This is a genomic window from Desulfobacterales bacterium (assembly GCA_034003325.1).
GTDB lineage: Bacteria > Desulfobacterota > Desulfobacteria > Desulfobacterales > JAFDDL01 > JAVEYW01.
Genome location: JAVEYW010000008.1, coordinates 1 through 213,408, shown reverse-complemented (window position 1 = coordinate 213,408; position 213,408 = coordinate 1). Strand labels below are relative to the sequence as shown.

Sequence of the window (213,408 nt, the reverse complement as noted above, 5' to 3'; positions counted from 1 at the left end):
TTGAGCATTGTTCTCTCCTTTTTTTGAATTTTTTACTGATACAAAAGAACAATGTATTTATAGCATAACAGATTGTATTTTTAAAGTATTAACGCATTTAAGTTCCTTAAGGAAACGGCATTGACCTAACATTTGCTGAAAACGTCAAGCTTTATGGCGCAAGCTTTGGCACGCAAATAGGTGATGCCAATGTCAGTGGCGAGATCAGCTACCGCCAGGATTACCCTGTTTCGGTAACAGGTGGCTCAGAAGATACGGAAGTCGCCCAAGCCCAAGTTTCATGGATTTACTATTACGGATCAACATTTTTTTGTGATCAACTGGCAGCACAAGGGGAGGCTGGGCTTGTACGCGCGATGGGCGTTGATGAGGATAGGTTGAGTAAGGATCAATATGCTTGGGGGTTTACCGTCGGTTTTACACCTAAATGGTATCAGGTGATATCAGGATTGGACATAGATTTCCCGATAAGTTTTAACGTTAACCCTGATGGCAGCTCAGTGAACAGCACTTTTACCGAAAAATCAGATAAGGGATCCATTGGTTTAAAATTCACATACAGAAGCGTTTATAATTTTAACATAAAATATGTTGATTACTTTAATAGTTCTCGGAATGCCCGTTCCGATCGTGATTATTTGGCTTTTGACCTATCATACACATTTTAAAGACAATATGAACGGAGGAGGAAAATATGTTGCGAAAATTATATGCAATAATGTGCATGACGTTTTTAGTTGGGTTCATGGTTAGTGTTGCCATGCCTTTACAGGCCAAGGTGCCAACCCATGAGGCGGAACGATTAAAAACTGATTTAACGCCTTTTGGTGCTGAGCGAGCGGGAAATGCTGAAGGCACCATTCCACAGTGGGAAGGTGGATTAACGACCATTCCGGAAAATGTGAAATATGATCCAAAAACAACCCCGATTCGCCCGGATCCGTTTGCGGATGACAAGGTTCTTTTTACAATTACCGCACAGAACATGGAACAATATGCTGATAAGTTATCAGAGGGACAAAAGGCCTTTTTCAAAAACCACCCAGACAGTTTCAAGATGAATGTTTATCCCACGCGGCGAACGGCGGCTGCGCCCCAATGGGTATACGACAATACCTATAAAAATGCGCTTAATGGAGAACTCACGGAAGACGGTTTGGGCGTTAAAGGGGCTTTCGGTGGAATTCCATTTCCCATTCCAACCAGAGGCGAAGAGGCGATATTTAATCATGCGAATGCATACCAAGGGGGGGATACGACAAATCTTTCCAGTTCGCTTCTTGTATACGGTGATGGTAGTAAAAGTGAGGGAGGGGGCGGGCAATATATATACAACAGAGTTTTTTATGACAGAAATAAAACGCTTGACACCTTTGGTGGGTATAATTTGGACTTTGTGGTTGTTTATGAACAACCCGCCCGACGAAAAGGGGAATTTATTTTGACAAAGTATCCCTTAAACTATTCGGAAACGGGGAACCAGGCGACATGGCAGTATATGCCAGGTCAGCGTAGAGTACGGCGAGCTCCGAATCTTGCATACGATACGCCCAATCCGTCATATGGCGGGATTGCTAACTACGACGATGCCTTCATGTTCAATGGAGGAATCGATCGTTTTAACTGGGAGTTAAAAGGCAAAAAAGAAATGTTTGTCATTTATAACGCTTACCAGTTCGACTTGGCCGACGTTGAAGATCTCCTAACGCCGCATCATTTTAACCCTAAGTACGTGCGTTGGGAGCTTCACAGGGTTTGGGTTGTCGAGGCCACGCTTAAGGAAGGCGTTCGGCACAATTATGGTAAACGTGTGATGTACCTTGACGAAGACACATGGATAATTCTGTGGACGGATAGCTACGATACACGCGGGAACCTATGGAGAAATGCTGTTTGTACAGTTAAAAGTTTTTATGATGTTCCAGCTATTAAGCAGCGTGCGGTGATGTATTTTTCTTCAGAAAAAGATATTTATTGTGTGAATCAGGTCATCAATGGCGCGGTAACGCCAGCTGTTAGGGAAATGAACCTAGAGGACGACTTTTTTACTCCTCAGAACATTAGAAAACTCGGAAGACGATAGCCCGGAAAACAATTTAAAAAAGAGTTAATTAATGGGAGACCGGCATATGGTAATGCGATTCAACCCCTTATTACGGTGGCTGTTTTTAGCTGTTTGGATATTTCTCTGCATGGCATTTTCAGCGTGGGGGGGAGACGATCTCTTACTTATGCCGGCTAAAAAATCTTCAAAGGCCCCTGTTTCCCTTTTGATGGATGTGACAAAAGCCAATGGTCGGCTGGTGGCTGTAGGGGAACGGGGCCATATTCTCGTTTCAAAGGATAACGGAGAGTCTTGGACTCAGTCCGATGTGCCTGTCAGCGTAACGCTCACGGCCGTCAGTTTCCCCAGCAGCCAGAAAGGATGGGTCGTGGGCCATGATGGTGTGGTATTGCACTCAGAAGATTGCGGCGAAAGCTGGAAGAAACAACTTGACGGTTGGAAGATCAACGAGTTGATGCTGGTTCAGCTTAAGCAAATTATCAAAATAAAAACAGAAGAGCTGGAAAATGCTGAACAGGCAGTTGATGAGGAGAAAGCAGAGGCACTAAAACAAAAGCTGGAGGAGCTGAATTTTTTTCTCAACGATGCGAATTTAGCGGTAGAAGAGGGGCCCACTCGCCCCCTTATGGATGTTTGGTTTAAAAATGATCGCGAAGGCCTTGTGATTGGTTCTTTTGGAATGATTCTTAAAACCACCGATGGCGGCGATAGTTGGGAGCCGATACTGGATCGCATCGATAATTCGGACGGTTTACACTATTACGCCATCACTCGGTCCGGGGATGATTTATTCATCGCCGGAGAGGCTGGCATGTTGTTTATATCCAATGATTTTGGCCAGAACTGGAAACGCCTGAACTCTCCCTATGAGGGCTCATTTTTCGGCATCATCGGAAGCCCGGATGGCGGTTTAGTGACAGCTTTTGGCCTTCGCGGTAGAATCTTTTGCTCTCATGACAGAGGTGAGAATTGGTTGCCTGCGGAAAACGGCAATAGCGCTTCTCTTTCCGGGGGTATTTTTTTGTCAGATGGTTCTTTTTTGGTTGCGGGGATTGACGGCTTCCTGATGTGGAGCATAGACAAGGGAAAAACTTTTATGCGGCTACCCACAGAATTTTCGGGAATTATTTCTTTGACCGAGACAAGTGATGGGAAATTAGTGTTGGTTGGAATGAGAGGAACGACCAAGGTTGATGCCTACAAGTTAAGCAGTAAAAACGAGGGAAAATCGTAATGACTCAGAAAACCATATCATTAGATCCGGACCACTCCTATAAGAATGACGCGCCGATTACGGAACGGATGTTGTTTGCCAGGCGCCCGTTTTTACTGTGCATGTTTACAGTAATCACACTATTCCTTGGTTACCACTCTCTACAATTGAAACCCGAGGCCAGCTTTTTAAGAATGATTCCTACCTACCATCCGTATATCAAAAATTATATCGCCTACCAGGATGATCTTAAAGGACTGGGGAACAATATACGGATTGCGGTGGCGACAACCCAAAAGGATATTTTTTCTAAAGAGTACATGGAGGTGCTTAAGAACATAACCGAAGAGGTGTTCTTCATTTCGGGTGTGGATCGGTCGGCGTTAAAGTCATTATGGACGCCTGTGACCCGTTGGACAGAAGTTACCGAGGAGGGGTTTGCGGGTGGTCCTGTAATTCCAGCTACTTATGACGGAGGAAGCAAAAGCCTTGACCAAGTTCGTTTGAATGTCCTCAGGTCCGGTGAGGTGGGCACTCTAGTGGCCAACGATTTTAAATCCAGCGTTATTATAGTCCCCCTTAATGATGTTGACCCGGAGACGGGAAAGCCACTTGATTATCAGTATTTTTCAGAAAAACTGGAAGAAGTTCGCAGTCGGTTTGCGAGTGATGAGGTCAAGATTCACATTACGGGATTTGCAAAGATAGTGGGGGATCTTATAGAAGGATCAACCCGGGTGCTGCTGTTTTTTGTCATCGCATTCATTATTTTGCTGATCCTGTTACTATGGAATTCGCGATGTATTAAAAGTACTGCCATGCGTGCCGTCTCATCGACGGTGGCGGTGGTCTGGCAACTGGGCATTATGAAATTATTCGGATATGGGTTAAATCCGTATTCCATGCTGGTGCCATTTTTAATGTTCGCATTAGGGGTTAGCCATGGTATTCAGTTATTCAATGCTATGGCTCACGAGATGACCCGTGGCGCGGATAAATTAAAGGCAGCCAGGCTCGCCTATCGGAAGGTTTTCAGGCCGGGGATGGCGGCCCTATTTACTGACTTTATTGGTTTTGGAACCCTGATGATGATTCGTATCGGGGTTATCCAAGATATCGCCGTGGGGGCCAGCATCGGTGTTGCAGTTGTGGCCTTTACAGATTTGACGCTTCTACCATTACTAATGTCCTATTCCGGCATCAGCAAAAAAACCATTGAAATGATAAAAAAGAAAGAAGCCGGAACATCCCATCCCATATGGTCGATTTTATCTAAATTTATTGAACCTAAGTTTGCTTCGGCGGCTATTATGTTAGCGGTTATCGGTTTGTTAGCCGGAGTCTACATGCGGCAGGATTTAAAAATCGGTGATTTGGACCCCGGGGCGCCCGAGCTTAGGCCGGATTCTCGCTATAATTTGGATAATGCTTATATGAATGGGCACTATTCCACCAGTAGCGATATTTTTATCGTTATGTTGAAAACGCCTCCGGCCGGTAACAGCCTATATCCAGTAGTCGTTGCAACGGACAAGCTAAAATGGCGCATCGAACAACTTCCCGGGGTTCGGAATGTTAAAAGCCATGTCGATTATTTAAAATTGCTTAATTCGGCCTATAATGAGGGCAATTTAAAGTGGACGGCGCTGCCTCGCAGCAAAATCGCCCTCGACTCCATGGCGCTTAAAATTCCCTCAAGCGTGGTGGGAGAAACGGGGGATCTCACCCCGATTATGATCTATTTAGTCGACCACAAGGCAGAAACCCTAGACCGGGTAGTTAAGGCGGTTGAAAATTTTGCAAATGAAAATAATACGGAAACATACCAGTTTCTGATGGCAGCTGGGAATGCGGGCATTGAGGCCGCCACCAACATCGAAGTGGAGGAGGCCTTGATGACGTTAACCTTGCTGGTTTACGGTGCGGTTTTTCTGGTGTGCCTCATCACTTATAGAACGCTTAAAGGTACCCTGTGTGTGGTGGTCCCACTGTTTCTTACCTCGGTATTGTGCGAAGCCCTGATGGCCAAGATGGGAATCGGTGTAAAAGTAGCGACTCTTCCGGTAATTGCTGTGGGGGTGGGTATCGGTGTGGATTACGGTGTATATATCTTCAACCAACTTCTTTTTTATCGGGCACAGGGGCATAATCTATCGACCGCCTACTATCTGACATTAAATACAACGGGTCGGGCCGTATCTTTTACTGGGATTACCTTGGCCATCGGTGTGGCCACCTGGGCTTTTTCACCTATTAAGTTCCAGGCGGACATGGGCTTTTTGCTAACCTTCATGTTTCTCTGGAACATGGTAGGCGCCATGGTTTTGCTGCCGGCATTGGCCCGATATCTTATAAAAGATCAAACCGGATTGTTGGTCGATGGCCGCCTATATCGACCTTAAGTCGAACCCGAATATTTCAAATCTTTTAAAGAAGGGCAGTTTTGCACCCCGGTGGTGCTACACGTATATATAGATTTAATCAGGATATTGTATGCCATGAAAGAACATCAATTTGTTAAATATAGCCCGGCGCTGATGTTAAGCGTTATTTATATGTTTAGCATCATGGACAGAAATATAATCAGTATCGTACTGGACCTAATAAAGAAAGATTTGCACCTCTCCGATTTTGAGCTCGCGTTGATGTCCGGACTGGCTTTCGCTTTTTTCTATGGTGTAATGGGAATTCCCATAGGGCATTTGGCGGACCGGAAAAACCGTGTTAGCCTAATAACTATCTGCCTATCCGTTTGGAGCCTTATGACGATACTCTCCGGATTGGCTGTAAATTTTCTAATGTTGGTTGTTGCGCGTATGGGAGTTGGTATCGGTGAGGCGGGATGCGCGCCTAGTGCCCATTCTATTATGGTGGACATTTATAAACCCATAGATCGAGGCAAGGTGATGGCAATATACCATGCCGCTCAACCATTTGGTACGGCATCTGCCATGTTTGTCGGCGGATGGTTGGCCGATGCTTATGGTTGGAGAATTACCCTCATAACAATAGGGCTTCCAGGTTTGTTGCTCGCCGTCGCCGCTAAATTATGGTTAAAGGAACCTGTCCGTCCTGAAGGGAACAAGCGGGAAAATGCCAAACCGGGGCCGACCATATGGCAAACAATAACCCTTCTTTTGCGCAACAAACTTTTCAGGACCACCTGTATGGCGCACATCGCGTGTGTATCCTTTATGTTATCCATAATAACGGTATGGTTGCCGACGGTTATGCACCGCAGTCTTGAGTTGAGTTTTAGTCAAATCGGCATGGGATTGGGTATTGTATCCATAATATCAGGTATTTTTGGGACGTTGGCGTCAGGCCCAATATCGGACCGACTTTACAAAAAAGATGCCCGCTGGTTGGCTTACCTGCCTGCCATATTCGTTTTTTTGGCTACTCCCTTTTTTTTGTTTGCTATGACAACAAAGAACCTAACCATTTTTTATGGTTGTGTGACATGCGTATATGTTTTGATTTTTGCACATACAGCACCCTGTTTCGCATTGATTCACCACTCAGTGGATTCAAGCATTAGGGCGATGACAATTGCCATTGTTATTTTGCTAGTTAATTTCTTCGGGATGGGAATATGCCCTTCATTGATAGGATTTATAAGCGATATGTTACACACTGATTTCGGGGTGGATTCTTTGCGGATAGGGATACTATGTGCTGTTATCTTATTACCCGTTGGCGGGCTGTTTTTTTTATATGCCAGCCGTTTAATTGTGACGGATGAAAATGGTGACATCAAAACCCCGCAGCTAATCATTGGTGAAATTGTCCCAGAAGCTAAGGTTTGAGACGACGTAACTTTTCAGGATATCGTGACATTGATGTACCAGGTAAAAAGAAGAGGGTGGTGAATGAAGGATACAATTTGTAATCTAATTGGGATTGGTGTTTTGGTGTCATTGGTTATTTTTCATGCCTTATGGCGGGTTATCAGATGCAGCGCAGTGTTTCATTGTTAGAATCGCCAAGGAGACTGCTGGCGGAGAGGTGCAAATTTATCTCTATCCAAATGAAATGAAGGTGCCGAAAGATAGCTGCGTCATTTGGGTCAGTTGGATTGAAAAAGAAAACATTAGTATTAATTTTCATGAGAATTCCAAATCGTGCATTCTTGCGACCGATCCTTCATCTGGTTTTATAGGGGCTGAAGGTTGTTTTCTTACCGATTTTTTGGCGTATGGCAAGACGGTGAGTTTGTATTTTAAGGAGTCGGGAACATTCGCTTACCGTTTGGATGTCTTGGAAAAAGCGGAGAAATCGGGTGAGGGGCCTCGCCGAAAAATTGAGAAAGAAGGAAAAATAGTTGTTGAGTAACAAAAAGAAGTCGAGCAAAGTGTTAGAACGATCCTACTATTTGTTTACAATGTCCGATGGCGCTATGTCAATCTTACCGATGATTCAAACTCCGCCAAGCACCTGTCCTCCGGCCCTTTCAATGTAGTGCTACTATCGATTATAAGAAGTTAATTTATTGATAAATACAGATTGCCGGTTTCAGGATTACCAGAGTACCACTTTGAAATAGCTGATGTAAAACCTAACTGGGAATTATTGAGCCCGGGATATTAAAAAAAGGAACGTTTTGTGACTGAAAATTATACACCTCTTACACAAGGTATCAACTGGCTTTATGACCCTGCATTAAATAAGGGAACTGCGTTTACCGAAGAGGAAAGAGATGTTTTAGGGCTGCACGGCCTTCTTCCACCTGGTATTAATACCATGTCTGAACAGGTTTTTCGGGTTATGGGGAATTATAGAAGAAAACGCTCTGCCCTGGGAAAATATATTTTTTTGACAGCCCTTCAGGATCGGAACCAGACCCTTTTTTACCGTGTGCTTGCAGATTACCTTGAAGAGATGATGCCTATAATTTATACGCCTACAATAGGCTTGGCATGTCAGGAATATGTCCACATTTTCAGGCGTCCCAGAGGTATTTTTGTTTCCGCAAAAAATAAAGGAAGATTTTCAGAGATTCTTAAAAACTGGCCTAACAAAGATGTGCGGGTTATTGTAATAACCGACGGCGAAAGAATTCTGGGCCTTGGAGACCTGGGAGTTGCGGGAATGGGCATTCCTGCCGGTAAACTTTCACTTTACACAGTCTGTGCCGGAATCCATCCATCATGGTGCCTGCCAGTTACCATTGATGTTGGAACAAATAATGTGGATCTGCAAAATGACCCGCTGTATTTTGGAATGCGCAATTCAAGGATTCGTGGTAAAGAATACGACTGCCTGATTGAAGAATTTATCATGGCCGTTGAGGAAAACTTTCCCAATACCCTTATTCAATTTGAAGATTTTGGTAGTCTTAATGCCTTTAGACTGTTAAATACATATCGCGGCAGAATTTGCTCATTTAACGACGATATACAGGGAACTGCAAGTGTGGCGCTGGCGGGTATTTATGCAGCAATGCGAATGACCGGGCAAAAGCTTACGAATCAAAAGATTTTATTTTTAGGGGCAGGCGAGGCAGGAACCGGTATTGGTGATCTAATTGTTTCTGGTATGATGGATGAAGGCTTGTCTAAACAGGAAGCCCGTCTTAAATGCTGGTTTGCGGATTCCAGGGGACTGGTGGTTAAAAGCCGCGAAAAACTTGCTGAACACAAGCTGCCCTACGCCCATGATTATGAATATCATCAATATTTTTTGGATGCTGTTAAGGCTTTGCAGCCAACAGCAATTATAGGTGTGTCCGGTCAGCCCAGAACCTTTACCCAACCAATACTTGAAGAAATGGCAAAGTTTAATGAGCAACCCATTATATTTGCCTTGTCAAATCCTACATCCAGTGCGGAGTGTACTGCAAAAGAAGCCTATGTCTGGACAGGGGGCCGCGCGATATTTGCCAGCGGAAGTCCTTTTGAACCTGTTAACCTTGGGGGCAAGGACTTCGAGCCAGGGCAGGGGAACAATGCTTATATTTTCCCAGGCGTAGGGCTGGGGGTAATTGCCTGCAAGGCGAAATATGTAACAAGTGAAATGTTTCTTGCGGCTGCCAGGGAGCTTGCCAGTAAAGTAACGGAAAAGGATTTCCGGAAGGGAAGCATCTACCCCAGGCTGAAAAAGATCAGGGAAGTATCAGGCGATATTGCATTAAAGGTTGCAGAGGTTGCTTATGACCAGGGGATTGCGACAGTAGATAGACCTGAGAATCTTTCTTCGTTTATCAGGTCTCAGATGTATGAGCCGAATTATCGGAATTATGCATAAGATTACCGGTCGCTTTATTCCCGGGCACGAGCCCGGGAATCGGAGAAAAATATGAAGCTACGCCTGATTATACTGGGGCTGTCACTGCTGGCATTAATATCTTCTTTTGTCGGAGGCTATTTTTATTATTCATCAATAAAAAACACTGAAATTAAAAATGCTGAAAAACAGGCTGTTGCCAGGACGGAAAAGATAAAAAAACATCTTTCATCCTTGCTGTCGGAATATCAAAAACCCGTCAGAGTCTTGGCAGGAATGCAGGAAATTGCAACAGCCATTTCAGCACCCACCCCGAAAAGTTTGGAAAAAGCCAGCCTTCTGGCAGAGCATTTCAATAGCAGTCTGGATGCAGAAATATGTTATATTGCGGATAATAATGGAAATGTTGTAATATCAACCAAAAAGAATAAATCAGATTATTTTGTCGGTAAAAATATAAAGTTTCGCCCCTATTTTCAGCAGGCAATTCAGGGTATTCCGACAACATATCTTGCCATTGGCATAACATCAGGTAAACGGGGGGCCTATTATAGCCATCCAGTTTATGTAAAAAATTTAAAAGAGCCCTTAGGGGTTGCTGTTATCAAAGCGTCGGTCAAGGATATTGAACACAATCTCAGTGCGGAACCGGGAGAGATCGTTTTGTTCACCTCTCCCCAGGATATTGTTTTTGTTTCAACCAGGGAAGAATGGCAGTATGGCTTATTGTGGAAAGAGTCCGAGAAAAAAATTTCGGAGATTGTCAGCTCTGAGCAGTTTGGGACAGGCCCTTGGGATTGGACTGGTCTGAAAATAAATACCGAAGGATTTGTTACAGATAAACGGAATAACAAATACCTGATGCACAGAGCGAAAATGGAGGATTATAAGGGCTGGAACCTTTTGCATCTTCAAAATCTGGGCACAATCTCCCAAGGTTTTTCCACTCCATTTATCCACATAACAGGCACAATTATTGTTATATTATGTTTTTTATTTGGTTTTATTGTAGTCATTCTTTATATTAATGGTGCCAAAGAGATTGTCAGGCGGGAGAAAGCAGAAGAAGGTCTCAAGGTTGCCAAAGAACAACTTAGCCTTTATACAAAAGATCTTGAGCGTCAGGTAGCGGAGCGTACGAGAGAAATTACAGGTATTTTGAAATACACTCCTGATGTAATATACATGAAGGATATAAATGAGCGTTATATTTTAGTCAATACGCGTTATGAAGAAATATTCGGGGTTAAAAACGAGGAAATAAGGGGCAAGACTGCGCATGAATTTATGCCGGAAGAGGTGGCCAAAAAAATTCAGGTCAACGACCAAAAGGTCCTTATGGAAAAGCATTCCTGCCGGGTGGAACACAGCGTTACCTATCATGGGGCGGTGCACAACTATTTATCCGTAAAATTTCCAATTTATGATGAGGCAGGACATATAAGTGGTGTGGGCGCAATTTCAACTGACATTACCCCATTGAAAAAAAATCAGGAGCAGCTTAAACGGCTTTCAGGCAGCGTTATTACGGGACAGGAAAAGGAGCGTGCCGCCATTGCCAGGGAACTGCACGATGAGCTTGGGCAGCTTCTCACAGTTCTTCGCATGGATGCGGTATGGATATTAAACCGCACAAAAGATAAGGACGAAAAAACCGCTTACCATGCATCTTCAATGAGGGATTTGATTGATAAAACCATCGATGATGTTAGAAATATTGCTATCCGACTGCGTCCCGGAGTTCTGGACGATCTTGGGCTTGTCGATGCTTTGGACTGGTTTACATCTGATTTTGAAACACGAACCGGAATAACATGTATTTTTGAACATAATAATGTGCCGGCATTAAACGATACTATTGCTACCGCAGCCTATCGCATTGCCCAGGAAAGCCTTACCAATGTTGCCCGTCATGCAAATGCTACGCACGTAACTGTCAGTTTGCATGAACAGGACAAGATTTTGAGGCTGATAATAACAGATGACGGTCAGGGCTTTGATATATCTTCAACAAAAGAATCCCTGGGTGTGGCAGGGATGAGGGAACGTGCCGGTATTGTCGGAGGTATGCTAACTATAGAATCCTTGCCCCATGAAGGTACACGGATAAGCTTTGAATTGAAGACGGATATCCAGGGGGATTTATGATAAAGGTTTTATTGGCAGATGATCACCGTATTGTAAGGGCCGGGCTTTGCAGAATCGTGGAAGAAAGCGGCAACATGGAGGTAATTGCAGAAGCTTCTGATGGCAATGACGCTGTTAAAAAGATTCTTGAAAAATCGCCCGATGTGGCGGTTATTGATATTTCCATGCCCGGCATGGACGGGCTTGAGGTTGTGGCGCAGATTAGGAACTATAAACCTGACCTTCCGATAATCATGCTTACCATGCACCAAGAAGAGCAGTATGTGGTAAGGGCAATTGAGGCCGGAGCTATGGGGTATATAACCAAAAAGTCAGCTCCTGAACAATTGGTAGATGCCATCGGAAAAGTATATAACGGCAAGCGCTATCTTACTGATGAAATCTCTGAATTGCTTGCCCTGCGCCTTGCAAGAGGTGCAAATGGAAAGTCGCCTTTAGATTCTCTTTCCACAAGAGAGCTTCAGGTTTTAAAACGTCTGGCACAGGGACATACTAACAAGGAGATTGCCGAATCATATCATATCAGTACCAAAACTGTTGATACCTACCGTTTCAGGCTTCTTAAAAAACTTGATCTTCGCAATAATGCTGATCTGTCCCGTTTTGCCGTTCAAAACAACCTTGTATAGCGCTCGAGTTTATAACAAATTCGGTGGTGATTTCCTGCTGGTGACGACGGCGTTCCGGAAATGGTCGAAATCCAGCGGATTAAAAAAATATTGAATCCTTTCCCCTTATCTTATATCAAAAAAATATTTTTCAGGGTTTCGAAAGTGTGAGGCTCTGCTATGGTTTGTTTTTGGCTATTAAGAATCGCTTTTTGCCAGCACGTTTTGAATATGACTGGATAATTCCGTCAGGCCTACGGGTTTGGGAAGATAGCTGCAACATCCGCCTGCCATCATTTTTTGAATTGTATTTTGGATGCAGTATCCGCTTGCGTAAAGCAATTATAGTGCCAGGGCGCCTATCCGCAATGTGGCCTATAACCACATGAAAGGAAATGACAATATGTTTCGCTGGCATTTTTGGTATAATCGATTGTAACGTGTTCTTCCGGCAGGCGTGCGCAATGAAATTTTTTTCAGTTATCGGGCCACTGTTTATAGAGCAAAGAGTCGAAATTACCGGCAGAAGCCAACAACAAGGCCGCTGCCGGTATGAAGGTTAGGGATGTTGAGGGTTATAATTCCAAGGCAAGAAATCGCTGGGAGAGAGTATCAGCTTCGATGCCTGTTTGAGCAGCCACGTAAGATAATCGAGTGGATTGATCCCGGCCATCTGACAAGTGTGGATCAGGCTCATAAACAGATCCCCCACTTTAGCGCCCCGTTGGGTCTTGTAGAACAGCGCATTTTTGCGGTGGAGAATGGCGTGTTTTAGCGCCTGTTCGCATATGTTATTATCCAGCGGAGCGCCGGGTACATGTAAAAACCGGGATAATTTTTCCCAATGCCGGAGCATGTAATGTATCGCTTTGCCCAGGCCGGAGTTTGGTTCCACGAGTTTTTCACCGATCTGCCGGTTACACCAGGCGTTAAGATCGGCCATGAGCGGACCGCTGTGAATCTGATGATATTTGAGCCGCTCCTCCATTGGCAGTGCCTGTTGTTTGGTAATCGCATCATGGTGGTAGACGGTTCCCAGTTTTTTGATGACATATTCGCACTCTTCAGGGAAACGGTTCACCCATTCCACAAATTGACGGCGAGCGTGGCTAAGGCAATTGGCCATGATGGTTTCAAAATCCTTGGATGCGTTGCGGCTGAGGGCATCGCACATCTGGATGGGGGGCGCAAGGCCAGTGGCTCGCTGTTTTAAAAGTTCGGTGAGGTTTTCCCCGGCATGCTGCCGGCCGGTCATGAACAGGGCGACCCGATGCTCATCCCGGATGCTGACGATGCCTGAAGTAAAGATTCCCGTGCGGTTATTTTCCGTGTCCGGCTCCTTTAATAATGAGAGCACCTTCATGGTGGTATCGTCATTGTGAAGGAGCTGCCCCTGAGCGGCGTGCTCAACGAGAGCATCGTAGACCGGAGCAAGATGGATTGCCGATGCATTGAGAATATCCCACTGGGTTGAAGCGGCAAGGGGGTTACCCAAATGCCCCTGAAGCTTTTCAAGCCGATTCAAGGGCATACCGCAGCCGTATTTTAAGAGTGCCAGCATCGCTGCGGCTGATTCATCATGTTTGTTATCCCCCACTTCAGCCGGAAGCGCCGGGGTGAACACCTCGCCGCAAAGATTGCAGCGAAGCCGTGTTCGTTCATACACGGTGGCCTTGAGCGGTGCGTGGCCGGTAATGTGAACAAACACCGAGGGCATGGCCAACTCGTAGAGTTTACCCTTTTCACATTCCGGACAGGGATCTTTGGGCGCAAGCCGGGCGTGTTCGATAATGACCCTGGTAGCCCCCTCATAGGCGGATGCCGGCTTTTTGCCATGGCCTTTTTGTTTTTTGAGGGGTGCTTCCGGTTTTTCTTCAGACTTTTCCTTGCGCTTGAGGATATTTCTGGCTGTTTCGGTGGGAGCGCCCAGCAAATATTTGCACAATCGTCCGATGGAAGTATTTTTCTCTTCTATAACCTGGCTTTCATTAGTGGTGGCAACATAGCAAAGGGATTTTCCTACGATCCGCTCAAAGCCGAGATAGTGGTGCTGGCGCATCAAGGTACGCCAACGATCCATCTCGTCGCGTCGAACGGGACGTAAAACAAAGCGGGGTGGGCTGGTTGAAGGCGAAATTTTTAGGTTGCTCATAAAAGCAACTTAACAAATTCGAACTCAAAAAGTCAGCGCTATTTCGTGGCCTTCTGATTTCTTACACTTGCGCGACTTTGACGGAGACCTGAAAGATAACGCAAGCGGGTGGAATTTTTTCTGATAAAATGATATAGGGCAAGCTTGGTGTGTTAGGGGGTTCTCGCCAGTAAAAATAAATGCGGAGTGGCAATGCAGATTCATTTTATTGAAGCTAGGGATTTACCTGACTTATGGTTCCAGGCGGTACACGATATTCTGGATAAGGGCCGCCGGTTTACGATTGATCGGGGGTCTTATGCGGGACAGACGCGCCTGGAATATGATTATTTTGTCGGCCATGTGCGCTATCCCGCCACCCGGCCGATGTTGCCGGATATTCCGCCTGCGTGCGGAATCCCGAACCCGGTGGAGGAAGCTTATATATACGGTGGGCAGGGGTATGAACGCTCCTATGTGGAATATCTCATGACCGGTCAGAAAGCCGAAGGGGAATCTTACACCTACGGCGAGCGGCTGACCCGGGCGCCCCTTACCGGCGACAAATTGGCGTGGTGGGAAAAAGGAAAAACCGAAATTATCGATAAACGTCCTGTGGACGGGAAAATGCTTTTCGAAGAGGACGGCCGGTTTTATCTGAACCAGATCGAGTGGGCCATTCACACCTATAAGCATTTTGGTTACCGAAATAACCAAATGGTGCTTCAGGTGGCGCATCCCACGGATATGGCCCTTTTGGACCCGCCGTGTTTGCGGTCTATCGATACCCGTATTCAGGATGACACCCTGCACTTTGTCATCTATTTTCGCTCCTGGGATTTGTGGGGCGGGCTGCCCGCTAACCTGGCCGGTATTCAGAACCTGAAAGAATATATGGCCGCGGAGATCGGGGTCAAAGATGGCGAAATGATCGTTGAGAGCAAGGGGCTTCATCTCTACGGGTATGCCGAAGATCTGGCAAAACTCAGATGCATGCGGATTTGAGGGGGGTGCCGTGAGTGAACCGGTTGTGCCGCCAGCCCCCGGCAGCGCGCCATCGCAAGCCGTTTATCTCTGCCAGATAAGTGAAACGGTATCCTGCGGTGCCTGCTGCGGGCTCTATAATATCAAATCGTTATCCCAAGACCGGCTTGAAGCCTTGCTATCTAGTCGAACCCAAGCATTTGCGTCGGTTCCCCGCACCGAGGACGATATCTACGCGTTTCAACAAAAAATCGAAAGGTCCCTGCCAAAAGAAAAGCCCTTCCCCGAGTTTCATCATTGCCCGTTTGTGGGCTTGATCGGCGCTGATAAGAACCGTATCGGCTGTCTGCTGCATCCGAACGCGAGCGGGAATGAGGGAAAAGACTTTAGATGGATGAGCTGGTATGGGGCCATGGCCTGCCGGATTTATTTTTGCCCCACATCTCGAATGCTGCCACCCGTCTATCAGATGATTATTCGTGAAACGATCGATCATTGGTACCTCTATGGGCTGATTATCACCGAACACCGGCTTCTGGCGGCTTTTTTCAGGGAAACAGAGATGAGAATGGCACGAAAAATCGTGGCATCGGATTTTAATGAAAACCGGAAGGCGCGGGCGATTTTTCGAGAATTTGCCGGCCTGAAGTTGGATTGGCCCTATCGCCAGGAAAATGCACCCGGACCATGCCATCATGTATTTGATAACGGCGAGTATCCCCGGCCGAATGTTCAACGGGCAAATTCGGCAATTCCCCTTTCACGATATGAAGATATTTTTCGTGAGCTGGATTCCGGGTTCTTAACGACGGAAGCCATGTTTTCCGCAGAGGCGCGCTTGGACGATCTGTTTGCCCGGCTGGTAACGGTTTTATCTTTTCCATAGGCGCCCATCGCCGGATAGGCATAAGCTACGCACCCAACAGAGCGCATGCCCCGCTTTTCTCCATACGCCACTTGCAATCCAAGCGCCCGTGCCTTAAGTTGGAGTCGGTGTTAGGCCCTTTCGATAACCATATCGACACATAATTGTCGTAGACCCTATATCGGAAACAGGCACGAAAGCGCGTGCATCATTGGAGAAGGTCGTTGGCTGCTCAGCAGTCCAGCCGCCCGGCTTCCGGCTTTGCCGGATCAGGATTGAAACACAAGACTATTCGGAGGCATTCATGAAAAAGATTTTAACCCTGGCGCTTTTCATTTTTTGTTTATTTCTGATACCTGGTTGTGGGTATAACGCGATGCAGCAGGCTGAGGAGGGGGTTTTCAAGGCATGGGCGGATATTGAGAGCACCCTTCAGCGGCGGGCCGATTTGATTCCCAATCTTGTGGAAACGGTCAAGGGCTTTGCCTCGCACGAAAAAGAAACCCTTCAGGGCGTTATTGAAGCGCGGGCCAAGGCCACGTCTGTGAATATGACGACCAAAGACTTAAGTGATCCTGATGCCATGCAACGGCTGGCTGGCGCTCAGGGGGGGCTTTCGTCCGCTTTGTCCCGCCTGATGGTCGTAGTGGAGCGCTATCCCGACCTAAAGGCCAATCAGAATTTTCTGGACCTTCAGAGCCAGCTTGAAGGGACGGAAAACCGAATTAATGTTGCCCGCCAGCGCTATAATGAGACTGTTTCGGCCTTCAACGCCATGATTCGAAAATTTCCCAACAGCTTGACCAACAGCATGCTGTTGCACCTGGAGCGAAAAGAATATTTCAAGGCGGAAGAAGGGGCCAAGACCGCACCCGAGGTTAAGTTCTAAGTATCGTTTTGAAATGTAAAAAAGGGTGCACGAAAACGCAAAACGAGGCGGAGAATGCGAAGAAACGAAACGATGCGGCTTGCTGGCGCGTGGCTGGTTGCTGCAATGATGTTAATCCTTTTAACCAGTTCTGTCCTCATGGCCGTGAAGTTGCCAAAGCTTACAGGGCGGGTGAACGATTATGCTAGTATTCTTTCCGATGATGCGGAAAGGCAGCTTGACGCGGCGCTTCGCGCCTTTGAGGGAACTGATTCAACGCAGATCGTGGTCTTGACCATTCCCTCGTTGGATGGGGAGGCCATTGAGGATTTTTCCATTCGTGTGGCAGAGGCTTGGAAAATAGGTCAGTCCAAAATCGACAATGGCGCAATACTTCTGGTTGCCCCGAACGAGCGAAAGCTGAGAATAGAAGTGGGCTATGGTCTTGAAGGAAAACTGACGGATCTGGTTGCCGGGCGCATTATTCGGGAAGTAATTGTTCCCGCGTTTAAAGCCGGTAGTTTTGACCAAGGGGTGATGGCCGGTGTGGGCGCCATGATGGCCGCGGTCAAGGGTGAATACACGGCCCCCGAGGGCGGTGCCGGGTCAGCCGGACGAAGACAATCGGGCAGTCCGCTTTTGTTGCCCTTGATTGCATTTATATTTCTGGTCGGTCAACTCGGACGGGTGCGCCGGCCTTTGGGCGCGGCGGCCGGCGGCGTCTTGATGCCCCTTTTCGGGGCGATATTTCTAAAAACCGGCCTTCTGATGTTGCTGGCCCTGATACCACTTGGGCTGGTGGCTGGCTATCTTTTATCGCTTATCGCCGCCGGCCTTTCCGGCGGGCGACATATCGGCGGTGGTTATTACGGCGGATTCGGTGGCGGCGGCGGTTTTTCCTCCGGTAGTTTTGGCGGATTTTCCGGCGGCGGCGGTGGCTTTGGCGGCGGCGGTGCTTCCGGGGGCTGGTAAGAACCCATAACCGAAATTCCGCTGTCCGAGTGTTGTGCAATCGCCAGCACCCCAATCAACTCAACGAACGAAAAGAACTGAATGATGAAAGACCTTGCAGAGAAATTCTTATCCGAATCGGACAAGCGCATAATCATAGAGGCCGTTAAAACGGCTGAACAAAAGACTTCCGGCGAAATTGTTCCGCTGGTGGTTTCCGCCAGTGGCTCCTACCCCTTGGCGAATGTAACCGGAGGTGCCGCCCTGGCGTTTCTTCCGGCGGTTTCCCTGACGCCCTGGATCGGTGGTTTTTTTTGGATAGGCGGCCAGAACATGTGGATGTTTCTGATCCTTTTTATCGCCTTTTTTTTATTGTTCCGCGAAACCGTGAAGCGGCTTGCATGGCTTAAGCGACTTTTTATATCCAAAAAAGAAATTGAAGAAGAAGTGCATGAGGCTGCGGTTACCAGCTTTTTCAAGGAAGGGTTGTACCGCACTCGCGATGCGAACGGAATACTGATCTTTATTTCGGTCCTGGAGCATAAAGTGTGGGTTCTTGCGGACAAAGGCATCAACACCCGAGTGCCTCAGTCCCGGTGGACCGGCATCGTGGATGGCATCATTGAGGGGATTAAAGAAAATCGTCAGGGGGCTGCCATTTGCGAAGCCGTGATGGAAGTCGGGGGTATTCTAAGCGAGCATTTTCCGCTTAAGTCCGATGATACCGATGAACTGAAAAATCTGATTGTCAAGGATTGACAGCCTTCAATTGCCTTTCGAGGTTGCCTTTATTCGAGCAACCTGGGAGGCTATCTTTTGCTGCCAGCTAGCCTCGTCTTTGAGGTAGATTGTAGCCAGATGGTTGAACTCCGCCGCTTGCAGGGCATTGCCTTTCAGAAGCCATGCTTCCGCCAGGTAGTAATAGTTTTCTCCGTTCTGGGGGTGAAGGTTGACGGCGCGTTCTAAAACTCGAATGGCTTCATCGGGCCTTTTTCTTTCAAGCAGTGTTTTCCCCTGGTCTGAAAGCGTGACGGCGGCCACCGCTCTTGGACTCGGCGTTTTTGGTGGCATGACCGGTTCGGCTTCCTTTTTGGGGGGCGGTTGAACCTTTGCCGCCGGTTTTTGCTCGAGCCGCTCAGCCGCGCGTGATTTATCGGGAGAAGGTGCTTTTTCCCTCACCACCGGTTTCGTTGCGGGTCGTGACGGTATCGGCCTATTCGCCGCACAACCGGTCATCATAAGAATTACGCCCATAACGACGATATAGTTAAAAACCGGGGACAATGTCTTTGAATCCTTTCCATATTTTTTCCAGCCGGGTCGGGCAGTCGTGTTGCCGACACTGCGTTGTCGGCCGGTTTACAGAGAGAAAGATCTCCCTTGTCACACCGGGGCAACATCCCGGGTTTGGAAGCATGCCTGTTTCCGAACAAACCTCTATGGTCTCTATGCCGGAAGGCATGGTAAACCATTCGCCGGAGACGTACTGCGGCAGCGACAGCATCAGATCGGCCCATATGGGAAGCGCAGCGCTTGCACCGGAGGCCATGATGGAATCCCCGTTATCGAATCCGACCCATACGACGGCCAGCAAATTGGGGGTATAACCGATAAACCAGGCGTCCCGGGAATCATTGGTGGTGCCTGTTTTTCCGGCCACCGGCCAGTTGACCCCCAGTCGTTTGGCGCCCCGCGCCGTGCCGTCGAGAACCACACTGCGCAACAAATTATTTATCATATAGGCTTTGGTCGCAGGAATCAACCGTTCGATGGTGGCATGACGGTTTTCAAGAATATGGCCATCTTCTCCCGCTACCTCTTTAATGGACAAGGGATAGGGAAGCACGCCGTCCGCGGCAAACACGCAATAGGCCCGCGCCAGAGACAGAGGATCAAGTTCCAGCGCTCCCAGCGCCATGGCGGCATAGGGCGTTTCCGGCGCGGGAAGATAAAACGAGCGAAAGGTCTTTGCGATATGCGTAAGGCCGATATCCAACGCCAGGTTCACGGTCGCTATATTATGCGAGAATGCCAGGGCTTCCCTGAACGTGACCACGGGACTGGCCAGGGGGTTATAGTTTTTCGGCCGCCACGGGCGGCCATTTATCATGTATGTGCGAGGCTCATTGGAAAGCCTTGAAGGGGGCCTGTATCTGTCGAGCCCTGTTAAATAAACAAAGGGTTTGATGGCGCTGCCCGGCTGCCGTTTGGCTTGAGCGGCTCGGTTAAACTGGCTGATTCCGTAGTCCCTGCCGCCGACCATGGCAATGATGTAGCCGGTTTTGGGCTGCATGACGATAACGGCGCCCTGAAGTTTCCCTTCGGGATTTTTTCGCTTCAGTTTCGGGTTGATGGACTCCAGCCGTGCCAACCCCGCGTTCAGGGCTTTTTCGGCGGCTGACTGCACCTGCGTGTCGATGGTGGTGAATATGGACAGGCCCTCGCGGGAAAGATCTTTGCGGCTATATAGGGTCGATAGCTGTTGCGTCAGATAATCCATGAAATAGGGGGCCTGTTGATGATAATCGCGATAACCGGCGGGGGTGACGGGACGTGCTTTTTCACCTTCATGGGCTTCGGCCGTGAGCCATTGACGCTTGTGCATGGCGTCTATGACATCATTTCGCCGTTGCTTGCACTGTGTCCGGTTTTTATAGGGCGAGTATCGGTTTGGCGCCTTGATCAACCCGGCGATGGTGGCGGCTTCGGCGACGGAAAGCGCCGCGGCCGGTTTGTCAAAGTAGAATTGGGCGGCCTGGCCGATGCCGTTGATGGACACCGAACCTTCCTGGCCGAAGTAGATTTCGTTCAGATACATTTCAAGAATCGTGTCTTTGTCAAACTTGTATTCAAGAATGCCGGTGATGAGCAGCTCTTTTAATTTACGGCTCAGGGTGCGCTCCGGGGAAAGGAAATAATTTTTAGCCAGTTGCTGAGTGATGGTGGAGCCGCCCTGGCTGATCTCACCTTTGCGTAAATTGGTGGCCAGTGCTCTTAAAATGGCTTTTATTTCGATTCCCCGGTGGTGGTAAAACCGGTAATCCTCTGCGGCCAGGACCGCGTGCAGGACATGCGGGGGCAAATTCCTGATGGAGACCAGCTCCCGGCGCTCGCGATCCGGTCCGAAATAGAGCATCAATTCTTCGGGTTCCAGCTCCAGCACGGGCGTTTTTGACCCGGCATCGCCGCTGATGATGTCGCTAATGCGATTCCCCTTTAAGCCAATCCAAACGGGCCCGCTTTTTTGCTCAAAGTAAGGGGCTTGAAAGGGGCGTAGGTAAATCTCGATAGCCGTGTTTGAAAACCGCATTTCTCCGGCCTTTTCCGGGGGCCGGTCAACCTGCCGGTAGCCGAGCCTGTCGAGCTTTTCTCTGAAAAGCCGGTGGCTGATCGTTTGTCCGGTGTAAAGAAGCGTGGTGTCGGAATAGACCTTTGATGGAAGGTCCCATAGCCGGCCGGCAAAACGGGTGTCGATTTTTCCTGCAAGGGTGGTTATGTAAAGAATGCCTGCAGCCGACGCGGATAGGAGTGCGACAAGAATGAGTTGCAATACCCAGGAACGAATGTGCTTATAAACGGTTTTTTTCTTTTTCATGAAAGCCGGATTAAAGGATTTTTAAGGCGGTGTGAGCCTCTTTCAGTTTTTGCCAGGAGTGGGTTCTCGGTTGTTGAATGATGGGCCGTTTGAGCTCGGCAAGAATATCCGTTACGTATTCTTCTTGTCGCATACCGACCAGCACACTGCTGACGCCGGCTGTGGATCGAACGGCGCGGACGGCTTGTTGGCTTAAGGTTTCGGCGTTTGCCCAGTCCGGATCCGAGGCGGACGCGGCCCTTGCGATTCGGCGGGTTTCAACCCCCGCGGCTTCCGAATAGGTCGATTCAACCGCTTTGAGGCCGGCCTCTACGCATTGCATGTGGGTTTTGATCCAGGTGGAAAGCCCTTTCACCGTTTCTTGGTAGGGTTTCAGAAAGTCTTCAACGCCCCGAACTCTAGCCAGTAGATGCCCGTTTTTGATATCCAGCCAGCGCTCATATGACCCGAAATGCCGCCAATGGTGCGTTAACATCTCTCCGATAGCCAGTTGTTCGGTTACCCGATTTTGAAGTGGAATCGCCAGATCAAGCTTGGGAAGCAGCCTTTGCTGAAAGCTTTTTTCCGATCGGCTTACGGCTCGAATCAGATCGATAATTTCATCGGTGGAAAGCCGTTCCGCGATCGGCACGTTCGCGAGCCGCAGCAGCCGCTCACCGTCAAAGGCGTTGAGCGGCCGATTGATAAGAACCGCCAATTCCAGCGTGCTCGCAAGATCCAACACACTTTTTTCTTCCGACTGATTTTTTTCAAGGACAGCTCCTGTCTCCAGTAAATTCAGGGGCAGTTGAATGAGGCGGAAATGGTGATTTTCGGAGAGAGATTGCGCACTATTCCATAGCGTCTCCAGGCAGGTAAACTCCTCATGCGCGGCTGCGGCCGGAAAGGTATTGGAACTTACGCCGTAATAGCGGATACGCCCTTTTTCGACCATCTGCTCCATAAATTCAAAGGCGCCCTGAATGCGATGATAATATTCCCTGCGTGCCACCGGCAGGCTGATGCCACTTTTTGCCGCCCAATCCAGATAATATTCAGGGTTATGAAGCAGATAAAAATCAAGGGTTTCCAGATTCAGCCGCTCCAGGCTTCTTTTAAGCTGGTCTTCTAAAAATTCCGGGTGAATACAATGCGCCAGCCCCTCGCCGAAATCCACCAGCTCATGAAAGGGCTTTCCCTGAGCCTTTCGTTGCTGGCTGAATTCATAATTTTGGCCCTGAAGATAGCCGACCTTGGAAACGACGATGAGTTGCTCCCGGGAAAGGTGCCCTGAATCGATAAGATCCGTGAGCACTTGGCCGATCAAAAGTTCAGATTTGCCGTCGGCATAGTTGGCGCTCGTGTCGATCAGGTTGATTCCTCCCGTTAAGGCCTTTTCCAGCGCATTTCTGTGTTCGGTAATGCCGGAAGTGATCCGATACCCGCCAAAACCGGCCTGGCTGGCCCAAAGACCAGTGTTCCCCAACGGTCGAAACGCGATGTCGGGGTATGTGCGTGAGCGGCAAAGGGTTTCTTCCGAAGATGCGAAATTTTTTACCACATTCGGCTCCTTAGGGGTTGGTTCAGGGCCATCGGCCCACGAGCGAATATTTTCTGATGCGGTTATAATTGAATCATTTTCAAGGCGAGTCAATACACAAATGAATATTCGCTGAATGGGCACTTAACCCAAACAGGTTGCCTTTTTTCCAAAAGCGACTTACCTTGAACTAAAATAATGATTGTCTATCCATCATGCCTATTTATAGCATAGCGGCATATCAGCAAATTATAAAACAGGAGCGATTTATGGCGATTATCACGATTTCCAGAGGATCTTACAGCCGCGGAAAAGAAGTTGCCGAAAAACTGGCCCAGAAATTAGGATATGAGTGCATTTCCCGAGACGTTCTTCTGGAAGCCTCCGAGGAATTCAATATTCCGGAAATAAAGCTCGTTCGGGCGCTTCATGATGCCCCAACGATTCTTGAACGGTTTCACCATGGCAAGGAGCGGTATATCAGCTATATTCGATCCGCGCTCTTGCAGCATGTTCAGGGGGACAATGTCGTGTACCACGGTCTTGCTGGACACTATTTTCTCGGGCAGATACCGCAGGTTCTCAAAGTCAGAATTATTGCCGATATGGAGGACCGGGTCAAAGAAGAGATGGCGCGGGAAAATATATCAGCCGAAAAGGCGCTTTATATTCTGAAAAAAGATGATGAAGAACGTCGTAAATGGAGCCTTCAGATATACAATACCGATACATGGGATAGCAGGCTCTATGACATGGTGCTCCATATCAAAACCCTATCGGTGAATGATGCGGTTGAAATCCTGTTTGAGACGGTTCAAAAACCTATTTTCCAGATCACGCCGGAATCCCGAAAAATTATTGCCGATTTGGCCCTGGCGGCCAAAATTCAGGCCAATTTGGTGAAAATCGTCCCCTCGGTAAAAGTCATCGTTGCGGGTGAAAGCGTTCACATCGGAAGCTCCGGGACGAGCGTAAGCCTGGAGAGCAAGATGATGGCTGAAATAAAACAGATTGCCGAGAAAGAGGGGGGCGGAAAAGAAGTTATCTTCAGTCTCGGATCAACCATACAGCAGGATCATATCAACCCGTTCCACAATATCGGCTGAAAACATCGGGTCGATGTCTCTTTCCGGAAGAACAACCAAGCGGAGACGGTATGCCGATTGTGACCATTTCCAGAGGATCCTACAGCCGGGGTAAAGAGGTCGCCGAAGAGTTGGCCCGGGTGATGGGGTATGAATGCATTTCACGAGACATTATTCTGGAGGCCAGCGAGCAGTTCAATATCCCCGAGCTCAAACTGATTCGGGCGATTCATGATGCACCGTCGGTCCTGGATCGTTTTACCTATGGGAAGGAGCGATTTGTCGTTTTTTTTCGTGCGGCGCTGCTCAAACATCTTCAAAGGGATAATGTGGTTTATCACGGGTTGGCCGGGCATTTTTTCGTGCAGAACATGCCCCATGTGCTGAAGGTGCGAATCAGCGCCGACATCGAGGCGCGTATTCGGGAAGAAATAAAGCGGAAAAATATTTCCGCTTCAGAAGCCCGGCATGTTCTGGTGAAAGATGATGCGGAACGTCGCAAATGGGGATTGCAGCTTTACGGAATGGATACCTGGAATCCGCTTCTCTACGATATCGTCATTCATACGCGCCGAATCGATATTCCTGATGCGGTCTTTATCATTCAGCAGACCTTGCAGCGGCCCTGTTTTCAAACCACACCGCGCAGCCGGCGGCTGCTTGACGACCTATCCCTGGCCGCCCAGGTGGAATCGGCCCTTGTGAAGGAATATCCCAAGGTAACGGCGGATGCCAAAAACGGGGAGGTTATCGTGAATATTCGGGCGTCCCTGATTGATGAACAATCGATTACCGAAAAAGTAAAAGGGATGTGTGCCAAAGTGGACGGCCTGGAATCGATCAACGTGAACATCGTTCCCTTTGTGGTGGATGATTGAGTGCGTCCCTCGGCAGGATGTTCCGAAGACCGGCAAAAAACCGTCCGGTTGCACCGATGTGGAATACGGCATGAAACCAATAAATCCCTATTCAAGCGGCGCATCGCTGTGGCGCAAGTGGTTTCCGTTTCTGCGCTGGTGGAATTTTATTGCATGGGATACCTTGCGCGCAGACGTGCTGGCGGGCCTGACCGGGGCGGTGATTGTGCTGCCCCAGGGGGTGGCGTTTGCGATGATTGCCGGTCTGCCTCCCGAGTACGGTCTCTATACGGCCATTGTTCCCCCGATTATCGCCGCCCTTTTCGGATCTTCGCTGCATTTGATTTCCGGTCCCACAACCGCCATTTCCATCATTGTGTTTACCTCCATCAGCCCCCTTGCGGTACCGGGATCGCCCGAGTTCATTCGGTTGACGCTGACCCTGACGTTTTTGGCCGGCATCTACCAGTTGGCTTTTGGGCTCGCACGCATGGGAACCCTGGTTAATTTTGTCTCGCATTCGGTGGTGGTCGGTTTTACGGCAGGCGCTGCCATTTTAATCATCACGAGCCAGATGAAGCATGTTCTGGGGATTGAGGTGCCAAAAGGACAATCCTTTGTCGGCACCTTATATCATATCGGCAGCACCGTGGATCTCATCAATCCCCGTGCAGCAGTGGTTGCGCTGGTGACCTTGTTGTGTGCCTTGGTATTCAAACGCTTGCGGCCGCATTGGCCGGGGCTGCTGTTTGCCTTGATATCGGGGAGCCTTGCGAGCCTTGCCTTGGAAGGCGCTGAACACGGTGTTTCGCTGCTGGGCAGGATGCCCGATCGGCTGCCCCCGTTGTCGTTGCCCGATTTTTCTCCCCAAACACTGCGTGATCTGATGCCTAAAGCACTGGCCGTCGCCCTCCTCGGATTGATCGAGGCCTTGTCCATCGGACGATCCATCGCAGCGCAATCCCGCCAGCAAATCGATGGGAATCAGGAATTTATCGGACAGGGACTGTCGAACATCGTGGGCAGTTTTTTTTCCTGTTACGCGGGCTCCGGGTCTTTCACCCGCTCGGGAATCAACTATCATGCCGGCGCCATGACGCCGCTGGCGGCTGTTTTCGCCGCCCTTTTTCTGGCCCTGCTGCTGCTCCTTGTGGCGCCGCTGACCGCCTTTTTGCCCATACCGGCCATGGGTGGCGTGATTTTCCTGGTTGCCTATAACCTGATTAATCCGCACCATATTCGCACCATTATCAAAATCAGCAAACAGGAAACGGGCGTTTTGCTGGCCACCTTTCTGGCAACCCTGTTTCTGGATCTGGAGTTTGCCATCTTTGCCGGGGTGTTGCTGTCTTTGGTGCTTTATCTCGGCACGACAGCTCATCCTGAGATCGTGACGCTAATGCCGAACCCGAATCCGGGGGGGCCGGAGCTGATTGAAGCGACGATGACATGCCCGAATTTTATCATTCTTCGCATTGACGGCCCGTTGTTTTTCGGCGCGGTCAATCATGTGGCCGACTATCTTTATCATATTGACCAGCGCGCCACTTACAAACGTCATGTGCTGGTTGTCGGTTGCGGCATCAACTTTATCGATGTGGCCGGTGCGCAACTGCTTGCCTACGAATCCCAGCGACGCAGCCGGCTCCGTGGGGGCCTCTACCTGTGCGAGCTCAAGCCGCAGGTCAAGGACCTGCTGGCGCGAGGCGGTTATATCGATACCATCGGCAAGGATCACCTCTTTGCCACAGTCTCGGAGGCGCGAGCCAACATTCTCTCTCGCTTTGACTGCGCGGATTGCACGCAGTATTCATTGCCGCAGCTCAATGATTGCCCGATACGGCGACCGGACCAAACCATACCGGTTTGAATTCATCATGGCGTATTTTTTATCATGAATGAAATCAAATGGCTTTAATTGCCTTTTGTATCGGCGCGGAAGGAATTCAGATGCTGCAAAAATTGCTGTTTAAATTGCGTGAAGCGATTTTTAAGGATCGCTTCACGCATCTGTTTCATCATGTTCATATAGAAATGGATGTTGTGAATGGTGCCGAGCGTTTTTCCCAAAGGCTCATCCACGGTATACAGATGGTGCAGGTAGGCCCTCGAAAATCGGGTGCAGGTCGGGCATTGGCATTGCGTGTCGATCGGATAGCGGTCCTTGCGGTAGGATTTCTTGTTGATGCGAACCTTTCCCGTCGTGGTGAAAAAAACTCCGGAGCGGGCCAGAAAAGTGGGAATGATACAGTCGAATATATCCATGCCGCGTTCCACGGCCTCGAGAATGTCTTCGGGATGACCGACGCCCATAAGATACCGGACCTTTTTTTCAGGTAAAAAGGGGACTGAATATTCCACCGCTTTTTTCATCAGATCGTGGCCTTCGCCCACGCTTACCCCACCGACGGCATACCCCGGAAAATTCATTTTTACCAATTCCTCGGCGGATCGTTGCCGAAGATCCGGGTAAACCGATCCCTGCACGATGCCAAAAAGGGCCTGGGTGGTACTGTTTTGATGGGCCGATAGCGAGCGTGCCGCCCATCGAAGCGTCCGTTCAACGGATTTGGCCGCATATTCGTGGGTTGCGGGGTAGGGAATGCATTCGTCAAAGGCCATGATGATATCGGCCCCCAAGTCGTTTTGGGCGTGAATGGATTCTTCCGGCCCCATGAAAACGGATTTGGCGTTTTTCTCGTCGATGAACTCAACGCCCTGTTCGGATATTTCCTTGTTGGGCAGGCTGAATACCTGAAATCCACCGGAATCCGTCAGAATCGGCCGGGACCATCCCATAAAGGGGTGAAGCCCTCCTAATCGGGCCACCACCGCGCATCCGGGCTGTAAAAACAAATGATACGTATTGGCAAGAATTATTTGCGCATCGATTTGCTCGGCCAGGGCTGGATGGAGCGCCTTTAGCGCCGCCTGCGTGCCGACGGGCATGAAGAGCGGGGTTTGCACCGTGCCATGAGGCGTTTCCAGCGTGCCTGCGCGGGCACGGGTGTTTCGGTCAGTGTGGTTTAAATGAAATCGAACCGGCATAGGCTCCTCGGAATATAGATTGAAACCGGAGCCATGAATACGGGAAATCGGTACTAAAATCCAGGGATTTTTTGGTTAATGGCAGATGAATGGACGGTAGTTCCGCTCCGGATGATCGGGAGGGCGTTTAATTCAGGCGTTGGTGGTGGCGGCGCAATGCCGGGGCCATTTTGGCCGGGGCATTGCGCCGTGAAGCTTACGCCCGATCAGGATGCGCTGTAATCGCGATAGCGGGTCAATCCGGTCAGCCGATAACCATAATGACATCTCCGGTAGAGACATCCGCATCCTTGTTTACCCGAATCTCTTTAACCTTGCCGGCAATGGGGCTGGTCAGGTTGTTTTCCATTTTCATGGCTTCCATGATGGCCACTGTTTGGCCGGCGGTGACGCTATCCCCAAGATTTACCGAAATGCCGAGGATTTTCCCCGGAATCGGTGCGGTGATGACGCCGCTGCCGCCAACGGCTGCCGGCGCGGGTCTGGCGGCCGCCGGTGCCCGGGGTGTGGCCAACAGGGGCATGGCCGGCGCTACCGGTGCCGCGGCAACGGGTTGCTGCACACTGTCGCCACTGATCAGGACCTCGTAGGGCATCTGATTGACGGTTACCCGGGCTTTGCCGCCGAGGATGGAAACGATTTCCACATCGAAGGTCTGTTCGTTAATATTTAAGGTATATTTGGTCATTTTGATTATGATCTCCGTTATCTGCTATCGTTGAACACGGTTAAAAACCGGCATGCGGTCATTCATCAGTTTTCCCCGTCCGAAATGGCCCCAGGCGGATACGCCGGCTGTACTCAAATTCCCGGACAGCGTTGGCTGCGAGGCGCCGCTGTGCAGATGAAGCGCCACGGCAATTGCCGCCGCGGTGGCCGGGTCGATTCCGGGGATATCCTCTAACGTATCTGAAAAGTCCGGCGACGGTGCTATGGGAACGAGTATTTTTTTTGTTCGGCCATGCGCTTCCGTCCATTGAAATATCTTGCCGGAGAATATCATGCCGGCCATCAGCACACCCAACACAATGAAGATGCCGAAAAACCGAATAAACAGGGTGCCGACGGCATAGCCCCAGAACGAATCCCGCGGCCCACAAATAAACTCAATTTTACCGTCGGCCTTGCCGTCCGCATCCAACGGACCGCCGTCGCGCAAGGTGACGGTCAGAATATTGGTCCGATCCTTCAGGCCGACATTGACCGGAGAGGTGGTTCCCCAAGTGCGGTCGTTGACGGAGACCGGTGCCCATAGATCCGTAGCGGTCGTGAAATAATTCGAACCAATGGAAAAGCGGACGTCAGCGCCGGGAGCGGAAGCCTTCATTTTGGCGATAAAAAAATCCGAACGAAAATTTTTCCAATTCACCAGGGGGGCTTCGGCTTCTGAATATTCCTTGGCGGCCACTTGGTTAATCTCAGCTCCCTCGGCATGAAAGCGAATTTGAATGCTGGTGCTTTTGCCGCGGGGAATCAGCGTGGCTATCCAGTCCGTCCCTTCCCGAGAGAATTTGGGGCACGGTTTTTCCAAGTCTTCACTGAAGGCGGTCCATCCCCGGCCCGCGTGCAGGAGCAATACCGCTAATGCGATCGTCCCTATATAAAAACATCTTAATTTCATTGTCCGGTCCTCCTATTGAAACATGGCGATGAACATGCCGGCAGCGGCGGCCGAACCGATCACGCCGGCCAGGTTGGGGCCCATGGCATGCATCAGCAGCCAGTTTTCGGGATCATATTTCAGCCCTTCTGCATGAGCGACGCGCGCGGCCATGGGCACGGCCGAGACACCGGCGGAACCGATCAGGGGGTTGATTTTTTCCTTTAAAAAGAGGTTCATGACATGAACCGTCAAAATTCCGCCAAACGTACAGACGACAAAATCAAGGAGTCCGAATCCAAAAATTAAAAGGGGTTTTACGTTCAGAAACACCTCGGCCTGCATGGTGGCCCCCACCGATAAGCCCAGAAAAATCGTCACGATGTTCATCAAGGCATTCTGAGCCGTTTCGGAAAGCCGTTTGACCACCAGGCACTCGCGCATGAAATTGCCGAACATGAACATGCCCATTAACGGGGCGACGGCCGGAATCAGCAGAATGATCAGAATCGAACCGATGAGGGGAAAGAGCAGTTTTTCACGGGCAGAAACGGGACGTAACTGGCGCATGCGGATCAGGCGCTGGGCGGGCGTTGTCATCAACCGCATGATGGGCGGTTGAATGAGGGGAACCATGGCCATGTACGAATAGGCGGCCAGGGCGTTTGCGCCCAAGAGATGCGGCGCCAGTTTGGCGGTCAGATAAATGGTGGTGGGGCCGTCCGCGCCGCCGATGATGCCCACCGAGGCGGCCTCTTTTAAGGTGAAACCGAAAAAAAGGACGCCGATATAGGTGATGAAAACCCCCAATTGTGCGCCGGCGCCGATAAACAAGGTTTTCGGGTTCGCAATCAGGGGGCCGAAATCGGTCATGGCGCCCAACCCCAGAAAGATGACGCAGGGGATGATTTCCCACTCGACGCCGTACTTATAGAACGCCCGAATCAGTTCGGGCGTGCCGTTTTCCGTGAAGCCCATCAGGGGCACCAGGGGAAAGTTGACGAGAAAAATGCCGAAACCGATGGGAACCAGCAAGAGCGGCTCATACCCCTTGGCCACGGCCAGATAAAGGAAAAAAAAGGCGATGAGAATCATCAGCACTTCCTTATAGGCCAGGTTGGGAATACCGGTTTGCGTTATCAGAATATTCTTGATGAGTTCAAACACATATTGCCAAGTCATAACCACCTCGCTTTATAAGGGAATATTGCCGTGTTTCTTGGGTGGATTTTGATCGCGCTTGTTTCGCAGCATGCGAAGGGCCGCGATCAGCTTGGGCCGGGTGTCGGCAGGATCGATCACCTCATCGATGTACCCGAGTTCCGCAGCCCGGTACGGGTTTGAAAATTTGTTGCGATACTCGTCGATCAATCGAGCCCGCTCGGCCTCGGGATCTTTGGCCGAATTGATTTTTTCGCGGCTGATGATGTTGACCGCGCCTTCCGCGCCCATGACGGCGATTTCAGCGGTGGGGTAGGCGATGTTGATATCGCCGCGAATGTGCTTGGAGCTCATGACAATGTAGGCGCCGCCGTAGGCTTTTCGGGTAATCAGGGTGATCCGCGGCACCGTGGCCTCGCAAAAGGCATAGATCAGTTTTGCGCCGTGCTTGATGATGCCGCCGTATTCCTGATGTGTGCCCGGTAAAAATCCCGGCACATCTTCATAGATAATCAGCGGAATATTGAAGGCATCGCAAAAGCGGACAAAGCGGGCGCCTTTGAGGGAGGCATCGATATCGAGGCTGCCGGCCATCACCATGGGCTGATTGGCGATGACGCCCACGGGCATGCCGTCCAAGCGGCCAAAGCCCACCACAATGTTCTTGGCCCAGTGCTGATGCACTTCAAAAAAATGCCGGTTATCCAGATTGGAGCGGATGATCGAGCGAATGTCATAGGGTTTGTTGGCATCGGCCGGAACGACATCGCGCAGGTTCTCATCGCGGCGCATGGGATCGTCATCGCATGCGACGCGCGGCGGATCGTCCATATTGTTTTGCGGCAGAAAACTCATCAGTTCCCGAATCGAAGCCAGACAAGCCCGATCATCCGGAGATGAAAAATGCGCGACACCGCTTTTGGCATTATGCGCCATGGCGCCGCCCAGGTCTTCCTTGCTGACGATTTCACGGGTGACGGATTTGATGACATCCGGGCCGGTGATGAACATGTGACTTGTTTTTTCCACCATGAAGATCCAGTCCGTCAATGCCGGGGAATAGACCGCGCCGCCCGCCGAAGGCCCCATGATGGCCGTAATCTGCGGAATGACGCCAGAGGCCATGACATTGAGTAGAAAAATGTCGCCGTAGCCAGCCAGACTCATAACGCCTTCCTGAATCCGAGCGCCGCCCGAGTCGCAAAGGCCGATAAAGGGCATTCCGGTTTTCATGGCCATTTTCATCACTTTGCAAATTTTTTCAGACTGGGCTAAGGACAATGCGCCGCCATAGGACGTGAAATCCTGCGCAAACACGAAGACCTGCCGCCCATGAACCAGGCCCCACCCGGTAACCACGCCGTCCCCTGGGATTTTCTTGTCCGCCATGTCAAAATCGGTGCACCGGTGTGTTTTGAACCGGTCCACTTCCACAAAGGTTCCTGAATCCAAAAGAAGGTCAAGGCGTTCACGGGCCGTTAGCTTGCCGTTCTCGTGCTGTTTACGGATGCGATCCTCGCCCCCGCCTTTCAGCGCGGTTTGGTTCTTATCCGCCAGTAGTGTGATTAATTCATTATTACCCATTATTCTTTTCCCCTTCTATAGTGCGCGATTGTCATGGTGGCTCATTATTTTTTTTCCGCTCACTGGACGATTTCGCAGGTTTCGGCGCGATTTGTGATTCGGTTGACGGTTGGTCCGACGATAGCCCGCTGTCGCTGAATGCGGTTACGACATCATGTTGTGTTTGAAGTTGATTCGGTGTGAGCCTTAAAAGCAACGTCTATCCTCCAATCCCATAGGACAAGAATAGCGCTACGGCTTATGGAAACTCAGCCTGTGAGCGATAGAAAAGACGGTTGGTGGTATCAGAGAGGGGGGGCGATGTTCACCCGAAAACGGCTCTCTATTTACCGGCGGAGATTAATATGAAATATTTCGGTGAAAAACAATCCAAATTTTTTGCGATCGTCAGGATGATATTGTGAAATGAATGTCACGAAAAAACAAAAGAATCGCCGTAAGGCAGCCGGGAGTTGGCAAAATTCAGTTCATTGCGCCATGTTACATCACTGTGGCTTGACGCACACGCTCACCCGGTTGCTTGCTTCCAGAAGGGAGACATACTGCGCAACCGCTCGATGATGGGGGGCAGCTTTTCGATGACCAGATCGATTTCCGCTTCCGTGTTATAAACGCTCAGGCTGAAACGAATGGAGCCGTGAGCGGCCGTAAACGGAACGCCCATGGCCCGAAGCACATGAGAAGGTTCCAATGATCCGGAGGTGCAGGCGGAGCCTGAGGATGCGCAAATGCCATGCTGGTCCATCAGCAGCAGAATCGATTCGCCCTCCACATATTCAAAGGCAATGCTGGTGGTGTTGGGCAACCGCTGGTCCCAGTCGCCGTTGATAAATGCGTTAGGAATTTTCTTGATGAGCTCGATTTCCAGTTTGTCTCTGAGCCGTCGCACGCGGGTGGTTTCTTCGCTCATTTGCTGCGCGGCCAATTCACTGGCTCGCCCGAGTCCAATAATAGCGGCGACATTTTCCGTTCCCCCCCGTCTGCCGTGTTCTTGATGGCCGCCGAGCAAAAATGGAGAAAACTTGGTGCCTTTCCGAACGTAAAGCGCGCCGATACCCTTGGGGCCATGCAGTTTATGGCCGGATAGCGAGAGCATGTCCACGCGGTTCTGCGCTAGGTCAATGGGGATTTTGCCTACCGCCTGCACAGCGTCCGTATGAAACACAATTCCCTTTTCATGAACCTTTTCGGCAATCTCCGGAATCGGAAATATGACGCCGGTTTCGTTGTTGGCCCACATGACGCTCACGATGGCGGTGTCGTCTGAAAGCCGGCTGTAGAGGTACGCCGTATCCAGGCGTCCTTCCCGATCCACCGGCACGAAGGTGACCCGATAGCCCTGCTTTGAGAGCCGCTCGAACACGTTCTTGACGGCCGGATGCTCGACGCGGGTGGTGATGATGTGTTTTTTGTCGGGGTTGGATCGAATGGCCGCATGAATGGCCGTGTTATCGCTTTCCGTTCCGCAACTGGTAAAGACAATTTCCCCGGGGGTGGCACCGGTCAAGGCGGCGACTTTCTCCCGCGCGTCGGTGATTTTTTTTGCCACCGAGCCGCCGAAGGTGTGCATGCTGGAAGGATTGCCGTAATGCTCGGTAAAGTAGGGCAGCATGGCCTCCAGTACTTCCGGCGCCACTTTCGTTGTGGCGTTGTTGTCCATATAAATAACGGCCATCAGTCCACCTCCTCTACTATCAGATCCGGCGCCACCAATTCGCGCAGCTTGCTTTCCACGAAATCCTTTAACGTCACTTGGGCCATCTTACAGGAGGCACAAGCGCCGCAGAGCCGGACCAGAACTCTGGTACCATCCACATCCACCAGCTCGATGTCGCCGCCGTCTTTTTCCAGCCCGGGCTTGATTTCCCGGCTGATGGTTTCCTCGATCAGTTTTATTTTCTGTATGTTGGTCAAGCGAGCCTGCTTTTTGGGAACCGGCGGGGCGTTATTCAACACCGAATCGATGATGCCCTGAATGGCGTCGTGACAGTTGCCGCATCCGCCACCGGCTTTCATAAAGTTGGTTACCGACTCGATATCCGAGAGGCGGTTTTCCCGGACCGCCCGTTCGATTTCAGAATCCGTGACACCGAAGCACTCGCAGACGATGTTTCCCTCCACCTTTTTTTCGGCTTCGCCCCGGTAACAGGCGATCGCCTTTTCAAGTGCATCGCGGCCCATCACGGAGCAATGCATTTTTTCCTTGGGAAGCCCGCCTAAATATTCTGCGATATGTTCATTGGTGATGAGTTTTGCCTCCTCAAGGGTTTTTCCGATCACCATTTCCGTCAACGCGGAAGAAGAGGCAATGGCACTGGCGCAACCAAAGGTTTGAAATTTGGCGTCAATGATTCGCTCATTTTCATCAAGTTTTAAGCTAAGCTTCAGCGCATCCCCGCAGGCCAGCGAGCCGACCTCACCGACCGCGTCCGCGTTTTCGATTTCTCCCACATTCCTCGGGTTTAAGAAATGCTCTCGCACCTTATCCGTATATTCCCACATGACATCCTCCTTCATGCACTTGCGGCATGATGTCGAAATTCAGAGTTAATTTCATGTCCCCATGTTAATCATTCTGTGGGAAAAGAAAAGGTTTGCCGCATTCCTTGCACTTCCCGTCCGGTCCGATGACGCCGATGCAATTCTCGTCGCTGCATAACCTGCGGTTGTTCCACTCCTCGTCGGTGATCGTTTCGGAGAATGTGTCCGGATCGAATTCTTCGTTGAAAGCGGCGTCTTCATCTTGAGCCGACGCTTCGGTGTCATTCGTGTGTGCCACGGGGCCGGGGATGTCGGCATTATAGGGCAATCCGCATTCCTTGCATTTTCCATCCGGTCCGATCACGCCGATGCAGCTTTCGTCCTTGCATAATATCCGGTTCTCCCAATCGGTATCGGCCGAGTCCGAAGCCGTTTCTTTTTTCATACGCGTCTCCGTATTGTTATCTGGGGGTTATGATTGATAGAGTGCTATAAACGTTATAAAAACAATGGGTCCTCTGTCAATCAAAAATCAAGACGACGACAAGGCACGGCAAAAGAATGCAGCATGACAAAAAATATTATAAACGGGGTTTACCTTGACACAACCCATTAAATAGGTTAGCAAAACCTGTTTAAAATGGTACCCATGTGCGTTTTAACCTATTGAAAAAATATATATTTTGAAATAGAAACGGGCGCAGCCAATTTGGCTCGGTTATTTTTGATGGGAAATCGAATCCTTTGTGTTAAGCGCATCGGCGGCGTTGGTGCATGAAACCCTATTATCGGGATAAAGTGACTGATGATGGAAAACAAAAGTGATGTTCTGGAAAAGCGGCTTTCCAAAATGGATGAACTTCGAAGCAACGGGGTTCCTCTGTTTCCCAACGGGTTTTCCGTTTCCCATACGGTTGCGGATCTGCTTGAGATTGCCAAAAAAGCGCCTGAAACTTTAACGGAATCAGGACCTGAGTTTAGTGTAGCCGGTCGAATGATGGCCGTCAATAAATTCGGAAAAGCCTCCTTTATACGCTTTCGGGATCGAACGGGTCAGATGCAAGCCTATCTTCGTAAAGACCGGATCGGCGAGGATGCGTATGCCCTGTTTAAGCAGCTTGATATCGGGGATTTTATTTGGCTTCGGGGGGTGCTCTTTCAAACCAGGACGGGCGAGTGGACCTTGCTGGCCAGTGAGTTAAAACTCGCGTCCAAAGCCAGTCGGCCCTTGCCGGAAAAATTCCATGGCCTGAAGGATCCTGAAAAACGCTATCGCCAGCGGTATATCGATCTGGTGATGAACAGTGAGGTCCGGGAGATCTTTATCAAACGCAGCCGCACCATTCATGCCGTCCGGTCGTTTTTGCTTGAAAGGGACTACCTGGAGGTGGAAACCCCCATGATGCAACCGATTCCCGGCGGTGCCGAAGCGACCCCTTTTGTCACGCATCATCATGCGCTCGACATGAATCTTTTTCTGCGAATCGCGCCGGAACTCTACCTCAAGCGGCTCGTGGTGGGCGGATTTGAACGGGTGTTTGAAATTAATCGCAATTTCAGGAACGAAGGTATTTCCACTCGGCATAACCCGGAGTTTACCATGGTGGAGTTTTATCAGGCCTATGCAACCTACGAGGACCTGATGGACCTGACCGAGGAAATGTTTCAAAAGGTGGCGATCGATGTCACGGGCAGTGACACCCTTATGTATCAGGACGACAGAATTGAATTGGGGTCGAAGTGGCTGCGCATTCCATTGATGACCGCTCTTACCGAGATTGGCGGCGTGGATGCGGCGATACTCGATGACAGAGAAAAATTGCTGGCATTTGCGCAAGATAAGGGGATCCAAATCACCAAGGCGGAACGGATAGGGAAGGTGATCACCAAATTATTCGATGTGTTGGTGGAGCCGAAACTGATTCAACCGACCTTTATCACTGGATATCCGCAAGAAGTTTCTCCCCTGGCCCGTCGAAGCGACACCCAACCGGGATTGACCGATCGGTTCGAGTTATTCATTGCCGGCCGGGAAATCGCCAACGGGTTTTCGGAGCTGAATGATCCCAAGGATCAGGCGGAACGGTTTCAGCAGCAGGTAGCGGACCGGGCCGCAGGGGATGCGGAGGCCCATTACATGGACAGGGATTATATTGAAGCGCTGGAATACGGCATGCCGCCGACTGCCGGCGAAGGCATCGGCATCGACCGGTTGGTGATGCTGTTAACGGATGCGGCCTCTATTCGGGAGGTGATCTTGTTTCCGCATATGAAGCGCCGGGATTAGCTTGAAACAAACCATGTCATTTGAACTTTTTATAGGCGGCCGCTATCTTAGGGCCAAACAAAAGCAAGCGTTTATCTCACTGATCACGGTGCTGTCCATCGCCGGTGTGACCGTGGGGGTAATGGCATTGATCGTAGTGATCGCCGTCATGGCGGGGTTTGAATCCGATTTGAAGTCCCGCATTCTGTCGGTGGAATCTCATGTGGTGGTGAAGCGGTACACGGCGCCGTTTTCGGATTATTCCCGTGTGATGAAAGCGGTGGCGGACATGAACGGCGTTCAGGCGGTAACGCCTTTTATCCTTTCACAAATCATGATACGCACCTCGGCTGGTGTGTCGGCTGCGTTGCTGCGGGGCGTCGATCCGCTGACCGCCCATCAGGTGATCCAAACCCTGAATGGGGAAACGCTGAAAAAACTTTCTTCTCCTGCTGAACCCGCTACGACGGGGAACTCTCCGGGCATTATTTTGGGGAAAGTGCTTGCCGACAATCTGGGCGTTGTCACCGGGGATTCGATACAGCTGATCTCCCCCCGCGGCATGCTTTCTCCCATTGGTCACGTGCCGTCCATGAAGCGCTTTATCGTCCGCGGCACGTTGGAATCGGGAATGTACGAATTTGATGCCTCTTTGGCGTTTATCAGCTTGGCCGATGCGCAGAAAATGTTGCAAATGGGCGATGGCGTGACCGGGATCGAAGTCCGGATTGATAATATTTACAGTGCCGACATCATTCGCAAGGAAATTGTCGCGGCGTTGGGCTTTCCCTATTATGCCCAGGACTGGATTCAAAAAAATCATAATTTCTTTTCCGCGTTAAAGCTTGAAAAAACGGTGATGTTCATCATTCTGACCTTGATCGTGCTGGTCGCGGCATTCAATATCGCCAGCTCGCTCATTATGATGGTGATGGAAAAAAAGAAGGATATCGCCATCTTGAAAGCAATGGGGGCGACGGACGGATCCATTCGAAAGATTTTCGTGTTCAAGGGAATGATTATCGGGCTGATTGGAACGAGTCTGGGCGTCAGCTTTGGGTATGTATTGTGCACCCTGTTGTCCCGCTATAAGTTCATCGAATTGCCCGGAGATGTGTATTACCTGACCACCTTACCCGTTCGCCTGAATATGGTGGATGTGGCGGCCATTGCCGCGGCGGCACTGGGCATCTGTTTTCTGGCCACGCTGTATCCGGCACACCAGGCGGCCCGGCTTGATCCGGTGGAGGCGATTCGATATGGCTGATGCGGCCGTTTTGTCAAATGAGAGCGCCCGAATTTCCCCTGTCGGCAACGGGGGGGGAAACGAGGTATTGATTCGAGGCAAAAGCTTGTATAAAAGCTACTACGATAGTGGTGAGCGAATCGATATTTTAATCAATGCCGACTTGGCGCTGATGGCGGGAGAAACCCTGGCGATCGTGGGGCCTTCCGGAATCGGCAAATCGACTTTGCTGCACATTCTGGGCACATTGGACCGTCCGGATAAGGGCGCTCTTTATTTCGGGGGCAAAGATGTGTATCAGTTCGACTCTTCCGGCCTGGCTCAGTTTCGAAACCGGCAGGTCGGATTCGTTTTCCAATTTCATCACCTGTTGCCGGAATTTTCTGCGCTTGAAAATGCCATGATGCCGGCTTTGATTCAGGGGCTGGACAAAGCGGAAGCCCGAAGGATGGCCGAGGTGATACTGGTTCGTGTGGGACTGGGCAAGCGTCTGCATCACCGTGTGGGAATGTTATCCGGTGGTGAGCAGCAACGGGTGGCGCTCGCAAGGGCGCTGGTTTTGAAACCAACGGTGCTGCTGGCCGATGAACCCACGGGCAACTTGGATGAAGAAAACAGCAGGCAGGTGCATGCGTTATTTCTGGAACTGAACCGGGAATTGCGCATGACGCTGGTGGTGGTGACTCATAACATGGAACTGGCATCCCGCATGTCGCGTCGCGTGACATTAAAAAACGGACAGCTGGTGGAAACGGAATGAAGATGATGATCAGGCGCCTGAGTATTTTCTGGACGATATGGATGTTGGTTTGGGCGGGCACGGCACTTTCTGCGGAATCGGTTCGCGTCATGTCGCTCCCTTTCGATGTTCGATCGCAACGGGACATGTCTTACCTTTCCACCGAAATTCCAAGAATTATTCAGGAGAACCTTGCTGCGGAAGGTGCCGATATCGTGGCGGCGCCGGAGATTCCGGCCGGGAATCTGCAGCGGCTTTTTGATGACGTTAAGAGCATTCGGCAGTTGGCCGGCCGAAGCAACGCAAATTATGTTATTTGGGGGCGATTGGTTTTTGAGGGGAACAGTTTTAAATTGATCGCCAGGCTTGCGGCTGTCCCCGGCCTGGGTGAACCCGAGGATTTTCAGTCTTCCGGCGAGGGAATCGAGGTGCTCTCGGGGGCTGTTCGATCGTTGTCCGGAGAGATTGCCGATAAATTGTTTCAACGCGTCCGGATCACCGAACTTCGCGTGGCCGGTAATCAGCGAATCGAGGCGGATGCGATTACGATGGTAATTAAGAGTAAGGTGGGAGATATGTTTTCAGCCAAGCGACTATCTCTTGATCTAAAAGCCATCTATGCCATGGGGTATTTTGAGGATATTCGAATTGAATCGCTGGATGGACCTACCGGCCGGATCGTCACCTTTCACGTAACGGAAAAGCCGACGGTAAAATCAATCGGCTTTAAAGGAAATGTTGAAATCAGGGAAGAAAAGCTTCGAGAAGATGTAGATATAAAAGTCGGATCCATTCTGAACATAAAGGACATTCAGAAAAATATAGAGCGAATCGAGGTGGCTTATAAGGAAAAGAAATTCTTTAATGTCAAGGTGACCTATGAAACCAAGGCGCTGAAGGATAATCAGGTGGATTTGATTTTCGTCGTCGAAGAGGGCAAACAGGTCCAGATTAAAGAGATAAAATTTTCCGGGAATAAGGCCTATTCCGAAAAGAAATTGAAAAAAACGATGAAAACCGCTGAAAAAGGTTTTTTCTCCTGGATCACTTCCGCGGGAGATTTCAATGCGGATGTCTTAAAACAGGATATGGCCGCGTTGATGGCGCTTTACCACAACAGCGGTTATATTCAGGCCCGGATCGGAGAGCCTGAAGTGGTTCAAGAGCAAGAATCGATCTTCATCACCATAAAAATCGAAGAGGGCGACCGGTATAAAGTCGGAAAGGTGGATGTGGACGGCGATCTGATTCTTCCCAAAGAGACGCTTTTGGCCGCGGTTCAAATCGGAAAAGAAGCGTATTTCAATCGGGATGTGTTGCGAAAGGATATGCTTGCCCTTAACGATCTTTATTCAAACTTCGGTTACGCCAATGCCGACGCCGCCCCCAATGTTCAGCAGAACCCGGAGACAAAAGAGGTGAATGTGACCTATGTGCTGGATAAGGGCAACAAGGTCTATTTTGATAAAATTTTGATTGAGGGAAATTCAAAAACCCGGGATAAGGTCATTCGCCGGGAGCTTGAAGTCCAGGAGCAGAGCCTTTATAACGGGGCACTTCTTAACAGAAGCGTCCGGAATCTTCATCGGCTCAATTTTTTTGAGGATGTTAAAGCCGATACGGCCAAAGGGGATAAGCCCGACAGCGTGAATTTGAAAGTCAAGGTCACTGAAAAGCCGACCGGCTCCTTTACGTTCGGCGGCGGGTACAGCAGTGTGGAAGATGTGTTTGTCACCGCCTCGGTTTCCCAGGAGAACCTTTTTGGCCGTGGACAGGCCTTGAACCTAAGAGCACTGCTCGGCGGTACAACGACGCAGGCGATGCTCTCCTTTACGGAGCCTTGGCTTTTCGACATTCCGCTTTCTTGCAGCACCAGTATTTATAATTGGACGCGGGACTATGATGAATATGAAAGGGACAGTGCGGGGGGTAGCGTTCGTTTGAGTTATCCGATTTTCACGGATGTGCGCCTTTTCGGCGGTTACGCCTTTGATATCGGCGAAATAACGAATGTCTATTGGGATGCGCCGCAGGACATCAAAGAACTGGAGGGGAAATTTACAACCAGCTCGGTTAACACCGGCATTACCTACGATACGCGGGACAAAATCATCAATCCCACCCGCGGACATAATCACCGGCTCAGCCTCGAGTATGCCGGCATCGGCGGGGATATCGGATATTCCAAAGTAACCGGCGAGCTCGGGTACTATCACCCGTTGTTTTGGGGAACGGTGGGCTTTGCCCATTTTGAAACCGGGTATGTTTCTCAAAATTCGGGCATGGTGCTGCCGGATTACGAAAAATTCTATCTGGGCGGCATCAATTCCGTTCGTGGATTTGATTGGCGGGACATTCATCTTTGGAGTGAGCCGGTGGATCATGATGAAAACCCACTGACGCCGGATGTGCCGGTGGAAATGGGAGGAGAGGCGATGCTCCAGTTTAATGTGGAGTGGATTTTCCCCATTGCCCAGTCCGCGGGGATTGTCGGTGTTGTCTTCTATGATATGGGAAACGTTTATGAGGGGCTGTCGGAAGTTGATTTCGGCGAGTTAAGGAAGACCACGGGGGTTGGCGTGCGGTGGTATTCTCCTATGGGCCCGATCCGGATTGAATACGGCCATATATTGGATAAAAAAGACTCGGACGATTCGGACGGACGCTGGGAATTTACCATGGGCACAGCGTTTTAACACCGTTTGAACATGCGGTTTGAGTGTCAAGAAATACAAAATTTACAATGGCCATGATCGAGGGGGGATCACTTGAATATGGCGTTTTTCTTTATTCAAACAACATAAAGGGGGAATTTCATGCAAATGCGTAAAATCGGTTTCCTGACGGCGTTGGTATCCTGTTTTCTGTTTGTTGCCTTAGCCCGGGGGGCTGATGTTGCCAAAATCGGTATGGTTGATTTTCAGAAAATATTGACACTTTCCGAAGCGGGGAAAGAGGCGCAAGCGGAAATCGCAACCAAAGGCAAGGCTATGGAGGCCGACCTGAAAACAAAAGGCGCCGAGTTGGAAGAGACAAAAGAGCGGCTTGAAAGAGAAGCGCTGGTGATGGCTCCGGAAAAACGTTCTGAAAAAGAGCGTGAGTTTCGAATCAAGCTGATGGATTTTAAAGATAAGGAAAAACAGTATAAAAAAGAATTTAACGATTTTAATATGCAATTGGTCGGCAAGTTCAGAAAAGATGTTTTTGCCTTGGCTGAAGAGATTGGAAAGAAAGAAGGGTATCTGCTTATTCTGGAAAAAAATGAAAGCGGTGCGCTTTATTTTCCGGGCACGATGGACATTACGGATCAGCTGATTCAAAAATATAATCAAACATATACCAAAAAGGCAAAATAGACGGTGAAACCGGATTGAGTGGGTGTCATGGAACTGACCATTGCTGAAATTGCCCATATCGTAAATGGTGATGTCTGCGGGGATGCAACCAAGCGCATTCTAAGGGTTGCGGCATTTGACAGTGCCGGCGCGGACGATGTTACGTTTGCCATGAATCCGGAATTCGAGAAAAAGTTGGCATCCTGTGCGGCCGGTGCGGTCATTGTATCGCGCAAGGTGACGGCCGCCACCGGCAATCTGATTCGCGTGGATAATCCGCATGTGGCATTTGCCAAGATTATAGAGCGGTTGCATCCGGCGGAGTTGCCGGCACCCGGTATTCACACCTCTGCGGTGGTGGGACACCACTTTTGTTCCGGAAAGGATGTGTCCATTGCCGCCTGTGCGGTGATCGGTAATCATGTGGTATGCGGGTCGCGGGTGACCATTTACCCTTGCGTTGTTATTGGGGATGGCGTCGTGATCGGGGACGATGTGGTGATTTATCCGAATGTGACCATTTACGATCGCTGCCGGATTGGTAACCGGGTTACGATTCATGCCGGAACGGTTATCGGCAGTGAAGGATTTGGCTTTGCCCCGGACGGGGGCCAATACCATAAGGTGCCTCAGGTGGGGATTGTGCAGATTGACGATGATGTGGAACTCGGGGCATTGAATACCATCGATCGGGCGGCCTTGGGCAAAACCTGGATTCAGCGGGGCGTGAAGACGGATAATCAGGTGCATGTGGCGCATAACGTGGTGGTGGGGGAAGATACCATCATAGTGGCGCAGACGGGGATCGCCGGCAGCGTCACCATCGGAAAACACGTTATCATATTGGGCAAGGCCGGCGTGGCCGACCATCTGACAATCGGCGATAACGCCGTGATCGGCAATATGGCCGGTATCGGGAAGGATGTCGCCGCCGGAGAGGTTTTATCGGGTGCGCCTGCCATGCCGCATCGTACCTGGCTTAGAGTTCATCGGGATTTTCCTTCCCTGCCGGGTATGAAAAAAAAGATGGACGGGCTTGAAAAGCGACTATCGGCACTTGAGAAAAAAGAGAAAGAAAGTTGAGAGAGGAGTGACCCATGGAGACTGTATACGATATTCGGGAAATCATGAAGTTCCTGCCGCATCGGTATCCGTTTTTGCTGGTGGACCGCGTTATTGAGTCGGTTCCGGAGGAAAAGATTACCACCTTGAAAAATGTGACCATGAATGAGCCCTTTTTTCAGGGCCATTTTCCCGGCATGCCGGTAATGCCCGGTGTGTTGATTGTTGAGGCCATGGCCCAGACCGGCGGCATTTTGATCGTATCCGCCATGCCGCCGGAGCAGTATGGGGCACTGATGTATTTCATGGCCATGGATAAGGTTAAATTCAGAAAGGCGGTAGTGCCTGGCGATCAGCTGATCATCACGACAAGCATTCTGAAAAAGCGACGCAATACCGCAAAACTGGCTTGTACGGCCATGGTGGACGGCGCGGTTGCCGCGGAGGCGGAATTGATGGCCATGATTGAGGAGAAAAAATGATACATCCGACCGCGATTGTGAATTCAAAGGCTGAGCTGGATGAGAACGTGTCCGTCGGCGCGTATTCTATTATTCGGGAACATGTGAAGATCGGTGCCGGTACCGAGATCGGCCCTCATGTTGTCATTGATTCCTTTGTCAGTATTGGTCCGGCGTGTCGAATCTTTCAGTTTGCCGCCATCGGCGCGCCACCCCAGTCCCTTAAATTCGCAGGAGAGCAATCGCAGGTGAAGATCGGCCAAAAAACGATTATCCGTGAATTTGTAACGATTCACCGGGGAACCCAATTCGGCGGCGGCCTGACTGAAATCGGTGAGGAATGCTTTCTCATGAATTACACACACATTGCCCATGATTGCCGCGTCGGAAAGCAGGTGGTATTTGCCAATAACGCCACGCTGGCCGGCCATATCACGGTCGGCAACTATGCCACCGTGGGCGGCCTGGCTGCTATTCATCAGTTTGTGCGGATCGGCGATTATGCGTTTATCGGCGGCAAGGCGGCTGTGGTGAAAGACATTCCGCCCTATGTGATATCTTCCGGAGACCGGGCCAAGCTGCATGGACTCAACAGTGTCGGCCTGCAAAGACGTGGTTTTTCATCGCAAACCATCAATTTGCTGAAAAAAACCTATCGAATCATCTTTCGAATCGGTCTCACCTTGCGGGAAGCGGTGGAACGCGTAAAGGCGGAAGTGGACCAAATCCCTGAGGTGGTAAAATTTATTGAGTTTTTGGAAACTTCGGAGCGCGGTGTTACCCGATAACCCGGTGATGGGCGGCGGTGCGATGGCTTTGGTGATGCACTTGCCGCCTTCTTTTATGAAGTGTGCTGGCGAATGACAATCAAGCGAATTGGACTGATAGCGGGGAGCGGTCAGTTCCCCATCATTTTTTCCAAAATTGCCGGGGAAAAAGGGCATGCCGTATATGCGGTCGCCCACTTGAAGGAAACCGATCCCGCCCTTGAATCCCATGTGGAAGCGATCGAATGGATTCATCTGGGACAAGTCAAGCGGCTGTTGAAATTTTTTAGAAAACATGAAATTTCGGAAGCCGTAATGATGGGCGCTATTCAAAAGACGCGCATGTTTACCGACATACGGCCCGACACAAAGGCGCTGGCACTTGTCGCCGGCATGCGCCATACGCATGATGACGGCATTTTGCGGGCGTTTGCGGGGCTGCTGTCGCGTGAAGGAATTCAAATCCTGGCGTCCACCATGTTATTGCCCGAAATGCTGGCATCTCCCGGCTGCTGGACCAAACGAAAACCCACCAAGGATGAGTCCGCGGATATTGATTTAGGGTGGCGGCTGGCCAAAGAGATCGGCCGGCTCGACATTGGCCAGTGCATCGTCGTGGCGGGCGGCAGTGTGTTGGCGGTGGAAGCCATTGATGGCACGGATGCCACGATTCGGCGAGGGGGCGAGCTGGGAAAGGGACGCGCCGTGGTCGTAAAAGTAAGCAAGCCGACACAGGATAATCGCTTTGACATGCCGGCCGTGGGGGCTCAGACCATACGAACCATGCAGGCGGTTGGTGCCGGGGTTCTGGTGATCGAAGCAGGAAAGGCGGTCGTTTTCGACCGGGAAGAGATGATTTCGTTGGCGGACCAGTTCGGCATTGCCATTGTGGCTGGAAACCATTCGCAATAAATCCCTGATCCGGCAAAGCCGAAGGCTGGGATGCGGAGATGCATAAAAGCCATCTTTCACCTTCGGCGAATATGCACGCAAGTGCGGGCATGTTTCTGACAAAGGGTTTGATATAACAATAAGCGTGAATAAAATAGTGCCCATGAAAAAATTACGTGTCGGGGTTATCGGGGTGGGGTATCTGGGGAAATTCCACGCCGAGAAGTACGCCCAAATGGATAATGTGGATCTTGTCGGCATAGTCGATGTGAACCGGGAGCAGGCCCATCAGGTGGCGCAACAGGTGGGGACCCGCGCTTACCGGAATTATGAGGATCTTTTCGGTAAGGTCGACGCCGTGAGTGTGGTGACGCCGACCCCCGCTCATTTTGAAGTCAGCCGCGCCTTTTTGGAACGGGATGTGGATGTGCTCATTGAAAAACCGATCACCGTTACCCTGGATGAGGCCGATGCGTTGATTGATTTTGCCGAATCCCGCGGATTGATTATTCAGGTTGGTCATTTGGAGCGGTTTAACCCGGCCGTGATGGCGCTTCAGGATATTGTCAAGGTGCCTCGGTTTATCGAATCTCACCGGCTCAGCATTTTTAAACCCCGTGGCATTGATGTGAGCGTGGTCCTGGATTTAATGATTCATGATATCGATATCATTTTGAATTTTGTAAAGTCCGACGTGACGGATATTCGTGCGGCCGGCACCACGGTGATTACCGATGAAGTGGATATCGCCAATGCGCGCCTTGAGTTTCAAAACGGGTGTGTGGCCAATGTAACGGCCAGCCGAATTTCAGCGAAAAATGAGCGTAAAATTCGCCTGTTTCAGCGGGATGCCTATATTTCGGTTGATTTCGCCAATCAGGGGATCACGATTATTCGCCAGGATGATAATGGCGGGGAAGGAATTATTCCCGGCATGGCGATGCAGCAGCTCAGTTTTGCAAAGGCGGATGCACTGGCCGCGGAGATCAGCGCCTTTGTTTCTTGCGTGTTAACGCGCACGGTGCCTGAAGTTTCGGGCAAGGTCGGAAGGGACGCCTTGAAAATCGTTCTTCACATCATGGATCAGATTCAACTGACTCACCAGCGGTTTTAAGATGATACACGAAATGAAATCGATCGCCGGGGGCGCCAAGGTGATGATTATTGCCGGAGAAGCCTCCGGAGATCAGCACGGTGCCAAGGTCGTTCTTGCCATTCGGAATCGCTGGCCGGGCGTGTCTTTTTTTGGCATCGGCGGGCGAATGTTAAAGGCGGCCGGCGTTCAAGTCTTCATGGATGCTTCGCAAATGGCGGTGGTTGGCATTACGGAGGTTTTTTCCAAGTTTCCCATCCTCTTGAAGGCCATGCGCACGGCGAAACGATTGCTTCGCACGCTGAAACCGGATTTGTTAATATTAATCGATTTTCCGGATTTCAACCTGCATATCGCCGCCACCGCAAAGAAACTGGGAATTCCGGTACTTTATTATATTAGCCCGCAAATATGGGCTTGGCGTTCCGGCCGAGTTAAAAAAATTCGTGCACGGGTGGACCATATGGCGGTGATTCTGCCGTTTGAGGCGGCATTTTATGCGGATCATCGAGTGCCGGTTACGTTTGTAGGGCACCCTTTGCTGGATCATTCCCCGAGCGTGGCTGCGCCTCCGGCGGTTTCCCCCTCACGGGAAGCGATTGTCATCGGGCTGTTGCCCGGTTCCCGGGATCGGGAGGTGGTGCGCCTGTTTCCGCAGATGTTGGCCGCCGTCCCGATAATAAAACGCTCGTTTCCGAAGGCACGGTTTGTTATTTCGCTTTCTCCCAGCGTGGAACGCCCGCTGTTAGAATCCCTTTTGGCTTCTCATGCGCCGGGGATTGATTTTGAAATCGAAGACCGGGGTGTTCGAAAGATTTTTAAAAAAAGCACCTTGGTGGTGGCGACCTCGGGCACCGTTACACTGGAGGCGGCCATTGCCGGTATTCCATTTGTTCTCGTTTATAAGGTCTCGGCCTTGAGTTATGCCCTGGGTCGCCTCTTGATTCGTGTCAAGTACGCGGGCCTGGCAAACCTGATTGCCGGCAAAGAGGTCGCAACGGAGTTGTTGCAACATCGGGCGACCGGGCGCAATATCGCTGAAGCGGTGCTGTCCATGCTTCAAAATCCCGATGAACTGGAAAAGCGCCGTGACCAGTTGTTGGCGATAGGTGCGCAGTTGGGCGGCCCCGGCGCTTCAAACCGAGTTGCCGATATTGCCCTGTCGTTGATGGCCCAAAAGAGAACACCGGCATGAGCCTTTTCACGGACAACACGCCGGAGATTTGCTGGCGGCTGGTGGGCCTTTTGGGGAAATGGGCCATCGACCTGCTGGCGGGGTCTTTGCGCGTGGAAGTGATTGGGCATGAAAAGGTGCGTCCGATCATGGAAACACGACGCTTCATCTTAAGTTTCTGGCATTCCCGAATCCTTGTGATCAGCTTTATGCATAAAGGGTGGAACAGCGTTGTCATGGCCAGTCGTTCCGCGGACGGCGAAATTATCGCCCGGGTGATTGAACGGCAGGGGCACGCAGTGGTAAGGGGATCCACTGGCAAGGGAGGGCTTCGGGCATTGGCTCGTCAAATTAAGCTGTTAAATGAGAAAGACCGGCCGGGCGGCATGATTCCGGACGGTCCGCAAGGGCCACGTCACCGGGTTCAGCCGGGCATCATCGCCCTGGCGCAAAAGACGGGGTATCCCATTATTCCGGTAAGCTGTAGTGCGCGGAAACTAAAAGCGTTTCACAGCTGGGACCGCTTTATCGTACCCTACCCCTTTACCCGATGTCGGCTGGTTTATGGGAAGCCCATGGTTGTCCCCGGCAAGGCGTCCGCCCGCACACTCGAGGCCTGCCGCCTTCAGCTGGAGACGGAAATGCGGCGGATCACCTTCACCCATGACCGGCATTATGGCCATGAGCTTCTTTAATCCGTGCGATTGACTCCATCCCTGTTTTTCGATCGGGGAGATGGAAATATAACCCTATGAAAAAGATAGCACTGTTCAGTTTGACCGCTCGCCATAAGCGGATTTTGTCTCTAATAAAGGACAATCTGTTAAAACTGAGCCTGTCCATGCTTTGTTCGTTGGTGGTGTCCGGCTCCACGGCAGCGATCGCCTGGCTGTTAAAGCCGGTCATCGATGATATTTTTGTCCGGCATGATCTGACCATGTTGCGGGTGCTGCCCCTTGTGGTCATCGTTGTTTTTTTGATTCGCAGTTTCGGCATGTATGGGCAGGATTTTTTTATGAGTCAGGCGGGCCAGCGGGTCATTATGCAACTTCGGAACGCCCTGTACGATCGGATTCAGGATCTGCCGCTATCCTTTTTTCAGGCCGAGCGAACCGGCGTCCTGATGAGCCGCATCACCAACGATGTCAATGTCATTAAAGCGCTTGTCTCCGATGCCGTCAAGACAGCGGTACGGGACTGTTTCAGCATTGTCGCCCTGACCGGTGTCATTTTTTACCGGGACTGGCAATTGGCCCTTATCGCCATGGTGATTTTGCCGGTGGCTTTTTTCCCCGTCGTGGCGCTCGGGCGCAGGGTGCGTCAAATCAGCACGCGAAATCAGGAAACGCTGGCGGATATGAGCAGCTTTCTGCACGAGACCTTTGCCGGAAACAAAATCGTCAAGGCGTTCGGAATGGAACATTACGAGAAAAACAGGTTTTACGAAAAATCCCGCCATCTGTTTCGGCTTGAAATTAAAACCGTATCGGCCAAAGCGCTCTCACCCGCGGTGATGGAGCTATTGGCCGGTTTCGGCGTCGCCTTTATTATCTGGTACGGCGGCAGCCGGGTTTATGACGGGACCTCCACGCCCGGAACGCTGATCTCTTTTTTAACGGCGGTATTGCTGCTTTATGATCCCGTCAAAAAACTGAGCCGGGTGAATAACGTGATTCAGGAAGGATTGGCCGCCACGGACCGGGTGTTTGATATTATCGAGCGCGACTCGGATATTCAGGAGGCGGCAAATCCCGTTGTCATTCCCATGCGTCCCCATCGAGTGGTTTTTGAACATGTGTTTTTCAAATATGACGGTGCCGATGTCCTAATGGACATCGATTTGGATGTGCGGCCGGGTGAGATTTTGGCCTTGGTGGGAATGAGCGGCGGTGGAAAAACCACGCTGGTTAATCTCATCCCGCGGTTTTATGATGTTTCAAGGGGTGTTATACGCATTGACGGGGAAGATATTCGAAACGCGTCCCTGAAATCCCTGCGGGAACAGATCGCCGTTGTGACCCAGGAGCCGATCCTTTTCAATGATACGGTTCGCAACAATATCGCCTATGGAAATCCGAACGCCTCTTATGATGACATAGAGGCCGCGGCTCGCGCGGCCTATGCCTTCGATTTTATTCAACAGTTTCCCAAAGGCTTCGATACGACCATTGGCGAGCTGGGGGGGCGGTTGTCCGGCGGCGAAAAGCAACGCATCTGCATTGCCAGGGCGTTGCTGAAAAACGCGCCGATTCTGATTCTGGACGAGGCGACCAGCAGTCTGGATACGGAATCTGAAATGTGGGTGCAAAAGGCATTGGAAAACCTGATGCAGGGGCGAACCACCTTTGTCATTGCCCATCGGCTTTCCACCATCGCCCATGCCAACCGGATCATCGTGCTCGTCAACGGCCGGGTAATCGAGCAGGGTACCCACGATGAATTAATGGCCCAAGCCGGGGAATATTGCAAACTTCACCGCATGCAATTTTCCAATGGCGAGCACAAGGCTGCCCTTTGAAGCCGGCAAGGCTTTGATTTTAAAAACTTGACATCATGATAGGCAGTGCTTAAATAAGCCAGATTGTTTTGAGGAGGTTTTTTATGCCGATATATGAATATCAATGCAAAGAGTGCGGCCATTGCTTTGAGAGCCTGGTATTTTCAGGGGACGCGGCAATGCCGCATTGTCCGCAGTGTAACGGGGCGAATGTGGAGAAACTCATGTCCGCCGGTTGCGTGAGGGCTCAAGGCATTGCCACCGGGTCTGGCGGATTTAAACCGCCGCCATGCCGTCCGTCAGGGGGTTGATCGATTTAAAACGGGTATTCCAGGTTGGAATACGAAAAAAAAGCTGATAAGGAAAGGCCGCGTAATCAAGCGGCCTTTCTTTTTTGCGTGACGCCGGGGTTGTGTTTTCGCTTGATTTTGGTTAATGAATTCCGAGCAACCGTTCCGGCCCGTATTAGAAAACAACCACCCGCCAACCGATATGGTACATGGAAAAAAATAGCGAGCACCGTCTGGTGGACCTCAAGGGGCATATCGAGCGCATCACCTATACCAATGCGGAAAACGGCTATACGATTGCCCGGGTCAAAGTACCGGGAGATCCGCGGTTGGTGACCGTGGTGGGCAACATCATGGCGCCCACGGCCGGCGAGTTTTTGAGCATGAAAGGGGAGTGGATCAATCACCCCAAATACGGCGAGCAGTTCAAGGTGGTTTGGTATAAGACCACGATGCCGGCCACGGTTTACGGTATTCAGCGCTATCTCGGCTCGGGTCTCATCAAGGGGATCGGCCCTGTAATGGCCAGGCGGATCGTTACCGCGTTTGGAAAGGACACCCTCGATATCATCGAATCGAATGCCGGGCGGCTGGGTGAAGTTTCGGGCATCGGACGCAAACGGATAGATATGATACGGACGGCCTGGGAGGAGCAAAAAGAGATCCGGGCCGTGATGATGTTTCTTCAGGGGCATGGGGTCAGCGCCGCCTATGCGGCCAGGATTTTCAAGCAGTACGGAAACGAAGCCATTGCCGTTGTGAGTGAGAATCCGTACCGAATGGCCACGGATATTTTCGGCATCGGGTTTATCACCGCGGATCGGATCGCGCAAAATCTGGGGTTTGAAAAAGACTCGCCGGTTCGGGCACAGGCCGGCATTCTCTATGTCTTAAGCCAATTGGCCGATGCGGGGCATGTGTATTATCCCTTTGAGCCTCTTATTGAAAAATGCCTGGAAATCCTTGAAACCGGCCGGGAGATTATTCTGGATGCCTTTTCCACGCTGGTCGAAGAGCGCCGGATCATTATCGAAGATTTGGACCCCTGTATCGGGGACTTTCCGGAAAACAACAAAGCGGTCTATCTGGTCCAATTCCATGTCTGCGAGCGCAGCATCGCTTTTCGCTTAAAGGCGCTTCGGGATTTTATAGGCACGTTGCGTCCGTTGAATGCAGATAAGGCGCTTGAGTGGGTTCAGGCGCGGCTTTCGATTCATCTGGCGCAACAGCAGGTGGCTGCCGTCAAAAGTGCGCTTTATAATAAGGTGATGATTATCACCGGCGGGCCGGGAACCGGCAAAACCACCATCATTCATGCGATCTTAAAAATTTATGCCCGCATGAAAGGGCGTATTCTTTTGGCCGCCCCCACGGGCCGGGCCGCCAAACGAATGAGTGAAGCCACCGGTCAAGAGGCCAAAACCATTCACCGGCTTCTTGAGTACAGCCTTCAAAAAGGCGGATTTCAAAAGAATGACGAAACCCCTCTGGCATGCGATCTGATTATTGTTGATGAGGCCAGCATGATCGATACGGTCTTAATGCACCATTTGTTGAAAGCCATTCCGCCCAGCGCCACCTTTATTCTGGTGGGGGATGTACACCAGCTGCCCTCAGTTGGGCCGGGTGCCGTGCTGAAGGATATTATCGACTCCCAGGCCGTTCCGGTGGCGGAACTGAACGAAATTTTTCGCCAGGCGCAGCAGAGCAACATCATCGTGAATGCTCATAGAATCAACCGGGGACAAATGCCCATATGGCGGTCCAACGGGACGGGCAATGATTTTTTCTTTATTAAAAATGAAGACCCTGAAACAGCGCTCGCTGAAATTCTGGAGCTGGTTCATACCCGTATCCCGAAATGGAAAAATCTGGATCCGGTTGAAGACATACAGGTATTGACGCCCATGCACCGCGGGGTGGTGGGCGCCGCCAATCTGAACGAAGCGCTTCAAAATATCTTGAATCCCGGAGAGGACGGCATGATTCGCGGCAGCCGCAATTTTCGCGTTCGGGACAAGGTGATGCAAATAAAAAATAATTACGACAAGGAAGTCTATAACGGGGATATCGGGAGAATCACCCATATCGATGCCGAGGCGCAGTGCCTGACGATTACCTTTGACGGTCGCCCCGTTGTATACGATTATACCGAGATGGATGAAATCGTATTGGCCTATGCCGTATCGGTGCATAAGGCGCAGGGCTCGGAATACCCGGTGGTGGTAATGCCAGTGCTGATACAACACTATATGCTATTGCAGCGGAATTTGATATATACGGCCGTCACCCGGGGCAAGAACCTCGTGGTGCTGGTCGGTACGCATAAAGCACTGGCCATCGGCATTCATAACAACAAGACAGCCGGCAGATACACCTCTTTGCGGCAGCGGCTGATGTCGCTTGAAGGATGAATATGGTTTTGGTTCGTTACCCCGAAAGTTGAATGTATAACTGAAAGAAGGCTATGGCATACCAGGATTACACGGCGGAAGCCATCGAGGTGCTCAGCGGTTTGGACCCGGTTCGGCGAAGACCGGGCATGTATACGGATACTTCCCGGCCCAATCATCTGGCGCATGAGGTGGTGGATAACAGTGTCGATGAGGCGATTGCAGGCCACGCCAAATGTATCGATATCACACTTCACGCGGATGATTCCCTGGAGGTGTCGGATGACGGCCGGGGAATGCCCGTGGATATTCATCCGGAAGAAGGCATTCCCGGTGTGGAATTGATTCTGACCCGGTTGCATGCCGGCGCAAAATTTTCCAATAAAAGCTACCGGTTTTCAGGCGGGTTGCACGGGGTCGGCGTATCGGTCGTCAATGCGCTCTCCGCGAGGCTCGAAGTGGAAATCAAGCGGGACGGAAACAAGTATACGATGGGATTTGCCGGCGGTGAAAAGGTGCGCGATCTGGCGGAGGCAGGTTCCGTGGGGCGGCGCAATACCGGCACGACGATTCGGTTCTGGCCGGACCCGAAATATTTTGATACGCCGAAATTCTCCCTTCGGCCCTTGCTGCATGCCTTGCGGGCCAAGGCGGTGCTTTGCCCGGGGCTTACGGTTCGCTTTTTAAACGCGCAAACGGGTGAGACGAATCATTGGCATTATGCGGGCGGGTTGCAGGATTATTTGTTGGAGTGCGCCAAAGAAAGCGTCTTGCTGCCGGAAGAAGCCTTTTCCGGTAAGTTTGAAGGCCGCGCAGAGACCGTGTCCTGGGCGGTCGCCTGGATGCCCGAGGGCGGGGAGGTCGTGGCGGAAAGCTATGTGAATTTGATTCCCACGGTTCTGGGCGGCACCCATGTGAACGGATTTCGAACGGGACTTCTGGCCTCGATTCGTGAATTTTGCGACTTTAGAAAATTGTTGCCCAGAGGGGTTAAGATCGGCCCGGAGGATATCTGGGACCGGTGCAGTTATGTCCTTTCCGCCATGATGCTGGATCCCCAGTTTTCCGGTCAAACCAAGGAGCGGCTCACCTCCCGGCAAAGTGCCACGTTTGTTTCCGCAGTGGTCAAGGATGCGTTCAGCCTGTGGTTGAACCAGCATACGGATGTGGGTGAGTTGATTGCCGAGATGGCGATCGGCAATGCGCAGCGCCGGTTGCGTGCCGGCAAGTTGGTGGAGCGAAAGAAGGTGACGAGCGGACCCGCGCTTCCCGGCAAACTGGCCGACTGTGTGGGCCAGGATCCTTCGCAAAGCGAGCTTTTCCTGGTGGAAGGCGATTCCGCGGGCGGCAGCGCCAAGCAGGCCCGGGATCGGCAGTTTCAGGCCATCATGCCGCTGCGGGGCAAAATACTCAATACCTGGGAGGTTGATAACGCGCTTCTGCTCGCCTCAAAGGAGATTCACGATATCTCCGTGGCGATCGGCGTTGATCCCGGATCCGAAGATATTTCCGGCCTTCGATACGGCAAGGTATGCATTTTGGCGGATGCGGATTCGGACGGTCTTCATATCGCGACCCTGCTTTGCGCTCTTTTTTTGCGCCACTTCAAGCCCCTGGTGTCGGGCGGGCATGTGTATGTGGCCATGCCGCCGCTGTATCGAATCGATGTCGGAAAATCGGTCTATTATGCACTGGATGAGGCGGAGAAACAGGGGGTTATCGACCGGATCACGGCGGAAAAGCCGACCGGCAAAATCAATGTGCAACGGTTCAAGGGGCTTGGCGAAATGAACCCCCTGCAATTGCGGGAAACCACCATGGCGCCCGACACACGCCGTCTGGTGCAATTGACCCTGGATGCTGAAGCTTCCACGTTTCAAATGATGGACATGCTGCTGGCAAAGAAGCGGGCCAAAGATCGGAGAGAGTGGCTGGAGGCCAAAGGCGGATTGTCTCATGTGGAGGCGGTGAATGCGGTGATGCCCGTTGAGCCCGTTTCGCCGGAAAGCGACCTTGCATCGGTTGAATAACGATCGCTTAAGTAAAAGCAGAGGGGCCATGGAAACCATACAGATCAGTGAGGACGGCATCGAGCAACTGCCGATGCAGGTGTTTACCGAGCGCGCTTATCGCGATTATGCCATGTATGTGATTCTCGATCGCGCGCTGCCGCATATCGGGGACGGATTAAAGCCGGTTCAGCGGCGGATTATTTATGCCATGAGCGATCTCGGGCTCAATGCGGGTGCCAAGTATAAAAAGTCGGCCAGGACGGTGGGGGATGTGCTCGGCAAATTCCATCCCCACGGGGATTCGGCCTGCTACGAAGCCATGGTGCTGATGGCGCAGTCCTTTTCCTATCGCTATCCCCTCATCGACGGCCAGGGCAACTGGGGCGCGCCGGATGATCCCAAATCCTTTGCCGCCATGCGCTATACCGAGTGCCGATTGTCCGGTTATGCCGAGATTTTGCTCGGTGAGCTGGGGCTGGGGACCGTCGAATGGGGGCCGAATTTCGACGGCACGCTCAAAGAGCCGCTGGGCCTGCCTGCCCGGCTGCCGAATCTGTTGTTGAACGGCGCTTCGGGAATCGCCGTCGGCATGGCCACCGATATCCCGCCGCATAACTTAACGGAAGTGGCGCAGGCCTGCCTTCATTTGCTGGACCACCCGAATGCGGATGTGGCGGCGCTTTGCGAGTTTATTCAAGGCCCCGACTTTCCGACCGAAGCCGAGATTATAACCCCGCGCGAGGAATTGCGGGCCATGTATGAGACCGGAATCGGCAATTTCAGAATGCGGGCGGTCTATACGCGTGAAAACGGCGACATCGTGATCACGGCCTTGCCGCACCAGACCTCCGGCGCCAAAGTGCTGGAGCAGATTGCGGCTCAGATGCAGGCGAAAAAATTACCCATGGTGGCGGATTTGCGGGATGAATCGGATCATGAGGAGCCGACTCGCCTGGTCATTGTGCCCAGATCCGGCCGGGTGGACGTGGACGCGCTCATGGCCCATTTGTTCGCGACAACGGATCTGGAAAAACCCTATCGGGCGAATTTTAACGTCATCGGGCTGGATGGGTATCCCCAGGTAAAGGGGTTAAGGACGCTGCTCGATGAATGGCTGACCTTTCGAACCGAAACCGTGCGCAGACGGTTGCGACACCGGCTGGATAAGGTTCTTGACCGGATCGAGGTTCTGGCCGGGCTGTTGATCGCCTATTTGAATATTGATGAGGTGATTGCGATCATTCGCTATGAAGATTCGCCAAAGCCGGTGTTGATGCAACGGTTCGCTTTGAGCGAACGGCAGGCCGAAGCCATTCTTGAGATCAAGCTTCGTCACCTCGCCAAACTGGAAGAGATTAAAATACGCGGCGAAAACGATGCCCTTTCGCAGGAGCGGGACAGGCTGGAAAAAACGCTGGATTCAAAAACCCGGCTGATGGCGTTGATACGCAAAGAGTTGGCCGAAGATGTAAAAAAATATGGCGATAGAAGACGCTCCCCGCTGGCGCAGCGGGAAGAGGCCAAAGCGCTTTCCCAGGTGGAGATGACGCCCAGTGAGCCGGTCACGGTGATCCTCTCCCAAAAAGGCTGGGTGAGAGCGGCCAAGGGGCACGACGTGGACCCGGAAACGCTGAGCTATAAGGCAGGGGATATGTTTCTTGAAGCCGCCAAGGGCCGAAGCAATCAATCCGCCATCTTTTTTGATTCCACGGGGCGAAGTTACATGCTTCCCGCACACGGCCTGCCTTCCGCCCGCGGGCAGGGCGAACCGCTCAGCGGAAGGCTCACCTTGTTGCCCGGCGCTGCTGTGATTTCCGTTTTGATGGGGGAGCCGACACAGCCGGTACTGATCGCCAGCGATGCCGGATATGGGTTTATTGCCGAATTGAATGATCTTGTCACACGCAATAAAAATGGAAAAGCCGTATTATCCCTGCCCCAAAACGCCCTGCCGCTTCGGCCGTTTTTTGTCGGCGATATTCCCCGTGCGCTGTTAGCGACGGTTACCAGTGAGGGGCGCATGCTTCTTTTTCCGCTTAAGGAGTTGCCGACCTTGGGGCGTGGCAAAGGAAACAAAATCATCCAAATTCCCGCCTTTCGTGCCAAGGCCCGAGAGGAATTGCTGACACATCTTGCCGTGATGATGCCCGAGGATTCGCTTTCCATTCAAGCCGGAAAACGGGTGCTGACCTTAAAGCCGGGAAATTTAGCCCAATTCGTCGGAATTCGCGGACGCCGGGGTCAGAAGCTGCCGAGAGGATTTCAGAATGTGGAGCGACTGGAGGTGCAGAGTCTTTTGCCGCAAGCCTTCCCCTGATGGTTTTTTCTGAATTTTCCGATTGATACTATCAGATATAATTTGACAAATGGTGAATGATAAGATAACGAGTTTCTCAAAAGCTGTTATAATGAATGATTATTGCGTTAAGCCATAGGGTTATTTTCACGGTGAGCGTTGTCCTCGATTTATACTTTCCGCACCGCAAGGCTATCCTATTGGTTTTTCCCGAAACCCTCGGAGTGAATAAAACAAGTCGTTTTATTTCAAATGATTATATTTTATGGCCGAATGGGTTTATGCCCGCTTGACGGGCGGCCCGGCAGGGTAAAATCGTCTGAACGGATTCGGCGATTTTTTGCGCGATGCCGGCAGGAATCATCTTTTATTCGGGAGGGGAGCATTATGGCAAATGGCGTTGTAAAATGGTTTAATGACAAAAAAGGGTTTGGTTTTATTGAACAGGAAAGCGGCTCGGATGTGTTTGTTCATTACACCGCTATCAGTGGATCCGGTTTTAAGACCCTCGCTGAAGGGGATGCGGTGAGCTTTGATATTGAACAAGGCAACAAGGGGCCTTCCGCCAAAAATGTATTAAAGATATAATTGCGGCGAGAATTCGGGCATGCCTTTCACACCGGAAGACGGCATGCCCGAAGGGCTTTTTTGTTTCAGGTTTCGCCGGCGCAGGCACCGTTTGATTCCCGATTATTTTAAGAGAACGGCCGTTGATTGTTTTCCGTCTATTTTAATGGAAATCGGCGATAGGCACTTGGCCAGCCGAGCGTGGTCCGTTTCTTTTTTCGTCGGCAGCCGGTTGAGCCAATCCCAGTCGATAAAGTCCGTCTCGTTTGCCCTGACCGTAATATAACTGGCGCCCATGGCGGTCAGGTTATGAAAAAAATGGGTTCCCTGAGAAGGGGCTGCCTGAAGATTTTTAGCGGTTGTTTCCACGATGACACTGGCCTGTGAGATATCGTGCCATTTTACCGGAATGCCGAGCCATCGATCGGCTGAGCCCCATCGGCCGGGACCGATCAACAGGTATTGTTTGTTTTCCTTTCTGAGCTGTTGATTGAACTTGCTGATTTCGCCGGCGATGGTGATGGTGTCGGCCGGGTTGAAAGTTTCCGGTTTTACAAAAACAATCCGATCGATGTGTTGGAAATATCCGTTGCCCAACGCCATGGTGGAATAGCAAAAGGCCTTACCGATCTCCTCGGGATGAATTTTAACATCCGTTTGAAAGTGCCCGCAGGCCATGGGGCGAATCTGAAGCAGGGAGAAACTCGGACTTTGGCATGGCTCCGGGAGCGAATCATCCGCTAATGAGGCGGCAAATTCGATTTCCACGGGAGCGCCCATTCCTTTGCGGCCAATGATGAGCATGTCCATAAGCAACTTCGGTAGCGGGATTGTATTATATTTAAGAATCGTCGCGAAGGTCAGCACCCGGTGCCCGGTTGACCGGCCAATGTCACGAATGCGATGCTCTGAAGCGACATAGGTGCTTGACAGGAACCTGACCGGCGGGTGATCTTCGACTGTATCCATATCAAGTGCGACAAGCCGGGAATTTTCTTCGATGTCCGCCGAGGTGTTGGTGCGTGACATATCCAGTGCGTAAAAGCGTCGCTGGGAATGGTTTAAAATTTCATCCACGCTGGAAAAACCCGGCAGGAACCTCGGGTGGTTGGGTGAAAACCGAAGGGAGGCACCGCCGTCTACCACTGTTTTTCCCAATCCGAGTGCTATGTGGGCAACCCCGTCTTCCGGTTTCTGCGGGGAAACCGGATAATAGTTATAGGACTGCACCACACCGGACAGTGCGGGATAATAATAGTCGCCATAGCGTTTGCCAACAATTTCCTGAATGATAACCGCCATCTTCTCTTCTTCAATCCGGTGAATCGTGCTGGCGGCATAGGCGCGCGGGGCTTCCAGATAGGTGGATGCGTATACCAGCTTGACGGCGGAAACCAGGTGTGCGAGCCGATTCAACAGCTCGGTATCATTGTTCGGGAGCATATAGGTTTGATAGATGCCCGCGAAAGGTTGATACTGGGCGTCTTCGAGAAGGCTTGAAGATCTGACGGCTAAGGGATAATCGGCATGTGAAAGAAAGATCTTCAGTTTATTCTCAAGCCAGTCCGGCAACTGCGCGGAAAGAAACGCCGCCTTAATTTGCGCATCGCTCAGCGTGTCAAAGGGCAAATCTTTGAGAGGGTTCTCACTGAGAAAGGCATCAAAACCGTCGGTAGTAACGACGAGCGTTTTGGGAATTCGAATGTCGATTTCGGGAAAGGCGTCTTGCAGTGCCGGATTTTCCTTGATTAGCGTAGAGATAAAGGCGAGGCTTCGGGCTTTGCCGCCCAGGGATCCTTTTCCGATTTTAATAAAATCATAATCCGGATCGATGTTGTCATCCACAAAATCCGTGATGTGGCCCCGTTGCCGACTTTTTCGCTGATCGCGAATGCAGGTGATCAGATAGTTCCGCAAGTCCTCTTCGTTGCCGAAATCCGTCACCTTCACCGGCCGAAGCTTGCTTGCCAGCTGAACTTCCGCCCGGGCCATGAGCCAGATGGAGAAGTCGTTCCGGCCGCCATGGTAATAGATCGATTCCGACGGAATTATTGCCAGCAGTTTTTCCATCGCGCGCAGGTTTTCCGCTCGCCCCTGTATTTCACCCGTGGGCAGCCGAAAAATAAAGTCGCCGAATCCGAGGTGAGTAGTGAAAAACGCGCGGATTTCCGTAAGGAATATAGCTGCATTTTTATTGATGAAGGCGGTTGACAGGGATTCTGCTTTTTTCCGATTGGTTTCCTCGGAACTTAACATCAGCCGCGCGACATTCGGATTTTCATGTTGAATCATTGACAGAAGGGAGAAGCCTGCGTGCTCGTCCGGTTGTCCGTTTCTGTGAAAACGGACATCGGAAATAACGGCCAGAAGGTAAGGGGTGAAGCGTCGGTAAAGTGCTTCAGCCTCTTCAAAGGTTTCCGCCACCAGAATTTTAGGCCGCGCCCGCATTCTCAGCAGTCGATGTTCCTCGTTAATCGATTCTTCAATGACCCGTTGCGTTTGGGTCACGACTTCCTTATATAACAGCGGAATGATGGAAGACGCGTAAATCGGAGAGTCCTCAACCAGTATGATCACGCGCACCAGCGCGTTCCGGGTGTCAAACTCCACGTTTCTGCGATCTTCGACCGTCTTGATCAGCGCCAGGAGCAGGTCCGTATTGCCGCTCCACACATATATCTTGTCAAACACGTCTATCGCCGGTTGATTTTGCCGTGAAAGATCCGGTGCGGTGGAATGGGTCAACAGAAAGACCGGCAGATCGGGTGTGTTTTGTTTTATTTTCCGCCCCAGTTCATAGGGATTCATATCGTCGAGGCGGGGCATGGTGATCACGATATCGTAGCTTGCATCGGACAGGGCGGCTAATGCCTCCCGGGCCGTGGATACCCAGGTGAGCCGAGGCGGTCTGGAAAGATTGAGGCCCCGGTATTCATCAATGATTCTTCCGGCTATCCGGCCATCTTCCTCCATGATAAACGCATCATAGGGGCTTGATACCAAAAGAATATTTTGAACCTTCCACGGCATTAACTCGTGGAACACCTTAAACGATGGATAGAGTCGGTCCGTATAGCGATACTGCCGGCACGAGACGTCGGTGTTCATTCCGGGCTTGCCTCCAAGGGGATAAGAAATTTGTCTATTAGGTATTGTAGCGCATGCGACCCTTCGGAGGCAAGCCCGCCGCATTGCTTTTCGACTTTCCCGCTTTTTCTGAATTTCCGGAAAGATAGGGCGATACATGATTGACTTTTGAAGCCGTATTGTTGTAGTTATACCCGCCTGCTTGTTCTTTCGGGGGGACCTTTTAACGAATGCATGCGTTCGTTTTCTTGCCGATCCAAAGATTCGACGATTGTATTTGATCTCAAAAGTTTAAACGGACCTTGACGCATTTTGGCGTAATCGCCGCCGCGGTCTCCGATTTTTTTCTTTGATATTGGCGATCTATTTCTTTTGTGGCATTGGGGTTATGGTCAGCAATGGCAATTCACATGATGGGGCACTCGAACCTATCCTAAACGGCAAGGGTGATACTTACAGCGCTTTGGAAGCTGTTCAAACCGGTATTGTGGGGATTGATGGGAACCGCCGGATTTTGATGGCTAACCGCGCGGCTATTGTGTTTCTGGGCATTGCGGACGCCGAGACACTTATTGGGCGGACATGCTACGGCGTTTTTCTTCAGGCGGACAGCCCCTGCGGGGATTGCCCCATTTCAACCCTCCGCAACTTTTCGTCTTTCCAAAAGGCGATCAGCAAAACAACAGGAAACGGTGACGACTGTTTTTTAAAGGAATATGTTTGCCCCTGGGGTGAAAATTATATCCTGACACTCAACAACGTGACACGGGAAATCGGGGCGCTTCGAAAGACCGACCTGGCCAGAAAAGAGTTTCAGGCAAAAAATGTATTGATTGAAAGGCATCGCCGGGAAGCCGTTGAGGAAAAACACAAGCTTGGCCGGTTGTTGGATTATTTGCCGGACGCTGTGGTGCTGGTGAATGCGGAGTTTTATATCGATCGAAAAAACAGTGCCGTTGCGGAACACTTGCCGGTCGGCCGGGCCGATACCTGCTATGGCCTCATCGGGTTGCGCACCCCCTGTGCGCACTGCCCGGCGAAGGACGGCTTTCATAACGCCAACGGCAAGAAAACGAATCATCTGATTGACGGCCGGTATTTGACCGAGATTATTATTGAATCCCCGGAGAATGATGGCGGGGTGCTTCTTTTCCGTGATGCGACGCGCCAGATTCAGTTGATTGAAAAAATCAGGGAGCAGCAGGAAACCATTACGCGAAAAAATAATATTCTTTCCAACATGGTGAACTTCGGCACCATGATGCAAAAAGAAAATAATCCGGAAAACGTCGCCGACTTTTTCCTGAATATGATCATGCCGGTTTGCCATGCCGATGCAGCCGCTCTTATCATCAACGACATTCGTCCGGGAAGTCTTTGGTTTACGGTCCGGCGCAACTTTGCCGAAAATCAGATGCTGCAACTGATCCGTGCCAGCCTTTCGGAGCGGAACGGCAAATTCGAGGTGAAATCGGTATTGCGGAACCATGGCTTTGCCAAGGACATACAGCAGATTGAAATCCTCGGAGGCGATGGCCGGTGCGTGGGAATCGGGTTTCTTGTCGCCGAGGCCGATAACGACAATCGGGATTTGATTTCGTTGTTTTACGAACCTCTTGGCGCGTACCTTCATAACCGCATCCTGATGCGCCGGTTGGAGGAGCGGGCGAACACGGATCCACTGACGGGGTTGTACAACAGAGGGTATTTGGATACCATTCTTTCGGAAGAAGAGAAGAAACACAAACAATACGATATCCCTTATGCCGTCGTGGTCGCGGATGTCAACCGGTTAAAGCAGGCCAACGATCAATACGGCCATGAGGCCGGAGATGCGCTTATCATCGCGGTCGCCCGAAGTCTTCAAGCCGCGACGCGCGATATGGATTGTGTTGCCAGAACCGGCGGGGATGAGTTCGTCATTTTGCTTTCAAATACGACTGACGCGGGTGCGCAGCAGGTGATCGCACGGTTTGTGACGACGGTTTTCAACGGGGTGACCATTGATGTGGGGGACGGGGAGACATTTCCGGTTGCCGTGAGTTTCGGTGCTTGCGGCGTCGATGCGATGGTCCCCGAAGCGTTGCTCAAAGAGGCCGATCGGCGAATGTATGCGGCAAAGGAAGCTTATTATCAAACCCACCAGCGCTATCGATGATAGGCACTGTCCGGTATTGAATTGGGGGGTCGGAAGGAGGAACAGGGGATGGGCAAGGAAGCTGGGAAGGATATTAACAAAAACCTGGAACTATTGGTTCACGCCACGGAGTCGATATTGCGTGGTGATTTTGACCAATGGGCCGCTGAAATTGATGCCGAGGGTATGCTTTCCGTGTTGGCTCAGAAGATAAATGCCTTGTTGGCCAACATGAGGAATGTCGAGACCCCGTTAACCAGCGCCGGCGAGCACGCCCCGAGCGCGGTGAGAAGCGCCAAAAATGTGATTGAGCTGATGGCGCATGCCACCGGCCAGGTGCTCGACAGCTCGGATCGGTTGACGGAGGAGATCGATGCCCTTGAAAAAGCCGCGGCGGAACTGCCTGCGGATACGGTGAATATCAAAAACAGGTTGACCCATTTAAAATCGCACCTGTTTGACATGATTGCGTCCCAATCCTACCAGGATGTCGCCAGACAAAAAATGGAGTTATTGATCAACGATCTCGGTCAGATTCGGGATTGGCTCGTGGAAGTGCTCGTCATTTTAAACATTCGAAAAGATGCGTCGCCGGAAAACCTGGAGCAAAAGGCGAAATTGTTGCGTGAGGTCAGCGGTGCCGGAACCTCCGATGAGATGAAACAGGATCTGGTGGATGATCTGTTGGCGGAGTTCGGGTTTTGATTTATCGGTATTTCCCCTGCCATGAGCCTTCTTTTTCGAGCTTGTTTTGTATCAACATCAAGGTTTGGTTTCTTTGCAAGGCCCAGGCCGGTGCCGCCAACTCGTCCGGATGCGGATCTCCAGTGAGCCGTTGAATCACTATTCCGGGGGAGAGGTGTTCCAGAAACCGACACACAAGATTCACATATTCCGATTGTTCAAGGCATTGGTATCGGCCGTCAACATAGTCTGTTTCAAGTGGGGTTCCTTTGACAACGTAAAGCAGATGGATTTTCACCCCGTCCACCCCCAGATCCGATAGGGCTTGCGCTGTCTCCATCATTTGTTGCGGACTTTCACCGGGCAACCCCAGAATCACATGCGCGCAGATTTTAATGCCGCGACCCTGCGTTGCCCGGACCGCCTTGCGAAAACAATCAACGGTGTGCCCCCGGTTGATGCGGGCAAGGGTTTCATCATGCGCCGATTGCAAGCCGTATTCCACCCAGATGAGATGCGTCCGGGTCAAAGAGGAGAGCAGATCGATGACCGGCTTGTTCACGCAGTCCGGCCGGGTGCCGATGGATAAGCCCGCGATATCTTCCACAGCCAGCGCCTCTTCATACAGGCGGGCAAGTTGTGATACGGGGGCATAGGTGTTGGAGAACGACTGAAAATAGGCGATAAATTTTTGGGCCTTATACCGCCTGGACAACCATTTTTTTCCTTGCAGGAGCTGTTCCGTGATGGATACGTTTTGGGCATGGGCGCCGGTGCCGGATCCTTTTTCGTTGCAAAAAATGCACCCACCCGTGGAAATCGTACCATCCCGATTGGGGCATGTAAGACCTGCATCCACGGTGATTTTCTGTACGCGGCAGCCGAATATGCCGCGCAGATGGGTATTCAGATCGTTGTATCGAAGGCGCATCGGATTGAACCTATGGTTGACCAAATCGTCAGACGATTATATAGCTTTCGAGGAAAAAAGGAAGAAAAAGATGACCCTCCACAAATACGATATGATAGTTGTCGGTGCCGGCCATGCCGGGAGCGAAGCAGCCTTGGCGGCGGCGAGAATGGGGTGCCGCGTGCTGTTGCTGGCGATTGATCTGGACAAGGTGGCTGCGATGCCCTGCAGTCCCTCGATCGGTGGAATGGCCAAGGGACAGCTTGTCAAGGAGATCGATGCGCTCGGTGGTGAAATGGCTAAAATAACGGATAAAACCGCCATCCAATACCGTACGCTCAATACCAAAAAAGGCCCCGCGGTTCATTCGTCCCGCACCCAAAACGATAAGATGCGTTACCATGCGGCCATGAAATCGGTCCTTGAAAAGCAGGCCGGACTGGAACTCAAGCAAGCCCTCGTGGAGCAACTGGTCGTGGAAGACGGCGCGGTTGTCGGCCTGATCGATCATTTTGGATGTCACTATCAGGCAAGGGCTGTTGTGTTGGCTACCGGCACCTTTTTAAGCGGTCTGGTTCATATCGGCTTTCGCACGATTCAGGCCGGCCGGGCCGGCGAGTTTGCCGCTTACGACCTGGCCGATAGCCTGAGCCGTCTCGGGTTTACCCTCGGGCGTATGAAAACCGGAACACCGCCCCGCTTGAAACGATCGAGCATCGATTTTGACGCGTTCACGCCGCAACCTTCCGATGAAAAGCCGATTCCTTTTTCCTTTTTTACCGAGAAGATTACCCTGCCGCAGTTGCCAAGCTACCTGGGGTATACCGATTCGACGGTGCATGCACTGGTTCGGAAAAACCTGAAGCATTCCGCGCTTCATGGCGGTATGATCAAGGGAACCCCCGCCATATACTGCCCCTCTTTTGAGGATAAGATTGTTCGGTTTCCGGACAAGGATCGTCACCAGATCATTTTGGAACCCGAGGGAATCGATACGGACGAAATCTATGCCAGCGGGCTGGGAAACAGTCTTCCCCTCGACATTCAGATTCAGGTCGTTCGATCCGTAAGGGGGTTGGAATCCGCTGAAATCATGCGCCCGGCCTATGCCATTGAATATGATTACATCAACCCCATTCAATTGCGGCCGACGCTTGAGACACGGAAAGTGGCCGGACTTTTTCTGGCCGGTCAAATCAACGGCACTTCGGGGTATGAGGAAGCAGCGGCCCAGGGGCTTTGGGCGGGAATAAATGCTGCTTGCAAAATTCAGGGACGCCCCCCCTTTATTTTGGATCGTTCGCAGGCCTATATGGGGGTGATGATAGATGACCTGGTTGTGCGCGGCACTCGGGAGCAGTATCGCATGTTTACTTCCCGTGCCGAGTACAGGCTGATGCTCCGTGAAGACAATGCGGATTTGCGGCTCATGGAGATCGGTCATGGCCTGGGGCTGATCAGCAAGGACGCGCTTGCGGATGTGAATGATCGAAAGGCCTTGATTCAAAAAGAAATCGAGCGCATTCGTGGTACCGTTATTAAACCCGATGCCATTGTGAACGCGTATCTGGCGGAACGAAACACGCCGCCGTTGTCTAACGGGGTGTATCTCGATCAATTGTTAAAACGGGCACAGATCGATTATAAGGCGGTTGATAATTTGGCAAAAAGCCCGTGGCCGATCAGTGAGAAGGTCGCCAAGCAGGTGGAGATCGAAATCAAATACGAAGGGTATATTCAGCGCCAGCTCAATGAAATTGAGAAATATCAAAATCTTGAGCGAATAAAACTTTCGGAGACCTTTGAGTATTTGAAAGTCCCGGGGCTTTCCAATGAGTTGAAAGGAAAACTGGCGGCACTTCGGCCGATTTCCCTTGGGCAGGCGTCCAGAATTGAAGGCATGACGCCGGCGGCTATATCCGTGCTGATGATCGCTCTCAAGGCCGCGAAAGGCGCAAAGCCAGCGGCTGCGGAGGAAAGTTTGAATGGATGATGGTTGAGCCGGAAAGGTACCGAGCTTGACACCATCCATCGGTTACCTTATTTTAGATAAAACATATTAATTATATTGTGAATTCTAAAAGCTTTGATCCAAAATGACGGTTGCTTTCGGTTCGTCGAAAACATCGTTTAAGATAGGTTCAATAAAGGAGCGTTTTGCATGAAGCGCCGCTGACAATGGGCGGGCGCGGGGAAGGGATTTGTATATGGCCGAAACGGATTATTATAAGGTGCTCGGCGTGGCCAAAAGCGCTTCCGGTGAAGAGATAAAAAAGGCCTATCGGAAGTTGGCCATGAAATACCATCCAGACAAGAACAAAGGGGATAAAGCCGCTGAAGAAAAGTTCAAACAGCTTAGTGAGGCTTACGCCGTATTGAGTGACAAAGAAAAGCGCCAGCAATACGACCAGTTCGGCGCAAACGGGTTTAAGCAGCGCTTTTCCGAAGAAGATATTTTCAGAGGATTTGACTTTTCCGATATCTTCAAAGACTTCGGCTTCGGCGGGGGCCGGTTTTCTTCCGGCGCAAAAGGGGCAAGACGCTTTTCTTTTTCCCAGGGGGCTCCTTTTGGCGGGGGATTCCAGGACCAGTCCGGAATGAAGGGCGAAGACCTGGTATATGAGCTGGGGCTTCAGCTTAAGGAAGTCGTTACCGGCGTTCAAAAGACCATCACCCTTCAACAGGGCGGGCGGGTGGAAAAGGTGTCGGTCACCATCCCCAAAGGCATGATCACCGGGAAGAAGCTAAGGCTTGCCGGTAAAGGCAATCCCAGCCAGTTCGGCGGGCCGCCGGGCGATCTTTATATCAAGGCCAAGGTGCTCAAGGATGCGCTCTATGATACGGACGGGTACGATCTGATTATATCCCGAAAAGTCAAGCTGACCGAGGCGGTTCTGGGAACCAGTGTGTCCATTCCCACGCTGGAGGGAAAGGAATTAAATCTTAAAATCCCAGCGGGAACCACTCATAAGACGAAAATGCGGCTGCCCGGGCAAGGGCTTCCCAAAATGAAAGAGGGCGGTTATGGGGATTTGTATGTGCAGATTCTGGTTTCCCTGCCCAAGAAACTGACGAAAGAGCAACGGGAACTCATCGAGAAATTGGCGGCAGCCGGCTTGTAACGACTCAAATTAATTGACAAGAGCATCTCACCCATGTACCGTGTTTCGTAACATGATTTACCGGGAAAAACTTTTTTAATTTAAATGCGGTGTTTTTTTAGGCCAGGGCCGATGCTGACAAATTTAACCCCCGTGCTCACAAAAGAGAAGATAGCGCACATTGTCGCTGAGCTGGCTCGGGATATATCGAATGATTATCAGGGCAGGCAATTGGTCCTTATCGGCGTACTAAAAGGCGCATTTATATTTTTGTCGGACTTGGTTCGCCATTTGACCATTCCGGTGGAAATCGATTTTGTGCGCGCCTCGAGTTATGCGGAGCAATCTTGTTCTTCCGGGCAGGTGATGCTTACCAAACCCGTTGAGATCGATATTGAAGGGAAAAACGTCCTCATCGTTGAGGATATCATCGACACCGGTTTAACGATCGTCTCCCTGATCGAATACTTAAAAGCCCTGAAACCTGCCGGAATTAAAGTGTGTGTTTTCATTGATAAGCATGAGCGCCGGAAAGTATTGTTTGACGCAGACTATGTCGGATATTCTACAGACAGGGGATTCTTGGTGGGTTACGGCTTGGATTACGCTGAAAAGTATAGGCACTTGCCCGGAATATTTGAAGTGGAACCAACAGCCAGTGAGGATATGCCATGATTGTTAGCTGTCAAAACTGCAATGCCCGTTTCAATCTGGAAGACGGCCTTGTGAAGGAATCGGGCTCAAAAGTCCGATGTTCCAAATGCAAACACATTTTCCTCGTGTACCCGGAAAAGACGTTGGATACGGATCCGGTTTTCCCTGATATGCCGGTTCAGGAAGAGATTGATTCCAAACCGCTTGCCGTTGTCGAGCCGGAAAATGCGGCCTCCGATTTCGCGCCTTCCCTTGGGGAGGAGCTTGATCTGTCTGAGATCGAAAAGATGCTTGAAACAGCGGCCGGCGATAAGGCGCCGGATGCCCTGAGCGCCGGGGCTGATACCATTGGTTTTCAGAAGGACACGTCGCCGGCGGAGCAAATGACGACGATGGGCGAGGGCGCGCTGGATTTGTCCGAAATTGAGAAAATCCTTGAAATGGAGCAGGACTCGAGCGACGACCTTGAAATTGAGCCGGAACCTGATGAGCTGATATTTGATCTGGATGATTCGGAAGATGGCCAAAAACCCAAAAATGGTTTAGGCGATTTTGACTTGGCGGACATAGAGAAGATGCTCGCGCAAGAGGCGGATGAAACCGAGGCGGCGCCTGCAGATAACCTTGATCTGTCCGATTTGGATCGTATGATGGAGACAACATCGAGCCCGGTTGAGACGCTGAAAGCCGGTGATGAACAGGAGGCCTTTAAGCTTGAGTCGGCGGATAGTGACGAACTGTTGCCTGCAGCCGAATCCGCTGAAGCCCTGGCCCCGGCTGTAGATGAGCTGGATTTCTCGGGTTTGGAAGCAATGATGGCGGAAGAAGCGTCCGCGCTGAAAGAGGACCTACAATTGGATGAAGAGACCGGGGAGTTGAGCCTGTCATTGGGAGACGATGCGGCTGACGGTATGTCGCAGGCTGCGGTTGCCTCGGAAGCATTGGATCTTTCGGAGCTTGATGGCCTGATGGCTGCCAAACCGAATGGACCCGTAACGGATACCGATATTGCCGACGAGGAGTTGTCTTTGGAAATGGAGCAACCGGCATCCAAGGTAGCAGCGGTGGCAGCGGCCGTTCCAGGTGAGCCTGAACTCGTATTTGAAGAAGAAGGCGAAGATGTTGGAACAGCGCAAATGCCGGCCAATGATGACTTGCCCATGGAAACCGAGGATCTGAATCTGGAGTTTGATGAAGATCAGTTGGATAATGCGGTTGTTGCTGAAGAGGAAAAGGCCGAAGACGACACCGCCGAGGCGGCGCCGGTGGCGGCTACCGACGCATTGGCGGCGGCTCAAAAACCGATTGTCGCGAAAAAGCGGAGCAATAAGCCGTTTATGATCATCTTGATGTTAATCCTTTTGGCCGGGGCTGCCGGGCTTGGATTTTTTTATTTGTCGGGCAAGGATATCAAGATACCTTTTCTTTCCGATTTGCAAAAGGCGGCGCCGGCTGATCCGGGGAACCTTCGGATTGCAACAACGGATGTGGACAGCCGCTTTATCGAGCAGAGCCAGATTGGCCGGCTTTTTGTGATTACGGGCAAAGTGCGAAATGATTACAGTGATGCCAGAAGCTTTATTCGGATAACCGGCCGGCTTTTTACGATAGGCAAGAAACCGGCGAATACGGAAACCGTTTTTTGCGGCAACATGATGAGTGATCTCGAGATTTCAACAGCGTCATTGGAGACGATAAAAAATCGGCTGGGGAATCGCACCGGCGACAGCAATGTCAATGTCAATATCAAGCCGGGCGAAGATCGGCCGTTTATGATCGTGTTTTCAAATCTGCCGGAAAAGCTTGAAGAGTTTACACTGGAGGTTGCCGGCTCCCAATCCGCAGTACCGATAACACAAAAATAAGTGGCTGATTTGGATTTCAACTTGACTTGCCCAATGGGAACTGTTAACAAAGCCCCCTGTTAAAAAATGGGGCTGATTAAGGCGATGTAGCTCAGTTGGTCAGAGCATGCGGCTCATATCCGCAGAGTCCGGGGTTCAAATCCCTGCATCGCCACCAAACAAATGATAACCCTCTGTGCAAGCAGGGGGTTTTTTTTATGCTTTACTGCTTTGTTTCTATCGGAATGGATAATTTTCTCAGTTTGTGCCAGGATTGAGAACCGAGAAGTTGGTCCTTGACCGCTCAATACGACCGGACCAAACCTGATGGCTTCGTATACCCCATCGATCGGGGGGTGATGGCCCCATATTATGAAATTTATGGTATTTCATACCCATTGGTTGCCATGGGTAAGGATTTGTTTTAAGATTACAAATTCGTTGATGGAATAAACTTCAAAGCATTCGGATCGGATTCGGATTGATGGGCATTCATACCGAAACCCGTGGATACGCGCATCCCCCGGCCATCGGATGGTGGTCGGCGCTGCTGCCGTTTTCGATTTTTCTGGCTGCTGCATCCCTGGTTCCGACAATGGCTTCGGGCGGCCGGATTGATCTTGCCCTGGACTGGATTCCCAGTTTGGGTGTGAGTCTGTCGCTGGCCATCGACGGCTTGAGCCTGCTGTTTGTCATGATTATCAGCCTGGTGGGCACAGCGGTCTATGTCTTTGCTGGTGAATATCTGGGAAGTCATCCGAAGCTCAAATGGTTTTATGTATTGATTTCCATTTTCATGCTCGCGATGCTGGGGCTCGTGTTGATGGACAATCTGCTGGCCATGTTTGTTTTCTGGGAACTGACGACCCTTTCTTCCTATCTGCTTATCGGATTTGAAAACGAAAGGCCCGAGGCCCGCTATAACGCCCGTCAGGCCCTGCTGGTAACGGGTGCGGGCGGATTGGCCCTGCTGGTGGGTATTTTGCTGCTGGGGCATATCGCCGGTAGCTACAGCATCGCGGATCTCATTCCGCAGGCCGACGTCATCCGTAGCCACCCGCTTTACCTGCCGGTGCTGGTTTTGATATTTGCCGGTGCATTTACTAAATCCGCTCAGTTTCCCTTTCACTTTTGGCTGCCCAACGCCATGGCGGCACCCACCCCGATCAGCGCCTTTCTGCATTCGGCCACCATGGTCAAGGCCGGCATCTATCTGCTGGCACGGCTGCATCCGGTGCTGGGCTGCACACCGGTCTGGATGCAGACACTGGTGACCATCGGGGGTATTACGGCGTTATGGGGTGCCATCCTGGCGATCGGGCAGGAGGATTTAAAGCGCATGCTGGCCTACACCACTGTTATGGCGCTGGGGATCATGACGATGTTCCTTGGCGGCCGAAGCACCCCGACCCTGACTGCGGCCGTCACTTTTCTGATGGTTCATGCCCTGTATAAATCTGCACTCTTTATGATTGTGGGAACTCTGGACTACCAGACCGGTACTCGGCTGCTGACCCAGATCGGGGGACTGTGGCGGACTATGCCGATCACCGCTGTTGCCACCGCTGCCGCGGCCCTTTCCATGGCCGGTTTCCCACTTTTTTTCGGCTTTATCGGCAAAGAAATCATGTACAAAGGTGCCTTGACCGAAGAGATGTTCCCACAGTTTGCCACCTTAGCGGCCCTTGTATCCAATGCCCTGATGACTTCGGTGACGGGTATTTTTTTCCTGCAGGTTTTTACCGGCCCTTTGAAGGCGCCTTCCGGGAGGCCGGCAGAGGCCGGGGTCGCGATGTGGATCGGTCCATTGGTTTTGGGATTTCTGGGTGTTATCTTCGGTCTATTCCCGGACTGGGTGGGCCGTCATATGGTGGAACCGGCTGTTCAGGCGTTTTATCCCAAAGCAGAGGATATTCACCTGAAAATTTTTTATGGCTTCAATGATCCGCTACTTCTCAGCGCCCTAACCCTGGCGCTGGGCGTTATCGGGTATGCCGGCCGGCAACGGCTGCGTAAAGCATCCGGACTTATCAAGCAGAACCAGCCAATCACAGGCTCTCAAATCTATGACCGTATGCTTTACATGACGTCGGCTCTGGCCGTCGTGCATACCCGCCTGGTGCAAAACGGCTCGCTCCAGCGGTATCTGAGTGTGATCCTCTTTTCGGTAGTGGCAGGAGTCGGTGCGACCCTTTTGACCAACGGCGTTGTGGTTCGATTGCCCTTGAACGTTGTGTTGGATGCAGCTGTTATTGAAATTCTGCTTTGCTTACTGATGTTTCTGGCCTTGATGGTCCTGCTTCTGGCCGGTTCAAGTTTGCTGGCTCTTTGCGCACTCGGCGTTATCGGGGCTGGATGCGCCATGATTTTTCTGTGGAACGGTGCTCCGGATGCGGCCCTGACCCAATTGCTGGTCGAAACGCTGACAATGATCATCGTCGCTAATGTTCTGCTTCGCCTGCCGGCCATGACCCCGCATCTGAGCAAACCCTCCCGGCTCCTTTTCAACGCGGGCATTGCCCTGGCTGCCGGAACTGTCGTGACCCTCCTGCTGCTGGCCTCTATCGCAGGGCACCTTGACCGCAGTATCACCTCCTATTATGAGACGTTAAGTGTCGTAAAGGCGAACGGCCGCAACATTGTCAATGTGATTCTGGTTGATTTCCGCAGCTTCGACACGATGGGGGAAATCATTGTGGTGGCTGTGGCCGGCATTGCCGGCGTGGCCCTGATCCGCCGGAGGCGTTCATGCGATCCATCATCCTGAGCACCGCAATCCGGTTGCTGGTCGCTCTTATTCTGGTTTTTGCCGTTTACCTGCTGTGGCGGGGACATCATCTGCCCGGCGGTGGTTTTGCGGCTGCGCTGGTGGCAGCCAGCGGCTTCGGGCTTTTTGCCATGGCCGAGGGGCCGAATTTGGTGTACCAGTCGCTGCGGATTGGCCCCCGGCAACTGGCCGCCGCGGGTCTGATTCTGGTTTCGACAACTGGAGTGCTGCCCATGCTCGTGGGGAAACCCTTTTTGACCGGCATCTGGTGGTCCCTGACCCCGGGGGTTTCGCTCGGAACGCCCCTGCTATTTGATATCGGGGTATTTCTGGTGGTTCTGGGTACAGTGCTTTCCCTGATTCTATCCCTGGAGGAAGCGTAAATGGAGTTAATGCTTCCAATTCTAGTGGGCGCCATGGTGGCCGTCAGCTTTTTTCTGATGCTCTGCCGTGACCTGATTCGATTCATTTTTGCCCTGATATTGGCCAGCAATGCCGTCAATCTGTTGATTCTGACGGCCGGACGAATTGGACACCTGGCCCCGCCGCTCATTACGGAAGGGCAAACCCTACCCTCCGGCCCCCTGGCCAACGCGCTGCCCCAGGCGCTGATTTTGACCGCGATTGTCATTGGATTTGCCCTGATATCCTTTATTTTCGTTCTTTTCTACCGGACTTATGCAACCCTTGGAACTGTGGACAGCGAGGCCATGCGGGTGGCTGAGCCTGTGGCATCCACAACAGATAAGGATTCAAAATCGCAGGAGATTTCGCAATGAGCGCCCTGCCGGCATCCGTTGTCATTGTTCCGTTGCTGTTTGCTGCTTTGGCCATGGGGATGCGGCTGCATCCCAGGCGTGCCCATGAACTGGCCGTGGCAGGAGCCGCACTGCACCTGATCCTGGGAGTGGCGCTTTTTGTCCAGGTTGCGCAAAACGGCATTCAGGTGGTTTGCATGGGGGCTTGGGACGCGCCTTTTGGTATCAGTCTGGCAGTGGATACCCTTGCCGCGGTCATGGTGGTTATAACCGGAATCATCGGACTTGCTTCGATCGTCTATGCAGGCAGCAGCATAGACGCCGATCTGGTGTCCAATGGGTTTTATGCGCTGCTGCATATTCTGCTGACAGGCATCACGGGCGCCTTTTTGACCGCCGATCTTTTCAATCTTTACGTCTGGTTCGAGGTCATGCTGATGAGTTCTTTCGGCCTTCTGGTCATGGGGCGGAAAAACATCCAGTTGGACGGCGGTGTCAAGTATGTGGCGATCAATATTTTTGCCACCTTGCTTTTCATTACCGCTCTGGGGCTGACCTACGGTATGACCGGAACCCTCAACATGGCGGACCTCCATTTAAAACTCGCCCATGTGGATCCTGTCGGCATGAGGACAGCGGTGGCCATGCTTTTTGTGGCGGCTTTCGGCATCAAAGCCGGCATTTTTCCGCTTTATTTCTGGCTTCCGGCTGCTTACCACACCTTGCCGCCGGCGGTGGCGGCCCTTTTTGCCGGGCTTCTGACCAAGGTTGGCGTGTATGCCTTGATGCGGTTGACGACCCTTGTCTTTGCCGTTGATTCGGCATTCATTTGCCGGGTTCTGCTGGTTCTGGCCCTGTTGACCATGACCAGCGGCGTTCTGGGCGCCGCAGCGCATAAAGATATTCGCCGCATTCTCTCGTTTCACATCATCAGTCAGGTGGGCTATATGGTGCTGGGGCTTGCCCTCTTCACGCCCATGGCCTTGGCAGGAGCGGTTTTTTACCTGATACACCACATCATTGTCAAGGCGTCCCTCTTTCTGGTAGGCGGCATGATATGGCACAGCGGCGCCAGTTTTGATCTGGATCATCTTGGAGGGCTTTATCACCGCAGGCCGCTGGTGGCTTTTCTCTTTTTTATTCCGGCCTTTTCCCTGGCGGGTTTTCCGCCGCTTTCCGGTTTTTGGGCCAAAATGATTTTGATTCGGGCAGGCATCGAGGTCGGCGCTGTCACTGCTGTGACCGTCGCCATTGTCGTTGGGCTTCTGACGGCTTATTCCATGACCAAAATCTGGGACAAGGCCTTTTGGAAACTTGCACCGAATCAGGCTGAAAAACAGGATCTGCCGCTAAACGGCCCATCGGCCTGGATGCTGGCGCCCGTGGCTGTGCTGGTACTATTGACTGTGGCCATCGGCTTTGGGGTTGAACCGGTTTACCGGCTGGCTTTAAAATCCGCCGAGTCTATGCTCCAACCCGATCTTTATATACAGGCTGTTCTGGGAAAGGGAGTGCCATGAACCTGTTGATCCTGAACACGATCCTGGCTATCGGGTTTTCCGCGGTATTGGGGGAATTTTCCTTGGGGGGCTTTGTGGCCGGCTTTGTCGTGGGATATCTTGCTCTGTGGGTTACCCGGTCTCTATATGGCCAGGAAGCTTATTTCAACCGGTTGTCTAAGGTGCTGCGCCTGATCGCTCATTTTTTGTGGCAACTCGTGGTTTCCAATTTGAGGGTGCTCTGGGATGTCATCACACCGTACCACACCAGCCGGCCGGGGATCATCGGCATTCCGCTGGATGCCCGAACGGATATGGAGATCACATTGGTGGCTAACCTGGTTTCTCTGACACCCGGCACATTGAGTCTGGATATTTCCGAGGACAGATCGATCCTTTATGTCCATGTCATGTTCATGGATGATATTGAAGTGGTGCGCGCTGAAATCAAGAACGGGATCGAGCGGCGCGTATTGGAGGTGTTTCGATGACAATGGACCAACTACTGCATCATGCCGCGCAGGTTACTCTGGTATTGCTGCTGGTGGGGATTTTTCTGGCCGGAATCCGGCTTGTGAGAGGCCCGGACCCGGCTGACCGGATCATGGCGCTCGACCTTATTTCTGTTCTGATTGTCGGCTTTCTGGCAGCCTTGTCGGTATACACCCGCAGATCGGCGGTGCTGGACGTGGCCATCGCCTATGCGCTCGTTGCCTTTCTGGGAACAGTGGCACTGGCTCGTTGGCTTGAGCGCCGGGCCGCGAAACGGCCGGGTATGCGGGAGGAACCATGAACGATGCCATTGCCGCTGTGATGATATTGACCGGTGCCCTGTTTTCTCTGGTGGCGGCGGTGGGAGTGCTTCGCCTGCCAGACATCCTGCTCCGGATGCATGCCGGCACCAAGGCCGGTACCATGGGTGCCGGGCTCATTCTGTTGGGAGTGGCTTTTTACGACATGGAAACCGGCGTAACCCTGAGGGCCTTGGCAGCTATCTGTTTTCTGCTGCTCACCGCGCCCGTTTCCGCGCACCTCATCGGCCGGGCCGCTTACCGATCCGGTATTCGCATCTGGGATCGAACGCGCATTGATGAACTGGGCGAATACTGCCGGCTTACCAGACATTGCAATTTACATGAATTTGAACCGGATCCGGACGCCGAGGGATGATCCTCCGAAACCCAAGCCCGAGTTCATTTCCATGCTCTCATTTCCAGATGCTCAATTGTTGAATTATTCCAAACTGGGGGTTATTCTGGGTTCCTTGCTCTCGGCGGCAACCGGATTGATGCTGTTAATCATTATTATTCGTAATCAAAAAACGCGACCGGCTGCCAACTGACACACCGCCCGGACGGCTTCTTCCATTTTAACTCGGTTCATGTTGAAAACCATATGATACAGATCGGGTTGATCGTAATCGGTTTTATCGAAATACCGGTACAGGTTAAGTCGCCGTTTGGTCTGTTTTTCCACAATGAACAACGCCTGTTTGCGCGGAATGTCATAGTGCTTTTCCATGAAATCGACACGGTGTTCAAGATCGGCAATCAGTAGAAAATGGTAGGTGTTCGGGCGATCCCCAAGAATATATTGACTCCCGCGGCCGATGATCACGACGTTATCCTGCGCGGCGATTTGGGGAATTACCTGATGCAGGAGCGAAATGTAGAGGTGGCCATCAATATAGCCCGGTTTTTTTTCCATCGCCACCTCCGTATATCCTTTTCGAAAAGGCCCCAGTTTTTTGGCCAGACGCGCCAGAAAACCTTCGCTGCCGGTCTCTTTAGCGATTGCTTCCACCCAGTCGGCGGAGACATTGGCTTTCATGGCGATCGCTTCCACAATTTGCTCGTCGATCAGGTCGTATTCCAGTTTGTCTGCCACCTGTTTTCCCAGCGTTCTTCCTCCCGCACCAAATTGCCTGGCAATTGTAATAACAGCCATATTTACCCCCCTTTGTGACATTGTATCGCGGTGCATGGCGTGCTGACCATTTAACATTCCTTATTCTCGATATCCCGTTGTTTCAAGAGGTTTATCGAACCCATTTATTAAGGGCAAGATTATAATCCAGCGCATGCGCAAGATAAATGGTATGGTGAAACAAGGCAATTCCCTTTAGGCATCCATGTCGGGATAGCCGGATTCTGTTCTGCGGTATATCCTTTCCTGTTCATCCAAAATTTCCCGAAGGATTCGAATGTCCGTCATCGGATTCATAATGACGACCCGCAACACCACCCTTTCATCCGCCCAGGGTTCAACCCCTTTAAGCGAGGTTCTCGATACAAAACTTTTTCCCGCTTCCCGCTGGTGGCGTTGTACATCGCGGTTGATGTTGTTGAGAATGTCATAAATCCGTTTTTTCCCCGCCTTGTTTTGATCGGCAAAGGCTTGTTTGAGCTTGGCGGGATAGAGCCGATAGGTGAGAATATTGAGCGTTGGTGGAGTCGTCAGTTCAAAATCCGCCCGCCGTTCGATCTCGTCCGCGAATTCCCGTGCGGTTCGAATGCCGTGATCAATCAAAAGGGCATATCCGTTGGTTCCCATAATTTTAAGGGCGCTGTCGAGAATCAGGGAATTGGCCTCTCTTGAGCCGGAGAGGGATTTAATGCCTAAATCGACTGAGCCGGGACGGTTGATATAGCGGGCATGATAAGCGATGGCATCCAGCGCCTGAGGGTCCTTGAAATAAACCATTCCGCAACTCATGGGCATATAAAATTGTTTGTGCCCGTCGATGGTGACTGAATCGCCCAATTCGATGCCCTTCAGCAGGTGGCGGTATTTATCGGACATGAGCGTGGGCCCGCCCCATGCCGCGTCGATATGAAAATGAACACCGTAGGTGCGGCTTATCTCACTGAGCGCTTCGAGGGGGTCGATCGTGCCGGTTTCCGTGGCCCCCGCAATGCCGATGATAGCCAAGATTCGAGTCTTCCCTTCATTTTTAAGTTGACGAATCTTTTTTTGAAGGCATTGAAGGTCGAGGTGGTGATTTTGATCCACGTCAATGGCGATTACATTTTCGTTGCCGATGCCCAGAATACCGCCGGCTTTTCTCAGGGAATAATGCCCCAGCCGGGAAACAAGGATAACGCATCGGTCCAGGTCATAGGCACTGTAAGCGGCTGCCACACCTTGTTTTTCGATGCCGTCAAACCCGGGCTTGGGCCCAAAAAGACGATTTCGGGCGACCCAGAGAGCGGTAATATTGGCGATGGTGCCGTCTTCTGTGAAACAACCCAACGCGGATTCCGTTTTTTGGACATGCTCGGCATAAAAAGCCTCCTCCCGATTAAATACCAACCGATGGATTTTGGCAAGAATCTGCTTTTCCAGAATGGAGACGACTTTTGAAGTTTCCAGTTTAACGACATTTTGATTCAGTGCCGCCGTGATGGACTTTAAATGTACCATAAAAAAAGGGATGGCGGCTGTCATGTGGCCGACAAAATAAGGAGAGGCCACATTGACGGCGTGAGGTGCGATATCCTGGACCAAATCGGTAATGACTTCGGCAAGTTTTTTTTCCGGGGTTTTGGGAAGACGCGTTTCTGAAAATTGTTCGGAGAGATCTTTCAGGGATTTTTCTTCGGTAATTCCAACGTGTGCTTTGAGAAAATCGTTCAGGCCGAAAAGAATTTGTTCCATATATTTGAGGAGGGTATTTTTTGCTTCTTCATTTTCAGGCCTGAGGAAAGTGCGTTCCAGCGCCTGCCAATCGGCGACGAGTGTTTTTGAGACAAGGGGACCCATTTTGTCGTTCATTTGAAGCCTTTGCGGTATTGCCGTCCGGCGGCCTTCGAATCGTTGCGGCCCCGGCGCTTTTGTGTTACTTAATAACACTGTTAACGGTTGAAGGTGGTGTTAAATCCTTCTGAAGGGGCTTGTGTTGACCATAAGCCCGTTGGAAGGTCTTTAAGGCCACGTATGGTGACAATTAGAGCATATTACCATGCTTGAATAAATTATCAAGGACTTGGGTTGTCATATCGTCTAAGCGGAATGCTGAAGAAGGGGTAGGGAACATGATAACGAAAAATCCATATATTGTAACGGCGCTTATTTTTGTGGTCATTCTGTTCATAGGGCGTAGGTTTTTGCATTGGGGGGAGACCTCGAGCGCCTTTCTCCTCCTGTTTTTTTTCCTGGCGGTTATCGGTGTTCGGCTGGATGACATCGTGAAGAAAATAAGCGCCACAAACGATCGGTTGGACCGGTTGTTGAAGATTCAAAACGGGTGCGCATTCGTATCCGACCGCTGCGGGGAACCGAATACGGACGCCCCATCGGACGATGTATCCCCAGTGTTGTCAAAAGAAGATAGTTCGCCCTAACCCTAACAAAAATCTTCCCTCCCCCGCTTTTTTTATCCATAACAGTGCCATCTGGTTTTATAATCCATTATGTTTTCGCCTTCGGACTTCAGGCGTCGCAGGTAGCTGTAAATATTAAGATCATTGTAAATTCGGGTATCCACGAGTGATTGTTTTTTTCCCCAAAGGCGAAATTCATAAACGCGCCGGCCGTCCGGAAAAAAAATGGAGAATTCCGAACGGAGAGCGATCGGTTGTGTGGTTGGAAAGAGTTCCTTCTGAGAAGCGGATAGACGGTATCGCTCCGCCGAGAGATAGTATACCATATCTTTTGTCTGAAAAACTTCTATATTCAATATATTGTGGCGGTACTTTTTTCTTCTGCCCTTTTTGAGTTTGCAGTGTGTCTTGATTTACTATTATGGAGTCAGTCTTTCGCGGAAGACAAGACTGTAAGACTTCATAGGAGACAGGTTTTTTTATGTATCTTCAATAGATTTTGTTGACATTAAGAAATGTGCACATATAATGTAAGAAATCGTTTTGTGGACCAATTAACTACATGGAGGAATGAATAATGAAGAGTTTCAAAAAACAGTTAACCGACATCGCAGCAGCATTGTTAAAGCTGGCAAAGCAGGTAGAGGCCTTGTCCGGCGATGCTGAACCGGCTAAACCGGTACAACCGGCAAAAAAGGCGGTGGTTAAAAAAGCGGCGGCTACGCCGAAAAAGCAGGTTGCTCCGGGAAAAGAGAAGATTGCCAAGGCCAAGGAAAAACCGGCGGGCAAACCCGAAACCGTTCTGGAACAGGTTCTTGATGTGATCAGCAAAAGCCGTAAGGGTGCCAGCATCGACAAGTTGAAGGAGAAGACAGGTCTTCAACCCCGGCAACTCAGCAATGCGCTTTATAAATTGACAAAAAAGGGTTCGGTTGAAGCGCGTGCCAGGGGCATTTATTTTAAGAAAAAATAACGCGCTTGATTTTCTTAGCCTCGATGCGGTGTTATTCCGGGAGTCAGTATTCAGTTTGTCAGCCGGCCGAGGGCCGGCGGTTTTGGCTTTTCGCTAAAGAGGATGAAATTTCTCCCCTTATCGAAAAACAACGACCGTTCCGTCTTGGCGGCTGACGGCTGGGTACCGGTCAAGGCGGCGCCCGCAATTTGACAGCCTTTCCTTTGATTCCGGCCGTTTTTCATTGCTGACTTATCGACTTTTCCCTTCTCTCCGTCTTAATATTTCAACATTCGGTGTTCACCTGTCGGCAAGTCCAGGGGGCACCCCATGCCACAGCGTTAATCTGCGTTTTCAGCATTGCTTCCCGAGAGGCCTGTCTTATATTTACAAATAACGCTTATATGCCTATAACCGATAACTCGAAAGCGAAAACCGGGCGGCAAGGCATTCTCCGTCGGACCGGATATGGAAAAGAGAGATTACGTATGATGATGACGGCGTTTTTTTCGAAGAAAACAGGGTATAGAACGATATGGCTTATCTTTATTGGTGCGGCGGCACTCGTTCTGTCGGCGGGCGGTTGGCTTGCCGCCGACGCGAAGGCGCCTCCTGCGTGGCCGCACGAGAATAGCGATCTTACAGCGGACCCGGCCGTTACCTATGCGCGATTACCGAACGGGTTCGGCTATGTGCTGATGAAAAACCGGGAGCCGATAGATCGTGTCAGTATGCATCTGGTCGTGCGGGTCGGTTCACTTCACGAGTCGGATGCGCAACAGGGGGTCGCGCATTATCTGGAACATATGCAATTTAACGGTTCCACCCACTTTAACCCCGGCGAACTCGTCAAATATTTTCAGACGATCGGCATGCAATTCGGACCGGATGCCAATGCGCATACCGGATTCGATGAAACGGTGTATGATGTGGTGTTGCCGGTCGGCGATTCGAAGCATCTGGCCGAAGGCTTGCGGGTGTTAAGAGATTATGCGGACGGGGCATTGCTGTTGACCGAGGAGATCGATCGGGAGCGCGGTATTATTCTGGCAGAGAAGCGAAGCCGGGATTCGGCGGATTACCGGACCTTTGTCAAGGTGCTCGGGTTTGAATTTCCGGAAACACGTTTGCCTGATCGTCTTCCGATCGGTAAGGAATCGGTGATTAAAACCGTTGATCAAAACCTGTTAAGGTCTTTTTATGACGGATGGTATCGGCCCGAAAAAATGTTTCTTGTCATGGTGGGAGATTTTGATAAGCCGACGGCGGTTAATTTTATTCGGGCGCGATTTTCGGATCTTAAGGCTCGGGCGTCCGAACTGCCTGATCCGGATATCGGGGTGATTCGGCATCAGGGAGAGAAGGCTTTTTATCATCACGAGGTCGAAGCCGGGAATACCTCCGTCAGCATTGAAGTGATTCGGAAAGTCGAGAAAACCCCCGATACATTGGCATTTCAAAAAGAGGAGTACGCCGGAAAGATAGCGAATCAGGTCATTCAAAACCGATTATCTGAACTGGTCCGAACCCCGGGGACGCCGTTTACATCGGCCCGCATTCATTCGGGGCGGTTTATGGGGGAAGTTGAATCCGCGGAGATATCTGCGACCTGTGCGCCCGAAAATTGGGAGGCCTCGCTATCAAAGATTGAACAGGTGCTTCGAGCCGCGATAGAACACGGGTTTACCGTATCCGAGGTGGCACGGGTGAAGAAGGATTTTCTGGCCAACTTGAATAATGCGGTCAAGCAGGCCGCAACGCGTCAAAGCCGGGTTTTGGCCCAGAAAATCATTCAGGCTGCGACCGACGATCGGGTGTTCATGTCTCCGCAACAGGCACAACAGTTGTTTGTGCCTTATATCGAGTCCCTGGGGCCGGGTGCGGTTCATGCCGCTTTGAAGCGAATTTGGGCGCCCGGGCACCGGCTCTTTATTGTCACCGGAAATGCGGTGATAGATGCGAAGAGTCGATCGCCCGAGGAAGAAATTCTTTCAGTGGTTCAAAAAAGCAAGGGCGTGCCGGTTATAAAACCCGCGGAGGCCGCTCAAATACAGTTCCCGTATCTTAAGGCGCCTTTGGATACCGGAGAAATTGTCAAACAAGAAAAAATTTCGGATTTGGGAATACTTCAAATTGAATTTGAAAATGCGGTCCGCCTCAACGTAATGAAAACAGACTTTGAGGCCGGTAAAATACGTATGGATTTGGTTTTTGGCGAGGGGAGATCCTGTGAGCCGAAGGAGAAGTCGGGCTTGTCGATCCTTGCAGAAGAAGTTATGAATGAAAGCGGACTCGGGGCCATGGATAGAGAGTCGCTTGAACGGGCGCTGGCCGGTAAGGACATTCGGTTAAGCTTTAATATCAGGGAAGATCATTTCTCTTTTACGGGAGAGGCGCCGTCGCAAGACCTGCCATTGTTGATACAGCTGGCATATGCGCACATTTTGGATCCTGCGTTTCGGCCTGAGGCCTATGCGCTCGTCATGGCGCGGTTCGGGCAGATGTATCAAGCCTTGCAAAAAGACATCGACGGGGCCATGCAGCTGGCGGGGCAGCGATTTCTTGCTGGTGATGACAGCCGTTTCGGGTTGCCTTCCAGAAAGAATTTTGAAGCCCTCTCGTTGGCGGATGTACAGGCCTGGATTGAAAAGCCGTTGCGTGAAGCGCCTATTGAAATTTCACTGGTGGGGGATTTCGATGAACAAAAGGCTATGGAGTTGGCGGGCCGTTTTTTCGGTTTATTGGAAAGGCGCCCCGCGCCAGGCCCGGCCCGACCGCGCGATATACCGCGATTTCCCGAAGGCGAATCGTTAACGATACCGGTATCGACCGAGATTCAGAAGGGATTGATCGTTATTGCGTATTCGACCACCGATTTTTGGGATATTCAACGTACGCGACGTCTTTCCGTCCTGGGTGAAATTTTTTCGGAAAAGCTTCGGGAACACATTCGCGAAAAGTTGGGCGTATCTTATTCTCCTTACGCGTATAACCGGCCCAGCAGAGCCTACCCGGGATACGGGCTGTTTCAGGCGGTTAGTTATATTGAGCCGAAGATGGCCCAACAGGTGGCGGATGAAGTAAAGAAAATCGGAGAACAAATCGCCGGGGGCGGCGTGACGGCGGATGAGTTGTCCAGGGCTCTTGAACCGATCATTACCAGTATCAAAGAAATGCGCCGAACCAATGCCTATTGGTTGCGCAACGTATTGGTCGGGTCCGCCGGGCATCCCGAACAGATTGCCTGGAGTCGATCCATTCTGTCGGATTATGCCGCCATTACTGCCGAGGACATCATAACGCTGGCAAAAAGGTATTTGATACCTGAAAAAGCGGCGCAAATTGTGGTGCATCCCCTGAAAAGCGATGGAAAAACAGATTGATTCCGGGATGGTGCCTTAAGCGCTTTTCTCCTGTTGCCTCGGGTATGCGGATCTGATAGTGACTGGGGGCTGAGTTTTTTGCCGGGAAAGGATAATGAATGAACAAACAGGGTGCATCCCTTGGATTTGCGGATACCATTTGGAATTTTTTCGCATCGGTGCGATTAACCGTTGTCGTATTGCTGACGCTGGCGGTGACATCAATTATCGGGACGCTGATCCCGCAGAATGCGGAACCAGCGGGTTATATACAAAAATACGGCGTTGAGGCTTACAGGATTTTTTCAATTCTGAATCTGACGGATATGTACCATTCCGGCTGGTTTCGGTTTTTTATGGCCATGCTGACGATGAACATAGTGGTTTGTTCACTGGACCGCCTTTCCGCCACGCTCAAAATCGTATTTGTGAAAAACCCAAAATTTCAGATTGAGCGGTTTCGGGGCTTGGATGATAATTCGGGCCGTTTGTCATCGAAAACGCCCGCGGAACTCATCAGTCTTTACAGCGATCGGGTATCCGGCTGGTTCGGTTATTGGCGGACTGAAGAAACGGATCGCGGGGTTGCCATCTTCGCGGAAAAAGGAAGATGGTGTCGGTTGGGGTTTTATCTGGTTCACATGAGTATCGTTTTGTTATTGCTCGGCGGGTTGATCGGTTCCATTTTCGGCTTTGACGGAAACGTGAACATTCCCGAAGGCGAATCCGTGGGTGAGATTCATCAGAGTAATTCACAAGTACCGATTGCGCTTGATTTTAGAATTCAGTGTGATGATTTTTCCGTCAGCTTTTATGAAACCGGCCAACCCAAAGAATACAAATCCCGATTGACCCTCCTTGAAGGCGGCAATCCCGTATTGACGCGGGAAATTGTCGTCAATCAACCCCTTCGGTATAAAGGGATCAACATTTTTCAATCCAGTTATGGTCAGATGCCTTCGGTACAGGGGCGATTGGATCCGGAAAAAATTCTTTTGAATTTTGAAGACCTTGAAACAAAATCGAGGTTTTCGGTTACGGCCGCCGTCGGCAAATCGGTTCAATTGCCGGAGAATCGGGGGGCGTTTCTGATTAAACAGATTGAGGATGCCAAGGTGTTTAGAGGAATGAATCTAGGGCATACCGTCGTGGGGGAACTTTCCTTGAGCGGCCAGGCCCCGAAGGAAATACTATTGCCGACCCAGTTCCCGAAATTTGACAAGATGCGCCAGGGCCGAATGATCATTACGCTAAAAGAGACAGAACCTCGTTATTACACGGGATTGCAGGTAACCAGTGATCCGGGCGTCTGGCTGGTTTATGTCGGGTTTATGATGTTGATTTTAGGCTGCTTGGTAACGTTTTTTATGTCGCATCAGCGTCTATGCATTGAAGTGATGCCGAGCGGTCAGGGCAGCCGCGTAATCGTCACCGGCATGGCGAACAAAAATAAACTGGGCATGCAACATAAAGTGAAGCGAATTGCCGCCCAACTTGCCCGGCTGGATGCGTAACCGGCCTTAAGGGGCTTTTGATGGCCCGGTCTTGCATGGGGCGTGGCAAAAACTATTCGAGAACAACCCTATTAATAAGGATCATGTATGAACAGTTCTTTTCTGTTATCCGTGACAACATTTATATACGGCCTTGCAGCTTTTGAATATCTCGTTTTCTTTGTATTTAATAAAAAAGGGATCGGCCGTTTCGCGTCATGGACGGCCTTGATCGGCGTGTTTGGCAATCTGGCAGGTTTTATTCTCAGATGGGTGGAGTCCTATCGGTTGGGTATCGGGCACGCGCCGCTTTCCAATTTGTATGAGTCCCTTGTCTTTTTCGCATTGACGGTGGTGGTGGTCTCGCTGGTGGTGGAATATCGTCAGCGAAATCCAATGCTCGGTCTTTTCGCCACGCCGTTTGCTTTTCTGGCGATGGCTTATGCGTCTCTTTCGCCGGCGATCAATGATCGGATACAACCGTTGATTCCCGCATTGAAGAGCAATTGGCTGATCGCCCATGTTGTAACCTGCTTTATCGGTTATGCCGCGTTCGCTGTCGCTTGCGGTATCGGACTGATGTATCTTATCAAACGCCGTGATTCCGATAACGCAAGTTCGCTCCTGTCACTTTTTCCTCCGTTGGCGGCGTTGGATGAATTGATACTTCAGCTTGTGAAGTTCGGCTTCTTGTTTCTGACCGTCGGCATCATTACCGGCGCGGTCTGGGCCAACTCGGCATGGGGACGGTATTGGGGATGGGATCCGAAAGAAACCTGGTCCTTGATTACCTGGCTTATTTACGCCACGATGCTTCATTTCCGTGTTTTTTTAAGCTGGCGCGGAAAAATATTCGCCATCTTTTGCATTATCGGGTTTCTGGCAGTGCTCTTCACGTATTTTGGTGTTAATTATCTTCCGGGGCTTCACAGTTACGGTGTCATCGGGTAAATCGTGTTATTTTCCGGCGCGTACAGCGTTCATTTAACTTGACAAACATTCTATCCAACGATACAAAATCCCCTTGATTTTTGTTTTTCGCGCTTTGGCGTTATAGCAAAGCGCGGGGATGCAAATTCGGTTTGAGGTTCGAGATCCACGGGAATATTAAATTATCTGAACGGAGTTTCCATGAGTACCTTAGATGACAAGGCAGGTGCGGGTTCTAAAGAAGCGGTTGACGACCAGGTTTCCGCGACCGCTGCGCACGAGTCAAAAAAGCCGGGTAATGGCCCGGCGGGGCCCATCATTCTCTTTTTTATTATTGGCCTGGCTGCGAGTTTGGCCATTGGCTGGGGGCTTTTTCCAAAGCTTCTTTATTCCCAGAAAAGGCAACCTGTTGATTTTAACCACAAGCTGCATGTCGGTGAAGTCGAAAACGGCTGCGCGAGCTGCCATTATTTTCGTGAAGATGGTAGTTTTTCCGGAATTCCCGGACTCAAGGACTGTATCGCGTGTCATGATGAGCAGCAGGGCGAGTCGGAAGACGAAGCGCTGTTCGTTTCCGAATATGTCCGGAAAGGCCGAGAAGTCGAATGGTTGCCGTACGCCAGACAACCCGACTGTGTGTTTTTTACCCATGCGGCTCATGTCAAAATGGGGCAGTTGTCCTGTGAAACCTGCCATGGGCATATCGGCGAATCCGAGAGCTCCCGGATTTACGAAGAAAACCGGATTAGTGGATACAGCCGGGATATCTGGGGGAAAAGCATTTCCGGATTCGGGAAAAATACCTGGGATCGGATGAAGATGGATGATTGCGCCGCCTGTCATGAACGCATGACCGGGCGCAGGACGAGTGTTCAGACACAATTTGACGCTTGCTTTGTGTGCCATAAGTAGCCGATTTCCGGCATATTGAACGGTATTTCGAACCCCCGGTAAGTACAACCAGTCGAACGGGTTTTTTCAGGTTTAAGGGGTAGCACCTATGAAAATAGACAGAAGAAGCTTTTTATCACTTGGTATCGGCGCGGCGGCCGGGACGGCGTTAACCCCGCTGCCATGGAAACTCATGGACGACGTGTCCATCTGGAGTCAGAATTGGCCATGGACGCCCGTTCCCGAAGACGGCGAGGTGACTTACGCTCATTCGACCTGCTCCCTTTGCCCCGGTGGATGCGGTATCAGCGTTCGAAAAGTGAAGGATCGTGCGGTAAAGATTGAAGGAATGGCAGGCCATCCGGTCAATAAAGGCGGCATTTGCATGCTGGGCCTTGCTGGGCTTCAACTTCTTTATGGACCCACTCGAGTTTCCGCGCCGCTCAAACGAATCGGGAAAAGGGGAGAAGGCAAATGGCAAAAAATTTCCTGGAGAGAGGCGATCGCTGAAGTTGTTAATCACCTCAGCCAGTTACGGGAAAAAGGAGAGGCGCACACGGTGGCCGGCATAATGGACCGGAATCGGGGCACGGTGCCGCAGCTTTTTGAACGCTTGCTGACGGCCTATGGTTCTCCTAATTTTTTCAGAATGCCATCGGTTCAGGATACCCACGAGCTGGTTCTGCATCTGATGCACGGCGTTCAGGCATTGGCGGGCTATGATGTGGAAAACGCCGATCTGATTGTCAGCTTCGGCAGCGGCATAATTGACGGCTGGGGTTCACCGGTGCGCATGTTTCGTGCCAACAGCGGCTGGAAGGCTTCCGGTGTGAAAGTAATTCAGGTTGAACCCTGTTTGTCCAATACGGCGGCCAAGGCGGATATCTGGGTGCCGATCAATCCGGGGACCGAAGCGGCGCTGGCGCTGGGGATCGCCCATGTGATCATTCGGGAGAATCGTGCCAGCGAGTTTGTAGCCCAATATGGTTTTGGTTTTCTCGACTGGACGGATGAGAACGGAAAGTCAATAAATGGATTTAAAACGCTTGTTATGGCGGAATATTCCCCCGAGAAAGTTGCCGAAATAACAGGTGTTGACGCGAATCGCATCATTGAGCTGGCCCAGGCGGTGATGAAAGCCAAAAGGCCATTGGCCTTAGGTGGGCGCGGCCAGGGCTGGACGCCCGGCAGCACCCGGGAGTTGATGGCGATTCACGCGCTTAATGCACTTGTCGGCAATATTAATCAGCCGGGCGGCGTTTGGGCAATTCCCGAGCCCGATTATATTCGATGGCCGGACCCCGAAATGGATCAGGTGGCGGCTAACGGCATTCAAAAAGGTCGCCTGGACGGCGCCGGTGGTCAAAATAACCCGTATTCACGCTATTTGCTAAACCGGCTGGCGCAAGCCGTTACAGACGCCAAGCCCTATCCGGTCAATGCCCTTTTCGTGGCCGAGGCAAATCCCTGCTACAGTTTGCCGGATGTCAAGGCCGTTCAGGCCGCATTTGACAAAATTCCTTTTGTGGTCAGCTTTTCCTCTTACATGGACGAGACGGCCATGAACGCAGACCTTATTCTTCCAAACCACGTTTTCCTTGAGCGCTACGAAGATATTCCGGCACCGGCAGTGATGCACCAACCGATCATCGGGCTGGCTCGTCCGGTGGTTTCTCCGCAGCGCAATACCCGGCATTTAGGGGATGTGGTCATCGAGATTGCCAAAGGGCTCGGCGGTAGTGTCGCGTCGGCCTTTCCCTGGACCGACTACATGGCCTGTATGAAGGAAGCCCTCGGCGGCAAATGGGAGCGGATGGCCGAAGACGGCTTCTGGATCAATAAAGGCTATACTCCCCCTGAATGGGAAAAAGCCTTTGATACCCCCTCAAAGAAGTTCGAATTCAGCGCTACGGCCTTGCTGAACGTTTCGGACGCTTATCCGAATGCGGTATATCAACCGGTTACGCTTGAAGGAGATAAATCCTTTTTCCCTCTGGTGATGATTTTTTACGACTCAATGCGCCTCTCCAGCGGTTATGTCGGATCTCCGCCTTTTTTAATCAAGACGGTTCCCGATACGGTCATCAAAGGGGCGGACGGATTTGTTGAAATCAACCCGGAGACAGCCCGAAAACAGTCCTTGGCCGAAGGCGATGCGGCTGTCTTACAAACCCCCAAAGCGAAAATAAGGGTGCGGGTACACCTGAACGACGGAATTCGTCCCGGTGTGCTGGCCATGGCTCGGGGCCTTGGGCATACAGCCTATGATGAATATTTGAAAAATAAAGGCGTCAACGTTAACGCGCTTAAAGGGGTGATAGAGGATCCGATTTCCGGTCTGGATGCTGCCTGGGGAATTCGAGCGAAATTGGTCAAAGCCTAACTGACGGATGCAATGAGGTTCTGATGAAACAAGGACACCAAAAAACCAAGAAATACGGAATGGTCATTGACCTGGACAAATGCACCGGGTGCGGCGCCTGCATGGTGGCGTGCATGACGGAAAACAATGTACCGTTTAAACCCGATGAATCGGACAAGCTTCTCAGTATTACCTGGATGCGCGTCTATCAATTAACCAATGGAAAGCCCTATCCTGATACGGAAATTTGCTATCTGCCCCGCCCCTGCATGCACTGCAGCGGAAAGGGAGACCACGGTCATTCCCCGTGCGTATCGGTTTGTCCGGCCACGGCAACGGACTATAGCAGCGAAACCGGCATCGTTAGCCAGATCTACACCCGATGTTTCGGGTGCCGGTACTGTATGGCCGCCTGTCCTTACCATGCCCGGTATTTTAACTGGTGGGATCCGGTCTGGCCCAAGGGCATGGAAACCTATTTAAGCCCCAACGTATCGCCCCGCATGCGTGGTGTGGTTGAAAAATGCAGCTTTTGTTTTCATCGATACCAAAAGGCTATGGACAAGGCCTACCTGGAAGGCCGGCGTTCTCTAAGGGAAGAGGAATACCAGACATCATGCACGCAGGCATGCCCTGCCGGCGCGATTACCTTCGGAGATCTGAACAATCCGGACCATACGGTGTATAAACTGGTCAAGCCCGATCCCGCTCACGGCGGCAGGCCACGCAATCCCAAAGCGTTCCGGATTTTGGAACGCTTGGGCACCAACCCCAAGGTGTATTATTTATCGGAGCGCGAATGGGTCCGAAAGAGCGGGGATAACGATATGAAAAACAATGCGAAGGCGACTGCGCACCCTTCATGAAAAGTCCGGGTCGACAGACGTACGCATAGGTTTTAGATAATTACCGGAAACTGAAAGACGTTGAGGAGCACATCCATGATCGATTCTGCATTAATACCCGAAGGCGTAAAACGCTGCCCCTTCTGGCAGTTTCTGCTCGCACTGGCGGTGACGGGTGCAGTGCTGCTGTGGGGCGTTTATGCCATGCTGCTCTGCTGGTTCAAGGGGTTGAATATAACCGGCATGAATGATTACTACGGGTTCGCCCTGTGGATATGGGCGGATTTGGCGGTGATCGCACTGGGCGGCGGCGCCTTTTTTACGGGCTTGCTGAAATACGTGATCGGCAAAGACGAGCTGAAAAACCTTATTAACTACGCGGTGCTGATCGGGTTCATCTGTTATAGCTCCGCGCTTCTGATTCTGGCCATTGATGTCGGGCAGCCGCTTCGAAATTGGTTTATTTTCTGGCATGCCAATGTTCATTCCATGTTGACGGAAGTGGCGTTTTGTTTATCATGCTATTTTGGCGTGCTGTGCGTGGAATACCTGCCATTGGTGCTTGAAAACCGCCAGGCGGACCGCATTCCCTTCTTTCATAACCTGACGCACAATCTCCATGAAATTATGGCAGTGTTCGCTGCCACCGGCGCGTTTTTGTCTTTTTTCCACCAAGGCTCTCTGGGCGGCGTTGCCGGCGTCCTGTTCGGTCGACCTTTCGGGTACCGTGAACACATTCTGATTTGGCCGTTCACCTTTTTTCTGTTTACCTGGTCCGCGGCGGCCTGTGGGCCTTGTTTTACGATATTTATTACGCGGTTGACCGAAAAGATCACCGGCAAGCGGTTGGTTAAACCGGAGGTGATTCATCTGCTGGCCAAGATAGCGGGGTGGATGCTTACCACTTATATCATCGCAAAAATTTGTGATACCCTGTACTGGGCGTTTTCGACCGCACCGGCTATGGGATTCACCCTGTCGCATTTTTATACCAATAACAGCTTATACGGGTACTGGATCTTATTTGCGGAAATCGTTGTGTGCGGAATTGTTCCGGCTGTCGTTCTGATTACGCGCGGCTTGCGCGAACGGCCGGGCCTTTTGTTTGCGGCCGTTACGCTCGCTTCCATCGGCGTGTGCCTGAACCGATGGGTGATGGTGCTGCAGGTGCTGGCCCCACCGGTTATGCCGTTTGATCAATGGGCCTTATATATGCCGACCTGGCCGGAAGTCGCCACAACGATTCTTCCGGTGGCCTACGGGGTGATTATGGTGTTGATTTCCTATCGGTATTTGCCGATTTTTCCGCAGGAAAAGGAACTGAACCCGGTTGAATCCTAAAAGCCGGTTGAAGGAGGTTTAAACGATGTTACCCTTTTCATTTGAATGGATCTGGGATGTGGGTCATATGGTGTTTCACGGCGGCTTGTGGTATGCGCTTTCCATTATCGGGATCGGGTTGACCTATTGTATCGTCAAAGCGGCCATTGATTCGGCCAAGGCCGGGGGCGGCGGTCACCATCACCACTGAGAGCGGCGTCTATGATGGTGTTCAAACAGGCGCGGACAGATGCGCTTCCCATGCGGGCTATGGGGAGCGCTTTTTATTTAAGGAACTGGTTTTTTACCCAATATTGGGGGCGCGGTCATTTCAATGGATAAAATTGTCATTAAAGGCGGTCGCCGCTTGCAGGGAGAGGTGGTTATCGGCGGCGCAAAGAACGCCGCCTTACCGATTCTTGCTTCCTCGCTGCTGGTGGATGGGTGGAATTCCTATACCAACGTGCCGGCGCTTCGGGATATCGACAGCATCAAGCAGCTTTTGGAAAAACTCGGCGCCAAAACTCAAACCGACGGCGATACGGTTCGTATCAACGCCGGCGGGTTGTGCTGCCATGAAGCGGCGTATGAACTGGTCAGAAAAATGCGGGCCTCGATTCTGGTCCTGGGACCCTTGCTGGCACGGCTTAAAAAGGCCAGGGTATCGTTGCCCGGCGGATGTGCCATTGGTGCCCGGCCCATCAATCTGCATTTAAAAGGGTTGGAACGGCTGGGGGCCGAGATCGATTTGCAGCATGGATATGTGGAAGCTCGCGCTGAAAGACTTCGGGGTGCGGAAATCTATTTTGATATTGCCACTGTTACCGGCACCGAAAACCTGATGATGGCCGCGACCCTGGCAGAAGGGGTCACCATTTTGCGAAATGCGGCAAGAGAGCCTGAAATAACGGCCTTGGCCGATGTTCTGAATAGAATGGGTGCAAATGTTCAAGGTGCCGGCACTCCGGTTATTAGCATTTGCGGGGTGCCCCGGCTGAAGCCTGTTTCGGATATGCCTATCATTCCGGATCGCATTGAGGCGGGAACATTTATGGTGGCGGCCGCTTTGACAAAGGGAGATATCACCTTGCAGAAGTGTGAGCCGAGCCATATGGAAGCGGTGATTCATAAATTGCGTCTTACCGGTTCTGAAGTGACTATCCACGGTGATTGTATACGCGTGCGGGGCGGCGATACGATCGCCAGCGTGGATGTCAAAACATTGCCCTATCCGGGCTTTCCCACGGATATGCAGGCGCAGTTCATGGTGTTGATGGCCGTGGCCTCCGGACTGAGCCTGATTTCGGAAACCATTTTCGAAAACCGGTTTATTCATGTCAGTGAATTAAGGCGCATGGGCGCCGACATTCAAGTGTCCGGCAATGCCGCCATGGTGCGGGGTGCGGCGTATCTTTCCGGTGCGCCGGTCATGGCCTCGGATCTTCGGGCCAGCGCCTGCCTGATTCTGGCAGGACTGGCGGCCCGGGGAACCACCGAAGTGCACCGCGTGTATCATCTGGATCGCGGGTATGAGTCGATCGAGAAAAAATTTGCTCGTCTCGGCGCCGACATTCAGCGTGAAAAAATGCCCCTTTGATTGAGCACCTCATTAAAAAGCTAACTTCCGGACCATAGCGGGAAGAAATACAAAAAAAGATATCCGGGCCGGTGGACACGACTTAAATCCAACCCCAATGGCTGTGTCATCGCCATATTTTGACGATTGCAACGTTAATGAACCGCCCCTTGCTGATACCGGCGTGCGCATTGATATGTGGTATCGCCCTGGGATATGCCTGGCCGGACCACCGGCAGTGGGTATCCGGCGCAGTCGCGGTCTGTTTTGCCGGCTGGCTGATTTGTTTTTTCTTGAGGCGGTCGGTTTTTTTTATCCCTGCCCTTGTTTTTCTTTGCCTCGGGTATCTTCTTATTCAACCTTGGGCTGCGCCAAGATTTGCGCCTGATCATATTTCCTGTTTTTCGAACAAGGGGGTTTATGCCATTGTGGGGCGAATTGACACCTTGCCTGAAATCAACCATCATCGCGTAAAATTTAATCTCAGCGTTCAATTTTTGGATAAGGGGAATACCCGAACCCGGGTGAGTGGCAAATTGCGCGTCACGCTCGCCGATGACGGACCGGCGCTGATGATCGGCGATACGATACGGCTGAAAGGTCATATTCGGCCGTTACAGAATTTCAACAACCCCGGCGGGTTTGATTATAAACGATTCATGGCGGCGCAACGGATTTGGGCTTCTGTCTACGCGCGAGCTGGTACGATCGGGATTCTGCAAAGAGAGGACGGCACCGGTTTTCCGAGAATGATTCGCGAAGTTCGCCGCGAGATGCGGATATTTTTATCGCAACATGCCGCCGAGAAAAATTTGGGAATTTTCAAGACGCTTTTATTGGGTGAGAGAGGCGATCTCTCATCAGATTCCCGGCGTGCCTTCGAACGGGCCGGAATCGCGCATTTATTCGCAATTTCAGGGCTTCACATCGGCATCATCGGTATGGTCGTTTTTTTTCTGGTTGGCCGGGTGCTCTCTTTTATTCCGTATTTACTTTGGCGGGGATGGACCAAGCGCGGCGCGGTAGTAATGGCCCTTATGGCCGTATGGGGATATGGGCTTTTGGCCGGTATGTCACCTTCGACTCAACGAGCGGTTTGCATGATCACCCTGTTTTTTTTATCCGTTTGTATCGGGCGTGCGCAAGATCTGCTTAACACTATAGCGGCTGCCGCCATCGTTATTCTTCTGATAGATCCACCCACATTGATAGCCGTTTCTTTTCAGCTTTCATTTGCCGCGACCGGGGCGACCATTTTATGCCTTCATGCGGTTAAAAGGGTAATTGCCTCCGCGGGCCTATCCTTGTGGGCTGTGATGCAGCGAAAACTTCTAATGCTTTTTTTTGTGTCGATAGCCGCGAATTTGGGCACGTTGCCCCTGGTTATGATGTATTTTCAACAGGTTTCAATGATCGGGGTGGTTTCAAATCTGGTTTTTGTGCCGTTGATCGGATTCGTGGTTTTGCCGTTAGCGCTCTTTGCCGTATGCATGCTTCTCATGAGTCAGGTGGTTGCAGCGTGGCTTTTGTGGCCTGCGGATCAATTGGTGTCCGCCTTGTTGGTAATCCTGGAAAAAATGGCGGCGTGGCCCTTTGCTGCCGTCATGACGATCGTGCCTTCGCCGCTGGAAGTTTGTGGCTACTATGTCACGATAGGGTTACTGATATCTGTTTTCCTTCGGCAAAATGGGCGGATGGCCGAAGCGCACAGACGATTGGATATTCTTCGAGTGGGGATAGCGGCTTGTGCGCTGATCCTCTTGGCGGATATCGGATACTGGTGCTACCAGCGTTTTTGGCGAAATGATCTGCGCGTAACCGTGCTGGATGTCGGACAGGGTACGGCGAACTTATTGGAATTGCCGAGTGGAAGGGTTTTGTTAATTGACGGTGGCGGCTTTGCCGATAATGACGTCTTTGATGTCGGGAAAAATATTATCGCCCCGTTGTTGCTGCGGAAAAAAATTCGAACGGTGGAAGATATCGTTCTCTCTCACCCCGACAGCGACCATTTGAACGGACTGCTGTATATTGCCGAAAATTTTCGTGTCAAGCGACTCATGAGCAATAATGAGTCCGTCGATACAAAAGCATATGATCATTTGAAGCGGATCATCGCGGAAAAACAAATTTTGGCAACCGATTTTCGGACTTCGCCGCGTATCGAAAAAATGGACGAGGTTCTAATTAAGTATCTTTATCCCCCGGCTGACTATATGGGCACCCGGTCAAGGGCTGCCTGGCGAACCACCAATAATAATTCGTTGGTGGTACAGGTGCGATTGGGTGCGCATGCGTTTTTGTTTCCGGGCGATATAGAACGAGCAGCCGAAGGGGAGCTTGTGAACAATGCCGGCGATACCCTTAAAAGCGACGTGCTGATCGCTCCTCACCATGGAAGCCGGTCTTCCGGCACAGAAGCCTTCTTGAAAAAGGTACAACCACGGGTGGTCGTTTTTTCAGCTGCATCGCGAACCTGGCGGCCATTGCCGCATCCGGAGGCGTTGGTGCGCTATCGTGCGGTATGCGAACGGCTCTACGGTACGGCGACATGCGGTGCGGTATGTTTTTCCACCAATGGCCGGCGGCTGAGGGTATGGACAACAAAAAAATTGTGAGGGCTTTTTCAATACCATTCTTTTTCAAGGTTGCTTTGTGCTTTTCAGGTCGATATAAGATAAACATGGACTTAAAAAAAACTAGACTGCCTGTACGAAAGTTATAATCATCCCAAATATGTTCATCCGGACCCTATTGAGTTCTTGTATGCTTTCAGTTCTTCCGAGGATCGGGAAATTGTCGGTTTTTTAGCGTCGGCGCTGGCTTACGGCAGAGTGACCCAAATCCTAAACAGCGTTTCCCGCGTTCTTCGGGTAATGGGCACTTCGCCACATCAGTTTTTATTACAGTCTTCATGGGCTTCTTTTCAAGAAATGTTTGCGGGCTTTTCCCATCGCTTCGCAACAGGTGAAGAAATATCGGCACTACTGGTGGGAGCGGGTGGTGTTATAAATCGATACGGTTCGCTTCAGGCGGCTTTTCTATCCGGATATAGCGAAACGGACGAAACGATTTTACCGGCGCTGTCGCATTTTGTGAGCGTTGTGATGGAGGCTGCGCCGTCGTCGCCCGGGCACTTGCTGCCGCAACCGGAGCGTGGCAGTGCGTGCAAACGACTGAATTTGTTTTTACGATGGATGGTTCGCCGGGATGCCGTGGATCCGGGTGAATGGCGACAAATACCACCGTCCCGGTTGATTATTCCTTTGGACACGCATATGCACCGCGTCGGGTTGAATTTGGGGTTTACCGGACGCAAACAAGGGGATATGAAAACAGCGCTGGAAATTACGAACGGCTTTAAAGCCATGGTGCCCGAGGATCCCGTACGCTATGATTTTGTACTGACGCGGCTGGGTGTCTGGGGCAAAACACAATGGTTGGAAAGGTGAAAAATCAAATCTTTCCTTTGACAGTTACAATGAAGTGGTTTAACCTGAACTCTTTTTCTTTTACCGGCGGCGGCGCACATGCAGATGGTTTCTATCGCCGATGCCCGGGGAGCTGGATTTAATCGGGGAAAAACCAAAACAAGGAGGTCCTTTATGGACGATTTTCTGCATAATTTGCGAAAAAACACGGAACGTAATTACGAAAAACGAAACAAACCACAATACAACAATCCCCAATACCGTGGGCCGGAGCGTCGTGGCGCTCGGGATCAACAGCGTCGGCCATTTCAGAAAAAAAGCGAATTTGAGGACCTGATGGTGGACCTGATGCCGGGAATCAAGGCGCTGCTCACCGGTATCGAAGAAGGCCAGAGAAAGGTGATCGAAGTTGTCGAACGCACCGTAGAAGCCCAGGTACGTCAGGTTGAGATTTTCGAAACGATCGCTGTTTTATTACAAAATCTGGTTGAAGGCGCTGGAGATGATGTCCCTTTTTCAGGCCCGTTCACTGCAGATAGCCAAGGGCAAAGCGAGGTTCATAAAAGCGCGCAACCGGCTTCTCCGGCCATGATTGATCGTGATGAAGTGGTTGAATCGATTCTCAGGCTGCGTGAAGACGGCATGACCTATAAAGAGATTGCCCAACGCCTGGAAGATGAACATGTTCCTACATTTTCCGGAAAAGGCGCTTGGCACGCGCAGACGGTTCATAAGGTTTGCAATCGAGGCGTCTAAACTTGTCCTGAAAGATATCGGTTTAGAATCAAAGTGTTATGCTATTGATAAGCAGCCGCTACCATCGAATGCGCCATGTCCTTTTGAGCAATTCCACTCTCCCCTTCGAAAGGCTGCACACGAGTCACGGAAACACGCAATATTTCATCCGTATCCTTTTATACAAGTATCACCTTGATGCGTTGCCATGATATCAAACTGAAATCGGTTTCATCGGGCAGCGGGATAGTAGTAACGGTCTGCGTGCCAAGGGGTGAAGACATGCGTCTTTTGATCGAATCAGGTGTTAGATTATGGAGTTGAACCGCCAGCAACAAGCGGCTGTTGAATACGAAAACGGGCATGTATTGGTGTTGGCCGGCGCCGGTACCGGAAAGACGCGCACTATTATTGCCCGGGCCGCGCACCTTGTAAAGCGCGGGGTGAAGCCGGAACGTATTTTATTGCTTTCATTCACGCGCCGCGCGGCCAGGGAGATGGTGGATCGGTTGAATCAAATGGTCGGCGCCCATTCGGCAAGAATATTGGCGGGAACCTTTCATCATTTTTGTCTCTACAGTATGCGGCGAATGCCTTCGGCCTTTCAGCTGGATTCGACTACGGTTATTGACCGGGATGATCAGCTTCAGCTTCTCAGATTAATTCGAAGCGAGATAAAAGACAAAACTGGACCTTTCCCACGCGCATCCGAGTTGCTCAATCAATGCTCCTATGCCAGAAACACGCTTCGGCCAATGGGGGAGTATCTGGACCAGTACACGAATTATGATGCGCAAACGGCTGAAAAGGTCATCCGGATTTTCAGCCGCTACGATGAACGAAAACGTCAAAACGGGTATCTTGACTACGATGATATTCTTTTTCGGTTTGTGGAGCGATTACATGATCCGGACATCGGTGCACACTTGCGCGGATTATATGATCATATTCTTGTCGATGAGATGCAGGATACCAATCCGTTGCAGTGGGAAGTACTTCAGGGGTTGCGGGATCCGGCGAAACTGTTTTGTGTCGGTGACGACGCGCAAAGTATTTATGCGTTTCGCGGCGCCGATTTCAGAAATGTTCATTCTTTTACTTCTCGGGTGCCCAATTCGGTTGTTCTCCGGCTGGAAGAAAATTACCGATCCACGCAGGGAATCCTTGAGCTGTCTAATTGGCTGTTGAAACAATCCCCGGTTCAATACGGCAAAAGGTTGACCGCTGTCAGAAAAGAGAAGAGCACGCCGGTGCTGATGGATTTTTCTTCGGATATAGAAGAAGCGAGGTGGGTTGTTGATGACTTGCGGCGACGCCATGAAAACGGGACAGCCTGGCGCGATATAATGATTATTACCCGGACCGGTTACGGCGCCAGGGCCGTGGAGTCGTATATGGTCGAGGAGGAGATTCCGTACCAGTTTATCGGTGGTACCAGTCTCTTGCAGACGGCCCATGTTAAGGATTTGCTGAGCATGGTTCGGGCCGCTGCCAATCACCGCGATGAGCTGGCTTGGGCTCGATATTTGACGCTTTGGCCACGAATCGGCGACGCAACGGCGGCTAAGCTGATTCATGGCATGAATCAAAGAGAGACTTTTTTCGAGGCCATGACCTTTCTCGCGGTCAAGCTGAAAAACAGGGAAAACATTATTAACGGCCCTCGCCAGGTAGCTGAGCAGTTGAGCGAGCCGGCGGCGGCCATGAAGGCAGCAGTGGAATTCTTAAGCCCGATGCTGGAAACCCGTTATGAGAACTGGCGTATCCGACGCCGCGATTTGGATCTTCTCGTGCGGCTCTCCGGTGAGCATCGCAGCCTTTCGGCTTTTCTGGAAATTTACACCCTGGATCCCATTTCCGTTTCTTCAGCCCAAAGGAAGGGACAAGAGGATGTGGTCACTTTGACGACGGTTCACAGCGCCAAAGGGACGCAAGCGCCGGTATGCTATCTCATACGCGTTGAGCCCGGCATGTATCCGCATTTGCGCAGCCTTGGCTCCGAAGATCAGATGGAAGAGGAAAGAAGAATCCTGTATGTGGCCATCACCCGGGCCAAGGACGAATTGATTGTCACGCGCACCTGGAACACCTACGGTTGGGCCCCGGCATCGTTTTACGGCGCCGTTGGTCCGCATGGTCGAGGCTCGCAATATCTATTAAATGATCTGGCGGAGCCGTTGGTGCAGCGGGAAAGATAAGCCGCGCCAATTTATCCGCCCAACACGCAGGTTAACACCATGCTGAAGATTACCGTTGTTGCCATCCACAAGCAGTCGTAAGCGCTTTTCATGATATGTGCCAGCATGAGTTGGTTCCTCCCTTCCATGTTTCTATGTTTTAAGCCGCTATACATCGTGCCGGTTATAATCCTTAAAATAGGCAATGCCTTTTGCCGGTTGGCTTGCTGACTCACATGGCCCAGGCCAAACTGAAGCGTTTTGGCATCAGGGTTGTTGATAATAAAAAACGAAAGTTTATATTTATAAACATTTGGACCTAAAAAAAGCGGCTCGAAAAATGGCCGCTGGTAATCAACATAATTCGCGACAGATCCAGACGACCTTCCCAATAATCCGGACGGTATTCATATCTTCCTTTTTCAGGTGAATCGGGGCGTAAGATGTATTGTCGCTGATTAACACCAGCGCTTGCGGGTGTTTTTCGAGGCGTTTAACCATAATCGTGTCTTCAATGCCGACGGCGTAGATGGCCCCCGCCAGAATGTCCTTCTGAGATTTATCGATCAGCACCGTATCGCCGTCTCTTATTTCCGGTTCCATGCTGTTGCCGAAAACATCCATCAGCACCATGTGCGCCGCGGTCCCTTTTCGTTGCAACCAAGCGGCCCGGAAAGAAAAAAAGCTGTCTATCTCCGATTCGACTTCAAATGATCCGTCACCCGCGCACAGGCGGGCCTTGACCTTTGGGATTTGCCTGAACGCTTCGGTCTGGCCGATCGGTGAATGGGACGAGTCGATGAAGGTTTGCCCCTCACCTTTTTCAAGCCAATCCGGATTTAACCCGTAGGTGCGGTAAATCTGCAGCAGCCATTTGGATGGAATCGCATCTTTTTTTCGTGCCTGCGTGATAGCGGAACGGTTAACCCCCAATACATCCGCAAGCGCCGTCTGAGAGCCGATGCCGGCAGCTTGGGATAACCGTTCTAAAAATTGGTCAAATCGTGCTATCGGCAAATAAATGGCTCCGGTTGTTTGAGGGAGGAAAATTGGCTCGTTTCATACTTTATAAACAATGTGTTTATAAATATCAACATTTTTTTATTACAGCCTTGTTGCTCACCTAATGGTAAAACGGGTCTGGCGCGAAGGCTTTGCCCATTTCACCATTCCTTATGGAAAAATGAATAAAAAACTGCTATGTACGAAAAACTGGCGCTGTCATTTTCGAATGGACGCGCGCTGGATAGATCTTCAAGGCCGCGCAGTAAACACGGGGACCCTTCAAATGAATGAGAAGAAGCTGCAGCGAGAGATTCAAGCCCGGGTTGAAAAAAAGCTGTTTCCTCTGTTTGAAGAATATTTGCTTGATTCAGGCGAATTGGCGATGGTGCTCAAATGGAAACCGATCGTTTTGCTGCTGGGCAATTATTCATCGGGAAAATCGACATTGATCAATGAGCTTCTAGATGCGGAGATTCAGCTTACCGGCCAGGCGCCTACCGATGATTCTTTTACCGTTATCACGGCGCCGGGGGTCAACGAAAAATTGGGTCTGGTCACCGGCGCGTCTCTGGTGAATGATGATCAGCTGCCGTTTTCAAGGCTCAAAGCCTATGGAGAGAAACTCAGCTCCCATTTCCAAATGAAACTGATTGATTTTCCTCTGCTGGAAAACCTGGCGATTATCGATACGCCCGGAATGCTTGATTCGGTGACGGAAAAGGGCAGAGGATATGATTTTGAAAAGGTGATCGGTGAGTTTGCCCTGCTTGCGGATCTGGTGGTGTTGATGTTTGATCCGCACAAGGCCGGCACCATCAAGGAAACTTATACAACAATTCGCGGCACGCTTCCGGAAACATCCGAGGAAGATCGGGTGGTCTACGTGATGAGCCGCATTGATGAATGTGATAACCTCGGCGATCTGATTCGTTCTTACGGCACGCTGTGCTGGAACCTTTCCCAGATGACCGGGCGCAAGGATATCCCTAGAATTTTTTTAACGTTTTCTCCGACTGTGCGCCGCAAAACCAAAGCACTCGAAGCATGGGTGGATGAGCGCAATCAGCTCAAGGAGAAAATTCTGGCTGCTCCGGGGCATAAAATCAGCCATATTCTGCACCTGCTCGATCGAAAGCTTCATGAACTCAAACTGACCGCGGAGGCAATGGTCGAATTTGTCAAGGGCGGGCGGTGCGCATTGCGAGGTGTGGTTAAGAAAGCCGTTATCGGTGGTATCGGCGTGTTTATAACGATCGATCTGTTTTCCGCCATGGTGACCGGGTCGGGGGGCCGCTCATTTCTGTTATCTCTTTTAGCTGGAGCGGTCGCAATCGACAAGCTGGTGCTGCCGTTGTTCGGTGTGTTGATCACTTGGTCCGCTTCGGCGCTTTGGTTTACCAAATGGCGGTTACCGCGATATTTTCAGGCTTGTCGGGAGGATGTGGACCGCCTGGTTTCGCTCACCACTCCCTACCAAGAATATATCTGGCAGCGTGTGCGCGGTAATGTGTTGGCACTGATATCAGCACCGGAACTTGATATGAAGGCCTTGTCCCACCCGCACCAGAAAAACCTTGAGCGGGTGGACCGGTTCATTCGAGAAGATCTTAAGCGGTATTTTTCAATGGACCGCCTGATCGTTGCCGAAGGAGATGAGCCGGGAGTGCAAATTTCGCTTGATTCCCCGTACGATGAGCCGACGGTCGCTCCCGATGAGTTGTCGCGACCGGTGGTGAAGTCCGAATCATTGTAGTATGGCGGCAAGTTGGGCGCTGTCGCCTTTTGTATATTATGGTTTCAATGAGGCCGAATTCAATATGTCGGAAACCCGCCAAATCCTTAAGGAAAGCGTGAAGAATTCTTCCGAATCGTCGTCAATCGGGTTTTTCAGGGAAATTGATGTGGATTTTCTTGTGCATGAACTGAAGGATCCCGTCGCTGTGATAGAGGCCGGCATACGAACGCTTCTGGAGCGCCCGGACAAGTTCGGGCCCTTATCCGAGCGACAAAGACGGACACTAGAGCGCGCCCTGAGAAATTCGCGCAAAGCCGGAAGACTTCTTCAAGAACTTCTTGAAATCGGGCGCGGTGAATCCGGCTGTTTTATTTCGGAAATGTTTCGACCCGCAGAGGCGGTTTTCACGGCACTGGTCGAGGCTGCGGAGAGTGTATCCGTCGAGTTGGCCGAATCGATCGCACCGGCGCAGACACGCCGGCAGATCGGCGAAGCGCTGCAGCGGGAAAATGTTCTGTTCGAGGTGTCGGAGCAGGCGAATCAGGTCGAGATTGTTCAGGATCAGCGAAAGTTTCAGCAAATTGTCGGTAACCTGGTCAAAAACGCGCTGTATCATCGCAAGAAACAGGTCGAGATAAGGGTGGATATCGGTCCGGTCGGCTTTATTGTAGATGTTCGGGATGATGGCCCCGGCGTACCGGCATCCTTTCATAAACAGATTTTTCAACGTTATATGCGAGCGAACGCATGTTTGGACTTACCCCGAAAGGGTCATGGGCTCGGCCTTGCCGGTGCCCGGGCCCTGGCAAGATGTCTCGGGGGGGATATTTTATTAAGAAGTGGCCGGGGACGTGGCGCTGTTTTTCGGTTCATTATGCCGATTTAAATATCATATTAAACCGTTGCGGTGCAATGGCATTTTTAAAAGGAGAGTCCAGTGACATCTTCATCTTATTTGTCGGGAAAACATATTTTGGTGGTGGACGATGATCCGGATATTCTGGAGTCCGTCGAGGAGATTCTGGACCTTGCGAAAATCGATACGGCGCAGGATTACGAGCAGGCGGTTCAAAAAATAAAAATGAATCCGTATGATCTGGCGATTTTGGATATCATGGGGGTCAACGGTCTGGTGCTGCTGGGGGAATGTGTCGCAAAAAAGATACCCACGGTCATGTTGACCGCCCATGCCGTGAATCCCGAAACCCTGATGGCGTCCATACAAAAGGGGGCCATCGCCTATTTCCCGAAGGAAGTACTGGCGGATCTGGATAAAATGCTGGAAAAACTGCTGGGAACCTGGCAGCGAGGCGAGCCGACCTGGAAATTCCTGTTTGAGATTCTCGGGGACTATTTTAATGAACGATTCGGCCCCGGATGGCAGGAAAAGGACAAGGATTTCTGGTCGGAGTTCAGTCGAACCTATCATGTGAGCAAAGGCATTCGTGAGCGCTTGATGCAGGATCCGAAAGTTCTTGAGCGTGGCGTATAGTGGCTTAAATCGACAACTACAAGTTTTCCGCTACGACGCAAATCAGGGTCCTGATACTTGTCGGCTGCGGAACGAAATTGGTGCCGGTTGTTGCCGAATGCGCTACATTTTTTCCATAACGTCAATATTAAGAAGCCGCAGTCCTTCCTTTATCATGCGGGCCACGGCAGCGGTTAGATGAAGCCTTGCGATGGCCAATTCCTTTTCCTCCGCGTTGATGACTGAGTGCTTGTTGTAAAACTGATTAAAGGATTTGGCTGTGTTAAAGATGTAATTGCCGATGAAAGAGGGGTTAAGTTCCCTGGCCGCCCGCGCCACGGCTTCCGGAAATCGAATCAGCAAGTGAGCCAGAACGAGTTCTTCTTCTTCCCCCAAAAGATGCATGGCGCCGGGTTGCGTTGCAATATCGAATCCCCTTTCCGCCGCTTTTCTCAAAATGCCGCAAATGCGGGCGTAGGCATATTGGCAATAGGGGCCGGTGAAGCCGTCAAATGAAATGGATTCCTGCGGATCGAAGTGAATGTCCTGGGCCGGTTTGACTCGCAACAGGTAGAATTTGATGGCGCCCGATGCGATTTTCTCGGCTCGCCTCAATACCTCCGCCTCCGTGAGTTCATGATCCGGATCACGCTTTCGCACCTCTTCGGCGGCCAGGGCTTCCATGCTCGTGATCAGATCATCGGCGTCCACCACCTTTCCCTCCCGGGATTTCATTTTCCCTTCCGGAAGATAGACCATGCCGTAAGATAAATGGTGGCAATTTTTCGCCCACTCATTCCCCAGAGCGTCCAGCAGCGTGAAGAGACATTGGAAATGATAATTCTGCTCACTTCCGACCACAAAAATGCACGATTCAAGGTGATGATCCGCCACTTTCAAAAGCGTGGTGCCGATATCCTGGGTCATATACAGGCTTGTGCCGTCGGGTCGCAGCAGGGTGATTTTTTTCGGCTCGCCGTTTTCATTTAAACCGAAACTTTTCTCGGGAAGAGAAAAAACCGTGTTGCCTTTTTGATCCCGAAACAAAATGCCTTTTTCAAGTCCTTCCAAGATCGCCTGCTTGCCGTGTTGATACGTTTGCGATTCGTAGTAGAACGCGTCAAAGGCAAGGCCGAGTCTTCGATAGGTCTCGGCAAAGCCCGCGTAAACCCATTCATTCATCATCTTCCAAATGCGGATGATTTCCGAATCCCCGTTTTCCCATTGCTGCAACATGGTCTGGGCTTTTTCTTCCAGGCTTGGGTTGGTATCGGCTTCCTTTGCAAAGCGCACATACCAGTGTCCCACGAAATGATCGCCTTTCATCCCTTCGGTCTCAGGCGTTGTGCCGTTCCCCCAGGTTTGCCAGGCCAGCATGCTTTTACAGATATGAACGCCCCGGTCGTTGACGAGGTTGGCTTTAATGGTGTTACACCCGGTGGCTTCATACAGCCGGGCCACCGCCATTCCGAGCGCGCCGTTTCGCACATGGCCCAAATGCAACGGCTTATTGGTGTTGGGTGAAAGATATTCCACCATTACCCGCCGGGAATCTTTGGATATGGGCGGCGTGACAAACGGGGGCAGGGTGAAAAGCTCCTTGCATGCGTAGTAAAAGAGCTCACCGGGATTTATTTTGACATTGATATACGGCCCCGCTGCGGTAACTTCCTGTATCAAATCGCCTTTTTCAAAACGCTCCGCGATTTGTGGCGCGATCTGGTTGGGGGCTTTTCGAAAGGTTTTTGCCAGGGCAAAGCACTCGATGGCAAAATCGCCCATGGCCACATTGGGCGGAGCGACAATTTTCACCTCGGGTGGGATTTGGCCGAAGGCCGCCTCGGCGGCCCGGTTAAAGTGATCCAGTACGGCATGCGTCAGACGATCCAGGTTCATTATAACGGTTTCCAGATTCTTAATGGGTTTCGATGTTCCGCCGCATCGGCCGGTGCATCCGAATTGTTCTTGAAAATGAATTAAAAAACCGCTCCAGACATAGACCATTTTGCAGGGCGGTTTCAAGTTGATTTATTTTTTTTGCCCAGGTTCCCTGAAACTCGCGCGGTCAAGTTCTTTTCGAATGGCCAGTCCAAGTTTTTCGATGATATAGGGCTTTTTCACATATACCCCTGCACCGAGGGCCAGGGCTGCATTTACCCGCTCGGTTTCGGAAAACCCGCTGACGATAATGGCTTTTTGTTTCGGATGAATAGATAGAGCGCTCTTGTAGGTATCCAGTCCGTCCATGCCGGGGTCCATAATCATATCCAGCACCAGCAGATCTACGGAATGCGTTTTCATGTAGACCAGCGCATCTTCTCCGCTTGAAACGCTTTCAACACTGTAGTTCAGCTTTTTGAGTATCGTTGTTGCCAGATCTCGTTGTTCTTTCACATCATCCACCACCAGAATGGATTCCCCGTTTCCCATATATTCAACAATCGGTATTGAGGCGGCTTCAACGGTCAGCTCTTCCCGCGTCACCGGAAAGTAAAGGGTAAAGGTGCTGCCCTTGCCAGCTTCACTATGAACATTAATATATCCATGATGATCCTTCACGGTGCCCCAGACCACGGCCAGTCCGAGGCCTGTGCCGCTGCGACCCATGACCTTTTTCGTATAAAAGGGCTCGAAGATGCGTTTAAGATCGGCCGGTTGTATGCCTTCTCCCGTGTCTGATACGGAAAGAACGACATAGTCTCCTTCCCGGATTTCATCATACCCTTGAATCGGCTTGTCGAGGTACCGGTTGGTGGTGTGGATGGTCAGAGTACCGCCGTCCGGCATTGCCTCGGCCGCGTTTGAAGCCAGATTGAACAACGTTTTGGCCAGATGGACCGCGGAACCGGCAATGTTCAGCAAGTCCGGATCAAGTGATGTTTTGATCCGGACGCCGGAATGGGCGGCGGACAGGCGCTCAAATTCGGGTGAATTGAGATTGGTAACGATGATCCGGTTCAGATTCAAAATGCTTCTGCCGGGAACCCCTCTTCTGGCCAGGGTCAAAAGATCTTCCACCATCGCGGCGGCTTTTTGCCCTCCGCCCAGAATAGCCTGAAGACCGCTGGCAAGTGGGCTTGGGGCTGCCACATCGTCTAAAAGCAGTTCCGCATAGCCGACAACCACCCCCAGCACGTTATTGAGATCGTGGGCGACCCCGCCGGCCAGGGTTCCCAATGCCTCCATTTTCTCGGCCCGCTGGAGTCGCTCTTCCAGAAATCGCTTTTCTTCCTCCATTTGCTTGCGGTCCGTGATGTCAATTGTGTACCCGGCAAGATAGCGCGGCTTTCCATCAAGATGAATGGGGAATTTGGTGGTGGTATAAATCCGCCCGTTAAGTTCTTCTTCCGTGTGAATCACTTTGCCTTCATTTAATATTCGCATGTCGTCTGCGATCATGCTTTTGGCCAGCTCGGACGGGAAAAGATCGTCCATGGTTTTGCCGAGCAATGCTTCTATTGGTTTTCCCAGCATTTTTTCATAATTTTTGCTCAGACGGATGGAACGGATTTTTTCATCTTTAAAAAAGATATAAATCGGGCTCTGCTCCAGCAATTGGTTGAATATTTCCTCGCTTTCGCGCAAGGCGGCTTCAGCCTTTCGCCTTGCGGTTTCCTCCCGGACGATTCCCCATGCTTTTGTGCCGAAATAGGAAAAAATAAAACTTAAGAGCAGCAGCAGGCCCACAACCGCGAGAATTTTGTTTTTGAAACTTACCAGGGATGCCAACAATTCATCCTCGCTCGACGCGATAACGATGCTCCAGAAGTTGTCGCCGATGGTAACCGGCAGATAGACGGCATGCTTCTTGACGGTTTTCCGGTGCTGATCTTTTATGCGATCGAACAGATAGACAGCCGTGCCCTGGCGGCCCTGCGTCATCTTCTTCGCCATGGAAAGGATGTCCGGAAAATCCTTGCAGTTATCGAAAACGGAGTTGCCCGTATGGCCCGGAACCGGGCAGTAGATCTCTGTTCCTTCTCTATCGATCATCCAGGCATAACCGGTTTTGCCGATATGAATTTCCTGCAGAAACCGCATGGCAATAGACTGAAAATTAATTAGAATACCGATGGACCCTTGGTATTCATTTCCTTTGAACACGGGCACATGCAAGGCAACGGCCTTATACCCCTGAACCGCGGTGAAAACATCGCTGACAACGGGCCGATGCGTTGTGAGACTCTCATGAATGTGTTTTTGACTGGAAAGGTCCTGGCCGATAAGGGCGGCGTTATAGGGCGATGTATAGATTATTTTGCCGAAAGCATCCACCCGGGAAAGTGCGGTGATGGCCTCGGGATCAATGGTTAAGGCAAAGTCCATCTCGTGCCGGCCCCAATCATCAATATCGGCGATATGGCCAGACTTGGCAAGCTTCGTGATGATTGCAATTAAATTGTGGAAAAAATTCTCAATCCCTTTTTGGGCCTGCCGGGCATGGATCATCTGCCGCGAATTTAATTCGGCAATGGCTCTGTCTTTGGCCTCGCTGTAAATTATATGAAAAAGATAGAGGCAAAGACAGACGGTACAAATCAGAAATCCGAAAACATATCGATACTTCACGGTTTCCTTTCAACCGTCTGCGCGAGCGGTCTATTACCGAAATTCGTTTCCCGGGCAATTTTCATAAAAAAATATCTCAAAAACAGGTGGGATTGTCAAACTATTCGATTTTTCTGTAATAAAAACAAGTTCGCCCTTGGTCGATGTCATGAGCGGCGCCGGTATGAGTCGCCAGGGGCATTCTTCTCAGTGGCGCTGGATTGCAAAGGTTGTATCAGCTGATAGGGAAATGACGGGGGGAACCCGGTGTTGCCTTAAAAAATTATTTTCGACCCCGCAGACATCCCAAAATTAAAACACAAGGGGGAAACTAACCATCGGTGAGCCATTATTCAAAAATCACGCCGTCATCGCTCCACTGAAAGATCTCACCGTTCACCACAATTTTTTCTTTTGCAAACCAAAGGTCGTAGTCGTCCGCATCTTTCTTCCCTTCAGCTTTTGCGGCGCTCGCCTTTTTATCGGTGGGCTTGGGCTTGTCTTCGGCGGCGGTGAAGAGGAGATAGTTTGAATATTTTACAGTTTTGGACAAATGTTCTTCGGACGGCACGATCTTGGATGCAAAAAACAGTTCGATACCGTAAGCATCCTGATCGGTTCTGTCGGTTGAAAGTGCTTCGCGTTCAAGCGCGATGGCGATTTGCACGCAGCGCTTTTTCTTGATAATGGTTTTGATTGAAAGAACATTTTTAAAGGTTAGCACCGTTATTTCCGGAAAGGCGGGTAGCGGGACCATCTCGGCGGGTTGAAAGTGATGCTCTTTGGATTCATTTGTGAGGCGCAAGGTCACCGCCATATTGTCCGCCATCCATCGGGTCGGTAAAAAAAGGATCAGGTTGTCACTTTTGAACATGTTAAGGGGGTTCAAAAGGGATCTGCTTTCAGTGAGCAACAGCACATGGTCGAATTCCGGTTCTATTTTTTTTAAAATATCGCGGTTGCGGATCTGCCCGTAAAGCCACAGCACATCGTAATTTTTAAGCTTGTCATTTTCCAGCACCGTGTCCATGATGCGGTTGAAAACATCGGGCTGGGCGTTTAGCAGTAAAACCGGGCCGACTGTGCGAATCATATCCGGATTTTCAATGAAGGCGAAATGCCCGTTGTCCAAATTGCGCAATATCAGCTGGCCGGCCCTCACCGAATCCCCCAACCGTGCATACTGAAGGGCCACAAAAAGGATGTTGCCCCAATCGGCATCCTCCGAATTGGCCAAAATCACTTCCAGGTCGTTTTTAAGCTCATCCGGTGTGGCCTGTTCAGCCATCAACACGGTTTTGCACATGGCGGTGGAGGCCGCATAGGGATCCTTTCGTAAAATGCCCTGATGAATGAGCTGAAACTGGTTGAAGCAGCGCAGTGCTTCCGCTTTATTTCCGATTTCCTGGGCCGCTTGTCCACGGTAATACCAGTAGGGTGGAAATTTCTGAAAGCCGTTTTCGATCCGCTCCAATTTACGATAGCGCAGTTTAAGGTCATTTTCTTTTAAAATGGCGATATAATCGCTGAGCTGTTTTTCGTCCAGCCGCCATTCATCGGGAAAATTATAGCGCCGCATTAACTCCCAGGAATATTTGAGCAGTTTCTTGTAAAAATTATTAAGCCCCTGAAGGGTTTTGGCTTCAATTTTCCATACCTTCTCTTCTTGCTCCTTTTTGTAATCCTCCATTTGGGAGCGGTAATTAAAATAAAAGGACCCGACGTTAAGTACGGCATTTAAAATGGTCGTATAGGGGTTAATGACCAGGTCGGTGTCAAAAATGCGCGACTGCACTCTTTTTTTAAGCTCGTTTTGAACATTCTTTTCGTAGTTGTGAGTGAGGTAGTCGCGGTCCTTATCTTGAATTTTTGAACTAGTGAGAAGATCCATGAGCTCCTGCAGCAAGGTAATGATGTCGGCGTCGGGAATCTTGCTCAAATTCAAGTTGTTGATGATGGCATTGTATTCCTGGTCGAGGACCACCTTGTCGTTATAGATGATGATATGGGTCAGGGATACTGCAATTTGGTTTAAGGCTTGCAGCACCTGCAGCTGGGTTTGGACCTGTTCCTGGTCCCTGTGGTCCTGTGCTCGAATTTCCCCGGGGCTCACGGCCCCTGCCAAAAAAAGAATGAACAGAATGATAATTAAACGTAAACAACTCATAATAATTTTTCTTTAAAGGCTCGTCATACTCGATTCAGTGATGGTGAGGTGGTGGGTAATATAACCTTGCTTTTTTATGGCTGATATATAGGAAAAGCCGGCTTGTGTGTCAAGATTTAAGAAAGACATCATCGTAACACCGAAAAATAGAGGACCATCGCTTCGATTATGAATACCAATGCTTCTACCGGCATGAAAGGTTCCGATCGGTTCTCAGCTCTCATGTACTTGGCCCGGGAATGCCGCATCTGGTCCAAGGTCATGCACGGATGATCCGGTTAGATCGCCTTTGTAACGCCATCTTGGCAAAATTATGTGTAACACACTGTTATAGAATAAAAAAAATAAATCGGATCAGGTCGCAAAGACGCGCCACAATCAAAAAGACCCTGCCGTGTTCACCCTGCTTGAATAAGCCTGACTAAAAAATACCGGTTGCCATAGATATTGATGATTGACATTAAATTACAGTTGCACTAATTGCTTTTGATTAGATAGTCTACCATGTCATATTATCCACCCTGTTTGTTCGGTGATTTTTGTTCTTTTTGCACAATGGCGTGCAATCTCATCGGCTCAAAAGCAGGGAGAATCCGCGGACAACGGCGTCTGCTTCCTTAAGAAGGGGAGGTAGGCGCTTTTTTTATAGCGATAAAATCCGAAATTTTAAGTGTTATCCTAAGTAGTTAGCTTAAAAAATACAGCGCACCTAATTTTTTAATACCCTCCGGTCCGGGTGAACACGAACGGTGTTTATGGTCAGGTTGTCGATCCCACTGCACAGCGGCGTGTCAGGGGGAGGGGAATCCGGGCGATGGTCAGACAGCGGCGTCTGGTTTCGAAGAGGGGGCTCGGATGCCTCGAATAATTCGCGGCATGAACGGCATTCCAACTGGCTCAATCCTAATCCTGTCGGAATAGTGTGTTGAGCGAAACCAAACAAAATGTGGAGGATTGTGATGCGATTTGAAAAATCAAATGATGTATTGGGAACATCGAACCGTGGAAACCCCGCTGAATCAAGTCTTTGTACGCTGTGTCGCGCCGATTGCATGGGGAAATGTGAAACATGGCTGTCCAGCATGGTTGGCCGCAAATTGCTTTATCCGAGAAGTTTCGGTTTGGTAACCGCCGGTGCAAACAATACCTGTCATGTGGGTGTTTCTTATAATTCGCTTCGAATTCAAGGCTATGCGTATGGCGCGTATGGTTTGAGCAGTGGTTTGACCAGCGACGCGGATGACTGTATTTTCCCTAATGTCAATCTGGAAACCCGATTCGGAAAGAAGAAAAAGACAGAAATTCGGATGCCGCTGATGACCGGTGCGATGGGGTCGACCTTTGTGGCCGAAAAATACTGGGATGCCTTTGCTATAGGCGGCGCTCTGGTGGGAATTCCCGTTGTCATCGGTGAAAATGTGGTGGGCGTGGACCGCAACTCGGAAATTGCCGGTGGCGAAACCAGAAAAGGTAAAATCAAAAGCGCTCCGGAGCTGGACCGCCGGATCAACACTTATCTGCGGTATTTCGATGGATACGGCGCCATCATCGTGCAGCTCAATGTTGAGGACACCCGTAATGGGGTTGCCGAATACGTGGTGGATAAATATGGGGACAAATGCATTATCGAACTCAAATGGGGGCAGGGTGCCAAGGACATCGGCGGAGAGATTCAAGTGACCAGCCTTGATTACGCCATCTTTCTTAAGGAAAGAGGCTATGTGGTCGACCCCGATCCAACGCTGCCTGAAGTGCAGAAAGCCTTTGAAGGAAAAGCGATTAATTCCTTTGCCCGCCACAGCCGGTTGGGGGGGACCAATTTATCTTCCGTCGAAAAGGTGCAAGAAGATTTTATGACCAGCGTTGAATACCTTCGCAGTATCGGGTTTGAGCGCATTACGCTCAAGACCGGCTCTTACGGGATGGAAGAGCTGGCCATGGCGATCAAATTTGCTACGGACGCAAAGCTGGATCTGCTGACCATTGACGGCTCCGGCGGTGGAACGGGCATGAGTCCCTGGAACATGATGCAGAGCTGGGGGGTTCCTTCCATCAACCTGCATTCAAAAGCGCATGAGTATGCCAGTATTCTGTCGGCAAAAGGACAAGATGTCGTGGATATGTCCTTTGCGGGCGGATTTGCCTTGGAGGATCACATTTTTAAAGCGCTGGCCCTGGGTGCGCCCTATACCAAGATGGTTTGTATGGGCCGAGCGATGATGATTCCGGGCTTCCTGGGTGCCAATATTCAGGGCGCGCTTCATCCGGAGCTAAGAGATGCCGTCAACGGCAACTGGAATGAGCTGCCCAAGACCGTGCTTCAAATTGGAAGAAATGCCGATGAGATATTTGCCGGATATCATGCCCTGGAAAAGAAATTGGGGAAAGACGAGATGGCGAAAATCCCCTATGGTGCCATCGCATTTTGCACGCTTACCGACAAACTGGCATGCGGGCTTCAGCAACTCATGGCAGGCGCGCGGAAATTTTCCCTTCCGAAGATTGCCAGAAGCGATATTTTTTCCGGAAACCGGGAAACCGCATACGAAACGGGCATTCCCCATGTGTCCGATGTGAACAATGAAAGCGCCAAGAAGATTCTCAATATGTAATAATCATCGGTCGTGTTAAAGCGAAAATCTTAAATATAAAGGCCCTTCCGGTTCGTCCGAAGGGCCTTTATTTTATCTTGATCCATAACAGGGCTGCCGCATCGGAACCGGTGCTCTCCCATTGCAATGGAATGGATGATTTTAAATGGATGATATCCCCGGCCTGAATGGTTTTTACGCCTCGCTCGAGCTTCACTTTCAGCTCGCCGGAAAGTAGATACCCCAATTCTTCGCCCTTATGCATGAAAAAATGTGAGGCGAGTTTTGTCCCCGGCAAAAGCTCAATCAAATACGGCTCGATTTTTGAATCCAGGCCGACTTTTGTCAGCAAAGATATTCGTCCGGATTCTTTTGGAATTCTAGGCAACTGAACATCCACCGCATCCTTGGCCGCGTAAACCACCTGATCGGCGCTGAAGGCGGATTTTTGGAAAAGAGCGCCGGCGTCCACGGATAAAATTTCGGACATCTTAAACAGCGCCGGCAGCGAAGGGTAAATCTGGTTGTTTTCCACCTGGGAAATCGTGCTAGGCGTAACGCCCACCAATTTGGCCAGCTCTGTTTGGGACAGCCCCTTTTGGGTTCGAATTTCCTTGAGCCGTCCGCCGATATTGATCGCCTCAGAATGCCCCTGTTCACCTTCAAAGACGATCTCCATGCCTTTGCTTCTATAGTTAGCGGTTTTGTTGAGGATATTCAGATCGCGTTTATCCGCTTTAAGAATCGTGAGGGAGGTCTTTCCACGGGTTAGCGACAGATCGATAGCCACCTGCGTGATCTTATTCAGATGCGCTTTTAAAACGGATGAATGGGCCTCCTTCTCAACGATCCAATAGGCGATCGTATTTAACTCATAGAGCCTGGGGCAGGAATGGGAATAAAATTTTTGAATCTGCTCTTCGCTTTCCCAAAGCTCTTGCATGCCGGTGAGGCTGTCGAAAATAAACCGCACATCGCCCGTCATGGTCTTATGCAAACCGTAAAAAGCCCCCATCACATGATCCGGGTTGTGCGGATCCTCGATGCGAATGACCTGGCAAATTTTATCTCCTCGTCCCCGGTTGTAAAACTTTTGAAATATCTCAGAGCCTTCCCCCTTGCCGTTGGTAAAACAGTCGAGAATGGTTAAGGCGGGATATTTTGCCAAAGGGCCGAGTTTTTCAAGAAGCGTTTTGGGGCTGTTGTCAAAGTTGATATAAATGACGGATTTTTTCTTGGCGATGGAGGCTTGAATCAGATGATAACAGAAAAGCTGCGCCAAACTGCCCGCGTTATCATACCACAACACATTGTCGCCGATGATAATGCCGCCATCCAACAGCAAGTCCAGGTGTTTATTGCCGGAAGTGACCAGTTTTTTATTCGGTTCCATACGGGTCTCAAATTTTTGCTGAACCTGAGTTGTAATCTAATGCGTTATTAGCAATTCAACCGTGCCGGTTCAAGGTGAAGTAAAAAAAACACCACACGCTGTTGCAAATAAGCGCCACGACTGTGCCAATTTTCCGCATGTCGCATGTCATGCCGTTCGCGGATTTCGTAAAAGAACTGTAGCCTGCGGGTCGAAGGGGTGTCTATGAATATTCCAAACCGTTTTTAAGCCTTATAAAGGTGGTTTTTAAACCCTTCCGGTGATGATGCGCATGCCGTGTGTTACTTAAAGGTTACAGGCACCTTTACTGCAACAACCTTTCCTTTGGCGCAAATCCGGCCGTTTGCGGATAACGTAGCGGCCAATACCACCTTGCGAGCCGTTATTTCTAAAATTTCTCCTCGAATATCAAGCGGCACACCAATGGGTGTGGGGTGCAGGTAATCGACGTGAAGCGAGGCGGTAACAAAGCGAATCGGCGGCTCCGTGTCCATGCCTCTGTTTTCCGCGCGATATGCGGCAGCGGCGGCGCTGCCCGTGCAATGGCAATCAATAACCGAGGCGATAAGTCCGCCATACACGTATCCCGGCATTGCCATGTGGTATTCCTTGGGCGTAAAAACAGTCACGGTTTCATCGCCGTCCCAATACGTTTTTATCTGAAGGCCATCCGGGTTGAGATGGCCACAACCGTAGCAATGGCTGTGTTCATCTGTGTAATAGTCCTGGAATGCTTTGTTTTTCATGGGGAAAACTCCTTAATAGGGTTGATCGAGAGGTTTGACAGGGTATCGATAAAAGAAGCAGCCGATCAACCAAGAACTGATATCAAAATAGGGGCCGTTAACCGGTGTGCGTAATTTATCGCCAGCTCATCGTAACATGGACGATTTTCCATGGCAACAACGCGCGCAAACTTTTTATTGACAAGCCAATTGAACCCCTAGTACCCTGCGTAAACATTCAACAGTGATAATAAAGTGATACTTATGAAGTTATCCACCAGAAGCCGTTACGGAACACGCATATTATTGGAATTATCTCGCCGGGGCACGCAACGGCCTGTTCAGGTAAGCGAGATATCCAAAGAACAAGGCATCCCCGTTAAATATTTAGAGCAGTTGATCCGCATATTAAAGCAGGCTAGACTGGTAAAAAGTATACGGGGTCCGAAAGGCGGCCATATTCTCAACCGACAGCCTTCGGAAATCACGCTGGGCCAGCTGGTTCGCCTTTTTGAAGGACAATCCGAGTTGGTTGTTTGCATCAGTGAGCCTGAAAAGTGCGCCATGTCCGAGGTGTGCAGGGTTCGATTGGCATGGATGAAAGCGACCGAGGCCCTTTACAGTATTCTGGATGCTATAACGATAGAAGATATTTTGCAGACGCGTCCGGGGGCAACGTCTTTATGCCAGGCCGACCCGCTGTTTTTGTTGGGTGATGACTGCGGTTGTTGTTCCGATGACGAGGGGTTGGCCGGTTTTTTCCCCTGTAGAAAAATCAACCAGGAATAATCTTCCCGCGCTTTCAAGTGGTTTGGATTTTTAGTCTGCCGTCTGCTTTTCATCCTCTAAATTCTCTCATCGGTATTGCGTTCTATTCGGAGAGCCCCAGCATGGGGGCCTTTATCAGAAACGAGCACAAACAGGTGTGCATAACTGGAGAAGGTTGTTTTCCGCCCAGCAGCCGCCCAGCCTCCGGCTTTGCCGGCTCGGGTATCAATAAATATCTGCCAAGCGTTGCTATTAAGCACATAATGTTGCATTTTGCTTGCAACATTCCCTCCGGTACCTTTTTCATATCGAAAAAACATCCAATAATTTTTAAAATTTTATAGTTAGAATGCATTACGCCTGTCGGGCTTGTTTTAATATTGACCGAACAGTTTGGGATTATGTTGCTTTTCCGCAACAAGCAAATACCCATTATAACGCCTGTTGGTCTTGTCTTATATCGAAGTAACACAAAGATATCATTATTCATATACGTTTTATGGCGTTTTTTTATTTTTCAGGCACGTCCTATGCAATGAGGTAGGGGCAACAGGGCCAATAGCATGAGAAATAGTATGCCCGGCAGAATGCTGATGTTTTTGTGAGGGTGAACGTGTATGAAAAAAATTAATCTGGAAATAAACGGATCTATTCACGTTAACCATTATCCCTTGGAAAAGCTGAATCCGCTGGTGTTTTTGGGCGACCAAATTATGCTGGCCAATGGGTATTGCCTTCGAAGTTATTTTTGCATGCTGGAGACTTATCCTGTGCTTCAGCAGCTGAGTGAATTTTTTCGGGGCGCGATTGAACGATACCACGAGATTTCTGAAGCGGATGCGGGGTATTTGGCATTAAAGCAGCTTGAGTTTGGAAAAACAATTGAAATGATAGGGTTTCCCGGGAAACCGCGGTTGGAAATATATAACAGTCTTAGAAGCGCAGGCCAAGAAGAAGGTTTGGAAATTCGTACCATCGATCTGTCGGGATTATTGGATGTCCCTTTAAGGCTCGGCAAACTTCGGCATATTGTTTTTGGTGACCAAGTGGATGTGCTCGAATTTGAGACGGCCTGCACATTGTTTGAATTTATTGATGGCATTGCCTGGGAGTTGGGATTTCACACCACGCCGGGGGAATGCGAAATAAGGAGGTAGATATGTTTAAAAAAATATTATTTGCGACCACGGCTTCACCGACCTGCGACCATGCGGCAAAAGTAGCGTTTGATTTGGCCAATAAATACGGTTCACAGCTGTATGTGTTTCATGCTTACGGGATTCCGACGCGGGGTTTTGGTGCATTTTCAACCGACATTCGTACCGGCGAGCAGGCGGGCTTCGATACCGATTATACGGAATGGGTTAAAGAGGAGATGAGAAACACCTACGCGGTGCAATTGGCGAAAACGAAGAATTGTATCCTTGAAACCCGAGCCGGTGTTCCCGCTACGGAGATTCTTCGGTTTGCACGAAAAGAGGACGTGGATCTGATTGTCATGGGTGCTCATACGCGGGAAGATGAAATCGGCGCCACCCGGTTCCGGAACATCGTGGGCAGTACGATGCAGAAGGTCGCAAAGAGTTCGAGAGCCCCGGTTCTCATCGTCAGCCGGCCGTGTGCCAATTGCTTCTGGTATTTTTCCAACATCGTTTTCGGCGCGGATTTTTCCAAGGCATCCATGTCCGCATTTCTTTTCGCATTGAAGGTTGCCAAGGAAATCGGTTGTAAACTTTATCTTTTTCACTCTCTGGACATCAGCAAAATTGCCGCTGGAAAAGTAGAGAGACAGGAGGAAATTGAACAGCAGATCGAGACGGCCAGGAAGAAAATTGAAGATCTGTATGTCAGCAAGATGGACGGGTTTGACAATTATGAAGTCGAAATTTGGGAAGGAATTCCCTATGTGGAGATTTTGAAGTATTCCAGAGAGAAAAAGGCGGACCTGATCGTGATGGCGCACCATACGCGGGAGGTCGATCTTGAAGAGGCTGTTCTCGGGAGCACGGTGGAACAAGTAGTCCTCCGGGCGGCAAGTCCGGTCGCCAGTGTGAACCATCCGGACAAAGTGACGGATGTGGCTTGATTTTTTAACGGGACGCGGGGAGGTAAATGGAGTGTGCGAATGGATAAGCCGAAAGTGCTGATCGTCGACGATGAGATAGATATGAGAATATTCATTTCGACTCTCTTCGAAACCAACGGGTACCAGCCGGTAGTATCCCGTGACGGGAAAGCGGGGCTTGAGAAAGCCAGGGAAATTATACCGGATCTTATCATTTTGGATGTGATGATGCCGGGGGAGGGCGGGGTGGCGATGTATCAGGGCTTGAAGATGGACAGCACCCTTCGGAATATTCCGGTGATCATGCTGTCCGCCGTGCCTCGAAAGACATTCATTCATTACCTGAAAATGCTTAATTTCCGCTTGGAAGACAATATTCCGGATCCGTCTCAGTATGTGGAAAAGCCGCCCGATGCCGAGCTGCTTCTCAGTATTGCGCGCCGGGTACTGGGTTCTAAAGCAGAAAGTGATTTGGTTAAATAGCAGTAGGAATTCTAACAGGTTAATTGACCATGCGCGTTTATGATGCGTGGTGCAAAGATGGATAGGTTAACTTATCAACCCGGCACAACGCCGTGCCGGTCAATGGACAGGCGGAATTTAATTAAGGAGATCTCAAGAATGGAACAAGTAAACCAGTGGGACTGGAAAGCCGGAACTCGAGAGGTGGCGAATCTCAGTGAGTGGGAGGAGCGCTATTCTGAGATATTGGAGCCGGTGGTCAGTCGGGACGGAGAAAAAATCGCCGCGGTGGTTCAGACGGAAGATGCGGAATTCAGTGTCTGTGAAAACGGTGATGCATGGGAAAACGGATTCGACAAAGTATGGCATTTACAGTACGGGCCGGATGGTCGGCTAATTGGCCTGGTGTCGGATACGGGGGCCTGGACAGTGGCCGTGGACGGAACGGCCTGGGAAGAAATGTCGGATTTTGTATGGAACCCCTTGGTGTCAGCGGATGGCCGGCATATTGCTGTGGCGGCACAGCGGGAAACGCGATATTTAATGATTCGGGATGATGTCCCATGGGAGACGGATTTTGGTCATGTCACGGATATCACCCTGAGCGCGGACGGCAACAACACCGCTGCCGCCGTTCAGACGGTGGCGACGAGTGAAGGCGATATTTTTGAATGGCAAAAAGGGTGCTATTCCGTGGCGGTCAACGGCGAGGTGTGGGAGAAAAATTTTGTCAATGTGTATGATCCTGTTTTCAGCGCCGATGGGGCGCATGTAGCGGCCACGGTTCGAACCAGTCTTTATGATTGCACCATTGTTGTCGATGGGAAGCCGTGGCAGCAATGCTGGCCGGCCGTATGGGAGCCGTTGTTTTCCAAAACGGGCGCTGTGATCGCTCCGGTTAAGGCTCCTAAAGGCTGGACGTTGGCACAAAACGGCGAGTTGTTGTGGTCACGGACTTTTGCGCAATTGTGGCATCAGCAATATAGCCCGGACGGAAATCGCATCGCAGCCATTGTGGCACCGAAATACGGCCGTTGGACTGTGGCGGTGGACGAGAAGCCATGGTCTGTAACTTTCGGGGATCTGGTTGATGAATTGGTTTTCAGCCCGGATGGAAAGCGGGTGGCATGTGCAGCGAAGGACAAAAATATGTGGACCATTGTGGTGGATGGCACGTCCTGGGGGGCCACATTCGATATGGTGTGGCAGCCGGTGTTTAGTCCGGATGGAACATCCGTTGCCGCAAAGGTGAAAAAGAATGGTCAATACATGGTGGTTGTCAATGGCCGCCCGGTGGTCAGTGACTTGGCAGAAACATGGAACCCCGTATTCAGCCCGGCAGGAGATAAGCTGATGGTGCGGGCGATAAAAGCCGATTCTGGACGTAAATACATTCGCCAGATCGTTTCCCTATAAGCGAATAGAATCGAGCAGTAAACAGGAGAAGCCAACTATGCATGAAATATATTCTTTTGTCAGTGGTCCGCTGGTATGGGCGGCCTTCATCATTTTTATCGGCGGCAGCCTTTACCGGTTGATTTCGATGGCGATACTCGCCAAAAAAAAAGATTATGCCGTTTATGAATACTGGAGTTTCAAGTATGCGTTTCGGTCTATCTTTCATTGGATTCTTCCCTATGCCACCGTCAATATGCGCAAGAGACCGATGATGACGTTTGTCACCTTCGCCTTTCATTTATGCGCTGTGCTGGCACCCATTTTTCTTTATGCCCACATCATTCTCGTCAAGGAGTCATGGAATATCGGATGGTTTTATATCTCGGATACCACGGTTGATATGATGACGCTGGTGGTGATTGCCGGGTGTATCTTCTTTTTATTTCGTAGGATTTTACTGGCGGAAGTTCGTTATTTAACCACCACGTCGGATTATGTCCTGCTGCTGATGGTTGCGGCACCTTTTATTACCGGATTTTGGGCGTACCACCAGTGGGTCGGCGCGCCGGTAGCGACCATCTTGCACATGCTGTCCGGCCAAATCATGATAGCCGCGATTCCATTCACACGGTTGAGCCATATGCTCTTTTTCCCGTTTACCCGGGGGTATATCGGGTCGGAGTTTGGCGCTGTGCGGCATGCGCGGGATTGGTAGGCATTTGAAGTAATAGCATCTATGATGCTTTTTTTCGAATGCGCAATTTAAACAAAAATGTGTGTCGCAGAGGCGAAAGGCTTCATCAGGCATGCGATTGCGTTTTTCAAATAAGGAGATAGGAATGGCTGTGACAGCAGAGAAACCATACAAACATACCCCGGATGTCGGCATCGACGAGGGCGCTCGGCGTTTGACACCTGAAAAAATTGAAAAAGTGATAAACAAGATGTTGGACACTGAGGCCGGTGCGCGGATGAAGGTTTATGTGGAGACATGTGTCCACTGCGGCCTTTGCTCCGACGCTTGTCAGTATTATTTGTCCCACGATAGGGACCCCAGATTTTCACCGGCCGGCAAGGTGAAGCAGACCCTGTGGGAGATGATCAAGAAAAAGGGCAAGGTCAGTGTTGATTTTATGCGCAAGGCAACGGAGATATCCTATACGGAATGTAATGTGTGTCGCCGGTGCGCCATGTATTGCCCACTCGGTGTGGATGTCGCCTATATGATGTTGTTCGTGCGGCGGATTGCCCACTTTTTGGGGATGGCGCCGCAATATATTCAGGATACGGCGCAAAGCCATTCCGCCACCATGAATCAGATGTGGGTTAAAGATGATGAGTGGGTGGACACGCTGTTTTGGCAGGAAGAGGATGCCCGGGATGAAATAGCCGGGTTGCGGATTCCCATGGACAAGCAAGGGGCCGATGTCATGTATTCGGTGATTGGCCCCGAGCCGAAATTTCGGGCACAGCTTATTTACCAGGCAGCAGTATTATTTAATGTCGCGGGGATTGATTGGACAATGCCGTCCACGCCCGGGTGGGACAACAGCGATATGTGTATGTACACCGGCGATAATGACATGATGGCCCGTCTGAAGCGAAAGCATTTTGAAGCTGCCATGAAATTGAAGGCGCGCCGTATTGTTATGGGCGAATGCGGGCATGCCTTTCGTTCCGTTTATGATATGGGTAACCGGGCACTGGGGTGGAAAATGCCGCCGGTGCAAATGGTGCATGCTATAGAGTTTTATTATGAATTGTTTAAAGCGGGGAAAATTAAGGTGCCGAAGAAATATGAGCCGCCCGTCACTATCCATGACCCCTGCAATATTGTTCGGGGCCGGGGCCTTCACGAGATGCTGCGCTATGTGGCCAACGAAGTTTGCGAGACGGTGATCGAGATGCACCCGAACCGGGAGCATAATTATTGCTGCAATGCCGGCGGCGGGGTGATCAATTGCGGTCCTCCGTTTAAGAACAAACGCGTGGAAGGCAACCGCGTCAAGTCCGAGCAATTGTTTGCCGCGAAGATTCGGGGCGCCAAGACCCTGATTGCGCCGTGTCATAATTGTCATGGCGGTCTGGAGGACATCATTCATGACAATCATATTGGTTTGGATTTGAAATTTTTGATTGATATTATTTACGAGGTTATGGAAAAGCCGGGTGCTTGAAGGCTGGGGTTGATCACAAGCGTCTATTAAGTTAATTTTAAAAAAACAAACGGCGATGCGCAATCGGCAAGGCGTGTCAAAACAAAAAGAGGATTTGCCGTTGCCGTTTGTGGATAGCAGGGAGAGATCCGATGATGAAACGGTTTTTGTGGATACAATTGACGGTGATGACCGTCGTGGTGTTGTTTTCCGGTGTTTGCGCCTTTTCTCAGGATGACGTCACCGCCGTGGAGGACAGCGCGTTCGGCGAGCGAATGCGGCCGAAAGCGGTTTTTTTTCACGATGATCACAATGAAAAGGCTGAAATAGGAGAGTGTAATGTCTGCCATCATGTATATGACGGCACCGAACTCCTGGAAGATGAATCTTCCGAGGACAGGGAATGCTCCGCCTGCCATATCAACGAGACAAGCGGGGAGTTGTTGAATCTGGCCAATATTTATCACCGCCAGTGCAAGGGCTGTCATGTGGAGAAAAAGAAAGGCCCTGTTATGTGCAGCGAGTGCCACGTAAAAAAATAATAACCCATCAATAAAGGACGCTCGGCGCCGGTGCGTGATTTTCCACTGCTTCGGCGGCCGGGTTTCCATGAGCCCGTAGGTTTAACCGATCAGTTAAATATTCCCGAGCGGCATCGTGTTGGGAAACGATGTTGAGAGGTGAGGGTATGCGGGCGGAAAGCGAGATTTTTTTATGGCAAAGACAATTTTAGTCATTGATGATGATCCGGTGGTGGTAAAATATCTGGAGAGTCTACTTCAGGATAATGGGTATGAAACGCTGACGGCCAGCTCGTCCAAGGAGGCCATGGATGTTTTGAAAAAAACCAAACCGGATCTGATGACGCTGGATCTGGAAATGCCGGGGGGGTGGGGGACGCAACTTTATCGGCAGATGACCAAGGACGAGAATCTAAGCGATATTCCGGTTATTGTGGTCAGTGGAATGGCCGGTCGTCACGCCATTCAAAAGGCAGTGGCCTATGTGGCCAAACCGTTTGATCCGGACAAGCTGATCGCCATTGTGAGAAAGGCAATCGGCGGATAGGCCGGTCGGCCGAACCGTTTTGCCGCTTTTAGATAATACTTAAGGTTATGGGCGCAGGTTTCCGGTGTTTTTCAATGCGGATGATCGGGCTTTTGAAAAACGCCGGAGCCTTTCGCCCGGACCGTATGAATATCCCGCCTGTATTAGCGCTTGTTTTTAACAATCGTTTAACATATACGCAAACAGTATGGTATAAAAACTCGGGCCTACGCCAACCTGATTTCAGCGCTATTTTATATTGATGGAATGGGAAGGATATTTGAATACGCCAGCCATAAACGAGACCCTCCTGTTGGTGGACGATGAGCCCGGCATTCGAAAAGTGCTGGGAATATCCCTTGCCGATGTCGGCTATCATGTTTTGACGGCTGAAAGCGGTGAGGAGGCATTGGCTAAGTTCCGCGAGCATTATCCCCCGATTGTCCTGACGGATATCAAAATGCCCGGTATGGACGGCATTGAACTTTTGAAGATTATCAAGAACGAAAACCCGGATACGGAAGTCATCATGATTACCGGCCACGGCGACATGGAGTTGGCCATTAAAAGCCTCAAATTTGAGGCCACCGACTTTGTGACCAAGCCGATTCGGGACGATATTTTGTCGATTGCGCTTAAGCGGGCCCGTGACCGCATCACAATGCGGGGAAAATTGCGGGCTTATACGGAAAACCTGGAGCGGTTGGTTGCTGAAAAGTCCGCCCGGTTAATTGAAGCGGAACGCCAGGTCGCCGTGGGGCAGACCATTGAGGGGTTGGTCCGGGCTTTCAGCGATATTGCCGGCGATCTTAACGGCGGAATCCGTTATTTTAATGATATGCCGTGCTATGTTTCCATTCATAGTCGTGACTTTGAAATCGTTGCGGCCAATCAGCTTTTCCGGGAGCGTATCGGAGATAAAATCGGTCATAAGAGCTGGGAGATATATCAAGGCGATAGCAAGACCAGGCCTTGTCCGGTGGAAGACACCTTTCAAACCGGCATGGGAAGGCGGGTCAAGCGTTCCATTCAATTGGCGGGTGGCGGGGTCGTGCCCGTCATGGTTCATACGGCACCGATTCGCAACCGGAACCATGAAGTGGAACTGGTTCTTGAAATTTCGGCGGATATTACTGAAATGAATCGGCTTCAAGCCGAGTTGATGACTACTCGTGCGCGCTATGAGCAACTGTTTAATGAAGTGCCTTGCTATATCAGTGTTCAGGACCGGCAATTTCAAATTACCGACGCCAATAAGCGCTTTAAGGAAGAATTCGGCGAGGTGGCCGGCGGCTTTTGCTATAAAATTTATAAACATCGCGATTCGCCATGCCCCCAGTGTCCGGTTGCCCGGACATTTGAAGACGGTCTATCCCATTCCCATGAAACGGTGGTTCGATCCAAAACCGGTGACGAGTACAATGTGCTGATTTGGACGGCGCCCATACGGGATGAAAAGGCGGAAGTTACCCAGGTAATGGAGATGTCGACCAATATTACGGAAGTGCGACAACTTGAAGATCACTTATCTTCCCTGGGGCTTCTGATTGGGTCCGTCTCGCATGCCATCAAGGGGCTTTTAACCGGGTTGGATGGCGGTATGTATCAATTGGGTGCCGGGTTTGCCAAGCAAAATGAGGCCAAAATCAAAGAAGGCTGGGAAACGGTCCGAATGATGGTGGACCGGATTCGCCGCATGATGATGGATATTCTCTACTATGCCAAGGAAAGAAATCTGAAGTGGGAGCGCACCGATGTGCCGAGCTTGGTAAAGGACAGCCTTGCCACGCTTGAAAAGGAGATACGGGATGCGGGCATCGGTCTTTCCGTGAATATCGATGCCTCCCTCGGGGATGTGGATCTTGATATCGGCATTATTCGGTCTGCGCTGAGCAATATTATCGAAAACGCCATTGATGCCTGTAAGATCGATACCGCTAAAGCCACACATCATATTTCCGTAGCGGTTCGGCAAGACAAAAAGCATATCTACTTTGAAGTAATGGATGATGGGGTCGGAATGGATCAAACGACGCAGGACAGCCTGTTTCGAACGGTTCACTCCACCAAAGGAAAGCGGGGAACCGGTCTGGGATTGTTCATGTCGAGCCGGATTATTTCTCAACAAGGCGGTTTGATCTCAGTGACTTCTTCCCCGGGCATCGGCAGCACTTTCACGATAAAAATGCCCAAAATACCGGTTCGCGCACAAAATATGGAGATGCGTTCCATAAAGGCGTAGATCCGCCGATATTTTTCCACCAACGGCCCGACCGGCATTTAACGTAGCGCCGCCTTCCATTATTCCAACTACCGGATGATGCATTTTTTAACCTTCGGCGCTGCTTCAGACCGAAACGAATCAAGTGTTTGCATGTCAAATCGGCGAGTTACTTCCCGGCAAAAGGTGGGATTCAGCACGTCGGTCATGTGAAATTGCTGCAGCACGTACAGATTGGCCCCATTGATCAAATCGGCAATTTCCCTGATGATCGAGTGACTCACCAGCGGATGAATACAGGTGGTTCGAAATTCATGCGCGATGCCGGAATTCAGGATGAGTTGAATGCTGGCGCGAATGACGGATTCATCCATGTTTGAACAAATAAGAGGCACATAGTTCTCCGGAGCGCTTTTGATGTCCATGGCAATATAGTCTATCGCATTTGCCGAAAGCAGCGCCCGAATTACTTCGGGCCGGCTGCCGTTGGTGTCAAGTTTAAGCGGATACCCGAGCTGCTTTATTTGTTCGCAAGCAGATGGAAGTTCTTCGCGCAGTGTCGGCTCGCCGCCCGTAATCACCACGCCGTCGAGAAAGCCCTGCCGTTCCGTCAGCAATTCAATGACGTCATTCAGGCTGAAGGTATCGGCCGGGTCGGTTTGGTTCAATACCAGGCTCGGATTATGGCAATACGGACAATGAAAATTACACCCGGTTGTAAAAAGAACGCAGGCGAGCTTTCCCGGGTAATCAATCATGGAATTTTTTTGAATACCGCCGAAAATCATTTTTCTGAATGGTTCCGTTGCCCTATCGGGCACATCCGACGGCCGGCACGCAGAGGCCGGGCGTGGTAGGCTCAGGGTATAGTTTGTCCGGCACCGTGGCGTTTTTATCGGGCACACAAAATGTTTTTCTCATTCGAAATTCCGCCTGTTTGCCGTCATTCCATTGTTTGACCGGCCGCAGGTACCCCACGACGCGAGAATATACTTCGGTTTCCTGGTTGCAGATATGGCAGGTTTCCTGCTCGCCTTTCAGGTACCCATGCGTGGGGCAAATGCTGAACGTGGGAGACAGGGTGAAGTAGGGAAGTTTGAAATTTCCGGCTGTTTTTCTGATGAGCGCCTTGATGGTATCGGTATCCGTGACCTGCTCGCCCAAAAAGATGTGAAGCACCGTGCCGCCGGTGTATTTGGTTTGAAGATCATCCTGAAGCATGAGGGTTTTGAAGATATCCTGAGTATAATTCACCGGCAAATGGGTGGAATTGGTGTAATATGGTGCCGCGCCGTTTTGATACTGCTCTTCGTTCGAGCAGATGATGTTTGAATATCTTTTTTTGTCCAGCATGCACAATCGGTAGGATGTGCCTTCTGCCGGCGTGGCTTCCAGGTTGAAAATGTCTCCGGTGCTTTCCTGAACCGCAGCCAACAAATTTCTCAGAAAATCCATCACCTCCAGGGCGAACTCTCTGCCGTTGTCGCTGGCGATGTCTTCACCCATAAAATTTAAACAGGCTTCGTTCATTCCCAGAATGCCGACGGTTGAAAAATGATTTTTCCAATACAGGCCGCTGCCATTTTTAATTTCGCTCAAATAATGTTTGGAATAGGGATAGAGGTTGTTTTCGGTGAATTTTTCAAGTACCTTTCGCTTAATGGCAAGGCTTTCAACCGCTAAATTCACTTTTTCTGTTAATGAGGTATAAAATTCTTCCCTGGTGGCGGATTCATAACCGATTCTCGGCAAGTTGATGGTGACCACGCCGATGGAGCCGGTCAGGGGGTTGGCGCCGAACAGGCCGCCGCCGCGCTTGAGAAGCTCCCGGTTATCCAGCCGAAGCCGGCAGCACATGGAGCGCGCATCTTCAGGCGACATGTCCGAATTAACGAAGTTTGAAAAATAAGGAATGCCATATTTCCCAGCCATTTGCCAGACTAGATCAAAATTCGGGTTGTCCCAGTCGAAATCGGCCGTAATATTGTAGGTGGGAATGGGGAACGTGAACACGCGTCCTTTTGCGTCCCCTTCCATCATGACCTCGGCGAAGGCCTTGTTGATCATGTCCATTTCCGGTTGAAACTCTCCGTAAGTGTATTGCTGATTTTCGACGCCGCCGTGAATCACGGGTTGATTTTTCAGCAAGGGGGATACAAACAGATCCATGGTGATATTGGTGAAAGGGGTTTGAAATCCAACACGGGTGGGGATATTGATGTTGAACACAAATTCCTGCAACGCTTGCTTGACCTCACTGTATTCAAGGTTGTCAAAGCGCACAAAGGGTGCCAGCAGGGTGTCGAAATTGGAGAGTGCTTGAGCACCGGCCGCTTCCCCCTGAAGGGTGTAGAAAAAGTTGACGATTTGCCCGAGTGCGGATCTTAAATGCTTTGGCGGAGCGCTTTCCACTTTTCCTTCAACGCCTTTAAAGCCCTGCCGCAGCAAATCCTTTAAATCCCAGCCGACGCAGTAGACCGACAATAAACTGAGATCATGAATATGAATGTCCCCACTCTTGTGGACTTCCCTGATTCTGGGCGGATAAATTTTACTCAGCCAGTATTCGGAGGTGACATCGGATGAAATGTAGTTGTTCAGCCCCTGCAGAGAATAACACATATTGCTGTTTTCTTTTATTTTCCAATCCATCTTTTTAATATAATGTTCGACCAGGTCCACATTGACCTTGGTGGCGATATTCCGAATCTGGGCATGCTGTTCCCGGTAGATGATATAGGCCTTTGCGGTTTTGTAATAAGGGGAATCGAGAAGAACCCGCTCCACAATATCCTGAATTTCTTCTACTTCCGGAATAGGGCCGAGCCTCAGTTCATGGGCCAGTGTCAGGACCCTGAGCGTCAGCTTTTTTGCCTCCCGGTCGGTAAACTCCGCGGTGGCCTGCCCTGCCTTGGTGATGGCTTCGGTGATTTTGGATGAATTAAACTCTACAACCCGTCCGTCTCGTTTTTTTATCTCTTCAATCACTGGTGGCACCTCTGCGATTCCAAAAAGTTAGGGGTTAATCATTTCAACTAAACCGGGTCATGACGCGAACAAAAAATACGCTGAAAAACAGGAAGTGCCAATTCGAAAAAAGCAGTTTTCAGCTTGCGGGCTTATCCGCATTGTGTCTGATTTCTACCGGTTCCGCATGGGCACGGGGTAGGAAATAGCGTGGCCGAAAAAATCAACCGACATCGGCACCTGGAAACGTACTTATCCAATATATGGGTATGTGTCAACAAAAAAAATCAATATATGGGGCTTGTGCGCCATAACAAAAAACGTCGATATTCCGGGAGGTAACAGCCGGAGGTGCCGAATCGGCCGTCATTCGGTATCGGCCTCGATACGCTTTTGGTGAGGTATGCGCAGAGTGTTCGCCGGGGCGGTGACCCAAATATAATCGGCGGCGGTAGGCTCGATATCTCCGCCCGCTTCAGCCGGGTACACCGTGCGGTAATCCGCTGGAAAGCGGTTGAACGCGCGATTGGGTATTCCGAATTTTCGAAAGATGTGGCCGTTGCCGACCAGTACCGCCATTTTGCCGGTGGGAGAATGGCGGGCGATGGTTTCGGCCATGGTATCCTCCCAAGCGCACTGGGCTTCGTAAAACGCTTCAAAATCATCACGTCCGGGAATTCTGTGGTGCGAATAGATTTTTTGAAGATAGCCGCGGTGCTCGACGTCTGTAAAGTCTATGGCACCGGGCAGGTGTCGCTTTTCCTCATCCGATAACGATGCGATGCCACCGATGCTGATCTTGGGCGGAATATGAAACGGTAGGTTCAGACCAATTAAAGGCAGATGATTTGCTTTTACGAATTGGAGGATTGGTCGATACAGTGCGTAATGGTAACGCCAATTGGCATACCAATGAACCTTTTTAAGAAATTGATTCTCATCCATCTTTCCGTCGGACCATACATCCAGTTGCGGCTGATAGGTGCGGTCGAACATTTCCATTCCAACGGCCAGGCCCGGAAATCGATTGTGAAGCGAGGTAAGAATTTTTAGTTGAATTTCATGATGTTCGGCGTTGGTATGGGATTCTCCGATGTAGATCACTGTTACGGTGGATAGATCCGCCATCATCGTTTCGAAGGGAATTTGCCTGCCGGTGTTGGTCGCAATAATGCTTCCCGGCGCAAATGACATGGTGCGATCCTTTAAGATGAGTTGCATTCGCTTGGGACGTTCCGCGCATCCCCAGAAGGCCGCCATCAGGAATAAGCAGACGATCAGGAGTACAAAAAATGCCCCGCTATGCGGTACCTGCGGATCTTTTTTTTTCAAGACTTGATCTTTCAGTCAAATTGCGGCAGAAATATATCGAATCCATCAATAAAGAGCTAAGACGGGCGCGGAGAGCAAGTACACATGAGTTTCAATCCTCAACCTTTTTTCAGGAAAATCATTCCGCCATGGTATGATTCAAAATTTTTGTGTGCCATGCAACTTATATTCATGCTTTGCATATTTTTATTCGGCTGCGTTGGCATATCCGCAGCCGGCGAAACGGACCAATACCAAGGTGTTCTCTGGGTTCCCTCGCTGTTGATATTCCTGAGCGGAACCGTCTTTCTCTCAACTGCCGTTCGCTTGGTGCACCGCCGGGAGCCAGGTTGACTTATTGGGGTTTTGACGTGCCTTCCCCGGACGCGCTTTTTTCAATGTAGTGCTTAAAGTTCATACTGTTATAGCTGTCATCGTGAATGAATCGAATCAGTTTCAAGAACATATCATCGGAAATAAATCCGGGGATATTGCTCATGGATTTATTTTCTTCAATGGGCACATTGATCTTCGTGCCGTCCGGTTTCAGAAAAAAGGTTGCCGGAAGACCCCGGACAAAGTAGGTTGCGGTCAGTTTTCCTTCCTTATCGGTGTCTATGAGGATGGATATGAAATTTTCATTCAGATAATCAATGATATCATTGTTGGCGAAGGTTCTTTTTTTCATTTCTTTGCAAAAATGACACCAGTCCGCATAGAAATGCAGAAAAATTTTTTTCCCTTCCTTTTGACTCAAGGCCAGACCTTCATCATAAGGGTGCCACTTGATTTGTTTTGCGGCTGTAACGTTTGCGGCGCAAACCAAACATGAAACCAAAACAAAGCCAATGATCACCAACATTTTTTTTGCCATAGAAAAGACTCCTTACATCTGGCCCACAAAAAAATTCAATTTATTCAGTACGAGCATCATTCCGATAAGAATCAGAAGAATACCGGCTGCAGGATTTAAATATTTAATCGCCTTGACCGCCTTTTTAATAAAAAATAATAAAAGGTTTGCAAACATGGAAAGCACCAGAAAGGGAATTGCCAATCCCGCTGAATAAAGAGATAAAAGAAGAATCCCCTGAAGCACTGTCTCCTTGCTGCTGGCGATAATCAGAATTGAGCCGAGCAATGGGCCGATACAGGGGCTCCATCCGGCGGCGAACGCCATGCCGACCAAAAAGGTGCCGAAAAAGTGGAGCGGCTTTTTATCCAGATGGACCCGTTTTTCAAAATCAAGGGCTCGGAACCGGAAAATACCGGTCAGGTGGATACCGAGGATGATGATCAGAATGCCGCCGCCGACGCGGATATAATCGATATATTTAAACAGCAGATTGCCCAGATATGAGGCCGAGGCCCCCATCAGAATAAATATAAGCGAAAAGCCCAGCACATAGGACACGGTTGAAGAAATCACCTTTTTCCGGACATCTTTTCCCTTCAGCGTGGTTAGTTCTTCCAGGGAAAATCCGGAGATAAAGGTGAAGTAGGCCGGTATCAGTGGTAATATGCAGGGTGAAAAAAAAGAGAGTAGCCCCGCAATGAAGGCGGCCCAATATGAGACGGGATCTGTGAACATATGTGTTTCCTGAACCGGCCTTGCCTAAAGTTTTTAAATCATATCCTTTCGTTTGAAAGGAATCAAACAGAAAGAAACAAAATCATTTAAACCGTCTGGCTCGCCGTTTATCGGCTAAGTTCTCTTGAGCGTTCGGCTGCTGCGACAATGGCATTCACAATATGCGACGAAACCCCGTTGGCCTCCATATGACTGATGGCCGCCGCTGTTGTGCCTCCAGGAGAGGTTACTTTTGCCCGAAGGGTTTCGGGGGAAGCATTCCCTTGAGTTAATAATGCGACCGCCCCCTCCATGGTGGTAATGGTTAGCGCTTTTGAATCGCTAGCGGTCAACCCGAGTTGAATGCCGGCAGCGATCATTAATTCCGCAAGGTAAAATACATAGGCCGGCCCCGAGCCGGACAACGCTGTAACGGCATCCAAGTCTTTTTCCTGAAATTGTATAACCTTGCCCATTGAGGCCAAAATGAGGCGCGCGTTTTCAATATCTTCCAGGGTGCAGCTGATATTGGGACTCATTCCGGACATGCCCCTTAGCACTAATGCCGGCGTATTGGGCATGACGCGAATAATCGGAAGGTTCGATCGCGCTTCCGGTGAAAGGGAAGCGTACAAAGCGGTCTCTATTTTTTCTAATCTGATCCCCGCTGCAATGGAGATGATTAACTTTCGTCTGGGCTTATCTTCGGATGGATTTATCGCGATATCGGACAATACCTCGTTGATTTGTTGGGGTTTAACGGCTAAAAAAATAATGTCGCAACCGGATAACATAGACCTGTTATTCAGAGATGTTGTGATTCCGTAAGTCTTTTTCAGATCATCGAGTCGTTCCACTCGAACGTCGCTCGCGAAGATGTTTTCAGGCGTGACCAATTTAGCGCGGATCACCGCGCCAATGATTGCTTCCGCCATGTTCCCGGCGCCGACAAATCCGATCTTTTGTTCCATTTGTGTTGTCCTTTCAAAATCATACACCGAAGGCCGTCTGCAACCGTTCAATAGGCGTTGTATTGGGTTAACATAGTGCGCTTACAATACTTTTCAACCCTTTGGGATGAAAGTTCTTTCTCCTCTTACGCAAAGGATTGGGGGCATGTCAATCATTTTGCTTGAAAATACTTGACATATTTTTTAGGATGTATTTAATTTTCTTGGAATAATTTGACTGAGTGCCGGAAAAGGCGGTCTGGGTGGCCAATGCGCCGAATTCCTTTGGCGGTCATCTTTATGGTGTAGTATTGTTTTGATAGGCGCCCGCCGATTGACCGGGGGCAGAATAGCGAGTGTTCCCTTATGTTTATTATTGGTTATTTTTTTATGGCGGCAGCGAAAGTGATTGACTATGTGCTGCTGTTTTTTTTGGTCATCGTTTTTGCGCGCGCTGTGTTGTCCTGGGTTAATCCGGATCCTTATAACCCGATTGTTCGGTTTATCAACAGCGTTACCGAGCCGGTGCTCTATCGCATTCGCCGCTCGATTCCGGTGACATTCGGCGGTATCGATCTTTCGCCCATTATTGTTTTTTTGGCTATTGTGTTTTTAAGGGAATTTTTGGTAAAAAGCCTCTTTTCACTGTCGGAAATGTTGTTGTAACTACCAGAAAGGCAGGTGTGCATGACCGGAATCTCTCCCCTTGACATTCAGCAGCGCCAGTTTCGAATTAAATTCAGAGGGTTTGACATCAGGGAAGTCGATGCTTTTTTAGAACAAATCGCTGACACGATTGAGTCGATGCAAACGGAATCCACTCGGCTTCGTGACGAAATTCAACGGATGGCTTCGGAGTTAAAGGGGCATAAGGAACGCGAAGAGTCGTTTAAACGGGCCATGCTGGTTTCACAGCAAACCATTGAACAGATGAAGGAAAATGCTCAAAAGGAGGCCGAACTCATCGTTGCGGATGCGGAAGTCAGGGCTGAGAAAATTCTAAACCGTGCTCATAACCGGTTGGCGCAGCTTCATGAGGATATGGCCGAACTCAAGCGTCAACGGGTTCAGATAGAGGTTCAGATTCGTTCGGTTCTTGAAACCCATTCCAAGCTGCTCGATCTCGGTAAGGAAGAACTCAGGTCTTTGGATGAAGAAGACAGCAAGATCAAGCTGCTGACGAAATAGGATCCGGTTGAAAATTCAGAGGATAATGAATGGCAAAATTAGATGCCTTTTTCAAACTAATGCACGATCAGGGCGCATCCGACCTTCACTTGGCTTCAGGGCAACCGCCGGCGCTGCGGCTTCGAGGCGACATTGAACGGATCAAATACAAAACCCTCGATAACGATGAGCTTCGTTCGATGCTCTATGAGATCGCTTCCGAGGAGAAAATAAAGGTTTTTGAAGAAACAGGAGATGTTGATTTCGGTTATGAAATTCCCGGCATGGCTCGTTATCGCGCCAATTTTTTCATGCAAAAAAATGGTGTCGCTGCGGTATTCAGGGAGATTCCGAGCCAGATTATGACCGCCGAGCAACTCGGGTTGCCGCCGGTCATTCCGAAATTATCCGGGTTGCCCAGGGGCCTGGTGCTGGTTACGGGGCCTACCGGCTCTGGTAAATCAACGACGCTGGCTGCCATTATCGATGTGGCCAATCGTACGCGCAAGGATCACATCATTACCGTTGAGGATCCTATCGAGTTTGTTCATCAGAGCCAGGGCTGCATCGTTAATCACCGTGAAGTCGGGCTTCATACCAAAACGTTCAGCGCAGCCCTTCGCGGCGCCTTGCGTGAAGATCCGGACATTATTCTGGTCGGTGAAATGCGGGACAGGGAGACCATCTCTCTGGCCATTGAAGCCGCTTCTACCGGGCACCTGGTATTTGGCACACTTCATACTTCCAGTGCCGCCAAAACCATAGACCGTGTGGTGGAAGTGTTTCCGGCCAATGAGCAGGCGCAGATTCGCTCGACGCTCGCGGACGGCATTCGGGCAGTAGTGGCCCAGGTGCTTTTTAAGCGGATCGATAAACCGGGCCGGTGTGCCGCACTTGAGATTATGATTGCCAGCCCGGCCGTTCGCAACCTGATTCGGGAGTCCAAAACACACCAGATTCCTTCCATGATTCAGACTGGAAAGAAATACGGCATGTTGCTTCTCGACGATGCGATTATGGAATTATATCAGAAGGGATGGATCAGCCCGGATGAGGCCTATATGAAGGCCAATGACAAATCCAGATTCCGGCCCTTCATTAAAGCGCCGCCTGCGGATTTTACCGAGGCGTAACCGGGAGTGCCTTCATTTTGAGAGGACCGTATCGACGGGTAGGGGCTTGATAGGATGAAAAAACAGGAAATCGACCATATATTGACACGAATGCTGGATGCGCACCGTAACGTGTCGGATTTGAATTGGACGGTTGGAAAGCCGTTGCAAGTGGAAAGCGCCGGAGAATTGATTCCCGTGGAAATGGAGCCACATTTCGGCAACCTGACGCCCTTTCAAACGGAGATTTTTGCCCTGAATCTGATCAATCAGGATCATCGCCTGACGGAAAAGCTGTTGACGGAAGGCTCTTGTGATCTTTCCTACCATCTGGCCGGAAAGGCGCGTTTCCGGGTCAATATCTTTTCACAATCCAATTATATTTCAGCGGTTTTAAGAAAACTTGAGACCAAGATTCCCACGATTCGCGAGCTGGAGCTTCCGGAAATTTTTTATAAAATCGCGCAGGAACGAAATGGCATTGTCTTTGTCACCGGTGCCACCGGGTCCGGAAAATCAACCTCTCTGGCGGCCATTCTGGACCAGGTAAATGAAACCAAATCCGTTCATGTGGTCACCTTGGAAGATCCCATTGAATATCAGCACCCGCACAAGAAATCGACGTTCAATCAGCGGGAACTGGGGGCGGATTTTAGCGCCTTTGCCAGCGGATTGCGTGCCGCCCTTCGTCAGGCCCCCAAGGTGATTCTGGTCGGCGAAATGCGGGATCGGGAGACGGTTGAGATCGGACTGAGCGCCGCGGAAACCGGCCACCTCGTGTTGACCACACTGCATACGGTGGATGCAGGGCAAACCATAAACCGCATTCTGGGTATGTTTAACACGGAAGAGGAGAATCAAGTCCGTATACGGCTGGCGGACACCTTGCGTTGGATTGTCGGGCAGCGGCTGTTGCCCAAGGTGGGCGGTGGACGAATCGCGGCCTTTGAGATACTCGGCACCAACCTGCGGGTAAAAGAATCGATACTCCATGGTGAATCCGAGGGCAAGACCTTTTACGAAATGATGCAGGCGGGACGCCCCTTTGGCATGATCACCTTTGATGAATACATTGCGGATCTTTATGAGAAGGGGTTGGTTTCGCAGGAGACGGCTATGGCCTATGCTTCCAGAAAGGCCGTCATGAGCCGGAGCATTGATTCGGTCAAAAGCTCCCGAGGAGAAGCCACCACGGATATCAACTCTCTTGAAATTGACCGGGAATACCAGAAATCCGTCCGCAAATAAGACCGGAACCGGTAATGCACCGGGAACATGGAGCTTTTGAATAAAATGAATGTTGTTTGCGACAACTGCCAGAGCAAATTCACTATTCCGGACGATAAAATTCCTTCAGGGAAAACCGTGACGCTTAAATGCACCAAATGCGAAAGCCGAATAACGGTGACCGGTCCGCCTGCCCCTTCAAGCGATGCAACGGCCGTGATGGATTCGGATATTTCAAATACGGAGGAAAGCCCGTTTGGCTATATGGAGGAGGGGGTCGAAACCGCGCTGATTTGTGAATCGGACCCGTCTATCAAAAGTCAAATCAAGGCTGCCCTCGCTGAAATGGGGTATCGAATGACGGAAGCCGCGGATGCCCGCAGTGCGTTGCGGAATATGCGGTATCATGAGTATGATGTGGTGGTTGTCAATGAATTGTTCGGCACGAACGACCCCGGCGCCAACGGGGTCCTGATCTATTTGGAACGTCAGTTGATGTCGGTACGCCGGAATATTTTTGTGACGCTGTTAAGCCGGCGGTTTCAAACCATGGATCAGATGATGGCCTTTAATAATAGTGTTGATTTGATTCTTAATATCGACAATATCGGCGAGTTTGGTAAAATTTTGACTCGCGCTTTAAAGGAAAAAAAAGCGTTTTACCGTGTTTTCAGGGAAACGATGAAGAAGATTGGACGCTACTAATTTTATTATCCCGGGGGATACTCATGATGAAACCCGCCGGATCGGAGTAATGGCATGCCTAAGTACACATGTAACGATTACCGCCAGGAGATGCGGTTGATCGGATTAAAAAAGCAATTGCAAAATGGGGATCTTAGCGAAACGCAAAGGCAACAGGTGGCATCCGAGATCGAGAAACTCGAGCAAGAGATGCAGATGGATTGATATTTACCCCGGAATTTGTCACGCAAGGCCGGATACTTTGATTTGAAAGCGCCTATTCATTCATATGCCGACAACCTGTATCTTATTGAATTGACCCCGCCCTTGGCGGGGTTTTCGCGGTTTATTGGGGCGTGGGCTTATAAGGGGCCCTCTACGGTTCTCGTGGATGTCGGACCGGCCGCAACTGTTCCTTTATTACGGCAGGCGCTTCAAAAAATAGGGATTACGCATCTCGATTATATCCTTCTGACGCATATTCATTTGGATCATGCGGGCGGCGTCGGGGCGTTGTCTCTTCATTTTCCCGATACCCCGATCGTTGTCCATGCAAACGGTCTCGCGCATTTGATGGCGCCGGAGCGTCTTTGGGCCGGCTCCCTGACCACGCTTGGCGAAACGGCAAAAGCTTATGGCCCCCTCACCGCTGTCCCTGCGCCGCTGCTCATGGCGGCAGACCGGTTTAAGTCCCCTGCCATCACGCCATTGGAGACCCTCGGGCATTCGCCGCATCATGTGAGTTATCTAACCCCCGATTATTTATTTGCCGGTGAAGCTGGCGGCGTCTGTATTCAGCTGCCGGACGGGCGATCCTGGATGCGGCCCGCCACCCCCGCGACGTTCTTTCTTGATAAAGCCCTGTCCAGCTTGAATGCCTTGATCGCCCTGAACCCCGATACCATCTGCTATGGCCATTTCGGTCTTCAACCCGATGCGGCGCAATACCTGGTTCGTCACCGGGCGCAGCTTCTTTTTTGGGAAAGAGTGATCGAATTGGAAGCCAAATGTGGCCCCACGGAGAATCTGGTAACGCGTTGCCTTGACCGGCTGCTTTCAGAAGATCCGGAGCTGGTGGGTTATGATCAATTGCCGGAAGCAGAGCGGGAACGGGAAGTGTTTTTTTTAACCAATAGTATCAAGGGGTTTTTAAGTTGGTGCCTGAAAGATTCCGATCCATTGAGATGAAGGAAGCGGATTTCAGACGACGTCTTGCGCAGATGATGGTCGGCCCCGTTTTTCCTGAAAAACAGTTTCTCCTCTCAACGACCACTTACCGGCAAGTTTATGCCATGGCGGCCGATATTCGGGCATATTTCGGCGCCGACAACGCAGTGGAACAGGTAGTTTGCTTATGCACCGACCATCGAGGCGTAACGGCAGCCGCCGTGCTGGCTGCGCTGGCGGGCGGTCTCACGCTTGTGCTGCCTTATGCCTTTGATCTTCAGGTTCTTGAGGCGTTGCGGCAATCGACCGGTTTTCGCCACGCGATTATTGACAGCCCAAGAGACCTGCCGCCCGGTGTTCGGGGGATTGTGCCGAGTATCGCGGAAAGGCGCTGGTCCCCGGTGCCGGAATCCATGCCGGTGAATCCCGAAAGAACGTGGATGTATTTATTTACGGGGGGTACCACCGGCGCTCCGCGCCTGTGGCCCAAAACCGTTCGCAACCTTTTGGCCGAGTCGTTCTATTTGCAGGATACGCACCAGGTAACTGCCGGTGATCGCCTGGTGGCGACGGTCAATCCCCATCATATTTACGGTCTGCTGTATTCCATTTTGCTGCCGGTGGCCGCCTCGGCATCCGTGTTTGCATGCACGCCGTCTTTTCCGGCGGAAATCGAAACGGCGCTGCGTGAAAGCGCAGCCACCCTTTTAATTAGCGTACCGGCGCATTACCGTGCGTTAAACGGATACCCGCTTAAGGCCCTTGCCCTGCGACGGGCCTTTTCGTCCGCGGGTCTGCTTGCGGCCCAAGATGGGGAAGCCTTCAGCACTCAGACCGGCGTTGACATTGTTGAAATTTACGGTTCCACCGAAACCGGCGGCGTGGCCTCGCGCATTCGGGCCGCTGGGCAGGTCGATTTTGCGCCTTTTGAATCCGTCGATCTTCAAATAGAAGGGGAATCCATGCGGATTCGATCCGACTATCTTTCACCGGGCCTGATCGAAGCCTCCGACGGCTATTTCCAATTGAGTGACCGGGCGGTTGCCACGGCGCAGAACCGGTTTATGCTCTTGGGCCGCGCCGACGGTGTCGTTAAGGTCGGCGGCAAGCGGGTCGATATGGAAGCGGTCCGGCAAACCTTGAGACAGGATCCGCGCATCGAGGAGGCCGTGGTTATTGCGCTGCCCGTTGGCAAGGCGCGCGAGAACCAAATTGTCGCCGTGGTCGAGGGAAACTTGAGTGTGGAAGAGTTGACCTGGGCGTCTCGGAAGGCGTTAGAAGCTTATGCCTGCCCGCGTCGTTTCAAAATTATTGATAAAATTCCCACCACCGGTACCGGGAAATTCGATCGGAAAACCATTGAGGGAATGTTTTTATGACCCCGTCAACCTTGCCTTTCGATGGTCGGTCGGTGTACGAATGGCGACTGGATGGTTAGAATTTTTTTAGAGAATAATTTGGTTGTGCTTGAATATGAGTTACAGTTACGAAGTGAATTTGAAAGTTGCCTTTCACGACCTGGACCCCATGCGGGTGGTTTGGCACGGCAATTATTTTAAATATTTTGATGTGGCCCGGTTCGGGCTTTTTGCCGCGGCCGGGATTGATTTGTATGATTACATGATCAATAAAAAGTTTGTTTTTCCGTTGACCCGCTCCTCCATCAAGCACATAGCGCCGTTGCGGCCTTTTGATGAGTTTATGTGTCGTGCGACCGTGACCGAGGCCGAATACAAGATCGTGATGCAGTTTGAAATTCGTCTGCTGCGGGACGGGTCGCTCTGCGCCCGGGGCACCAGCGAGCATGTGGCGGTCCGGTATCCGGAGATGGAATTGGAATTTGAAATTCCCGATGACATTCGCTGTGCATTGGGTTTTTGCTAGTTGCTGGCGGCCGGACATCCACTCCGTCAAAAAATGCAGATGACCAATCGATGGTTAAAGAAAATACGATGGAACGCCATAGTCCTCTTTGCTTTGGGTACGAACGCCTGGCGGCCTGGTCAGGGCTGCTGGATCAGATCAATGTGTTTCCCGTGGCGGATGCGGATACGGGGAGAAACCTGAAGATCAGCCTTTCGCCGTTACGTTGGCCGTTCGAAGATGCGGAAGTATCGGTCCGGGGTCTGATGCGGGCGGCAATCGGAAACAGCGGAAATATCGCCGCCCCCTTTTTTGCCGAATTGCTGAAAGCCGAAATCACGGGCGGGCTGGGTGCGGCCATTCATCGGGGGCGGCAAAAAGCAAAACAGGCCATCAGTGATCCGCAACCCGGCACCATGCTGTCGGTGTTCGATGCGCTGGCCGGTATGGTTCCGCCGGACAACGGTTGGGAAGCGACCGCTGAAAATGCCGCCTCGGTTATTCACTGTATGGAAAAGGCGGTGGCCGACACGGCGGATATCCTGCCCGCGGTCAAACGGGCCGGTGTGATCGATGCTGGTGCCCTGGGTGTTTTTATCTGCCTGGAGGCATTTTTTGCCCGCCTTTCGGGGCGTTCCGAAGCGTTGCGGCCGGTAACGGATATTTTTCCGGGCAAGCTTAAAATCGCCGCTGAATGGCCGGGGCGCATCGAACTTGGCAACGGGTATTGCGTCAATACGCTGATTGAAGCCGACATAAGTGTCGACGAAGCCCGCCATCGCTTTTCAAGTTGCGGACACAGCATGGTGCTGAATGAATCCGCCGGCCGTCTTAAACTTCATTTGCATACCGAAGACACCGCCCGGCTGCGCAAGCGTGCGGACGTGCTCGGCCGAGTGCTGGCCTGGTCTGAAGAGTCGATGGATGCAGCGGTGCCTGAAATTCAACAGTTCAGCCCTTCCGCGCCTGTTCATATCATAACCGACGCCGCCGGCTCCATCACTCAGGCGGATGCCGCCGCGCTGGGCATCACCCTGCTGAACAGCTATCTTGTCATGGGGGATCGGGCCTTTCCGGAAACGCTTTTTGATCCTGACGAACTGTATGCGGCCATGGCGCAGGGCCAACAGGTATCCACGGCTCAGGCCTCGATTTTTGAGCGGGAGCAATCTTACCTGAGCGCCGTCCGCCGGTTTGATTCCGTGCTTTACTTGTGTGTGGGATCGGCCTTTACCGGCAATTGTCAGGCCGCGCTCACCTGGCAGGCCCGGCACGAGCGCGCGGATGGCTTTACGGTTATCGACACGGGTGCAGCTTCCGGCCGTTTGGGCATCATCGCGCAGGCTGTGGCACGGTTGGCCCGGGGCGGTGCCGATGCCCGCCGGGTCATTGATTTCGCCCATGCGGCGGTGGAAGAGAGTTGTGAATTGGTCTTTCTGGACCAGCTCAAGTTTTTGGCCGCAGGCGGCAGGATTTCAAAAACGCGTGGATTTTGCGGAGATCTGCTGAGCCTTAAACCGGTCATTTCACCCACCCGGGAAGGGGCGGTTAAGGTGGCCGTGGTCCGGCATCGGAAGGACCAACTGGCATTTGCCCTGACGCGGTTGCGGCAGCGCTTTAATTCAAAGAGCGCGCCCCTGGTCCTGTTGCAATATTCGGACAACCGCTTTTGGGTGGAAAATGCGGCTGCCGCTCAAATTCAAACCCTGCTGCCGGCTGCGGAAATTATGGTACGACCGCTGTCTCTGACCTCCGGTGCTCACATGGGGCCGGGTACCTGGGCTATGGCATATTTGCCGGCAATTCCAACGTCCGCCGTATGATGAGGGAATCTTATGAAAATGAGAAAGTTGATTCGATCTTCCGGAATCTGGAACTCGGTGCGGGTGCATGTGCTCGGGGAGGAAGGCGAGTGACTCTGCCCGAGCGGTTTATCGTCGTGATACCGGTCTATAATCACGGGCGCACCCTTGCGGCCGTGGTTCGAAAATGCATGAAATCGGGGTTTGCAGTGATCGTAGTGGACGACGGCTCCACCGACGGTGGGTCTCATGCCGTTCAGGATGCGCCCCCCGTTTGCGTGTTGCGCCATGGGGTTAACCGGGGGAAAGGCGCGGCCTTGCTGACCGGCATGCGGGCGGCGGTTGCGCAGGGCGCCGATTGGGCGATTACCCTGGATGCCGACGGTCAGCATGACCCTGAAGAGGCGCATGTTTTGATTCAGGCCTTGCGTGACGTACCCCCTGAAACCCGACCGATTGTGGTCGGATGCCGAAAGGCCATGCTGGCGGCTGGCGCGCCCTGGACCAGCCGGTTCGGCCGTGAATTTTCAAATTTCTGGATCAAAATGGCAGGGGGGCCCCTGACAACCGATTCTCAAAGCGGATTTCGCATTTATCCATTACCGGAAGTGCTGGACCTCGGCGTTACGGCCAGGCGTTATCAATTCGAAATCGAGGTGCTGGTCAAAGCTGGGTGGCACGGAATACCGGTAATCGAGGCACCCATCGGTGTGATCTACCCGCCCGGCCGGGAGCGGATTTCCCATTTTCACCCATTTTTCGATTTTCTTCGCAATACCGGAATGTTCACGCGCCTGATCACGCAACGGGTGATGCACGGGATGCCGCAATGACGGCGGGCCATCTCATCCATGCGTAAACTCTTTTATCATCTGCTGACGCTTGCCTCAAAGGTCTTCGGCACATGGGTGTTCGTGGGGATATCGCGCGGTATTGCGGCCGGGTATTTTCTCTTGTTCCCGCGGCGGGTCGCTGTGGGTGTCCGGTTTTACCGCGCGCTGTTTCCGGACCAAAGCCTGCGCCGGCATTTGAGGTGCACCTGGAAACAATTTCAAAATTTCACCTCTGTGTTTCTGGACCGGTACTTGCTGCAGGACGGCGTGCGCATTGATTACAGCTTCGAGGGGCGGGATCATTTGCTGCAAGCCATGCGGAAAAACGAAGGGGGGATTCTGCTCATGACCCATATGGGCAATTGGGAGGTGGCGGCGCACCTCTTACAGCAAAGCCTGCCGGAGTTGCGGCTGATGCTTTATATGGGCCAACGTGCAGGAGACGAGATCGAGCATCTGCAAAAGCGCGATTTAAAAGCCGGCGGGATTCATGTCCTGGCCGTGGACCGGGAAGGCGATTCTCCCTTTGCCCTGGTGGAAGCGGTTTCGTTTCTCCAATCGGGCGGCTTTGTTTCCATGGCCGGAGATAGAATCTGGCGGCGCGATCAGCGGGCGATACCGGTGCGGTTTCTGGGCCGCGAGGTTCGGCTGCCGGAGGCACCCCATGTGTTGGCTTTGGTTTCGGGCGCGCCGCTTTTTATTTTTTTCGCATCCAAAACGGGCCGGCGCACCTATCATTTCAGCGTGTCCCCTCCGGTTTATGTTCCTGCGCAGTCCCGCAAGGACCGTCGCTCGGCGATTGACCGGTCTATCCAAGCATACGCGAATCTAATGGAACACCAACTCCGCCGCACACCGTTCGAGTGGTATCATTTTGAGCCGTTTCTGGGACCGAAGCGCCATTAGGTTTTGAATTCAGACGGTTTTTATAGTACAACCGCTGCCGGTGAAATAACTTCGATGAAGGACGACCAATCGATATGACGCGTGATGAAATAGTGACCCGAATGCTGACGGTGTTTTCCCGGCAATTCGAGATCGAGCAACCCGACCTGAATGAAAATTTGCGTGAGGCCTATGAGTTCGACAGCATTGACGCCATCGAGTTATTGCGTGAAATCGAGATTCTGCTGGGTTCCGAGTTGACCCGCGAAGAAAAAAAGCGGGCCATGGGCATCGGCACCATCAACCAGATTGTGGATTATGTGATGGACCTGGCAATAGCGCGGTCTTTCGGCACCGTGCCGGCTGCGAACAATTAATGCAACATTCCGGTATTTATGAATAGAAGAGTTGTTATTACGGCATGTTCCGCCATTACTCCCATTGGGCACGGCCGGGTGGCTATTGTAGACGCCCTGACCAAGGGCGTTTCAGGGGTTAAACCGTTGCGCAGCGACGGCCTGATTACCCAGCACATTCATTCCGGCGTTTTCGGCACCGTGGATTATCCGATTGAATATGATTTCAAGCGCGGAGACCGCAAGACCATGGGGCCGGTATCCTATTATGCCTGCCAGGTGGCCAAGGAAACGTTGGCGCAGTCCGGCTTGAGCCGGGAGTTTATCACGTCGGGCCGCCTGGGCGTGGCGTTTGGGTCCACGCACGGCAGCCCTTCCGTGCAACGGCAGGTTTACCGGACCTTTTTCGGTCAAACGGAGGCCGGGCTTTCCAGCATCGGTGCCGTGGATTACCTGAAATCGATGGTGCATACCACCGCGGTCAACATCACCAAGATGTTCGGCATCACAGGGCGAGTGATTTCCTCGTCCACGGCCTGCACGACCAGCAGCCAATCCCTGGGGTTCGGTTATGAAGCGGTCAAGTTCGGCTTGCAGGATGCCATGCTCTGCGGCGGCGCGGATGAATATGATACCACCACGGTGGCGGTGTTTGATAACCTGCTGGCCTGCTCGGTGGATTTCAACGATACGCCGCACCTGACGCCGCGGCCGTTCGACGTTCGGCGCGATGGTCTCGTGGTCGGGGAAGGCGCCGGCGCCGTGCTGCTTGAAGAATACGAAGCCGCGAAAAAGCGCGGCGTACCGATTTTCGGGGAGGTGGTTGGGTTTGCCTGTAATAATAACGGCGGGGATTTGATTCTGCCCAATTTGGATGGCATCACTCAGACCATTCGCCTGGGCCTTGAAAGCGCCCGTTTGAACACCGACCAGGTCGATCTGGTCAGCGCTCACGCCACGGCCACCAAGATGGGCGATGTGATCGAAGCGCAGGCCATCGCCAAAGCCTATGGGCAACCAACGCCTCGGGTAGTAGGCCTGAAAAGCTATATGGGGCACACCATGGCGTCCTGCGGCGTGATTGAGACCATCCTCACCTTATATATGATGTACGAGGGTTTTGTCGCGCCCACCCTGAACCTGGACGAGGTCGACCCGCGGTGCGCCATGATTCGGCACGTGCGCGAGATGGTGCAGACGCCGGTCCGAATCGCCGCCATTCAGAATTTTGCCTTTGGCGGCGTGAACACCTGCCTGTTCATTCAAAAGACGGATGGCTGAAATGGGGAGCCCGGCCGGGCAGATGTCGGTTCAGTCGACCCATCGGCCCGGATGGTTTTTTGCCGGCATTGATGTGACGGTGACCCTGCTTCTGTGGGCCTACTTTACTGTGGGCTTTCTGGTGCTGTTTCTGCCCTTTTATCTGGTCGCGGCGATTGTTGCGACTCGGCGCCGCCAAGCGTTTCAACGCTTGACCCATTATTTTTACCGGGGGTTTTTCCTGCTCTGCCGACTGCTGATTCCCCGTCACACCTGGCGCATCGATAACGCCGTGGGCGCCATTCGATCCTCGGTGATCGTGTGCAACCATGTCTCCTATATTGATCCGCTGCTGCTGATCGCGCTGTATCCCCACCATACGACCATTGTCAAAAGCCGGCTGTTTCATCTCCCCATTTTCGGATGGATGCTTACGCTTTCCGGGTATCTGCCGTCCACAACCGAAGGCCGCCTGGCCGGACTGATGATTCAGCGCATGGATACGCTGGCCGGGGATCTGGCCCGGGGCGCCAATCTTTTCGTCTTTCCGGAAGGCACCCGTAGCCGCACCGGCGCCATCGGTCCTTTTCATCCGGGCGCGTTTAAAATCGCCCGGTTATGCCGGGCGCCCGTGAGCGTCCTTTTCATTCGCCATACGGACCGGTTGTTCAAACCCGGCCAATTCCGGTTCAATACTTGCTGCACCAACACCATTTCGGTGGAGTTGCTGGCGCATCTCACCCCGTCCTATGACGATCCCGGCTTTTCCATTGATAATCTGATGGAAGAGGTGCGCGGTCTGATGGAAGGGAAAATATCATGAGTGAGCAATTGTCCCTTAGCGTTTAGTCTCCTGATAATCGCGGCCGAAAGCACGGCGGCGCAGATCCCGGCGGCGGGGACGGAAGGTGTTGTCGGCCATTTCCTTAAACACCACGCGCTGAAAGAGTTTGGACATTTTGATTTCCTGGGATTCATTCTGGTAAAACGTGTCCCAGGCGAAATCCAGCAACTCCTGAAGCCGTTCGGGGGGCATGTGCTGCGGCTGAAATACCACCTTATCGGCCGAATAGTCGTCCCAGTCATGGGAGAGAATGCGGTTTTGCTTTTTTAACGCCTCGTAAGCCTTGGTGTGCGGAAACGGGGTCAGCACCGTAAACTCGGCCAGATCCAGCTCAATCTCCAGTAAAAAATCCACCAGCCGCTGAATTTCATCTTCCGTGTGGTGATCCAAACCCAGTAAAATCGTGCCTTCCACGCCGATGCCGTGATCATGGTAGCGCCGAATGCGTTCTCGAATATAGTCGGACGTATCGAACACGGCCTGATAGACATACCAGGCGCCTGCTTGCGCCGCGAGATCCAGAACCTTTGGCGTATCTTCAATGGGATGGGCGCACCAATTTTTTTTCAGCGGAATCATTTGACGGAAGAGTTCCATTTCCCACTCGGTGTCCTGCGCCAGGGAGTTATCCACCAGAAACAGCCGATGGTTATCAATCCCGGCCATTTCCGCAATGGCCGTTTCCACGGGCCGCGGCCGGAATTGTTTCCCCCCCAGATAGGCCACGGCGCAAGGATAGCAGTGATAGCGGCACCCGCGCGACGCGTGCACGAGGTCGACCATCTGAACGCCCTTGTAATTATAAAGTTCTTTTTTAAGGATATCGCGCCGGGCAGGCCCCACGGATTCGATCGGGGGCCGGTCATTCAGATAATCATAAACTTTTTGAAGGCGGTTTTGCCGAAGATCTTGCAGCACCTGTTCCATGCGGCCTTCGGCTTCTCCCAGAAAGATCGCATCGGCGTGGCCCATGGTTTCTTCCGCATGCAGCATGGTCGCGATGCCGCCGAAAATCACAGGGACGCCCATTTGCCGATAGGTGTCAGCGACTTGCCAGCCGCGCTTGACCTGCACGCTGAGCATCATGGAAATTCCCACCACATCTGCGGGGTCGTCAAAATCAATGGATTCCAGATTCTCATCGGTGAACATCACCTCGACGTCCGTGGGCAGGCAGGCGGCAAAAACCACCGGCCCGTGCGGCGGAAGATGAAATTCGGTCTGGTGTCTGAGTTTGGTCCATCGGGGGTATATCAGCTTGAATCTCATGGGGAAATTTACCTATTTGCTTCTATGGTTTAATTGCTGCGCCTCGACCAGGGTCATATTCAACCGATAACCGGCCAGACCGTGGGCCTGTAGTGCGATGCATGGTGCAACTCCTTCAGCGGCACCGGGCTCGGTTGGCGCAAAGGTGACGGTGCGGGTCAGGCGCTTTTTTGCATCATAACGACAGATTTGCCGGCGCCCGGAAGGCAGCGTGATGATGTCTTCAGTTCCCTTATCCGTTGTCGCGTATCGCCGGACATAAGCCCCGTCCGCAAAGCGGCCGGTGTTTTGCAACGATCCTTCCGGGGCAAAAAAGATGAGCAGAATATCGCCCATCAACCCCTCGGCGAACCCGCGGGCGGACATGGATCCGACCGCCCGCCGGACCCATATTTGCCGGTCGTAATCCGCCTCAAAGAGCACGAGTCCTTCCAGGGTCATCAGCACGCAGTGGACCGTGCGTCGGGCAGTGCAAATTCGGCTCACGCCGATCATGGTCTGCTTTTGGCCGTTCGGCGGAACGGCCTCGATGGCATGCACCAATTGCCAGCGCCCCTGAGGGAAAAGCGGACTGCTCTCCGGCGTGGGCCGGGTGTCTCCCCGGTCCGTAAAATTTGCCATGGGCGGCAGACGCGCACATCCGAGCAGCAACCCCAACAGCAGTAAGACAACACATTTTGGCTTCATGGAGTTTTATTGAACAGGTCGGCCGCGATGGCCCGGTTGAGAATCGTTCGGCTGAAAATCAGCTCCGTGAAGGAATCCGCGCTTTCATAGATTAGCACGCTGTAAATGACACCCGGTTCCGGAGAAAGATTTAATTCAATCCGCTGAATGATTTCGGCCATGGCCGCTTCACGGGGCGTTAAAATGATTTTCAGATCGGACGCCGAAGCGGCCGCGAACATCAGGCTTTTGTCAAAACCGCCCTTAAGCCATTGGCCGATTTCTTCCATGACCACTTGCATGGCCTGCATGCCGGCGCCGTTTTCTTCCCTGAACCCGGATGCCTCGGCCACAAAGCGTTTGACCCGGCCGTCATGCAATAGAAGAATGCTGCGAATCGGCGATCGATATTCCCAGCGCAACGAGCGCGGCGCCTGAAAATAAAACAGGCCGGTAGACGTCAGGGGCTTTTCCAAAATCGGTAAGTGCTTTTTCTGAACAAATTCGGCTTGAACCGAGTTCACCGAACCGGCGGCGGCCTGAATGGCTTCCAGGGAAGCCGCCCAAGCGGCCAAAGGCAGGGCCAGCAGCGGCAACAGATAAGCGATAACATGCAGGACAAAAGGGTATTGAGGCTTCATAGGGTGGCTAAAACATCCCCCCGTTCACGCTGAGTACCTGGCCGGTTACGTAAGCAGCATCGTCCGAGCACAGGAAACGGACGACCTTGGCGACCTCTTGCGCGGTTCCCGGGCGGGCCATCGGGATCATGGATTTGATTTTCAGCACCGGCGCATCCTTGATCATTTCGGTTTGAATCAGGCCCGGCGCCACCACGTTGACCCGAATCCCGAGGCGGGCGACTTCGGAAGCCACCGACCGGCTGGCGCCGATCAGACCGGCTTTGGCGGCGGCATAATTGGCCTGGCCGCGGTTGCCCATTAGGCCGGCCACCGATGCAATGGAGACCACTGCCCCTTTTTTGGCCACCACCATTTTCTCAAGCACAGGCCGCGTGACATTATAAAAGCCTTGCAGGGTTACCTCGATGACCGAACGCCATTTGTCTGGTGTCATCATGATGAAAAGCTCATCGGCAATCCGACCGGCATTGTTGATCAGGGCATCCACGCTGGCATATTGACTGAAAATGGTTTGCAGGGCCGTTTCCGTTTGCGCCGCATCGGTTACATCGAATCCCAGGCACATGCCGTCGCTGCCCTGCTGCCTGATTTTTTTTAACGTCTCTTCAGCGCCCGTTTTGTCGGACAGATAATTAACAATGGTAAAGTAACCGCTGCTTGCCATCTCCACGCAAATGGCGCTGCCGATTCCCTTGCTGCCGCCGGTGACCAGTGCCACCGGACGTGTGTTCTTTTCATGCATTATGAATTGCGCTCCTGATTCCAATGGTTTTATTTCCAGCCCGTTTGCTGAGGGATAAATTCAGGGTCGTCATGAATTTTCTATGCCGGCCTGCATGATCTGAAGGGTTACATCCGCGGCCGTATGGCCGTGAATGGTGGCGACGCCCCGGATTTCGCGATAGCCGTCGTATTCAAACTGATTTTGCGCCTCTGTGATGATTTCGGTTCCCAGGGGAATGCGGTCCACGAAAAAACGCGAGATCTTGATGCCCACCATCCATCCGCGATGATCGGCATTCGGCCCCTGCTTCCGGTGCAGCCGCCAACTATTATATACGCCCGCGGTTTGTGCCGCCACTTCAATGAGTACCAGGGGATTGGCCCCCCCGTTGTTCACCAGGGGCCATTGATCCGTAACCAATGCCCGGGTGATGGCTTTTGTCATGTTCACGGTAATAATTTGGCGGATCAACAGCATGCGGCCGCGATGAACCAGCAGATCTTCAATTCCGGCAGAATCCATACCCTCCCTTTCCCACCGAGAAATATATTGAGAATAGGCCCTGTGAGCGGATAACCACAAATGCTTCAGAACAGGCGCATGCTACTATAATTGTTTGATACTGTAAACGGTGAAGCCGTTGAATGTTAAGTCCCTATTGATCGCTGCGGCGGGCGGATAAGCTGTGATCCCTTATTCGTCCTTGATTTTCGCTTGTGGCCCGTCTATAACCAACTGAAAGTGATTTAAAAAACGGTAAAAAAGCACTTGGCCGCACCCGTTGGCAATGCCTTGTACGGTGATGTTCCGAAAGACGCCAACAGAGCAGAAGAACGACACAAAGGAGAAATCTACATGTTGACACCGCCCTATGACCACCCTTGTAATCTCGTCATGCAGGATATCATGAACTACGTCAGCTACGGCCTGACCCTTGTTCTCTTATTGGTAACCTTACGCATGGGTAAGAAGGAGCGAACGCCCTTTTATACGCTGTTGCTTCTTGCCGTCTTTGTCGGTGCCGTTGCCGAGCCGATTTATGATGAGGGCATGATGCTGCTTTTCTATGTGCCCGGTATCATATCTCATTTTACGGCCTTCAATATTCCCCAGCCACTCTGGACGCATAGCGGTTATGCCATACTTTATGCCTTTCCCGCCATAATGATCTGTAACCGGATTTATAAGGGAACCCTAACGCTCCCTGTGCTGTTCGCCTTTGCGGGCCTCGAAATGGCGATGTCCTGTACCTTCGAAATACTTGGCATCAATTTCGGTACCTATTCCTACTGGGGTCCTCACGTATTCCGCATTATCAAATACCCACTGGTAGTTGGTATCCTTGAAACGGCCCAGACGATCTGTTTCAGCATCGCTGCGGCGAATCTGCGCTATCGTGCAAGCAGCAACCTGCACCTTTTGGGATTGTTCGTGCTGTTCCCCCTCACGATGATCGGTGTTAACCTGGGTGTTGGCATGACGACGGTTGTCGCGCTCCATTGGGAGAATACCACGCCGTTGATCGTCACCATCGGCACGGTGATCAGCATTATCTTCGCACTGGTGGCGATCCGCGGTGCCGCTTCGGTAATACCGCCCGCCGGCAGCGCGAAGGCCGGCTTCGGGGCTCTTTTCCCCGGCTCCCAAAGCGCTGTGCCCGGCTTCTATGAAAATTGAAAAATCCGGCGTGATGTTATGTTAACGTCAACACCGGAAGACAATTCAAGTTTATTGACGGTTTGATTTCCGAGAGGATGGATTTCCATACAATCTTTATTTATCCCCTTAAAATGAATGGTTAAGCCGAAATAACAGCGCCTTTTGGAGTGGTTATAAAACAATAACCAATTGTTGCGTCGGAATGCCCCGATCTGTCACATCCTGCCCTTCGTCGTTACATCTGATGGGGTGTATACTATTGTTCAAATTCGAGAACCAATTCCAAGTATCTCCCTATCAGGCTGTTAAGTCAGAAACTGAAAAAAGAAGTGAAATCGGAATGTTGCCTGGATAATGAAGTTTTTTTCGTGCGTGGCGCATTTCTTGCTTTGTTTTATTCTATTGATTTAATATGGTTCGGACACCATAACAGCCGAGCGCAACGATGTTTCGGCTTTATTTGTCCGGGGTTAAGCGGCGCACGTTGCCCGGTAGATGCGGCAAACAATTAAAGGAGGGGCTGTTCCGGACGAATGAATATCGCCAAAAAGATAATGCTTGGGTATGGGGTGCTCCTTCTTGTCGTCTTCATGCATATAGCCTATTCGCTATCGAGTTTAAAAGAGATGGACCGGATCAACGCGTCCATCACAAAGGTGAACACGCCGACGATAGAGAGCGCGGAACGATTGGCGGAAAACCTGCTCGGGCAGGATCTTTACGCGCGGAGACTCTGTATTCTCAAAGACAGTGACAGCTTCAAGCTCCTGCAACTGAAAATAACCGAATTTGACCAATTGATCGAGCAAATCAGATCCATCGAAAGTTCTCTTGCCTTGGTTACGGAATTGACGGCAAAGGGGGCTGCCTTTCGCGAGGAGTTTGCCGGGTTATATGGGTCGATAGAGTCCGCATGTGCGCTATCCAATGAACAACGGATCGGGGTTGAGCAGAACCTTCGGCAAGTGGTGGATCTTGCCGGTCGCGTTGCTGCAGAGGCCCGTCATGATCAAAAAATGAAGACCGAGCTGAGCACCCGGATAGGGCTCAGAGCCTTCCGCGAGTTGTTGCTGGTTGGCACCGGGGCGGTATTGTTGGCCGTGGGAATTACATTGCTTTTTGCTCGGTATATCACACGGTCGGTCGCGCATCTAAAACTGGCGACAAGACTGGTTGCTGAAAGCAAATTCAAGGAGGTACCATCCTTAGAGACCAACGACGAATTCGGTGAAGTGTCTCGCAGCATTGCCGACATGGCAAAGAAGATCGAGCGTCTTGAGAAGATCCATATCACGAGCAACCCTCTCAGTTTGCTTCCGGGCGGGCTCGCGATCGATGATAATATCGGCAAAAGGCTTGCTTCGGGACGCCCAACCGCTGTCTGCATTATCGATCTTGACAACTTCAAAGTATTTAACGACAAATACGGGTATGCCAAAGGGAACGAGGCCATACAGGCTGCGGCGGCTATCATTTCGGCTGCGGTAAGGGAAAAGGGGGCAGGAGACGATTTCGTCGGGCACATCGGCGGTGATGATTTTATAGTGGTGACCGATCCGGAACGATATGAGGCCGTTTGTAAAACGATAATTCAACGCTTTGATGAGCAAATTCCAATGTTTTATGATCCTGCGGACCGACTTAAGGGGGCGATTGTCGGCAAGAACAGACAGGGTGTCGAGGTGGTTTTTCCGCTGATGACGATTTCGATCGCAGTGGCGACGGACCAGGAAGGGGCCATCCGCAATCCGCAAGTCCTCAGCAGGCGGGCGGCGGAATTGAAGGAATATGCCAAGTCCATGGCCGGCAGTGTGTATGTGGTCGATCAACGTCAGTACAACGCCGGGGAAGAGGCATGACGAATTCAACTTCAGCCCGGTCACTTAACCTTTGCCGGCATGCGATGGCGGCCTTGATGGTGATGATGGTCCTTTGCGGCTGCGCGATGAGAAAGCCTGTTGCGCCGGATTTTTTTGCGAAGGAAGAAAAACGTCTGTCCACATTGATAGATAATACAAAAGAGGCCAATGCCTTGTCTGAAGGACATGCCGACAGGGCCAGACTGCGGATAAGGACGGACAATCCGCACCCTGATTACAGCGGTGCCCTGAAGGACTTTACGGCTTCGCTCGATCTGAACCCGAAGCGAAGGGACGGCGGAGATATTCGGGCCTGGATTGCCGTGTTGCACAAGCTTGTCGACATCGAACAGCGTTCAATTCTTCTCAAGTCGCAGCACAAAGACGCGTTAAGCAAACTTGCCGATATTCAGCAGCGGGTAACCCTTCTCAAGTTGAAATACAAAAAGGCTCAGCGATATAACCTCTCTTTGAAGAATAAAATAGAGCACCTCGAAAAACAGGAGCAGAAACTGAGAGAATCAATAGAAGCGCTCCAATTCCTGGAGCTTCAGATGGAACAACGCCGGCAGCAATTAAGATAGCCCGATAGGGAAGCTTGAACGACAATGGTAAGGAGAAGTCGACATGTCAAATCCAAATTTGCGTCGAGGGGATAAAGGCGAAGATGTATTTCGTCTTCAGTCCCGCCTGAATCGTATAGGCGCCATGCTGTATACAGACGGAGATTTCGGGTATGCTACAGATATAGGCGTTAGATATGCCCAAGATTTCGCTAATCAGCCCGTTACGGGGATTGCTGATTCTTTACTTCGGGATTGGCTGCAATCCAGACCGGAGCCATTTCCGAAGTTGGATACCAACGGGGTCGCGTTTATTGCGCTCGAGGAAACAGGCGGTCTCGATTATTACCAAAAAAATACACAATGGCCGCACTTTCCCGGTGAAGCAAGCGGTGTTACCATAGGCGTTGGATATGATCTGAGATGGAACACGGAAGCGGATTTTCTGGCAACGTGGGGCAACCTTTTGCCGGATAAGGTGATTCATGAATTGATAACAGATATCGGAAAGCGAGGAACGAAAGCGCGTGCGAGAGAGCTTCGGCGGATCGGTATCGCGGTTCCTTTTAAGTTTGCGTGGTCCGTTTTTGTTGAAAAGACACTCCCCCGTTTCTACGCAGATTCAAAAGCAATTTACCCCTCACTGGATCACCTTCCCGGATTGTGCCGCGCGGTCTTGGTTAGTATCGTTTTTAACCGGGGTAATGACTTACGGGGGGATAAACGCAAAGAAATGAGAGCGATTCAAATGATCCTGAACCGGGCTGACCAAGCCGGGCTTAATCAATCTCAGCATAAGTTGATACTTGCCGAAGTCGAGGAGCAAATTGTATCAATGAAGCGATTGTGGGCGGCAAGTTCCGGCGTTTTCAAACGCCGTCAAGCCGAGGCGAACCTATGGCGCTCCGGCTTAGCGCGTTGGTAAGAAAAGAGGGGAGGCCGCTGGCTGCCAAGCCGTCCAGCTGCCCAGCTTTCGGCTTTGCCGGGTTAGCTACCTATTAAGAAGACTTTCGTGGTATTGCAAAACAGGGGATGCGAATGAGCAGGGTGTTGAAAGGAAAAACCGTTGTTATTGCCGGTGGCAGCAGCGGCATGGGAAAAGCGATTGCCCGAGAGGTGCTGCGCCTTGGGGCCAGGACCTATATCGTCGGGCGAAGCCGAATAAAACTTGATCGGGCCGTCGAGCTATTGGGCGGGAAACAGGCGGCGTTAATTGCGGTGCCCATGGACATGATGAATGATGATGAAGTGACTTCTTTTTTTCAGGGATTTCCTGATAAAGGGCTTGACCATTTGGTGATCACGGCATCAGAAGCTGTTTTGGGGTCTTTCAGAAAGGTTTCTATCAAGGAGGTGCGGGCCACCTTCGAATCAAAATACTTAGGACCCTATCGCTTGACCCGGGCGGCGTTGGATAAAATGGCAACAGGCGGATCAATTACCTTTTTTTCCGGCGGGTCAGGCAAACGGCCGGGAACCGGGGCGAGTGCCCTGGCTTCCGTTAATGCGGCGGTGGAAAGCCTTGCCCGCGCATTGGCGGTGGAACTCGGGCCGGACATTCGCGTCAACTGTTGTTCCCCCGGCGTTGTGAAGACCGAAATATATGACTTTATTCCGGAAGCCTCGCGGGAAAAGATGTATCAAAACGCAGCGGAACGGCTTCCGGTAAAACGGGTCGGGACTCCGGAGGAAATCGCCCGGGCGGTCCTTTTTTTAATGACCAGCGGGTTTACCACCGGCACCACCCTTCACGTAGACGGCGGGTATGTGGTTTCATGATCGTTCGAATTTAAAAAAAAAGTGATTGGGAAAGGATACCAATGAGCGTTTGGTTAACAGTCGAGGATGTCAAAAAGATAGCCGTCATCGGCGCGGGCATCATGGGCCATGGGATTGCGATGAGCTGTGCGATGGCCGGCTACGATACGGTGATGGCGGGAAGGGATGAAGGCCGATTGCAGAACGCGATGGCCAAAATCAAGGAGGGGCCCTTTGGACTTGAAAAGTCGGTTGCCAAAGGCAAAATGAGCCGGGAAGCAGCCGATGACATTTTAGGCAGAATTCATCCGACGACCGATCTGAAAGAAGCGGGTAGGGAGGCCGACCTTATCATTGAGGCCATTAGCGAGAATCTTGAACTGAAAAGAAGCGTTTTCAGGCAACTCGACAGCATTTGTCCTGAAAAAACGGTGCTTACCTCCAGCACATCCACCATCATGATTGCTGATCTGGCATTGGTTACCAACAGACCCGATCGGTTCGCCGGCATGCACTGGTTTAACCCCGCACAGATGATGCCATTGATTGAGCTGGTACGCGGAGAGCAAACCTCAAATGAAACGTTCGACTTCCTTTTTGCACTCAGTGAAAAAATGGGCAAGAAACCGGTGACGGTCAATGACGGCCCCGGATTTTTCACTAGCCGATTTATGACCGCTTTTTTGAATGAAGCTGCTCGACTGCTTGAGGCAGGGGTCGCCGGGGTCAAGGAAATCGATACCATGTGCAAGTTGGGGTTCAGTTTCCCAATGGGTCCCTTTGAACTGATGGATGTCATCGGTCTGGACACCATGCTGCAGTCCTCTGTTTATATCTATGGCAAAACCGCTGATGAGAAATTCAAGACGCCGGAGGTGTTGAAAAAAATGGTTGCCGACGGGTTTTTCGGGGATCGAAGAATAAAGAAAGGAAGCCGGGGCGGCTGGTATGATGCTTACGGAATTGAAAAAGAAGGGCCATAATCATGGTTTCGGCCGCGCCAGGGAATTTTTTTCCAGACCGGCAGGAACTCGCTGTCGCTCAAACAGCTTGCCGCTCTTCCAAAAACACCCTGGCGCGGCCTCCCTGCGGTGGGAAATTGGCTGAAACGATGATCAAGGCCGAAAGAAGCTTAAACGGGCTATTTGGCCGGCTACCCATTGGAATCTGATCGAAACAAACGCTAATCACGATGAGGCGGAAAAAATGAACGAAAGCGCAAGCATTGGTACACAGAAGTTTGGTCTTTGGTGTTCGTGGATTTTCAGCCTGTTGACGGTGATCGGATGGCTCGGCCTTGCACATTTCTATCAGCCGGCGCCTGCGGACCTCGGTTTCGAGGCAACGAAGATATGGTTTACACAGACCCATCGCTGGGGGGTCATACTTGGTTGCTCGATATTTTATATTGCCTGCGCGTTCCTGGTTCCCGCGTCGATACAATTTGGAATCATGCTGGCCAAAATCGAGGGGAAATGGCCGTTGTGGTCGATTACCACGGCTATCAGCGGGCTCTTCATCTCATTGATCGTTTTCTTCAACGCTTGCGCATGGATCGTTTGCGCCTATCGTCCCGAGTTCGGCGCCGATGTTGTGCAGGCGTTCAGTGACTGGGCGTGGATGGCATTTTTGCTGGGGTGGGCCTACCTTGCCTTGGAGATGCTTGCGACAGGGATCGTGGAATTGCAGGATAAGCGCGAAAAACCGATGATTCCCCGTTGGCTTACCTGGGCAACCTTCGCAGGTTCCTTTATGCTCCTCGGCGCCGGCGGCCCCGCCTTTTTCCAGAGCGGCGCTTTTGCGTATCACGGTCTTCTGGGCTTCTATGTGCCGATGGCGATTTGGGGCATTTATTTAAACCTCACCGCATGGTACATGTACAAGGAACTTGATCGCGAAGCGGCTTAAAGAGGGGGCGTATTGACCTGTTGTCTTGTGTCGCCTTTTCTCAGGGAAACTGCACACCGACGGCGTTGTACCGAGACCAAATTGCCTTGAACGCCTCCTGGTTTTCCAGAAGAATATCCACCAGCTTCGGATCGAAATGTTTACCGCGCTCTTCCTTGAAATGCTTAAAGACCGCTTCCCAGGTCCAGGCTTCATGGTAGACGCGTTTGTTGGACAGGGCATCAAAGACATCGGCGACGCCGATGATCCGGCCATGAATGTGAATCTCCTCGCCCTTGAGCCCCTGCGGGTACCCCAAACCGTCCCAACGTTCATGATGCAGCAGAACGATACGGGCCGCTGCCTGAATGATCGGGCTGGACGAACTCATAAGCAAATCATGGCCGCGGTAGACGTGGGTTTTGATGGTGTCATATTCTTCCGGAGTCAGCGCTCCCGGTTTATTGAGAATGGAATCCGGAATACCGATTTTGCCCAGATCATGGGTGGTGGAGGCGAGCTTGAGCATTTCCGCCTCCTCTTCGCTGAGGCCGTATTCAAGGGCCAAAAGTTTGGCATATTCCGCCACCCGGCGGACATGGCTGCCGGTTTCGGCGGACCGGCATTCCATGGTTTCAGCGATATGAAAAATGATTTCCTTCTGGGTATCCTCAATCCCCTTGTTGAGAAAGAGATTATCAAAGGCTAGGGAAACATTGGTGAAGAAAAGCGCCAGCAGGTCATGGTCGTTTTCATCGAGCGCCTTGGCCATTTCGAAATAGAGAAAATTCTCCGAGCCGGTCTGACTCTTGAAATACCAGGCACATTTTCCGTCTTCGCAATAAAAGCCACGGGGCTGAGTCTGGGCCAAATTCAGGGCAGTATGCATTAAGGAGGCATCCACTTCGCTGATCGGGCGATCGATATACTCGCTGAACTCGCCCGTGGCCGCCAGCACCATTGATTGCCCCTTGATGCCGGAAGCGGTCAGGCCCGAGGCATGGGTGTACATGGCGTCATCTCTCAACTGCAAAATGGCGGCAAGCTGATCCAGAACACCGCTGCCCAGTTTCTGAAGCGATTGACGTTCAAAGATATCCGAGGAGGCCTCGATGATCTTTTTAAGCCCTTTGCGGTTATTTTCGATGGTGGTGATAAAGTGATAGCTGCGCAGGGCCGAGATGACGGTGACCAGCATCTTTTCCAGGGTCAGTTCGGTTTTCTCCTTATAGTCGTTGATATCGTATTCGAGAATCACCCGTGCGGCTGGTGCCTTGCCGGGCTGTCCAGTGCGCAGGACGATGCGCACATTCCGGTTCTGCAGTTCTTCCCGAATAAAATGAACCAGTTTGAGACCGCTGTCCTCGGTTTCCATGACCACATCTAGCAGAATCACCGCGATGTCCCGGTGCTGCGCCAGGATTTGCCTGGCTTCCCGGGCGCTGTAAGCATGGAGAAACGCAAATTTTCGTCCCAGGTACTCTGCCCCCTTGATCATAAACGTGGTGACGTTGTGCACGTCCGATTCGTCATCCACAATGAGAATCTTCCACGGTTCGCTGTTTTCAGCACCATAAGAGAGGGCCGTCGGGGATGGCTCCGGCGACTCGTCCTTGAACAAAATTTCATCAGAATCGAGCATCATTTTTTAAACCTTATACGGGCATGACGATATGGAAATGGGTACCCTGCCCTGGCGTACTTTCGCACACGATGGTGCCGCCCAAACTCCGGGTGACAATATTAAATACGATATGCAATCCCAATCCGGTTGACCCCTGACTCCGGGCCGTGGTGAAAAACGGCTCGAAAATCCTGTCCCGGATTTCCGGGGCCAAGCCTTTGCCGTTGTCACTGTAGCGCAGTTCGATGGTATCGCTGGTTCTGATCACCTCGATGCGAATTCGGCCGGCCTGATCCGCTTCAAAGGCATGGGTTAGGGAATTGATAATGAAATTGGTCAGAATCTGGGAAAAAGCCCCCGGATAACTTTCGATCACCAGATGCTCATCACACAGAACCTCGATCCGGTGGCCGGTTTTCTTGAGTTTCGGCCGCAGGCTGAGGAGGACCTCTTCAATGTAATCTTTGACATTGAAGATCCTGCGTGTTCCGGAAACCTGATCAGCGGCGACCATCTTGAAACTGCGGATCAATTCCGAGGCCCGGTCCAGATTGGCGAAGATCATCTCGGTGCCTTCCCGGGAAGCTTCCAGATATTGGACCAGATCGGATCGTTTCATCTCCCCTTGAGAAAACAGCGCAACCAGCGCACGGGTTTTCTCCGCCAAGGTGGATCCGGCGGACAACGCCACACCTACGGGCGTGTTGATCTCGTGGGCGATTCCGGCTACCAGTTCGCCCAAGGCCGCCAGTTTTTCGGAGAGAACCAATTGGCTTTGGGTCTGCTTCAAGTCTTCCAGTGTGTTGTGAAGTTCCCGGTTGGCGCCGGCCAATTGCTCGGTGCGCTGTTCCACCCGCACTTCCAGTTCTTCATTGAGTCGAAGCAACTGCTCCTCGGCCGAACGTCTTTCTTTTTCCTTATGTTCCAGACCTTCCGCCATGCTGTCGAAGGCTGCTGCCAACTGTCCCAGCTCTCCTTGCTCGGGAGCCATACCGGTTCTCGCACTCAACTCACCGGCCTTCAGTCGGCCGGTGGCATCCATCAGCCGATTCAAGCGGCGCATGATGGTGAATTCACTCACGAACCAGGCGGTAATCAAGGCCAGGATCGTTGCCAGGAAGAGGAGGGCGACATTGCGGATTACAACGAATCTGGCTTTACCGAGGGCCTGATCCACCGGTATTCCCAGCCGGATCATCAGATAGGGGAATGCGGCTCCCTGGAAATGCAGCCGCTTGAAGCTGTACAGACGACTGATACCATCCACCCCGGTTTCCAGGAAAATCCCTTCATCGTCATGGCCCGACATGCGTGCCACCATCTGTGGCAGGTCAATGACCCAGGTGTACTTTTCCGGCTCCGGGAAACGGGTCAGGCGCATGCCCTTGGCGTCGGTCAGCGTGAAAACCGAATGCGCCGGCAAACGGGTATCGGAAAATATGTTGCCGAAGTAGCTCAGATCAAAGGCGGCCACCAGGAGGCCCGCAGAATTTCCCGAGATGCCGATGATGGGCTGGGCAAACTGGACAACTACGCGTCGCGGTGTTTTGAGCAAAGTATAGTCACCCACGGTAAACGCTCCGGAGCGCATGGCTTCCTGAAAATAGGTGCTTCCCTCAATGCTCGAGCCGGATGCGTCGGGCGCCGCAACCAGAACCTGGCCATGGGCGTTTGCCAGAGATAAAGAGACATAGGCGGAATTGCGGGCGAGGATATCAGTGAGCAATTCTTTGCATGCCGGCGCATCAAGACTTCGTACTTCAGAGGACTTGGCCAGGGTCATGAGCAGCAGGCGGGCGTTATCCACCACCCGTTGGTGATGGGCGGCCATGGCCTGAACCTGGCTTAGGACGTAGTGTTTTGCATCGTCAACGACTTTGCCGCGAAGTTCGTGTCCTGTATAGAGCATAATCGCCAATGCCGGCAGGACAGCCAGCAAGACAAGGACAATCAAACTCTTACGGATGGAGCGGAAAAGAAAAAGTCGCATTGCACTCCTTAACGCTTGGAAGAAACGAGCCGATTCCCGTTTTTTTACAGAAAAATATTGATAATTGCAATCCTCGTCACCGGAAAGGACACGGTGAATTTGTTCTAACCCCTGTTGGGGCTGAGCTATATGACCCGCGGCAATAACAGTCGAGACGATGGACTGGGCCTACTGCCCCATAGGGGCTGCATAATCCAGCCCAGGGTTGCGGCGTATGCCGCTACCCTGGGAAAGCAAGATGCCAACCCATTTATAAACAACCCCGGAGGGGTTGTGTCAAGGCATTGGGAAGGACAATTTCCATGGGATTGACACAACCCCTTCGGGGTAAGTGGGTAGGGTTCGACCCGATTCCCCAGGGTAGCGGCATATGCCGCAACCCCGGGCTAGTGGACAAAGCCCCTTCGGGGCATGGGAATGAGATCGGAAGCGTACATAATATACTGAATTTTATTATGATTTATATCAGAACAAAATAACCGTGCCGGAAAGGAACCAGCGCCTCCTTTTTCCGCTGAGAAATGAATTGAAAATGGGGCTGAGAGCAGATAAAAGCAAAAGCACCAATGTGGGCACCATGGTACTGTAATTGGCTGATACTGTAAACGGCCGCGCACCCCGATTAAAACGCAATCGGCTGATAGCCGCAACCTGGAATAAAGCTGAACCTATGGAACAATTGCTGGAAGAACTGAAAATCAAACTCATTGACATTATGAACTTGCCGGAGCTGAGCCCCGCCGATATCAAAACCGATGCCCGGTTGGTGGGCGGGGAGCTGGGGGTCGATTCCATCGATGTGCTCGAAATGGTGATCATGATCAAACAGGATTATGGGGTCGTCATTGACAATAAGGAGCTTGGTGCCAAGGTGTTTGCCAGCCTGAAAACCCTGGCCGAATATATCAAGGAGAAGGCCCCGGAGCCATTTAATTGACCGGCGTTCCGATCCATATTTGCGGTATGGGAATTATCAGTGCGCTCGGCAGCGGGCCGGCCTGTCATTTGCGGGCACTTAAATCCGGTCAAAAAGGACTGCGTCCATTAAGCCTGTTTACAGTACCGCCGGATGCCCTGTTTCCGGTGGGCGAAGTCCCCACTATTCATTCATCGGATATTCTGCCGAGAACCCATCAACTGGCCTGTTCGGCGGCGGATCAGGCCATGAGCGGCAGGCGCGAGCCGCCGGATGCGATTGTGCTTGGGGTTACGACTGGGGGCATGCAGATAACCGAAGACCTGCTGGCGAAAAAAGTTCACTCCCCCGAAGCGTTCAGAAATCATGCCGTCAATTCCGTAACCGAAGAACTGGCGCGTCGCTATGGCTGCTGTGGCCCGCTGATAACGATTTCCACCGCCTGCTCATCCGGTGCCGCCGCCATTAAACTGGCGGTTGACATGCTGCGTTGCGGAATGGCCCGGCGGGTTCTGGCCGGCGGGGCGGACGGATTGTGCCGCCTGACCTATTTCGGTTTTCATTCCCTGCAATTGCTCGATCCGGCAGGTTCTCGCCCCCTGGACCTGGAACGCCGCGGCATGAGTATTGCCGATGGCGCGGCCATGCTTTTGTTGAGCACCGAAGCGGTTGATGCCTCCGGTATCTGTATTTTGGGCGGAGGCTTTTCCTGCGATGCGCATCATCCGAGCGCTCCGCATCCTGAAGGACAGGGTGCGTTTGCCGCTATGCGGGCAGCCCTTGCCGATGCCGGGGTTTCACCCGGTGATATCGATTACGTCAATTTGCACGGAACCGGCACCTTTGAAAACGATCGGTCCGAGGCGCTGGCCGTCAACCGGTTGTTTGATCGAAAGCCACCCGCGGTATCGTCCATCAAAGGTAGCGTGGGGCACAGCCTTGCGGCATCCGGGGCTATTGAAGCCGTGGTGACGGCGCTTTGTGCAGAGCATGGGGTTGTTCCGGCCAATGTGGGCGTTAACACGGTGGATTCGGACCTGAATCTGACCCCGGCGATCGAACCGATCGATAGGCCGGTGAATACCGCCTTGTCCAATTCATTTGGCTTTGGCGGCAATAATGCTGCATTGGTGATTGGAAAGGCTCGCCGGAGTGTTTCGCAAAAAACGGAGAAGCCCTTCCGTGCAGTTGCCCCGTTGATGGTCAAGGGGCTATCCTGCTTGAGCGGCGCCGGCTGGACCGAAGAAACTGCATCTGCCATGCTTTCCGGTGAGGCTTGCAGCGGATGTTCGGCAGATGAACGACTGACGGCCGGGTTCCCGTCCCGAGCGATTCGACGGCTCAAGCGCTTGCCCAAAATGGCCCTGGCCCTGGCCCGGGAAGCCATGACGGCATGTCCGGCCGGGTATCGCCCTTCGGCGGTCAGTTTCGGCACCGGTTGGGGCGCTATGACTGAAACGCATCATTTTCTGACGCGTCTGTTTGAAACGGAACTGCAATTTCCATCCCCAGCCGATTTTATCGGCTCGGTGCATAATGCGCCGGCCGGCCAGATCGCCATGATGTATCAAGCCACGGGGGCCAATATTACCGTTTCGGGCGGCGATTGTTCCTTTGAACAGGCCTTGTTGACTGCGGATTTGCAGACCCGAAACGAGAGTCGATCCATTCTATTGGTTGCTGCCGATGAAGCGCATCCGGTCCTATCTCCCCTGTTCGACCTTTCCGTGGGGGGGGCGAACCGTCTTTCAGATGGTGGCGGGGCTTTTTGCCTGGAACGGCCACGGGACATGGCCGGTGTCGCCGGTGTAAGCATGGATCTGGCCTATTACCGGTTGGCTGACGCTTCCGGCAGCGTGGATCACCTGATCGAGCACCTGATCGAGCACTTGGGCGGCGCGGCATGCGTCAATGCAACCTACGGCATGGTGATGGCCGGCGTGCCGGCTGCGCAACGCCCGCGGGCAAACGAACAATTGGCGCAGTTTTTGGCCCGGTGCCGATTCGATGGCCCGGTCGTGGATTATCGTCGGCAGACCGGCGAATTTGCAACCGCTTCGGCAGTGGCGGCCGCGGTTTCGGTTAAACTTCTGGAACAAAACGGCTGGCCGTCGCTGGGGGGCAAGGGCATTTTACTGCTGGGGCTGGGGGCATATTTATCAGCCATCAGATTGCTTAAATCATGAAAGGGGTACGCATATCCGCCAATACCGTGACCGCTTCTTCCCGGCCAATTCGCCGGGTCTTAGGATGTGGCCGGGGCTATGCCGGCCCTTTGAGGGCGAGGTTGATTTTAAAATAAATCCGGCCGGCTCTTGAACTTGTATATGAAATGATTTAAAAAACCGAAATATGTGGTACGAGGTCACCATTCAAAACCCTTCCCCGGAAAGCGATCTGTGCGCCGATGTGCATGTGCCGGTTGCGTCACCCTGGTTTCAGGGACACTTTCCCGGCAATCCCGTCTTGCCCGGAATCGCCCAGCTCGGATTGGTTTTTGATGTCATCAGGCAGGCACTGAAGGCGGATCTTCGGGTCACGCAGGTGAGCCGTGTGCGATTCAAGCAGATGGTCCTGCCGGATGACCGGCTGACCGTGCGGGTTTTACCCAAAGTCGGCCGCAGCGGGCAATATGCTTTTCGCATTCTTAAACAAGAGGAGCTGGTCTGCATCGGGGATATCACGGTGGAACCGTTCAATCGCATAACGGATTAATACGAAAAAACTGTTTAGGAGAGAAAGAACAACCTATGGGAGTGGGAGCGGATTCGGAAAGCATCATTCTTCGCGTGGCGGAAATCATGATCAACGAACTTAAATTGGAGGATGTCACCGCTGAAAGCTTTGACCCGGATATCGAGCTGGTGGATGAGGTCGGCCTGGATAGCATGGACCTTGCGACCGTCGCTCTGGTGTTGCGCGATGAATATTCGGTGCGTATCGATGAGGATGATTATCCGAAACTGACCACGATTCGTTTGATTTCGGAATACTTGCGCCATAAGCTCAGCGTGAGGGCGTAATGGGCGGAATACCGGCTATGCGGAAAAATCACCAGATAAAAACGCGAAACGGGGAACGCACCAGTGGGCGGTGAACATGCGATTCATGGGATCGAAACAGGGGGGAATGAACCAAAACAGTGGAAATTCGCTGAACTGATCAGCGACCCACGGGTTCGGGACCGCTGGGAGAAGGTGCGCCGTTACTTTTTCCTTCGTGAATCGACGTATGATATGACCTCCCGGTGCAATATTCGCTGCGATGGGTGTTATTATTTCGAAGGTGATAAACAGCATGCGGATGAAAATCGGGATCCTGCGGCATGGCGGGCCTTGATGCAGGGGGAAAAGGCGCGCGGCATCACCTTTGTGGTGCTGGCCGGCGCGGAACCGTCGCTGGTTCCGGAGCTGTGCCGGGCCTGCTTTGAGGAAATGCCGCTGGGGGCGGTTGCCACCAACGGGCTTAAGAAAATACCCGAGGATATCGGGTATAAGATTCATATTTCCGTATGGGGCAATGATGAGACCAGTGCCAGGCTTCGAAACGCCAGGGACATGCTCAAACGGCAAATTGAAAATTATCATGCCGACCCCCGGGCGGTCTTTGTTTACACCTTTACCCCGGATAATGTGGATCAAGCCGAAGGGGTGACTCGCCTGCTTGCACTGAACGGTTGCCGCATCACCTTTAACATGTTTTCGGCACCGGTTGGCTACACCGGTGCTTTACGCCATTCGAAGGATTCGCTGCGCCGAACCCGTGAGGTCGTGATTCATCTGCTGAATCGCTATCCGCGGACCGTGCTCTATTCTTATTATAATGCTGTGGCCCACACGCACGGCCATGGGCTTCACGAGTTGTTCGGCTGCTCGTACCCTCGCCGAAATGTGTCCATGGATATGGGGTTGGGGCGTTCTTTCCGCCAGTACCGGACCGATCTCACCTGGGAGCGGCAGGCTGCCTGTTGCGTGCCCGATACCGATTGCGACGACTGCCGCCACTATGCTGCCGGCAGTGCGGTGGTGACTGCGCGATTGTTTCGCCATGCGTGCGACCCGCGGACGTTTCAATCCTGGCTGGATTATGTGGACACCTATTTGGCGGTATGGGTTCGTGACTATAAAAAGGGTGACAATCTGTGCCATGTCCCGGTGCCCCCGCCCGGGTTTGAATTGAAGGAACCGGCTTTGGAGTAACTGCATGAAGACTGTCAGCTCGCTGTTGGATGAGCGCTGGTATGAGCGCTATAAAAAAATTTCCAAGTTGAATATTCGCAGTTCGATTTACGATGTGACCAATCGCTGCAACCTGCGCTGCAAGGGCTGTTTTTTTTTCTCTTCCGATGAGCACAAAGCCGCCGCCGAGCAAAAGGACATCGGCTGCTGGGAGGATTTTATAGACCGCGAAAAGGCGCGGGGCGTGAACCTGGCCATTCTCATCGGCGGGGAGCCCACCTTGTGCCTGGATCGCGTGGAGGCCTTTTATAAAAGACTGCCGAGCTTTTGCGCCACCAATGGGTTGATCAAGGTGCCCCGGAATCGGTTCCCGAATATGATGATCGGCATCTCGGTATGGGGGGACGAAAACGACGAAAAGATCCTGCGCGGCCAGGATGCCTTTTCCATTTCCAGCAAACACTATGCCGGCGACCCTTACACCTATTACCTTTACACCATCACACCGAAACAGATCGGCAGGACCGAGCGCGTCATTCGAAAAATCCGGAATGTCGGCCTAAAGGTTCACCTGCAGTTGCTGTCCAATGACGAGGGTGTGGACGGATTTTCCTGGCAGCCGCATGAGCTTGTGGCGATTCGCGCGGAAATGGATGCCATGCTCGATGCCTATCCCGACACCGTGATCTCATCAAAATACTACCATGAAATCATTACCACGGGCCGCATGCTGGGCAGGTCTTTCGGATGGATGGAATGTCCCTCGGTGACCGCCCCGCTGGACCGCCGGAATCCTCAGCCCAAGCGGTTGACCAATTTTATCCGCTGGGCATCGGACTTAAAGACCATGCACCGTTGCTGCACATCTGAAACCAGAGACTGCGTCACCTGCAAAGACGGTGCGGCCCACATGAGCTGGGTCATGGTCCATAAGCGCGATCACATGCGCTCGACAAAGGATTTGCAGAACTGGATCGAAATTTACGAAATGTTTGCCAAGCTTTACCAGTTCCTGCCATGGTAAAAAGACGTGGAGCATGATGAGACACGGGGCATGCGCCAAAAGAGCGGTTGTGATCGGTTATGACGCGGTTTCTCCGCTGGGGATCGATCTTGCGGATCAGTGGCGGAGCGCCCTTGCGGGAGAAAGCGGCATTGATTGCCTGACGCGGTTTGATCTCAGTGATGTGTTTCCGGTCCGTGTGTCCGGAGAAGTCCCGAATATCGATCATCTTGATTATCCTTTTTTAACGCCGCGCGAGCAGGCGCGCTGGATTTCCCCGTTGTTTAAATACGCCCTGCTGACCGTCGCGCGGGCGCTTCACCGTAGCGGTCTCGTCATTACGCCGCGGGTGGCGCCGCGGGTGGCCGTCACTTACAGTTCGGCCATCGGCGGACTGGATGCGGTCCTTGCGGCCGATCGCAACATGATCGCGCGCGGCAGCCTGCCTCTGCCCTGTGTCAATCCCAATGCGTGCATCAACATGGTGGCCGGCAAGGTGTCTATTCTGACCGGCGCAACCGGCCCCCTCGCCCCTCCTGTAAGCGCTTGCGCCACCGGATTGACCTCGGTCATTGTGGGGGCCATGCTGCTGGCCCAGAACCGGGCTGATGTGGTGATCTGCGGGGCTGTTGACTTTCCCCTGGTCGAACCGATTGTGGCCGGCTTTGCTACCATGAACGGGGCGTATGTACCTAAAGAGGAAGATGCGCAAGAGGCGCCGCACACGGTCAGCCGTCCGTTTTCAATTGATCGGCGCGGGTTTGTGGTTTCAGAGGGCGCCGGCTGCATTATTCTGGCGGCCGAAGAATTTGCCCTTGTGCATGGCTTGGATTACCGGATCGGCATTGCCGGTTGGAGCATGACCTCGGATGCCCATCATTTTGTGGCCCCCAATTTGGAGACCGTGCGGCGGTGTATGCAGGAAAGCATTGATGATGCCGCGATTGCCGCGGGTGACATTGATGCCGTCAATGCTCACGCGGCCGCCACCCGTATTGGCGACAAGGTGGAATTTGATGCCCTGCAATCCGTTTTCAAGAGGCATCTGCCGCCGGTAACCGCGAATAAATCTCTGATGGGCCATGCCATGGGAGCCTCCAGCGCGATTGAGTCCATTTTTACCTTTGAGGGAATGCTCGCGGGCGTGCTGCCACCGACCATTAATTATCGCGAGGATGCGCGGATGCCGATCGATTGTGTGGCTGAGGGATGCCGCAAGGTGTCTCAGAGGTTTGTGTTGAAAAACGCCTTCGGGTTTGGTGGTTGCAATGCATGCGTGGTTTTTCAGAGGATTCGGTGAGGGACGGTATTGATTTTGAGGGGCCGTGCACGTTCACGTGCACGTGTACGTTTACGTTCACGGTTATCCCCCCGTCGCGCGGGGGACGGTCAACGAATACATAGTGAGATTTTTGGGTAATGAAGGCACCGCAGAACAGAAGAGTATTTGTGGTTGGGTATGATACGGCCACCCCTTTGGGCAACACGTTTGAAGCCACCTGGGAACGAGCGGTCCGTGGGGAGGCCGGTTTTCGCAGGATTACGCGCTGCCCGGTCACAACGCGCAGCAATGTGGTGGGAGAGATACCGGACTGGCAACCGCACGCCTTTGACTATATTGATCGCAAAGACGCTTATAACTGGAACGCCGACTTTGTGTTTCTGACCATGACGTTGTGCAAGCGCGCGCTGGGAAGAGCCGGGCTTGAAATGAACGCGCAGACCGGCCCACGCACGGCCTGCCTGGTGGGCTCGGCGCTAAACGGCAGCGATGCGCTGCGGATTGCCGTCGAAAACTATACGACTCAGGGGCCGACCAAGGTCAGTCCGTATTTATTGCCCAACTTGTGCGCCAATCTTCCGGCCGGCAAGGCCGGCATGATGCTGGGATTTACCGGCCCGATTTTTTCGCCGCAGGGTGCCTGTGCTTCCGGCAACCACGCCATCGCGATCGGCGCCCGCATGATTCGAGACGGAGACTGCGATTTTGTGATTGCAGGCGGCGTTGATACCTGCCTGATTCCGGAGATTATTCAGGGGTTTGCCAATATGTGGGCCACCATTAAGATCGATCCTGATGACCGGGCGTTTAGCGACCCCGCCCGGGCATCGCGCCCGTTCAGCATCGACCGCCGCGGGTTCGTGCTGTCCGAGGGCGGGGGGGTGGTGATCCTTGCGGCCGAAGAAAGCGCGGCCTACTGGGGCTTAACACCCAAAGCCGAGGTGCTGGGGATTGGCTGGACCTCGGATGCCCATCACTTTACCCTGCCCAGCGGACAGACCATCGTACGGGCCATGGGACAGGCCATTGACGATGCCGGCCTGACACCACAGGACATTCAGTATATCAGCGCGCACGGGACCTCCACCATCAAAGGGGATAAAATCGAAATCGAATGCTTAAGGGCGGTTTTCGGCGGGCAGCTCGCTTATATTCCGGTGTCGTCCAACAAATCTCAGATCGGGCACACACTGGCCGCCGCCGCCGCTATCGAGGCGGCCCTGGGGATTGAGGCCATGCAGCAGGGGCTTGTGCTTCCGACGATCAACCATATTCCGGACCCGGAATTTAGCGATATTGATGTGGTTCCCGACCGGGCTCGCCGGCATCGGTATGAATTTTTTCTCTCCAATGCCTTTGGTTTCGGCGGAACCAACTGTTGTATTGTGTTCAAAGGAGTATAACCCGTGCGGCCCAGGCCCTTTGTTCCCGAATCCTTGAAGGGTGATGCCCCCTATGTGCGCGACAACACCAGCGGCCTGGTCTGGCATTGCTGCCGGTTGCGTGCGCCATATGCGGATGTTGACCGCTTGCAGGTGGTCTACCATGCCAATTATCTGCGCTATTTCGAATTCGGCCGGGCATCGCTGATGCGGGATACGGCTTATTCCTATCGCGACATCGAGGCGAGCGGCTATAATTACCCGATTATTGCCGCCGGGGTGGATTATTTCCATCCCCTGCAGTATGACGATGTCATGTGTATTCATACGCGCCCTGCTGAAATGGAACGCGTCAAACTGCGCTTTGATTATATTATTACCCACGAGCAAAGCGGCGACATCGCCTGCATCGGGTATACCCGGCATTGCGCGGTCAACGCTTCGGGAATCCCCGTGGGTATCGATGCCAAAACGGTGCATCTATGGGAAATCTTTCCGAAATAGTTTCGAGCTGCCGAAAGGAAATTCAGGTGGTTGTGTCGCCTGCTTGGATGGATCATCGCTTTATGGGCGGCGCGGTGCTTCCGGCGGTGGAGGCCATGCATCTTTTGGCGGTTCACGCCGGGCAATTTTGCTCCGGTATGAACGGTGCGACCATTCGGCAGGCCCGCTTTGACAAGTTTTTGGAAATTGCCCCGGCAATGCGTGAGCTGGGCGCTTACTGTGATATGGCTGAGCATTCGGACGGCACCGTGGCGGCTTCCCTGCTGACCCGGATGAAAACCGGATCTGCCGGGTTTACCCGCACCAAAGTGCATGCCCGTGTTGTTTTTCCTCCAAAAACAGGTGCCGTTGAATCGCTTCATCTGCCTATGGATTCAGCCGTGACTCTGAAAGATGCTTGCTTTCATGTCGAGCCGGAGCGCATCTATGCGGAGCTGGTTCCTTTTGGCCCGGCTTACCGCAATATTTGTCAGCCGCTAAAAATTACGGATAAGGGCGTCCTGGCGGTTATTCAGGCGCCGGATGATCCCATGACAGGCAGGAACAACCCCTTGGGGTCTCCCTTTGTTCTGGACGCGGCGTTTCAAGCGGCCTGTGTCTGGGGGCAGCGGTTTACCGGCGTGGTGGCCTTTCCCGTTGGCATGGATCAGCGCCGGGTGCTTATCCCCACGATAGCCGGTGAAGACTACGCTTGCCGGGTCATTCCCGTGCGCATTCAAAAGGCGTTGCTCGTTTTCGACCTGTGGATTTTGGACGCCGATGGCCAAACCCGCGAGGTGGCGCTGGGGGTCCAAATGCGCGATGTGAGCGGGGGGCGAGTAAAGCCGCCGCAGTGGGTCATGGCAGATCGGTAGCTGCTGCGGCGCTATAGGCGCTTAAATAAGAGGATATCCTTCGCATTCAGCGAACCGGATGGTTTTCTGGTGCGGCGGCGGGAAATTTTTGCATGAGCTTGAGCATAGCGGCGCGGGTCAGCCAGCGCAGGAAAATCCGGGTGTATTTTGCACCGGCGATATACATGCCCGCAAGAAAAACCAGGTGGGACAGGCCGTAAGCAAGCGGTCCGCCAACGGCGATCAGCAGCGGTTGATGGTAATAAATGGACAAGCTGGTCAACAGCCCGATCAACGGCCAGCCGATCAGGTAACTAAAGGCGATCAGGGAGACGCCCAGGACCACTTTCAAGGTCGGGCGCTGTTTAAAGGCACCTAAATCGGCTTCTTCGTCCATGGCTTTTTGGACAAAGGGTAAACCGGCAAGTTTGGCAATGATGTTTTTCAACGGGGCACTGTAGCGATGATACGGTTAAAAAAAGAACGATAGCCCGGCCGATTTCCTTGCAGACGGCAAACCGGATCCGTGCAAAACGCTCAGGAAAGTATAGTGACAGTTCCTTTATCTTGTATGCTACCGAGACATGACAATCAAGAGGGTTTAAATCCGGCCGGCCATGAACCAAATCGATCACAGCAGCGCGTGGGATTTTTTTGACCGCATCTACTGCATTTCCCTGCGGGAACGCATCGATCGCCGGCGTCAGGCCCTTGAGCAGTTTCAACGGGTCGGGCTGGCTTCCCGGGTGGAATTCGTGATGGTTGAGCGGCATCCGCTGGACTGTGAGCAGGGTATCTATGAGTCCCACCAGCAGTGCATTCGCCGGGGGCTTGCGACCGATGCCGATACGATCCTGATTTTCGAAGATGATGTGATGTTCGAACGCTTTAATGCCGAGCGACTCATTCGTTGTGCGGCCTTTTTACAGGCTCGCTCCGATTGGAAGGCCTTTTTTCTCGGTTGCCTGTCACAAAAAAGCCGCAAAACGGAGGCCGAATCAGTTGCAGAAATTTCTTACCGCTGTTTGGCACACGCCTACGCCTTGAACCGGCCCTTTGCCGAAACCGTGGCCCGAAAACCTTGGTGCAAAGTTCCTTTTGATGGTATGATAGAAAGCTTTGCGGGTGGATTCTATGCCATGTATCCCGCCTGTGCTTTTCAAAGCGATGCCCCGTCGGATAATTTCAATCATCGCCTTTTGGACGGATTCAGGCGGTGCATGGGCGGGTTAAAACGAATTCAGAAGGTCAATGAATGGCGGCTTGCCAACCGGAATTTGCTCGTCGCCCTGCACCTTGCCGCGTTGTTGGCGCTGGCGGTATGGGCATGGCGCGCTTGGAGTTGAGGACTTAACTGTTACCACATGAATGCGCATGAATAACTCCCGCACCCATTATCCGTTGTTGCTGCTGGTCCTGATTGGCGCCGCCGTGCTGTTTGCCATTGGCTGGCAGCGCGTCACCATTGATACAGATATCGTAAACTCGTTGCCCCGTAAAGACCCGGTCATCGCTGATGCCGTTCATATCTTTCGCCATCATCCACTTCAGGATCAGTTGACCATCGACATCGGGATGGATGGGAATGATCCCGACGTATTGACGGCTATCGGGCGCATGGTGGCGCAGGAGTTGACGCAAAGCGGCCTGTTTAAAACCGTGGGCATGGCGGATATTCAGCGGCACCTGCCGCAACTGGCGGGGTATATCGTTCACAACCTTCCGGTCTTATTTACGCAACTAGAACTTGAAACCCGAATCTTGCCCGGTTTGAAACCCGAGCAGGTGGCGCATGCGCTGCGGGAAATGCGGGCCGGGCTGCTGCAAATGAGCGGGATCGGGCAGGCGGCTTATCTCGCGCGGGACCCGTTGGGGTTAAAGAATCTGGTGCTCTCCAAGTTGATTCATATGGCCCCGACGCAAACTGCCCGAATCTATCAGGGCCAGTTGATTTCCGGCGATGGGCGTCATCTGTTAATGACCGCCACCCCGGCCGGTTCGAGTACGGATACCGCCATGGCGTGCCGGCTTTCCGAAAACCTGGCGCAGATATCCGATCGGGTCCGGCAAGCCTTTGAACCGCGGGGGGTGCAGGTGACGTTAACCCCCGTGGGCGCCTATCGGGCTGCCCTGGATAATGAAATGATCGTGCGCGCGGATGTGCAGCATGCCGTTTGGTTTGCCACGGCAGGGGTTGCCATGTTGCTGCTCTTTGCTTTTCCGAGACCGATCCTCGGCCTGTTGTCCTTGCTGCCGGCGGTCGCGGGAATTTTAACGGCTTTTTTCATCATGACGCTGATGTATCCTTCCATTTCCATTATGGTCCTGGGTTTTGGCGGCGCCATTATCTCCATAACCGTGGACCATGGCATTGTTTACCTGCTTTTTTTGGATCGCCCCCATACGTCCTATGGCAAAGAGGCTTCCCGGGAGGTGCAGGCCTGCGGCCTGCTGGCCACCCTGACCACCGTGGGCGCTTTTGCCGCGCTATCCTTCAGTGGGTTTTCGATTTTTCAGCAACTGGGGCAGTTTGCGGCGTTGGGGATCAGCCTTTCATTCCTGTTTGTTCATACGGTGTTTCCCCGTATTTTTCCGGTGCTGGGCCCTGCGCGGCAGCGCCGGCTGCCGCTGCACGAGGCGGCCGACCGTCTGTTTTCATTCGGCCCCAAGGGTGCCTGGGCGGCGCTGGTCTTTTGTATCGTGATGGCTTTTTTTGCCAAGCCCGAATTCAATGCCAACTTGAGCGCCATGAATACCGTCAGCCGGGAGACGCAGCAGGCCGAACAGAAACTGGTGTCGGTATGGGGGGATATTTTCGGCAAGGTTTTTTTAATGACCGAGGCCGATTCGATCGGCGAGCTGCAAAAAAAGGGGGATCAGCTTTTAAGTCTGCTGACGGAGGATGCCGATGCCGAGCTGCCGGACCGTGCCTTTTTGCCCGCCATGATTTTTCCGGGTTTCGACCGCAGGGCCGCCAATCTGGCTGCATGGAAAAGCTTTTGGACCGAGCGGCGGATTGCCGATTTAAAGGCGGCATTACAGGCAGGCAGCCGGAATTTAGGGTTTAAGCCCGATGCCTTTGCCGCCTTTTACGATCTGCTGGCCGATCCTGAAAACGCTATACGGCCCGCTGCCGGCATTCCCGCCGAGTACTTTGGCCTGATGGGCATTTCGCGCGATGCCGATAATGGCAAATGGCGACAGTTTACCAGTCTGGCCCTGCCTGGCGATTATGGCGGGGATCGCTTCTATGAGCGCTACCACTCGGCTGCTCGGATTTTTGATCCATCTCTCTTTTCAAGGCAGTTGGGCAGCCTGTTTTTCCATACCTTCAGCAAGCTCCTGGTGATCATCGCGCCGGTGGTGGTCGTGTTGCTGCTTGTCTTTTTTCTGGATGTGAGCCTGACCCTCATCGCGCTTGCGCCGGTTGTCTTTGCCATGACGGCCACACTGGGGTCGATGCATCTCATGGGCCGTCCGCTGGATATTCCCGCCTTGATGCTGACCATTGTCGTGCTGGGCATGGGGATAGATTATTCCCTATACCTGGTGTGCTCCTATCAGCATTACGGAACCATTTCGCATCCCTCTTTTGCGTTGATCCGCGCAGCCATTTTCATGGCCGCGGCATCCACGATGATCGGCTTTGGCGTGATGGTGACCGCACATCATTCTCTGTTGCAAAGTATCGGGGTGGTATCCTTCCTGGGCATCGGGTATTCGGTGGTCGGCGCCTTTCTGATTCTGCCGCCGCTGCTCAAGTGGTATTTTGAGGACAGGAGACCGGTTGCAGCTGTCCCGGGGGATCGCCGGGAACGTGTTCTTTTGCGTTACCGCGGTATGACGCCTTATGCCCGCATGTTTGCCCGGTTTAAACTGCGGTTGGACCCCATGTTTACCGAACTGCCTGAACTGACGGAATTTAAAGACCCCCCGCAAACACTGGTAGATATCGGCAGCGGTTTTGGCGTACCGGCCTGCTGGTTGCTGGAAACATTTCCGCAAGCCAACATTTACGGCATCGAACCCGCTGCGGACCGGGTTCAAGTGGCCAAACGGGCGGTCAACGGTCGCGGGGAGGTAATTTGCGGACGGGCGCCGGATCTGCCGCCCGCCCCTTTCCCCGTGGATGGGGCGTTTATGCTGGATATGATGCATTTTTTGCCCGACGTGCAACTGCGCGCCACCCTGACCGGTCTGAACGGCCTGATGGTTTCCGGTGGCCGGTTATTGATTCGCTCGGTGATGGTGCCGACCCGTCGCATGGCCTTTGGATGGTGGATGGAACACCTGAAGCAGAAACTTAATGGCGTTCCGACGTTCTACCGCTCCGGCGATGACATCCGCGCGATCCTTACTCAGTGCGGGTTTAGCGTGCAATGCGTGCGGCCCTCAGGGTATGACGGCGAGTTGATCTGGTTTAAATCCACGAAGGCCGATGGTGAGCTATTGCCCCCGCATGCCGTGGCGTCCTATGCGATCCTGGACTAACGCTTATAAAGTGGGCGCAGCGGCGCTGACACTGGCGCTGCTTGCCGTCGTCGCGGGGTGTCCATTCCTGGCAAGTGTCCCCCTTGCGATTTTTGTTGCATTGTGCCTGATGGCGCCGTTTTTCCATCGCTGGAGTTTTTATCTGCCCATTATCAGCCGCGGAAACCCTCGAAAAAAATGGGTTGCCCTGACCTTTGACGACGGACCGGACCCGCTGACCACCCCGAAACTGCTCGAACTTTTGAAAGCACACGGTATGGTGGCCACTTTTTTTGTCACCGGTAAAAATGCCCTGGCTTATCCAGATCTGATTCGGGCCATTTTGCCCAATGGTCATACGGTCGGTAACCACTCTTTCAGCCATAACCCTCTGTTGGTATTCAAAGGTCAAAAGGCGATTTTCCGGGACATTGACCGCACCCAACGGGTGCTGGCCCGGCTGGGTGTGGAGCCCCTGGTTTACAGACCTCCGGTCGGAATCACCTATCCCGTGCTGCGGCGAATTTTGAGCCGGCTGAACCTTGTGGCCGTCAATTTCAGTTGTTCCGCTCGGGATCGGGGCAATCGACGCATTCACGGCATTGCCGAGCGCGTTCTTAAAAAGGTGCGGGCTGGCGATATTATTCTGCTGCATGATCTGCGACCTATAAAACAAGGCTGCGTCGCCGACTGGCTGGCGGAGGTGGATCGGTTGCTAAGGGGGGTAAAGGCAGCTGGGCTTGAAATGGTGCCCCTGGAACGGCTTATCGACCGTCCGGTCGATCGCAGGGTGGTGCCTGCCGCGCATTGCGCCAGCAAAGCGGGTCTGAGGCAAGATAATCACCGGTGAGCTGAAACGCTGCCCCCCGGCACCCATAACATTCGCTTGCCTTCTCGCAGGTGCGGCAAGGGCCCTTGATGGTATGACGGTAATTTTTTAAATCTTTCCGTATCGGACTGCCGGCAAGAATTTCCCGCAGAGGTTGCCGGCGAATGTTGCCCATGGCAAGGGGAATGCCCACGCAAGGCATGACATCTCCTTTTGAGGTAATAAGGCAGGAAAACTGATGGCGCATGCACGCGTTTCCCACAAGCGGCGGCTGCGATTCCCAGACCTGACCGAAGAGGCGCCGGTCAAGTTTCCTGATTCGTTCAAATAAGGTTTCCAGTTCCAGCGGGTCGACATGGAGCCAATGGTTTTGCAGGGCATTGGCCTGGGGTGTCATGATTTCAAAATAGGGAGCGATTCCTTGCTCGCGCAGCCATTGCCACATTCGTGGCAGCTCTGCTATGTTTTGGCGGCAGATGATGGAACTGACCGCTAAAAAATGATTCTGTGACGGGTAGCCCGCTTGTTTCAGATTACCCAGAGCCTTTTGAATAATACCATATGCCCCTGCATACCCGGACAGTAGATCCTGCAGTGCCGGGTTAAAGGAGTTCATTTTCAAGACCACGCGGGTATTGTGGGCATGCAATTGGCCTGCGAATTCAGATGTAATTCCCGTGCCGTTGGTGAAGATCTCGGTTTGCAGGCCAAGAGCGTGTATGAAGCGAATCAGTTCCGGGGTATGCGGGTAAATCGAAGGCTCGCCGCCCAAAATAATAATTTTTTCCGCCCCTATCGCTTTGGCTTGTAAAATGGCGGACTGAATTTCTACAACTGTCAGTTCGTCCTTGAAATAATTTTCGTGCGGCGCGTAGCAGTAGGCGCATCTGAAATTACAGCGCAGGCTGAATTCGATCTCCATGGAAAGCAGACGGTCGTTTTGCGCCGCTTCGGCAATCGCATCTTTGGAAAACTCGAAATTTTCTATGGGGTTAATGAGCTGGGTCACGGTATCGCGCTTGGTCGGGCATTCCTATTCACATTAATCTGTTCGGTGAAACCGGATAAGGATGCTAGTTAAGTTTTTGACTGATAAGTCGCAGGCCTTCCAGCGTCAAGGTCGGCTCTACCGCTTCAATACTTTTGGCCACCCCTTTCATTAAAGGCGCCAAACCGCCCGTAGCGATGACTTTGGGGGCTGGCGCCCCCATTTCCTTTTTCATTCTGCCGACAATGCCATCCACCAATCCGGCATACCCGAAAATGATTCCGGACTGAATGCTGCCGATGGTATCCCGTCCAATCACCTTTTGGGGTGGCTTGAATATCTCCACGCGCGGCAATTTTGACGCATGGGTATAGAGGGCTTCCGCGGCGATGCCAATTCCCGGACTGATGGCGCCGCCAAGATATTCACCGGCAGCCGAGATGGCGTCAAAGGTGGTGGCGGTTCCAAAATCGATAACGATCAGGCTGGTCGGGTGCTTGTGATAGGCGCCGACGGCGTTTACGATTCGGTCCGCGCCGACTTCCGAGGGATTCCCGTAAAGGTTCGGCATATCCGTTACCGATTGTCCATCCACCCAATGGGGTGCATGGTTTAAGTATTTTTTACAGAATGAATCCAGAATCGAAACCATGGGCGGCACGACGCAGGAGATGATCGTGGATTGAATGGCATTGAAATGAATTTTCCCGGTTGCGAAAAGGCCGGTCATGAGTACGCTGAACTCATCTTCGGTGGTTTTCGATTCCGTTCGAATTCGCCAGTCCTTAACAAGCTGTTCCTTATCGTAAAGTCCCAGAACGATATTGGTGTTGCCCACGTCGATGACTAGAAGCATAGCGGATTTTCCTTATGAATAAATTATCATGTTGATATTCGTCACGGTTCCGTCGTTTTTTTCGCAACCGGATGAACTGCGTGTTATTTGGATGTGATGGCTACGGTAAAAAGCTCCGGTGTTACCCCGGATAGGGTGGTGCCGACGGGCAGATCGATCGCTGCTCTCCTGACATACTTGCCGGGCGGCACGTCCGAAAGATCCAGGAAAACCTCTATGGCATTTTCCGCTTTCAGGCGCGATAGCGTATTTTCCGCACCTTTTACTTCCAGGGTGATAACCGGTGGTGAAATACTGACCATATGGTTCGAATGACGCCACTTAACTTTAATATCTTTAAATGTCCGAACAATAATCTTTTCTTCGATGGTGATATGCGCGACAATTACTTGGATGTTGTCCAGAATGGTAATTCCCTCCGGAAGGTCCAGGCTGATTTCCTTTTTAAACGATTCCGTTGCGTTGGCGATGCTGAAGGCTTTGGTGGGTACGGCTGTAATCGGCTCAAGGAGTGTTTCCGGCCCACTGACGGTTATTTGTTCCGGATCTGCAATGATATTGGCTTGATAACCGGTAGGCACATTCCCATCAAAGGATAGGGCTACAGGGAGCTTTTTTGTTATTTTTTTCCATATTTTCAGAGTGATGGATTCAGGATTAATTCGAACGGCCGAGACGCCCTTTGGCATCGGTAGGGTTTCCATTCGAATGGGAATTTGCGTGACACCGGCGGTGGTGCCGGAAAGATCGACGACATAGGAGGGGGGCGTATTGATAAGGCGGTCTATGCCGGCTTGATTTCCACGGACCAAAAGATCCAGTCCGCTTGCCCCGGTATTTGAATAAGTCAGATTAGGGGGAATATTTTCAAAGCGAATTGGAATAAAGATATCCATTTCCCGGGCGTCCGGTCGGAGCCACAGCAGGGTGACAAGTGTTCCAATCGTCACAAAAAATATAAACCCCCATACTTGCGTTTTTCGCAAATTCACCGATTCCTTTGTTTGCCGGCAAAGAGTGCGCCGGGGGCATTTTGTGTTACTGCCTGATTTATCGACATGGCGCTATTTCATATGACCGCATTTATATCATGGAAGCGGTTTGAATCGCACCCAGAATTTTCAGTGTGGCTTGAGTGGCCGCCACATCATGTACCCTGAAAATATTGGCTCCGTTCATCGCCGATATTGCGACCACTGCCTGTGTGCCCGCCTCAACCATAGGGGAGTTGGGTGCCAATTCTTTTTCGGCGGGTTTTTTTAACAGGTGGCGGATAAAGGCTTTTCTCGATGGTCCAATAAGAATCGGGCAGCCAAGGGACCGGAATTGAGCTATGTGCCTGATAAGTAGCAGGTTATGCATGGGTGTCTTGCCAAAACCGATTCCCGGATCAATAATGATTTTGTTTCGGTCAATCCCCTTTTGTTCGGCCGCATCAATGGCTGCTTTTAAAAAATCGTGAACCTCCCCGATTAGATCGTCATACACCGGATCAATCTGCATGGTTTTGGGAGTTCCCAGCATGTGCATCAGAATGACGGGGACTTGGTAAGACCGGACAATCTCAGCCATTTTTTCATCCATGCGAAGGGCACTGATGTCATTTATCAAACCGGCCCCGGCTGCAAGCGCCGCTTCCGCGACTTCCGCCTTGGTGGTGTCTATCGAGATGGGAATGCCGACTTGACCGGCGAGCGCGTTAATGACAGGCACCACACGGCGGATTTCTTCTTCCACCGAAACGGGTTGCGAAAACGGTCGGGTCGATTCTCCACCGATATCGAGGATATCGGCTCCCTCATTCACCAGTTTCAGCCCATGTGCAACGGCGCTGTCGGGATCAAAAAAAACGCCACCGTCTGAAAAGGAGTCCGGGGTGATATTGACGATGCCCATAATGAGCGGTTTATATTCGAAATCAAGGCGTTTTTCGCCACAAATGATTTGAAAAGGTTCCATTATGCTCCGGGAAAATCCGTCGGATGGCGCGTTCAGGTCGTCGACGGAGGTGTCGATTTTTCTTGCTCCGAGTTTTCGGTCGGTTTTAAAGGCAGTTCCGCATTCGGCCGAAGGCTTAAGATCAGCGCGTCAAGTTCCTTGCCCTGCACGGTTTCTTTTTCCAGGAGCAGTTCGGAGAGCTTGTGCAGAATATCGATATTGTCTCGCAGAACCTGTTTGGCCCGGTCATACGAAGATTGAATCAACACTCTGATTTCATGGTCAATCTTTTGCGCCGTGGCTTCCGAGTAATCGCGGTGCTGAGAAATCTCCCGACCGAGAAAAATCTGTTCTTCGCCCTGATCATAGGAAAGTGGCCCCAGCGCCGGGCTCATTCCCCAGGTTCTGATCATCTTTTGCGCCAGCGCTGTGGCTTGCTTGATGTCGTTGGAAGCCCCCGTGCTGATTCGTTGAAAGACAAGCTCTTCAGCCACTCGGCCGCCAAAAGCGATGGACAGTTCGTTTTCCAGTTGGTCTTTATATTTGAAATCCCTCTCTTCGGGCAAAAACCAAGTGACGCCGGCAGCCCGCCCTCGCGGTATGATGGTGATCTTATTAACCGCATCCGTTCCGGGAAGCAGTCTTGCCACCAAGGCATGACCGCCTTCATGATAGGCGGTGGTCTTTCTGTCTTCTTCTTTGACGACCTTGGATTTTCGTTCGAGGCCCATGTAGACTTTATCCTTTGCATCTTCAAAGTCCATCATGTCGAGTTTTTCTTTATCGCGCTTGGCAGCCAGAAGGGCGGCTTCGTTCACCAGGTTTTCAAGGTCCGCGCCGGAAAAGCCCGGCGTTCCCTTTGCTAAAACAACGGTGTTTACATCCGATGCCACCGGCGTTTTCTTTATATGTACTTTCAGTATTTTTTCGCGGCCCTTGATATCCGGCAGCGATACCACCACCTGGCGGTCAAACCGGCCGGGTCGCAGCAGGGCAGGATCGAGTACATCCGGGCGGTTGGTGGCCGAGATCAGAATAACCCCTTCATTGGACTCAAACCCGTCCATTTCAACCAGCAATTGGTTCAGGGTTTGCTCCCGTTCATCGTGCCCGCCGCCCAGTCCGGCGCCGCGGTGTCTGCCCACGGCATCGATTTCATCGATGAAAACGATACAGGGTGCATTTTTCTTGCCCTGGACAAAGAGATCCCGGACCCGGGAAGCGCCGACGCCGACAAACATTTCCACAAAGTCCGATCCGCTGATACTGAAAAAAGGAACGCCGGCTTCTCCGGCAATAGCCCGAGCCAACAAGGTCTTGCCGGTGCCCGGGGGGCCGGTCAATAACACGCCCTTGGGAATGCGGCCGCCCAGGCGCGTAAATTTTTTGGGATCTTTCAGAAAATTGACGATTTCTTCAAGCTCTTCTTTGGCTTCGTCGATACCGGCCACGTCCTCAAAGGTTACTTTTCCCATCGTGTCCGACATCAGCCGGGCTTTGCTTTTGCCGAAGGAAAGGGCTTTGCCGCCGCCGGACTGCATCTGGCGCATAAAAAATATCCATACGCCGATCAAAATGAGCATCGGAAACCAGGATACCAGAATGGACATGTACCAAGGGGTTTCCGCAGGGGGTTTGGCCTGAATGGCCACGCCTTTTTGACGGAGAATTTTAATAAGGTCTAAATCTTGCGGAGCATATACCTTAAATCGATTCCGATCTGCATCGGTAACGATAAGCTGCTGACCTTGAATCACCACATCGGCGACCCGCTCGGTTTCCACCATGGTCAGAAAATCCGAATAACTGATGTTGGACTCGGTCAAATGCTGCTGATTAAAAAGGTTATAGAGCATGATCATCATCAGCGTGATGACGAGCCAGAGCGCTATGTTTTTGTAAAAAGGATTCAAAAGATAATACCTCCAAAATCGGAAATCGCCAAAACGGTTTATTTAAGAGCGCTAAAATTAATCATTATTAACGGATTCTGCAAGGGTAAGTTCGATTTTCAGTATGCGTTGTGTTAAATTAGTAACTTTCACCCGATCATCAATCCGATGGCCCGTAACCCAAATAATCCGGTCCGCGCTCTCAAGAATCGGGCATTGGGTCCTTTCCCATACAGGCACCTTGTGGTCAATGAAAAATTTCTTTAATTTTTGAGTGCCGGCGGCTCCCAGCGGTCTAAAGGCGTCCCCGGATCGAACCTGTCGAATAAGCAAGGGAAAGTGTATGGCATTCATATCAAAAAATGCCATGCGATGTCCAGTATTAGAAAAATCGGGTTTGAATCCTTCGGCCATTATTTCGGCTGATATGCTGAGGCCGAAGTCGGGCAAAAGGGCTGTTCCCGGCTTCTCCAATTGATAGGAGCTGTTTTGAACGGATTGACCACGGGGCTGAAAAGGAGTTTTTCGCAGGGGGGTGGAACTGCGATAAAGAGTCAGTTGGGTGGCCGACTTTTCGATGCGTAGCTGATCCGGAAGGTCCAACACGCCTTGCTCGCGGTGACTGAGGCACAATTTCATCACGGAGGCTACATGCTGAAATGATATTTTTCGCAAATTTCCTTTGACTTGAAGCATTGCCTGTCGCAAAACGTGCCTGGCTACCGGTAGGGGCTGGCGCGCGAGCTGAGTAATTGAAAGACAAACGCGTTGAGGGGCTGCCTGAACGATTATCTTTTCAAAAACGGGACGAAGGGTTTCCGTCATCCAACCCGTTTCGCTTTCAGCAATGGCGGCCGACCGGTTCAACGTCTCGACTATATTGGGGTTATAGTGTTTTTTCAGCGCGGGCAGCAGATCATGGCGAATCCGGTTTCGCAAGTGGGCCGTGTCCCGGTTGGTATGATCGGTCCGCCAAGGAAGATGGTGCGCGGATAAAAAGGAAAAAATTTCGGCTTTGGTAAGCCTGATCAGCGGCCGGATAATCGTGAGGGCTGATACCAGGGCGTATGCTGATTCAGCCGGTCGTTTGACCGGAATTCCGGAAAGTCCTGCTGCGCCGCTGCCGCGGATAAAGTTCATTAGTACCAGTTCCGCGTTGTCATCCGCATGATGGCCGAGCGCGATTTTGGTATAGTCGTGTGCCGCGGCGGTTTTAGATAGAAAATCATAGCGTACTTTTCGGCCGGCCTCTTCCAGACTTAGTTTATGCTCTTTTTGGTAGGTTGAAACGTTGATGGTCTCGATATGGCAAGGAATCTTCAACCGGGACGCAAACGCGGCGGAAAAATCGGCGTCTGCGGCACTTTCTCGGCCACGCAAGTCGTGGTTGAGGTGCGCAGCCCCGATTCGAAGTCCGAATTTGGCGGCAAGCCGGCAAAGGCACCACAGCAGGGCGACCGAATCGGCGCCCCCTGAAAGCCCGACCAGAACACCGTCTTGATTTTCGAGCAACTGATGTTCGGTAATGGTATTTTCCACGGTTCTGAAAAACCGCAAGTTTTCTTTTTGATGGAATCGGGTCATCCGGCTTTTTCCCTTGAAAAGTCGTTTGCTTTCTTTTATGGTCACATGCTGGTTGTGCTAGGCGGGGAGCTAGCGGTTCCTTATTCCCGAAATCCGCTTTATGCGGGGCTGAATTCCCCCCCGAAGGGTTTTTTCCAACGGCACGGTTCCCGCAACTGACCGGTCGCCACGCAACAGACGGTCATGAACCTCGTCAGGTCCGGAAGGAAGCAGCGATAAGTGACTTAGGCTGTGTCGTGGATCGATCCCGGTTATGCTTGCGGGTTACCGTCTTTACGGAAAAAATTCGACTGGGGGGTGCACAACCAGCTTTTCCCCCGGCTCCCCCTCATGTTTTTTCGATGCTACAGCCAACCGCAGTTTTTTTCAATAACCCAAAACAGCCGCCTTGACATCGAAACAATGAGACTTATTTTTTTGGCAATGTTGGCGAGGCGTGCACAATAGCGCAATTGGGTGCTTTTTTTAATAGTTATCCGTTTTTTCGATCGAGTCAGGGGAAGAATAAGCCAATGAGCGCAAAGGAAAAAATAAGGAAATACGAAGAAGCCGAACAGGCGGCGATTGACCAGGACCTTTCCCATGATAAGGAAAAAAAAGGGAAAAAAGAAATAAAAGAAGCGAACGCTGACCTGCAAGCGCAAATTCAGGTTCTTGAAGATAAGCTCTCTGCCGCAGAGGCTGATGCCAAGTCCAAATACGATCAGGTACTGCGGGTGGCGGCGGAATTTGATAATTATAAAAAACGCTCTATTCGCGAAATAGAAGATTTCAGAAAATATGCAAACGAGGCCTTGTTTCGCGACCTTATAGTAGTGGTGGATAATTTGGAACGAGCGATTTCTTCGACCGATGTGAATGACGGCGCCGGTACCTGTGTGCTGGAGGGTGTCAAAATGACACATCAGGAAATTCTTAAAATATTTGAGAAATTTAATGTAAAACCGATTCTATCCGTTAACCAGCCGTTTGATCCCGTTTTTCATCAAGCGATGTTCCAGGAAGAGACAAACGAAGTGCCTGAAAATACCGTAATCAAGGAAATGCAGCGGGGCTACCTGATTCACGACCGGCTGCTCAGGCCTGCCATGGTGATTGTGTCAAAGGCGGCCGTATCCGGTAACGGATCGGAAACAACGGAAACCGGACCGGATATTGAAACTTAGTATATTCATACTTTTTCAAATGACAGATAAGGCTTCTAAGCAAGGAGGAGGAGAAACATGGGCAAGATTATAGGGATCGATCTGGGTACGACGAATTCCTGTGTGGCGATCATGGAGGGCGGTGATCCGAAGGTCATCACCAATCCGGAAGGCGGGCGCACAACGCCGTCCATAGTCGCCATATCAAACAGCGGAGAGCGCCTGGTCGGCCAGATTGCTAAACGCCAGGCCATTACCAATCCCGAGAACACCGTGTTCGGTGTGAAACGCCTGATTGGAAGGAAATTCAACTCTCCAGAAGTTCAGAGTGACATCAAGGTACTGCCTTATAAGATCGAGCAGGCCTCAAACGGCGATATTCGAATCAACATTCAGGGCAAACAACATAGTCCTGCCGAGATCTCCTCCTTTATTCTCGCCAACCTTAAGAAGACCGCAGAGGAATACCTGGGTGAAACCGTTACGGATGCCGTTATTACGGTGCCGGCTTATTTTAATGACAGCCAGCGGCAGGCAACCAAGGATGCCGGCAAAATTGCCGGTCTGAACGTGCTTCGCATCATCAATGAGCCGACCGCTGCATCCCTGGCCTATGGGCTGGACAAGAAAAAAGAGGAAAAAATTGCCGTGTTCGACCTGGGTGGGGGAACCTTTGATGTATCGGTTCTTGAAATCGGAGAAGGTGTTTTTGAAGTCAAGGCCACGAACGGAGATACCCATTTGGGTGGTGAAGATTTTGACTTAAGAATTATCGATTATTTGGCCAATGAATTTCATAAAGACCAGGGAATCAATTTGCGAAGCGATAAAATGGCCCTTCAACGCCTGAAGGAAGCGGCTGAGAAAGCCAAGATGGAGCTTTCCACGTCCATGGAGACCGATGTCAACCTGCCGTTTATCACGGCGGACGCCAGTGGGCCGAAACATTTAAATATCAAGATTTCGCGGGCAAAGCTGGAAAGCCTGGTCAGCGATCTTCTGGACAATCTGGAAGCACCCTGTCGCACGGCCATGAAGGATGCGGGTCTAAGTCCCAATGATATCCATGAAGTGATACTGGTGGGCGGCATGACGCGAATGCCCGCAGTTCAGGACCGGGTTCGAAAGATTTTCGGCAAGGAACCGCACCGAGGGGTGAATCCGGATGAGGTGGTGGCGGTGGGAGCTGCTATTCAGGCCGGCGTGCTCAAAGGGGATGTCAAGGATGTCCTGCTGCTCGATGTCACGCCGCTTTCTCTCGGCATTGAAACCCTTGGTGGTGTGTTTACCAAACTGATTGATAAGAACACGACCATTCCGACCAAAAAGAGCCAGATTTTTTCAACGGCCGCGGACAATCAACCGGCGGTTTCCATTCATGTGCTTCAGGGAGAACGTGAAATGGCGGCCAACAATAAAACCCTCGGCAGGTTCGAGTTGGTCGGCATTCCGCCGGCTCCAAGAGGGGTGCCGCAAATTGAAGTCGCCTTTGATATCGATGCCAACGGGATTGTGAATGTATCGGCCAAGGACATGGCCACCGCCAAGGAACAATCCATTAAAATCACCGCTTCCAGCGGCCTGTCCGAAGCGGACATCGAAAAGCTCATCAAAGATGCCGAGCTTCATGCCGAGGAAGACAAAAAGAAAAAAGAGCTGGTGGAGGCCAGAAACACGGCGGACAGCTTGATTTACGCGACGGAAAAATCGATCAAAGACCTGGGTGACAAGGTCGATGCCGGCACCAAAACCAAGATCGAGGAGGCAACTGCCGCACTGAAAAAAGCCATGGAAGGCGAGGATACGGACGCCATTAAGCAAAAGAGCGAAGAGCTGACTCAGGCGTCTCACAAGCTGGCGGAGGCCATGTACCAGGAAGCCGCAAAGGCGGGCGGACAGGGTGATGCCGGTGCCGGGCAAAGTGCGAGTGCCGCGCAGGATGATGATGTGGTGGATGCCGATTTTGAAGAAGTAAAAGAAGATAAAAAATAAAATTTCGCCGGGCGGAAAATAAATACAGAACCCGCGGTTCCAATGGGCGCCGCGGGTTTTTTATGCGTACCGTTCAGCAAGCATTTTCATGCGCGCGGCTTCTTCACTGCGCCCCCGTTTCTTGCACCCCTGAGCGTATATTTGACATTTTTCCCGAAGAACAGTAACCGCGGCCGTGCGTTGAAGCGCCGAAAGCACCCCGCTTTCGATCAGTCGAGAAAGGGAGGCAATGCGGAATTGGTCCAGGGCCGGCATTTTCGATAATTGATCCGAATGTCCCCCGGTTTTAACGATCAGCGCCTCATCGATCAGGTACACCGGATACCGGCAAGCCACTCTTAGCCATAAATCATAGTCCTCGCAGGCGGGAAGTGCCTCATCGAAGGCGCCGACGCTATCAAACAAGCGCCGCTGCATCATCACGGCGGACGGACTGACCAGGCACAACTGCAAAGACGGTTCAAAAATATCCCCGGACGGTTTTTGATGCCGGTTTTTCGGGTTTACCCGAACGCCGTTTCTAATCCATATTTCCTCGGTCTGACAAATCAACGCCTTCGGGTGAGCGTTAAAAAAATCGACCTGGCGGCTTAATTTCCCCGGTAGCCATCGATCATCCGAGTCGAGAAAAGCGATCAGTTCACCTGTGGCTTCAAGAATCCCCCGGTTGCGAGCGGCGCTTACGCCCCGGTTGGCCTGCCGGATTACCGTTATCCGGGGTACATATTCGGCCAGCGTGGAATTCGTTTCATCCGTGGATCCGTCGTCCACGACAATGAGCTCATGGCCATCGTAATCCTGTGACAGAACCGAATCAATCGCTGCTTTTATCGCCCATGCCCGATTATAGGTGGGAATAATGACACTGACGGTCATGTTGCCTTTATGGTGCAATGCACTGAGCGCTTTCTGTTGTTTCATGGTTCCCCGTGAAAGCGGGAGCCTATTATGTATACGCAGGCCAAAGGGGTTATCATTGCCTTGGATTGAAAACGGCATGCCTCCGACTTTTCTACCATGCGCATACACTAACCATTATCGTCTCGCATGTAAATAAGCGGCAGTTGCCCGGTCATGGCATGAATGTTTTACCAAGGGCAGGTTGCATCGCCGGCTAAATAGACGCTTGCGGGAGTCGGCTTTCAGATGATATGGCTCAACGATGTCTGCGAGCACCATTGAATTTCTTAAACAAAAACGGACTCTCCCTGCCCCATGAAAGTGACCTTTCCCCATCTGGGGAGCATGCATATTTTCTGCAAGGCCGTGGCTGAAACCGCAGGGATTTCCTACGTGCTGCCGAGTCCCACCTCAAACCGCACCCGCGAAATCGGAGAATATCACACCAACGAATCGGTATGCCTGCCCTTAAAGGTCATTCTGGGTAATTTGGTGGATGCCATTGAAAGGGGGGCGGATACCGTTGTGATGGTGGGAAGCGGCCCGCCATGCCGGCTTGGGCTCTATGACCGGATATTAAAGATTCTGTTGCGGGACTTGGGCTATGATATTCGGTGGCTTACCATCCCGGGCATTTTCAACCGGCAGGCCCTGATGCAAAACCGCGAGGAAACGCGGATGTTGCGCAGAGAACTTTCGCCGGGCAATTTTTTTCGCTTTCCCCGGGCCATGGTCATGGGATGGAAAAAGATGATGTGGTGCGATCATCTGGAGCGTACCGCCGCCGAAATGCGCGCGAAGGCCCGCTATTCAGCCCGGGTGGATGCGTTGCTTGAAAAGGGGCTTTGCGATATGGATGCGGCCAAGGGGGTTCGAGAACTGACACGTGCTGGAAATGAGGCGATCAGCGCGCTGAGACAAATTGAGAAAAGCGGTCGCTCTCCATTGCGGGTGGTGATGGTGGGAGAGGTGTACACGGTGATGGAACCCTCCATTAATATGGATGTGGAAAGGCGCCTGGGACATCTGGGGGTGATGGTGCACCGATCCTCCTATTTCAGCACGCATATTCGAAGGGGCTCCCGGTTGGATAAAAAGTTGCTGAAGCAAAGGCAGGCGTTGCTTCACAGGGCCGTGCCTTATCTGAATTATGATGTGGGCGCGGAATGCAATTTTTCAGTAGCCGAGGCAGTGGCGGCAGCCGGGGAAGGCTATGACGGCGTGGTGCATGTCTATCCGTTTTCCTGCATGCCGGAGACCAATGCGGCCGCAGTCCTCTCCGCCGTGAGCGAGGATTTGAATCTGCCGGTCCTTCCGATTGTTATTGATCGGCAGGATATGGGGCTTCGCATAGACACCCAGTTGGAAGCGTTTGTGGATATTATGATGTGGCGAAAAAAGAGGCGTCTAATATGAAGGTCGGGTTTTGCCGGGAGCTGTTGCATGTGGAGGGGATGGCGGCGTTAAAGGCAACGCTTGACCGATTGGCCCCAGAAATCGAATGGGTCCATGATTCCGCCAAAAAAGTCCGCAGCCAACTGCTTCTTGACGGGGATGCCTGTTATCCCTTCAAAAAAATGGTTCGAAGCGCGCTGTCCTTGTTGCCCGGGGTGGATGCGTTGCTGGTCCCTCGAATCATCCGCTTGGACAATTATCTGATGTGTCCGAATTTTCGCGCCTTGCCGGATATGGTCCGGCTCAATCTGGAAAGGCTGTATTCAGCGAAGTTGATTCCCCTGTTGACGCCTGAAATCGATGCGGTGACATCCGGTCCGGTGGATTTTCTTGCCGCCGACATTTTCAAGCAGCTTTTCGGAAAAAGTTCGACGGCAAGCCCGGTTGTGGAAAAGGCCGGGGCGCACCTTACGGAAGATTTGCGGAAACGCGATATTTCAAAGGCCATCGCCCTGATCGGGCACGCCTATGTGCTGCCGGATGCACATCTGAATAACGGGGTGCCGGAGATATTGCACGGGCTGGGCCATGAAACGGTGAGCACCCGGGATATCGCCTTTAACACCCTGACCTCGCTGGCGGCAAGGCATGATTATTACGCAAAGACATTGTACTGGCGATCCGCCCGTGAGGTTTTGGGGGGATTTCTCTATTTTACGCAGGTGCAGCGGCCCGCCGGGATGATTCACCTCGTGCCCTTTAATTGCGGGGTGGACGCGCTGCTCAGAATAGAGCTGGCAAGCCTTCATAACCGGCTAAATCACCCGGTCCCCTTCATGGTCATCGTGTGCGATGAGCATACGCAGCGGGATCATGTGCTGACAAGGGTCGAGGCATTTTTGGATATGGTTCATGGCATCACCCTCCACTGAAATATTTCCGCGAATCGACGCGGGCATTGCAAAAAACGAGATTGCGACCCATCCCCTTTTTTTCCGAATGGCATTTACATGAAGATTCAGGCGGTTAGTGCATTATTCTGAATTCTGTATTCCTGAGTAGTTACCGAAAGATTTGATCACAGCGCATGCCTGACTGGCGCTTTTAGGTGAATTTACGGTCGGTTTGGTTTATTGGCGGAGTTGAACAAGGTTTTGCCTCGGCAGATCGTCTCAAAATGGCGGAAACGCTTCTTTGACCAGTGCTTGCCTGTCAGTTGCCCAAAGACCATGGACGTCCTTTCTCCAAACTCACTTACGGAAAAATCGCCCGGCAAGCGGGAAAACGGTTTGGCGCTGGCTGAGCAAAGATGCTCCCTGGTGTTACCGCAGCTGGATTTGGCCCCGCGATCCGGATTTCGAACAAAAAGCCGCAAGATTCCTTGATTTGCATCATGGCATCCGGGAAGGGAAACCCCTGGGCAGCAATGACTTTATTATTTCTTCCGATAAAAAAACCAGTATTCAAGCCCATCATCGAATTTTCGACCCAGAGCACTTAGCCAGTTCAATCGCTATTTTCTCTCCCACCCCTAATCGGGTGTTTAAGCGCCGGTGAATCAATCTCTTTGCAAGTGTCATATCGGCGGCGCAATCGTCACCAGAACACGCAGATCGGTGATGGCCCGAACACCGTGCGGTTCGGAAATCTCACTGATCAGCACATTGCCCGGCTTTGCGGGCATGGTCGCATTGTTTGCGCCCAGAAATTCGCCTTCGCCCTCCAGAATGACGATACTCAGTTGCCCCTCGATATCGTGACTGTGAATCGGCAACTGCTGGCCCGCCTTGAAGTTGAAATTAAGGATTTTAAAGTAGGCTGAATCGTTGACGAGCAGTTTTGTAAAGGCTTTATCTGAAAATCCGTTTTCTTCAAACACATTTATTTTTTTCATGATCGCTCTCCTTTTAGGTGGATGAATGCTGCCACGCGAATATATCGAGTGGAGCGGTTAACCGGTTGCCGATGGTTTGAACCATACCAAGGTGTCTTGGTATGGTCTTTGATCTGTATCAATAATACGATATTTTTGCCATGTTGTTTATCCGTTGCTTTTTGCAATGTGAAGACAAAATAAGTTGACATTGTGCCGGGGAATGCGGAGAAATAAGGGAACACGGCTTGTGTCGACACTTAAGCGGTGTTGCGTTTTGGTTCGAAGAAAGGAGAACCATGGCCGATATCATCACTAACCGCATCGGTATGGAACTGATGTTGGTACCGGCCGGCACGTTTATCATGGGCGGGGACTGGGAGGCCGATCAGGCCGACGAGAATGAGCTGCCGAAGCACACGGTTCAACTTAAAAAACCGTTTTATATTGGCAAATTCGCGGTGACCCAATCCCAGTGGCAGGCCGTGATGGGGCAAAATCCCAGTCACTTTATCGGCTCGGACCGGCCCGTGGAAACCGTGTCTCATTCAGATGCGTTGGTGTTTATCAAAAAAATTAACAAATTGGAGCGCCCGCGGGCCTACAGGCTGCCTACCGAAGCCCAATGGGAATACGCCGCTAGGGCGGGTTCCCATAGCACCTTCTGCTTCGGCGTCGATCCAGCCAACCTTCCCCGATACGCCTGGTATCAAAAAAACAGTGGCGGCGAAACGCATCCGGTGGGGCGATTACTGCCCAATGCGTGGGGGCTGTACGACATGCACGGTAATGTTCACGAGTGGTGTGCGGACTGGTTTGACCGAAACTATTATGCCCAGAGCCCGCTCCTTGATCCTCAAGGTCCGAAAAAAGGACTGGCGCGTGTGCTAAGAGGCGGGGACTGGGGATCTGCCGAACCATGGTACTGCCGGTGCGCCATTCGCAGCCTCAGCTCTGCGGACCGCCGCAGCCCCCGGGTTGGATTTCGGGTGGCAATGATTTCATAGCATGGGCCGAATCGCACCCTGAACCGGTAAAGCCGGAAGCTGGGCTGCTTGGTGCCAGCCACCTTTTCCAGTTTCAGGTATCGGCTGCGTAACGGGGTAATCGATCACACACATGGGGAGTATGAAAGAATGAAAGATGAAAAGATCAAGGCCATGTGGCCCGAAGAGCTTAAAGAATACATGCAGCGGGAGCGGGAAGAGGATTATCTTCTGGTGGATGTCCGTCAGCCGCAGGAGTATGAGGTTGAGCATATTCCGGGCGCCTTGCTGATCCCGCTGCCGCAGGTAATGAAAGATGTCACGCGGGTGCCGGTGAATAAGAATCTTATCTTTTATTGCGCGCACGGCATTCGCTCGCGGGTCGCCGCGGAACGCTGCGCGGACAGCGGGCGACATCCGCATGCCATTTACAGCCTTACCGGCGGCATTGCCGCCTGGGAAGCGCAAGTGGTGACGGATGTTCCAAAACTGGAGATTTTTAACGATCTGTCGGCTCCCACGGATTGGGTCAAAACGGCAATGAATCTTGAAAAGGGCGCATTTCTTTTTTATGACTATGTCATTAAAAAATGCACGGACACGGACCTGGTCAAGGCGTTGGTAGACATCAGCGTCATGGAAACCGCCCATGCCCGGTTGATTTACAACCTTTTCCCCCGGGATGAGCGTTCCACCGAGATGTTTCAGGATGTTTACGGCGCGCTTTCCGGCGATATCGTGGAAGGGGGGCAACCGCTTTCCGAACTTTGCCGCCAACTGGAAGCCATGCCCGGCCCGTTTATGACAAATGCCCTGGAGATGGCGCTTCGTATCGAATATGCGGCCTATGATTTGTATCGAAGCTTGGCCGATCAGAGCGAGGATGAGCGCATTCAAAAGGCGCTGCTGAACCTGTCCCAGGCGGAGAAAAAGCATGTAGACCGGGTGGCTCGCCTTTTCGAAAACGCGTTTTAAGCCGTTTTAGACCCTCTATCAGAAACATACACGTTTTTGCGTGTATGTTCACTGAAGGTGAAAGATGGCTTTTATGCCTCCCAGCATCCCAGCCTTCCAGCATCCGGCTTTGCCGGATTAGGCTGTTGTGGCTATCAAATATTAATTCAAAGGGGACCAAATGGACCGTCCGGTGCTCAATAAAGTGGTTTTGTTTCTCGTGGTGCTTTTGATTTCGCTGCTCTTTATCTCCATGATTCGCCAGTTTCTGATGGTGATACTGGTAACCGGCATTTTTTCCGCCATGGCGCAGCCCATTTTTCGACGGTTTTTAAAGTGGTTTAACGGCCGAAAGAACGCAAGCGCCGCTGCAACGCTGGCCTTTATTTTACTGATCATATTTTTGCCCCTTGCCGGGCTGCTGGGCATCGTCGCCGGCCAGGCGATAAAGATCAGCAACTCCGTCAAGCCCTGGATTGAGCAGCGAATAAAAGAGCCTACCGCCTTTGACGAGCTGATGCAATCCGTGCCGTATTATGATCAGGTCAAATCCTACCAGGATGTGATTCTGGAAAAAGCGGGCGCACTGGTGGGAAAGATGAGCACCTTTCTCTTTGACAGCCTGCAAACGGTCACCCTGTCCACTGTGAACTTCATTTTCCTGTTTTTCGTTTTTCTTTACACCATGTTCTTTTTTTTAAAGGAAGGCGATCAGATTCTGAACAAAATGCTTTATTATCTGCCGCTGACGGATGAGGACGAGCGCCGAATGCTGGATCGATTTACTTCGGTTACCCGGGCCACCATCAAGGGAACGCTGGTGATCGGCCTCATTCAAGGTACATTTGCCGGCTTGGCCTTTTGGGTGGTCGGCATCGATAGCGCCCTTTTTTGGGCCACCATCATGACCGTGCTTTCGATCATACCGGCGGTGGGCTCGGCCCTGATTTGGTTTCCGGCGGCTATTATTCTGGCCGCGGGCGGACATTTTGTTCAGGCGATCGGCCTGATGCTGTTTTGCGGGCTTTTGGTTGGAAGCGTGGATAATTTGCTTCGTCCCCGCTTCGTGGGGAAAGATACCCAAATGCACGAGCTGCTAATTTTTTTCGGCACCCTGGGAGGGATCAGTCTCTTCGGTCTCATCGGTTTTATTATCGGCCCCATTATCGCCGCTTTGTTTACCACGGTTTGGGATATTTACGGGGTGACGTTCAAGGAATACCTTCCGGAAGTAAAGATAAAAAGTTAATATATCGATCGAAGGAGGAAACGCATGTCAACCGGAAATGGAATGGAAAAGAGCCTGGATCCGGCGGTAAACCAAATGATCGCCAAGGCGAAAGCCGAAGAAATCAGTTCCGTGTGGGACCGCTATGAGGCCATGAAGCCCCAGTGCGGGTTCGGAGATACCGGACTGTGCTGCCGGCATTGCCTTCAGGGCCCTTGCCGCATCGACCCCTTCGGCAATGGTCCCGCCACCGGAATTTGCGGGGCCACGGCGGATGTCATGGTGGCCCGGGGGCTTGATCGGGCCATTGCGGCGGGCACGGCGGCCCACTCCGGGCATGCCAAGCACCTGGCCCACACCCTGATGAAAATGGCCATCGGAAAAGCATCCGCTTATGGCATCAAAGATGCGGTTAAACTTAAAGCCGTGGCCACCCGGCTCGGTATCGCCGTGAGCGGCCGGGAAGACATTGATATCGCCCGGGATGTCGCGGCTGCGGCCCTGGCCGATTTTCATGAAAAAGATACCCCGGTGTTGTGGGCCGCCACCGTGGTCAACAAGGAGCGCGTGGACGTATTGACCCGCCTGGGGATTGTTCCCAAGGGCATTGATCACGAAATTTCGGAGATCATGCACCGCACGCTTTATGGTGTGGACGCCGATGCGGTCAACCTGTTGCTCGCGGGTCTTCGGTGCGCGGTGGCGGATCTGGCCGGATGCTATATGGGCACGGATCTGGCCGATATTCTGTTCGGAACCCCGCAACCGGTGGTTTCTGAAGCCAACCTGGGCACGCTGAAAAAAGGAAGCGTCAATATCGCGCTTCACGGACATAACCCGGTGGTCTCCGAAGTGATTGTGGCCGCGGCGGCGGGCATGGCGGAAAAAGCAAAGGCGGTCGGCGCCGCCGGCATCAACCTGGTAGGGGTGTGCTGCACGGGAAACGAGATCCTGATGCGCCATGGTATTCCGGCCTGCACGCATTCGGTGAGCCAGGAGATGGCCCTTGTGACCGGCGCCGTGGATGCCATGGTGGTGGATTACCAATGCATCATGCCGTCGATGGCCACGGTGGCCGAGTGCATGGGTACCACCGTGATTACGACCATGGACCTGGCCAAGATCACCGGCACCGAGCATGTGGCGTTCTCCGAGGAATCGGCGCTTGAAACCTCCAGGCGCATCATCGACATCGCCATCGAAAATTTCAAACGCAGACGGAATCGCCCGGTCGATATTCCGGATTTCAAGGAAAAGGTGATCGCCGGGTTTTCGGTGGAAGCCATTGTGGCGGCGCTTGCCAAACTCGATGCCGATGCGCCGTTAAAGCCGCTGGTGGACAACATCGTGGCGGGCAATATCCGTGGCGTGTGTCTCTTTGCCGGGTGTAACAACGTCAAGGTTCCTCAGGACAGAAATTTTGTCACGATCGCCAAAAAGCTGCTGAAGGAAAACGTGCTGGTGCTGGCCACCGGATGCGGCGCGGGTGCGCTGATGCGGCATGGATTCATGGACCCTGCCAACGTGCCTGAATTGTGTGGCGAAAGGCTTGCCGCCGTGCTGACCGCGATCGGGAAAGCAAACGGCCTTGGCGGCCCCTTGCCCCCCGTGCTTCATATGGGCTCTTGCGTGGATAACTCCCGTGCCGTGGCCATGGCGGTGGCCGTGGCCCGGTATCTGGGCGTGGATACGGCCAAGTTGCCTGTCGTGGCTTCCGCGCCCGAGGCGGTTTCTGAAAAGGCCGTCTCCATTGGCGCCTATGCTGTGGCGGCCGGGTTGCCGACCCATGTCGGGGTGATGTTGCCGGTGTTGGGTAGCCCGTTGGTCACCGAAGTGCTCACCGAAAAATTAAAGGATCTGACCGGCGGCTATTTCATCGTGGATCTGGATCCGGAATCCTCGGCGATCAAGCTTATCGCCGCCATTGATGAGCGAAGGAAAGGTCTGGGGCTTTAAATCAAAAAAGGAGCTCATGATGTCCGAGCCAAAAGAAATATTCGTGAAACTCGATCAGTGCATGGGGTGTCACACATGTGAGTTGGCGTGTGCGGTGGCCCATTCCGAATCAAAGACATTATACGGCGCGTTGCTTGAGCGGTCTGTTCCCCAAAAGCGGATTTATGTGGAGTGGGCGCCGCCGAACAGGCCCGTGCCGATCTTATGCCGCCATTGCGAGGAGGCGCCCTGCCTGCATGCCTGCATCAGCGGTGCGATTTTCCGATCGGCCGAGGGCGTGGTGCGAAGTGATCCGGACCGGTGTATCGGTTGCTGGACTTGTGTGATGGTGTGTCCGTACGGTGTTATCGGGCGGCATTTGCAGGAACAAAAGGCCTATAAATGCGACCGATGTCCGGATCTCAAGATGCCGGCCTGTGTAACGGCCTGTCCCACGAAAGCGTTGGTTTACAGATCCGCTGCAACGCATGCCAAAGAGATTCGGCAAACGGCCGCATTCAAAATAACGGCCGGAAGCGGGGCGTAATCCATGAAAAATGACAATGTGATGCGATATGTCATCATCGGCGCCAGCGCGGCCGGTATGGCGGCGGCGCAGACGATTCGTGAAACCGATTGCCGGGGGCGGGTGACGATTCTTACCGAAGAATCCGATCCGCCTTATTTCAGGCCGCTTATTCCCTATCTGATCAGCGGCAAAAAAAGCGCCGCGCAGATGATGCTCTCGGGAAAAGGCCCCTATACGGCAGGGGACATAACGGTCAACACCGGCGTTCGGGTGGCCGGTATCGATGGCGCTCAAAAAATCGTCCGAACGGCCAAGGGTATGGAAATTCCGTTTGACCGGTTGTTGATCGCCACGGGGTCTCGCCCCCATCTGCCGCCGGAAATTGAAAACACCGCTGCAACCGGCGTGTTTACCATGAGAACGCTTGCGCATGCCCGGGCTGCGTCGGTTCGCGCCGAAACTGCCCGGCATGCCGTCATGCTCGGCGGCGGTCTGTTAAATCTCAAGACCGCCTTTGCCCTTCTGGAAAAGGGCATTCGGGTGACGCTCGTGGTGTTTTCCCCGGAAGTACTCTCGCAACTCATGGAACCGCGGGATGCCGCACGCATTCGCGCGGCCCTTGATGCTGCGGGGTTAAAGATTCTGACCGGTAAACGCGCGACCGCCGTTATTTCCGGTGCCGGCGGGGTGCAGGGGGTGTTGTTGAATGACGGAGAGCGCCTTGCTTGCGAGATGGTCTTCATCGGAAAAGGGGGGTTGCCCAACACCGGCTTCTTAAAAGAGAGCCAACTTTGCATGGACGGCGGCGTGGTGGCGGACCGGCACACCGCCACCAGCGATGCGAATATTTTTGCGGCCGGCGATGTGGCCGTGACCTTTGATCCGGTAACGCAGGCAAGGGTCAATACCGGCCTTTGGACCAACGCCGTTGAAATGGGCCGGTGCGCCGGGTTCAACATGGCCGGACAAAAGACCGTATATAGTGGCACCTTCGGCATCATGAACGCCACCCAGATCGCCAATGAACCCTTTGTTTCCATGGGCGTGGTGCATACGCTGGGCACAGCCTATGAAACCCATATTGCTTCAGGAAAGAATTTTTACCGGAAAATCGTCTTTAGCCCGGACGGCGCCCGCCTGGCCGGAGCGGTGCTTTCCGGTAATATCACGGGCGCGGGGCTGTTGCGGCTGGTGATGCGGGAGCGAAAACCCGTGGCCGCGTTCAAGCACGCCGTCATCAACGGAACCTTGAATTATGGGCATTTTCTAAGGTAGCGTTGCAGCTACCAGCTACCAGCTATCAGCTATCAGCTACCAGCTATCAGCTATCACCTACCAGCTATCAGCTAACCGCCAGCCCCATTTATGCCACAGCCGCACCGCACGCCGGACAGAACCGAAAGGTTTCTTCCTTGATCGGGGCTTGACAGCCCGCGCATTTATTCGGCACAGGCCCCAGCACCACGAGCAACTCCCCTTCCCGCACCGGCACCATCTTTTTGTCATGTTTGAAATCGGCCGTCTTAAGGACCCGTTCAACAATGCCATCCATGGCCGCAGCCACCGCCTTTTCCTGTTTCATGATGGTGATGTTGAACAATTCCTCCCCTTTTTTCACCATATCCCCGGGTTTCACATACATGACCCACAGATCGCCGGTGCTGGGAGAGCCCACATGGCTCGGGTTGTCCCGGTCCGCCATTTCAAGGGCGCCCACCTTGGCGCCCGTGGCGGCTGCCACCTTGACCGGGTAGGCAAAGGTTTCATCATCCAGGGCGTATCGCACCAGGCTCACCCCTTCCGGATCAACCGGCGCCATATCCAGAATGGCCATGCGGTGGGGTTTGCCGTCGCTGTCATTAAAGACGATTTCCTGATCAACCCTGAGCCCCTCGAACCAGACATCCAGTGGCAGCCGGTTCGGGTTGCCGAATTCCTGACGGAAGCGGATCGTTTTTAAGGCATCGCCCGGATGGTTCAGATACATGACCAACTCCTCGTCCGTGGGATCCCGCTCGATCTGGCGGACCAGATCGGTTTCCTCGGCCGCAATATCGATTTCGGCCAGGGATAAGAGGGGAGAGGCCTGCGTCCGCTGGGGCAACAGCTCGCGGTATTTGTCGCCAAAGACGCTTTCATAGACCCACTCCGGCGGAAAGCCCAGGGGCAACCGGCCAAACCGGCCCATGAGAAGATCCCGGAACGCGTCATTGCTTTCCCGGTATAACATCAGCCGCTCTTTTTTAAGCGCTTCATTCACGCTCTCTTCCGGTATGCCGGCCACCGATTCCAGAACCCACAAGAGATGGCGCACTTCTTCTTCTCCCCCTCGCTGAAACGCACCGGTTACGGCTAAAAAGGCGGTATTCCAGGTGATCTGCGAGCCGGGCGTGACATCGTGATACCGGACAATCCGGCGCGTGCCGGCCAGAAACCGCAACATGTACGGCAATAGATGAATATAGCCCTGTTTCATGGCGCCTTCCTGCGATGAGGAGGTGGCGCCTCCCGGCATGCCGTGATGCACGACATCATGGTCAATGCCGCGGAAATAGGGCGCCGTGTACCGGTCATAGTAGGGCATGATCTGTTTGAGCACGAAGTTGCAGGCCCGAATCGCTTCTTTATCAAGACCGGTTTTAAGCCCCATTTCTTCCTCGATATAAGCGGCCGTGGAAAGCACCTCCCCCTGGCCGTACCAGCGCACGGCCGCGCCGATGGCCGTGTCCAGAATATGCGCTCCGGCTTGGGCGGCGGCCCCATAGGCCGGTACAAAAAGCCCGTCCGTGAAATGCCGATGGTAATGAATGACCAGTTCGGGATATTTTTCCCGAATGGCCGTCACCAGCGCCCGAATAAAACGGGGCGGGCAAACCCCGGCCATATCCTTTAACCCGAGAATGAACCGGCGGGCCGCCGCTTTACCGGACAGGCCGATCACATCGGCCACCATGGCCACCATGGCGTCCACGACCCCCAGGTAATGGGGCACGTCAAACCCGTCGGCCCAGGATAAGGACACGGCCGGTTCAAAGACGTTTGCGGGCGAATTCATCACAACCTCCGCCAGCGGCACCATGTTGTCCACATGATTTAAAAAATCAAAGCACCGGATCACGTCATGATGCGCGCAGATCATCTCGCCGGTCAGCCGCATGAGATTTTTGGGCTGGGGTTTATATCCGAGCAGGTTGGTGGACCGGACCAGGATTTGTTTCAACGTTTTCGGGGCGAACTGGTTCCAGCTTCTGGCCTCGTTAAAGGGATAGGTCATGTTGGCCATCATGGCCACGTGAAAGTGAGCGCCGCCGCCGTTTTCAATGGAAAAAAAGCCGCATTGGTCGAGATACGGCCCGATCAGCTTATCCTCGGCCAGCCGGAACCGGTTGCCGCTGTTGGATTGCGTGATATCCCGCGCGGTGGTGTCCGTAAAATGAACGCGACCCGAATCGCGAAGATAATCCAGCAAGGCCCTGCGGTCCCCGCGCGGATAAATCGTTTCCGGGGGTGTATTCTCAAGGGACGGTAGCACCGGCGCAAAGGCTCCCAGGCGCTTGTCTTCGGGTCCGCGATACTCTCCGAGCTGAACAAAGGGGTTGAATCCCCGCGCCGAGATCTCGGCCACCAGGCGGCTTAAGCGCATCGCCTCGGGCTCGACATCCCGGTACCCCATCAGATTCGGCGTGGTCGCGATAAAGCGCGTATCGTATTCGCCGGATATAAATCGGGGATGGCTGATGATTCTTCGATGAAACGGAATGGTGGTTTTCAGGCCGCCGATGACGTATTCGTTTAAGGCCCGGTCCATGATGGCAAGAGTCTTATGCCAGTCCCTGCCATAGGCGATCAACAGGGCGGCCGCCGAATCATAGTGCGGGGGAAAGGCATATCCGCCGGAGATACAGGAATCCAGACGCACGCCGGGCCCGCCGGGAGAAATGTAACGCGTGATCAATCCCGAATTGGGCGCAAAGCCGTGCCGGGGATCCTCGCAATTGATTCGAACCTGAACCGCATGGCTGACCGGAAGGGTGTCGGCGGCATTAAACCGCAGCGCGGCGCCGAACGCGATGGCGATCTGCTCTTCCACCAGGTCGATGCCGTACCGGCATTCCGTGATGCCGTGCTCCACCTGAAGCCGCGTATTGACTTCGATCAGGTATTCGTTGTCTTCCCCATCCACCAGAAATTCCACAGTTGCCAGTGAATAATAGCCTACCGCCTTGACCAGTTTTTCGGCATAGCCTTTTAACCGCGCGCGGCGATTCTCCGTCATGCCGGGCCAGGGCGACGGGGTCATCTCGATCAGTTTCTGGTGGTTGCGCTGGACCGTGCAGTCCCGCTCGTCAAACGCGAACACATTGCCGTGCCGGTCCGCGATGACCTGAATCTCGATGTGGCGCACGGACGTCAGCAGCTTTTCGACAAAAAGGCGCGGATTGCCAAAGGAGGCCTGGGCCAGGGTGGAGGCCTTGGTAAAGGCGCCTTCCAACTGCGACATGTCATAGACCTCGTAAATCCCTCTGCCGCCGCCGCCGCCTTCGGCTTTCAGCATCACGGGCAGGCCCATGTCCATCGCCACCTTTCGGGCCTCGGCGATACTGACGGCGCCCGGGGAGCCGGGCACTACCGGAATTCCGATATTGCGGGCCAGTTCCCGCACCTTGACCTTGTTGCCCAGAAGCCGCATGGCGTCGGCGGTAGGGCCGATAAACAGAAGATCCGCGTCATGGCATTTTTGCGGAAACCCGGCATCTTCCGAGGCAAACCCCCATCCCGGATGAATGGCGGCGACGCCTTGTTTTTTCGCCAGGGCGATAATGCGGTCGATGCCCAGATAGGCTCTGGGATTTTCACCCAGAAGGATCAATTCCTGCGCGCCGGCGGTAAACGGCGCGGTTTTGTCCGCATCGGTCACCGTGAGTACGGGAACGGCATGGAATACTTCCCGAATGGATCGAATGATTCTGCGGGCAGTGATTCCCCGGTTGGCCACCAGGATTTTTTTGCCCCGAATTTCAGCCGCTATTTGTTCAAATGTTTTGATCATGATAACGCTCCTTAATTAGGAAGTCATGCCACCGGATACATACTGCCTGAACGAAAAATTCGTTCTCCTTCGGTGGTTTGCACGGTAATGGCGCCATCGGCGGTGATCCCCTGAAAAATCACCGGCCGCTCCGCCTCGCCGAAGGCATCCAGCAGAATGCGCTCGCCGATATAGGCCAGATGGGGCCTCAGGTTGCCGACAAATTGTTCCGGATTCCCGTGCAAAAGGGTTTCCGTCACCTGCGATCGAAGGTGGCGGACAAAGGGTACCCATAGGTCCAACGGTGAACACGTCACACCGAATTCCTGCAGACAGCCCGCTGCCGGGGCAAGCGGAGAATGCAGCGCACTGGTGCGCGGTGCCGAGATCAGGTTCAGCCCGAGGCCGGCGATGACGATGTCCGATTTTGCCTCTATCAGAATACCGCCGACTTTTTTCCCGCCGACGAGAAGATCATTGGGCCATTTAATGGCGGGCGCCAAGCCGAGCCCTTTTAAAATTTCAGCCATCGACTTGGCCAGCAGCAATGAAAACAGATTTCCCCAAACCGGCCTCATTGCAGGAACCCGCAAAGAGCCATACACATTCCCTGGCGGAGAATGCCAGTGCCGCTGAAATTGCCCGCGTCCCGCGGTTTGGGCTGACACGAGAACGGACGCCCACTCCGGGAACCGGTTTTCCCCCGCCAGACGCCACGCCAAATCCATGCTGGAAGCGCACGTCTTCGCCGTCACCAGCATCAGCGCGTCAGGGCTGCTTCCCACCTGTCGATAACTGAGCGGCATGTTGTTTTCCGGTGCAAATGCCTTTTGTTTCCGGCATTCAAAACCGGTTAACTCGGCCTTTCCGTTCAATTTTAGTTCCCCCGTCAAAACATTATTCGGAGAATAAAAAAGGCCGAAAATCGCGTTATGACAACGATCTTCGGCCTTATATTCCATTGTGGCACCCTATCCAAAGGGTTCTACCGGACTCTTCGACCCCGTTTTCGGACGGCGCCTTCACACCGCCGTCGCCCCCCGGATAAACCCTGCACCGCAGTTTCCATCCAGATGGCGATCCTTCGAGAATGATCCTTCTTTCATGGGATGTGCGGAATGTCAATATGAAATGATTCAGTGTTTAACGAAAAGAAGGCACAGATGCGAGCGTAAACAAAATGAACCGCTCTCCGGTCACGGTGCTGATGTCGGTGTGAAGACTTTTCACCTTGACGCGAACCAGGCCTTCCACCTCTTCTTGCAGCAGTGGACGTCCTTTTTCAATCAAGGCGACCCGAACCCGTTTGATCAATTCCCGTCCGCCGCTGTTTTCAGCCGTTTCCGCAAGGTGGTGTTCGGCCGGCGTCAGCACGCCCTTGAGACGCACCAGCACCATATCCTCGATAAGGTAGGTTTTCGTCTCCAAAGGGCCGCGGCCCATATACTCTTTTTCAAAACGGGTTACGGCCTCGCTGATTTCCGACTCGATTTGCCCTCGGGTTTTATTCATTCATCGCTCTTTCAATCTTTCCCGGGTCGACCTGGCACACGATTTTGAACTGTCGGGGGTCAATAACCGGCAACATACCCCCGAAAAGCGTGCCATGCAAGGGGCAAGAAACTCTTTGTTCTTAAATCCTTAGCGCCCCACCTTGAAAGATCGGCCCAAATAGGGCGTTTTGAAACAGGCGCCCAAATAAAAAAGGATTGCTATTCTCCATCACATCCGCCATTAAAATAGCTTCTTAAGATAGAAAATCAGAATAGCGTCAACTCAAGCACCACCTGAGTAAGCTTCATCCAGTATATTCAAGTAAAAAATCCGAGCGTTTTGGCCGCAAAAAAGAGCGGAAAAAAAAGGTATGACCGATAGACTGCCCAGCAGCCCGGCAGCCAAGCGGTTCATCCGCCCGGAAATGCAGCACACCAGAATCTGTAGATGGAATGCCTATGTCTTCATTTGAGCGGATCTGCTGGTTTGATCAGCGCCTTAAGCAAAATATTCGTACCACGCGCCGGCATTACATGGACCAATTCGAGATTTCGGTAAGCACCTTTAAACGCGATCTTGCCTTCATGCGCGACCGGTTGGGCGCCCCCGTTGATTTTGCCGCCGGCACGGATGTCATCTCGATGCGCACGGTGGAGCCCTATCGCCTGCATAATTACATGGGTTCCTGGTACCTGATCGCTTATTGCCGCCATCGAAAAAGACCCCGTATGTTCCAACTCGCCCGCCTGATCAGGCTGACGCTTTCTCATCAAGCGTTTCAAAAGCCACAGTTTGATGTAACGGCCTTCATGACGAATTTCTTCGGGCTTTTCAAGGGAACCGAACAGGTTGAGGTCGTGCTTCATTTTGTACCCTTTATTGCACGGTTCATTCGAAATGAAGTCTGGTTCGACGGCCAGCAGGTCGAGGAATGTGCCGACGGCAGCCTGATCATGACCCTGCCGGTGGTGGATCTGACCGAAATCAAGATGAAGGTGCTCAAATACGGTCGTTACGTGCAAGTGATAAAACCAGCAGAACTGAGGCGTCTGGTGGCTAAGGAAGCGGCAATGATCGTGAAAAACTATCAAGACGGGTAGGGGGGAGGACCAAAGGTACTTTTTAAAACGAGCTGTTGATAAAACGATGATTTTTTCAAGAAAAACCGACCGGGTTCACTATATGAGCTTTACAGCGTGCTATGTAGGGAGCGGCGTCCAAACCACACAGGAGTCTAAATGACCAGTTACCATGAATTACCCGACCTCATCCCCGCCCACGGCGGCTACCGCGATTTGAAATCGTATCAGATGGCTGAGATCATTTACGATGCCACGATGGTGTTCTGCAATCGTTTTATCAGCGGCCGCTCCCGCACCCACGACCAGATGGTTCAGGCGGCGCGAAGCGGCAAACAAAACATCGCCGAAGGGAGCATGGCATCCGGCACCTCCAAAAAAACCGAGCTCAAGCTCATCGGCGTGGCCCGGGCGAGCCTCGAAGAGCTGCTCCTGGACTACCAGGACTACCTTCGGCAAAACCGCCTGTCCCTCTGGCCCAAAGACCATCCGAAGGCAAAAGCGGTTCGAGGACTGTGTTATAGGTCCAATAGGTCCTATTCGACTTATAAGACCTATATCGAAAACAGTCCCCCCGAAACCGCCGCCAACACCATCATCTGCCTCACCCACCAAGCCAACTACCTGCTCGACCAGCAGTTGCGCGTTTTGGAGAAGGCGTTTTTGAAAGAGGGCGGGTTTACCGAAAGGCTTTATCGAGCCCGGGTGCAGGCGCGGGACAGAAGCGGGGGGTTCAAAAGATGATCCGTTATCCGGAACATGGTGCGCGGAACTGTTCGGTAATGTTTAAAAGCAATAGCAGGAAGGAAACAACTCATACGCCTATGGCAATGTATTATGCTCATTCAACCAAATCGAAAAACAAAGACGATTGGCAACCGCTTGAAGAACATCTTCGAAATGTTGCCGACCTGGCTCGCTCGTTTTCATCGGTCTTCGGCGCCGGAAATTGGGGAAAAGTGTCCGGTCTTATCCATGATGCCGGTAAGGCATCGAATGCTTTCCAGCGCAGGTTGGAGGGGCAGTCCGTCAGGGTCGATCATTCCACCTTTGGTGCGCGCCTTGCTAAAGAAAAATATTTCCCTCTCGGACTGCTGATAGCCTATGCTGTTGCCGGGCATCATGGTGGGATTCCGGACGGAGGGGCGCAAGAAGGGCAACTGCACTACCGTTTGAAGCATGGTAACGTGCCGGATGATGTTCAACAAATACCGGAGATATGCTTCCCGAACGAACTGACGTTGCCATTTAAATTGACGCCAGACCGGGGAAGCTTCAGCCTGTCTTTTTTCGCCCGAATGCTTTTCTCTTGTTTAGTCGATGCGGATTTTCTGGATACCGAAGCCTTTTGTGATCCGGAAAAAGCCCAATTTCGGCCGTCTATCAAGAGCCCTTGCATTTTTCTCGACCTCAAGCGTCGGTTTGATGAACATCTTGCTGAAAAAGCGCGTGATTCAGATTCCACCCCCGTCAACCAATGGCGTCAACTCGTGTTGGCCCGATGTCGTGAAAAAGCCAAGCTGCCATCGGGCTTTTTCTCCTTAACTGTTCCCACCGGCGGTGGCAAGACCTTTTCCTCGCTGGCGTTTTCCCTGGAACATCTTCTTGGAAATCGCGAAGATTGTGGCTTGCGCAGGATAATCTATGCGGTTCCGTTTACCTCCATCATTGAACAGAATGCAAAAATATTCCGGGATGTTTTAGGAAATGAGCATGTTTTGGAGCACCACTGCAATTACAAAGAAAGCGACGAACCGGAGGATTGCGCTTACAACCGGTTGCGCGGTCTCGCCGCCGAGAATTGGGACGCGCCGGTGGTGGTCACCACCAATGTGCAGTTCTTCGAATCTCTTTTCAGCAACAAACCTTCCCGGTGCCGTAAACTTCACAATATCGCTAAAAGCGTCATTGTTCTTGACGAGGCACAAGCGATTCCAACCGAATATCTGGAGCCTTGCCTGGCGGCACTGCGCGAGTTGGTGGATCACTATGGCTGCACGGTCCTGCTCTGCACCGCTACGCAGCCTGCGCTGGATGATAGCAGCAGCTTGCGGATGGCACTTCCGGGTGTAACCGAGATTGTCGATGAAACCTCCCGGTTATTTCAGGCGCTTTCGCGAACGGAGGTCGAATTTGTCGGCACGCTTTCGGATGATGATCTGGCAGAACGGTTGCGAGCGGAATCCCGGGTACTTTGCATTCTTCCCACCAAAGCGCAAACCAGAGCCGTATTCGAGCGAAATCGCGGGACAGAGGGTTTTTTTCATTTATCGACCAATATGTATCCCAAACACCGCAGGCAAGTATTGGATGAGATTCGCATCCGTTTGAAAAAAGGAAAGCCCTGCCGGGTGATCTCCACCTCCTTGGTGGAAGCCGGGGTCGACCTCGACTTTCCCGTTGTCTATAGAGCCATGGCGGGGCTGGATTCAATAGCCCAAGCAGCCGGCCGGTGCAATCGTGAGGGGAGATTGGAGAAGGGGAAAGTTTTCATTTTCGAAACTGAAAAGCTTCCATCCATGCCTTGGCTAAAACAGTGCATGTCTCGTGCCGCGGAAACATTAAGGGCCGTGCCTGATGCCGACCCCCTTGGCTTTGAGGCAATGCGCAGGTATTTCGAACTGCTTTACGATGTCCAAGAACTGGACAAAAAACAGATTGTGTCACGATTGAACATTCGGACGAGGGATCTCTATTTGCCTTTTCGCGAAGTTGCCAACGACTTTCACTTTATCGAAGATGAAAGCATCGGAATCATCATTCCGGACGGGCCGGAAGCCGAAAAATTGATTCAGGAGTTGCGATATACGGAATTCCCTCGGGCAACCATCAGGAAACTGCAACAATTCAGTGTCAGCATCCGAAACAAGGAATTCCTGGCTCTTGATTCATCGGGTGCATTGGAGATGATCCGTAGTGAATTTCCAGTGTTAAGAAATATGTCGGCATATCGGGACGTTGGTCTTTGCGTCTCTGAAGGCGAGGTTTGGAGTGTTGATGAGTTAATCATTTAGATTTTTGCTTTAATACTTTTCTAAAGTTTTTTATTGACTTTGCGGGGCGCATGAAATATACAGTTATTACCTAACGAAAGGGGGTCTCATGCGATTCAAAGCGAAGTTGAGCCTATTTGGGAGGGAATTGTTTGTCCTGGAAATTGAATTGGAACCTCCATAGGCTGTCGGACCATGTCTCCCTGAAAGGGGTGTGGATTGAAACAGAAAAGTATTTAAGCTGAAGATGGCGTAGGCCGCTGCTCCGGCGGCGGCCTGCATAATTGAAGGAGGAGCCTATGGCGTATGGCATCAAATTGCGGGTATGGGGAGATTACGCCTGCTTTACCCGCCCGGAAATGAAGGTGGAACGCGTCTCATACGACGTAATGACACCCTCTGCGGCGCGGGGCATTTTGGAGGCAATCCACTGGAAACCCGCTATCCGCTGGGTAATCGACAAGATCCACGTCTTGCGGCCCATTAAGTTTGACAATGTTCGTCGCAACGAAGTCAGTTCAAAAATCCCCAAACCCAACCCCATAACAGCGATGCGAGACAAAAAGCCGCTCTACTTTCTGGTGGATGACGGGGGCAACCGTCAACAACGGGCCTCGACATTGCTTCGAGATGTTGAATACGTCATTGAGGCCCATTTTGAAATGACCGAGAAGGCCGGTGCGCAGGACAATGAAGGAAAACATCTGGATATCTTTCAGAGGCGGGCAAAAAAAGGGCAATTTTTTCATCAACCCTCTCTGGGGTGTCGTGAATTTCCAGCGGCCTTCGAATTGATCGAGGGGGATGTGCCTGAATCCTGCTACGCTGGGGGAACCAAGGATTTGGGATACATGCTGCTGGATATCGAATTCACCAACGAGATGACGCCTCTTTTTTTCAGGGTCACCATGGAGGACGGTGTCATTTCGCCGCCCTCGCCTCTGTCCATGGAGGTGAAGTCATGATTCTGCATGCTCTCAATGGTTACTACGAACGAATGCTGAACGATCCCGATTCTGGGATGCCGCCGTTCGGAACCAGTATTGAAAATATCTCTTTTTCCCTTGTCCTTTCCGAGGATGGCGGCTTACGGGGTGTCGAGGATCTGCGGGAGCAAGCCGGCAATATTTTGCGACCTCGAAAAATGCCTGTGCCGGCAGCAGTGACAAGAACATCGGGAGTCAAGGCCAACTTTCTCTGGGATAAAGCGTCCTATGTATTCGGAGCGGATGGCGATGGTCCTACGGAACAAAATCGCCAAAGATTCAAGGCGTTCAGCGATTTTCTGGGCTCGGTCGGACAGGGTCTTGAAGACCCCGGTTTTACTGCCGTTCGTCGATTTTTAGGGCGCTGGGAATGTGAGCAGTCCGAAGAAATAATTGCCCGATACCAGCCTTGGGAAGACGTCTGCAACGCCAACCTGGTCTTTCGCCTGGACGGGATACGTGGTTTTATCCATGACCGTCGGCCCGTGCAGCGCGAATGGTTGAAATATAATCAGAACAATAACGACACGACGCTTGTTCAATGCCTGATAACCGGGGAAAAGGATGTTCCTTTGGCGAGGGTACACACGCCGATAAAAGGAGTTCGTGGGGGCCAGACATCCGGCGGATACATTGTGTCGTTCAATGCGTCAGCGTTTGTTTCTTACAGACAGGATAAGGCGTCTGTTGCGGAGACGTCCGCCTTTGCCTATACTACTGCTCTAAATTCTTTGCTGGCCGGTAACAGTCGTCAGAAAATAGCTATCGGCGATACCACTTACGTTTTCTGGGCCGCCTGTGAGAACCCGATGGAAACCATATTCGCAGAGCTGTTCGATCCACCTGTCGTAGATGCCAATAAAACAGACGCTTCTATTGATGACCAGCAGACTACCCGCCAGATTCACGACCTGCTCACAGCGCTCAGGGATGGGCGAAAAGCAACTGACTTCTTTTCAGATCTTGACGCAGAGATACAGTTCTTCATTCTCGGTCTGGCGCCGAATGCTGCGCGACTGTCGATCCGCTTTTGGGAGGCGAACAGCTTGGGAGCCTTGCTGGAACGTGTCGGAATACATTACGAACAGATCCGCATCGTTCGGCAATTCGACAGTGAGCCTGAATTTCCGCCTCTTTGGCGACTGCTTGTCCAGACCGCCAGTCTCGGCAAAACGGAAAATATCTCGTCCCTCCTTGCCGGCGGCATGGCCCGCGCCATACTTACGGGTGTGCCCTATCCTCAGAACCTATTACCCATTGTGTTGGAGCGTATTCACGCCGAGCACAACGTCACCTATTTCCGCGCCGCATTGCTGAAAGCCTATCTGCAGCGCAACAAACGAAGGGAGGTTTCCGTGGCACTCGACCCCGAACGAACCGATCCACCTTACCTGCTGGGGCGACTATTCGCCGTATTGGAAAAAGCTCAGGAAGAAGCTATTCCCAATGCCAATGCCACCATTAAAGACCGGTATCTGGCATCCGCGGCAGCCACGCCGAGCCAGGTGTTTCACATGTTGCTTAAAAATTCGGCCAATCACATCGCCAAATTGAAAAAAAACCCGGAAAAGAAAGGGCGTGCGTTTTTTTATGACACCATGACCCAGGATATCATTTCCGGGTTTTCAGATTATCCCAAAACTATGAAGGCTGAGGAACAAGGGCTTTTCATGATCGGCTACTACCACCAACGCAAAGATTTTTTTACCAAAAAGACTCAGGAGGGATAACCATGTCCGCTATCGCCAATCGTTATGAATTCGTATTACTGTTCGATGTCCAAAACGGCAATCCCAACGGCGACCCTGATGCAGGCAACATGCCTCGCTTCGATCCCGAAACCGGTCATGGCCTTGTGACGGATGTTTGCCTGAAACGAAAGATCCGTAACCACGTGGCACTCGCAAAAGAAGGGGGCGAGGGGTTCAATATTTATGTACAGGAAAAAGCGGTGCTTAATAGAACCAACGAGATGGCCTATAAGGCGTTGGAGTTGAAGCCTGAAGCCAAAAAATTGCCGAAAAAGATCGAGGATGCGCAGAAGATTACCGGCTGGATGTGCGCGAACTTCTACGATATCAGAAGTTTCGGCGCTGTAATGACTACAGAAGTCAATTGCGGTCAGGTTCGTGGACCGGTGCAGCTCGCCTTCGCCAAAAGCATCGAGCCGATCGTATCTCAGGAAATCAGTATTACGCGCATGGCGGTAACCAACGAAAAAGATCTGGAAAAAGAGCGCACCATGGGACGGAAACATATCGTCCCTTACGGCTTGTATATGGCCCATGGGTTTGTTTCCGCGCCGTTAGCGGAAAAAACCGGATTCAGCGAAGAGGATCTGGAACTGCTCTGGAATGCATTGATCAACATGTTCGAGCATGATCGTTCCGCAGCAAGGGGGATGATGAGCAGCCAAAAGCTTTTTGTCTTCAAGCATAAGGACAAGCTTGGCAACGCCCCGGCCCACAAACTGTTTGACCTGATCGATATCCAACGCAAAGAGGGGGCTGAAGGGCCGGCGCGATCCTTCAAGGACTACAAAGTGACAATCGGCAGCGCCCCGGACGGAGTAGAGATTATCGAAAAACTGTAAAAGCCAACGCAGAAGAAACAGCCCATGTATGCCGAATCCGACAACCTCATGATATCCGCCCTTCAGCATTACCTGTATTGCCCGCGGCAGTGCGCCTTGATTCACATTGAGCAAATATGGGCAGAAAACATATATACTGCGGAAGGGCGGGTGATGCATGAGCGAGTTCATTCTGAAGATCGGGCATCCAGAGGAAAACTACGGATTTCTTATGGCATTGCCTTGAGGTCTCTGCGACTTGGGGTTTCAGGGCAGGCGGATGTGGTTGAATTTCACAGACAGGAAGACGGCTCGTGGCGGCCATTTCCCGTGGAATACAAACGCGGAAGGCCCAAAAATGGAAAATGGGATGAAGTGCAACTTTGTGCCCAGGCGATCTGTTTGGAAGAAATGCTTGAGGTAGAAATACCGGCAGGAGCGCTTTTTTATGGCAAAACTCGGCGGCGAAAAGATGTTATCTTTGACGCTAACCTGCGTTCTGCGACTGAGAATACGGCAAGCCGGCTGCACGAACTGATTGGTTCGGGGCAAACACCAAAACCGGTTTTCGGCCCAAAGTGCGAGAGCTGCTCGCTGTGTGAACTATGCATGCCGAAGGTTACAGGCGCAGCTAAAAGTGTGGCTAAATACCTTTCTCGAATGCTTGAGGATTGAGAAAATGACCAAGGACTACCAGACAATAAGAAGTGGTGATATGCAGACCGACCGCGGTGAGATTATCCTATATAAGTCAGAGGGGGGGGATGCCGAAATTGCCGTGCAACTGCGAAACGAAACCGTTTGGTTGACGTTGAACCAGATAACGGACCTCTTTGAAAGGGATAAATCCGTAATTTCAAGGCACTTGCGAAATATTTTTCTTGAAAAGGAATTGTCTAGGGCGGCAGTTGTTGCAAAAAATGCAACAACTGCCGCCGATGGAAAAACCTATCAAGTCGAGTATTATAATCTCGATGCCATTATCTCAGTCGGATACAGGGTTAATTCAAAGCGGGGTACCCAATTCCGCATATGGGCAACGGGCGTTTTGAAAGACCATCTGGTTCGGGGATATTCACTCAACCAGCGCCGTCTGGCGGAAAAAGGGACCGACGAAATACGGCAGGTTCTGGACCTGCTCTCGAATACCCTTTCAGGTCAAAACCTTGTCAGCGGGGAAGGGATAGCTATCCTGGAGATAGTCAACCACTATGCCAGGACATGGCAACTTCTTTTACAATATGATGAAGACACCTTACCGGTTCCCGAAAAAACCGCGGACACAAAAGCATTTCTGGAAATAGCGGAAACCAGACAGGCCATTGTCACCTTGAAGAAGGAATTGGCGAGCAGGGGGGAAGCGACCGATATTTTCGGCAACGAACACGGACAGGGGCTTGCCGGAATCATCGGCGCGGTTCAGCAAACCTTCGGTGGGCAGGATCTTTATCCGAGCTTCAGGGAAAAGGCCGCCCATCTTTTGTACTTCGTTATCAAAGACCATCCATTTTCAGATGGAAACAAGCGGATCGGCTCCTTTCTCTTTCTATATTTTATGAATATTAACGGTCTATTGGCTGAACATGGTATTGATAATAAGGCGTTGGTGGCGCTCTCATTGCTGACTGCCGCCAGTGACCCGCGACAGAAGGATTTAATGATCCGGCTTATCGTGAACCTCATTTCCGAAAAAGGCTGATGAATAGGGTTTATCTCCGGATGCATAGGAGGTTGTTGTATGAAAAAACTGCTCAATACCTTGTTTGTTACCACGCAAGGCGCCTACCTGAACAAAGAGGGGGAGACCGTCACGGTCAATGTGGAGCGTGAGGTCAAGCTGCGGGTGCCTATCCACACGCTGGGGGGTGTTGTTTGCTTCGGCCAGGTGAGCATGAGTCCCTTTTTGATGGGCTTTTGTGCCGAACGTGGCGTTCTGGTGAGTTTTTTAAGCAATTACGGAAAATTCCTTGCCCGGGTTCAGGGACCGGTTTCCGGCAATGTCCTTTTGCGGCGCGAGCAGTATCGACTCGCCGATGACCCGAATGCGTCGGCTTTTATGGCCCGATCCGTGGTGACCGCCAAGATCGCCAACTGCCGCACGGTCTTGCAGCGCGCATTGCGTGATCATACGGATAAAGTTGATGACACCGCCATCCGCGCCGCTGCCGACCGGTTGAGCGCCATTCTCATGCATCTTCAAACGGATCTGCCCCTTGACCGGGCTCGAGGTTTCGAAGGCGAAGCGGCAAATGTTTATTTCGGCGTATTCGATCATCTGATCGTTGGTCAGAAGGAAGATTTCCGGTTTGCGGGAAGAAACCGGCGACCACCGCTTGACCGGGTCAACTGTTTGTTGTCCTTTCTCTACACCCTGCTGATGCATGACGTGAACGCGGCGCTGGAAGCGGTCGGACTTGATCCGGCAGTTGGTTTTCTTCATCGGGATCGGCCGGGGAGGCGGGGGCTCGCACTGGATATCATGGAAGAATTCCGTCCGTTTCTGGCCGACCGAATGGCACTTTCCCTCATTAATCTCAGCCAGATTCGCGCAAAAGGCTTCAAAATAATGGAGACCGGTGCAGTGGTGATGGACGATGAAACCCGGAAAAACCTGCTTACCGCTTATCAAAAGCGCAAGCAGGAGGAGATTATGCACCCCTATATCGGTGAAAAAGTAGCGGTGGGACTGCTCTTTCATGTGCAGGCCTTGTTGCTTGCCCGCTTTCTTCGGGGTGATCTGGATGGATATCCGCCATTTATCTGGAGATAAACATTATGATGGTGTTAGTGAGTTATGATGTTTCGTTCAATGATGGCAATGGTCCCCGTCGTTTAAGGCGGGTGGCGAAAGCTTGCAGGGATTTCGGGCAACGGGTCCAATATTCGGTTTTTGAATGCATAGTGGATCCGGCCCAATGGACGATGCTCAAAAATCGTTTGATCGACCAGATTGACATAGAATCAGATAGCTTGCGCTTTTATTATCTTGGCGCCAACTGGAAAAACCGGGTGGAGCATGTCGGAGCAAAACCTGCTATCGATCAAGAAGGGCCACTCATTGTATGAATTGGCCTTCGCGAACCCCAAGCGGACAGCTTTTTATGGCGGTTTCGCATTCTTTGAAATTATTGAGTTTTTTCGTATATGCCCCTATATTTTTAGAAAATTACCCTCATTCAAAAAGGAGGTTCGCAAAAACAGCCTCGAAAAGCGAGAAAAATAAAGGATTTTGAAAGTGACGGTCGCCCCCCGCGCGGGGGCGTGGATTGAAACCCCTTGAGTGGGTTTGTTTTTGTTACTATTATGTCGCCCCCCGCGCGGGGGCGTGGATTGAAACTATAGACGATATTCCAATT

The 213,408-nt window shown here is 51.8% G+C and carries 179 protein-coding genes, 1 tRNA gene and 1 other RNA gene; 133 read left to right on the top strand and 48 right to left on the bottom strand.

Annotation, left to right across the window (positions count from 1 at the left end):
- The first annotated feature begins 694 nt into the window (after positions 1 to 694).
- From RBT11_10885 to RBT11_10850, 8 genes are all read left to right on the top strand, one after another.
- Positions 695 to 2,083 carry a DUF1329 domain-containing protein gene (locus tag RBT11_10885; GenBank protein MDX9787275.1) on the top strand — a complete coding sequence of 463 codons (1,389 nt, stop codon included), beginning with the start codon at positions 695 to 697 and terminating at the stop codon, positions 2,081 to 2,083.
- A 46-nt stretch (positions 2,084 to 2,129) separates the two neighbouring features.
- A complete protein-coding gene (locus RBT11_10880; GenBank protein MDX9787274.1) occupies positions 2,130 to 3,299 on the top strand; it encodes a YCF48-related protein in 1,170 nt (389 codons plus the stop codon).
- Positions 3,299 to 5,680: an MMPL family transporter gene (locus RBT11_10875; protein MDX9787273.1), complete on the top strand. Its 2,382-nt coding sequence runs from the start codon at positions 3,299 to 3,301 to the stop codon at positions 5,678 to 5,680. Before RBT11_10880 ends, RBT11_10875 begins: the two co-directional genes overlap by 1 nt.
- A gap of 96 nt (positions 5,681 to 5,776) precedes the next feature.
- Positions 5,777 to 7,087, top strand: coding sequence for an MFS transporter (locus RBT11_10870; protein ID MDX9787272.1), 1,311 nt, complete (start codon positions 5,777 to 5,779; stop codon positions 7,085 to 7,087).
- A 124-nt stretch (positions 7,088 to 7,211) separates the two neighbouring features.
- Positions 7,212 to 7,613, top strand: coding sequence for a hypothetical protein (locus tag RBT11_10865; GenBank protein MDX9787271.1), 402 nt, complete (start codon positions 7,212 to 7,214; stop codon positions 7,611 to 7,613).
- Positions 7,614 to 7,883: 270 nt separating this feature from the next.
- Complete coding sequence (locus RBT11_10860) at positions 7,884 to 9,524, top strand: NAD-dependent malic enzyme (protein MDX9787270.1); 1,641 nt, start codon at positions 7,884 to 7,886, stop codon at positions 9,522 to 9,524.
- 51 nt (positions 9,525 to 9,575) lie between these two features.
- Positions 9,576 to 11,651: a PAS domain-containing protein gene (locus RBT11_10855; GenBank protein ID MDX9787269.1), complete on the top strand. Its 2,076-nt coding sequence runs from the start codon at positions 9,576 to 9,578 to the stop codon at positions 11,649 to 11,651.
- Complete coding sequence (locus RBT11_10850; GenBank protein MDX9787268.1) at positions 11,648 to 12,280, top strand: response regulator transcription factor; 633 nt, start codon at positions 11,648 to 11,650, stop codon at positions 12,278 to 12,280. The genes RBT11_10855 and RBT11_10850 overlap by 4 nt, the downstream gene beginning before the upstream one ends.
- Before the next feature lie 538 nt (positions 12,281 to 12,818).
- Here the strand turns inward: RBT11_10850 and RBT11_10845 are convergent.
- Positions 12,819 to 14,339: an IS66 family transposase gene (locus tag RBT11_10845; protein MDX9787267.1), complete on the bottom strand. Its 1,521-nt coding sequence runs from the start codon at positions 14,337 to 14,339 to the stop codon at positions 12,819 to 12,821.
- 264 nt (positions 14,340 to 14,603) lie between these two features.
- Between RBT11_10845 and RBT11_10840 the strand changes: the two genes are divergently transcribed.
- The 5 genes from RBT11_10840 to RBT11_10820 all read left to right on the top strand — a co-directional run bounded on the left by RBT11_10840 (position 14,604) and on the right by RBT11_10820 (position 18,817).
- Positions 14,604 to 15,395, top strand: a complete 792-nt coding sequence (locus RBT11_10840; protein MDX9787266.1) for a thymidylate synthase — start codon at positions 14,604 to 14,606, stop codon at positions 15,393 to 15,395.
- Positions 15,396 to 15,405: 10 nt separating this feature from the next.
- On the top strand, positions 15,406 to 16,260 hold the full coding sequence (locus RBT11_10835; protein MDX9787265.1) for a hypothetical protein: 855 nt from the start codon (positions 15,406 to 15,408) through the stop codon (positions 16,258 to 16,260).
- A 283-nt stretch (positions 16,261 to 16,543) separates the two neighbouring features.
- Positions 16,544 to 17,128 carry a LemA family protein gene (locus tag RBT11_10830; GenBank protein MDX9787264.1) on the top strand — a complete coding sequence of 195 codons (585 nt, stop codon included), beginning with the start codon at positions 16,544 to 16,546 and terminating at the stop codon, positions 17,126 to 17,128.
- Positions 17,129 to 17,182: 54 nt separating this feature from the next.
- Complete coding sequence (locus RBT11_10825; protein ID MDX9787263.1) at positions 17,183 to 18,079, top strand: TPM domain-containing protein; 897 nt, start codon at positions 17,183 to 17,185, stop codon at positions 18,077 to 18,079.
- Positions 18,080 to 18,160: 81 nt separating this feature from the next.
- Positions 18,161 to 18,817: a TPM domain-containing protein gene (locus RBT11_10820; protein ID MDX9787262.1), complete on the top strand. Its 657-nt coding sequence runs from the start codon at positions 18,161 to 18,163 to the stop codon at positions 18,815 to 18,817.
- A 6-nt stretch (positions 18,818 to 18,823) separates the two neighbouring features.
- Here RBT11_10820 and RBT11_10815 read toward each other — a convergent pair whose 3' ends face one another.
- From RBT11_10815 to RBT11_10805, 3 genes are read right to left on the bottom strand one after another with little or no spacing between them, the layout of a single operon-like run.
- The gene (locus tag RBT11_10815) at positions 18,824 to 19,297 is read right to left on the bottom strand and encodes a tetratricopeptide repeat protein (protein MDX9787261.1); all 474 of its coding nucleotides are present in this window, start codon (positions 19,295 to 19,297) and stop codon (positions 18,824 to 18,826) included.
- A 28-nt stretch (positions 19,298 to 19,325) separates the two neighbouring features.
- Positions 19,326 to 21,653, bottom strand: coding sequence for a PBP1A family penicillin-binding protein (locus RBT11_10810; GenBank protein ID MDX9787260.1), 2,328 nt, complete (start codon positions 21,651 to 21,653; stop codon positions 19,326 to 19,328).
- Between the two features lie 10 nt (positions 21,654 to 21,663).
- Positions 21,664 to 23,193, bottom strand: coding sequence for an aldo/keto reductase (locus tag RBT11_10805; protein MDX9787259.1), 1,530 nt, complete (start codon positions 23,191 to 23,193; stop codon positions 21,664 to 21,666).
- Positions 23,194 to 23,441: 248 nt separating this feature from the next.
- Between RBT11_10805 and RBT11_10800 the strand changes: the two genes are divergently transcribed.
- The 3 genes from RBT11_10800 to sulP all read left to right on the top strand — a co-directional run bounded on the left by RBT11_10800 (position 23,442) and on the right by sulP (position 26,984).
- Positions 23,442 to 24,278, top strand: a complete 837-nt coding sequence (locus tag RBT11_10800) for a cytidylate kinase-like family protein (GenBank protein MDX9787258.1) — start codon at positions 23,442 to 23,444, stop codon at positions 24,276 to 24,278.
- Between the two features lie 50 nt (positions 24,279 to 24,328).
- A complete protein-coding gene (locus tag RBT11_10795; GenBank protein MDX9787257.1) occupies positions 24,329 to 25,135 on the top strand; it encodes a cytidylate kinase-like family protein in 807 nt (268 codons plus the stop codon).
- 70 nt (positions 25,136 to 25,205) lie between these two features.
- On the top strand, positions 25,206 to 26,984 hold the full coding sequence (gene sulP, locus RBT11_10790) for a sulfate permease (GenBank protein MDX9787256.1): 1,779 nt from the start codon (positions 25,206 to 25,208) through the stop codon (positions 26,982 to 26,984).
- 44 nt (positions 26,985 to 27,028) lie between these two features.
- Here the strand turns inward: sulP and tgt are convergent, their stop codons facing one another.
- From tgt to RBT11_10750, 8 genes are all read right to left on the bottom strand, one after another.
- Complete coding sequence (tgt, locus tag RBT11_10785) at positions 27,029 to 28,162, bottom strand: tRNA guanosine(34) transglycosylase Tgt (GenBank protein MDX9787255.1); 1,134 nt, start codon at positions 28,160 to 28,162, stop codon at positions 27,029 to 27,031.
- A 244-nt stretch (positions 28,163 to 28,406) separates the two neighbouring features.
- On the bottom strand, positions 28,407 to 28,850 hold the full coding sequence (locus tag RBT11_10780) for a biotin/lipoyl-containing protein (protein ID MDX9787254.1): 444 nt from the start codon (positions 28,848 to 28,850) through the stop codon (positions 28,407 to 28,409).
- Positions 28,851 to 28,874: 24 nt separating this feature from the next.
- Positions 28,875 to 29,783 (bottom strand): hypothetical protein, encoded by a 909-nt coding sequence (locus tag RBT11_10775; protein MDX9787253.1) that lies wholly within the window; start codon positions 29,781 to 29,783, stop codon positions 28,875 to 28,877.
- 12 nt (positions 29,784 to 29,795) lie between these two features.
- Positions 29,796 to 30,944, bottom strand: a complete 1,149-nt coding sequence (locus tag RBT11_10770; protein ID MDX9787252.1) for a sodium ion-translocating decarboxylase subunit beta — start codon at positions 30,942 to 30,944, stop codon at positions 29,796 to 29,798.
- A gap of 12 nt (positions 30,945 to 30,956) precedes the next feature.
- On the bottom strand, positions 30,957 to 32,507 hold the full coding sequence (locus RBT11_10765; GenBank protein MDX9787251.1) for an acyl-CoA carboxylase subunit beta: 1,551 nt from the start codon (positions 32,505 to 32,507) through the stop codon (positions 30,957 to 30,959).
- Between the two features lie 508 nt (positions 32,508 to 33,015).
- Positions 33,016 to 34,182, bottom strand: coding sequence for a cysteine desulfurase NifS (gene nifS, locus RBT11_10760; protein MDX9787250.1), 1,167 nt, complete (start codon positions 34,180 to 34,182; stop codon positions 33,016 to 33,018).
- Positions 34,182 to 35,009 (bottom strand): Fe-S cluster assembly protein NifU, encoded by an 828-nt coding sequence (gene nifU, locus RBT11_10755; protein MDX9787249.1) that lies wholly within the window; start codon positions 35,007 to 35,009, stop codon positions 34,182 to 34,184. Before nifU ends, nifS begins: the two co-directional genes overlap by 1 nt.
- 64 nt (positions 35,010 to 35,073) lie before the next feature.
- Positions 35,074 to 35,433 (bottom strand): hypothetical protein, encoded by a 360-nt coding sequence (locus RBT11_10750; GenBank protein MDX9787248.1) that lies wholly within the window; start codon positions 35,431 to 35,433, stop codon positions 35,074 to 35,076.
- A gap of 363 nt (positions 35,434 to 35,796) precedes the next feature.
- Here RBT11_10750 and lysS point away from each other — a divergent pair, with 363 nt between their 5' ends.
- The 18 genes from lysS to RBT11_10660 all read left to right on the top strand — a co-directional run bounded on the left by lysS (position 35,797) and on the right by RBT11_10660 (position 58,098).
- Positions 35,797 to 37,275: a lysine--tRNA ligase gene (lysS, locus tag RBT11_10745; GenBank protein ID MDX9787247.1), complete on the top strand. Its 1,479-nt coding sequence runs from the start codon at positions 35,797 to 35,799 to the stop codon at positions 37,273 to 37,275.
- A 13-nt stretch (positions 37,276 to 37,288) separates the two neighbouring features.
- Complete coding sequence (locus RBT11_10740; protein MDX9787246.1) at positions 37,289 to 38,521, top strand: lipoprotein-releasing ABC transporter permease subunit; 1,233 nt, start codon at positions 37,289 to 37,291, stop codon at positions 38,519 to 38,521.
- A complete protein-coding gene (locus RBT11_10735; protein MDX9787245.1) occupies positions 38,514 to 39,260 on the top strand; it encodes an ABC transporter ATP-binding protein in 747 nt (248 codons plus the stop codon). Before RBT11_10740 ends, RBT11_10735 begins: the two co-directional genes overlap by 8 nt.
- The gene (gene bamA / locus RBT11_10730; protein ID MDX9787244.1) at positions 39,257 to 41,935 is read left to right on the top strand and encodes an outer membrane protein assembly factor BamA; all 2,679 of its coding nucleotides are present in this window, start codon (positions 39,257 to 39,259) and stop codon (positions 41,933 to 41,935) included. The genes RBT11_10735 and bamA overlap by 4 nt, the downstream gene beginning before the upstream one ends.
- A 120-nt stretch (positions 41,936 to 42,055) precedes the next feature.
- Positions 42,056 to 42,595: an OmpH family outer membrane protein gene (locus RBT11_10725; protein MDX9787243.1), complete on the top strand. Its 540-nt coding sequence runs from the start codon at positions 42,056 to 42,058 to the stop codon at positions 42,593 to 42,595.
- Positions 42,596 to 42,622: 27 nt separating this feature from the next.
- Positions 42,623 to 43,657 (top strand): UDP-3-O-(3-hydroxymyristoyl)glucosamine N-acyltransferase, encoded by a 1,035-nt coding sequence (gene lpxD, locus RBT11_10720; protein ID MDX9787242.1) that lies wholly within the window; start codon positions 42,623 to 42,625, stop codon positions 43,655 to 43,657.
- Positions 43,658 to 43,671: 14 nt separating this feature from the next.
- On the top strand, positions 43,672 to 44,118 hold the full coding sequence (fabZ, locus tag RBT11_10715; protein ID MDX9787241.1) for a 3-hydroxyacyl-ACP dehydratase FabZ: 447 nt from the start codon (positions 43,672 to 43,674) through the stop codon (positions 44,116 to 44,118).
- Entirely contained in the window at positions 44,115 to 44,885 is a 771-nt protein-coding gene (gene lpxA, locus RBT11_10710) for an acyl-ACP--UDP-N-acetylglucosamine O-acyltransferase (protein MDX9787240.1), read from the top strand. The genes fabZ and lpxA overlap by 4 nt, the downstream gene beginning before the upstream one ends.
- Before the next feature lie 72 nt (positions 44,886 to 44,957).
- Entirely contained in the window at positions 44,958 to 45,776 is an 819-nt protein-coding gene (lpxI, locus tag RBT11_10705) for a UDP-2,3-diacylglucosamine diphosphatase LpxI (protein MDX9787239.1), read from the top strand.
- A gap of 142 nt (positions 45,777 to 45,918) precedes the next feature.
- Positions 45,919 to 46,869 carry a Gfo/Idh/MocA family oxidoreductase gene (locus tag RBT11_10700; protein ID MDX9787238.1) on the top strand — a complete coding sequence of 317 codons (951 nt, stop codon included), beginning with the start codon at positions 45,919 to 45,921 and terminating at the stop codon, positions 46,867 to 46,869.
- Between the two features lie 13 nt (positions 46,870 to 46,882).
- Positions 46,883 to 48,043, top strand: coding sequence for a lipid-A-disaccharide synthase (gene lpxB, locus RBT11_10695; protein MDX9787237.1), 1,161 nt, complete (start codon positions 46,883 to 46,885; stop codon positions 48,041 to 48,043).
- Positions 48,040 to 48,717, top strand: coding sequence for a lysophospholipid acyltransferase family protein (locus tag RBT11_10690; protein ID MDX9787236.1), 678 nt, complete (start codon positions 48,040 to 48,042; stop codon positions 48,715 to 48,717). Before lpxB ends, RBT11_10690 begins: the two co-directional genes overlap by 4 nt.
- Before the next feature lie 56 nt (positions 48,718 to 48,773).
- On the top strand, positions 48,774 to 50,540 hold the full coding sequence (gene msbA, locus RBT11_10685) for a lipid A export permease/ATP-binding protein MsbA (GenBank protein MDX9787235.1): 1,767 nt from the start codon (positions 48,774 to 48,776) through the stop codon (positions 50,538 to 50,540).
- 83 nt (positions 50,541 to 50,623) lie between these two features.
- The gene (locus RBT11_10680; GenBank protein ID MDX9787234.1) at positions 50,624 to 50,830 is read left to right on the top strand and encodes a zinc ribbon domain-containing protein; all 207 of its coding nucleotides are present in this window, start codon (positions 50,624 to 50,626) and stop codon (positions 50,828 to 50,830) included.
- Between the two features lie 188 nt (positions 50,831 to 51,018).
- Positions 51,019 to 53,223 carry an ATP-dependent RecD-like DNA helicase gene (locus RBT11_10675; protein MDX9787233.1) on the top strand — a complete coding sequence of 735 codons (2,205 nt, stop codon included), beginning with the start codon at positions 51,019 to 51,021 and terminating at the stop codon, positions 53,221 to 53,223.
- Positions 53,224 to 53,276: 53 nt separating this feature from the next.
- Positions 53,277 to 55,232 (top strand): DNA topoisomerase IV subunit B, encoded by a 1,956-nt coding sequence (gene parE / locus RBT11_10670; GenBank protein ID MDX9787232.1) that lies wholly within the window; start codon positions 53,277 to 53,279, stop codon positions 55,230 to 55,232.
- Between the two features lie 28 nt (positions 55,233 to 55,260).
- Positions 55,261 to 57,531 (top strand): DNA topoisomerase IV subunit A, encoded by a 2,271-nt coding sequence (gene parC / locus RBT11_10665; protein ID MDX9787231.1) that lies wholly within the window; start codon positions 55,261 to 55,263, stop codon positions 57,529 to 57,531.
- A gap of 366 nt (positions 57,532 to 57,897) precedes the next feature.
- Positions 57,898 to 58,098, top strand: coding sequence for a cold-shock protein (locus RBT11_10660; protein MDX9787230.1), 201 nt, complete (start codon positions 57,898 to 57,900; stop codon positions 58,096 to 58,098).
- A gap of 102 nt (positions 58,099 to 58,200) precedes the next feature.
- Here RBT11_10660 and RBT11_10655 read toward each other — a convergent pair whose 3' ends face one another.
- Positions 58,201 to 61,185 carry a DUF5752 family protein gene (locus RBT11_10655; GenBank protein MDX9787229.1) on the bottom strand — a complete coding sequence of 995 codons (2,985 nt, stop codon included), beginning with the start codon at positions 61,183 to 61,185 and terminating at the stop codon, positions 58,201 to 58,203.
- Between the two features lie 367 nt (positions 61,186 to 61,552).
- On the opposite strand from RBT11_10655, the gene RBT11_10650 reads away from it, so the two are divergent.
- Positions 61,553 to 63,322, top strand: coding sequence for a sensor domain-containing diguanylate cyclase (locus RBT11_10650; protein ID MDX9787228.1), 1,770 nt, complete (start codon positions 61,553 to 61,555; stop codon positions 63,320 to 63,322).
- 48 nt (positions 63,323 to 63,370) lie between these two features.
- The gene (locus tag RBT11_10645; protein MDX9787227.1) at positions 63,371 to 64,006 is read left to right on the top strand and encodes a hypothetical protein; all 636 of its coding nucleotides are present in this window, start codon (positions 63,371 to 63,373) and stop codon (positions 64,004 to 64,006) included.
- Between the two features lies 1 nt (position 64,007).
- Here the strand turns inward: RBT11_10645 and RBT11_10640 are convergent, their stop codons facing one another.
- A complete protein-coding gene (locus RBT11_10640) occupies positions 64,008 to 64,916 on the bottom strand; it encodes a TIGR01212 family radical SAM protein (GenBank protein ID MDX9787226.1) in 909 nt (302 codons plus the stop codon).
- A gap of 70 nt (positions 64,917 to 64,986) precedes the next feature.
- Between RBT11_10640 and mnmG the strand changes: the two genes are divergently transcribed.
- From mnmG to mnhG, 12 genes are all read left to right on the top strand, one after another.
- Entirely contained in the window at positions 64,987 to 66,888 is a 1,902-nt protein-coding gene (gene mnmG, locus RBT11_10635) for a tRNA uridine-5-carboxymethylaminomethyl(34) synthesis enzyme MnmG (protein MDX9787225.1), read from the top strand.
- Between the two features lie 214 nt (positions 66,889 to 67,102).
- Positions 67,103 to 68,017, top strand: a complete 915-nt coding sequence (locus RBT11_10630) for a DnaJ C-terminal domain-containing protein (protein ID MDX9787224.1) — start codon at positions 67,103 to 67,105, stop codon at positions 68,015 to 68,017.
- A gap of 111 nt (positions 68,018 to 68,128) precedes the next feature.
- Entirely contained in the window at positions 68,129 to 68,671 is a 543-nt protein-coding gene (hpt, locus tag RBT11_10625) for a hypoxanthine phosphoribosyltransferase (GenBank protein ID MDX9787223.1), read from the top strand.
- A complete protein-coding gene (locus RBT11_10620; protein ID MDX9787222.1) occupies positions 68,668 to 70,515 on the top strand; it encodes a DUF3426 domain-containing protein in 1,848 nt (615 codons plus the stop codon). The genes hpt and RBT11_10620 overlap by 4 nt, the downstream gene beginning before the upstream one ends.
- An 80-nt stretch (positions 70,516 to 70,595) precedes the next feature.
- Positions 70,596 to 70,672: transfer RNA gene (locus RBT11_10615), tRNA-Met, on the top strand.
- Between the two features lie 306 nt (positions 70,673 to 70,978).
- Positions 70,979 to 73,261: a proton-conducting transporter membrane subunit gene (locus RBT11_10610; GenBank protein MDX9787221.1), complete on the top strand. Its 2,283-nt coding sequence runs from the start codon at positions 70,979 to 70,981 to the stop codon at positions 73,259 to 73,261.
- Positions 73,243 to 73,644: an MnhB domain-containing protein gene (locus tag RBT11_10605; protein MDX9787220.1), complete on the top strand. Its 402-nt coding sequence runs from the start codon at positions 73,243 to 73,245 to the stop codon at positions 73,642 to 73,644. The genes RBT11_10610 and RBT11_10605 overlap by 19 nt, the downstream gene beginning before the upstream one ends.
- The gene (locus tag RBT11_10600) at positions 73,645 to 74,040 is read left to right on the top strand and encodes an NADH-quinone oxidoreductase subunit K (GenBank protein ID MDX9787219.1); all 396 of its coding nucleotides are present in this window, start codon (positions 73,645 to 73,647) and stop codon (positions 74,038 to 74,040) included.
- A complete protein-coding gene (locus tag RBT11_10595) occupies positions 74,037 to 75,539 on the top strand; it encodes a proton-conducting transporter membrane subunit (GenBank protein ID MDX9787218.1) in 1,503 nt (500 codons plus the stop codon). The genes RBT11_10600 and RBT11_10595 overlap by 4 nt, the downstream gene beginning before the upstream one ends.
- A complete protein-coding gene (locus tag RBT11_10590; GenBank protein MDX9787217.1) occupies positions 75,536 to 76,009 on the top strand; it encodes a Na+/H+ antiporter subunit E in 474 nt (157 codons plus the stop codon). The genes RBT11_10595 and RBT11_10590 overlap by 4 nt, the downstream gene beginning before the upstream one ends.
- A 2-nt stretch (positions 76,010 to 76,011) precedes the next feature.
- Positions 76,012 to 76,311 carry a cation:proton antiporter gene (locus RBT11_10585; GenBank protein MDX9787216.1) on the top strand — a complete coding sequence of 100 codons (300 nt, stop codon included), beginning with the start codon at positions 76,012 to 76,014 and terminating at the stop codon, positions 76,309 to 76,311.
- Positions 76,308 to 76,688, top strand: a complete 381-nt coding sequence (gene mnhG, locus RBT11_10580; protein MDX9787215.1) for a monovalent cation/H(+) antiporter subunit G — start codon at positions 76,308 to 76,310, stop codon at positions 76,686 to 76,688. The genes RBT11_10585 and mnhG overlap by 4 nt, the downstream gene beginning before the upstream one ends.
- A gap of 144 nt (positions 76,689 to 76,832) precedes the next feature.
- On the opposite strand, the gene RBT11_10575 is transcribed toward mnhG, so the two are convergent.
- The gene (locus RBT11_10575) at positions 76,833 to 77,465 is read right to left on the bottom strand and encodes a cytidylate kinase-like family protein (GenBank protein MDX9787214.1); all 633 of its coding nucleotides are present in this window, start codon (positions 77,463 to 77,465) and stop codon (positions 76,833 to 76,835) included.
- Positions 77,466 to 77,639: 174 nt separating this feature from the next.
- Positions 77,640 to 79,292, bottom strand: coding sequence for a putative pyridoxal-dependent aspartate 1-decarboxylase (gene panP / locus RBT11_10570; GenBank protein MDX9787213.1), 1,653 nt, complete (start codon positions 79,290 to 79,292; stop codon positions 77,640 to 77,642).
- A gap of 260 nt (positions 79,293 to 79,552) precedes the next feature.
- Here panP and RBT11_10565 point away from each other — a divergent pair, with 260 nt between their 5' ends.
- From RBT11_10565 to RBT11_10495, 15 genes are all read left to right on the top strand, one after another.
- Entirely contained in the window at positions 79,553 to 79,861 is a 309-nt protein-coding gene (locus RBT11_10565) for a hypothetical protein (GenBank protein ID MDX9787212.1), read from the top strand.
- Between the two features lie 556 nt (positions 79,862 to 80,417).
- Positions 80,418 to 80,813 (top strand): hypothetical protein, encoded by a 396-nt coding sequence (locus tag RBT11_10560; GenBank protein ID MDX9787211.1) that lies wholly within the window; start codon positions 80,418 to 80,420, stop codon positions 80,811 to 80,813.
- Positions 80,814 to 81,280: 467 nt separating this feature from the next.
- Positions 81,281 to 84,175 (top strand): insulinase family protein, encoded by a 2,895-nt coding sequence (locus RBT11_10555; GenBank protein ID MDX9787210.1) that lies wholly within the window; start codon positions 81,281 to 81,283, stop codon positions 84,173 to 84,175.
- Between the two features lie 98 nt (positions 84,176 to 84,273).
- On the top strand, positions 84,274 to 85,668 hold the full coding sequence (locus tag RBT11_10550; protein MDX9787209.1) for a cytochrome c biogenesis protein ResB: 1,395 nt from the start codon (positions 84,274 to 84,276) through the stop codon (positions 85,666 to 85,668).
- Positions 85,669 to 85,755: 87 nt separating this feature from the next.
- A complete protein-coding gene (ccsB, locus tag RBT11_10545) occupies positions 85,756 to 86,598 on the top strand; it encodes a c-type cytochrome biogenesis protein CcsB (GenBank protein MDX9787208.1) in 843 nt (280 codons plus the stop codon).
- A 180-nt stretch (positions 86,599 to 86,778) separates the two neighbouring features.
- Positions 86,779 to 87,489, top strand: a complete 711-nt coding sequence (gene qrcA / locus RBT11_10540; GenBank protein ID MDX9787207.1) for a menaquinone reductase multiheme cytochrome c subunit QrcA — start codon at positions 86,779 to 86,781, stop codon at positions 87,487 to 87,489.
- A gap of 88 nt (positions 87,490 to 87,577) precedes the next feature.
- The gene (gene qrcB / locus RBT11_10535) at positions 87,578 to 89,851 is read left to right on the top strand and encodes a menaquinone reductase molybdopterin-binding-like subunit QrcB (protein MDX9787206.1); all 2,274 of its coding nucleotides are present in this window, start codon (positions 87,578 to 87,580) and stop codon (positions 89,849 to 89,851) included.
- A 23-nt stretch (positions 89,852 to 89,874) separates the two neighbouring features.
- A complete protein-coding gene (gene qrcC / locus RBT11_10530; protein ID MDX9787205.1) occupies positions 89,875 to 90,696 on the top strand; it encodes a menaquinone reductase iron-sulfur cluster-binding subunit QrcC in 822 nt (273 codons plus the stop codon).
- 78 nt (positions 90,697 to 90,774) lie between these two features.
- Positions 90,775 to 92,016 carry a menaquinone reductase integral membrane subunit QrcD gene (gene qrcD, locus RBT11_10525; protein ID MDX9787204.1) on the top strand — a complete coding sequence of 414 codons (1,242 nt, stop codon included), beginning with the start codon at positions 90,775 to 90,777 and terminating at the stop codon, positions 92,014 to 92,016.
- 25 nt (positions 92,017 to 92,041) lie between these two features.
- Positions 92,042 to 92,206, top strand: a complete 165-nt coding sequence (locus RBT11_10520) for a hypothetical protein (GenBank protein ID MDX9787203.1) — start codon at positions 92,042 to 92,044, stop codon at positions 92,204 to 92,206.
- A 123-nt stretch (positions 92,207 to 92,329) separates the two neighbouring features.
- Complete coding sequence (gene murA, locus RBT11_10515) at positions 92,330 to 93,592, top strand: UDP-N-acetylglucosamine 1-carboxyvinyltransferase (protein MDX9787202.1); 1,263 nt, start codon at positions 92,330 to 92,332, stop codon at positions 93,590 to 93,592.
- Positions 93,593 to 93,729: 137 nt separating this feature from the next.
- On the top strand, positions 93,730 to 96,189 hold the full coding sequence (locus RBT11_10510; GenBank protein MDX9787201.1) for a DNA internalization-related competence protein ComEC/Rec2: 2,460 nt from the start codon (positions 93,730 to 93,732) through the stop codon (positions 96,187 to 96,189).
- Positions 96,190 to 96,279: 90 nt separating this feature from the next.
- Complete coding sequence (locus tag RBT11_10505; GenBank protein MDX9787200.1) at positions 96,280 to 97,023, top strand: TIGR02757 family protein; 744 nt, start codon at positions 96,280 to 96,282, stop codon at positions 97,021 to 97,023.
- A gap of 153 nt (positions 97,024 to 97,176) precedes the next feature.
- Entirely contained in the window at positions 97,177 to 97,758 is a 582-nt protein-coding gene (locus RBT11_10500) for a recombinase family protein (GenBank protein ID MDX9787199.1), read from the top strand.
- A gap of 293 nt (positions 97,759 to 98,051) precedes the next feature.
- Positions 98,052 to 99,935: an ATP-dependent helicase gene (locus RBT11_10495; GenBank protein MDX9787198.1), complete on the top strand. Its 1,884-nt coding sequence runs from the start codon at positions 98,052 to 98,054 to the stop codon at positions 99,933 to 99,935.
- A gap of 333 nt (positions 99,936 to 100,268) precedes the next feature.
- On the opposite strand, the gene RBT11_10490 is transcribed toward RBT11_10495, so the two are convergent.
- On the bottom strand, positions 100,269 to 100,931 hold the full coding sequence (locus tag RBT11_10490) for a S24 family peptidase (GenBank protein MDX9787197.1): 663 nt from the start codon (positions 100,929 to 100,931) through the stop codon (positions 100,269 to 100,271).
- Between the two features lie 271 nt (positions 100,932 to 101,202).
- On the opposite strand from RBT11_10490, the gene RBT11_10485 reads away from it, so the two are divergent.
- From RBT11_10485 to RBT11_10475, 3 genes are all read left to right on the top strand, one after another.
- The gene (locus RBT11_10485) at positions 101,203 to 102,672 is read left to right on the top strand and encodes a dynamin family protein (protein MDX9787196.1); all 1,470 of its coding nucleotides are present in this window, start codon (positions 101,203 to 101,205) and stop codon (positions 102,670 to 102,672) included.
- Positions 102,673 to 102,736: 64 nt separating this feature from the next.
- Entirely contained in the window at positions 102,737 to 103,540 is an 804-nt protein-coding gene (locus RBT11_10480) for a HAMP domain-containing sensor histidine kinase (protein ID MDX9787195.1), read from the top strand.
- A 51-nt stretch (positions 103,541 to 103,591) separates the two neighbouring features.
- Positions 103,592 to 104,146, top strand: coding sequence for a response regulator (locus tag RBT11_10475; protein ID MDX9787194.1), 555 nt, complete (start codon positions 103,592 to 103,594; stop codon positions 104,144 to 104,146).
- Between the two features lie 102 nt (positions 104,147 to 104,248).
- Here RBT11_10475 and argS read toward each other — a convergent pair whose 3' ends face one another.
- The 3 genes from argS to RBT11_10460 all read right to left on the bottom strand — a co-directional run bounded on the left by argS (position 104,249) and on the right by RBT11_10460 (position 110,840).
- Positions 104,249 to 106,021 (bottom strand): arginine--tRNA ligase, encoded by a 1,773-nt coding sequence (gene argS / locus RBT11_10470; protein ID MDX9787193.1) that lies wholly within the window; start codon positions 106,019 to 106,021, stop codon positions 104,249 to 104,251.
- Between the two features lie 132 nt (positions 106,022 to 106,153).
- Positions 106,154 to 108,694, bottom strand: a complete 2,541-nt coding sequence (locus tag RBT11_10465; protein MDX9787192.1) for an ATP-binding protein — start codon at positions 108,692 to 108,694, stop codon at positions 106,154 to 106,156.
- A 328-nt stretch (positions 108,695 to 109,022) separates the two neighbouring features.
- Complete coding sequence (locus RBT11_10460; GenBank protein ID MDX9787191.1) at positions 109,023 to 110,840, bottom strand: hypothetical protein; 1,818 nt, start codon at positions 110,838 to 110,840, stop codon at positions 109,023 to 109,025.
- Between the two features lie 959 nt (positions 110,841 to 111,799).
- Between RBT11_10460 and RBT11_10455 the strand changes: the two genes are divergently transcribed.
- Positions 111,800 to 113,452, top strand: coding sequence for a glutamate synthase-related protein (locus tag RBT11_10455; GenBank protein MDX9787190.1), 1,653 nt, complete (start codon positions 111,800 to 111,802; stop codon positions 113,450 to 113,452).
- 67 nt (positions 113,453 to 113,519) lie between these two features.
- Here RBT11_10455 and RBT11_10450 read toward each other — a convergent pair whose 3' ends face one another.
- Positions 113,520 to 114,824 (bottom strand): helix-turn-helix domain-containing protein, encoded by a 1,305-nt coding sequence (locus RBT11_10450; GenBank protein MDX9787189.1) that lies wholly within the window; start codon positions 114,822 to 114,824, stop codon positions 113,520 to 113,522.
- 281 nt (positions 114,825 to 115,105) lie between these two features.
- Positions 115,106 to 115,570: a PaaI family thioesterase gene (locus RBT11_10445; GenBank protein ID MDX9787188.1), complete on the bottom strand. Its 465-nt coding sequence runs from the start codon at positions 115,568 to 115,570 to the stop codon at positions 115,106 to 115,108.
- A 243-nt stretch (positions 115,571 to 115,813) separates the two neighbouring features.
- Here RBT11_10445 and RBT11_10440 point away from each other — a divergent pair, with 243 nt between their 5' ends.
- From RBT11_10440 to RBT11_10395, 10 genes are all read left to right on the top strand, one after another.
- On the top strand, positions 115,814 to 116,338 hold the full coding sequence (locus RBT11_10440; GenBank protein ID MDX9787187.1) for an Rrf2 family transcriptional regulator: 525 nt from the start codon (positions 115,814 to 115,816) through the stop codon (positions 116,336 to 116,338).
- Between the two features lie 596 nt (positions 116,339 to 116,934).
- Positions 116,935 to 117,474, top strand: a complete 540-nt coding sequence (locus tag RBT11_10435) for a hypothetical protein (GenBank protein MDX9787186.1) — start codon at positions 116,935 to 116,937, stop codon at positions 117,472 to 117,474.
- Positions 117,475 to 117,476: 2 nt separating this feature from the next.
- Positions 117,477 to 118,403, top strand: coding sequence for a universal stress protein (locus RBT11_10430; GenBank protein ID MDX9787185.1), 927 nt, complete (start codon positions 117,477 to 117,479; stop codon positions 118,401 to 118,403).
- A 39-nt stretch (positions 118,404 to 118,442) separates the two neighbouring features.
- A complete protein-coding gene (locus RBT11_10425; GenBank protein MDX9787184.1) occupies positions 118,443 to 118,865 on the top strand; it encodes a response regulator in 423 nt (140 codons plus the stop codon).
- Positions 118,866 to 119,003: 138 nt separating this feature from the next.
- Positions 119,004 to 120,260, top strand: a complete 1,257-nt coding sequence (locus RBT11_10420; protein MDX9787183.1) for a WD40 repeat domain-containing protein — start codon at positions 119,004 to 119,006, stop codon at positions 120,258 to 120,260.
- A gap of 37 nt (positions 120,261 to 120,297) precedes the next feature.
- Positions 120,298 to 120,957, top strand: a complete 660-nt coding sequence (locus tag RBT11_10415; GenBank protein MDX9787182.1) for a nitrate reductase — start codon at positions 120,298 to 120,300, stop codon at positions 120,955 to 120,957.
- 124 nt (positions 120,958 to 121,081) lie between these two features.
- Positions 121,082 to 122,419, top strand: coding sequence for a (Fe-S)-binding protein (locus RBT11_10410; protein ID MDX9787181.1), 1,338 nt, complete (start codon positions 121,082 to 121,084; stop codon positions 122,417 to 122,419).
- A 131-nt stretch (positions 122,420 to 122,550) separates the two neighbouring features.
- On the top strand, positions 122,551 to 122,940 hold the full coding sequence (locus tag RBT11_10405) for a cytochrome c3 family protein (GenBank protein MDX9787180.1): 390 nt from the start codon (positions 122,551 to 122,553) through the stop codon (positions 122,938 to 122,940).
- A 172-nt stretch (positions 122,941 to 123,112) separates the two neighbouring features.
- Positions 123,113 to 123,466: a response regulator gene (locus tag RBT11_10400; GenBank protein MDX9787179.1), complete on the top strand. Its 354-nt coding sequence runs from the start codon at positions 123,113 to 123,115 to the stop codon at positions 123,464 to 123,466.
- 259 nt (positions 123,467 to 123,725) lie between these two features.
- Positions 123,726 to 125,687 carry a response regulator gene (locus tag RBT11_10395; protein MDX9787178.1) on the top strand — a complete coding sequence of 654 codons (1,962 nt, stop codon included), beginning with the start codon at positions 123,726 to 123,728 and terminating at the stop codon, positions 125,685 to 125,687.
- A gap of 68 nt (positions 125,688 to 125,755) precedes the next feature.
- On the opposite strand, the gene RBT11_10390 is transcribed toward RBT11_10395, so the two are convergent.
- The 6 genes from RBT11_10390 to proC all read right to left on the bottom strand — a co-directional run bounded on the left by RBT11_10390 (position 125,756) and on the right by proC (position 132,485).
- Positions 125,756 to 126,454: an anaerobic ribonucleoside-triphosphate reductase activating protein gene (locus RBT11_10390; GenBank protein MDX9787177.1), complete on the bottom strand. Its 699-nt coding sequence runs from the start codon at positions 126,452 to 126,454 to the stop codon at positions 125,756 to 125,758.
- A 22-nt stretch (positions 126,455 to 126,476) separates the two neighbouring features.
- Positions 126,477 to 128,654: a ribonucleoside triphosphate reductase gene (locus RBT11_10385; protein MDX9787176.1), complete on the bottom strand. Its 2,178-nt coding sequence runs from the start codon at positions 128,652 to 128,654 to the stop codon at positions 126,477 to 126,479.
- A 345-nt stretch (positions 128,655 to 128,999) separates the two neighbouring features.
- Entirely contained in the window at positions 129,000 to 129,965 is a 966-nt protein-coding gene (locus tag RBT11_10380; protein ID MDX9787175.1) for a ChaN family lipoprotein, read from the bottom strand.
- Positions 129,966 to 130,299: 334 nt separating this feature from the next.
- A complete protein-coding gene (locus tag RBT11_10375) occupies positions 130,300 to 130,818 on the bottom strand; it encodes a DUF255 domain-containing protein (protein ID MDX9787174.1) in 519 nt (172 codons plus the stop codon).
- A gap of 12 nt (positions 130,819 to 130,830) precedes the next feature.
- The gene (locus RBT11_10370) at positions 130,831 to 131,535 is read right to left on the bottom strand and encodes a cytochrome c biogenesis protein CcdA (protein ID MDX9787173.1); all 705 of its coding nucleotides are present in this window, start codon (positions 131,533 to 131,535) and stop codon (positions 130,831 to 130,833) included.
- Between the two features lie 107 nt (positions 131,536 to 131,642).
- Positions 131,643 to 132,485, bottom strand: coding sequence for a pyrroline-5-carboxylate reductase (gene proC / locus RBT11_10365; protein ID MDX9787172.1), 843 nt, complete (start codon positions 132,483 to 132,485; stop codon positions 131,643 to 131,645).
- Between the two features lie 369 nt (positions 132,486 to 132,854).
- Here proC and RBT11_10360 point away from each other — a divergent pair, with 369 nt between their 5' ends.
- The 15 genes from RBT11_10360 to RBT11_10290 all read left to right on the top strand — a co-directional run bounded on the left by RBT11_10360 (position 132,855) and on the right by RBT11_10290 (position 145,643).
- Positions 132,855 to 133,130 carry a YggT family protein gene (locus tag RBT11_10360; protein MDX9787171.1) on the top strand — a complete coding sequence of 92 codons (276 nt, stop codon included), beginning with the start codon at positions 132,855 to 132,857 and terminating at the stop codon, positions 133,128 to 133,130.
- Positions 133,131 to 133,151: 21 nt separating this feature from the next.
- A complete protein-coding gene (locus RBT11_10355; GenBank protein MDX9787170.1) occupies positions 133,152 to 133,652 on the top strand; it encodes a DivIVA domain-containing protein in 501 nt (166 codons plus the stop codon).
- 29 nt (positions 133,653 to 133,681) lie between these two features.
- Complete coding sequence (locus RBT11_10350) at positions 133,682 to 134,764, top strand: type IV pilus twitching motility protein PilT (GenBank protein ID MDX9787169.1); 1,083 nt, start codon at positions 133,682 to 133,684, stop codon at positions 134,762 to 134,764.
- A 54-nt stretch (positions 134,765 to 134,818) separates the two neighbouring features.
- Positions 134,819 to 135,991 (top strand): PilT/PilU family type 4a pilus ATPase, encoded by a 1,173-nt coding sequence (locus tag RBT11_10345; protein ID MDX9787168.1) that lies wholly within the window; start codon positions 134,819 to 134,821, stop codon positions 135,989 to 135,991.
- 45 nt (positions 135,992 to 136,036) lie between these two features.
- On the top strand, positions 136,037 to 136,675 hold the full coding sequence (locus RBT11_10340; protein ID MDX9787167.1) for a zinc-ribbon domain-containing protein: 639 nt from the start codon (positions 136,037 to 136,039) through the stop codon (positions 136,673 to 136,675).
- Between the two features lie 54 nt (positions 136,676 to 136,729).
- Entirely contained in the window at positions 136,730 to 136,879 is a 150-nt protein-coding gene (locus RBT11_10335) for a hypothetical protein (GenBank protein ID MDX9787166.1), read from the top strand.
- Between the two features lie 42 nt (positions 136,880 to 136,921).
- Positions 136,922 to 137,842 (top strand): MBL fold metallo-hydrolase, encoded by a 921-nt coding sequence (locus RBT11_10330; protein ID MDX9787165.1) that lies wholly within the window; start codon positions 136,922 to 136,924, stop codon positions 137,840 to 137,842.
- The gene (locus RBT11_10325) at positions 137,812 to 139,200 is read left to right on the top strand and encodes a class I adenylate-forming enzyme family protein (protein MDX9787164.1); all 1,389 of its coding nucleotides are present in this window, start codon (positions 137,812 to 137,814) and stop codon (positions 139,198 to 139,200) included. The genes RBT11_10330 and RBT11_10325 overlap by 31 nt, the downstream gene beginning before the upstream one ends.
- Positions 139,201 to 139,294: 94 nt before the next feature.
- Entirely contained in the window at positions 139,295 to 139,705 is a 411-nt protein-coding gene (locus RBT11_10320; GenBank protein MDX9787163.1) for a thioesterase family protein, read from the top strand.
- Positions 139,706 to 139,755: 50 nt separating this feature from the next.
- Complete coding sequence (locus tag RBT11_10315) at positions 139,756 to 141,507, top strand: DegV family protein (GenBank protein ID MDX9787162.1); 1,752 nt, start codon at positions 139,756 to 139,758, stop codon at positions 141,505 to 141,507.
- An 89-nt stretch (positions 141,508 to 141,596) separates the two neighbouring features.
- Positions 141,597 to 142,319: a glycosyltransferase family 2 protein gene (locus tag RBT11_10310; GenBank protein ID MDX9787161.1), complete on the top strand. Its 723-nt coding sequence runs from the start codon at positions 141,597 to 141,599 to the stop codon at positions 142,317 to 142,319.
- A gap of 18 nt (positions 142,320 to 142,337) precedes the next feature.
- A complete protein-coding gene (locus RBT11_10305) occupies positions 142,338 to 143,225 on the top strand; it encodes a lysophospholipid acyltransferase family protein (GenBank protein MDX9787160.1) in 888 nt (295 codons plus the stop codon).
- Positions 143,226 to 143,299: 74 nt separating this feature from the next.
- The gene (locus RBT11_10300) at positions 143,300 to 143,581 is read left to right on the top strand and encodes a phosphopantetheine-binding protein (protein MDX9787159.1); all 282 of its coding nucleotides are present in this window, start codon (positions 143,300 to 143,302) and stop codon (positions 143,579 to 143,581) included.
- 18 nt (positions 143,582 to 143,599) lie between these two features.
- Positions 143,600 to 144,841 (top strand): beta-ketoacyl synthase N-terminal-like domain-containing protein, encoded by a 1,242-nt coding sequence (locus RBT11_10295; protein ID MDX9787158.1) that lies wholly within the window; start codon positions 143,600 to 143,602, stop codon positions 144,839 to 144,841.
- 1 nt (position 144,842) lies between these two features.
- Positions 144,843 to 145,643 carry a lysophospholipid acyltransferase family protein gene (locus tag RBT11_10290; GenBank protein ID MDX9787157.1) on the top strand — a complete coding sequence of 267 codons (801 nt, stop codon included), beginning with the start codon at positions 144,843 to 144,845 and terminating at the stop codon, positions 145,641 to 145,643.
- A 15-nt stretch (positions 145,644 to 145,658) separates the two neighbouring features.
- On the opposite strand, the gene RBT11_10285 is transcribed toward RBT11_10290, so the two are convergent.
- The 5 genes from RBT11_10285 to RBT11_10265 all read right to left on the bottom strand — a co-directional run bounded on the left by RBT11_10285 (position 145,659) and on the right by RBT11_10265 (position 149,489).
- A complete protein-coding gene (locus RBT11_10285; protein MDX9787156.1) occupies positions 145,659 to 146,933 on the bottom strand; it encodes a radical SAM protein in 1,275 nt (424 codons plus the stop codon).
- Between the two features lie 12 nt (positions 146,934 to 146,945).
- Positions 146,946 to 147,620 carry a hypothetical protein gene (locus tag RBT11_10280; protein ID MDX9787155.1) on the bottom strand — a complete coding sequence of 225 codons (675 nt, stop codon included), beginning with the start codon at positions 147,618 to 147,620 and terminating at the stop codon, positions 146,946 to 146,948.
- Entirely contained in the window at positions 147,617 to 148,240 is a 624-nt protein-coding gene (locus RBT11_10275; protein ID MDX9787154.1) for an outer membrane lipoprotein carrier protein LolA, read from the bottom strand. The genes RBT11_10280 and RBT11_10275 overlap by 4 nt, the downstream gene beginning before the upstream one ends.
- A gap of 7 nt (positions 148,241 to 148,247) precedes the next feature.
- On the bottom strand, positions 148,248 to 148,985 hold the full coding sequence (fabG, locus tag RBT11_10270; protein ID MDX9787153.1) for a 3-oxoacyl-ACP reductase FabG: 738 nt from the start codon (positions 148,983 to 148,985) through the stop codon (positions 148,248 to 148,250).
- 69 nt (positions 148,986 to 149,054) lie between these two features.
- The gene (locus RBT11_10265; protein MDX9787152.1) at positions 149,055 to 149,489 is read right to left on the bottom strand and encodes a hypothetical protein; all 435 of its coding nucleotides are present in this window, start codon (positions 149,487 to 149,489) and stop codon (positions 149,055 to 149,057) included.
- A 333-nt stretch (positions 149,490 to 149,822) separates the two neighbouring features.
- Here RBT11_10265 and RBT11_10260 point away from each other — a divergent pair, with 333 nt between their 5' ends.
- The 7 genes from RBT11_10260 (at position 149,823) to RBT11_10230 (ending at position 156,714) form a co-directional block, all read left to right on the top strand.
- Positions 149,823 to 150,644: a hypothetical protein gene (locus RBT11_10260; GenBank protein ID MDX9787151.1), complete on the top strand. Its 822-nt coding sequence runs from the start codon at positions 149,823 to 149,825 to the stop codon at positions 150,642 to 150,644.
- A 515-nt stretch (positions 150,645 to 151,159) separates the two neighbouring features.
- Complete coding sequence (locus RBT11_10255; GenBank protein MDX9787150.1) at positions 151,160 to 152,485, top strand: diguanylate cyclase; 1,326 nt, start codon at positions 151,160 to 151,162, stop codon at positions 152,483 to 152,485.
- A complete protein-coding gene (locus RBT11_10250; protein MDX9787149.1) occupies positions 152,482 to 153,069 on the top strand; it encodes a hypothetical protein in 588 nt (195 codons plus the stop codon). The genes RBT11_10255 and RBT11_10250 overlap by 4 nt, the downstream gene beginning before the upstream one ends.
- Positions 153,070 to 153,112: 43 nt before the next feature.
- On the top strand, positions 153,113 to 153,973 hold the full coding sequence (locus RBT11_10245) for a peptidoglycan-binding protein (GenBank protein MDX9787148.1): 861 nt from the start codon (positions 153,113 to 153,115) through the stop codon (positions 153,971 to 153,973).
- A 113-nt stretch (positions 153,974 to 154,086) separates the two neighbouring features.
- A complete protein-coding gene (locus RBT11_10240) occupies positions 154,087 to 154,827 on the top strand; it encodes an SDR family oxidoreductase (GenBank protein MDX9787147.1) in 741 nt (246 codons plus the stop codon).
- 41 nt (positions 154,828 to 154,868) lie between these two features.
- Positions 154,869 to 155,789 carry a 3-hydroxyacyl-CoA dehydrogenase NAD-binding domain-containing protein gene (locus tag RBT11_10235; GenBank protein ID MDX9787146.1) on the top strand — a complete coding sequence of 307 codons (921 nt, stop codon included), beginning with the start codon at positions 154,869 to 154,871 and terminating at the stop codon, positions 155,787 to 155,789.
- A 223-nt stretch (positions 155,790 to 156,012) separates the two neighbouring features.
- On the top strand, positions 156,013 to 156,714 hold the full coding sequence (locus RBT11_10230; GenBank protein ID MDX9787145.1) for a hypothetical protein: 702 nt from the start codon (positions 156,013 to 156,015) through the stop codon (positions 156,712 to 156,714).
- A 40-nt stretch (positions 156,715 to 156,754) separates the two neighbouring features.
- Here the strand turns inward: RBT11_10230 and RBT11_10225 are convergent, their stop codons facing one another.
- Positions 156,755 to 158,338 carry a DUF3369 domain-containing protein gene (locus RBT11_10225; GenBank protein MDX9787144.1) on the bottom strand — a complete coding sequence of 528 codons (1,584 nt, stop codon included), beginning with the start codon at positions 158,336 to 158,338 and terminating at the stop codon, positions 156,755 to 156,757.
- Between the two features lie 10 nt (positions 158,339 to 158,348).
- Positions 158,349 to 160,307, bottom strand: coding sequence for an ATP-binding protein (locus tag RBT11_10220; protein ID MDX9787143.1), 1,959 nt, complete (start codon positions 160,305 to 160,307; stop codon positions 158,349 to 158,351).
- 589 nt (positions 160,308 to 160,896) lie between these two features.
- Between RBT11_10220 and RBT11_10215 the strand changes: the two genes are divergently transcribed.
- From RBT11_10215 to RBT11_10170, 10 genes are all read left to right on the top strand, one after another.
- On the top strand, positions 160,897 to 161,244 hold the full coding sequence (locus tag RBT11_10215) for a phosphopantetheine-binding protein (protein ID MDX9787142.1): 348 nt from the start codon (positions 160,897 to 160,899) through the stop codon (positions 161,242 to 161,244).
- On the top strand, positions 161,241 to 163,409 hold the full coding sequence (locus tag RBT11_10210) for a beta-ketoacyl-[acyl-carrier-protein] synthase family protein (protein ID MDX9787141.1): 2,169 nt from the start codon (positions 161,241 to 161,243) through the stop codon (positions 163,407 to 163,409). Before RBT11_10215 ends, RBT11_10210 begins: the two co-directional genes overlap by 4 nt.
- A 166-nt stretch (positions 163,410 to 163,575) precedes the next feature.
- A complete protein-coding gene (locus RBT11_10205; GenBank protein MDX9787140.1) occupies positions 163,576 to 163,938 on the top strand; it encodes a MaoC/PaaZ C-terminal domain-containing protein in 363 nt (120 codons plus the stop codon).
- A gap of 35 nt (positions 163,939 to 163,973) precedes the next feature.
- Positions 163,974 to 164,246 (top strand): phosphopantetheine-binding protein, encoded by a 273-nt coding sequence (locus tag RBT11_10200; GenBank protein MDX9787139.1) that lies wholly within the window; start codon positions 163,974 to 163,976, stop codon positions 164,244 to 164,246.
- A 63-nt stretch (positions 164,247 to 164,309) separates the two neighbouring features.
- Positions 164,310 to 165,422, top strand: coding sequence for a radical SAM protein (locus tag RBT11_10195; GenBank protein MDX9787138.1), 1,113 nt, complete (start codon positions 164,310 to 164,312; stop codon positions 165,420 to 165,422).
- 4 nt (positions 165,423 to 165,426) lie between these two features.
- The gene (locus RBT11_10190) at positions 165,427 to 166,425 is read left to right on the top strand and encodes a radical SAM protein (protein MDX9787137.1); all 999 of its coding nucleotides are present in this window, start codon (positions 165,427 to 165,429) and stop codon (positions 166,423 to 166,425) included.
- Between the two features lie 13 nt (positions 166,426 to 166,438).
- On the top strand, positions 166,439 to 167,704 hold the full coding sequence (locus RBT11_10185; GenBank protein MDX9787136.1) for a beta-ketoacyl-[acyl-carrier-protein] synthase family protein: 1,266 nt from the start codon (positions 166,439 to 166,441) through the stop codon (positions 167,702 to 167,704).
- Positions 167,705 to 167,823: 119 nt separating this feature from the next.
- On the top strand, positions 167,824 to 169,089 hold the full coding sequence (locus RBT11_10180; GenBank protein ID MDX9787135.1) for a beta-ketoacyl-[acyl-carrier-protein] synthase family protein: 1,266 nt from the start codon (positions 167,824 to 167,826) through the stop codon (positions 169,087 to 169,089).
- 3 nt (positions 169,090 to 169,092) lie between these two features.
- On the top strand, positions 169,093 to 169,572 hold the full coding sequence (locus RBT11_10175; GenBank protein MDX9787134.1) for an acyl-CoA thioesterase: 480 nt from the start codon (positions 169,093 to 169,095) through the stop codon (positions 169,570 to 169,572).
- The gene (locus RBT11_10170; protein ID MDX9787133.1) at positions 169,551 to 170,426 is read left to right on the top strand and encodes a polyketide synthase dehydratase domain-containing protein; all 876 of its coding nucleotides are present in this window, start codon (positions 169,551 to 169,553) and stop codon (positions 170,424 to 170,426) included. The genes RBT11_10175 and RBT11_10170 overlap by 22 nt, the downstream gene beginning before the upstream one ends.
- Positions 170,427 to 170,472: 46 nt before the next feature.
- On the opposite strand, the gene RBT11_10165 is transcribed toward RBT11_10170, so the two are convergent.
- Complete coding sequence (locus RBT11_10165) at positions 170,473 to 170,802, bottom strand: hypothetical protein (GenBank protein MDX9787132.1); 330 nt, start codon at positions 170,800 to 170,802, stop codon at positions 170,473 to 170,475.
- 220 nt (positions 170,803 to 171,022) lie between these two features.
- On the opposite strand from RBT11_10165, the gene RBT11_10160 reads away from it, so the two are divergent.
- From RBT11_10160 to RBT11_10150, 3 genes are read left to right on the top strand one after another with little or no spacing between them, the layout of a single operon-like run.
- Positions 171,023 to 171,751, top strand: coding sequence for a glycosyltransferase (locus RBT11_10160; protein ID MDX9787131.1), 729 nt, complete (start codon positions 171,023 to 171,025; stop codon positions 171,749 to 171,751).
- Between the two features lie 28 nt (positions 171,752 to 171,779).
- Positions 171,780 to 174,896: an MMPL family transporter gene (locus RBT11_10155; GenBank protein ID MDX9787130.1), complete on the top strand. Its 3,117-nt coding sequence runs from the start codon at positions 171,780 to 171,782 to the stop codon at positions 174,894 to 174,896.
- Positions 174,880 to 175,725 carry a polysaccharide deacetylase family protein gene (locus RBT11_10150; GenBank protein ID MDX9787129.1) on the top strand — a complete coding sequence of 282 codons (846 nt, stop codon included), beginning with the start codon at positions 174,880 to 174,882 and terminating at the stop codon, positions 175,723 to 175,725. The genes RBT11_10155 and RBT11_10150 overlap by 17 nt, the downstream gene beginning before the upstream one ends.
- Here the strand turns inward: RBT11_10150 and RBT11_10145 are convergent.
- The 6 genes from RBT11_10145 to tilS form a co-directional block, all read right to left on the bottom strand.
- Positions 175,640 to 176,713 carry a radical SAM protein gene (locus RBT11_10145; GenBank protein ID MDX9787128.1) on the bottom strand — a complete coding sequence of 358 codons (1,074 nt, stop codon included), beginning with the start codon at positions 176,711 to 176,713 and terminating at the stop codon, positions 175,640 to 175,642. The two genes, RBT11_10150 and RBT11_10145, sit on opposite strands and share 86 nt — an antisense overlap.
- 64 nt (positions 176,714 to 176,777) lie before the next feature.
- The gene (locus RBT11_10140) at positions 176,778 to 177,548 is read right to left on the bottom strand and encodes a type III pantothenate kinase (protein MDX9787127.1); all 771 of its coding nucleotides are present in this window, start codon (positions 177,546 to 177,548) and stop codon (positions 176,778 to 176,780) included.
- 83 nt (positions 177,549 to 177,631) lie between these two features.
- Entirely contained in the window at positions 177,632 to 178,498 is an 867-nt protein-coding gene (locus RBT11_10135; protein ID MDX9787126.1) for a CdaR family protein, read from the bottom strand.
- Positions 178,499 to 178,631: 133 nt separating this feature from the next.
- Positions 178,632 to 179,507, bottom strand: a complete 876-nt coding sequence (gene folP, locus RBT11_10130; protein ID MDX9787125.1) for a dihydropteroate synthase — start codon at positions 179,505 to 179,507, stop codon at positions 178,632 to 178,634.
- 32 nt (positions 179,508 to 179,539) lie between these two features.
- Positions 179,540 to 181,399 carry an ATP-dependent zinc metalloprotease FtsH gene (gene ftsH, locus RBT11_10125; GenBank protein ID MDX9787124.1) on the bottom strand — a complete coding sequence of 620 codons (1,860 nt, stop codon included), beginning with the start codon at positions 181,397 to 181,399 and terminating at the stop codon, positions 179,540 to 179,542.
- Positions 181,400 to 181,456: 57 nt separating this feature from the next.
- On the bottom strand, positions 181,457 to 182,962 hold the full coding sequence (gene tilS / locus RBT11_10120; GenBank protein ID MDX9787123.1) for a tRNA lysidine(34) synthetase TilS: 1,506 nt from the start codon (positions 182,960 to 182,962) through the stop codon (positions 181,457 to 181,459).
- Between the two features lie 52 nt (positions 182,963 to 183,014).
- Here tilS and ffs point away from each other — a divergent pair.
- The 3 genes from ffs to dnaK all read left to right on the top strand — a co-directional run bounded on the left by ffs (position 183,015) and on the right by dnaK (position 186,099).
- Positions 183,015 to 183,267: signal recognition particle sRNA large type (gene ffs / locus RBT11_10115), an RNA gene on the top strand.
- 207 nt (positions 183,268 to 183,474) lie between these two features.
- Entirely contained in the window at positions 183,475 to 184,128 is a 654-nt protein-coding gene (grpE, locus tag RBT11_10110) for a nucleotide exchange factor GrpE (GenBank protein ID MDX9787122.1), read from the top strand.
- 57 nt (positions 184,129 to 184,185) lie between these two features.
- Entirely contained in the window at positions 184,186 to 186,099 is a 1,914-nt protein-coding gene (dnaK, locus tag RBT11_10105) for a molecular chaperone DnaK (GenBank protein ID MDX9787121.1), read from the top strand.
- A gap of 60 nt (positions 186,100 to 186,159) precedes the next feature.
- Here the strand turns inward: dnaK and RBT11_10100 are convergent, their stop codons facing one another.
- Complete coding sequence (locus RBT11_10100) at positions 186,160 to 187,020, bottom strand: glycosyltransferase (GenBank protein ID MDX9787120.1); 861 nt, start codon at positions 187,018 to 187,020, stop codon at positions 186,160 to 186,162.
- Positions 187,021 to 187,314: 294 nt separating this feature from the next.
- Here RBT11_10100 and RBT11_10095 point away from each other — a divergent pair, with 294 nt between their 5' ends.
- Together RBT11_10095 and RBT11_10090 are read left to right on the top strand one after the other, a co-directional pair.
- Positions 187,315 to 188,415, top strand: coding sequence for a hypothetical protein (locus RBT11_10095; GenBank protein ID MDX9787119.1), 1,101 nt, complete (start codon positions 187,315 to 187,317; stop codon positions 188,413 to 188,415).
- Complete coding sequence (locus tag RBT11_10090; GenBank protein MDX9787118.1) at positions 188,388 to 189,326, top strand: acyl-CoA dehydratase activase-related protein; 939 nt, start codon at positions 188,388 to 188,390, stop codon at positions 189,324 to 189,326. Before RBT11_10095 ends, RBT11_10090 begins: the two co-directional genes overlap by 28 nt.
- A 322-nt stretch (positions 189,327 to 189,648) precedes the next feature.
- On the opposite strand, the gene RBT11_10085 is transcribed toward RBT11_10090, so the two are convergent.
- Complete coding sequence (locus tag RBT11_10085; protein MDX9787117.1) at positions 189,649 to 189,870, bottom strand: hypothetical protein; 222 nt, start codon at positions 189,868 to 189,870, stop codon at positions 189,649 to 189,651.
- A 100-nt stretch (positions 189,871 to 189,970) separates the two neighbouring features.
- Positions 189,971 to 190,288, bottom strand: coding sequence for a cupin (locus tag RBT11_10080; protein ID MDX9787116.1), 318 nt, complete (start codon positions 190,286 to 190,288; stop codon positions 189,971 to 189,973).
- Between the two features lie 278 nt (positions 190,289 to 190,566).
- Between RBT11_10080 and RBT11_10075 the strand changes: the two genes are divergently transcribed.
- From RBT11_10075 to RBT11_10050, 6 genes are all read left to right on the top strand, one after another.
- A complete protein-coding gene (locus RBT11_10075) occupies positions 190,567 to 191,274 on the top strand; it encodes a formylglycine-generating enzyme family protein (protein ID MDX9787115.1) in 708 nt (235 codons plus the stop codon).
- A gap of 129 nt (positions 191,275 to 191,403) precedes the next feature.
- Positions 191,404 to 192,228: a rhodanese-like domain-containing protein gene (locus RBT11_10070; GenBank protein ID MDX9787114.1), complete on the top strand. Its 825-nt coding sequence runs from the start codon at positions 191,404 to 191,406 to the stop codon at positions 192,226 to 192,228.
- A 160-nt stretch (positions 192,229 to 192,388) separates the two neighbouring features.
- The gene (locus tag RBT11_10065; GenBank protein MDX9787113.1) at positions 192,389 to 193,456 is read left to right on the top strand and encodes an AI-2E family transporter; all 1,068 of its coding nucleotides are present in this window, start codon (positions 192,389 to 192,391) and stop codon (positions 193,454 to 193,456) included.
- Between the two features lie 24 nt (positions 193,457 to 193,480).
- A complete protein-coding gene (cooS, locus tag RBT11_10060) occupies positions 193,481 to 195,391 on the top strand; it encodes an anaerobic carbon-monoxide dehydrogenase catalytic subunit (GenBank protein ID MDX9787112.1) in 1,911 nt (636 codons plus the stop codon).
- Positions 195,392 to 195,407: 16 nt separating this feature from the next.
- Positions 195,408 to 195,917: a 4Fe-4S dicluster domain-containing protein gene (locus tag RBT11_10055; GenBank protein MDX9787111.1), complete on the top strand. Its 510-nt coding sequence runs from the start codon at positions 195,408 to 195,410 to the stop codon at positions 195,915 to 195,917.
- A 3-nt stretch (positions 195,918 to 195,920) separates the two neighbouring features.
- Positions 195,921 to 197,174, top strand: a complete 1,254-nt coding sequence (locus RBT11_10050; GenBank protein ID MDX9787110.1) for an FAD-dependent oxidoreductase — start codon at positions 195,921 to 195,923, stop codon at positions 197,172 to 197,174.
- An 88-nt stretch (positions 197,175 to 197,262) separates the two neighbouring features.
- Here the strand turns inward: RBT11_10050 and RBT11_10045 are convergent, their stop codons facing one another.
- The 3 genes from RBT11_10045 to RBT11_10035 form a co-directional block, all read right to left on the bottom strand.
- Positions 197,263 to 200,949, bottom strand: a complete 3,687-nt coding sequence (locus tag RBT11_10045; protein ID MDX9787109.1) for a pyruvate carboxylase — start codon at positions 200,947 to 200,949, stop codon at positions 197,263 to 197,265.
- A 23-nt stretch (positions 200,950 to 200,972) separates the two neighbouring features.
- Positions 200,973 to 201,890, bottom strand: a complete 918-nt coding sequence (locus RBT11_10040) for a biotin--[acetyl-CoA-carboxylase] ligase (protein MDX9787108.1) — start codon at positions 201,888 to 201,890, stop codon at positions 200,973 to 200,975.
- Between the two features lie 181 nt (positions 201,891 to 202,071).
- Positions 202,072 to 202,440 (bottom strand): DUF2294 domain-containing protein, encoded by a 369-nt coding sequence (locus RBT11_10035; GenBank protein MDX9787107.1) that lies wholly within the window; start codon positions 202,438 to 202,440, stop codon positions 202,072 to 202,074.
- Positions 202,441 to 202,880: 440 nt separating this feature from the next.
- Here RBT11_10035 and RBT11_10030 point away from each other — a divergent pair, with 440 nt between their 5' ends.
- From RBT11_10030 to cas2, 10 genes are all read left to right on the top strand, one after another.
- Positions 202,881 to 203,522, top strand: a complete 642-nt coding sequence (locus RBT11_10030; protein MDX9787106.1) for a WYL domain-containing protein — start codon at positions 202,881 to 202,883, stop codon at positions 203,520 to 203,522.
- Positions 203,523 to 203,660: 138 nt separating this feature from the next.
- Positions 203,661 to 204,245 (top strand): four helix bundle suffix domain-containing protein, encoded by a 585-nt coding sequence (locus RBT11_10025; protein ID MDX9787105.1) that lies wholly within the window; start codon positions 203,661 to 203,663, stop codon positions 204,243 to 204,245.
- A gap of 80 nt (positions 204,246 to 204,325) precedes the next feature.
- Positions 204,326 to 206,515, top strand: a complete 2,190-nt coding sequence (locus RBT11_10020) for a CRISPR-associated endonuclease Cas3'' (protein MDX9787104.1) — start codon at positions 204,326 to 204,328, stop codon at positions 206,513 to 206,515.
- A gap of 278 nt (positions 206,516 to 206,793) precedes the next feature.
- Positions 206,794 to 207,459, top strand: coding sequence for a type I-C CRISPR-associated protein Cas5c (gene cas5c / locus RBT11_10015; GenBank protein ID MDX9787103.1), 666 nt, complete (start codon positions 206,794 to 206,796; stop codon positions 207,457 to 207,459).
- Complete coding sequence (cas8c, locus tag RBT11_10010; protein MDX9787102.1) at positions 207,456 to 209,210, top strand: type I-C CRISPR-associated protein Cas8c/Csd1; 1,755 nt, start codon at positions 207,456 to 207,458, stop codon at positions 209,208 to 209,210. Before cas5c ends, cas8c begins: the two co-directional genes overlap by 4 nt.
- Positions 209,211 to 209,212: 2 nt before the next feature.
- Entirely contained in the window at positions 209,213 to 210,073 is an 861-nt protein-coding gene (gene cas7c / locus RBT11_10005; GenBank protein ID MDX9787101.1) for a type I-C CRISPR-associated protein Cas7/Csd2, read from the top strand.
- 24 nt (positions 210,074 to 210,097) lie between these two features.
- A complete protein-coding gene (gene cas4 / locus RBT11_10000) occupies positions 210,098 to 210,727 on the top strand; it encodes a CRISPR-associated protein Cas4 (GenBank protein MDX9787100.1) in 630 nt (209 codons plus the stop codon).
- A gap of 4 nt (positions 210,728 to 210,731) precedes the next feature.
- A complete protein-coding gene (locus RBT11_09995) occupies positions 210,732 to 211,751 on the top strand; it encodes a virulence protein RhuM/Fic/DOC family protein (protein ID MDX9787099.1) in 1,020 nt (339 codons plus the stop codon).
- Positions 211,752 to 211,790: 39 nt separating this feature from the next.
- Positions 211,791 to 212,822, top strand: a complete 1,032-nt coding sequence (gene cas1c / locus RBT11_09990; GenBank protein ID MDX9787098.1) for a type I-C CRISPR-associated endonuclease Cas1c — start codon at positions 211,791 to 211,793, stop codon at positions 212,820 to 212,822.
- A 5-nt stretch (positions 212,823 to 212,827) separates the two neighbouring features.
- Positions 212,828 to 213,118: a CRISPR-associated endonuclease Cas2 gene (cas2, locus tag RBT11_09985; GenBank protein MDX9787097.1), complete on the top strand. Its 291-nt coding sequence runs from the start codon at positions 212,828 to 212,830 to the stop codon at positions 213,116 to 213,118.
- Positions 213,119 to 213,408 lie beyond the last annotated feature (290 nt).

What these genes read in the sequence shown, in the direction of transcription:
- RBT11_10885 (MDX9787275.1), top strand. Translation starts at nt 695, where the DNA reads ATGTTGCGAAAATTATATGCAATAATGTGCATGACGTTTTTAGTTGGG.
- RBT11_10880 (MDX9787274.1), top strand. Translation starts at nt 2,130, where the DNA reads ATGGTAATGCGATTCAACCCCTTATTACGGTGGCTGTTTTTAGCTGTT.
- RBT11_10875 (MDX9787273.1), top strand. Translation starts at nt 3,299, where the DNA reads ATGACTCAGAAAACCATATCATTAGATCCGGACCACTCCTATAAGAAT.
- RBT11_10870 (MDX9787272.1), top strand. Translation starts at nt 5,777, where the DNA reads ATGAAAGAACATCAATTTGTTAAATATAGCCCGGCGCTGATGTTAAGC.
- RBT11_10865 (MDX9787271.1), top strand. Translation starts at nt 7,212, where the DNA reads ATGCCTTATGGCGGGTTATCAGATGCAGCGCAGTGTTTCATTGTTAGA.
- RBT11_10855 (MDX9787269.1), top strand. Translation starts at nt 9,576, where the DNA reads ATGAAGCTACGCCTGATTATACTGGGGCTGTCACTGCTGGCATTAATA.
- RBT11_10850 (MDX9787268.1), top strand. Translation starts at nt 11,648, where the DNA reads ATGATAAAGGTTTTATTGGCAGATGATCACCGTATTGTAAGGGCCGGG.
- RBT11_10845 (MDX9787267.1), bottom strand. Translation starts at nt 14,339, where the DNA reads ATGGATCGTTGGCGTACCTTGATGCGCCAGCACCACTATCTCGGCTTT.
- RBT11_10840 (MDX9787266.1), top strand. Translation starts at nt 14,604, where the DNA reads ATGCAGATTCATTTTATTGAAGCTAGGGATTTACCTGACTTATGGTTC.
- RBT11_10830 (MDX9787264.1), top strand. Translation starts at nt 16,544, where the DNA reads ATGAAAAAGATTTTAACCCTGGCGCTTTTCATTTTTTGTTTATTTCTG.
- RBT11_10825 (MDX9787263.1), top strand. Translation starts at nt 17,183, where the DNA reads ATGCGAAGAAACGAAACGATGCGGCTTGCTGGCGCGTGGCTGGTTGCT.
- RBT11_10820 (MDX9787262.1), top strand. Translation starts at nt 18,161, where the DNA reads ATGATGAAAGACCTTGCAGAGAAATTCTTATCCGAATCGGACAAGCGC.
- RBT11_10815 (MDX9787261.1), bottom strand. Translation starts at nt 19,297, where the DNA reads ATGATGACCGGTTGTGCGGCGAATAGGCCGATACCGTCACGACCCGCA.
- RBT11_10810 (MDX9787260.1), bottom strand. Translation starts at nt 21,653, where the DNA reads ATGAAAAAGAAAAAAACCGTTTATAAGCACATTCGTTCCTGGGTATTG.
- RBT11_10800 (MDX9787258.1), top strand. Translation starts at nt 23,442, where the DNA reads ATGGCGATTATCACGATTTCCAGAGGATCTTACAGCCGCGGAAAAGAA.
- RBT11_10795 (MDX9787257.1), top strand. Translation starts at nt 24,329, where the DNA reads ATGCCGATTGTGACCATTTCCAGAGGATCCTACAGCCGGGGTAAAGAG.
- sulP (MDX9787256.1), top strand. Translation starts at nt 25,206, where the DNA reads ATGAAACCAATAAATCCCTATTCAAGCGGCGCATCGCTGTGGCGCAAG.
- tgt (MDX9787255.1), bottom strand. Translation starts at nt 28,162, where the DNA reads ATGCCGGTTCGATTTCATTTAAACCACACTGACCGAAACACCCGTGCC.
- RBT11_10780 (MDX9787254.1), bottom strand. Translation starts at nt 28,850, where the DNA reads ATGACCAAATATACCTTAAATATTAACGAACAGACCTTCGATGTGGAA.
- RBT11_10775 (MDX9787253.1), bottom strand. Translation starts at nt 29,783, where the DNA reads ATGAAATTAAGATGTTTTTATATAGGGACGATCGCATTAGCGGTATTG.
- RBT11_10770 (MDX9787252.1), bottom strand. Translation starts at nt 30,944, where the DNA reads ATGACTTGGCAATATGTGTTTGAACTCATCAAGAATATTCTGATAACG.
- RBT11_10765 (MDX9787251.1), bottom strand. Translation starts at nt 32,507, where the DNA reads ATGGGTAATAATGAATTAATCACACTACTGGCGGATAAGAACCAAACC.
- nifS (MDX9787250.1), bottom strand. Translation starts at nt 34,182, where the DNA reads ATGGCCGTTATTTATATGGACAACAACGCCACAACGAAAGTGGCGCCG.
- nifU (MDX9787249.1), bottom strand. Translation starts at nt 35,009, where the DNA reads ATGTGGGAATATACGGATAAGGTGCGAGAGCATTTCTTAAACCCGAGG.
- RBT11_10750 (MDX9787248.1), bottom strand. Translation starts at nt 35,433, where the DNA reads ATGAAAAAAGAAACGGCTTCGGACTCGGCCGATACCGATTGGGAGAAC.
- lysS (MDX9787247.1), top strand. Translation starts at nt 35,797, where the DNA reads ATGGAAAACAAAAGTGATGTTCTGGAAAAGCGGCTTTCCAAAATGGAT.
- RBT11_10740 (MDX9787246.1), top strand. Translation starts at nt 37,289, where the DNA reads ATGTCATTTGAACTTTTTATAGGCGGCCGCTATCTTAGGGCCAAACAA.
- RBT11_10735 (MDX9787245.1), top strand. Translation starts at nt 38,514, where the DNA reads ATGGCTGATGCGGCCGTTTTGTCAAATGAGAGCGCCCGAATTTCCCCT.
- bamA (MDX9787244.1), top strand. Translation starts at nt 39,257, where the DNA reads ATGAAGATGATGATCAGGCGCCTGAGTATTTTCTGGACGATATGGATG.
- RBT11_10725 (MDX9787243.1), top strand. Translation starts at nt 42,056, where the DNA reads ATGCAAATGCGTAAAATCGGTTTCCTGACGGCGTTGGTATCCTGTTTT.
- lpxD (MDX9787242.1), top strand. Translation starts at nt 42,623, where the DNA reads ATGGAACTGACCATTGCTGAAATTGCCCATATCGTAAATGGTGATGTC.
- fabZ (MDX9787241.1), top strand. Translation starts at nt 43,672, where the DNA reads ATGGAGACTGTATACGATATTCGGGAAATCATGAAGTTCCTGCCGCAT.
- lpxA (MDX9787240.1), top strand. Translation starts at nt 44,115, where the DNA reads ATGATACATCCGACCGCGATTGTGAATTCAAAGGCTGAGCTGGATGAG.
- lpxI (MDX9787239.1), top strand. Translation starts at nt 44,958, where the DNA reads ATGACAATCAAGCGAATTGGACTGATAGCGGGGAGCGGTCAGTTCCCC.
- RBT11_10700 (MDX9787238.1), top strand. Translation starts at nt 45,919, where the DNA reads ATGAAAAAATTACGTGTCGGGGTTATCGGGGTGGGGTATCTGGGGAAA.
- lpxB (MDX9787237.1), top strand. Translation starts at nt 46,883, where the DNA reads ATGAAATCGATCGCCGGGGGCGCCAAGGTGATGATTATTGCCGGAGAA.
- RBT11_10690 (MDX9787236.1), top strand. Translation starts at nt 48,040, where the DNA reads ATGAGCCTTTTCACGGACAACACGCCGGAGATTTGCTGGCGGCTGGTG.
- msbA (MDX9787235.1), top strand. Translation starts at nt 48,774, where the DNA reads ATGAAAAAGATAGCACTGTTCAGTTTGACCGCTCGCCATAAGCGGATT.
- RBT11_10680 (MDX9787234.1), top strand. Translation starts at nt 50,624, where the DNA reads ATGCCGATATATGAATATCAATGCAAAGAGTGCGGCCATTGCTTTGAG.
- RBT11_10675 (MDX9787233.1), top strand. Translation starts at nt 51,019, where the DNA reads ATGGAAAAAAATAGCGAGCACCGTCTGGTGGACCTCAAGGGGCATATC.
- parE (MDX9787232.1), top strand. Translation starts at nt 53,277, where the DNA reads ATGGCATACCAGGATTACACGGCGGAAGCCATCGAGGTGCTCAGCGGT.
- parC (MDX9787231.1), top strand. Translation starts at nt 55,261, where the DNA reads ATGGAAACCATACAGATCAGTGAGGACGGCATCGAGCAACTGCCGATG.
- RBT11_10660 (MDX9787230.1), top strand. Translation starts at nt 57,898, where the DNA reads ATGGCAAATGGCGTTGTAAAATGGTTTAATGACAAAAAAGGGTTTGGT.
- RBT11_10655 (MDX9787229.1), bottom strand. Translation starts at nt 61,185, where the DNA reads ATGAACACCGACGTCTCGTGCCGGCAGTATCGCTATACGGACCGACTC.
- RBT11_10650 (MDX9787228.1), top strand. Translation starts at nt 61,553, where the DNA reads ATGGTCAGCAATGGCAATTCACATGATGGGGCACTCGAACCTATCCTA.
- RBT11_10645 (MDX9787227.1), top strand. Translation starts at nt 63,371, where the DNA reads ATGGGCAAGGAAGCTGGGAAGGATATTAACAAAAACCTGGAACTATTG.
- RBT11_10640 (MDX9787226.1), bottom strand. Translation starts at nt 64,916, where the DNA reads ATGCGCCTTCGATACAACGATCTGAATACCCATCTGCGCGGCATATTC.
- mnmG (MDX9787225.1), top strand. Translation starts at nt 64,987, where the DNA reads ATGACCCTCCACAAATACGATATGATAGTTGTCGGTGCCGGCCATGCC.
- RBT11_10630 (MDX9787224.1), top strand. Translation starts at nt 67,103, where the DNA reads ATGGCCGAAACGGATTATTATAAGGTGCTCGGCGTGGCCAAAAGCGCT.
- hpt (MDX9787223.1), top strand. Translation starts at nt 68,129, where the DNA reads ATGCTGACAAATTTAACCCCCGTGCTCACAAAAGAGAAGATAGCGCAC.
- RBT11_10620 (MDX9787222.1), top strand. Translation starts at nt 68,668, where the DNA reads ATGATTGTTAGCTGTCAAAACTGCAATGCCCGTTTCAATCTGGAAGAC.
- RBT11_10610 (MDX9787221.1), top strand. Translation starts at nt 70,979, where the DNA reads ATGGGCATTCATACCGAAACCCGTGGATACGCGCATCCCCCGGCCATC.
- RBT11_10605 (MDX9787220.1), top strand. Translation starts at nt 73,243, where the DNA reads ATGCGATCCATCATCCTGAGCACCGCAATCCGGTTGCTGGTCGCTCTT.
- RBT11_10600 (MDX9787219.1), top strand. Translation starts at nt 73,645, where the DNA reads ATGGAGTTAATGCTTCCAATTCTAGTGGGCGCCATGGTGGCCGTCAGC.
- RBT11_10595 (MDX9787218.1), top strand. Translation starts at nt 74,037, where the DNA reads ATGAGCGCCCTGCCGGCATCCGTTGTCATTGTTCCGTTGCTGTTTGCT.
- RBT11_10590 (MDX9787217.1), top strand. Translation starts at nt 75,536, where the DNA reads ATGAACCTGTTGATCCTGAACACGATCCTGGCTATCGGGTTTTCCGCG.
- RBT11_10585 (MDX9787216.1), top strand. Translation starts at nt 76,012, where the DNA reads ATGGACCAACTACTGCATCATGCCGCGCAGGTTACTCTGGTATTGCTG.
- mnhG (MDX9787215.1), top strand. Translation starts at nt 76,308, where the DNA reads ATGAACGATGCCATTGCCGCTGTGATGATATTGACCGGTGCCCTGTTT.
- RBT11_10575 (MDX9787214.1), bottom strand. Translation starts at nt 77,465, where the DNA reads ATGGCTGTTATTACAATTGCCAGGCAATTTGGTGCGGGAGGAAGAACG.
- panP (MDX9787213.1), bottom strand. Translation starts at nt 79,292, where the DNA reads ATGAACGACAAAATGGGTCCCCTTGTCTCAAAAACACTCGTCGCCGAT.
- RBT11_10565 (MDX9787212.1), top strand. Translation starts at nt 79,553, where the DNA reads ATGATAACGAAAAATCCATATATTGTAACGGCGCTTATTTTTGTGGTC.
- RBT11_10560 (MDX9787211.1), top strand. Translation starts at nt 80,418, where the DNA reads ATGAAGAGTTTCAAAAAACAGTTAACCGACATCGCAGCAGCATTGTTA.
- RBT11_10555 (MDX9787210.1), top strand. Translation starts at nt 81,281, where the DNA reads ATGATGATGACGGCGTTTTTTTCGAAGAAAACAGGGTATAGAACGATA.
- RBT11_10550 (MDX9787209.1), top strand. Translation starts at nt 84,274, where the DNA reads ATGAACAAACAGGGTGCATCCCTTGGATTTGCGGATACCATTTGGAAT.
- ccsB (MDX9787208.1), top strand. Translation starts at nt 85,756, where the DNA reads ATGAACAGTTCTTTTCTGTTATCCGTGACAACATTTATATACGGCCTT.
- qrcA (MDX9787207.1), top strand. Translation starts at nt 86,779, where the DNA reads ATGAGTACCTTAGATGACAAGGCAGGTGCGGGTTCTAAAGAAGCGGTT.
- qrcB (MDX9787206.1), top strand. Translation starts at nt 87,578, where the DNA reads ATGAAAATAGACAGAAGAAGCTTTTTATCACTTGGTATCGGCGCGGCG.
- qrcC (MDX9787205.1), top strand. Translation starts at nt 89,875, where the DNA reads ATGAAACAAGGACACCAAAAAACCAAGAAATACGGAATGGTCATTGAC.
- RBT11_10520 (MDX9787203.1), top strand. Translation starts at nt 92,042, where the DNA reads ATGTTACCCTTTTCATTTGAATGGATCTGGGATGTGGGTCATATGGTG.
- murA (MDX9787202.1), top strand. Translation starts at nt 92,330, where the DNA reads ATGGATAAAATTGTCATTAAAGGCGGTCGCCGCTTGCAGGGAGAGGTG.
- RBT11_10510 (MDX9787201.1), top strand. Translation starts at nt 93,730, where the DNA reads ATGAACCGCCCCTTGCTGATACCGGCGTGCGCATTGATATGTGGTATC.
- RBT11_10500 (MDX9787199.1), top strand. Translation starts at nt 97,177, where the DNA reads ATGGACGATTTTCTGCATAATTTGCGAAAAAACACGGAACGTAATTAC.
- RBT11_10495 (MDX9787198.1), top strand. Translation starts at nt 98,052, where the DNA reads ATGGAGTTGAACCGCCAGCAACAAGCGGCTGTTGAATACGAAAACGGG.
- RBT11_10485 (MDX9787196.1), top strand. Translation starts at nt 101,203, where the DNA reads ATGAATGAGAAGAAGCTGCAGCGAGAGATTCAAGCCCGGGTTGAAAAA.
- RBT11_10480 (MDX9787195.1), top strand. Translation starts at nt 102,737, where the DNA reads ATGTCGGAAACCCGCCAAATCCTTAAGGAAAGCGTGAAGAATTCTTCC.
- argS (MDX9787193.1), bottom strand. Translation starts at nt 106,021, where the DNA reads ATGAACCTGGATCGTCTGACGCATGCCGTACTGGATCACTTTAACCGG.
- RBT11_10460 (MDX9787191.1), bottom strand. Translation starts at nt 110,840, where the DNA reads ATGAGTTGTTTACGTTTAATTATCATTCTGTTCATTCTTTTTTTGGCA.
- RBT11_10455 (MDX9787190.1), top strand. Translation starts at nt 111,800, where the DNA reads ATGCGATTTGAAAAATCAAATGATGTATTGGGAACATCGAACCGTGGA.
- RBT11_10450 (MDX9787189.1), bottom strand. Translation starts at nt 114,824, where the DNA reads ATGGAACCGAATAAAAAACTGGTCACTTCCGGCAATAAACACCTGGAC.
- RBT11_10445 (MDX9787188.1), bottom strand. Translation starts at nt 115,570, where the DNA reads ATGAAAAACAAAGCATTCCAGGACTATTACACAGATGAACACAGCCAT.
- RBT11_10440 (MDX9787187.1), top strand. Translation starts at nt 115,814, where the DNA reads ATGAAGTTATCCACCAGAAGCCGTTACGGAACACGCATATTATTGGAA.
- RBT11_10435 (MDX9787186.1), top strand. Translation starts at nt 116,935, where the DNA reads ATGAAAAAAATTAATCTGGAAATAAACGGATCTATTCACGTTAACCAT.
- RBT11_10430 (MDX9787185.1), top strand. Translation starts at nt 117,477, where the DNA reads ATGTTTAAAAAAATATTATTTGCGACCACGGCTTCACCGACCTGCGAC.
- RBT11_10425 (MDX9787184.1), top strand. Translation starts at nt 118,443, where the DNA reads ATGGATAAGCCGAAAGTGCTGATCGTCGACGATGAGATAGATATGAGA.
- RBT11_10420 (MDX9787183.1), top strand. Translation starts at nt 119,004, where the DNA reads ATGGAACAAGTAAACCAGTGGGACTGGAAAGCCGGAACTCGAGAGGTG.
- RBT11_10415 (MDX9787182.1), top strand. Translation starts at nt 120,298, where the DNA reads ATGCATGAAATATATTCTTTTGTCAGTGGTCCGCTGGTATGGGCGGCC.
- RBT11_10410 (MDX9787181.1), top strand. Translation starts at nt 121,082, where the DNA reads ATGGCTGTGACAGCAGAGAAACCATACAAACATACCCCGGATGTCGGC.
- RBT11_10405 (MDX9787180.1), top strand. Translation starts at nt 122,551, where the DNA reads ATGATGAAACGGTTTTTGTGGATACAATTGACGGTGATGACCGTCGTG.
- RBT11_10400 (MDX9787179.1), top strand. Translation starts at nt 123,113, where the DNA reads ATGGCAAAGACAATTTTAGTCATTGATGATGATCCGGTGGTGGTAAAA.
- RBT11_10390 (MDX9787177.1), bottom strand. Translation starts at nt 126,454, where the DNA reads ATGATTTTCGGCGGTATTCAAAAAAATTCCATGATTGATTACCCGGGA.
- RBT11_10375 (MDX9787174.1), bottom strand. Translation starts at nt 130,818, where the DNA reads ATGGCAAAAAAAATGTTGGTGATCATTGGCTTTGTTTTGGTTTCATGT.
- RBT11_10370 (MDX9787173.1), bottom strand. Translation starts at nt 131,535, where the DNA reads ATGTTCACAGATCCCGTCTCATATTGGGCCGCCTTCATTGCGGGGCTA.
- proC (MDX9787172.1), bottom strand. Translation starts at nt 132,485, where the DNA reads ATGGAACAAAAGATCGGATTTGTCGGCGCCGGGAACATGGCGGAAGCA.
- RBT11_10360 (MDX9787171.1), top strand. Translation starts at nt 132,855, where the DNA reads ATGGCGGCAGCGAAAGTGATTGACTATGTGCTGCTGTTTTTTTTGGTC.
- RBT11_10355 (MDX9787170.1), top strand. Translation starts at nt 133,152, where the DNA reads ATGACCGGAATCTCTCCCCTTGACATTCAGCAGCGCCAGTTTCGAATT.
- RBT11_10350 (MDX9787169.1), top strand. Translation starts at nt 133,682, where the DNA reads ATGGCAAAATTAGATGCCTTTTTCAAACTAATGCACGATCAGGGCGCA.
- RBT11_10345 (MDX9787168.1), top strand. Translation starts at nt 134,819, where the DNA reads ATGAAAAAACAGGAAATCGACCATATATTGACACGAATGCTGGATGCG.
- RBT11_10340 (MDX9787167.1), top strand. Translation starts at nt 136,037, where the DNA reads ATGAATGTTGTTTGCGACAACTGCCAGAGCAAATTCACTATTCCGGAC.
- RBT11_10335 (MDX9787166.1), top strand. Translation starts at nt 136,730, where the DNA reads ATGCCTAAGTACACATGTAACGATTACCGCCAGGAGATGCGGTTGATC.
- RBT11_10320 (MDX9787163.1), top strand. Translation starts at nt 139,295, where the DNA reads ATGAGTTACAGTTACGAAGTGAATTTGAAAGTTGCCTTTCACGACCTG.
- RBT11_10315 (MDX9787162.1), top strand. Translation starts at nt 139,756, where the DNA reads ATGGTTAAAGAAAATACGATGGAACGCCATAGTCCTCTTTGCTTTGGG.
- RBT11_10305 (MDX9787160.1), top strand. Translation starts at nt 142,338, where the DNA reads ATGCGTAAACTCTTTTATCATCTGCTGACGCTTGCCTCAAAGGTCTTC.
- RBT11_10300 (MDX9787159.1), top strand. Translation starts at nt 143,300, where the DNA reads ATGACGCGTGATGAAATAGTGACCCGAATGCTGACGGTGTTTTCCCGG.
- RBT11_10295 (MDX9787158.1), top strand. Translation starts at nt 143,600, where the DNA reads ATGAATAGAAGAGTTGTTATTACGGCATGTTCCGCCATTACTCCCATT.
- RBT11_10290 (MDX9787157.1), top strand. Translation starts at nt 144,843, where the DNA reads ATGGGGAGCCCGGCCGGGCAGATGTCGGTTCAGTCGACCCATCGGCCC.
- RBT11_10285 (MDX9787156.1), bottom strand. Translation starts at nt 146,933, where the DNA reads ATGAGATTCAAGCTGATATACCCCCGATGGACCAAACTCAGACACCAG.
- RBT11_10280 (MDX9787155.1), bottom strand. Translation starts at nt 147,620, where the DNA reads ATGAAGCCAAAATGTGTTGTCTTACTGCTGTTGGGGTTGCTGCTCGGA.
- RBT11_10275 (MDX9787154.1), bottom strand. Translation starts at nt 148,240, where the DNA reads ATGAAGCCTCAATACCCTTTTGTCCTGCATGTTATCGCTTATCTGTTG.
- fabG (MDX9787153.1), bottom strand. Translation starts at nt 148,985, where the DNA reads ATGCATGAAAAGAACACACGTCCGGTGGCACTGGTCACCGGCGGCAGC.
- RBT11_10265 (MDX9787152.1), bottom strand. Translation starts at nt 149,489, where the DNA reads ATGGATTCTGCCGGAATTGAAGATCTGCTGGTTCATCGCGGCCGCATG.
- RBT11_10260 (MDX9787151.1), top strand. Translation starts at nt 149,823, where the DNA reads ATGTTGACACCGCCCTATGACCACCCTTGTAATCTCGTCATGCAGGAT.
- RBT11_10255 (MDX9787150.1), top strand. Translation starts at nt 151,160, where the DNA reads ATGAATATCGCCAAAAAGATAATGCTTGGGTATGGGGTGCTCCTTCTT.
- RBT11_10250 (MDX9787149.1), top strand. Translation starts at nt 152,482, where the DNA reads ATGACGAATTCAACTTCAGCCCGGTCACTTAACCTTTGCCGGCATGCG.
- RBT11_10245 (MDX9787148.1), top strand. Translation starts at nt 153,113, where the DNA reads ATGTCAAATCCAAATTTGCGTCGAGGGGATAAAGGCGAAGATGTATTT.
- RBT11_10240 (MDX9787147.1), top strand. Translation starts at nt 154,087, where the DNA reads ATGAGCAGGGTGTTGAAAGGAAAAACCGTTGTTATTGCCGGTGGCAGC.
- RBT11_10235 (MDX9787146.1), top strand. Translation starts at nt 154,869, where the DNA reads ATGAGCGTTTGGTTAACAGTCGAGGATGTCAAAAAGATAGCCGTCATC.
- RBT11_10230 (MDX9787145.1), top strand. Translation starts at nt 156,013, where the DNA reads ATGAACGAAAGCGCAAGCATTGGTACACAGAAGTTTGGTCTTTGGTGT.
- RBT11_10225 (MDX9787144.1), bottom strand. Translation starts at nt 158,338, where the DNA reads ATGATGCTCGATTCTGATGAAATTTTGTTCAAGGACGAGTCGCCGGAG.
- RBT11_10220 (MDX9787143.1), bottom strand. Translation starts at nt 160,307, where the DNA reads ATGCGACTTTTTCTTTTCCGCTCCATCCGTAAGAGTTTGATTGTCCTT.
- RBT11_10205 (MDX9787140.1), top strand. Translation starts at nt 163,576, where the DNA reads ATGTGGTACGAGGTCACCATTCAAAACCCTTCCCCGGAAAGCGATCTG.
- RBT11_10200 (MDX9787139.1), top strand. Translation starts at nt 163,974, where the DNA reads ATGGGAGTGGGAGCGGATTCGGAAAGCATCATTCTTCGCGTGGCGGAA.
- RBT11_10190 (MDX9787137.1), top strand. Translation starts at nt 165,427, where the DNA reads ATGAAGACTGTCAGCTCGCTGTTGGATGAGCGCTGGTATGAGCGCTAT.
- RBT11_10185 (MDX9787136.1), top strand. Translation starts at nt 166,439, where the DNA reads ATGATGAGACACGGGGCATGCGCCAAAAGAGCGGTTGTGATCGGTTAT.
- RBT11_10180 (MDX9787135.1), top strand. Translation starts at nt 167,824, where the DNA reads ATGAAGGCACCGCAGAACAGAAGAGTATTTGTGGTTGGGTATGATACG.
- RBT11_10170 (MDX9787133.1), top strand. Translation starts at nt 169,551, where the DNA reads ATGGGAAATCTTTCCGAAATAGTTTCGAGCTGCCGAAAGGAAATTCAG.
- RBT11_10165 (MDX9787132.1), bottom strand. Translation starts at nt 170,802, where the DNA reads ATGGACGAAGAAGCCGATTTAGGTGCCTTTAAACAGCGCCCGACCTTG.
- RBT11_10160 (MDX9787131.1), top strand. Translation starts at nt 171,023, where the DNA reads ATGAACCAAATCGATCACAGCAGCGCGTGGGATTTTTTTGACCGCATC.
- RBT11_10155 (MDX9787130.1), top strand. Translation starts at nt 171,780, where the DNA reads ATGAATAACTCCCGCACCCATTATCCGTTGTTGCTGCTGGTCCTGATT.
- RBT11_10150 (MDX9787129.1), top strand. Translation starts at nt 174,880, where the DNA reads ATGCGATCCTGGACTAACGCTTATAAAGTGGGCGCAGCGGCGCTGACA.
- RBT11_10140 (MDX9787127.1), bottom strand. Translation starts at nt 177,548, where the DNA reads ATGCTTCTAGTCATCGACGTGGGCAACACCAATATCGTTCTGGGACTT.
- folP (MDX9787125.1), bottom strand. Translation starts at nt 179,507, where the DNA reads ATGGAACCTTTTCAAATCATTTGTGGCGAAAAACGCCTTGATTTCGAA.
- tilS (MDX9787123.1), bottom strand. Translation starts at nt 182,962, where the DNA reads ATGACCCGATTCCATCAAAAAGAAAACTTGCGGTTTTTCAGAACCGTG.
- grpE (MDX9787122.1), top strand. Translation starts at nt 183,475, where the DNA reads ATGAGCGCAAAGGAAAAAATAAGGAAATACGAAGAAGCCGAACAGGCG.
- dnaK (MDX9787121.1), top strand. Translation starts at nt 184,186, where the DNA reads ATGGGCAAGATTATAGGGATCGATCTGGGTACGACGAATTCCTGTGTG.
- RBT11_10100 (MDX9787120.1), bottom strand. Translation starts at nt 187,020, where the DNA reads ATGAAACAACAGAAAGCGCTCAGTGCATTGCACCATAAAGGCAACATG.
- RBT11_10095 (MDX9787119.1), top strand. Translation starts at nt 187,315, where the DNA reads ATGAAAGTGACCTTTCCCCATCTGGGGAGCATGCATATTTTCTGCAAG.
- RBT11_10085 (MDX9787117.1), bottom strand. Translation starts at nt 189,870, where the DNA reads ATGATGGGCTTGAATACTGGTTTTTTTATCGGAAGAAATAATAAAGTC.
- RBT11_10080 (MDX9787116.1), bottom strand. Translation starts at nt 190,288, where the DNA reads ATGAAAAAAATAAATGTGTTTGAAGAAAACGGATTTTCAGATAAAGCC.
- RBT11_10075 (MDX9787115.1), top strand. Translation starts at nt 190,567, where the DNA reads ATGGCCGATATCATCACTAACCGCATCGGTATGGAACTGATGTTGGTA.
- RBT11_10070 (MDX9787114.1), top strand. Translation starts at nt 191,404, where the DNA reads ATGAAAGATGAAAAGATCAAGGCCATGTGGCCCGAAGAGCTTAAAGAA.
- RBT11_10065 (MDX9787113.1), top strand. Translation starts at nt 192,389, where the DNA reads ATGGACCGTCCGGTGCTCAATAAAGTGGTTTTGTTTCTCGTGGTGCTT.
- cooS (MDX9787112.1), top strand. Translation starts at nt 193,481, where the DNA reads ATGTCAACCGGAAATGGAATGGAAAAGAGCCTGGATCCGGCGGTAAAC.
- RBT11_10055 (MDX9787111.1), top strand. Translation starts at nt 195,408, where the DNA reads ATGATGTCCGAGCCAAAAGAAATATTCGTGAAACTCGATCAGTGCATG.
- RBT11_10050 (MDX9787110.1), top strand. Translation starts at nt 195,921, where the DNA reads ATGAAAAATGACAATGTGATGCGATATGTCATCATCGGCGCCAGCGCG.
- RBT11_10045 (MDX9787109.1), bottom strand. Translation starts at nt 200,949, where the DNA reads ATGATCAAAACATTTGAACAAATAGCGGCTGAAATTCGGGGCAAAAAA.
- RBT11_10040 (MDX9787108.1), bottom strand. Translation starts at nt 201,890, where the DNA reads ATGGAATATAAGGCCGAAGATCGTTGTCATAACGCGATTTTCGGCCTT.
- RBT11_10035 (MDX9787107.1), bottom strand. Translation starts at nt 202,440, where the DNA reads ATGAATAAAACCCGAGGGCAAATCGAGTCGGAAATCAGCGAGGCCGTA.
- RBT11_10030 (MDX9787106.1), top strand. Translation starts at nt 202,881, where the DNA reads ATGTCTTCATTTGAGCGGATCTGCTGGTTTGATCAGCGCCTTAAGCAA.
- RBT11_10025 (MDX9787105.1), top strand. Translation starts at nt 203,661, where the DNA reads ATGACCAGTTACCATGAATTACCCGACCTCATCCCCGCCCACGGCGGC.
- RBT11_10020 (MDX9787104.1), top strand. Translation starts at nt 204,326, where the DNA reads ATGGCAATGTATTATGCTCATTCAACCAAATCGAAAAACAAAGACGAT.
- cas5c (MDX9787103.1), top strand. Translation starts at nt 206,794, where the DNA reads ATGGCGTATGGCATCAAATTGCGGGTATGGGGAGATTACGCCTGCTTT.
- cas8c (MDX9787102.1), top strand. Translation starts at nt 207,456, where the DNA reads ATGATTCTGCATGCTCTCAATGGTTACTACGAACGAATGCTGAACGAT.
- cas7c (MDX9787101.1), top strand. Translation starts at nt 209,213, where the DNA reads ATGTCCGCTATCGCCAATCGTTATGAATTCGTATTACTGTTCGATGTC.
- cas4 (MDX9787100.1), top strand. Translation starts at nt 210,098, where the DNA reads ATGTATGCCGAATCCGACAACCTCATGATATCCGCCCTTCAGCATTAC.
- RBT11_09995 (MDX9787099.1), top strand. Translation starts at nt 210,732, where the DNA reads ATGACCAAGGACTACCAGACAATAAGAAGTGGTGATATGCAGACCGAC.
- cas1c (MDX9787098.1), top strand. Translation starts at nt 211,791, where the DNA reads ATGAAAAAACTGCTCAATACCTTGTTTGTTACCACGCAAGGCGCCTAC.
- cas2 (MDX9787097.1), top strand. Translation starts at nt 212,828, where the DNA reads ATGATGGTGTTAGTGAGTTATGATGTTTCGTTCAATGATGGCAATGGT.